Below are 221,681 nucleotides of genomic sequence, written 5' to 3'. Positions count from 1 at the left end.
CAAGCCCTGTGCGCTCTGCGGCGCGGAAGAGGTCTATCTCGACGAGGTCATCCTCGATGACAAGGGCGGGCGCATGTTCGTCTGCTCCGACACCGACCATTGCGAAGATCGCCGCGCCCATGGGCATGCCGGCGAGATGTTGGCACCCAATCAGGAGGCCGCCGAATGAGCGACACCCCGCTTCTCAAAGTCAACGACGTCTCGAAGTTCTACGGCAACCGTATCGGCTGCCGGAACGTCTCCTTCGAGCTCTGGCCCGGCGAAGTGCTCGCCATCGTCGGTGAATCCGGCTCAGGCAAGACGACGCTGCTCAATTGCATCTCGACGCGGTTGATGCCGACCACCGGCAGCGTCGAATACCACATGCGCGACGGCGCCTATCGCGACCTCTACCGCATGAACGAGGCCGAGCGCCGCTTCCTGATGCGCACGGACTGGGGTTTCGTGCATCAGAATCCGGCTGACGGTCTGCGCATGACGGTGTCTGCGGGTGCCAATGTCGGCGAACGCCTGATGGCGATCGGCGACCGCCACTACGGCAACATCCGCTCCAGAGCTATCGACTGGCTGCAGCGCGTCGAGATCGACGAAGGCCGTATCGATGACCAGCCGCGCGCCTTCTCCGGCGGCATGCGCCAGCGTCTGCAGATCGCCCGCAATCTGGTGACCGGCCCGCGTCTGGTGTTCATGGACGAGCCGACCGGCGGCCTCGACGTCTCGGTGCAGGCGCGCTTGCTCGATCTCGTGCGTGGTCTCGTCAACGATCTGGGCCTTGCCGCGATCATCGTCACCCACGACCTCGCCGTCGCGCGCCTGCTGTCGCACCGCATGATGGTGATGAAGGATGGCCATGTCATCGAGCATGGGCTGACCGATCGCGTCCTCGACGATCCGCGCGAGCCGTACACGCAGCTCCTCGTTTCCTCCATCCTGCAGGTCTGATCGCGAATGCTGTTCGGACTCCGGCTACAGGTGTCCGTGGCAAGCGAAACTAAGGAAAGAAATCATGGCAACGCCACTCGTTGTTTCTGAAGTCGTCAAGAGCTTCACCATGCACCTGCGCGACGGCATCAAGCTGCCGGTCGTTTCGGACGTATCCTTTTCCGTGGCATCCGGGGAATGCGTCGTCCTCGGCGGCCCTTCGGGCATCGGCAAGAGCTCGCTCCTGAAGATGACCTACGGCAACTATGCCGTCGATAGCGGCCAGATCCTCATCAAGCATCATGACAAGATCGTCGATCTGGCGACCGCTGACCCGCGCACGATCATCGACGTTCGTCGCCACACACTCGGCTATGTCAGCCAGTTCCTGCGCACCGTGCCGCGTGTCGCGGCGATTGACGTTGTTGCCGAGCCGCTGGTCGCCCGCGGCGAGAAGGCGGAAACGGCGCGGGAGAAGGCGGCAAACCTTCTCTCGAAGCTGAACCTGCCGGAAGCGCTCTGGCAGCTCCCGCCCGCCACTTTCTCCGGCGGCGAGCAGCAGCGCGTCAACATCGCCCGCGGCTTCATCACCGAGCATACCGTCCTGCTCCTCGACGAGCCGACGGCCTCGCTCGACGCCAGGAACCGTGCCGTCGTCGTCGGCATGATCGAGGAAAAGAAGAAGGCGGGCGTCGCCCTTCTCGGCATCTTCCACGATGAGGAAGTGCGCGAGGCCGTCGCCGACCGCATTCTCGACGTTCAGAAGTTCTCGCCGCGAAAGGCAATCGCCGCATGAGCCGCAAGATTGGCCTCGAGCCCTATTTCCATGAAACGGCGTCCGTGAAGAACGCCACCTTCGGCCGCTTCACGGAGGTCTCGGAGCGTTGCCGCATCGAGGAAGTCGAGTTCGGCGACTATTCCTATGTCATGCAGGACGGCGCCATCTGGTGCGCGACGATCGGCAAGTTCGTCAACATCGCCGCCTCGGTGCGCATCAACGCCACCAACCACCCGACCTGGCGCGCAACGCTGCACCACTTCACCTATCGCGCCGCCGACTATTGGCCGGATGCCGATATGGAGACCGATTTCTTCGAATGGCGTCGCTCCAACCGCGTCGTCATCGGCCATGACGTCTGGATCGGCCACGGTGTGACCATCCTGCCCGGTGTTACGGTCGGCAATGGCGCGGTCATCGGCGCCGGTGCCGTCGTCTCCAAGGATGTTGCCCCTTACACCATCGTCGGCGGCGTCCCCGCCAAGCTGATCCGCGAACGCTTCCCGAAGGAGGTCGGCGAACGCATGGACAAGCTCGCCTGGTGGGATTGGGAGCACGACCGCCTGCGGGTCGCGCTGGCCGATTTCCGCGCGCTGAGCGCCGAAGATTTCCTCGCCCGCTACGAAGCATGATCGGGCGCCCCAGACTGAGGCGCTCATTCTGCCCGGAGCTTGACCGGCCCAAAATCGGCCGGCTGACCGCCGTTGCTCGCGGCACGCCTGGGTGCCTAAAACTTGCAGCCGACGAAGCATCGGCTCACCCCATTGTCACAATAGTCGCGCCAGTCTCTGCTAAGAAAGAACAGGAGACGACCCCTGTTTGCCGCAAGGATAACCACGCGTCTTGGGCGTGGATGAGCTTGCGCGAATGCCAATTCCTGTAAGAATCGGAAACACATTGTGACTAAGTCTTTACAAAAGCTACCCTTTTCCGACTTGTCTCGTAAACCTACTTCATGGATATTAGACTGATCTTGAGGAAGTCATCATGATCAGAATGATTGAAGATCCGGCGGAATTGGCCGGCGAAGATATCACTGGCAAGTATATTCTGCGCAAGCTCAACTATCATTGGTTCGCCTACGGCAAGGCTGCGATCGTGACCGCCTGCAAGGGCACGATCCTGGAGCTTGATCGTGAGGAAACGGTTTATTCCGAGCATTGGGGCCGCCGGGCCTACACGGGAACCGGCAAGCGCTATCCGGGTGGTATCTGTCCGATATCGGCGGTCGCCTGCGTCTGCGATACGCCGGACGACGTAAATGCCGTCATCCAGCTCGATGTCGACGCGCAGGACGAGTTCTACCGGTTGATCGCCAAGACGGAAGCCAAGGTTCGCGCCCTTGCGTCTTCGTCAGAGAACACGGTGTTTCTGGCGGCTGCCGAATAAGTCTGGCGTTCCTGGTGGTTCGGTATAAGACCGAGCCTCCCGCGATCCGTCCTCGCGGATGGATGTCACAAGGCGCAAATGACCGACAACACCGACACTATTCTCCTTGCTGAAAATATTGGCTCCAGGCACGATCTCCACGTCTTCGCCGACGGTTGTTACGAACCCGATTCAGGGGAGGGCGGCTGGGCATTTGTGGTCTTTCGCGACGATGCCGAAGTCGCCTCCGGTTTTGGCTGCGTCAGGGACACCGCCAGCAATGCGACGGAACTGATCGCGCTGCTCGAAGCGGTGGCGTGGATCAACAGCAATGCAGCGGGGGAAACAGCCGTCGTCTGGTCCGACTCCGTTTACGCCGTCAAAGGCTGCAATCACTGGCGCCACATCTGGAAGAACAACGGCTGGAAGAAGATAAGCGCCAACGCGAAGGTCCGAAGCCGCACCATCGCAAATCCGGATCTTTGGAAGGCGATAGACGCTCAACTCTCGCGCAATCGCCTGCTGACGATCGCCTGGTGCAAGGGCCATTCGGGCCTTGCCGGCAACGAGCGCGCGGATGAACTCGCCGAGCGCGGCCGCCTGTCACTGCGTGGCAAGGGTATCCGATGAGAGTTGACCCACGTCGGCCCGCGCGCGGAAGTGCAGGTTTCCAATAGGCGCCGCCGGCACGTGACCATCGCTCGCAGCTGTCCGAAACGCCTTGAGGGCAGGTGGCTGCACGCGCCGCCGTCGCCGTTGCCGCAATCAACTCCTGGCTTCGGCCCTCACGCCCATGGGTTCTTCGCCAGCTGCCATTCACCGGTCTCGTCAGGTTCGACGCGCTTGTTGCCGCGGTAGAAGATCGGCAGTCCGGTCTTCTTGTCCATGGAAAAGCGGCTGGGTGTGAACTTCTCGTCCTCGTGTCCGCGGATGGCGAGAGCGAGGGCCTCTTTGAACTTCCCGTCTTTGCACAGGCTTTTGAAGAGTGTCTGGTCCATCGCTTTACTCCACTATCTCGGGTCCCGGATTGCCTGCCATCGACTGGCGGTCCGGTCAACCGTCAATGGCGACAGGCCGGGGGTTGAAATCGCGAGGCGAGACGCCGACCGGCAGGCTCTTATCTTCAGGCAAACCGGCCGGGTTTCGTTATGCCCCAAAACTCGATTATGACAGTCCTTACATAAAACTGACATTGGAGGTTCATGAACCGGGACTAATGCACTCCCTCATATCGCATCTGGACTATGAGGAAGAGCATGATGTTCGAACTGAAGAATGTCACCCGCCGTTTCGGAAAGAAGACAGCTGTTGATTCCGTGACGCTCGACATTCCTCAGGGCCAGATGGTCGGCATCATCGGCCGGTCCGGCGCCGGCAAGTCCACGCTTCTGCGGATGATCAACCGCCTGCAGGAGCCGACGTCGGGCTCGATCCATTTCGCCGGCGTCGAGGTTTCCAGTCTCCGTGGCCAGGCGCTGCGCAACTGGCAGCGTGATTGCGCGATGATCTTCCAGCAGTTCAATCTCGTTCCGCGTCTCGACGTTCTGACCAACGTCATGCTCGGTCGTCTCAACCATCGTTCGACCACGATGAGCCTGCTCGGTCTTTTTAGCCGCGAAGAGCGCATCCACGCCATCGCTGCCCTTCAGCGTCTCGGCATCGAGCAGACGGCTTTGCAGATGGCCGGCACTCTGTCGGGCGGCCAGCAGCAGCGCGTGGCGATTGCCCGCGCCCTGATGCAGAACCCGAAGATGGTGCTTGCCGACGAGCCGATCGCCTCGCTCGACCCGCTCAATGCGAAGATCGTCATGGACGCGCTGCGCGATATCAACGAGCGCGAAGGCATCACCGTCATCACCAACCTTCATACGCTCGATACGGCCCGCAACTATTGCGAACGCATCGTCGGGATGGCCGCTGGCCGCGTCGTGTTCGATGGCAGGCCTTCCGAATTGACCGCCGATGCCGTCAAGCGGATCTACGGCACCGACAAGGATGGCGCCGGCATCGACGAGACGATGACCTCGACCTCGATCAACATTCCGGCGGCCGTTGCCGCCAATCAATCCGCCGGCTTGCAACCGCTGGCGCTGGCCGGTCTCTGAGAGGGGCGGCCTCGATCGTAAGCCCGCGTTATGGGCACCTTCTTCTAACCAGAGATCGCCGGGGACACCGGTCAATCAGGAGAGTACCATGTTGAAGAAAGCACTCTTTGCCGCGACGGCGCTGTTTGCGCTTGCCGGCGTCTCGCATGCCGCAGACCTCAAGGAATTCCGCGTCGGCATCCTCGGCGGCGAAAACGAAGCCGACCGCCTGCGCAACTACGCTTGCCTGGCTGACCACCTGAAGACCGAGTTCGGCTTCGAGAAGGTTTCGCTCTTCCCGGCTGCTGACTATGACGGCGTTATCCAGGGTCTGCTCGGCGGCACGCTCGACTTCGCGGAGCTCGGCGCTTCCGGCTACGCCGCCATCGCCATCAAGGACGACAAGGCCGTTACGCCGATCCTGACGACGGTTCAGAAGGACGGCTCGACGGGCTACCACTCGATCGGTCTCGCCCTGAAGTCCTCCGGCATCAAGGACATCAAGGACGCAAAGGGCAAGAAGCTCGGCTACGCCGATCCGGACTCCACCTCGGGCTACCTGATCCCGCTGACGCAGATCCCGAAGGACACTGGCATGCCGAACGACCAGTACTTCGCGTCCACGCAGTTCAACGGCGGCCACGAGAACAACCTTCTCGCCGCTTACGACGGCAAGGTCGACATCGCTGTTGATGACTCCTCGGGCATCGGCGATTTCAAGGACGGCTACACCTCCGGCACCTTCCGCAAGGCTGTCGACAAGGGCACCGTAGACCCGAACAAGCTGGTTGAAGTCTGGCGTTCGCCGCTGATCCCGAACGGCCCGCTCGTCGTTCGCAACGAACTCGGCGCTGATTGGCAGGCCAAGCTCACCGACTTCTTCATGAAGCTCCCGGAAAAGGATGCCAAGTGCTTCGCAGCCATCGAAGGCGGCGACTACCAGGGCTACACCAAGGTTCAGGCTGACTTCTACAACGCCATCATCGACGCTCGTAAGGCTGCCATCGGCGGTTGATCGATGCTGACAGTTGGAGGGCGGCCGTCACAAGCCGCCCTTTTTCCTGCGAAGAAAGCGGACACCCTTCATGACTTTTGCCGATCCCAACGCCCAAGCGCCCGCCGTCCAGCAAAGCGCAAGTGAAATCGGTGACGCCTGGAGCAAGATGGTGGCCCGCCGTCGCCTCTATACCGGTCTCGGGCTGGTGATCCTGCTGGCTGCCTTTGTCGCCTCGGTACGGTTCGCGGACGAAAGCAATGCCGGCCATTTCTTCGAGCGCCTGCCGCATCTCTTCGATTTTCTGAGCTGGCTCATTCCCAAGGATTGGAATGACGTCTGGCGCGCCCTGTTCGATGTCGCAAGCCCGATCCAGAAGACCGGCGAGGAGTACAATTTCGCCGAGGGCCGGGTTTATGTCTGGGGCGGTTTCTATATCCCCGAATATTTCGAGCTGATGATCATCACGATCAATGTCGCGCTCGTCTCCACCCTGATCGGCTTCATTTTCGCCGTGCCGCTGAGCTTTCTCGTGGCCCGCAATCTGGCACCATCCAATCCGCTGCGCATCGTCGCCAAGCGTCTGACGGAATTCCTACGTGCCTTCCCCGAGATCGTCATCGCCGGCCTGTTTTCGGCCATCCTGTCGATCGGTCCGGTTGCCGCGATCATCGCGGTCAGCCTGCACACTATCGGGGCGCTCGGCAAACTCTTCTATGAGGTCGTCGAAAACATCGACATGAAGCCGGATGAAGGCATGAAAGCCGTCGGCGCCAGCTGGTCGGAGCGTGTCCGCTTCGCTGCCCTGCCGCAGGTCATGCCGAACTTCGTTTCCTACGCACTCCTTCGCCTCGAGATCAACGTCCGCGCCTCCACCATCATCGGCGCGGTCGGCGGCGGCGGTATCGGCGAGGAGCTGAAGCTCTCCATTTCGCGTGGATTCGGCGCCAAGACGATGGCGCTCGTTCTCCTGCTTTTCATCACCATCGTTGCGGTCGACCAGTTCTCCGCATGGCTGCGCCGCCGCCTCGTCGGCGAGCACGCCTTCCTTTTGCAGCATTGAGGTCCGCCATGACGGTGATCGACGCCAACCGGATGCACGAGATCGAGCAGCGCTATCCGGAATATTTCAAACGGTCCTTCAAGCAGCGCTTCGGCGGCCTGATGATCGTGATCGCGACTCTCGTCTATGCGCTTTACGCGACCTGGTTCTTCGACCTGCCGAAGCTGCTTGCCGAAGCTCACTGGGAGCGCGTCGGCCTCTATCTCAGCCAATGGGTCAGCTATGACGTGCAGCCTGAGTTCCGCATCGGTGATGATGGCATTACGGTCAAGTATCCGCGCTTCTCGCCGCTCGGCGACGATCCGCATCCCGACTGGGTTGTGAGCAATCCCGATGGCAGCCTCACAGCCTCCGTCAGGGGCACAAGCCGCACGGTCACGATCTCCAGCAAGGAAACGGTTGTCACTGCCCATGGCATCAGCGTGCCGGTGGACTTCTCCAGCGGCGCCCCGAAGGTCGTGGGCCCGGTCCCGGCCTGGATGACGGTCTACGATGACAACGTCCTTGCCGATCTCGGATTCGCCGGCGATGTCAGCATCTCGGTCGATCGCGTGAAAGTCCGCAAGCGCTTCCTCGGTTGGGCGAATTTTGTCTTCGACACGCAGTCGCCGTTCTTCGACAAGCCAGCGACCGAGGTTATCAGCCTGATCGTTTCGGGTCCGGACCTGAAGCCCGGTCAGTCCAACCTGTCGCTTGCCTTCGATAATATCTGGCACAACAGCGCCTGGCAGCATGGCGACGTCTGGACCAAGCTGTTCCAGACCATCGTGATGGCCTTTCTGGGAACGCTGCTCGGCGCGTTGCTTGCTTTCCCGCTGGCCTTTCTGGCTGCGCGCAATATCACCCCGAACAAGGTCCTGAACCAGGTCCTGAAGCGGTTCTTTGATTTCCTGCGCTCGGTCGACATGTTGATCTGGGCGCTCTTTCTGACCCGCGCCTTCGGTCCCGGTCCCTTGGCCGGCTCCGGCGCGATTTTCCTCACGGAAACGGGCACGCTCGGTAAGCTCTATTCCGAGGGCCTGGAAAACGTCGACAACAAGCCGCGCGAAGGCATCAAGTCGACCGGTGCCTCCACCGTGCTCACCCATCGCTACGGCATCATCCCGCAGATCGTCCCGGTCTTCGTCAGCCAGACGCTCTACCAGTGGGAATCGAACGTACGCGGCGCGACGATCATCGGCGCGGTTGGTGCTGGCGGCATCGGTCTCAAGCTGTGGGAAGCGATGCGCACCAACGCGAACTGGGAAAACGTCGCCTACATGGTGCTGCTGATCCTGATCGTCGTGTTCCTGTTCGACATGGCGTCGAACGCCCTGCGTCACCGTCTGATGGGGACCAAGGCCCACTGAAAAAGCGCGGGATCGTTCAGGACCATCATCATTCTGTCACGGAAATCTTTTAGCCGGAAGCCAGCTTGCGGTCGTGGTCAAATCACTGAAGACTGCGACCGCACTCCGAACGATTCCCAGGATAAGAGCCTTGCGCTACGCACTCTATTTCACGCCGCCGAAGGATGACCCCTTGAACGGCACGGCCGCGCTCTGGCTCGGCCGCGATGCCTTCACCGGCAAAATTTATCCGGCTCCCGATTGTCCGGACCTGCCAGCCGCCGAGCAGTTCGAACTGACAGCCGATCCTCGCCGCTACGCTTTCCACGCGACGATCAAGGCACCGTTCCATCTGGCCGCCTCCGTCACCGAAAAGGACCTGATCCAGGTGGTCGAGGATTTCGCCGCCCGCACGTCCGCCTTTGAGATTCCCGAGCTGGTGCTTGGGCAGTTGGGTAAATTCTTTGCGCTGGTGCCCGCTTTTCTGCATCCGCCGCTTCAGGATTTCGCCGCCACGGTGGTAAAATCCTTCGAACCGTTTCGCGCCGCGTTGTCGGATGCGGATATAGCGCGCCGCAACCCGGAGAAACTGAGCGAAAGCCAGAGGGCCAATCTGTTGCGCTGGGGCTATCCCTATGTGATGGATGATTTCGGGTTCCACATGACGCTGACCGGCCAGGTGCCGCAGGAGCGTGCAGGCGTGATGAAGGCCATTCTGGCGGAGCGTTTCGCCGCCTTTATCGGCCGCCCGCTCCCCATTAGTGGCCTTGCCGTTTTCGTCGAGGAGGCGCGGGGCGCGCCGTTCAAAGCCCATTCCTGGTGGCCGCTCGCCGGCGCTAAAAATTGAAAGACCATATTCGATGACCAAAGAAACAGTCTTCTCAAATGCCCGCATCGTTCTCGAGAATGAGATCGTTGAAGGATCGGTCCTCGTCCGCGATGGCAAGATCGCCGATATCTCGACGGGCAGTTCCCGCGTGGGTGAGGATTTCGAAGGCGATTATCTGATCCCGGGTCTCGTCGAACTGCACACCGACCATCTGGAAGGTCACTATTCGCCGCGTCCCGGCCTGCGCTGGCACAAGACGGCGGCGATCCAGGCGCACGACGCACAGATCGTCACCTCAGGCATCACCACGGTTTTCGACTGCCTGCGCATGGGCGCTGACGAGGACGGCGGCTTCGAGCATGGCGAGATGCGCGAGATGGCCGATGCGATCCAGAAGGCCGAGCAGGAGGGCCGCCTGCGTGCAGAGCACCTGCTTCACCTGCGCTGCGAGGTCTCTGCCGACAACGTGCTGCAGCACTTCGCCGATTTCGAGAACGATCCCTATGTCCGTCTTGTCTCGCTGATGGACCACGCGCCCGGACAGCGGCAGTTCCAGACGATGGACCAGTACATCTTCTACTACCAGAAGAAGCGCGGTCTCTCCGATGCGGAGTTCGCCAAGTTCGTCGATCGTCGCGTGTCCGAATCTGACCGCAATTCCACGCCGCACCGCACGGCCATTTCCAAGGTCTGCGCCGAGCGCGGCATCACCGTCGCCAGCCACGACGACGCGACGCTCGCCCATGTCGACGAGGCTATCGAGAACGGCGTTCGCCTTGCCGAATTCCCGACCAGCTTCGACGCCGCCAAGGCGTCGCACGAGCATGGCATGAGCGTTCTGATGGGCGCCCCGAACATCGTTCGTGGCAAGTCGCATTCCGGCAATATCGCCGCCCGCGATCTCGCCGAATGCGGCGTGCTCGACGTTCTGTCCTCTGACTACGTCCCGCTCAGCCTGCTCTACGCACCCTTCCTGATTGCCGACGAGGTGGAGAGCATTTCGCTACCGAAGGCGATCGCCATGGTCACCGCGACGCCGGCTCGCACCGTTAGCCTCAACGATCGCGGTCGCATCGCCACTGGCCTGCGCGCCGATCTCGTCCGCGTTTTCCGTGATCACGGCGTGCCGGTCACCCGTGCTGTTTGGCGTGAAGGGCGCCGTGTCGCATGAACCCGTCGCACGAACCTCACATCGTTCCCGGCACAGAGCACGGCATCATGGTCGTCGTCGTCGGCCCGAGTGGCGCCGGCAAGGACACGCTGATGGCGCTCGCCGCCAAGCACTTTCGGGGTCGTCCTGAGGTGCATTTCGTCCGACGCGTCATTACGCGCCACACCCATGCCGGCGGCGAGCAGCATCTCGCCGTGTCCGACCAGGGCTTTGCGTCGATGGAGCAGGCCGGGAGCTTCGCGGTCTGGTGGGAAGCGCACGGCTTGAAATATGGCATTCCAGCCGAAGTGTCGGTGTCGCTCGCGCAGGGAAATCTGGTCATCGCCAATGGCTCGCGCTCGGCGCTTCACCATTTCAAGGCTGTTTTCCCGCGGCTCAAGGTCATCAATGTGACGGCGACTGCCGAGGTTCTGGCAAGCCGACTCGAGGCGCGCGGTCGCGAGACGCATGAAGACATCATGGCGCGGCTCGCCCGCGGCCCGCTGACGGTGCGTGGCGACTACGACGTGACCGACGTCGATAACAGCGGCTCGCTTGAAGACGGCGAGCGCAGGATCGTGGATGCGCTGAACGGCTTCCTCACCGAAGTGGCTTAGGATCGGGAGGTACGATGGCAATCGTTGTCGTTCCTTACGATCCCGAGTGGCCACGGCTTTTCAACGAGGTCAAAGCAGAGCTGCAGCCGGTGCTATCCGACTTGGCACCGGTGTTTCATCATGTCGGCAGCACATCGGTTCCGGACCTTGCCGCGAAGCCCAAGATCGATCTGCACGCTGCTTTCGGCAACGAGGATGGGTTGCTGACCGCGATCGAGCGGGTAAAAGGCCTCTCCGCCTACGCGTTTCACGGTGACAAATACAACGACCAGAGCTGGACCTTCACCTGCGGCAAGGGCTCCTATGGCGCGCGGCTCTATCTCTGTTCATCCGATAACCGTGTGCTCCGCGATCGCACCGTTTTCCGCGATTACTTGCGGGCCCATCCCCAGCGGGCGCAAGCATACGCGGCACTGAAGCTTCGCCTGATGAGCCAGGCGAACGACGATTGGGCCTATTACACAGGCGGCAAGACCGACTTCGTACGCGAGACCTTACGTCTCGCGGCTGGCAAAGTGGACTGATGTCACGGCGCAATTTTGTTGTGCGTGGAAAAAATCGAATGAACTTTCAGTGATTTGGACGAACTGATCTTCCCCGTCGATCCCCGCGCCAACGATCTGGCGCACACTGATGACGTCATTGGACAGGGAGCCGGGTCGCGAGCCGGATCTGACAAAACGGGTTGAAAGTCCAGCGTTCGATGATGTTTGCAGGAGGAGGATCGCAGGCGTCAGGACCGGCGATCAACCGCAACGGAAAGCCGAGAGACGCTCCTGTCGGCCTGGAAGCGCGGGGACCTCGATGCAATCGGGCAGGCGGTACCGCCTGACAATCCACATAGACCACAACCGCTGCCTGCCCATTCCCAGCCAGGCCAAGCCGTACCGGAGCATTCTCCGGCGCGGACATTACTTCTGGCAGCGGCACCCCTTGTGGGATGCCGCTGCCACTGCGTTATTCGCCTTCGCCGCGTCCAGCGACGATCTCGCGCTTGCCGACATGATTTGCCGGGCCGACGAGACCTTCCTTCTCCATGCGCTCGACGAGCGAAGCCGCGCGGTTGTAGCCGATGCCGAGCCGGCGCTGGATGTAGGAGGTCGAGCACTTCTTGTCGCGCATCACGACCTTGACCGCCTGCTGGTAAAGCTCGTCGCCGTCTTCGGAGCCCATGGCGCTCTTGTCGAAGACTGCGCTGTCCTCTTCTTCCCCGTCCTCTTCTTCCTCGTCAGCGGTGACGGTGTCGAGATATTCCGGCCGACCCTGCGTCTTCAGATGCGCGACGACCTTCTCGACTTCGGCATCGGAAACGAACGGTCCGTGCACGCGCGAAATCCGCCCGCCGCCCTGCATGTGCAGCATATCGCCCTGGCCGAGCAGTTGTTCCGCGCCCTGTTCGCCAAGAATAGTGCGGCTGTCGATCTTCGACGTCACCTGGAAGGAGATACGGGTCGGGAAGTTCGCCTTGATCGTGCCGGTGATGACGTCGACCGACGGGCGCTGCGTCGCCATGATCAGGTGGATACCGGCAGCACGCGCCATCTGCGCCAGGCGCTGGATCGCCCCTTCGATTTCCTTGCCGGCGACCATCATCAGGTCGGCCATTTCGTCAACGATGACGACGATATAGGGCATCGGCGTCAGGTCCATCTCCTGGCTCTCTTCGATCGGAGCGCCCGTGCTTCTGTCGAAGCCGGTCTGGACCATGACATGGATGGTCTCGCCCTTGTCGCGCGCCTGCGCCACGCGGCCGTTGTAGCCGTCGATGTTGCGCACGCCGAGGCGTGACATCTTGCGATACCGATCCTCCATCTCGCGCACCGCCCACTTCAGCGCCATGACGGCCTTCTTGGGGTCGGTGACGACGGGCGTCAAGAGGTGCGGGATGCCGTCATAGACGGAGAGTTCCAGCATCTTCGGATCGACCATGATCAGGCGGCACTGCTCGGGCGACATCCGGTAAAGCAGCGACAGGATCATGGTGTTGATGGCGACCGACTTACCCGAACCGGTGGTGCCGGCAACGAGCAGGTGGGGCATCTTTGCGAGCTCGGCGATGACGGGTTCGCCGCCGATTGTCTTGCCGAGGCCGAGCGCCAGCTTGAAGCCGCTCTTCTCGAAATCCTGGCTTTCGATCATCTCACGGAAGTAGACGGTCTCGCGCAGCGCGTTCGGCAATTCGATACCGATGACGTTGCGGCCGGGAACCACCGCGACACGCGCCGACAGGGCCGACATCGAGCGGGCAATATCGTCGGCGAGGCCGATGACGCGGGAAGACTTGACGCCCGGTGCCGGCTCGAACTCGTAAAGCGTGACAACAGGGCCGGGGCGGACATGGATGATCTCGCCCTTGATGCCGAAATCCTCGAGAACACTTTCCAGAAGGCCGGCATTCTGCTCCAGCGTCTCCTGCGACATGATCTCGCCGACACGTTCAGGCGGCTCCTGCAGCAGCGAGTGCGACGGGAATTCGTAGCCTGAGGCATCGACCCTCGAGGCGACGACCTTCGGTGCGGCAAAACGCGGTGCCGGTGCGAGCGGCTGCGGCGCCAAAGCGCGAACTGGCAGCGGAGCGATAGGCTGCACTTTCGGCTCGACTTGCGCCGCTTCTTCCACGCGGCTGTGTTCGGTCGCGACCGGGTTTTGCGCGGCGCGGCCACGCGTCAAACCGGGAGAAGGCGCGACAGCGGCTGGGGCGACCGGCTGAGGCACCGAAGCTACGGCCATTGCGGGCTGTTGCCGACCAGGCCGCCACTCCATGACGCGGAACCGGCTGATGATCGATTCGGGGCTGACCTCTGCCTTCGGCATGGAGACCGGCGGCAACAGGATCGGTTCGGCTGCCGCTTCTTCGAAGGCCATGACCTCCCAGAATGCGAAGTCCGAGATGGCAGCCAGTTCCGTGGCTGCGCGGACAACGGTGTGAGTCTCGGGCTCGACCGACATCAACGGCAATGCGGTGGCCGTCGACTGCACCTCGATCGCCGGCGCGATCTCCGCTTCGTAGACCTCGACCGGAGCGTTCGCGACAACAGGTGCCTGCTGTTCCACGCTCGCGCCGATTTCCGCCGCAACGCGTTCCTGCAGCGCAAGCGGCGGCGTGCGAAAGGGCGGCGCCGGTACGCGCTTCGGATTGATCAGATTCTCGGGCGTGCGGGTGAACCGCACATTCGGAGCCAGTGAAAAATTGCTCTGCCAAATTGGTGCCGTAGGCTTCTCGCCTGCGTGTTCCTGCAGCTGTTCACCTTCGACTTCCGCGGAAATCTCCTCGGCCCCTGTCAGATTGGTTCTCGGAAAGCGCATACGACCGCTACTCACTCATGATTAGCAACTAATATCGGCTTTCGAATTAGGAAATGAAGGTTAATAAGTTCCTTCCATCCGCGCGGTCATTCGGCGAGAAACAAAAGGAAAATCATTTTATATCAATGGCTTGGAAGGCAATGAAAATTTTAATGAATTTTCGACGAAGCGCTCAGTGCGCTTCGTCCCAGTTGGTGGCCGAACGCGCGTCGACTCTCAGCGGCACCCGCATTTCGAGCGCCGGCATGGTGGCGTTCTCCATCACCGAAACGATGATCGGCGTCGCCTTTTCGACGTCTGCGTCCTCGACTTCGAAGATCAGTTCGTCGTGCACCTGTAGGAGCATGCGCACGCGGTCGCCAAGCCCTGCTTCGGCCAGCGCCGGCTCCATCTTGATCATGGCCCGGCGAATGATATCGGCGGCTGATCCCTGGATCGGCGCGTTGATCGCGGCGCGCTCGTTGAAGGCGCGAACCGACGGGTTGGACGAGCGAATCTCCGGATAGTTGATTCGCCGCCCGAAGATCGTTTCGACGTAACCCTTGTCACGCGCCATCTGCTTGCGGCTGTCCATGTAGTCGCGGATGCCGGGGAAGCGCTCGAAATACTTCTTGATGTAGTCGCCCGCTTCCGAGCGCTCGATCGAGAGCTGATTGGCAAGGCCGAAGGCTGAGATACCGTAGATGATGCCGAAGTTGATGGCCTTGGCGCGACGTCGCACTTCTGACGGCATGCCCTCGACAGGCACGCCGAACATCTCCGATGCGGTCATCGCATGAATGTCGACGCCGTCGGCGAAGGCCTGCGTCAGCTGCGGAATCTCGGCGACGTGGGCGAGCACGCGCAGCTCGATCTGGCTGTAGTCGGCCGAAATCAGCTTATGGCCCGGCGACGAGATGAAGGCCGTACGGATCTTGCGGCCTTCCGCCGTCCGAACCGGAATGTTTTGCAGGTTTGGTTCCGAGGAGGACAGGCGACCTGTCGTCGTCGAGGCCAGCGAATACGAGGTGTGAACCCGCTTCGTCTGGGGGTGCACGTATCCCGGCAGCGCATCCGTGTAGGTGGACTTGAGCTTGGTCAGCTGGCGCCAGTCGACGATCTTGCGCGGCAGTTCGAAGCCCGCGGCGGCGAGGTCTTCGAGAACGCTTGCCGAGGTCGACCATTGGCCGGTCTTCGTCTTCGTACCGCCTGCAAGTCCCATCTTGCCGAACAGGATGTCGCCCAGCTGCTTCGGCGAGCCGATGGTAAAGCGACCGCCTGCAAGCTTGAAAATTTCGTCCTCGAGTGCCGCGGCGCCTTGTGCGAGATCGCCGGACAGGCGCGAGAGGATCTGCCTGTCGACGGTGATGCCGCGTTCTTCCATGTGTGCCAGGACCGGAAGCAAGGGCCGCTCGAGGCGTTCGTAAACCGTGGTCAGCTTCTCGGCGGCAAGGCGCGGTTTCAGCACCAGCCAGAGCCTGAGCGTGATCTCCGCATCCTCGGCGGCGTAGTGCGTCGCGCGATCGATATCGACGAGGTCGAATGTAACGTTCGACTTACCGCTGCCGGCCACGTCCTTGTAGGCGATCGGCGTGTGGCCGAGGAACTTCTCCGACAACGGGTCCATGCCGTGCGCGCCGGTGCCTGCGTCGAGCACGTAGGAGATCAGCATCGTATCGTCGAAGTTCTTGGTTTCGACCCCGTAGCGCTTCATCAGCAGGTAGTCGTATTTGAGGTTCTGGGCGACCTTCAGGATCGACTCGTCTTCCAGCAGTGCCTTCAGCCGGGGCAGGGCATCTCGCATCGGGATCTGGTTGTCCGCAAGCCCGCCGCCGAGCAGATCGCCGACGCCCGTCTTGTGGGCGATCGGGACGTAGGCGGCGCGAATGCTGGTGCGGGTGGCGTTCCTGTCGTTGTCGGCAATCGCCATCGAGAAGCCGACGAGCTCCGCCTGCATCGCATCGAGCGACGTGGTCTCGGTGTCGAAGCCAACCAGTCCGGTTTCGCGCGCATCGGCAATCCATTTGTCGAGCGTCGCGATGTCGCGAATGGTGACATAGCGCGAGTGGTCGAAGGGCAGGGAGGCAAAGGCCTCGGCGCGCGCCTTGGCAAGATCGCCCGGCCGGAAGGTACCCTCGCGACCATTCGCGCCGTTCGCCTTTGCCGGAACGGGCACGGCCTCGCCTGCAACGTCGGGAATACCGCCGGCAACCGGCTCGGGCTCTGCGGCGTCGAGATCCGGCCCGCGCGCTGCCGCACCCCACTGGACCGGAACATCCACGGCTTCGATCGCGCTGGCATCGCAATCGCAAGCCTCGGCCACGCGCCGCGTCAGCGAGGTAAACTGCATTGCCTTCAAGAAGCCGATCAGCTTCGGTCCGTTCTGAGGCTCAAGGATCAGGTCTTCGACCTTGAGTTCAAGCGGAACATCGGTGCGCAGCCGCACGAGCTCGCGCGACAGGCGGGCCTTGTCGGCATTCTCGATGATCGTCTGCCGGCGCTTCTCCTGCTTGATCTCGGTCGCGCGTTCGAGAAGTGTGTCGAGATCGCCGTAGTCGGCAAGCAGTTGCGCCGCCGTCTTCGGGCCGATGCCGGGGATGCCAGGCACGTTGTCGACCGAGTCGCCGGTCATCGCCTGGAGGTCGATCATCTTCTCGGGTGGAACGCCCCACTTCTCGATGACATCAGGAACGGCGATCTGCTTGTCCTTCATGCTGTCGTACATGTGGACGTTGGTCGTCACCAGCTGCATCAGATCCTTGTCCGAAGACACGATCGTCACGTCGGCGCCGAGCGCCTCGGCCTGGCGAGCATAGGTTGCAATGATGTCGTCGGCCTCGAAACCCTCCGTCTCGATGCACGGCAGGTTGAAGGCCCGTGTGGCGTGACGGATGAGACCGAACTGAGGGATGAGTTCGTCGGGCGGTGTCGAGCGGTTCGCCTTGTAGGCGTCGTAGAGATCCTTGCGGAATGTCTTTGCCGAATAGTCGAAGATGACGGCCAGATGCGTCGGGGTCGCGCCAACCGATGTGTCGCGCGCATCGGTCAGGAGTTTCCACAGCATGTTGCAGAAACCCGACACGGCGCCCACCGGCAAACCGTCGGATTTGCGCGTCAAAGGGGGAAGTGCGTGAAAGGCTCGAAAGATAAAACCGGAGCCGTCGATTAGGAAGAGATGATCGCCTTTTTTCATGGCGTCATGGATAGCGCGGCGACCTTGGAAGGTCCATATAAAGTTCCGAGGGTGAAAAGTTTCTGGCTCACCAAAGTGTTACTAATTTGTAATAGTCAATCCTCGGCTTTCCCTTGAAAAGCCACATTCCCGATCACAAATGATTACTACCGGCGTTTGATCGTGTTTGATCGCGTCGAGGGTCTGATAGCTGGCTTGTCCCCCGCCGCTTCGGACTTGGACAAAGGCCTTATCCCCTCTCCGGGCCTTTGTCCCCATTTTAAAGCCGCCATAGCCAGACCTCCAGGCTATGGCGGCTTTGTTTTGCTGCTCTATCTTTCGAACATAGCCTGCGATGAAGCATTTGTGATGCGTCGTATGCGATTTGTTGCATTGTTTCATCGAGTTTTCTGCGACTAATTGAGAAGATGGGAATTAATCGAATGGACTCGGGAGCTTACCTTGCCAGTCAGCTGGCCAAGGGCTTCGCTCGTTCGCTCCAGCAGCGCGCGGCGCGGCTCGGCTTTTCGCCCGGGCAATTCCCCGTTCTTCTCGAACTCTGGGCCGAGGACGGGCTGACGCAGAAGCAGTTGCTGGCCCGCGTCGACATCGAACAGGCGACGATGGCGAACACGCTTGCGCGCATGGCGCGCGACGGGTTGATCGATCGTCGTCCGCATCCGTCCGACAAGCGCGCGCAGCTGATCTTTCTCACGGACAAGGCCAAAGGCATGGAAGACGACGCCATCGAGGCGGCGCGTGAAGCGGACCTGGCCCTGTTTCAGGGCTTCAAGAGCTTCGAGCGCGAACTGACGCTCGAGTACATCCGCCGCCTGCTCGACAATGCCAAGAAGCTGTAATCGACACTGTTCCGCCGCCGTTATGGTCGAACTCCTCCGCATGCGCTGAAAACAAGCTCTCGCCCGCCGCCAGCTATTCGTGCTCTCGTCCCCCGGGCGTGTCTGACGCGCCCATCTCTCGCCATTGGCTCTCCCTGCCTGCTTTTTCGTCTCGAAAGCGACCGGCCTTTGGTCTATCGTCCCGCCGAATTTCAAAAGGAGTCGAAAATGACTGACGTAATGCCGGTGCTGTCGCGTGCGGACCAGAATTTGACATCGAGCCTCGACAAGCTGTTCGAGCTGTTGCGCATCAAGTCCATTTCCACCGACCCGGCCTACAGGGCCGAGTGCCGCAAGGCGGCTGAATGGCTGGTTTCCTATCTCGAGACCCTGGGTTTCGAGGCGTCCGTGCGTAACACGCCCGGCCACCCCATGGTCGTGGCCCATCACGCCGGCGCAAGCGCCGACGCGCCGCATGTGCTGTTCTACGGCCACTACGACGTGCAGCCAGTCGATCCGATCGAGCTCTGGGAGAATGATCCCTTCGAACCGTCGATCAAGGATGTCGGCAACGGCCGGAAGATCCTGACGGGCCGCGGCACCGCCGACGACAAAGGCCAGTTGATGACCTTCGTCGAGGCCTGCCGTGCCTACAAGGAAGTCAAAGGTGCACTTCCCTGCCGCATCACCATCCTCTTCGAAGGCGAAGAGGAATCAGGTTCGCCGTCGTTGAAGCCTTTCCTTGAGGCCAACGCCGCGGAGTTGAAGGCGGACTATGCGCTCGTGTGTGACACCGGCATGTGGGATCGCGATACGCCGGCGATCGCAGCAGCCCTTCGTGGTCTTGTCGGCGAGGAAATCGTCGTGACGGCCGCCGATCGCGATCTGCATTCCGGCCTGTTCGGCGGTGCCGCGGCGAACCCGATCCATATCCTAACTGCCGCGCTTGCCGGGCTGCACGATGAGACCGGCCGCATCACCCTTGAAGGCTTCTATGACGGCGTCGAGGAAACGCCTGCCAATATCAAGGCATCCTGGGAAACGCTCGGCAAAACGGCGGAAACCTTCCTGGGCGAGGTCGGCCTGTCGATCCCGTCGGGTGAAAAGGACCGGTCGGTTCTCGAGCTCACATGGGCGCGTCCGACCGCCGAGATCAACGGCATCTGGGGTGGCTACACCGGTGAGGGCTTCAAGACGGTGATCGCAGCCAAGGCTTCGGCCAAGGTTTCCTTCCGCCTCGTCGGGACCCAGGATCCGAACGCCATCCGCGAAAGCTTCCGCAGCTACGTCCGCTCGAAAATCCCGGCGGACTGCTCGGTCGACTTCCATCCGCATGGCGGTTCGCCGGCCATCCACCTCTCTTACGATTCGCCGGTGCTGACGAAGGCCAAGAATGCGCTCTCCGACGAGTGGCCGAAACCGGCCGTGGTGATCGGCATGGGCGGATCGATCCCGATCGTCGGCGACTTCCAGAAGATGCTCGGCATGGAGTCGCTGCTTGTCGGCTTCGGTCTCAGCGATGATCGCATTCACTCGCCGAACGAGAAGTACGAACTCGCTTCCTACCACAAGGGCATCCGTTCTTGGATCCGCATCCTGGAAGCGTTGGCCAAATAGGCTGGAAAAGCGTTCGTCTTTGAACGCCAGAAAAACAAAAAGGCCGGAACGAGCCGGCCTTTCGTCATCCGCTTCACTTCGATGCCAGTACATCCGTGGTCAAGGAGGAAGCGAATGTTGCAGCCAGACTGATCGGGAAAGGTTAACCAACGGTTAACGCGGAGCCTCGATCAGGACGGTGGAAGCGGCAACGTTGCTGGCGCGCACAGCTTTCCATCGGCTGCAATATGTTGATCCACATGTCGGAATGCCTAGCGCGCGTTTCAAGTAGATGTGACGCATTTTTGAATTTTGAAGCGCCCACGCGTTCAAGTCAGGTTCATCGGCGCGGACTACAAATCATTGAAAGAAAAGGTGATTGAGCTGAAATCGGCACGAGGCGACGAACGCCGAAGCCGTGCCCGGGCGCTTGCGCGCCTTTTCGGAAAACACAAGCGGCGCGGTCGCCAGCGTCGTCAGAGGAGTTGAAACGTGAAGTCCATCTTGATGAAGGCCGCTGCAGCGGCCGCCCTCTTGCTCGCGCCGGCGATTGCCCAGGCGGCAGAGGGATATGCGACAGCCAACGTCAACATGCGGGCCGGACCAAGCACGCAATATCCCGCTGTAACCGTCATTCCGGCCGGTGAATCGGTGGAAATCCATGGCTGCCTCGCCGATGTGCCTTGGTGCGACGTGGAGTTCTACGGTGGGCGCGGCTGGGTCGCAGGTCGCTATGTGCAGGCGCTCTACCAGAGCCGTCGCGTCTATGTGGGTCCGGAATATTACCGTCCCCTCGGAATCCCGACCGTGGTCTTCAGCGTCGGAAATTACTGGGACCGCTATTACCGCGGTCGCGATTTCTATCGGGAGCGCGATCGTTGGCGTCGCAATCCTGTTTACGATCGCCCGCCCGCTGTCGTTCGCCCGGTGCGGCCGCCAGAATTCGACGGAAACCCCGGCCCCGGCCGTCCACGACCCGATTTTGATCGCGGTCCCGATCGGAGGCCCGATGGAAACCGCGGACCGGGCCGTCGTCCCGAGCAACCGAATTTCGACCGCGGCCCCGGTCGCCAGGATTTCCAGGGACGGCCCCATGACAATCGTCCGGACTTCCAGCGCCCGCCGCAGGGCAACGACGATGGGAACTGGCGTCGCGGCGGTGAGGGCCGTCGTGGGCCTCCACGCTGCCCGCCGGGTGATCCGGCCTGCGGCAACCAGCAGTGACGCATCGGGGCGGCCGCGAGGCCGCCCTTTTTATTGGGGAGATGAGAAGGCCCGGCGCTCTGGGAGAGACACCGGGCCTGATCGCGATCGGCGCGTTTGAGGGGAGACGGCCGACCTTTAGCGAAACGTGTAGGGCGTGTTTCGCTAGGGCATTAATCCACCAGCTCGCTAATGGTTCCCTGTTACCAGAGAGAAACGGAACGCTGCCGACCGGCGAGGAGGTCGCGCAATTCCGCGAACGGGCCGTGAAGCATCTTCAGGCGGCTCTCTTCCATTTTTGTCAGCCTGTAGCGGCGTGCAAACTCGTGCACGTCCCAAACTTCACGCAGCTTGAATTCTTCGCTTTTGGTAATGTCGATGGTCATGGATGCCTACATATTGCGCATGCTGCGCTAATCTCAGGCGCAATTCGGCGTGCTATACGTCAGATTTGTGACAGTCGCAACGAATGGCAGCCATGCCAAAAAAGCGGGGCTTGGTAAACGAATTATAACAAAGCCCAGGCTGAGCGGCCCGGGCCTTGCTGTCTTAATCAGCGCCAATCGCGTCCGCGCACCCACGGTGGCGGGCGATCCCATCCGTAGGATCGCTCATAGCGCCAGTCATGGCGCGGCGGGCCGCCCCATCCGTAGCGGCGATCGGCGCGCCAGCCGTAACGCGGCGGTGGCGGTCGGTCCCAGTTCGGCCGGCAATTGCCCCACCGGGTCAGGTGATAGCCGCGCCCGCAGGCGTAATCGACGAGTACCGTATTCTTGGCCGCAACGCCGTTCAGCGGCGCGACCGGCATCGCTTCAGCCGCGGTAACGCCAAATCCACACATGGCGATCGCAGCTGCAATCATTCTCATACGCATCTCTGCACCTCTGTTATGCAAGTCCCTTGCACATGGATTAGAGAGCCGGTTCGGTGAACGGGGGCTGAACCAAATTTGACATTGTTGGGGCAAGGGCGGGCCGGTCTAACCACTTCTTAACCACCCCTTAAATCGCCGCATTTAAAGTTCAACCGGGCGGAGAACCGTTTGGCAAAGCACGGTTTCTGCGGCGTCGCCGCGCAAGGAGCGAAGAAGGGGCGTACCGGTACTAGATGGCGGGCAGAGGCAAATCACGCGACAGGATCGAACCTTCCTTCAGCGGTCGCGACGACCGCGACGATGATGACGATTTTTCGCTCGACGCCGATGACCGTGTCGTCAGGGGACGTTCGACCAAGCGATCGCCGTCAAAATCGTCTCGCGCGCGCCAACCCGAAAGACGCAGACGTGGTCGTCGCGAACGCGAGGGTGGAAGCTTCTTCGGCTTCATTCGTCGCATCCTCTACTGGTGCATCGTTTTCGGCATCTGGGCCGGGATCGGCGTGGCTGGCCTCGTCGTCTACTACGGGTCGCGCATGCCGAGCGCCAGCACCTGGGCCATTCCGGATCGCCCGCCGAACGTCAAGATAACTGCCGTCGATGGCAGCGTCATCGCCAATCGCGGCACGACGGGCGGCGAAGCGCTCGCGCTCGAAGACATGTCGCCCTACATCCCGGAAGCGATCGTCGCCATTGAAGACCGCCGCTTCTATTCGCATTTCGGCGTGGATCCCCTTGGCCTCGCACGCGCCCTCGTCACCAACCTGACGACCGGCCACATGGTTCAGGGCGGCTCGACGCTGACACAGCAGCTTGCAAAGAACCTTTTCCTGTCGCCGGACCGCACGCTTGAGCGTAAGGTGCAGGAAGTCCTGCTCGCGCTATGGCTGGAGCAGAAATACACCAAGGACCAGATCCTTGCGATGTACCTCAACCGCGTCTTCTTCGGCTCGAACGCCTATGGCGTCGAAGCGGCCTCGCGTCGCTACTTCAACAAGTCCGCACGCGACGTGAACCTCGGTGAAGCAGCCCTTCTTGCCGGACTCGTCAAGGCGCCGTCGCGGCTGTCGCCGGCGCGCGATCCCGAGGCCGCCAATGCCCGCGCGCAGGTGGTCCTGCAGACGATGCGCGAGCAAGGCTATATCACCGACGACGAGGTGAAGACCGCGATGTCGCAGACGCCAGCCAAGGCGAAGCGCTACTGGTCGGGCGCCGGCCACTATGTCGCGGATATGGTCATGGACCAGCTCCCTGGCCTGATCGGCGACGTCAAGGAAGACATCGTCGTCGATACGACGATCGACAAGACGCTGGAGAAGCGCGCGGAGCAGTCCCTGAACGATGTGCTCGGCAAGGATGGCGCCAAGCTCGATACGTCGCAGGCAGCCCTGGTTTCACTCGATGGCACCGGCGCAATCCGCGCGCTCGTCGGCGGCAGGGATTATGCCGACAGCCAGTTCAACCGCGCCGTCACCGCCAAGCGCCAGCCGGGCTCGTCCTTCAAGCCGTTTGTCTATGCAGCGGCGTTGGAAAAAGGTCTGACGCCGTTTTCGGTGTTCAACGACGCGCCGATCCGCATCGGCGATTGGACGCCTGAGAACTACGAGAAGAAGTACAATGGCGAAGTGACGCTCGCGACGGCGCTTGCAAAGTCGCTGAACACCGTCGCGGCCCAGTTGGTCATGTATGACGGGCCGGACCAGGTGATCAAGCTCGCGCACCGCCTCGGCATCGAATCGGAACTGCAGCCCAATGCCTCGATCGCTCTTGGTACGTCGGAAGTGTCGCTGACCGAGCTCACCGGCGCCTATGCCGCCTTCATGAATGGCGGCTACAAGGCGACGCCGCATGTGATCCGACGCGTAACGACGGCTGACGGCAGCAAGGTGCTCTACGAAAATACCTACGACAACCCGCCCCGTGTCTTGTCGGAAGCGATTGCCGCCAACATGAACACGATGATGATGGGCGTCATCAACCAGGGAACGGGCAAGAGCGCCAAGCTTTCCGGTTGGCAGGCCGCGGGCAAGACCGGCACGACCCAGAATTCGCGCGACGCGCTCTTCGTCGGCTTCACCAGCAACCTCACAACCGGCGTCTGGTTTGGCAACGACGATGGCAAGCCGATGAAGAAGGTGACGGGCGGCGGCTTGCCGGCCAAGGCCTGGCAGGAATTCATGGTCGCCGCGCACAAGGGACTGTCGCCGGCGCCACTGTTCGGCAACGGGCAATTCATGGCTGATCCGGCAGCCAATCCCGGCTTCGGCGACCAGCCGATGGCGTCTGCGGAGCCCGGTATGGCGCCGCCGCTTGAAGAGCCGACGACAATCGGCAGCATTCTCTCCGGTGTCTTTGGTGAAAGCGCCGAGCGCTATCCACAGGCGAATGACCGGCCAAGACGCCAGCCGATCGCCCCGGTCAATGGCGGTCCCGTGCCGCCCGCCGACATCGCCGATGACGGTGGTTATGGCCACGGTGATGCGCTGCCGCCGGGTGATATTGGCGAGCCTGAACCGTCGCCGGCGCACCATCGGAAACGGACGACCTTGCTTGACTTGATCATGGGACAATAGTCGACGGGTTTTGGCCAGAAAAACGCCATCGTCCTGTGCGTGCCAAAATTAGCTGTTGGGCGCTTTTTTTGCCGGTTTTCTGGCTAGTTCTCGCCTTGCAGTCCCGAAAACCGCTCCTTATATACGCGGCATCACCGCAATCACGATTGCGTTAATCTTAAAGACCCATCCCGTAAGGGGCTGTCAGGGAAATGCCTTCTCGGGGTTCCGACAGCTTGCTTCAAGGAGAGAATGACATGGCAAAAGTAATTGGTATCGACCTCGGAACGACAAATTCCTGCGTCGCTGTCATGGACGGCAAGGACGCGAAGGTCATTGAGAACGCCGAAGGTGCGCGCACGACGCCTTCGATCGTAGCATTTTCCGAAGATGGCGAACGCCTCGTCGGTCAGCCGGCCAAGCGCCAGGCAGTCACCAACCCCACGGATACGCTGTTCGCAGTGAAGCGCCTCATCGGCCGCCGCTACGACGATCCGACGGTTGAAAAGGACAAGGCTCTCGTTCCTTTCGAGATCACCAAGGGCGACAACGGCGACGCATGGGTCAAGGCCCGCGGCACCGGCTATTCGCCTGCCCAGATCTCCGCGATGATCCTTCAGAAGATGAAGGAAACCGCTGAATCCTATCTCGGTGAAAAGGTCGAAAAGGCCGTCATCACCGTTCCCGCATACTTCAACGACGCACAACGCCAGGCAACCAAGGATGCCGGCAAGATCGCCGGCCTCGAAGTTCTGCGCATCATCAACGAGCCGACGGCGGCAGCCCTTGCCTACGGTCTCGACAAGAAGGACGGCAAGACCATCGCCGTTTACGACTTGGGTGGCGGTACCTTCGATATCTCGATCCTCGAAATCGGCGACGGCGTCTTCGAAGTGAAGTCCACCAACGGCGATACCTTCCTCGGCGGTGAAGACTTCGACATGCGTCTCGTCGAATACCTCGTTGCCGAGTTCAAGAAGGACAACGGCATCGACCTCAAGGGCGACAAGCTGGCTCTGCAGCGCCTCAAGGAAGCTGCCGAAAAGGCAAAGATCGAACTGTCGTCCTCGCAGCAGACCGAAATCAACCTGCCGTTCATCACCGCTGATGCAACCGGCCCGAAGCACCTGACGCTGAAGCTGACCCGCGCCAAGCTCGAAAGCCTGGTCGAGGATCTGATCCAGCGCACGATCGCACCGTGCAAGGCTGCTCTCAAGGATGCCGGCGTCACGCCAGCCGAGATCGACGAAGTCGTTCTCGTCGGTGGCATGAGCCGCATGCCGAAGGTCCAGGAAGTCGTCAAGCAGCTGTTCGGCAAGGAGCCACACAAGGGCGTCAACCCTGACGAAGTCGTGGCACTCGGCGCAGCCATCCAGGCTGGCGTTCTGCAGGGCGACGTCAAGGACGTTCTGCTTCTCGACGTAACCCCGCTGTCCCTCGGCATCGAGACCCTCGGTGGCGTCTTCACCCGTCTGATCGAGCGTAACACGACGATCCCGACGAAGAAGTCGCAGACCTTCTCGACCGCCGACGACAACCAGCAGGCCGTCACCATCCGCGTTTCGCAGGGCGAGCGCGAAATGGCTGCCGACAACAAGCTGCTCGGCCAGTTTGACCTCGTTGGCCTGCCGCCGGCACCGCGTGGCGTTCCGCAGATCGAAGTCACCTTCGACATCGACGCGAACGGCATCGTGCAGGTTTCGGCCAAGGACAAGGGCACCGGCAAGGAACAGCAGATCCGTATCCAGGCTTCCGGTGGTCTCTCCGACGCCGACATCGAAAAGATGGTCAAGGACGCTGAAGCCAATGCCGAAGCCGACAAGAAGCGCCGCGAGGCCGTGGAAGCCAAGAACCAGGCTGAAAGCCTGATCCACTCCACGGAAAAGTCGCTGAAGGATTATGGTGACAAGGTTTCCGAGGCCGACCGCACCGCGATCTCCGATGCGATCGCTGCTCTGAAGTCTGCCGTCGAAGCAACCGAGCCGGATGCTGAAGACATCAAGGCAAAGACCCAGACCCTCATGGAAGTCTCCATGAAGCTCGGTCAGGCGATCTACGAAGCACAGCAGGCTGAAGGCGGTGCGGCAGCAGACGCATCCGCGGAAGCCGGCGACGACAATGTCGTCGATGCCGACTACGAAGAAGTCAAGGACGACGACCGCAAGAAGTCCGCCTAAGCGAGACGAGACGGTCTAGCTTGAAACTGACGTTCCGGCTGCCCACCACGGCAGCCGGAAAACCATTTCCGGGGTCTAATCCTTAATGGCAAAAGCCGATTTTTACGAAACGCTGGGTGTCGCCAAGACGGCGGACGAAAAAGAGCTGAAAAGCGCCTTCCGCAAACTCGCCATGAAGTACCATCCGGACAAGAATCCGGGCGACCACGACGCCGAGCGCAAGTTCAAGGAAATCAACGAAGCCTACGAAATGCTCAAGGATCCGCAGAAGCGTGCGGCCTATGACCGATATGGTCACGCTGCCTTCGAGCATGGCGGCATGGGCGGCGGCGGCATGGGCGGCGGCTTTGGCGGCGGCGGATTTTCCGACATTTTCGAGGATATCTTCGGCGAGATGATGGGCGGTGGCCGCCAGCGGCAGCGCTCTTCGGGCGGCCGCGAGCGTGGCGCCGATCTTCGCTACAACATGGAAATATCGCTGGAGGAGTCCTTCTCCAGCAAGACGGCGCAGATCCGCGTGCCGACTTCGATCACTTGCGACGTCTGCTCCGGCTCGGGTGCGAAACCCGGCACGCAGCCGAAGACCTGCGGCACTTGCCAGGGCTCGGGTCGCGTGCGCGCTGCCCAGGGCTTCTTCTCGATCGAACGGACCTGCCCGACCTGTCATGGTCGTGGCACGATCATTCCCGATCCGTGCACGAAGTGCCATGGCCAGGGCCGCGTCACCGAAGAGCGTTCGCTGTCCGTGAACATTCCGGCCGGTATCGAAGACGGCACCCGCATCCGCCTGCAGGGCGAGGGCGAAGCCGGCATGCGCGGCGGTCCGGCGGGCGATCTTTACATCTTCCTGTCGGTGAAGCCGCATGAGTTTTACCAACGTGACGGCGCCGACCTCTACTGCACCATTCCGATCTCGATGACGACGGCGGCACTCGGCGGCACCTTTGACGTGGCGACGCTCGATGGCACGAAGTCGCGTGTGACGGTGCCCGAAGGCACGCAGGCCGGCAAGCAGTTCCGCCTGAAGGGCAAGGGCATGCCGGTGCTGCGTTCGCCGCAGACGGGCGACCTCTATATCCAGATCCAGATCGAGACTCCGCAGAAGCTGACAAAGCGCCAGCGCGAACTTCTCCAGGAGTTCGAGCAGCTCTCCTCGAAGGAGAACAATCCGGAATCGACCGGGTTCTTCGCGCGCATGAAGGAATTCTTCGAGGGCTGATCGACCCTATATGAAATGTAACAAAGGCCCGGTTGCTGCTGCAGCCGGGCCTTTGTTGTTTGCTTTGTCAGGTCGCCTACGCAGGGTTGTCTCAACGTTCGAACGTCAAAAATACCTTATTATCCCGGGTCGACCGAATGAATGGTGGGACATTAAGATAATAAAAGGCTAAATTAGTGTGACGAAAACTGTATAGCGTCGAGGGACACTTGGAACGCCGTCTCGCAGCCATCCTCGCAATCGACATCGTCGGCTATGGCCGGTTGATGGGCATAGATGAATCCGGAACGCTAAGTGCGGTGAAAACCTGCCGCACGGAGCTGCTCAATCCGAAGATTGCACAGCACCGCGGACGCATCGTCAAGCTGACCGGCGATGGCATGCTGGCGGAATTCTCCAGCATCGTGAATGCTGTTGCCTGCGCCGATGAGGTGCAGCGAGAGGCCGCGCAACGAAACCTGTCGGTGCTCGAAGACAAACGTATCGAATTTCGGATCGGCATCCATCTCGGCGACGTCATTGTCGAGGAGGGCGATATCTTCGGGGACGGCGTCAATGTCGCTGCGCGGCTGGAGGCGCTTGCTGAGCCAGGAGGCATTGCCGTTTCGGCCACCGTCAAGGACCATGTCGGCTCACGGCTCGACCTGTCCTTCGAGGATCGCGGGGAACACCGCCTCAAGAACATCAAGGAACCGGTCCGGGTCTATATGATTTCGCCGCAGCGGGCGCTGCCACTGAAAGTGAACAAGGCGGCTTTGACCGCAGCCCGAAAAAAGCACAAGCAGCTTGTCGCCGTGCTGCCCTTCACCAACATGAGCGGCGATGCCGAGCAGGAGTATTTTTCCGACGGCATCACCGAGGACATCATCACCGACCTCTCGAAGGTGTCGAACCTCTACGTGGTCGCCCGCAACACCGCCTTCACCTACAAGGGCAAGTCCGTGCAGGTGAAGCAGGTGGCGTCGGAACTCGGTGTCGACTTCGTTCTCGAGGGGAGCGTGCGCAAGGTCGGCCAGCGCGTCCGCATCACCGGACAGCTGATCGATGCGAGAAATGGCGGGCACCTTTGGGCGGACCGCTTCGATCGCGACCTCACCGATATTTTCGCGATCCAGGACGAGATCACCCACGCAATCGTCGATCAACTCAAGATCAAGCTGCTACCCGAGGAGAGGCAGGCGATCGCAGCCGAGCCGACAAGCAATGTCGAGGCCTACACCTATTATCTGCGTGGACGACAGCTGTCTCACACCTGGACAAGGCCCTATCTACTTCTGGCCCGGCGCATGTTTGCAACGGCCGTTGCGTTGGATCCGGAATATGCCCGTGCCTATGCCGGCATGGCGGATTGCGAGTCGGCGCTGCGCGATTGGCATGCGGGTGAGTTTACACTGCAGGGGATACTCAATCTGAGTGCCAAGGCGTTGGCGCTCGATCCGAATCTTGCCGAGGCGCATGCGTCGCGCGGACTGGCGCTGCACCAGGACGGGCGAGACGAGGAGGCTCTTGTCGAGTTCGAAAAGGCGCTGGCGCTGGAGCCCGATCTCTATGAAGCGAATTTCCACTATGGTCGCTTTCTTTTCATGGAGGGCAAGTTCGAGGGGGCAATCACCTTCTTCACTAGGGCGGCCGAGATCCGCCCCGACGACTATCTCTCGCCCATTCATCTGATGAGCGCATGCCGGTCGCTTGGTCTCGAGGAGGAGCGAGCGCATTGGGCGCGCGTCTGCATCGAGCGTGCGGAAGAGGCCTTGGAGCGGCATCCGGAAAACTCGGGGCCGGCCCATCGCGGTGCGCTCGCATTGGCTCACATGGGCGATGCGGAACGCGCTAAGGAGTGGGTCAAGCGCGCGCAGATGATTGATCCGGATGACATCGTTGCTCAATACAACATCGCGTGTGTCTATGCTTTGTTGGACGAATGCGACGCCGCACTCGATCTGTTGGAAGAACTGCTGCCGCAATCGTCCTGCTATCACATCCTATGGTTCAAGCATGATTCGGACCTCGATTCGGTGCGTGATCACCCGCGGTTCGAGAAAATGCTGGATGCGATCGCGGCATGCTCGGCCTCGCTGGAGTACCGGGTCGCGTCAGAATAGCGCCGGCGCTTGCCGGGTGTTCCATTATGAAACAAGCAAAAATGCACGTCTGCCTTGCGTTAACGCAGGCAGTGAATGCCGCTTTGCAAATAGAAGCAAAGCGGCCAGTATCCTTTCGGGGATCAACCAAAAACAAGGGCAACTTCCATGACGGCAGCAGCCACTTCTTTGTCTTTGCAGTCCGATGATGTCGATGTGCTCGCCGGCGCGCTCTATTCCTGGTGTGCCGAGCGCAACATCAAGCTGCGCAGCCAGCAGGGACTTTCCATCGCGAGCATCGCGATCGATCTCTACCATGCTGGCCATCGGACGCAGGACGACTTGCTCATCGCGCTTCACGCGTGCGAGTTGCACTGACCGACAGGGTTCAGCGCAAAGCCTCGATGTAGCTTTCACCGGTCATGATCGACAAGATGGTCTTGACGGCCTCCTTGCCTGCCGCAGAGCGAAGCTTGTCATAGTGCAGGGCAAGCTCATAGGCTTCGGGGCTCAGCCCTGGCCGCGCTGATCCGTCAGACGGGTTGGCGCCCTCGAACAGTTCCGAAATATCAACGCCCAGAAAAACCGCGATCTGGTGAAGCTTGCTTGCGGATACGCGGTTGGTGCCTTTCTCGTATTTCTGAATTTGTTGAAAAGTCAGCCCCAGCGCCTCTCCCAGTTCCAGCTGCGATATGCGTCGTTTGGCCCTCAGTGTCCGTACATTTTTACCAACAATAATATCTACCGGATCTGGCACCGTTATGTTCCCTTATAAATGCAATCAATACGCATAGTACTATGCCCGCCTTCCATAATATCTCAATCCCATGAGTTGTAAATTTCAACCCGCTTTTGTTATGGTTTTTTGCCCAATAATCATACACTTTCGGCGTAGATGTAGACTGTAGCGTGCACGTTATTTCCGATGCCAGCTAAAGGCGGTGCACGTACGCGAAGCTGTGCGTCGTTTTACTTGCCGCGGCCATGCGTCAATTCACTGGTTTCCATGCCTGTGAAAACTTGACCGACGCGCCGGCAACCTCTATTTTAGAATAATTCTAAAATTGAGGTTGTCATGCTGTCCAGGCTTTTTTGGTCATCCAAGCGCTCGTTCGATTCTTTGTCGGAACAGGAAATACTCGCACTGGCCATTGGGGCCGAAGAGGAGGACGCGCGCATCTATCTCGCCTACGCCGACATGCTGCGCAGCAACTATCCCGCGTCCGCTAAAATTTTCGAAGAGATGGCCGAGGTCGAGGACACCCATCGCAAGTCCCTGATCGAAATCTATCGCCAGCGGTTCGGTGAACGCATCACGCTCATTCGCCGGGAACATGTTCAGGGTTTCTATGAGCGCAAACCCGACTGGCTGCGACGCAACCTGTCGCTCGAGAAAATCCGCGGTGAAGCCGAAGCGATGGAGCAGCAGGCCTATCGCTTCTATGTCGAAGCGGCACGGCGCGTCACGGACGCGCAGACCCGGCAGTTGCTCGGTGACCTCGCCTTGGCGGAGCAGGGCCATGAGGACATTACTCACATGCTTGTCGACAAGCACACGCCGGCGGACGTCAAGGCGGAGGAAGATCACGCTGCCCGCCGCCAACTGGTGCTCACCTATGTGCAACCCGGCCTTGCCGGCTTGATGGATGGCTCGGTATCGACCTTGGCGCCGATCTTCGCAGCCGCCTTTGCGACTCAGAACACCTGGCAGACCTTCCTTGTCGGCATGTCCGCCTCGGTTGGCGCCGGCATCTCGATGGGCTTCACAGAAGCGGCACATGACGACGGCAAGATTTCAGGCCGCGGATCGCCGATCAAGCGCGGCATCGCCTGCGGCGTCATGACCGCGCTTGGCGGTCTCGGCCACACCTTGCCCTATCTCATCCCGTACTTCTGGATCGCAACGACGATGGCCGTGATCATCGCGATCTTCGAACTCTGGGCGATTGCCTTCATCCAGAACAGATTTATGGAAACGCCATTCCTGCGCGCTGCCTTCCAGGTGGTCGTGGGCGGCGGTCTCGTTCTCGGTGCCGGCATTCTGATCGGCAATGGGTAAAGCGAGCTCCGGCACTACGGAGCGATCGACGCGGTGAATTGATCTGGCGCGCGAATGCACAGGCGATGGGCCGGAATGACGCGCTAACTGGCGTCGCGCATAAAAAAGGCCGGCGTTTCGCCGGCCTTTTTCGTTCAATCTACTATCGCTTATCGCAAAGCACCGACCAGAACGTCGCGGCCATTTTCGATGGTGACCCAGCGACCGGCATTGTTGCTCGACTGGCGCTTGATGAAGGAGTAGGGCGTGTCGAACCATGGCTTGATGTTGGACGCCAGGTTGTCGAGCACGAAGTCGCCGTTGCTGGTGCGCAGCGTCAGCACGGCATGACCTTCGCCATCGGGCTTGCGGACCACCGTGAGAAGAAGATTAGCCGGCGAAATTCCGCGCTGTATCAGGATGCGGCGCTTCAGCAGGGCGAAGTCCTCGCAGTCGCCTGCAGTCGTCGGATAAGCCCAGACCTCATCCTTGCCGTAGATTTCCTTGTCGGTCATCGGCGTGATGCTGTTGTTGACCATCGTGTTGACGGACCGCACCATTCCCCATTTCCCTTCCGACATCTCGGCCGGCGAGACGTTGCGGTTTGGGCCGCATTCATTGCGATGGCCCTGGCAGAAGTCGTAATGGCCGATCGGCTGGGACGTCGCAGCGCCAGTAACCATCGAGAGGTTGTTGGTGGAAGCCGGCGTTGCGGCTGTAGACATAGCAAACATGGCCATCATGGCCACGACGAAACCCTTGATCCGCACGCCCGCTGTTCCCTTGCATCGCCCATGTATTGTTAATAAAAAGTTAACGGACGGAGGCTCGGAGAGTCAATCGTTACTTCTGGGGAAGGTGCCACTACCCGCCAATATGGTTAAAATCCGTTAGGATTTGGCACATATGGATCGTTTGGCCTAGCGGATAAGCCCTTTGACGGCGGCGAGCATGCGCTCGATGTCCTGGGGCCGCGACAGCCGGTGATCGCCATCACGCACGAAGGTCAGCACGACGTCGTCGGCGGGGAGATGCTCCACGAGCTTCATAGCGTGCTGATAGGGAACGTCCGGATCCTTCATCCCCTGCAGGATATGGACCGGGCAGCCGGTCTCGATGATGCCGTTGAGCACGCCGTTGTCGCGCCCGTCCTCCATCAGGGTTCGCGTATAGATGTTTGGCTCGGGGCTGTAGGCCGACCGCTCTTCGAAGTAGCCGCGCTCGGCCAGCGAGGCCTTCTCCTTCTTCGTGAGGTTCGGCTCGATCAGATCGGAGGTGAAGTCGGGAGCCGGCGCAATCAGCACCATGCCCGCGAGCTTCGGCCCGTCCTGCCGCTTGGCGAGTTCCTGCGCCAGCCTGAGCGCAATCCATCCGCCCATCGACGAGCCGACGACGAGGATGCGCTCGGGCGCCGCGTGGAGGATTACCGCAAGCGCCTCCTCGAGCCAGCGCGAGATCGTCCCGTCGGTGAATTTGCCGCCGGACAGGCCGTGGCCGGAATAGTCGAGGCGCAGGCAGGCAAGGCCGTTTTCGGCCGCGAACCTGTCCAGCTCCACCGCCTTGCTGCCGCTCATGTCAGAGCGGTATCCGGAGAGCCAGACGAGGGTTGGGCCGGCCGTTTGGCCAGGTTGGCTACGCGCAATATAGGCGATCTCGCGCGCAGCTTCGCCCTGTCCGACGGTAAGATATTGTTGGTTGTAAGTGAGATTTGCGTCAGACATCGCGGAACTCCAGTTGTTTTGGCCTATAAAACAGATTCTTGACAGGCTGACAGCAGGTGATTTTTCCGCTAAAGGATGGTACCGACTCCGTTGCAGCAATGGTGAAACGACATTTGTACTTCCGTCATCGGGAGTGCCCGGGCTGCAGCGATCCGAAACAACGCGAGGAGAATACGACCATTCGCAGACCCTTTAAAGCCGACGCGCCCGTAAAGGAAGGGCCGCGCTCGAACCGGGAAATTCGCATCCCCCGAGTTCAGCTGATTGATGCTGAAGGACAGAACTTGGGTGTTGTGCCCACCGACCAGGCCCTGAAAATGGCTGAGGAAGCCGGCCTCGACCTGGTGGAAATCTCCCCCAATGCCGAACCGCCTGTATGCAAGATCCTCGATCTGGGCAAGCTGAAATATGCCAACCAGAAGAAGGCTGCCGAGGCGCGCAAGAAGCAGAAGATTGTCGAAGTTAAAGAGATCAAGATGCGCCCTAACATCGACACCCATGACTATGAGGTGAAGATGAAGGCGATGGGTCGTTTCTTTGAAGACGGCGACAAGGTCAAGGTGACATTGAAGTTCCGCGGCCGTGAAATGGCGCACCAGGAACTTGGTATGAAGCTGCTGCAGCAGGTGAAGGCCGACACGACCGAATATGCCAAGGTTGAAGCCGAGCCCAAGCTCGAAGGCCGCCAGATGATGATGGTACTCGCGCCGAAGTGAGGCGCGTCGCCACTCTCCAATCAAAGCCGTCCGTAAGGGCGGCTTTTGTATTTTGGGGCTGTGGTCGGACCAATCTGACAGGATGCTGACAAACGCACTCAACAGTCTGTCAGAGAGACTTTGGCAATCTGTTCTCAGCAAGAAGAGAGCAGAAGGCAAAGATCATGAAGAAGACCATTTCACACGCGCTATTGGCTTCCGTCGCCGCAATCGCGGTGACGTTGTCGCTCCCGACAATGCAGACGTTCACGTCAGGCCATTTTTCGTCGTTGGCATTCGCTCGCGGCGGCAGCGATGATGGCGGTGGAAGCAGCAGCAGCGGCAACAGTGGATCCAGCCATAGCGGTGGCAGTGATGACAACAGCGGCAGCGGGCGTGGCGGTGATGATCATAGCGGTCGCGGCGGTCATGACGACGGCGATGACGATCACGGCCGTGGACGTGGACGCGATGACGGAGCCAACCATGCCGCCAATGACGACAATCCTGGCGAGCACCGCGGCGGCCGCAACGACAATCGCCCGGAAGTGACGCTTTCGGTGTCCGAAGCGAGCCTGACGGGACTGCTGAACGGTTCGCTTGTCGCCGTCGATCAACTCGGCCGGCGCCTCGAGGTCGAGGTTGAGCTTGAGCATGGGGCACACGAGGTGGTCGCGCATCCTCACAGAGGTGACTTTATTCGAAATCCTGGCGCAATCACCAGCGTCAACATACTTCCCGCTTCGGCGCAATAATCTGCCCGGCGCGGTCTTCCGGCCACCCCTTCGGAAGAAGGAACTCCGCCGCGCCCCGGCGGAGTTCCTGGTTTGTCGGAGCTTTGTCTGGTCGCGATAAAGTGTTCAGTGTAGGTTCCGCGATTGCAGAAGCATTGAGGTACATTGAAGTTCAATGAATAGAAGCCGTCGCAGTTTCATGACGATGTTGATGCTGGCCATAGCGCTCTCTGCGGCCGGCCCGATGTTCGTTTCCCATGCTGAGGCCAAGGATGGTGGCAGCGATGATGGCGGCGGCAGCAGCGGTGGGAGCGGTTCGAGCGGAGGCAGCGGCTCGTCGGGCTCTGGTTCGCCCGGATCCTCGGGTTCCAACTCGGGCAGCGGCAGTTCCAATTCCGGTCGTGGCGGCCGCGACGATCACGGGGATGATGACGGCGGCGACGACCACGGCGGAGGCGGAGGCGGCGGTAGCAGCGGCCGCGGCAGTGGCGGCCGGAACACCGATTCCGATCGCGCGCGCGACGCCGTTCGCGAGGGCCGGATCCTGCCGCTGAAGACCGTTCTGCAGCGGATCGACGCAAAACGCTACGGTCGGGTCATCGACGTCAATCTCCATCGATCCATGTTCGGCGATGTGTATCAAGTGAAAGTTCGCGACGGGACGGGCGCGATCAGGACATTGCGTGTCGACGCCCGCAACGGAGCATTGCTGGGGGGGTAGGGGCTATGCGTATCCTGTTGGCGGAGGACGATCCCAATATTTCCGGCCATGTGGTCGAAAAGCTTGGGCGGGAAGGCTATCGCGTCGAGGTATTTGCAAGCGGGCCTGCTGTATGGGAAGAGGGCGAGACGGGCGATTATTCAGCCATCATCCTAGACCTCGGATTGCCCGGCATGGATGGCCTGTCGATCCTGAAACGCTGGCGCGGCGCGGGCATGAACACGCCGGTTCTTGTTCTCACTGCCCGCGGCTCGTGGATGGAGCGTGTCGACGGCTTTGATGCGGGGGCCGATGACTATCTGCCGAAGCCGTTTCGTACCGAGGAGCTGCTGGCTCGCCTGAGAGCGCTCCTGCGGCGCACCGGCGCCATCGCATCGCGCGTCAAATCCGCCAACCGCTTCACTCTCGATGAAAGCGCAAGGCGCGTCACTTTCGATGGACGCGAACTTGATCTCAGTCCGCTCGAATACCGGATGATAGCGCTTTTCATCGGCAAGCCCGGTGAGGTCCTGAGCCCGACCGAACTGGCGAGCCAGGTTCAGGGCCGTGATGACGATGCCGCCAAGAATGCCGTGGAAGCTATGGTGGCGCGGCTGCGCAAGAAGACGGACAGCGACGCCATCGAGACCCGGCGCGGCTTCGGCTATGTTCTTCCGGAGCGACCTCGGTGATCCACTCGCTGCATTTTCGCCTCGCTGCCGGAGCGCTTGTCGCGATCGCGCTGGCGTTGATGCTCGTCTGGGCGGTGCTTAGCCACCTGTTCGCGGATTATCTGGCCGACCAGTATTCCAACGAAATGACGTCGGTGATGGATTCGCTGGCGGCGCGGCTCAGCGTGGAGAATGGCGCTCTTGAATTGAAGAACGAGCCTGCCGACTCGCGCTTCCAGATCCCCGCCGGCGGCCGCTACTGGCAGATCTCTCCCGGTGGCAACGGGGAGCCGCTGCGGTCTCGCTCGCTGTGGGACGAGGAGATCACCGCGGATGAGCTGTCGAAGGACATGTATTGCGGGTTCCGGGAAACGGACGGGCCGGATGGCTCGCCGCTGCTGGTGTCGATGAAGACGATGGCGCTTGGCGAAGGCGCCGCAAAGAAGAACTTCACCGTCTATGCGGCTTTCTCCAAGCCCGAGATGGAAGCGGCGCTTGAAAGCTATCACCGGCCGTTGCGGCTGATGCTGCTTTCGACCGGCGGCATGCTGCTCCTCGCGGCGTTCTTGCAGGGGTGGGTGGGCTTGCGCCCGCTGGTGCGGCTTCGCGAGCGCGTTGCGGATATCAGGGCCGGCCGCAGCTCACATATCGGCGCGCAGGGGCCGAGCGAGGTCAAGCCGCTGGTTCGTGAAATCAACCTGCTGCTCAGCGAGCGGGAGACGGCGATCGAGCGCGCCCGCGCGCGTGCCAGCGACCTCGCCCATGGTTTGAAAACGCCTCTCACGGTGCTGTCTCACCTGGTTGAAGCCTTGCCCGAGGACCAGCGCGAAACGGCTCTGCAACAGATCGAGCTGGTCCGCCAGCGCGCCGACCGACAACTGCAGGCCGCCCGCATGGGAGTGGAGCAAATGGCCACGACGTCGCTGCTCGGCATTGCAGGAAAGCTCGTCAATGTGCTGACGCCTTTCACCGAAGAGAAAGGGATCGACTGGCATCTCGATATCGACCCCGCCCTGACGGTTCAGGCGGACCCCGCGGACATCGCCGAGGCACTCGGCAACGTACTCGACAATGCCGTGCGCTTTGCCAGGACGCGCATCGATCTTTCCGCCGGTCGCTTGCAGGATGATGTCGTGCTCAGCGTTTCCGACGATGGACCCGGCGCCGATCCTGGTAGCTACGATCTGATGCTGAAGCGCGGTGTCAGGATTGATGAAGGCACGGCAGGAACTGGGTTAGGGCTGGCGATCTCGTGCGATATCCTTGAGGCTTACGGCGGCCGGCTCGATCTTTCCGCCTCGCGGTGGGGCGGTCTGCAGGTGAAACTGATGCTTCCGGCCATGGCGAGCCGGCCTCCCGCCATTGCTTAGAAGATTCATTGGCCGCCCCGTTGCACTTTTATGACGCTGCGGTTATAAGCGCGCGTCCGAACTGACCGGCAGGGCATGCCGTGGCGGTTTCGAATGCTTGCGGAACGGTTCATCACCGGAGCCGCAGATCAACAACAAACGCTCCCGCACCTTTTTGCGACGGCCGGAAACCGGGCACCGCGAGAAGGCTTCTTTGATGAAGAGCAGGGGGTCCAGAAACGGAGTAGCAAAATGCCCAAGATGAAGACGAAGTCTGCTGCCAAGAAGCGGTTCAAGATCACCGCGACCGGCAAGGTCAAGGCTGCAGCTGCTGGCAAGCGCCATGGCATGATCAAGCGTACCAACAAGTTCATCCGCGATGCACGTGGCACGATGGTTCTCGCAGAACCCGATGGCCGCAAGGTCGTGAAGAACTACCTGCCGAACGGTCTCTAAGACTATTCCGCGAACGCTTTTAGATTAAGGAGATCATGAAATGGCACGTGTAAAAAGAGGCGTTACCGCCCACGCCAAGCACAAGAAGGTTCTGAAGGCCGCTAAGGGCTTTTACGGCCGTCGCAAGAACACCATCCGCGCTGCGAAAGCTGCTGTCGATCGTTCGAAGCAGTACGCTTACCGCGACCGCAAGATCAACAAGCGCAACTTCCGCGCCCTCTGGATCCAGCGCATCAACGCCGCTGTCCGCGAATTCGGCCTGACCTACGGCCGCTTCATCGACGGCCTGAACAAGGCTGGCATCGAAGTCGACCGTAAGGTTCTCTCCGACATGGCAATCCATGAGCCGGAAGCATTCGGTGCACTCGTTGCTGCCTCCAAGAAGGCTCTCGAGTACCTGAAGGACGCCGGTACGAAGAACGAGTTTGAAGCAGCCGTCAACTAAGCCGGCGCTGTCAGAGCTTTTGCTTCGATGATTTAGAACCCGCGCTGGCCAGGCTTGCGCGGGTTCTTTGCATTTGGCGCGATGGCGATTGAGACGGCATTGCCCGCGATGGGCCGTTCCTCTCTCGACGTCGCGGGCTTTTTGTGGTGTGCCCGGTTGATTGGCCGCGTGCACATGGGTAGTGATCTGCGACGCTTCATCGTGGCGCTTGAGCTATTCGATGCATGTTTTCGTGAATTATCGACAAGACTGACGCCCAGCGAGGCAGGAAAAGATGACCGAACTCGAAACCCTGGAAAAGCAACTTCTGTCTGATGTGGCAGCCGCTGCCGACGAGCCGGCGATCGAAGCCGTGCGTGTTGGCGCGCTCGGCAAGAAGGGTTCGGTCTCCGAGCTCCTGAAGACGCTCGGTGCAATGACGCCGGAAGAGCGCCAGACGCGCGGCGCTGCCATCAACGCACTGAAGAACGCCGTCACCGACGCAATCACTGACCGCAAGGCGGAGCTGAAGAAGGCCGCGATCGATGCGCGCCTGAAGGCCGAGACGGTCGACGTCAGCCTGCCGGTACGCTCTTCGCCAGCCGAGCGCGGCCGTATCCATCCGATCAGCCAGATCATCGACGAAATCACCGCGATCTTCGGCGACATGGGTTTCTCGATCGCCGAAGGTCCGGATGTCGAGACCGACTACTACAATTTCACGGCACTGAACTTCCCGGAAGGCCACCCGGCCCGAGAGATGCACGACACCTTCTTCTTCAATCCGGATGAGAACGGTGAGCGGAAGGTGCTGCGCACGCACACCTCGCCGGTACAGGTGCGCACCATGGAAGCGCAGAAGCCGCCGATCCGCATCATCATCCCCGGCAAGACCTACCGCCAGGATTCGGACGCCACGCACTCGCCGATGTTCCACCAGGTCGAAGGCTTGGTCGTCGACAAGAAGGCGAATGTCGCCAACATCCGCTGGGTGCTCGAAGAGTTCTGCAAGTCCTTCTTCGAGGTCGACAGTGTGACGATGCGCTTCCGCCCGTCCTTCTTCCCGTTCACCGAGCCGTCCTTCGAAGTCGACATCCAGTGCGACCGCTCCGGTCCGATCGTCAAGTTCGGCGAAGGCACCGACTGGATGGAGATCCTTGGCTGCGGCATGGTGCATCCGAACGTGCTCCGCGCCGGCGGTCTCGATCCCGATGAATACCAGGGCTTTGCCTGGGGCATGGGCCTCGACCGCATCGCCATGCTGAAATACGGCATGCCTGATCTGCGCGACTTCTTCAACGCCGACGTCCGCTGGATGACCCATTACGGCTTCCGCCCGCTCGACATGCCGACGCTGTTCGGCGGCCTGAGCGCGTAAGGGAGGATAGAGATTATGAAGTTCACACTCTCCTGGCTGAAGGATCATCTGGAAACGGATGCGACCCTCGATGAAATCTGCACCCGCCTGACCGAGATCGGGCTCGAGGTCGAGGACGTCGATGACAAGGCGGCGTTCAAGCCCTTCGTCATCGCCAAGATCCTGACCGCCGAGAAACACCCACAGGCCGATCGCCTCAAGGTTCTCTCCGTCGATACCGGCAAGGGCGCCCCCGTCCAGGTCGTCTGCGGCGCTCCCAATGCGCGCGCCGGCTTGATCGGCGCGTTCGCGGCCCCCGGCACCTATGTTCCCGGCATCGACGTGACGCTCGCCGTCGGCAACATCCGCGGCGTCGAAAGCCACGGCATGATGTGTTCGGAGAAGGAGCTGCAGATCTCCGACAGCCACGATGGCATCATCGATCTCCCCGAGGATGCGCCGGTTGGTGAAAGCTACGCCGCCTATGCGCATCTCGACGATCCCATGATCGAGATCAACCTGACGCCGAACCGTCCGGATTGCACTTCGATCTATGGCATCGCGCGTGACCTGGCTGCTTCCGGCCTCGGCACGCTGAAGACACGCCCGGCACCGTCCTTCACTGTTGAAGGCGAGACGCCGGTGAGGCTGACGCTCGACCTTGACGATCCGAAGCTCTGCCCGGGCTTTGCGCTGCGTCTCGTACGCGGCGTCAAGAACGGCCCGAGCCCGAAATGGGTGCAACAGCGTCTGCTCGCTATCGGTCTTCGCCCGATCAACGCGCTCGTCGATATCACCAACTACATGACCTTCGACCAGGGTCGCCCGATGCACGTCTTCGACGCCGCCAAGGTCAAGGGCAACCTGACCGTCCGTCGCGCCAAGGACGGCGAGACGGTGCTTGCGCTCGATCAGCGCGAGTACAAGCTTGGGCCGAATAATGTCGTGATCGCCGATGCCGATGGCATCGAGTCGATCGGCGGCATCATGGGCGGCGAGCATTCCGGCTGCGACGAGAACACCACCGACGTCTTGATCGAGAGCGCTCTCTGGGATCCAATGAACATCGCGAAATCAGGCCGCGGCCTCGGCATCATCACCGATGCCCGCTACCGCTTCGAGCGCGGGGTCGATCCGGAGTATATGGTTCCCGGTCTCGAGCGCACCACCGAGCTGGTGCTCGAATTCTGCGGCGGCACGGCCGCCAAGGCAGAGGTCGTCGGCTACATGGGTTATGACGCAAAGATCGTCGACTTCCCCTTCTCCGAGGTCAAGCGCCTGACGGGTCTTGAGGTTTCCACGCAGGAAAGCACCGAGATCCTGACGCGCCTCGGCTTCAAGGTTACCGGTTCGGGCGAACGCGTTTCCGTCGCCGTTCCCTCCTGGCGTCCCGATGTCGATGGCAAGGCCGACCTCGTCGAAGAGGTCATGCGCATCTACGGCGTCGACAACATCAAGCCGGCGCCGTTGGAAAGCCATGCAGCCGTCAACGGCAGGATCCTGACGACGCTGCAGATCCGCACTCGCATCGCCAAGCGCGCGCTTGCCTCGCGCGGCATGCTGGAAGCCGTCAATTGGTCGTTCATCTCAGAGGATCAGGCAAAGCTCTTCGGCGGCGGCTTGCCGGCACTCAAGCTTGCCAACCCTATTGCTGCCGATATGTCCGACATGCGCCCCTCGCTGCTCCCCGGCCTGCTGACGGCTGCCCAGCGGAATGGCGACAAGGGCTATGGCGACGTTGCGATCTTCGAGGTGTCCGGCACCTATGAGAACGACCGGCCGGAAGGCCAGCGCCGCGTTGCCGGCGGCGTCCGTCGCGGCACGGCATCGATGTCAGGCGCCGGCCGCATGTGGTCGAACGCTGCCAAGGGCGGCGGCAAGCCGGTGGACGTCTTCGACGCCAAGGCCGATGCGCTGGCCGTGATCGAAGCCTGCGGCCTGCCGATGGGCAACATCCAGATCGAGCGGGGCGGTCCCGAATGGTTCCACCCCGGCCGGTCCGGTACGATCAAGATGGGTCCGAAGGTCGTGCTCGGCTATTTCGGCGAGTTCCATCCCTCGACGCTGGAAGCGCTCGATGTCTCGGGCGCGCTCTGCGGCTTCGAGGTCTATGTCGACGCCATGCCCGAGCCGAAGAAGAAGGCCACCCGCACCAAGCCGGCGCTGGAACTGTCTGCCTTCCAGGCCGTCAAGCGCGACTTTGCCTTCGTGGTCGACAAGTCGGTGGAAGCCGGCGCGATCATCAAGGCCGCGACCGGTGCCGACCGCAAGCTGGTCACATCAGTCAATGTCTTCGACATCTTCGAGGGTCCGTTACTAGGTGAAGGCAAGAAGTCGGTAGCGATCGAAGTGCAGATCCAGCCGGTCGAGCGCACGCTGACCGACGAGGATTTCGAGGCGCTGACTGAGAAGATCGTTGCCAGCGTGACGAAGTTCACCGGTGGCGTTCTCAGAGCCTGAGGCCAACATCTTCTGAAGCAAAGGGCCGGCGATCATTTCGCCGGCTCCGACTGCTGACGAAGTGTTCTTTTTGCGGAACGTTCGGTTTCTCCGTCATGCCGGCCTTGTGCCGGCATCCAGCGGCACCGCGTCTGCGGTGCGAAAGGCCTTTTGCGCGCAAGGACTTGCGCGCGCTGGACCCCTGCTCATCGGCGGGGTGACGACGGAGAGAGCTTCCATCCCAATATGCTATAAGGCCTTGTCAGCAAGCTGGGCCGGCGATCGTCTCGCCGGCTGTTCTATGTGTGGAGATAGTAGAGCTTGTTGACGATCGTCCAGCGGCCGTCGATTTTCAGCATCGAGAGGTAATCGGTGAAGCGCATGCCGGCGAAATCGTCGCTGACCTTCACGCACGCCGCATCGCCGACGATGTCAAGCATCTGGATGTCCATGTGCGGCTGGGTTGTGGGTGGTGCCGAACCTTCGGCGACGATCGCCGCAATGAATTCTTCCCGGTTCAGCCACTCGACCGCGTTCTCGTAGTGCCCGATGATGTCGCACTGCGGATGGAAGGCCTTCCGCAATGCAGCTTCGTTGGCGAAGGTCATGCCCTCGACGTAGAGATGGACGACTGCTTCGATTGCCTGCTGGTCCGACATGTCTCACCTCGCCAGGAACATGCCCAATAGCATAGCGCAGCGAATGGGTGCGGCAAGATCGCCGGATGCGGCAGGGGGCTATCGATGCCTCCGCCTTTCGGCTAGAGGTTGGTCATCGCGAGCGACGCGTCGGAGTAGCGCTTGCCGGCAATCTGATCGAGCGAGATGGTCTCTGTCAGTTCGGTCAGCTCCGTCTTGCTCAGCACGATATCGGCTGCGGCGGCGTTCTCCTCGAGATGGTTCACTTTGCGAGCGCCCGGGATCGGCACGATGTCGTCGCCCTGGTGCAGGACCCAGGCGAGCGCCAGCTGTGCGGTGGTCACGCCCTTCTCCTTAGCGAGTGCCTCGAGCTTGGCCACGAGCGCGACATTGGCGTCGAAATTGTCCGACTGGAAGCGCGGCAGCTGGCGCCGGAAATCGTCGGCGCCAAGATCCTCCGGCTTCTGGATCGCGCCCGTCAGAAAGCCACGGCCAAGCGGGCTATAGGGCACGAAGCCGATCCCGAGTTCGCGACAGGTGTGGAGAACGCCGTTTTCCGGGTCGCGGGTCCAGAGCGAATATTCGCTCTGCAGTGCTGCGATGGGGTGGACGGCATGGGCGCGGCGGATCGTGGCGCTTCCGGCTTCCGAAAGGCCGAGTGCGCGAACCTTGCCTTCGCGTACCAGCTCGGCCATCGCGCCGACGGTCTCCTCGATCGGCACATTGGGGTCGACACGATGCTGGTAGAAAAGGTCGATCGTTTCGACGCCGAGCCGTTTCAGAGAGGCTTCTGCCACTCGCTTCACGTTTTCCGGGCGGCTGTCGACCCCGGTCAGGGCCGCGGCGCCGGATTTATTCGGATCCAGCTTGAAGCCGAACTTGGTGGCGATGACGACGCGGTCGCGCACGGGCTTCAATGCCCGGCCGAGGAGCTCTTCATTGGTGTAGGGGCCGTACATTTCGGCCGTGTCGAAGAAGGTGATACCGAGATCGACGGCACGGTTCAGCGTCCTGATCGACTCGTTTTCGTCACTGGCGCCATAGGCGAAGCTCATGCCCATGCAGCCGAGGCCGACGGCAGAGACTTCAAGGTCGTTTCCGAGTTTGCGGGTTTTCATGCGGGCTCCTTTGTGAGCGAAAGGTCAAACCACGGTCGATGCCGGGTACTGATGAAACCTAGCGCCCCATCAGCCTTCAAAAAATAGGTGCAATCTGTAACAGGCTGTTCTAATTGATCGATCAATGAACCGCACGCAGCTTGCCCAACTCGTCGTTCTCGCCGCCGTTTCCGAACGACGAAGTTTTCGCGCGGCCGCCAAGGAGCTTGAAATTGCGCCATCCGCCGTCAGCCACGCGATCTCGCGCCTGGAAGAAAGCCTCGGCGTCCGGCTGCTGGCACGGACGACGCGCAGTGTCGCGCCGACGGAGGAGGGGCGTCTGCTGCTGCAGCGCCTGAAGCCGGCGCTTGATGAAATCGGGATCGCGCTGGAAGCGGTCACCGAGGCGGGTGGAAGGCCGGCCGGAAATCTGCGCATCTCCGCGCCGCGTTTTGCTTCGGATATCCTGCTTGCGCCGCGGCTTGGCGAATTCCTGAACCGCTATCCTGATATCACCCTCGAAATCGCCAATGAGGATGGGTTCACCGATATCGTTCGGGAAGGTTTCGACGCCGGCATTCGCCTGGAGGAGAGCCTCGAGGCGGACATGATCGCCGTGCGGGCCTCGCCGAATCTGACCACGGTGATTGCGGGTTCTCCCGACTATTTTGAGCGGCACCCGAAACCCTTGCATCCCTCCGATCTGGTTCACCACCGCTGCATCAAGCGGCGTTTTACAAACGGCACGATCTATCGCTGGGAATTCGAAAAGGACGGCCAGGAACTGGTTGTGGGAGTCGATGGTCCCCTGATCGTCAGTGAGGACAGGCTCGGATTGATCGCGGCGCTGAATGGCGTGGGGCTCGCCTATCTGTTCGACCTGCGCGTCGAGCACGAACTGGCAAGCGGCAAGCTCGTCCGTGTGCTGGAGGACTGGTGTTCGCCCTATCCGGGGCCATTCATCTACTATCCGAGCCGGCGCCAGATGCGGCCAGCTCTGCGTGCCTTCATCGACTTCTTCCGTTATGTCGGGTGAAGCGGAGGGATGCCGTTGGGCATCCCGCCGGATCGACGGTCAGGCCGCGGCCTTCTGGTTGGCAGCCGTCATGGCCAGCTTCGACAATGTCTTGTCGGTTGCCGCTTCTTCCTGCAGCGTCTTGTCGAGCAGGGCAACGACGTCCTTCTTGCCGAGGGTCTGCGCCCAGGTCTTCAGCGTGCCGTAGCGGGCGATCTCGTAGTGCTCCACTGCCTGCGCAGAGGAGATGAGACCGGCATCGATAGCCGGCGAGCCCTTGAACTCATCGATGATCTCTTCGCCTTCGGCAATGATGCCCTGGATCGCCTCGCAGGTCTTGCCCTGGGCGCGCTTGCCGACGAGGTCAAAGACCTGCTGCAGGCGCTCGACATGTCCCTCGGTCTGCTCGCGATGCTTTTCGAAGCCGGCCTTCAGCTCTTGCGATTGAGCCGCCCGCGCCATTTTCGGCAGGGTGCGCAGGATTTGCCGCTCGGCAAAATAGATGTCCTTGAGCGTATCGTAGAATAGATCGTCGAGGGTCTTTTCTTTGGCCATTGTCTCTACCTTCCTGGGTGTGGGGGATCCGCGCTTCCTTGGTGGGGAGCTACGGACGCTAGGGAAAGACAAGAGGTAGCTAATTGTTCCGGTCGTTTTCGGGTTGCGTTGATCGCCGGGGGAGGCAGAGTGAGACGTTCAACCAACGGGAGCTTTTCGTGAAGAAACCTGGATCGATGAAGGGCCTGGAGGAACTCGGGCGTGCGCGCCTTTCGAAGAATTTCTTCCTCCGTGATTTCCTGCATTCCGAAATCGCCGATTTCTATCGCATTCCGAATATCCCCGAAAATCCCGATCTGGCGATCGAAGCGGGAAGGCGGCTCTGCGAGGAGTTGCTGGAACCGCTGCAGGCGACGTTCGGCCGGCTGCACATCCGTTCCGGCTATCGCTCGCCTGAGGTCAACCAGTTCGGCAACCGCAACAACCTCAACTGCTCGTTAAATGCCGCGACGGCCGCCGATCACATCTGGGACCTGCGCGATTTCGATGGCTGCATGGGTGCCACCGCCTGTGTCGTCGTCCCGTGGATGGTCGACAACTACAGCAACGAAGAGGACTGGCAGAGGCTGGCATGGTGGATCCACGATCATCTGCCCTATGCCTCGCTCTGCTTCTTCCCGAAGCTCTGGGCCTTCAACATCCAATGGCACGAACGCCCGCGCCGGGTCATCCAGAGCTATGTGAGGCCACGCGGCATCCTGACGAAGCCGGGCATGGGGAACTGGGAGGGCAGCCACGCCGGCTTGTATGAGGGCTTCCCGCCGCTCAGAAATTGATGCGGTAGCGGATGTGCCCGTCGTTCTCGACATAGCTGTCGTAGAGCGCCCGCGCCGTCTTGTTCTGTTCGCTGGTGTGCCAGTAGAGCCGCGACCAGCCGTTCTTCTTGCAGAGCGAAACGAGATCGTCCATCAAGGCGCGGCCCACACCCTTTCCGCGTGCGGCCGGATCGACGAAGAGGTCTTCGAGATAGCAGTCCTTGCCACGGATCCAGGTGCCCTCATGCGTCAGGCTGAGGGTGAAACCCATCATCTTGCCGTCCACCTCGGCGACACGCATGAAGATCGCAGACGCCGGATCGAAGACCCGGCGCCATGTCGCATCGGTGATGTTAGGATCGACCGTGACCTCGTAGAAGGCGAGATAGCCGGCCCAAAGCTCGCGCCAGCGCGCTTCGTCCTCGGTCTTCGCATCGCGGATCGTCACGGTCATCGGTCCCTCCCGTCAGGCGCCGGCCCTGTCGAGCAGCGCCGTCGCGTCATCGGAGAGTGAAAGCGTCGCTGACTTGGTCAAGCTCTCAAGCTGCGACAGGCTGGTAGCACTGGCGATCGGCGCCGTCACACCCTTCTTTCTGAGCAGCCAGGCAAGCGCGATCTCTGCCGGCTTGGCGCCGGTTTCCGCCACGACCTTGTCGAGCGCTGCCAAAATGCGCAGTCCCTTGTCGTCGAGATATTGCGCCACCCGGCCTTCGCGGGCGCGGCCTTCCGTATCGGCCTTCGTGCGATACTTTCCGGAGAGAAAGCCGGCGGCAAGGCTGAAATAGGTGATGACGCCGATATCTTCCTTGACGCAGAGATCAGCCAGCGGTCCCTCGAAGCTCGCGCGTGCATAGAGATTGTATTCCGGCTGGATGACATCGTAGCGCGGCACGCCGGCCCTCTCGGCGGCATCGAAGGACGCCTGAAGCTGCGTGGCGTCGAGATTGGAGCAGCCGATCGCGCGGATCTTGCCCTGCTGCTTCAGCTTGGCGAAGGCGCCGAGCGTCTCCTCATAGGGCGTGCTCTCGTCCGGCCAATGCGAGAGATAGAGGTCGATATAGTCGGTCTGCAGCCGGCGCAGCGAATCCTCAACCGCCTTCAGGATATAGGTTTCCTTCAGCGTCTTGCCCTGACCCATGTCGGAGCCGACCTTGGTGATGACGACAGCCTTGTGGCGGGACACCTTGCCGCGCTTCAGCCACTTGCCGATGATCTCCTCGGACTCGCCGCCCTTGTTGCCCGGCACCCACGCTCCATAGACGTCGGCCGTGTCGATCGTGTTGAAGCCCGCGTCGAAGAAGGCATCGAGAATATCGAAGGACGTCTTCTCGTCGGCGGTCCAGCTGAAGACGTTGCCGCCCAAGACGATCGGGGCGATCGAAAGGCCGGTTTTTCCAAGACGGCGCATATCCATAGCGCTCTCCTAAAGTGCAGGATTGATTGAAATCGTTGACGCGGCAGAACACCGCCGAAGTCTAACCTAGCGTGGCTTCGAACGAATGGAAACCAACTCCGCGATTTGTGATCGCGCCATTGCGCCGCCGTGGCCGGCTTACTAAGGTGCGCAAAAATCGAACCAGGAGGACCCAGGCTATGCTGCGTTTTGGTATTCTTTCGACCGCAAAGATCGGCCGTGAACTCGTCGTACCCGCCATTCAGGATGCGGAAAACTGCGTCGTGACGGCCGTTGCGAGCCGCGATCTGGCGAGGGCTCGCGAGATGGCGGATCGTTTTTCCGTTCCGCACGCCTTCGGCTCCTACGAGGAGATGCTCGCTTCCGACAAGATCGATGCCGTCTATATTCCGCTGCCAACCTCGCAGCACGTCGAGTGGACGATCAAGGCCGCCGATGCCGGCAAGCACGTGCTCTGCGAAAAGCCGATCGCGCTCAAGGCAGACGAGATCGACAGCCTGATTGCCGCCCGCGACCGCAACAAGGTTCTCATCACCGAAGCCTACATGATCACCTACGCACCGGTCTGGCGGAAGGTTCGCTCGCTGATAACGGACGGCGCGATTGGCACACTCCTGCATGTTCAGGGCGCCTTCACCTATTTCAACCGCGACCCCGGCAACATGCGCAACATTCCCGAACTCGGCGGCGGCGCGCTGCCTGATATCGGCGTCTATCCGACGATCGGCACACGCTTTTCCACCGGCAAGGAGCCGCTGCGCGTCCAGGCCGTCACCCGCCGCGACCCGGAATTCGGCACCGACATCTATTCCAGCGTCAAGGCCGATTTCGGCGATTTTGAACTGACCTTCTATATCGCTACCCAGATGGCGAACCGCCAAGTCATGGTTTTCCATGGCACCGACGGCTTCATCGAGGTGAAGTCACCGTTCAATGCTGACCGCTGGGGCGCCGAGGAGATCGAACTCACCAACCGCAGCCACAATGAATCAACGATCTTCCGCTTCCCCGACAGCCGCCAGTACAAGCGCGAAGCCGAGGCCTTTGCGCGCGCTGCCAAGGGTGAGAATGAAGAGGTGGTGACGCTGGAGAGCTCGAAGCTCAGCCAGAAGTTCATCGATGCGATCTACCGCGCCAGCGAGAAGGATGGCTGGGAGCCCGTCTGAGCTCAGTCGCCTCGAAAAACGAAGCGGGAATAGCCGACGAAGCTGAAGACCGTGGACGCGGCGGTGGAAAGAACCATCGCCGCGAGTGGTTGGAGGTCAGGTAGCCGCAGCAGCAGCGCCGAATAAAGCCCATAGTTCACTAGCGCCGCCGTCACCCCGACGGAGCCGTAGCGAAATCCCTCGACGGCGAGCGAGTGTCCCGAGCGATCGAAGGTGAATGTTCTGTTGAAGATCCACGTCGCTGCCATTGCCAGAGCGATCGCGATCACGCGAGCAATGAATGGGCCAAGCGGCGTGATATGCAGCAAGAGCGCAAGAACGCCTGCATCGACCATAAAGCCAAGGCCGCCAGCAATCCCGAAGCGGAGCAGCTTCTTCATCTGGTGCTGATCTTGGCCGACAGTTGATGATAATCGTCGAGATCATCAGCCAGCAAGGGTGTCTGCTCGCGCGGGCGCGGAGCCATAAGGCTCATATAGTGGATGCGAAGCTGCTCTGCGCGGGCGCGCGAAACGGAATCGAGGATCACGCCGGCGGTAAACATCATGAACGACACCATGATCAGTGCCATAGACAGGACCCATGTCGGCATTCGGCTGACGAGACCCGTTTCAAAATACTCGAAGAGGACGGGCGTCATGAATCCGAGACTCGCTGACATAAAAATCGCGCTGATGATGCCAAAGAACACGAAGGGCCGCGTTTCCTTCATCAGCATCGCGAACATCCAGAGGATCTTGGCGCCATCCTTGAAGGTCGAAAGCTTCGAGTGAGAACCTTCCGGCCGACGGCCGTAATCCAGTTCCAGCTCGCTGACAGGCAGCTTCAGACGCGACGCATGCACGGACATTTCCGTTTCGATCTCGAAGCCTCCCGAGACGGCAGGGAAACTCTTGACGAAGCGTCGCGAGAAGACGCGGTAGCCCGAGAAGATATCGGTGAAATCGGTACCGAAGATCGTCCGGTACAACATGTTGAAGATCTTGTTGCCGAAGGCATGACCCTGCCTGCCGGCATCCGAATGGACGCCGCGCCGTGTGCCGACGACCATGTCGGCGCGCTCTGTCAGCAGGGTGCGGATCAGTTCCTCAGCATCGTCGGGCGAGTAGGTGCCGTCGCCATCGGCCATGATGTAGATGTCGGCGTCGATGTCGGCGAACATGCGTCGGACAACGTGGCCTTTGCCCTGCCGACGTTCGCGCACCACGTGGGCACCTGCAAGCATCGCGTGGAGTGCCGTGCCATCCGTGGAGTTGTTGTCGTAGACGTGGATGGGGGCGCCCGGCAACGCAGACTTGAATCCCCGGACAACGGCGCCGATCGTCGAGGCCTCGTTGTAGCAGGGCAGGAGCACGGCAATATTCAGATTGTCGATACGCGATCTGGTCATGATCACACCCGCGGCGAAGAAATCTCGGCAAGAATAGACGGTGCGCGTTAACAAGTGGCTATGGAGCCGGCGAAAACTGCGCGTGAGCAGGATTTTTACGGTTTCTTGACCGGCGAACGGTAGGATCTTGGCACTCAAACGGTGAGATCCGCTTCATGACGAATGTAGCCCAGATGATCGCTGGTTCCACATCGGCATCGCCGATCGCCAAGCTGCGCGCCATGATGACCCTGTTATGGCCATCGGTGCTTTTTTACAGCGCTGTCCTTATTGCCGCGATCCTCGCTCTGAAGCTGCCTAGCGCGACCGACTATGTCGGCGCCGATAATGATGACGGCATGCGGCTTGTCGAAGTGCGTGATTTCCTGAACGGGCAGGGCTGGTTCGACCTCATGCAATACCGCATGGGACTCGGTGATGGTACGCTGATGCACTGGTCCCGGCTGATCGACCTTCCGATCGCGACGCTGATCCGGTTTTTCGGCTTCTTTTTCCCGCAAGAGCGGGCAGAGGCGGTTGCGCTGGCCGTCTGGCCGCTGTCGCTGATCGTTCCGAGCCTGTGGGCCATGGGACTTGCCGGCCGCCGCATCGGCGGCACGTTCGGCATGCATGTCGCCTTGGGGCTCACCGCTCTGCTCCTGGTTCCGAACAACCGCTTTCTGCCGGGCGCCATCGACCACCACAACGTCCAGTTTGCACTGGTCGCCATCATGACGGCGATGTTGCTCGACGAAAACCATCGGCCGCTCAGCTACGCCGTCGCCGGGCTGGCGGCCGCGATGGCGATCGCGATTGGGGCCGAAACGACGCCATTCGTGGCGGTGGTATGCGTTGTCGTCGCCGTTTCGTGGGCTTGGGAAGGCGAGCCGTTCGCGCGCGCTGCCAAGGCTTTCGGGCTCGCCCTGGGTCTGTCCATCAGCCTGCTTTTCGTCGGAACCGTTCCGCCAAGGCTTTATTCGGCCGTGACCTGCGATAACCTGTCGCTCGGCTATTACAGTCTTGCGGCCATCGGCGGCGGGTTGTTGCTCTTTGCCGCCACGTTCGCGAGCGGACGGAGCCGACTGCTGCGATTTGCGGCCGTCGGCGGGATCGGCGCGGTCGTGCTCGTCTCCGCCGTCACGATCGCTCCGCAGTGCCTTCATAGTCCGCTGGCCGACCTCGATCCGCTTCTTGTCGAGCTCTGGTTGGACCGCGTGCAGGAGGCACAGTCGATCCTTGGCGCAAATTGGCAGGACCCTTTTACGCTTGGCTTCTACTATTCGACTGGGGCTTTTGCGCTTGCCGTCTGCATGTTCCGCCTCGCTTACGGCGATCGCGTGCGGGTCCATCTTGTTCTGCTGACCCTCCTCGCCGTCAGTTGGACAATCGCCGCGGTGCAAGTGCGCGGCACCGCGTTTTCCAATCTTCTTGCAATCCTGCCGCTGACATTGCTGATCATCGACATGCGCCGGTTATCGGCCAGTGACAGCGAAGATGTCGCGGCCGCCTTTTGCTACCTTTCCACGGTTCTCTTGAGCGTGGCGGCGGTGTGGGGGTTAGCGGGGGGGCTTATCGGCATGCAGATGGGGAATGGTGAAAGCATCCTGCACACCGCACCCGCAAAACCGTCATGCTCGTCGAAGTCGTCCATCGCGCCTTTGGCCGATTTGCCGGCCGGCCTGGTGGTCGCGCCGTCGGACGTCGGTGTGTCGATCCTTCGCTTTACCGGCAATCGCATACTGGCGGCGCCGTATCATCGAAACCAGGGCGGCATGCTGACGGAAATACATATTGGCCTGGCAGAACCGCAGGAAGCCGAGGCCTTCCTGAAGGGGGTCGGGGCTACGGTCCTTGCCTATTGCGCCGACAATCCGCAGACCAGGGAGCTTACGAAAATGAAGCCGGACGGCCTCTATGCGCAACTGGCGAAGGGCGTCGTTCCGGCTTACCTGCAATCCATACCGACGCCCGAGGGCGCGCCCATCCGGCTCTTCCGTTACGTGCCCACCGGCTCGTAAGGCCTAGATGAAGCGTCGGCGGTCCCGGCTGCGATCGAAGGCGTAGAGGCCAAGCAGGCAGATCATGAGACCAGCGTCATAGCAGACGATGGCGGCCGCAAGATCAAGAATGGATGTGGATGAGACCCAGGCCGCACCAGCATAGGCGACGCAGATGAGGCAGCCGACCAACACCATCGAAAAGATCGAGCGCATTGGCGCGGTAGCGAAACCAAGTGTTGTGGTCGTCAGAGCGATCATCAGCCTCTCCTGAGTCGCGGCAGCATAGGCGTGTCCATCTTACCGAACAATTAATCTCGCGGCTTATTACCTTTTTCCCCAGTGGTTGCAACCGGCACGATTGCGGCCTGCAGCACAAAGGCAAGCTAGGTCAGCCCAAGAATGCTCTCTGCCGTGGTGCCGGTGGCGTGGACCCGAGAGATTCGAAGTGGCAGGACCGAGCCGTCTGGAACCGAAGCAAAGGTGAGCGCCTGCCCAGTCGCCATGGTCACGACAAGGTCTCCACCGATGCCGACATAGACTGCCCTCGTGATCTCAACGAGGTCAAGACTGTCATTGGGGATGATGGCGAAACCGGCGCTCGCGGGACCGGTGAGCGAAGGGACATGGGAGGCGAAACGGTCGAAAATGGAAAACTCCTCTTGTCGGTTGCCCGATCTTCGCTCCGCAAGGATTGCCGGGGAAAACGGAGAGGTGATCGATTCGCCTGCCTTCCGGTTCGACCGATCTAAGCTGTTGATGCTGAACGAAAATAAGGGTGCCGCCGGCTTTGGTTACGGAAGAGCGCATAAAATCACCCCCCTTCGGAGGCTGCTCTTTGCCGCCTCATCGGCTAGAACAGGATCATGAGCAACGTCTTCGAGAATGATTCGCCGAGCAATCTTACCGAGTACTCGGTTTCGGAGCTGTCCGGCTCGATCAAGCGCACGGTCGAGACAGCCTTCGACCAGGTGCGCGTGCGCGGCGAAATTTCCGGATACCGGGGTCCGCACTCTTCCGGTCACGCCTATTTTTCCTTGAAGGATGACCGTGCCCGTATCGATGCCGTCGTCTGGAAGGGCAACTTCTCAAGGCTGAAATTCCGTCCCGAGGAAGGGATGGAGGTAATCGCCACCGGTAAGATCACGACCTTCCCGGGTTCATCGAAATATCAGATCGTCATCGAGACGCTGGAGCCGGCCGGCGCCGGCGCGCTGATGGCGCTGATCGAAGAGCGCAAGCGCCGGCTTGGCGCCGAGGGCCTGTTCGACCCGTCCCGCAAGCGGCGGCTTCCCTTCATGCCAAAGGTGATCGGTGTCGTGACGTCGCCCACAGGCGCCGTCATTCGCGACATTCTCCACCGCATCTCCGATCGCTTCCCGGTTCATGTCATTGTCTGGCCGGTAAAGGTGCAGGGCGAAGGCTCGGGCGAGGAAGTCGCCAATGCCATCCGAGGCTTCAATAGCTTCGAGACGCGTGGGGACATGCCCCGCCCTGATGTCCTGATCGTCGCGCGTGGCGGCGGCAGCCTCGAGGATCTCTGGAGCTTCAATGACGAAATCGTCGTTCGCGCGACGGCCGAAAGCCAGATTCCGCTGATCTCTGCGGTCGGCCACGAAACGGATTGGACGCTGATCGACTACGCTGCCGATGTGCGTGCACCGACCCCGACCGGTGCGGCTGAAATGGCCGTTCCCGTGAAGGCCGAACTGGAGGCGCAGACGGCCGCTCTTGGCGCCCGCCTACAGGGTTGCATGAGCCGCCGCATGGATCACCATCGCCAGTCCGTCCGGGCGCTGGTCCGCGCGCTGCCGTCGCTGGATCAGCTCTTGGCGCTGCCGCGTCGCCGGTTCGACGAGGCTGCCGCCGGTCTCGGCCGCGGCCTCGAACTCAACACGATCAACAAGCGCCGCAGCTTCGAGCGAACGGCGGCGCATTTGCGGCCCGATGTCCTCTCGAACCGCATCACCGAGCGCCGCCAGTATCTCAACGAACGGATCACGCGTGCGGAGCGCACGATCGAGCGTTTTATCGAGCGTTCCAGAGCACCAGTCAGTCGTGCGGATGCTATTTTTGCGACATTGCCGGCTCGTCTGAAGACGCAGACATCGCGGCTGCGCGACCGTCTCGCCAATCTATCGCGTCACGCCGACACAGCGGTGGCGCATCAGCTGACGCGGGCACGCGGCGAGGTCGCGGCGCAGTATCGCGTGCTGCAGTCGTTGTCCTACGAGAATGTCTTGAAGCGCGGCTTTGCAGTTATCCGGGACGATGAGAATAGGCCGGTGTCACAGGCTGCAATGTTGTCCGCAGGCTCGGGTATCTCAATCCAATTCGCGGATGGTCGCGTCGGCGCGGTGACCACCGAGGGGCTCCCGTCTTCATCCACGCCGAAGAAACGAGCACCAAAACCACAGGATGAGCAGGCGCCGCCAAAGCAAGGCACTCTCTTCTAGATAGGTGCTGACGACCAAATCCTGGGATGACATCATTGAAATGCAACATATACGTGTCATTATCCCCGATAAACGGGAGGGCGTGACATGAGACTTGCATCCTTCAATGTCGAAAACCTGTTCGACCGCGCAAAGGCGATGAACCTGGAAACCTGGGCCGACGGCCGGGTTGTTCTCGACCGCTTTGCCGAACTGGAGAAATTGCTGGGGCAGGTGACCTACAGCGAAGCCGACAAGGCGCGCATGGCCACGCTGATCATCGAGCTCGGCATGGAGGAGAGTGATACGGGTCCCTTCGTCATTCTTCGGCGCAACAGGGGCAGTCTTCTGAAACGGCCGAGAGCCGGCGGCGTGGTCATCTCCGCCAACGGTCGCATCGACTGGGTCGGATCGCTGGAATTGCGTGACGAGCCGATCAACGAGATCGCCATGCAGAACACGGCGCGCGTCATGAGTGATCTCGAGGCCGATATTCTTGGCATCGTTGAAGTCGAGAGCCGGCCTGTGCTCACCGCTTTCAACACCCAGGTGCTGCCGGCCGTTGGCGGCAACCCCTTCACGCAGGTCATGGTGATCGACGGAAATGACGAGCGGGGCATCGATGTCGGGCTGATGACCCGAAAGGGTTTAGCGCTCGACATCATGCGCAGCCACGTCGATGACAGGGACGCGGCAAGCAACCCGATCTTCTCGCGCGATTGCCCCGAATATTACGTGACGACGCCCGGGGAACGACGCTGCTTGTCATGGTCAATCATTTCAAGAGCAAGGGTTTCGGCAGCGCTCAGTCCTCCGATGCTCGCCGGCACGCGCAAGCGCAGCGGGCGCGCGAGATCTACGAGAAGCGTCTCGCGGAAGGATTCGACCACATCGCACTGATCGGCGACCTCAACGACACGCCGGATAGCGCCCCGCTGGCGCCGTTGAAGGAGAGCACGTTGAAGGATGCCTTTACGCATCCCGCGTTCGATGACGGCGGCTTTCCTGGGACCTTCGGTCTTGGCAACGCCGGAAACAAGATCGACTACCTGTTCCTGTCGCCGAAGCTTTTTGACAAGGTCGAGCGAGGCGGTGTCTTCCGCAAGGGCGCCTGGCCCGGAAGCCGGCCGAAACGCTGGGAGACCTATCCGGAACTCACCGAGCCGAAACACGCGGCGTCGGATCATGCCGCCATCTGGGTTGACCTGCACATCTGAGGCCAAAGACAGGGAGGCTGCCGTCCGTCGATGCCACGGCACACACGAGGAGGGCCGCTGGCCCGGCTACTCGAATGTCGCCAGAAACTTGCGCAGCAGGGCGTCGAGCTGGGCCTTCTCCTCCGCGCTGAAACCCTGCGTCAAGCGTTGCTGATTGGCGATGTGGAGGCCGACGGCACTTTCCACGGCGGCAAATCCGGCTTCGGTCAGGGCGATGAGAACACTTCGCCGATCATCCGGATTGAGAACGCGCTCGACCAGGCCCACTTTCTCCAACTGGTCGATCCGGTTGGTCATGGTGCCGGAACTGACCATCGTCATGGAGAGCAAATCGCCGGGGGAGAGCCGATATGGCGCGCCTGAACGCCTGAGGGTTGCCAGCACATCGAAGGACGAGGAGGAGAGCCCCTGCTGCTGCAACACCTGGTCGACCTCGCGGGCGAGGTGCGTCGTCAGCCGCTTCAGTCGCCCCATGATGCCCATCGCCTCGGTATCGAGGTCGGGGCGCTCGTTTTTCCATTGCGCAAGTATCTTGTCGACGCGATCCATCGGTCAGCCCGTTCTTCTGCGAAGACTGTTATCATCGCGTATCTTGACGTCAAGATAAATGACGCTACATTGTATTTATTTTGATGTAGAGATTCTTGAGATGAAGAAAACTCAAGCGCCGCTTTCCGAGGTGCTGATCACGGCGTTGGCTCCGACGATCTGGGGCAGCACCTATTTCGTCACGACATCCTTTCTTCCGCACGGATATCCGCTGACGGTCGCCTTCCTGCGGGCTCTGCCGGCCGGGCTTCTGCTGCTTGCGATCGTCCGGCAGCTGCCGCAGGGAATCTGGTGGCTTCGCGCCTTCGTGCTCGGCGGCCTGAATTTCTCGTTCTTCTGGGCAATGCTGTTCGTGTCGGCCTATCGTCTGCCGGGCGGTGTTGCCGCGACCGTCGGAGCCATTCAGCCGCTCATCGTCATCCTGCTGTCGCGCATCTTCCTCGGCCGGCCGATCCACGCCGTTGCCGTTGGGGTCGGCGTGGTCGGGATGACAGGTGTGGCACTTCTCGTGCTCACACCCAATGCGGCGCTCGATCCGATCGGCGTTGCCGCCGGCATTGCGGGGGCGGTTTCGATGGCATTCGGCACGGTGCTGACGCGACGTTGGGTTCCGCCGGTTTCGAATCTGGCCTTTACCGCATGGCAACTCACGGCCGGCGGCATCCTGCTCGCGCCCGTCGCCTTCTTCGTCGAACCCACACTGCCGGTGCCGACCGCGGCCAATGTGCTGGGCATCGCCTATCTTGGCCTGATCGGCGCAGCGTTCACCTATTTGCTGTGGTTCCGGGGGCTCGCGCGTATCGAACCGTCAGCTGCGGCCTCGTTGGGCTTCCTGAGCCCGGTCACCGCCACCTTTATCGGTTGGCTGGCTCTCGGGCAAAGCCTGACGCCCGCGCAGATCTTTGGCTTCGCGATGGTGCTCGCGAGCGTCTGGCTCAGTCAGCGCACGATGTCGGTCAGGCCCACTCGCCCTGACGCATCACCGGAACCCGCGAGCCGTCCGGCTTGATGCCGTCGATATCGACCTGGCCGGAGCCGATCATCCAGTCGATGTGGATCAGGCTCGAGTTGCCGCCTTGCGCCTTGATCTGCTCCTGCGTCAGGCTTGCGCCGTTGACGAAGCACTTCGAATAGCACTGGCCGAGCGCGATGTGGCACGAGGCGTTCTCGTCGAACAGCGTGTTGTAGAAGAGAATGCCGCTGGCCGAGATCGGCGAGGAATGCGGCACCAGCGCCACTTCGCCCAAGCGGCGCGCGCCCTCATCGGTATCCAGCACCTTGTTCAGCACTTCCTCGCCACGCGAAGCCTTCGCTTCGACGATCCGGCCGCCTTCGAAGCGAACCCGGATGTTGTCGATCAGCGTGCCCTGATGGGACAGCGGCTTGGTGCTCGAAACATGGCCTTCGACGCGCAACGCATGCGGGGTCGTGAAGACTTCCTCGGTCGGAATGTTCGGATTGCAGGTAATGCCGTTCTTGGCCGTCGACGAGCCGCCGTGCCACTCGTGACCGTCGGCAAGACCGACCGTCAGATCGGTGCCAGGTCCCCTGAAGTGCAGCGAGGCGAAGCGCTCGCCATTCAGCCAGTGCGAGCGTTTGGCGAGATTGGCATTGTGCTCGGCCCAGGCCGCAATCGGGTCTTCGACATCGACGCGCGACGCCGCGAAGATCGCCTTGGCGAGCTTGGCAACGGCGATTGCTTCCGGATCGTCAGGGAAGACGAGCGCTGCCCAGGACGGGTTGGGGTAGGAGACGATGTTCCAATTGATGTCGAAATTCGAGATCTTTTCCAGCGCCGGCTTGTAGGCCGCCGAGTTCGCCCGGTTGGCACGGCCGACCTTTGCCGGATCCTGTTCCGAAAGCAGCATCGGATTGTCGCCAGAAACCGCAAGGCGTGCAGTGCCTTTGGCATAGGCCTTGGCCATGCCGTCGTAGAGCCAGTCGGAGGCGCGATCGAAGCTCTGATCACTGCCATATCGGTAGCGCGCCAGCGTCGAATCCTCGTCCGAATAGAACGCTGTCACCAGCCCGGCACCTGCCATATAGGCATGCTGGGTAATCAGGCGCACGAGGGGCAGGGCGACGACCGGGGCCGTGATCACGAGATCCTGGCCCGTCTGCAGCTGCAGCCCGACCTTGACGGCCACCTCCGCCAGTTTCTCAAGCTTTACGGGATCCACGGAGGTCTGGCTTTGCGGCATGAAATTCATGATCGGTCACTCCTCGAACAAAACGGATTGGCCGGTAGACTTAGACCCCTTTACGGCGAAATTGAAGCTCGCTTGTCGACCGATGGCAGCTCTTTGCCGCCATCGGCCCACGCGCGGGATTAGGCCGCCGAAACGGATGGCTGCTGCAACAGCACCGCGTCGTTGCGCTTCAGGAAGGCCATCAACCGGTCGGCATAGTCAGGTCCGACGGCGGCCTTCACGCTCGGTCTCTCGGACAGCGCTGTCCGCCAGGCCTGGACGCGGGGCAGGCCGGCAAAAATGCCGCTGCCGCCGATGGCGTCGAAGACGTCGAAGTAGCGAAAGATCGGCGCAAACACGGCATCGACCAGGCTGAAGTCCACGCCCGCAAAGTAGGGGCCATCCTTCAGTTCCGCCTCGATGGTGCCGAACTTTGATGCGAGCACCTGCCGCTTCGCCTCCAGCTGCGCGCGATCCTGCGTCGTTTCGTAGACCCAGAGATCGGAGAGGATCGAAGAGCCGAACTCCATCCAGCCGCGGTGGCGGGCGCGTGTCAGCGGGTCGGATGGATGAAGGCGGCGGCCGTCCTGCGTCTCCTCCAGGTATTCACAGATTACGCTGCTTTCAAAGAGCACGTCCTGACTGCCGTCGCTGTGGCGAATGCAAAGCAGAGGCACCTTGCCGAGCGGCGAGACCTCCAGGAACCAGCGCGGTTTGTCCGCGAGGTCGATATTCACGCGCTCGAACGGCACTCCTTTTTCCGCAAGCGCGATCGCGGCGCGCTGTACGTAGGGGCAAAGGTGGTGGCTGACGAGCAGCAGAGCGGAACCGGATACTTGAGGTGGCAAATGATCCATCGTGGCAATCTCCATTGTAGATGCAATTGCATGTAATAGCTGTTGCGCCAGGATTCAAGATAGATGTAAATGCATGTATGAGTAAAAAGACGAATAGAGCCACGCCCTCCGATGCGGTGATCGATGCCTGGATCGGGCTGATGCGCGCGCAGCAGCGACTGCACGCTCAGATCGAAGCGGATCTCAAGCAGGCCGGGCTCCCAGCGCTCGCCTGGTACGACGTGCTCTGGGAACTGGTGCGGTCGCCGCAGGGCAAGTTGCGGCCATTCGAGATCGAAGAACGAACGTTGCTAGCCCAATACAATCTTTCGCGACTGATCGACCGCCTCGAGAAGGCAGGGCTGGTGCAGCGCCAGAGCTTCGATCAGGACGGGCGCGGGCAGTGGGTGGTCGTTACCGAGGAGGGACGCGCGCTGCAGAAGCGCATGTGGAAGGTCTATGCCAGAGCCATCGAGGAGAACTTCGGCGCCAAGCTGAGCGAGGTTGATGTCGCGACGCTGACCTCGCTGCTGTCACGCTTCAGCTGAGATCAGGCAATGAGGGGCGCGGCGGCAGCCTTCAGCGTCTTCAACGCGTCCTTCGGGTCCAGCCGAACCTGCAGGCCGCGTTGCCCGCCGTTGATGTAGACCTGCGCCTCCGTCAGCGCTGTTTCCTCGATTGCTGTCGGGACGAGCTTCTTCTGGCCGAACGGGCTGATGCCGCCGACGTGGTAGCCAGTCAGGCGCTCGGCATCGGCGGGCTTCATCATGTTGGCGGACTTTCCGCCGAAGGCGCTTGCGAGCTTCTTCATGCTGACTTCACGATCCGACGGCACGACGACGCAGACCGCTTTGCCGTCGACCTCCGCCATCAGCGTCTTCAACACGCGATGCGGCTCCTCGCCAAGCGCTTCTGCCGCCTGCAGGCCAACGCGCTCCGCATTCGGATCATAGTCGTAGGTATGGACCGTGAAGGCAATTCCGGCTTGGCTCAGAACCTGCGTGGCGCGTGTGGTTTTCGACATCGATCAGGCCTTGAAGAAGCTGCCGTAGATCTCGGGCTTGAAGCCGATGAGCAACTTGCCGTCTGCCTCGACAACCGGCCGCTTGATCATCGATGGCTGCTCCAGCATCAGCGAGATCGCCTTGCCCTCGTCGAGATTTTCGCGCTCGGCCTCGGGCAGCTTCCGAAATGTCGTGCCTGTTCGGTTGAGCACCGTTTCCCACCCGGCTTCCTTCGTCCAGGCCTGCAGATGCGCGCGATCGATCCCGACAGCCTTGTAGTCATGGAACTGGTAGGCGACGTCATGCTCTTCCAGCCAGGTTCGGGCCTTCTTCATGGTGTCGCAGTTCTTGATGCCGTAGATGGTGACGGTCACTTAGTCCTCCAGCGTTCCAGGCTTGCGTGTTGCCTTGCTGGCGGTCTTGCAAGCAATCTTCATCAGGTCGGCGCGCCGGCGAACCAGCCGTTCGGAGCTGCGCGTCACGATCAGGCCGGCCTGTGGTGCACAAATCTCGATGCTGCCGTCAGCCATGCCGGGGCGGGTGATCAACGTGGCAAGCACATCGCCTTCGCCAACCCATTCGCCGATGTTGCGTTGGAAGAGAACCGTGCCGGCCTCCGGCGCGCGGACCACCTCGATATTGTCGAGCGGGACAGCGGGGCCATCGAAAGCGGGCAGCGAGACCGGGGCATCGATTGCGCCGCGGCTTGCCAGGAATTTCCACAATCCCTCGGCATCCTTCTTCGCCATCTCGGGATAGACGTCACGCCGGCCGCGAAGCTCGACGGTGACAGACAGCTTGCCGGGCAGGCGCGATTGTTTCTCTAGGGTCTCGTATTTCCAGGCAAAACCGACGGCCTCCTCGAAGGCGGAACTCTCGCCATCGGAGAGAAGAACGGCTTCCATCTCCATCGCAGAGGCCAGATCGGCCGCCTCCGGCCAGAATGCCTCGTCGATATAGGCATATTGCAGGGATTCATCATCGCAATGCAGATCGATCACCAGATCGCAGCCGAGCGCCATATGCAGCAGCTGGCGCTTCAGTTTCTCGACGGCCGAACGGCGCTCGAGGTCCTCAAGCAACCCGTCGCGATCTTTCACCGAGATCAGCGGAAACTCCCTGTTGAAATTGGTGCGCGATCCAAGATCGAAGCGGCCCTGAAGTTCGCCGAAATGCGACTGGGCCGCCCCGATCGGATTGGCATGCGGGACGACGATGAAGTCGCTCTTGATCTGACCGGCGTTTTCCGACTGGCGCAGTCTTTCACACAGGAAGTGAACCAACGCCGTGCCCGGCAGCTCGTTGGCGTGGAGAGCCGCCTGAATGTAGACCTTCGGTGCCTTGGGATCGCTGCCATTGAAATGAAGAACCGGCAAACGCCACTCGATACCCGCCGTGTCACCGGCAATAATGATCTCGGACGTGTTCATGTCGTTCTCCGCTTGATGCCTTGTCGCAGGAGCTTTAAGCGAGTTCGATAGCTGGAGGCAAGGTGTTATCCGCGCGCATGAAGCGGCGAGCGCCCGAGCTCTTCGTAGCCTGCTTGACCCCGGCGATTGTGCAGCAGAACGAATTCGCGCGCAGCCATCACGACCGGCCTCCGCAGGGCGATCCGCGGCACCACGTCCTTGTCGCAGAGGAGCGTGGTGTGAGGTTGAAAGTTCGGGTTCAGATTGGCGTCTGCGCCCAACCGGTGCACCTCGATCGCGATCTGCACATGCAGTTGCCACAGTTCCCGTCCGCCATTGCCTTCGAGTACGATCGCGTTGTCCTGCGGCAGCAGGAAGGTGATGATATGGTCGAAGACGAGCTCGAACTGACACGCCTCGATCGCCGTTCCTGCCTGGCGTGCCGCCGCGATGACCCCTTCGGGAATGCGGGCGCTCTTGCCGACACAATAGAGCGAGACATGCACGGCCGCCGGCGGACGCGGCGATGCGAGGGGAAGGTGTTCCCGCTGTAGCCACTGCTGGATCGACACGCATTCGTCGAGCGATTGCGGATCCGGCAATATCGCAAAGAAAAGACTCTCTCTGGCGAAGCGCGATGGTTGTTGGCGCGTCTTATGCGAAGCGAAATCGAAAGATGCCTGCTAACATTTGATCTTGAAATGGCAAGAACAAAAAAAGAACATACGGGCGAGCGATCGACCGGAGCAAGCTCGTGCGACGCAAGAAACGGGTTGAATTCGGGCCGCGACGGCACGATCTTCGGAGAAGAGCAGCAGGGAGGCAATGACCCATGCAACAGGCAATGCATCACTATCTGATTTTCGAGACGAGCGGTGGCTTCTGCGGCATCGCCTGGAATGATGTCGGCATTACGCGGTTTCAGCTGCCGACGTCGAGTGCCGAGGCAACCGAGCGATTGCTCCTTCGCCGCATTCCCGGCGCCGAGCCGGCGAAGCCGACGGCTGCCGTTGCCGAAGCTGTTGCCGCAGTGAAGCGCTATTTCAGCGGAGAGCCGACGGACTTCTCAACCGTGAAGGTCGATCTCGCTGGTCAGGATGCCTTCTTCAGGCAGGTTTACGATGCTGCCCGCCAGATCGGCTGGGGCCACACGACCACCTACGGTGCGCTCGCGAAACAACTCGGCGTAGGGCCGGAGGCCGCCCGCGACGTCGGCCAGGCGATGGCGAAAAATCCGGTCGCCTTGATCATCCCCTGCCATCGCGTGCTAGCGGCCGGAAACAAGATCGGAGGCTTCTCCGCGCCCGGCGGCTCAACGTCCAAGCAGAGGATGTTGGAGCTCGAAGGCGTTAGCCTGGCGCCGCCAAAGCCGGTGCAGCAGTCACTTGATTTCTGATGGATGTCGCCTCGATTGAGGCGACTCTCAAATCATTCCCACTCGATGGTGCCGGGCGGTTTCGAGGTCACATCATACACGACACGATTGATGCCGCGCACCTCGTTGATGATGCGGGTTGCGGCGCGCCCGAGGAATTCCATGTCGTAGTGATAGAAATCCGCAGTCATGCCGTCGACGGACGTCACGGCGCGGAGCGCGCAGACGAACTCGTAAGTGCGGCCGTCGCCCATGACGCCGACGGTCTGGACAGGCAGCAGCACGGCGAAGGCCTGCCAGATGGCGTCGTAGAGGCCGGCCTTGCGGATCTCGTCGAGATAGATGGCGTCGGCTTCGCGGAGAATCTCCAGCTTTTCGCGGGTGATGCCACCCGGGCAGCGGATCGCGAGACCCGGACCCGGGAAGGGGTGGCGGCCGATGAACGAGTCGGGCAGGCCGAGCTCCTTGCCAAGCACGCGCACTTCGTCCTTGAAGAGTTCGCGCAGCGGCTCGACGAGCTGCATGTTCATGCGCTCGGGAAGGCCGCCGACATTGTGGTGCGACTTGATCGTCACCGACGGTCCGCCGGTGAAGGAAACGCTTTCGATCACATCAGGATAGAGCGTACCCTGGCCGAGGAAGTCGGCGCCGCCGAGCTTCTTGGCCTCTTCCTCGAAGGTCTCGATGAACAGGCGACCGATGATCTTGCGCTTGGTCTCTGGATCGGAAACACCCTCGAGCTCGCCGATGAACTTGTCGGATGCGTCGACGTGGATGAGGTGCAGATTGTAGTGTTCGCGGAACATGGCGACGACGTTGGCCGCCTCGTCCTTGCGCATCAGTCCGTGGTCGACGAGCACGCACGTGAGCTTGTCGCCGATCGCTTCGTGGATCAGTAGTGCTGCGACCGAGCTGTCGACGCCGCCCGAAAGGGCGCAGAGGACGCGCTTGTCGCCGACCTGCTCGCGGATCGCTTCGACCGCCTTCTGGCGATAGGCCGACATCGACCAGTCACCTTTGATGCCGGCGATGTTGTGAATGAAGTTGCCGATCAGCTTGGCGCCATCGGGCGTGTGCACGACTTCCGGGTGGAACTGCACGCCATAATATTTGCGCTTCTCGTCGGCGATGAAGGCGTAAGGCGCGTTCGGCGAAGTCGCGACGACCTTGAAGCCTTCAGGCAGCGCCGTCACGCGGTCGCCATGGCTCATCCAGACCTGATGGCGGGAGCCCTTCGACCAGAGGCCTTCGAACAGTTGGTTGTCTTCGTCGACTTCGAGGAAGGCGCGACCGAATTCGCGGTGATGACCGCTCTCGACCTTGCCGCCGAGCTGCATGCACATCGTCTGCTGGCCGTAGCAGATGCCGAAAACGGGCAGGCCGCTGTCGAAGATGATCTGGGGCGCGCGGGGCGAGCCTTCATCAACCGTCGAGGCCGGGCTGCCGGACAGGATCACGGCTTTCGGCTGCAGGCGCTTGAAGCCTTCTTCGGCGGACTGGAAGGGAACGATCTCGCAGTAGACACCCGTTTCGCGCACGCGGCGTGCGATCAGCTGGGTTACCTGGCTGCCGAAATCGACGATGAGGACGCTGTCTGGATGTGCTGTCTGGGTCATGGCGAGCCTTTAATGAAAAGCACCCGGTCTTGCAATGCGCGAAATCCCCCGGCCGAGGATTTTATTGTGCTGATTGTCCCTATCCCGCAGGGGTTAGAACCAGAATACGCCGTCTTCCAGAGCCGTAAACAGGCTGTCGACGGCATAGGAAAGCTTGCGGTCGATGACATGCAGGTATTCTGTCCAGCCGGAAATGTGCTGCAACTCTTCGACACCGTCGGAAATCCCGCGCAGGCCGATCAGCGGCAGTTCGTAAGCCTGGCAGGTGCGCAGGATTGCGAAGGTCTCCATGTCGACCATATCGGCGGCGATACCATCATAGGCCTGCCCGGACACGACGTTGCCGCCGGTCGACAGGCTTGCCTCCGGAATGCCTGGGATTCTAAGCGGCAGGTCGATGGTGGCAGGGAGATCGAGGAACGGCGTGCGCCCCTTCTCGAAACCGAGTGGCGATGCATCCATGTCGCGATAGGATACGGAGGTGGCCTGATAGACCTCGGTCTGCTCGAGCTTTGCCGAGCCCGCCGAGCCGAGCGAAACGACGAGGTCGGGCAACTCATCGGCCTGCGCTAATTGCGCCAGCGCCCGGGTGAGGACGATTGCCGCCTCGACGGGACCGACCCCCGTCATCAGCGGCTCGAAGCGGGAGCGTAGGAACGGACCGTACTCGGCCTCCGCCGCCATCACGAAGAGAATGGATTTGCCGGCGACCGATTTCAGCTCAAACTTCATCCCGAAATGCCCTCTCTGCCACGGATGATCATCATGGTGCTTGTCATGGAAGCGATCAGCTTTGCCGGTCCGTCGCCGATCGCATAGCCGCGCCCGTCCGCAACGATGATGTTCGATCCCGGCTTGGTGATTTCGCCCCTGAAGAGGAAGCGATCGCCACGGCCTGGCGACAGCAGGTTGACCTTGAATTCGATCGTCAGAACGGATGCCTCGGCGTCGATGACGCTGTAGGCCGCCAAGCCGCAAGCGGAATCGAGGGCAGCGGAGATCACGCCGGCATGCAGAATTCCGTGCTGCTGGGTGAGCTTGACGTCGAAAGGCAGTTCGATCTCCACCAACCCCCGCCCGACGCGGGTCAGTTCGGCGCCGAGCGTATGCAACGCCGCCTGGCGGGTAAAGTTCTGGCGGATTCGCTCGTGGAAATCGCCGCTGTCGTTGTCGGTCATCATCGCGCCTTTCTTGCGATCGCGAAAGTGGCATGCTGCGCCGCATCAGACAAGCGCTTCCCGGAAATCTGTTGGCAGAGTGCTCCCGTGCCATGCGGTCGCTTGTCTGACGCGCATGCAAGTGCCGGGCGTAAAGATTGGATTCAGTCTTTTTTGGTAAATCTCCGTTAGCCATTGCTTCTCGATGGGTCCCTGGCGGCAGCGAATCTGTCGTCGACAATTGTTTTGCGTGCGGGTTCTTATGCGTCTATTGGCTGCGCCAGCTTTCTTCCTTGCTTGTCTCGCCTTGTCGGGCTGCACGTCCAGTTTGGGACCGGACAGCCTCGTCGCGGGAATCCCGTCGCGGGAGACGACCAGCTCGGTCGCACGCCCAATCGCGCCCGTGCCGGCCAGCGTCATGCCGGCGAGCCCTGTTCCCTCAGCTGATGTCGCCGAGGCGCCAACGCCAGCCGCGCCGCAACAGGAGGAATTGGCCTGGGCCGGCCCGGTGCCTCAGCCGCAAGCCTTCACACAACAGGCCGGAGTGGCCACCGCTCCCGTGCCGTCGGAAAGGCCGATGGCAACGGCAGTGCCAGCCGTCCTGACGCCCGCAGCGCCCGAAATTGACGAGACGGCGCGCACACGTTCGCGGATCTACAGTCATCGTTTCCGCGACGTCAAACCGATCAATTTCGGCTCTTCCTCGCCCAGAAAGCTTGCCGTCCATGGCGTCGACGTTTCGCGCTGGCAGGGCGACATCGACTGGGACAAGCTGAGAACGCAGGGTGCGAATTTCGTCTACATCAAGGCGACCGACGGCGGTGACCATCTCGATCCGATGTTCCGGAAGAACTGGCGCGACGCCAAGCAAGCTGGGATGAGGCGGGGCGCCTATCACTTCTTCTATTGGTGCCGCACCGCGGGCGAACAGGCGGACTGGTTCATCCGCAACGTTCCCCGCGAAGCCGGGGCTCTGCCACCGGTCATCGACGTCGAATGGAACGGCGAGTCGAGCTGCAAGCGGCGGGTCTCGCCCGAGAAGGTTCGCGAGAAGATGCAGGTCTTCATGGACAAGCTCGAGCAGCACTATGGCCAGCGGCCGATCATCTACACCGCGCCGGACTTCTATCGCGACAACCTCAAGGGCGCCTTCCTGAACTATCCCTTCTGGCTGCGTTCGGTTGCAGCCCACCCGTCGAAGGTTTATCCCGGACGCCGGTGGGTATTCTGGCAGTATTCGGGCTCCGGCATCTCGCACGGCGTTGATGGCCGCATTGACCTGAATGTGTTCCACGGCAGCGAAGCCGACTGGCACGACTGGGTCGCCAGATCGGACTGAGGTGCTGCTCGTCTCGCCCGCGCGAAACAACCGGGAGGTTCGCCATGGCAGAGGTTGTGCTGTTTCACCACGCGCTTGGATTGACGCGAGGCGTCATCGCTTTTGCTGGCGATCTGCGGGCCGCCGGGCACGTCGTACATACGCCTGACCTGGTTGCCGGCCGGACGTTCGACACGCTGGAGCAGGGCGTGCAGCACGCCCAGGAGACCGGCTTCGGCGAGATCATCCAGCGTGGAGCCCGCGCCGTGGATGGCCTTGCAGCCGATCTCGTCTATGTCGGGTTTTCCCTGGGAGTGCTCCCGGCACAATATCTGGCTCAGACGCGTGCCGGTGCGCGGGGTGCGATCTTCCTTCACGCCTGCTTGCCGCGTTCGGAATTCGGCTCGGCCTGGCCGAAAGGCTTGCGGGCTGAGATCCATGCCATGGACGCCGACCCGTTCTTCGTTGGAGACGGTGATATCGAGGCGGCGAAGGCGTTGGTTGCCGAGTCGGCGGATGTCAGGCTTTTCCTCTATCCGGGGGACGCGCATCTTTTTTCCGATCGGTCGCTCGCCGCCTTCGATCCAGCGGCGGCAGCCGTTCTCGAACGGCGCGTGCTCGATTTTCTCGCTGATCGCTAGTTCAAATAGACGATCGCGGCGTTGAGCAAGGTCGCGAAGCCAACCCAGGCTGCGTAGGGCACGAAGAGCAGGGCGGCGGTCCGATCCGAATTCCAGCGGTTTGCGGCAAAGGCGAGGATCAGTCCGAGCAACAGCACAATGACGACGAGCGAGGCCGACAGCATTCGCAGGCCGAAGAAGAACGGCGACCATAGAAAGTTCAGCACCATCTGCCAGGCCCAGATAAGCATGCCGACAGACAAATGCCCGCGCAACCACGTCCGTGCCCCGGCAATACCAATCAAAACATAGAGGGTGAGCCAGACAGGCCCGAATATCCAATCAGGTGGATTGAACGGCGGCTTGGCGAGAGATTGATACCATTCCTCCGGCAGATTGTTGACGCCGATGGCGAGCCCCCCGCCGAGCGCGATGGCGACGAAGACGACGTAGGTCAGGGCTTTGCTCATTCGCCGGAAATAGGGCGGCTGGACTCTCCAGCCAGATCGCTAGCGATCTTTTGCGCACAATTCAGACGGCCGCAATGCGCACGATATGCTGGTCCCAGGTAACGTCGCTCTGCGTCGACAAAAATCCGCCTTCATAGGATGACACGGCAAAGCCGGCCTTGGCTGCGGCAATCCCTGCCGCATCCGGCACAATCTCTTCACGAAGCACGCGTCCGCTCTTCGCATCGATCGTCACGGACGCGCCGCCCTTGGGAGACGTGACGCCGACGAGCCCTTCACCGCGATTGATTGCGATCGCGCCGACATAGTTGGCAAGCCGGCGTGTCGTCTCCTCCGGCAGATCGACGAAGCGCAGGTCTTCGCCTTTGGCAAAGGAGCCGACGAGCGGCGGCAGGTCGTTGCGGTGCCCTTCATACTGGCAGGCAAACCAGATGCGGCCCCTCGCGTCGACATCGACGTGTCGGGTGGAGAGCTGCACCCACTGCGATGGGAGGGAGTGCTTTTCGATCAGGTCTCCGGTTGCCGCATCGATCAGCGTCAGCGAAGGCTGCATATTGGAGAGGTTGAGCTTGGCGCGGCCGAAATCCGGATGCGTTTCAATGCCGCCATTGGCAACGATCAGCATGCGCCCGTCGTCGGACACGGTCATGTCATGCGGACCGACACCGTAGGTCTCGAACTCTCCTATGCGCTCAAAACGCCCGGTCGCATCGTAGAGGCCGATCATGCCGCGGTTGGCGTCGAAGGCGTTCTCGCTGGCATAGAGAATCCGGCCGTCCGGCGAGAAGGCGCCATGGCCATAGAAGTGGCGCCCCTCGGCTGCTGCAATGGTGATCGGCTCGTTTTTGCCGCGGGGATCGAAGATCATCGCATAGGTGCCGGGGCGGCGCGCAAAGGCGACGGTTTTTCCCGTCGCGTTGCTGAAGGCCATGCCATGGGCGCGTGCCGGAAGGGCGATTTGATCGACGATCTCGCCGCGCTCCGTGACCGTCGCAACGGCGTAGGATCCGTTCGCGGTCCGCATCCCTGACGCATAGATCGCATCCGCGCGCTCAAGTGCCATGAGCGCTCGCGGCTGTAGGGCAGCCAGGAAAGTCAGCCCGGCCGCCTTGACGAAACTGCGCCGATCGATCGCGGAGCTATTCCACATGGGTTCAGTCGCCGTCCGAGAAGGAGAAGCCCGCTGAAAGGCCGATTGCCGCGCCATAGTCATCGCTGATCTTGGTGATCAGCTCACGCGTGCTGACCAGAAGAGCATCAAGCTTTGCCCTCTCGGCGTCGCTTGTTGCAACTTCGATATCGGGGTTGAGCTTCTGCAACGCCTCAAGCAGCGACTTCAAATTGGCATCGATCGTGTCGGCGATCGGCTTCTTGTCGGCTGGCAAGAGCTCGGCCATTCCGGCTTTTTGCCAGAGTGTGCGAAGTCCCTCGACGTTGGCCGTCATCGACTTCCAGGTGTTCCCGGAGCGCCAGTAGATCGCCATGCGTGGACGAGGCGTGGCGTCCTTGCCCTTGTAGAACTGCTCGAGCCGCTGATCGCGAACGGTCTCCGCGCCATGAACGAGGATGCCGAGCAGAGCGGTTATGGCCTCCTTGTTGTCCATGAAGTCTTCGCTTTGCGGGCCGGGATGCTTCCAGCTTCCCTGCACGCCGTCGGGCTTTTCCCAGGCCGCGACGACCTCGCCCGCCTCACGCTGGATGTTACCGGCAATCGCAGCGCCGTAGAGGCATCGGAAGCTGTTCTTCTGCGTCGTCAGGTCTTCCGAACCGGTGCCGTGGAGCACGTATTCGAGCGCAGTCAGCCCCTGCAGCGCGACGCTCTTGCCGGCGATTGCATCGACAGTCGTATCCTTGGGATCGGCTCTGGCGATCAGAGCCTGAACCTGCTTCAGGGCGACGCCCTTGCGATCGGGGTAGAACAGGATGTGCTCGAAGAGATTGTCCTGTATCACTGGTCCAGTCTGAACGATTTCAATGACCGACCAATAGCGGATCATGTCGTCGAGTGCTGACCGCGCCTTGTCCAGCTTCTGCTGCGTCGCGTCCTCGCAGAGGTCCTTCATCGCCGTTGTCAGGCGTGCTGCCGATTGCTGGGCATTGCGATAGCCTGGTCGGATCACCTCATCGACCGCCCGCTGCATGACTCCGGAGACCGCCTCCTCGTTCAGACCGGCTTGCGGTGCGGGAGGAGTCTGGGCGAAGGCAGAAGTAGCAAAAAAAAGGGAGAGGACAAGAGGTTGCCAAAGGCGCATCAAAGGGACTCCAGGAATGTAATCAGTGCCTGCCGGTCATCCCCGGGCAGGGATGCGAAAGCGTCACGCGCCTTTTCAGCCTCGCCGCCATGCCAGAGAATCGCTTCGGTGAGATTTCTGGCGCGGCCGTCGTGGAGGAAAAAGCTGTGCCCGCTGACAGTCTGGGTCAGACCTATACCCCATAGCGGCGGCGTGCGCCATTCACGTCCGTTCGCGCTCCCGACTTGTTGTCCGTCCGCGAGACCCTCGCCCATGTCGTGCAGCAGGAAGTCGGAATAGGGCCAGATCAGCTGGAAGGCTTGAGCCTTGTCGGCGCTGTCGCGCCGCGTGACGAACTTCGGCACGTGGCAGGAAATGCAGCCGCTTTGGTAGAAGATTTTCTTGCCCTGAAGGGTCGCGGGGAAGCTCGTCTTGCGGCGGGCAGGAACGGCAAGGTTGGCCGAATAGAAGGTGACGAGGTCGAGGATCGGGCCGGGGGCCTCCTCCTTGCCAAGCCGCTTCTGCACGCCGGTCGGCATCTTCCCGCACTTGGCTTCGGCTTCTGTGCAATCGCCATGCGGGTCGGGTCGGTCCGGCGTCGAAATGCCAATGTCATTGGAGAAGGCATCCGCGCTCTGGTCGCGCAGGCTCGCATTCTGTGCCTTCCAACCGAAGCGCCCGAGCGCAACTTTGCCGGTGCGATGGTCGCGTACGATGGCCGCCTTGCCGTGGATGCCGTCGCCGTCCGCATCGTCCGGATCGGCGTGGGCAAGGATGTCCGCTTCAGGGATGGCCTCGATCAGCCCGAGCCCGATCATCGCCGGCGCAACGCGCGGCGAGATCCTCGTTGTTGGGTCGAGTGGCCCATAGCCGAGGTCGGTCACTTCGTATGTCGGACGGCGGAGCGAGATGGTCTCGCCGTCGCCGAGCGTCACGGGCTCCTCGGTGTAGCGGATAGCCATCTTGCCCTCTGAGGGAAGCCCTGGAATCGCAAGATCCTGCAACTGCTGGCCGTAGATTGGGTCCGGGAAATTGACGACTTCGGCGCTGGCAATCGCCCGCTGCTCATCAGGCGTTGTCGCCGGGCGCGACAGGCGCAGGAACATCGAGGTGGCACTGACGCCACCTTCCGGCGGCTTGCCGCGGCCGTCGTTCAAGTGGCAACTCAGGCAGGAGCGGGCATTGAAGAGCGGCCCCAGACCATCTGAGGCCTGCGTCGAGGAAGGGGCGGAGACCCAGAGCTTCTTGAAAAGGGCATTTCCGAGCCGGAACGGCTGTTCTTCTTCAAAGGGGATTGTCGCCGAGATATGCGAAAAGGAATCCTGCGTGACCGGATCGATGGAGGTGGCGCCGCCGGCCTGCATCGCTTCGTATTGCTCGGCCTTGGAAAAATCCGTGGTCGGCCGCGTGACATCGGCGACGCGCTTCATATCCGCGTCGGAAAGGTCGCGTCGTTTCGTCGGAAGATCGAACCCGGATGCCAGCGCAACGGAGAATCCGGCAATCGCGGCGCAAAATGCTGCGCAACTGAGAAGACGACGAGCCGGTCTGGGAGGCATTCGAGAGTTCGGGCCGCTGCGTCGAACGAAGCGGCCCGCCTTTTCACTTATTGGAAGACCGCGCCAGGATTATCCAAGCTGTCGGAACCTTCAAGCTTCACCGTGCCGAGATCGAGTGCGGCAATAACGCGCTGCACCGTCTTGGTCTGGTCGACGAGACCGTCGATGGCGACCTGAACGACGGCGTTGCCCTTCTTGTTGCCTTCGCCGATCATCTGGTCGTACTTCTCGACGTTCAGACCACGCTTCGCCATGACATTCATTGCCTTGAGCGTTGCGTCGAGTTTGGCCTGCATTTCCTTGTCGAGCTTCTCGTCCTTGTCTGCGACGAGATCGTGCAGCGACGGTCCCTTCATCTTCGTGCCGTCGACGCGGGTGTAGTCGCCCGTGTAGGCAGCGGCGATGCCGATCGCGTCGTTGAGGTGCGAATTGAAGGTGTTGTCCGAGAAGCAATCATGCTCTTCTTCCGGATCGTGCAGCAGCAGGCCGAGCTTCATGCGCTCGCCGGCCAGTTCACCGTAGGAGAGGGAGCCCATGCCGGTCAGAATGGCAACGAGACCGGCTTTCGGATCGGCTTCGACATGCTTGGTGGCTTTGCCCTCCGGAGCCCAGTTGTTGGTCATTTCCTGAAGGTCGGAGACCAGCAGCGTCGAGGCGGACTTCAGATATTCGGCACGGCGATCGCAATTGCCGTGCGTGCAATTCTTCAGGTCGTAGTCCGTGGCAGGGCGGTTGCCAGCTCCGGGACCGGTGCCGTTCAGGTCCTGGCCCCAGAGCAGGAATTCGATGGCATGATAGCCCGTTGCGACGTTGGCTTCGACGCCGCCGGCTTCGGCCAGCGTGCCGGACAGGAATTCAGGAGTCAGCTTGGACGCGTCGACATCCTTGCCGTCGATCTTGATCGTCTTGTTGGCGATGACATTGGCGACGTAGAGCGCGTTCTCGTCGCTCTCGGTGCCGTAGGACGCATCGACGTAATCGATCAGGCCTTCGTCGAGGGGCCAGGCGTTGACCTTGCCTTCCCAGTCGTCAACGATCGGGTTGCCGAAGCGATAGACTTCCGTCTGCTGGTAAGGGATGCGTGCCTTGATCCACGCGGCGCGGGCAGCCTTCAATGTCTTGTCGGTCGGGTCCTTGAGCAGGGCGTCGATTGCCGCGTCGAGGGCCTTGGCCGTCGTCAGCGAGTCTTCGTATTTGGCATGCGCAACGTCGGCGTAGTGTTTTACAACTGCAGCAGCATCCGGGGCCGCGTAAGCGGGAATGGCCAGCAGAGCGGCTGGGGCCAGCGCCAGCGCCACGGCTGCGCGGAAATTCTTGTTGAGTTTCATGATCCTCTCCTGTGCGGACTTTCCGTCTGAGGTCCGACGAAAAATCTCTTCGCCCAAAAGCAAACTGGTGTCAAACACTCTAGTTTGGAATGATTTTAAGTGTATTCGCGCGGTCTGACGAACCTCTTGTTGTTTTGACACCCCCTGCTTCTCCGTCATTCCGGCCTTGAGCCGGAATCCAGCCCGCCGCGCGTCTGCGGGGCTGAAGAGTTTTTCGCGATCAAGGACTTGATCGCGCTGGATACCGGCTCGAGGCCGGTATGACGGCGATGGGTATCTCGCCCCCAGAAAATCAATTGAGTTGACGGCTTTGTCAGAAGTCTGCCGGCTGAGCGAGGGCTCAGCCTTTCCTCTGCATGCGGCAGAAGAAGAAACCGTCCGTATCGGTGGAGGCGGGTGTCAGCGTGATGGTCTTGCCGTCGGACGAACGAGGACGTGGGCTGTCCTTTCCGAACAGTCCATCCCACGCAGGCAGGGCGCTGACAATCTCGTAGTCGCCGTTTTCTGCGGTGAAACGCCGGACCTGCGCCTCGTTTTCCTGCGGCAGCACCGAGCAGGTCACGTAGATCAGTTCTCCGCCCGGACGGACAAAGGCGCTCGCCTGCTTGAGCGCGTCCTGCTGCTGGGTCGTACGCTCGTCGAGGTTCTTCGCGGTCAGGCGCCACTTGGTGTCGGGCCGCCGCCGCCAGGTCCCGGTTCCCGTGCATGGCGCATCGACGAGCACCTTGTCGCAGCGATCGCTCAGGCTCTTCAGAGCCTTGGCGTCATCGTGCACCTGGACATTGCGCGTTCCGGCACGCTTCAGCCGTTCGATGATCGGCGCGAGCCGCTTGCGGTCGGCATCATAGGCGTGAACCTGGCCCTTGTTGTGCATCGCCGCCGACATGGCGAGCGTCTTGCCGCCACCACCGGCACAGTAGTCGAGAACCTGTTCTCCGTCTTTTGGGAGCACGAGATCGGCAACGATCTGCGACCCCTCGTCCTGCACTTCGAACCAGCCTTTCTGGAACGAAAGCTCGGCGGTCACGTTTGGCAGCCTTGAGGCGCCTTCGCCGGCGGGAATCCGGATGCCGTAACGCGCGATCGCCGCCTCTTGTGCGCCGGCTCTTTCGAGCGCCTTGACTGTCTTGTCGCGGGTCGCCTTCAGGATGTTGGCGCGCAGATCGAGGGTGGGACGCCCGGCGAGGGCCTGCGCCTCGACGATCCAGTGATCGTTAAAGGCGCTTTCAAACGAGGGCTGGACCCATTCGGGAATATCGCCCTGGATGTGAGCGGGCGCGTCGGCCAGCTGGCGGCTGTTGAAAGCGGAAAGCTGAGCTTGCGAAAGCGGGCTTGGTGCGAACTTGTCGTCTGCGAGTTCCGCGGCGAGGCTTTCTGGCGTGAAACCCCATTGCCGGAACATCACGGCGTGGGCGATAGCGGATGCGCTGTCATCGTCCATCAGCCAGCCGTGGGAGAGGCGCATGCGAAGGGCATCGTAGACGATATTGCCGATCGCGGCGCGATCGCCCGATCCGGCAAACCGATGGGCAAGACCCCAGTCCTTCAATGCATCGGCGACAGGCCGTCTGCGGGCATCGATATCTGCAAGAACCGAAATCGCCCCTTCGAGCCGACCGCCCAACCGCATTCAAACAGCTCCTATCGCCTGGATCAAAATACCGGGCTTGTGAACAATCCGCAGGAAGCGCGACAGACGCAGCGGATAGTACACAAGTCTAGACCGCGTCGTAGACGCGATTGGCGGCAAGAGCAAGCGACCCGTTCGTGTACGGGCGAACGCTTAGCCTATGACTTCGTAGCAGACCTTTGCCGTGCCACTGCTGACCATGCCAATGTTCTGGGCGGCAGCGCGGGAGAGATCGAGGACGCGGCCGCGAATGAATGGGCCACGATCATTGACGCGGACGACGACGCTGCGTCCGTTTTTGCTGTTGGTAACTTTCAGCTTCGTGCCAAATGCCAGCGAACGATGTGCTGCAGTATTGATGGTCGGGTTCATACGTTCCCCGGAGGCGGTTTTGGAGCGAAGTGCGTACCATGAAGCGCCACCGCAACCATTTGCAGCAAATCCTTCAACGGGAAGGATAGTAGAGCAAGCTGCAATTGTTGCTGCGGCGATGACAGAACGGCAGATTTTCTTCAAAACGGATTGTCCCCTCAATTGTTGAACTCACGCCTTGTGGGCGGTGGGAGGGTTGAATCCGGCCAAGTGTGGCGAAAAAGTGCCCCCAATTATCACGGAATATTACAAAGTGTAATATACGTGATGGCTAGATGCGCGGCATGTGCGCCACAGAAAATCGAATGATTGGGAAAAAAGATAATGAAATCAAGTAAAATTAGAACGTTTTTTGCAAGGCCTGATCCACGCAACCAAAGATCACAAAATTAACGAAAATAATTTTGCGCGATTGCCATAATTAGTGCCTCATTTGCGCAAATTCAGAGGCCGTTAACCATAATCAGGCGCTATATTATATGCGCCGAATGCAGGAAGTAGAAATTTCCTACCCTGAAACCGCGCTATTTGTGATCGACAAATACAATCGCAAGACGAAAAGTCTGCCGCCCGCTCTCGCCCCGCAGGCAAGTCGTGATATGCAAGTCGACGGAAGTCGCTGCGGCATAGCATAAAAACGCCCCGGGCGTGTCGAAAACGGTGACACTCAAACGTCTTTAGCTTGCAAGCGCGCAAGCGGTGCGCGCCTCGTTCAAATTGGGCAGGGAGGCTGCGAAATCATGAGCATACCTTATCGTTGGATCATTGTTGCTGCCGGGGCGTTGATGACCTGCGTTGCACTCGGCGCGATGTTCTCCCTGGCAATCTTCCAGGAGCCAATCGCGACCGAGACCGGCTGGTCGCACGCTGGCATTGCGAGCGCGATGACACTTAATTTCATTGTTATGGGGATTGGCGGTTTCCTGTGGGGCACTGCGAGCGATCGCTTCGGCGCGCGGGTTGTCGTTCTGATCGGTGCTGCCGGCCTTGGCCTGGCCCTTGTGTTGGCAAGCCGCGCGGAATCGCTTCTGCAGTTTCAGCTGACCTACGGGATTTTGGTCGGGCTTGCCGCCAGCACCTTCTTCGCGCCAATGATCGCGACGACGACCGGGTGGTTCGAGGAGAACCGCAGCCTCGCCGTCTCCCTTGTCTCTGCCGGCATGGGTGTCGCGCCCATGACGATCTCACCTTTCGCACGCTGGCTCATTTCTGCCTATGATTGGCGAACCGCGATGCTGCTGATCGGCATCACTGCCTGGGTCCTGCTGCTTCCGGCAGCCTTGCTGGTTCGGCGCCCGCCGGCAGAGGCAGGGGACGGCGCGACCGCCACTGCAACAAGCGGGGAACAGCCTTCGCTCTCGCGGGTGTTCCGATCGCCACAATTCATTGTGTTGGGGCTGACGTTCTTCGCCTGCTGCGCTGCGCATTCCGGTCCGATCTTTCACATGGTCAGTTACGCGACGATCTGCGGCATAGCGCCAATGGCCGCCGTCAGCATCTATAGCGTCGAGGGACTTGCGGGGCTCGGCGGCCGGCTTCTCTATGGCGGGCTGGCCGACAGGGTCGGGGTGAAGCCGGTCCTCGTCGCCGGTTTGCTCGTCCAGGCGATTGCGCTTGCGACCTACCTCTTCGTCAGCAGGCTCGGCGAATTCTACGCCCTCGCCATTATCTTCGGCAGCGCCTATGGCGGCGTGATGCCGCTCTATGCTGTTCTGGCGCGAGAATATTTCGGGCCGCGCATCATCGGTACGGTGTTCGGCGCGGCGACGATGCTCTCCAGCCTCGGGATGGCCTTCGGTCCTCTTATCGGCGGATGGATCTTCGACACCTTTGACAACTACTCGTGGCTCTTCATCGGATCCGCTCTGGTCGGGCTCGGCGCAGCCGCAATAGCCCTCGCATTCCCGCCGCTCGCACGGGTAAAGGCCGAGCCGGCGCTCGGCGTCTCGATTTGAGGCGTCGCTATCCTCGCCAGCTGTTGCTCTGCATCAGCTGCGCGAGCGAGGCGGGATAGGTCGGGAAGGCGAAGATAAAGCCCGCCGCCTTCAGCTTGGCGTTCGAGACCCGCTTGTTCTCGCCGTAGAAGGACCGCGCCATCGGGGTGAGCTCGGCAGTTTCGAAGGGCTGCTCCGGCGGCGGCTCGACGCCCAGCAGCCGGGCTGCTTCGACGATGACGTCCTGAGGCGGGCCGGGCAGATCGTCGGTCACATTATATATGCCGCCGAGCCCACGGTCGGCGAGGAACCGCGTCGCCGCGCCGATATCCTCAACCCGGATCCGGTTGAAAACCTGATCCTTCTTGATCAATCGCCGTGCGGTACCGCGTTCCAGATTGCAAAGGGCATTGCGGCCTGGCCCGTAGATACCGGAGAGGCGGAGAACCGCCGCCGGAACATTGATGGCGGCGCCGATGGCCATCCAGCCGTCTTCTGCTTCCAGCCGCTCCTTCGAGCGGCCGGAAACCGGCGTGCAGGGCATTTCTTCGGTGACCCAATTTCCCTTGTGATCGCCATAGACGCCGACCGTCGAGAGATAGCCGATCCACTGGAGCTTGGGCATCATCTCCTTCAGACGGTCGCCAGCGAGCCTGATCAGCGCATCACCATTATCGCGCGGCGCAATGGATTGGACGAGATGGGTCGCGCCCCGCATCGCCTCGCTCAATTTCTCGTCCAGCACGTCGCCGTCAAACACGAAAGCGTCGATGCCCTGGCCACGCAGGGCAGCTGCCTTGTCTTCCGAGCGCGTCGTACCGGAGACACGCGCGCCGTCCGCCATGAAAGCCTTGGCGATCGCCGTGCCCGAATAGCCGCAGCCGAAAATCATCACTTGCATCAAACTGCTCCCGCTAGGCGCCATTCACTCAGGACATCGCTATCCGACTCATCTGGCCTTTGTGCCGCAAAGGCAGAAAATTCGCCAGCCTCGAGAAGGCGCGACAAGGCCCAAATTGCCATGCCGCGTACGACCGGGGAGGGATCCTCTGACAGTTTCCGACACTGCTCGACAAATCGGCGATCGTTCGAATTGCCGGCGGCAATGAGCACATTGCGGATGAACCGATCGCGGCCGATACGCTTGACGGGCGAGCCGCTGAAGAATGTGCGAAAGGCGGCATCATCGAGGCCGAGCAGATACTCGATCGATGGCTCCTTCAAGTCCTCCCGGGCCTGCAGCTTCATCTCGGAGGCCTCATGGGCAAATTTGTTCCATGGGCAGGCGGCGAGACAGTCGTCGCAGCCAAAGATCCGGTTGCCGATCAGGGACCGCAACGCCGGGTCGATCGGTCCTTTGTGCTCGATGGTCAGGTAGGAGATGCAGCGCCGTGCGTCGATCTGGTAGGGACCGGGAAAGGCTTTCGTCGGGCAGATATCGAGACAGGCGCGGCAGGAGCCACAGTGGTCAATCTCCGGCGCATCGATGTTCAGATCCGCGGTCGTGAACATCGAGCCGAGGAAAAGCCATGATCCGTGCTCGCGGCTGACGAGGTTCGTATGCTTGCCCTGCCAGCCGAGGCCGGCCGCTGCCGCGAGCGGTTTTTCCATCACCGGAGCCGTGTCGACAAAGACCTTCACATCCGCCCCGGCGCGCGCCGCAAAGCGTGTTGCGATCTCCTTCAATCGCCCCTTGATGATGTCGTGATAGTCGCGATTGCGCGCGTAGACCGAGATTGCAGCCTTGTCCGGTTTTGTCAGAATCTCGCGCGGATCTTCATCCGGTCCGTAATTGAGGCCGAAGACGACGATCGACCGGACGTCGCTCCAGAGCGTGCGTGGATCGCCGCGCCTGTCGCGGGTCTCCGCCATCCACTCCATCGTTCCATGCCGCCCGGCGTCAATGAATTCGCCGAGCCGCTCCTTGGCTTCCGGTATGGCGTCGGGTCGCGTGATGCGACAGAGGTCGAAACCCAAGGCCTTCGCCTCCGACCGAACGAAGGCGGTGAGGGTATCGCGGCGTTTCTGGTCCTTGTTTTCCATGGCCATTGAAGGCCCTCGTCAGAAATCCAGGTCGGCGTAGTGCGAAACCGGGGTCAGGCCCCGCACGCGCTCGGTGAGCAACGGCCGGAAGGATGGACGCGACTTCAGGCGTTGATACCACTCCTTGACGAGAGGAGCTTCCGACCAGTCGATTTCACCGAGATAGTCGAGAATGGAAACGGCCGAGGCAGCAGCGAGATCTGCATAGCTCATGCGGTCGCCGGCCAGCCACTGTCGGGAGCCGGCAAGCCAGCCCAGATATTTCATGTGCTGGCGGATATTCGCCCGCGCCGTGCGGAGGATCTTGGAATCAGGCGCGCCGCCGCCCTGGTCCGCCGTCATCTGCAGCTTGTAGACCCGCTCGCGGGCGAGCGGCTTGGTCACGTCTGTTTCCATCTTCTGCATGAACCATTCCGTCAGCCGGCGAATCTCGGCGCGCTGGAATGGATCTTCCGCCAGGAGCCGGCGATCACGCTTGAGCACGCCGTGCGTCTCGTCGAGATACTCGGAGATCACAGCCGCCCCGCACAACGCCCGCATGCTGTCATCGACATAAACCGGCAGGGTTCCGGCCGGGTTGAGCGCGAGGAAATCCCGGCGCTTTTCCCAGGTCTGCTCCTCGATCAGGTCCGCCTGATAGCCGTACTCCGTCAGGATCAGCCGAACGAAGCGTGATGCGGATGACATGGGATGATGATAGAGCGTGGGCATTGATTCTCGGATTTTTTGAGGTGTGTGGCATGTTGCGGGAGCGCGATGATCATAGCGCCCTAGTCATGTCTTATTCGTTGAAGCTATAGGAGCTTGGCCCTTTCAATACAAGCGAGTCGGGTAGCCAACTCCCTGACAAAGGAGGTGGGCGTGCTCGAAAAACGGATTTTTGTTTTCCCGCCCTGCCTTCGTCACTTCCGGACGCCATAACCCCAATCAAAGCCCGACCAAACTCCACGGAGAGAATGTATGGATTATGTGAACTCTATAATTCTAGGCATAGTAGAGGGAATTACCGAGTTTCTGCCGATTTCGAGCACCGGCCACCTTATCATCGCTGAGCAATGGCTCGGCCACCGGTCGGACATGTTCAACATCGTCATTCAGGCGGGCGCGATTCTCGCCGTCACCATTATTTACTGGCGTCGCCTCCTGGATCTCGTCCTGGGCTGGCGTGATCCGCGCAATCGCACTTACGCGGCCAAGCTGATCGTCGCGTTTCTCATCACGGCGATCCTCGGACTGGTCGTCAAGAAGCTCGGCTTCCAACTGCCGGAGAATGCGACGCCGATTGCCTGGGCGCTGATCATCGGCGGTATCTGGATGATCTTTGCCGAATGGGCCGCCGCTCGTCGACCGCCTCACAAGGAGATTACCTGGCTCGTCGCCATCTTGGTCGGTATTGCCCAGGTGGTGGCCGGCGTCTTCCCGGGAACGTCGCGCTCCGGCGCCACGATTTTCGTTGCCATGCTGGCCGGCACCGGCAATCGCGCCGCCGCGACCGAATTCGCCTTCCTGGTCGGCATCCCGACCATGTATGCCGCAAGCGGCTACGAACTGCTGAAGACGTTCAAGGATGGCGGGGCTGCAAACGAGGATTGGACGAGCCTCGGCATCGCTTTCATCGTCTCGACGATTGTTGCGTTTATCGCCGTGAAATGGCTGCTGTCCTACATCAGGAGCAACCGGTTTACGGTGTTTGCAATCTACCGCATCATTCTCGGCGCTATCCTGCTCGGCATGGCGGCATTAGGCATGATCGCCTGAGACGCACTTGATCGACGCATCCGAGTCCTTGTGGCGCGGATGCGGATCAGTTCCACTACCGAAAGCAAGGCAAGAAAAAACCGGCGTGAAGAGCGCCGGTTTTTTATTATCGGCTAATCGAGCCGGTCTCGCAGGGATCGACACCGTAGGCCGGCGAGCACTCACCCTTCACCGCTGCAACCGATCCGGGCGCAATGAAGGAGCCTGCCAGAATAACCAGCGCCGCACACGCAAACAGGAGCGCGATTGACCTACCCATTGAAGAAAGCCTTTCAAAAGTCGTTAGTGCGCCGTCAAGGCGCTGAGTCCATTGGGAAACGCGCGGGGTGTGTAGTCAGTGGAATGACAAATAGCAATAAATGTTCCTGCTAAATTTGGTGTTAATTCCGCTAATTTTTACGTGCGACTTTTATGCAACGAGTGCCGGTCTGCTACAGGGAAAAAGCGTTCACAACTTCTGCGATTCTGAAAAAACCTTCCACGTGAAACGCCGCCCGTGAAGGTCGCGAGCGGCGTGTTGCTTTGGGAAGGTCGCAGCTCTCAGGCCGCCTTGCCCGATCCGGTGTACTGCCCGTGCGGACGGTACTGCACGAGGTAAGAGCCGATGACCGAGTTCACCAGCGTCGGTGTGACGCCGATACCCTTCAGCGTCCGGCCTTCGGTTTCCGCTTCCTTCGAAACGACATTGTCCTTCTTCAGCAGACGCACCTGGTCGGAGGTGATCGGCGGTGTGACGAACGGAATGAGCGAAGCGATGCTGCCGATGAGCGAGGCAATGCCAAAGGGAAGCGAAACCAGACGATTTTTGCGCCAGGTTGTCTTGAGCATGACCTCGAGACATTCGCGGAAGGTCAGCACCTCGGGGCCACCAAGCTCGTAAACCTGGCCCGCGGTCACCTTGCCCTCGACTGCCTTTGCCACGGCTTCGGCCACGTCGACGACATAGACCGGCTGGAACTTCGTCTTGCCGCCGCCGACCAGCGGCAGCGCCGGCGCGATGCGCGCCATGTCGGCAAACTTGTTGAAGAAGCTGTCCTCGGGACCGAAGACGACGGACGGGCGGTAGATGATGGCATCCGGCTTGATCGCGTGGATCGCTGCCTCTGCGCGGCCCTTGGTGCGGGCGTAGGCTGAATCGGAGTGCGCGTTTGCGCCGATTGCTGAGATGTGGATCAGCTTGGCGCCGACGCCGCGAGCGGCTTCAGCGACAGCACGTGCGCCAAACTCCTGAACCGCCTCGAAGGAATTGCGGCCGGCTTCGTGCAGAATGCCGACGCAGTTCACGACAAAGTCGGCGCCCTCGACGGCACGGTCGATGGAGTTGCGGTAGCGCAGGTTTGCCTGAACGAAGGAGATCTGGCCGACATTGCCGAGCGGCTGCAGGAAGCCGGCGAGATCCGGGCGGCGAACGGCGACGCGGATGCGATAGCCGCGCTTTGCCAGTTCACGGACGACGTGCCTGCCGATGAAGCCGGACCCTCCGAACACGGTAACGAGTGGCGGCAGGTTGGCAAGGGTCATGACAGGCTCCTCGAAAGGCTCGGTTGTGTGGTCGATCTGGTTTCGTCTTAGACCAATCACGACGCGACGAAAAGGGTCATCGCGCGGCAGATCTCACGGCTGAGAACTCGTCTTAGATGCCTTCGACGACGATCATTTCGGCGTCGGCGATTTCCTGGCGGATTTTCGCAGCGATCTGGTATTCCGGCGAATTATAGCAATCGACAGCGTGCTGCATCGAGGGAAACTCGATCACAACGTTGCGTGCGCGGGACTTGCCCTCGAGCTCGGTGATCGCGCCGCCCCGGGCGAGGAAGTTGGCGCCATACTTATCGAAGGCCAGCTTTCCTGCTGCGACGTAGTCCTTGTAGCGCTCGACATCACGAACATCGACGCGTGCGATCCAATATGCCTTTGCCATTTCAGGTCCTCCCTGTTTGTCAGATTATTAAAGGGCCGCCGACATTTCGGCGAGGATTGCGCGAGCCGCTTCGCGGGGATGGGCTGCCTTCACGATCGGGCGGGCAACGACCAGATGGCTGGAGCCGGCCTTCAGTGCGTCAGCCGGCGTCATCACGCGCTTCTGGTCGCCCTTGTCGGCGCCGGCAGGGCGAATGCCCGGCGTGACCAGCGCCATATCGGGGCCGATGATCTTGCGCACGGCCGCCGATTCCTCTGCGGAGCAGACGATGCCGCCCATACCGGCGAGGTGGGCCTGTTCGGCTCGGCGCAAAACCAGCGTATGCGGATCGTATTCGTAGCCGGCCGCGACCAGGTCCTGCTCGTCCATCGACGTCAGTACGGTCACGCCGAGCAGGCAGAGGTCGGAGCCCTTGGCGGCCTCGACGGCGGCCTTCATCGCCTTCGGATAGGCGTGCAGCGTCAGCATCGACATGCCCATCTTGACGATGTTCTCGACACCCGATGCAACCGTGTTGTCGATGTCGAGCAGCTTCATGTCGAGGAAGATCTTCTTGCCGCTCTTGGCAAGATCACGCGCAAATTCCAGGCCGCCGGCAAAAGCCAGCTGATATCCGATCTTGTAGAAGACGACGTCGTCGCCGAGCGTATGGACGATTCTTTCGGCCTCGCCAAGTGTTGGAACATCCAGCCCGACGATCAGGCGTTCGCGTACGTCCATCTCACATCCATCCCTGCCACTCTTCGATAGGCGTCCAGTCGCACGACGGGCGTCGATCCGCAAGGCTGAAACAGTAGAGATTGCCACCGCCTCCCGGTTGATCGCCATCACGCCGGATCGGGCGGCCCTCAAGGTGGCACTTGAGCAGCGTGCCGACGCCTCCATGGCCGACGAATGCGATGGGCAGGGCGGGATTGTGCGACGCGAGGATATCTGTGACGGCGGAAACGACACGCCGCTGGGCGTCGATCGCACGCTCCCAGCCTTTGAAGCTCGCCTCGGGATGCGCAAAGAACCAGTCGGCCGCCTTCTCGAACTCGGGGGGCGGCATGAAACCGGTCGCCGAGCGGTCGTTCTCATGCATGTCGTGGACGATCTCGACGGTCACCTGCGCTGCGGCTGCAAGGATCTCGGCAGTCTCGATCGCCTTTGTCTCGTCGCTGGAAACGATGCGGCGCAGCTGCTTTGCCCAGCGGCGTTCGGCGGCCTTGTGGGCGCGTGCGGCGCCGATCTCCGACAGCCCCCATTTCGGCACGGGAACCGCTGCGTCGATCCTCACCTGCGGATGGGTGACGTAGAGGCCGAACACCGGGTCAGCCGCGTCGGTAGATCCAGAGCTGTGCCGGCGGAATGTTGCGGACGATAAAGTCGAAGTGCTGGATATGGTAGCGATCCGGCCGCGCGATGATCGGCGACACCGGGCCGTAGGAGATCTGGACAACGGGGCGGCCTGCCGGCAAGCGGTCGAGCAGGCTTTCGAGCAGCGCGATGCGCGCCTGCATCGGGAAATTCAAAAGCGGGACGGCGGATACGACGGAATCGAACGTCTGATCCTTCATCGATCCGAGCGTCTTGTCGAGATTGAACGCATCGCCGTTGATGAAGTTCACGCCCGGATAGAGCCGGACCAGGTGCTCGTAGAAATCCGTCGAATATTCGACGGCGACCAGCTTCTCGGGTTTCACGCCGCGACCAAGAATGGCCTTGGTGATTGCGCCGGTACCCGGGCCGAGCTCAAGGACCGGCAGTCCCGAATGCGGGTTGATGACGCTTGCCATCTTGCGGGCCGTTATGGAGGAGGTGGGAACAATCGAACCGACAGTCTTCGGCCCCTGCATCATTCCTTTGAAGAAGCGGATTTCTTCATCGAATTTTTTGCCCAGCCGTTCCTTTAGGCGCAACGCCATGCCCGTCCTCCTAGATATGCAACAAAACAGCCCGCTCTCTAATTGCAGTCAGTTCCGCCGAAAAACAAGGCCTGACGTCGCAATTGGCAAAGTTTGCACCGTAGATGCGACGCGCGGCTAGACGCGCATCGGCATCAGCACATAAAGGGCATCGTCGCCAGCCGTGTCGCGAATGAGCGTCGGCGAGCCGGCGTCGGCGAGCAGGAAGATCGCTTCATCGCCGGAAAGCTGCGCGGTGATATCAAGCAGGTATTTGGCGTTGAAGCCGATTTCCATCGAGTCGGTGTCGTAGCCGACCGCGACTTCTTCGGTTGCGCTGCCTGAATCCGGATTGTTGACGGTGAGCAGCAATTGGCCGTCGGAGAGGGCGAGCTTGACGGCGCGACCGCGCTCAGAGGAGATCGTCGACACGCGGTCGACGGCCTGAGCAAACGTCGTGCAATCGACGCGCATTTCCTTGTCGTTGTTGGTCGGGATGACGCGCTGGTAGTCCGGGAACGTGCCGTCGATGAGCTTCGAGGTCATGACGATCGAGCCGATGCTGAGGCGGATCTTGGCGTCCGAGACTTCCACGGTCACCATCGCATCAGGCACATCGACGAGCTTCTGCAGTTCGCCGACGGTCTTGCGCGGGATGATGATGCCGGGCATTCCCTCCGAGCCGGATGGTGCATCCACGTCGGCGCGGGCGAGGCGGTGGCCATCGGTTGCGACGGCACGCAGCTTCAGGTCGCCCTTGCTCTCGATGGTGTGGAAGAAGATGCCGTTCAGATAGTAGCGGGTTTCCTCGGTCGAGATCGCGAACTGGGTGCGATCGATCAGCATCTTGAGATCGGTCGCCTTCAGTTTGAAGGTATGGCTGAAGGTGCCGGCGGTGAGGTCAGGGAAGTCCGACTCCGGCAGGCACTGCAACGAGAACTTGGAACGACCGGACTGGACGGTCATCGAGCCGCCGTCGGTGCTGGTCGCCAGCAGAACTTCGGAGCCATCAGACAGCTTGCGCACAATGTCGTAAAGAAGATGGGCGGGGACCGTAGTGGCGCCGGCCTGCTCGACATTCGCAGGCGTCGCTTCGGTCACTTCGAGATCGAGGTCGGTCGCCTTCATGTCCAGATTCTGGCCGTCGGCGCGCAGCAGGATGTTGGACAGAATCGGGATCGTGTTCCGGCGTTCGACCACGCGATGCACGTGGTTCAGCGACTTCAAAAGGTTGGACCGCTCAATTGTAATACGCATGGGATGCTACCGCTTTCGACCGTTACTGCTTGAGCGCGCATGTTGCGCGCCGCAAGGAATGCCTTTGCCCAAAAGGGACCATAGAGTGGATAGGGAAAATGGCAGGATTTTGAGACCGATTGCAAGAGGCGCGAATGGCCGCGCCAGTGCATTTGCCGTTTTCCGGTGCAATGCACACAGAAATTGCTGCGGCCTTGCCGAACGGCGGGGTCTCGCCCATAAAAGCGGAAACCAGAGGAGAGTATCGATACCTTGAGCAATGACGATGTGATGACCGATGGCGGCAGGCAACGCAGCTTCCGCCTGCATAATATGTCTGTTCCGGCACGACCGTTGGAGCCGGCGCTTTACCTCGTTGCGACGCCGATAGGCAATCTCGGCGACATCACGCTGCGTGCGTTGGAAACGCTTGCCGGCGCCGATGTGCTGGCCTGCGAAGACACGCGCGTCACCCGCGTCTTGCTCGACCGTTTTGGCATTCAGAACCGCCCCTATGCCTATCACGAACACAATGCCGACGAGGCTGGTCCGCGGCTCCTGCAGGCGCTGGAGGCCGGCAAGTCAGTCGCTCTCGTCTCGGACGCCGGAACGCCCCTGGTCTCCGATCCCGGCTATCGCCTCGCACAGAGCGCCATCGAGGCCGGCTATCGCGTCGTGCCAATCCCCGGTGCCTCGGCACCGCTTGCGGCTCTCGTGGGTTCCGGCCTGCCGAATGATGCGTTCTTGTTCGCCGGTTTTCTGCCGACCAAGGACAAGGCCCGTCGCGATCGGCTGGCGGAGTTAGAGGCGGCCCCCGCGACGCTGATGTTCTTTGAATCGCCGCATCGCATTGCTGCGACCCTTGCCGCCGCCGCCGATGTGCTCGGTGCAGACCGGTCGGCTTGCGTCTGTCGCGAACTGACCAAAGCCTTCGAAGAGTTTCGCCGCGGCACCCTAGGGACGCTGGCTGCCCACTACGCCGATGTCGACAACGTCAAAGGCGAGATCGTGTTGGTCATAGGTCCGCCTCCCGAACGGGTGGTCGAAGCTGCCGACGTCGATGCGATCTTGGCCTATCTGGCAAGAACCCTGCCGACCTCCAAAGCGGCAGCCGAGGCATCGAAGCTGACTGGCGTCTCCAAGAAGGAACTCTATCAGCGGCTTCTCGACATGAAGGGCGGCGATGGGCGATAGGGCTGCTGCTGCCGACCGCCGCAGGGCGCTCGGTCGGGGCCAGGTCTCCGAGTATCTCGCTGCTCTTTATCTTATGCTGAAGGGCTATCGCATCGTCGCGCTGCGCTATCGCACCAAGCTCGGGGAAATAGACATCATTGCAAAGCGCAACCTGGCGATTTTTGTTGAAGTGAAGGCGCGGCGCGAGGAGATGAGCGCGATCGACGCCGTGTCTCCTACAGCGCAAAACCGCATCAGAGCGGCCAGCGATCTGTGGCTACAGCGACAACGCGATTATGCTTTGCTTTCGCGGCGTTACGACATCGTGGCCATCCTGCCCGGCCGCCTGCCGCGAACTTTCCGAATGCCTTCTGACGTCATTGCAATCGCGTGCAAAAGGATCCGGCTGTAACAGTCCTGTCATGAAACCATCAAGGAGGCGTCATGGAAGGCCTCTATTGCACTCCTCACCCCAACAATTGGTGGAGAGGGATTAGCCATGTTCAAGAAAATTTCTATGGCCGCCATGGCGGCCAGCTTTTCGGCGTCGTCGTCCTTTGCTGCGACCAACATCACCTGGTGGCACGGCATGGGCGGCCGCAACGGCGAAGTCATCAATGAGGTTGCACAGAAGTTCAACGCTGCGCAGTCCGCCTGCGCCCTGACCCCGGTCAGCAAGGGCACATATGAAGAAGCACTTGCCGCCGGCATCGCGGCCTTCCGTTCGGGCGAACAGCCGAACATTCTGCAGGTCTTCGACGCAGGTGCAGCAACCATCATCAACGCCAAGGGCGCTGTCGTTCCGGCCGAAGACTTGATCAAGGACGCCGGCTACAAGTTCGACCGCAATGCCTTCATTCCCGGCGTTCGCTATTTCTACGCCGCCGCTGACGGCAAGTTCGTCGGCATGCCCTTCAACTCTTCCGCACCGATTATGTACATCAATCCGGAAGCGCTGAAGAAGGCTGGCGTCGAAGCTCCGAAGACCTGGGAAGAGTTCGAAGCAATTGCTCCGAAGCTCAAGGAGGCCGGCTATATCCCGCTCGTCCAGTCGCAGTTGACCTGGGAATTCACCGAGAACTTCTTCTCGCGCAACAACATCCAGTTCGCCACCAACAACAACGGCTACGACAGCGTTGTCGACACCAAGCTCAAGGTCACCGATCCGAACCTCATCATGATGTTCGACAAGCTGAAGGCCTGGTCCGACGAAGGCTACTTCAAGTACTACGGCGCCGGCTGGAACGACAACCAGAAGCCCTTTGAAGAAGGCAAGGTCGCTCTCTGGATCGGTTCCTCGGGCTCCTTCGGCGGCCTGAAGAAGACGGCAACGATGCCCTTCTCGGCAACCTTCCTGCCGTATTGGGGTGCGATCAAGGGCGCCGGCACCCACAGCTTCATCGGCGGCGCGGCGCTCTTCGCAATGTCCGGCAAGTCGGCTGAGGAGAACAAGTGCGTTGCCGACTTCTTCCAGTTCCTGACCTCGCCTGAGATCCAGAAGTTCTACCACCAGGCAACCGGTTACGTCGCCATCACCGAGGCAGCCTACGAGCTCGCCAAGAAGGAAGGCTACTACGACAAGGAGCCGGTTGCCGAAGTCGGTATCAAGCAGCTGAAGCTGGATGATGGCGAATGGTCGAAGGGCTACCGCCTCGGCTTCTACCCGCAGATCCGCGAAATCATGGAACGCGAATACGGCCGCATCTTCTCGGGCGAAACCTCCGTCAAGGACGCTTTCGACACCATCGAGAAGGAAGGCAACCAGCTCCTCGAGCGTTTTGCCAAGACTGCCGGCTGATCTAGCCCATTGCTGAAAGACAACGGTTCCGGGGGCGTTCGCCGTTTCCGGAACCGCTTTGCAAAAAGGTCCCGCCATGAAGCGCGTGCAGTTTTCGTCGCCAACGCTGCCTTATCTCTTCCTGCTACCGCAGATGGCGGTGATTTTCATTTTCTTCTATTGGCCGTCCGTTCAGGCGGTGAAGTCCTCGTTCTTCCTTGAGGATCCCTTCGGCTTCGGCTCCACCTTCGTGGGCTTCGACAATTACAAGGGCATCCTCGAAAGCGCGGAGTACCGCTCGATTGCCGGCTTTACGGCGATCTTCACGGCGCTTGTCACGTTTTTCTCGCTGTCGCTTGGCCTCCTGCTGGCGGTCAAGGCGGACGCTGTCATTCGCGGCAGCTCGGCTTACAAGACCGTGCTAATTTCGGTCTATGCGATCGCCCCGCCGGTCGCCGGCCTGATCGGCATGATGTTCTTCGACCAGCACATGGGCCCCTTTGTGCGTTTCGCCGCCTTGTTCGGCTGGGACATGAAGATCGGCCTGAACTACTTCGACACGGCCTTTGCGATGGTGGTCGTCTCCGTTTGGAAGCAGATCCCGTATAATTTCATCTTCTTTCTCTCTGGCCTTCAGGGCATTCCCGTTTCCGTTCGCGAGGCCGCGGCGCTCGACTGCCGTTCGGGCTTCCGCCGCTTCTGGACCGTCATCCTGCCGCTCCTGGCGCCGACCGCCTTCTTCCTCTTCGTCATCAACGTCACCTATTCGCTGTTCGATACCTTCGGCATCGTCGACGTGATGGTGAAGGACAAGGCCGCCAACAATCCGATCACCCTTGTCTACAAGGTCTACATGGACGGCTTCCGTGGCAACGACCTCGGCGGCTCCTCGGCCCAGTCGGTAATCCTGATGATTGTCGTCTTCGTGCTCACGGTCTTCCAGTTCCGCTTCCTTGAGCGGCGCGTTCACTACAATTGAGGGGGCGCAATGTATCGTCTCAAGATAACCGATCACATTATCCTGCTCCTGGGCGTCTTCGTCATGATGGCGCCCGTCGTCGTCGCCTTCTTCACCTCGACGCACGAGGCGGCCGAAATTCACCGCAACGGTTTGACGCTCAGGTGGGGGAACCATTTCGTCGAGACCTACAATGCGGTCCTGAACCGCGAAGGTGGTTTCACCGGACAGGTGACCGGCACCCGGATGCTGATGAACTCGCTGATCCTCGGTATCGGCTTTGCCGTCGGAAAGATCGTGCTGTCGATGCTCGCCGCCTATGCGATCGTCTATTTCCGCTTTCGACTTGGAACGCTGTTTTTCTGGATGATCTTCACGACCTTGCTGCTGCCGCTCGAGGTCCGCATCCTTCCTTCCTATGAGGTGATGCACCAACTGCACCTCATCAACACCTATACCGGCCTGATCGTGCCGCTACTCGCCTCGGCAACCGGCACCTTCTTTTTCCGGCAGTTCTTCAAATCGATCCCGGACGAGCTGCTCGAGGCGGCGCGCATCGACGGCGCCGGCCCGATCAAGTTCTTCTTCGACGTCATCGTGCCGCTCTCGAAGACGATGGTGGCAGCCATCTTCATCATCATGTTCGTCTATGGCTGGAACCAGTATCTCTGGCCAATGCTGATGACCAATGACGAGAGCTTCTACACGCTGGTGCGCGGCATCAAGCAGATCCTGCTGGTCTGGGTCGGCGCTCAGATCCCCGATTACAACGAAGCCTTTGCGATCGCGATCCTCGCGATGCTACCGCCTGTCATCATCGTCGTGGTGTTCCAGCGCTGGTTCATCAAGGGCCTCACCGAAAGCGACAAGTAAAGGAAACGCCGATGGCCGCCATCGAAATCAATCAGGTCTCCAAGATCTATACCGGGGACGTGCATGCGGTGAAATCCGTGAGCATCGACATCAAGGACGGCGAGTTCGTCGTCCTCGTCGGCCCCTCCGGCTGCGGAAAATCCACTCTGCTTCGTATGGTCGCGGGACTGGAGGAGATCTCCAAGGGTGACGTGAAGATCGGCAATCGCGTCGTCAACAAGATCGATCCGGCCGAGCGCGACATTGCCATGGTCTTCCAGAACTACGCGCTTTATCCGCATATGTCGGTCTATGAAAACCTTGCCTACGGCCTGCGCAATCGCAAGACGCCGAAGGCCGAGATCGACGCCCGCGTCGCGGAAGCCGCGCGCATGCTGCAACTCGAAGCATACCTCGAGCGCAAGCCGCGCGCCTTGTCCGGCGGCCAGCGTCAGCGCGTTGCCATGGGCCGCGCGATCGTGCGCAAGCCGGCGGCCTTCCTGTTCGACGAGCCCTTGTCCAACCTCGACGCCAAGCTGCGCGTCTCGATGCGCGGCGAGATCAAGCGGCTGCAACGCCGGCTCGGCACCACCTCGATCTACGTCACCCACGACCAGCTGGAAGCCATGACGCTGGCCGATCGCCTGGTGGTTCTGAACGGCGGCGAGATCGAGCAGATCGGCGCGCCGCTCGAGGTCTACCACACCCCGGCCTCGACCTTCGTCGCGAGCTTTATCGGCTCGCCGGCCATGAACCTGCTCAAGGGCGAACTGCATGGCGACAAGCTCGCATTGGGGCCAAGCATGATCGACCTTGCGGGGCTTGCTCCTACATCGGGGCCGGTCACCGTCGGCATGCGCGCCGAGGACCTCCGCCTTGCCGGTCCCGGCGAACATGCCATGACCGTTGCGGTAGACTATGTGGAAGAGCTTGGTTCCCAGCGTCTCGTGCATGGAAATCTGGGCGACCAATCATTGACGGCAGTCCTGTCCCCTGAGACAGAGCTGAAGTCCGAGTTGCGGTTACGCGTGGCCACCGAGAAGCTGCATTTCTTCAATCAGGAAACGGGGAAGCGCATCGGCGATACCGTGTCTCCGCAGGTCGTCCAGGTGAAAACGGAAATCGCCTGACGCCTTGGGCTGATCACTCAAATTGTACCGACCGCCTGTACGGTGCCTTTACGACTCTCTGCTATCCCGACAAGGACTGGATAGCAGCGGGGGTTGCTCATGGGTATTCATGTGATGCTGGCGAGCGTGGTCGCGATGGCCGCGCGGGTAGTGCCCCTTCCGAGTCTTCCGCAACCGGCAGCAAAGACCTTCGTGGCGAAGTCCGGGGATAACTTCGTCATGCACGCGACGCCCATCAACCCGGACTGGATCATCGGCGGCGAGCCACAGGCCCGCACCGGCGAGCATTCGCGCAGCAATGATGATGCGGCATATACGGCGATCTGGGATTGCACAGCCGGCGAATTCCGCTGGCACTTCTACTGGGACGAAACGGTGATGATCCTTGAAGGCGGCGTCCATATTGTTGCCGAGGATGGCACGGAGCGGACGCTGGAGGCTGGCGACGTTGCGTTCTTCGCGGCGGGCACCTGGGCCTGCTGGCGCGTCGACAATTATGTGCGCAAGGTCGCATTCCTGAGAAAGCCGTTTCCGAAGCCGGTCGCGCTTGTCTACCGGCTTCGCAGCCTGTTGCGCGGCGAGGCGCCGAAGAGCGGCATCGCGGCCTGAGGAATTCGCCCGCTCATCGCCCCGGACGCCATTGATTGGCGTTGCTTTCAAGGCATCTGCAGCCTACATCTGTCCGGCATCAGCTAAGGGACGGAAATGGCCAAGATCAAGAATGTAGCGGTCCAGATGGACCATGTTGCCGGCATCAATATTGCAGGCGATTCCACCTTTGCGATGAGCCTGGAAGCCCAGACCCGTGGCTACAAGCTCTTCCATTACACGCCTGAGCGCCTGAGCTTCAGGGATGGCAATCTGTACGCCACCGTGGAGCCGATGGTGCTGCGCGACGTCAAGGGCGATCACTTCGAGCTGGGGGCGCCGGAACGCGTGGATCTGTCGACGGTGGATGTGGTCCTGCTGCGCCAGGACCCGCCGTTCGACATGGCCTATATCACCTCGACGCACCTGCTGGAGCGAATCCACCCGAAGACGCTCGTCGTCAACGACCCGGCGTGGGTCCGGAATTCGCCCGAGAAGATTTTCGTCACCGAATTTGCAGATCTGATGCCGAAGACGCTGATCACCAAGGACGCGGCCGAAATTCGCAGGTTCCGGGACGAGATGGGCGACATCATCCTGAAGCCGCTCTACGGCAATGGCGGCGCCGGCGTTTTCCATTCGACCAGGGACGACCGCAACCTGTCGTCGCTGCTCGAAATGTTCGGTCAGCTGTTCCGCGAGCCCTTCATCGCGCAGCAATATCTCCCGGATGTCCGCAAGGGCGACAAGCGCATCCTGCTCGTCGACGGCGAGCCGGTCGGTGCCATCAATCGCGTCCCCGCCGAGCACGACAGCCGTTCCAACATGCATGTCGGTGGCCGCGCCGAGGCGACTGACCTGACGGCCCGCGAAATCGAAATCTGCAAGCGTATCGGCCCTGCGCTCAAGGAACGCGGTTTCCTCTTTGTCGGCATCGATGTCATCGGCGACTACATGACGGAGATCAACGTCACGTCGCCGACGGGCATTCGGGAGGTCCGCAAATTTGGCGGCGCCGACATCTCAGCCCTTCTTTGGGACGCGATTGAGCGCAAGCGCGCCTAGCGCTTGGCTTCGCCGCCTCATGCGCGGTGAGGAGAGCTCTTCCGCAAAATTATAATGAGTTTGTGAGCGCCCGGATTGGCATCGATCCGGGCGTTTCCTTACTTTGTTCTGCTAGTGCAACCAACCACAACCTGACTACAGCGCAGGCTTGAATTCGTTCTTTTATTGTTCTTGTTCCATTCTGTTTTCTATGAAAGATTGCAATTGTCGACAATGATACGTCGTTAAACTGTAGTGTAGTGGGATGCGGCACAGGGGATTGGGGCATGGTCGCACGCGTCAGCACGGTTGCATTTCAGGGCATTGAGGGTGTTCCGGTCGAAGTTCAGGTCGTGACCTAGATCGTTGGGCTTTCGGACAAGGCCGTTGCCGAAAGTCGAGAGCGCGTTCACGCGGCATTGCACGCCTCCGGCCTGGCTCTGCCAGCCAAGAAGATTACCGTCAATCTGGCACCGGCTGACTTGCCGAAAGAGGGCTCCCACTTCGATCTGCCGATTGCCCTCGGCTTGATGGCCGCTCTCGGCGCGATCCCCGCGGACGCGCTCTCCGGCTACGTGGTTATCGGCGAGCTCAATCTCGACGGCACGATCGCTCCCGTTGCCGGGGCACTGCCGGCGGCCATTGGCGCCAACGCGATCGGCAAGGGCTTGATCTGTCCGGCCGAGAGCGGTGCCGAGGCAGCCTGGGCCGGTCCCGATATCGACATCCTCGCGCCCCGCAGCCTCATCGCGCTTGCCAATCACTTTCGTGGCACCCAGGTCCCGCCCGTCCGGAACCGGCGATCCGCGCGAATACGGCGAACCTGCCTGATCTAGCCGATATCAAAGGGCAGGGGCCGCATTCACCTCGCTGAAGCAATTTCCTATCGCATCGCCGGTGGGCGGCTAAGCACGGCTGCCTGAACAGAAAGGGGCGCCGAGGCGCCCCAGATGCTGCAGAAAAGGCGTTGCCTAGCTTCCAAGGCCATCGAACAGCGCGGTCGAGAGATAGCGCTCGGCAAAGGACGGAATGATCACAACTATATTTTTCCCAGCATTCTCGTCTCGTTGGCCGACCTGGATAGCAGCGGCCAGTGCTGCGCCGGAGGAGATGCCAACGGGCACGCCTTCGAGCCTGGCGACTTCGCGGGCAAGTTCCAGCGCCTCGGGGCCGCTTACCGTAACGATCTCGTCGTAGATATGGGTGTCGAGGATTGCCGGCGCGAAGCCTGCGCCGATGCCCTGGATCTTGTGCGGTCCCGGCTGGCCGCCGGAAAGGACCGGAGATTCCGTCGGCTCGACGGCGACCACCTTGATGCCGGGCTTCTTCGACTTCAGCACCTGGCCGGCGCCCGTAATGGTGCCGCCTGTGCCGATGCCGGAAACCAGGATGTCGACCGTACCGTCGGTATCATTCCAGATCTCCTCGGCCGTCGTGCGGCGGTGGATTTCCGGGTTGGCCGGGTTTTCGAATTGCTGCGGGATAATCGCATCCGGGAGCGTCGCAGCCAGTTCCTCAGCCTTGGCGATCGCACCCTTCATGCCCTTCGGACCTTCCGTCAGCACGAGCTCGGCGCCAAGCAGCGCCAGCATCTTGCGGCGCTCGACGGACATGGTTTCCGGCATGGTCAGGATCAGCTTGTATCCCTTCGCCGCAGCGGCGAAAGCCAGCGCAATCCCGGTATTGCCCGATGTCGGCTCGATGAGGGTCGTCTTGCCGGGCGAAATCTTGCCCTGCGATTCCAGAGACTCGATCATCGCGACGCCGATGCGGTCCTTTACGGACGCGATCGGATTGAAGAACTCAAGCTTGGCCAGCAGGTTCGCCTTTACGCCTTTCGCCTTGGCGAGCTTGTCGAGCCGCACGATCGGTGTATCGCCAATAGTTTCGGTGATCGAGGAATAGATGCGGCCGCGGCCAGGTTTCTTCGACATTAGGCTCTCCCTGGGTGAAATGTGCGGAGAGAATAGGGTCAAAGGCGCATGGAAACCAGTCTGGCTTCACCCGCTTGAGGCCATCCTTTGAGAAAAAAACCTTTAAGAACCGAACTTTGCCGGTTGAATTTTTCACGCCGTACGGGTGGCGATAAAGGCTGCCGTACCGGCCAGAATGCCTGCCGCTGTCTTGTTCAGCGCCTGCAGCGCGCGGGGCTGCTTGAGCATGATACGCGCCCGCGACGCCAGCAGCATATAGGGCACCAGAACCACGAGCAGGACGACGAAGGTGGTTGCCAGGAGGGTGCAGTATTCGCGAGGTCCGACGCTGTTGATATTAATCAGCGTCGGCACCAGGGCGACGTAGAAAAGCATGGTCTTGGGGTTGCCGAGCGTGACCAGCAGTCCGGACAGGAAGCTCATGCCGGCACTGCTTGCCTTCTTGGCCGCGATGTCCTGGGGCAGCAGCCCGGCGGTCCATAGCTTGTAGGCGATGTAGCAGAGATAGAGCGCACCGGCGACCTTGATGACGATGAAGACCTCGGCGAAGGTCTGTGCCACGAAGGCGAGCCCGAGGATGACGGCAGTCAGATAGGTCATGTCGCCCAGCACGAGGCCGAGGCCCATGAAAAACGTCTCGCGAAAATTCGAACCGAGCGCGCGCGCGACGATCGCCGTGATGCCCGGTCCCGGAATTGCCGCCGCGATGAACAGCGCCGCAGCGTAAGCTAAAAGGGCGGTGAATGACATGATGTGGACTCCTGCTTCAGCCGCCTTCTACGCCTGCGGCCCGCTCCATTCAAGGAGCGTCGTTCTGTCATCATGCTGCGGTCGCTTGTCGCTATTGACGCTGCCTGTCGCGGTTCTAGTTCCAAGGCGGTGATTATGGCTGGTGGAGCCTGCATCCCCCCACCGCGCCGACACCTGCCACCCGCCGCTCGCCAAAGGAGACACTGATGAGCCCCACTGCCGCCGAAAAGCGCAAAATCGCCCCGCTCGCCACCCCCACCGACCTGAAAAGCAATGCCATTCAGGATATTTCGGCCGCCCTGGCGGCGCTGCTGGCGGATGTCTTTGCGCTCTACATGAAGACCAAGAATTTCCACTGGCACATGTCGGGGCCGCATTTTCGCGACTATCACCTGATGCTCGACGAGCAGGCCGAGCAGATCTTCGCCACCACCGATGCGATCGCCGAGCGCGCCCGCAAAATCGGCGGCACGACACTGCGCTCGATCGGCCATATCGGCCGCCTGCAACGCATCAACGACAACGATGCAGACTACGTCACGCCTGAGGACATGCTGGCGGAACTGCGTGATGACAACAAGCAGCTGGTCTCGCTGTTGCGCGAGACGCACGATGTCTGCTCAGAGCATAATGATTTCGCGACGACAAGCCTGCTGGAGGTCTGGATCGACGAGGCTGAGCGCCGCACCTGGTTCCTGTTCGAAACGACCCGGCAGCAGAAGTAGCCGGTCCTTTAAACCTGAAAGGCTCTAAATCATCAGCCCGCCCGCGTACGCAACAGCTGCGCGGGCGTCCAGCCAAGGTTCATTCCGGCCGCAGCGACCAGAATGACGGCAGCGCCGACGAGCTGCAGCGGCTGCAAGGCGTGTCCGAAGGCCAAACGGTCCACCAGGATCGCCGCAATCGGATAGATGAATGACAGCGCTCCGATCAGATGGATCGGCAGCTTCTGGATCGCGCCATAAAGCAGCACATAGATCAGACCGGTATGCACGACACCCAGGGTAATCAGGATCGACCATGACTGGCCATTTGTGGGCAGCTCAGAAAAATTCACCGTCGGCAGCAACATCAGCACGCCGGTCGCCACCTGGATCAGCGCGATAAGATGCGGCGGCGTTCCTTTGAGCCATTTTGCCGCGATCGCCGCGAGAGCGTAGAAAAAGGCGGCACCGAGCGCCAGCAGGATACCGAGGCCATATCCCTCATGGCCACCCGCCGCGGCCGGCTTGGCCTCGACGATGGCCGCCATGCCGGCAAAGGCCAGCGTCAGCCAAAACAGCTTTGCGGCGGTGATCTTTTCGCCGAGGAACAGGGCGCCCAGCGCAAGCAGCATGAAAGGCTGCGTGTTGTAGACGGTCGTCGCGATCGAAATCGATGCGTGGCCGTAGGATGCAAAGAGCAGCAACCAGTTGAGCACGATGGCCACGCCGCCGAGGACAGCGATGCCTGCCGATTTCAGGCTGATGACGCCCGGTCGCAGCAGCCCTATTGCCGCGCACACGACAAGCAGGCTGATCGCGCCAAAGAGGCAGCGCCAGAACACCACGCCGCTCACCGGCTGGCCGGACATTACCACGAACCAACCGATTGTCCCCGATATCAGCATTGCGGCGGTCATTTGGGTCGTGCCGGCGCGGATTTCGCTCTGCATCACATCTCTCCATCTCGATGGATGAAGACTATTGCGGCAGTGCGCCGCATTATATAGTTTGCATTAGGTTGGTTGCGGCTCTTTCCTATCATTGTGAGGTATAATGTCTGTATCGCCTAATGATAATGTGATCGACGATGTCGACCAGAAGATCCTGGAGGCGTTGGCGGAGAACGCCCGCATCTCGTTGAAGGAACTGGCCCAGGCTGCCGGGCTGTCCTCGCCCAGTGCCGCTGAACGCCTCCGCCGCCTGGAAGAGCGCGGGATCATCGCCGCCTTCACGATCGACATCGACCCGGCCGCGCTTGGATATCCGCTGCAGGCGATCGTGCGCGTTCGGCCGCTGCCCGGGCAATTGCATGTCGTTCAGCGGATCATCCAGGAGACGCCTCAGTTCGTGGAATGCGACAAGGTGACGGGAGATGACTGTTTCATTGCCCGGCTCGTCGTCCGCTCGATGCCGGAGCTCGACACGATCCTCGACAAGGTTGCGGAGAAGGCCGAAACAAGCACCTCGATGGTCAAGGCATCGCCGGTCAAGCGGCGTCTGCCTCCGCTTTCGCGCGAGCGGTAGCTCAGAAGTCGGCCATCGGCGAGAGCATGGCTGGTCGATCGAAGGCGATGGTGCCGGGCGCTCGGATCATCAGACGCGTGTGGCTCTCAAGAGGCTTCGCCTGTCCACTCCAGTCAAGCTTGTCCGGGCAAAACGGCACATCGACGATCTCAGCCTCGACGTCGAGTGCACCAATGATCGTCGCGAGCGACGGGATACTGCCGCCGACGACGTCAAGCAGCATGACATGTCGCGGCGCGTCCATCTTCCATGCAACTGCGGCCCGTTCCCGTTCCAGCCAGCTGATCCTGACGCCAGGATCGAGCTGGGTGTTGATCAGAAACATCGCGGCGCTCTCGCAAACGGCGAGCACGTCCGAGACCGGCTGACGCGTCTTCAAGGCGGCGCTTAACATCTCCAGGTCTGCCGTTTCTCGCGGATTGAGACGCCGGGCCGACCTCTGTGCTTTCGGTATCGTCGGTGCCTTGCCGGAATAAGCGTGCAGCGGCAGCACGCGAAAGCCGTAAGGTCCATAGAGCGCCGGCTTGTCGGTGTAGAGCACGATGGCTTCGAAACCCTTCTCCTCGCACCAGGCGAGCGCCTTTTGGGTCAGGTCGCGATACAACCCGCGCCCACGCCAAGGCGGGCGAACTGCACCGGACTGGAAGGCGGCAGCATTCAGCGGTCGACCGTTGATAACAAGCGGCATTGCAAAGGCCGAAAGATTGGCGGCAAGCAGGCCATCGCCGTCAAACCAGCCGAAGGGCATGCTGCTCGGGTCCGGCCCGCCCATTTGCTGCAACGGGCCGATATCGATAGCGAATGTGTCCTTCAGGAGATCGACCAGTGCCTGCCAGGCCTTGAGGTCGCCGAAATAGTCTCGGCGGAATGTCAGGCCGGAATGATCGATACCCTTGGAGGTCATACGCCGGTCGAGCCGAAGCCACCAGCGCCGCGCGCCGTGGCACTCGCCTCGGAGATTTCGCAGATATGGGCCTGGATTGCCGGCGCAATCACCATCTGCGCGATGCGCATGCCCCTTGTGATCTCAAACGGCTCTTCGCCGAGATTGATCAACAGGACTTTTACCTCGCCGCGATAGTCGCTGTCGATCGTTCCCGGCGTATTGAGGCAGGTGAGGCCGTGCTTGAAGGCAAGGCCGGAGCGCGGGCGTACCTGGCCCTCGAATCCTTCCGGAATTTCGAAGACGAAGCCCGTCGGCACCATCGCACGCTTGCCAGGCTGTAGAATGGTCGGCGCGTCGGCATCAACGGCGGCGCGCAGGTCCATGCCGGCCGCCCCCTTGCTTTCGTAAGTGGGCAGATCGAGGCCCTGGCCATTGGCGAGGCGGATGATGTTGAGCGTCGGGCGCGTATCGGTATGGATTGTCATGGGGCATTAGTTTGCGCCCGATGCGCCAAGGTCAATTGCAATGACGGGCTTTAATCGCTAGATACGCCGCAATTCCACAGGATTCACATCATGGCCGAAAGTCTCGCCGAGGCGGTCTCCCGCCGCCGCACATTCGCTATTATCGCGCACCCGGACGCGGGTAAGACCACGCTCACCGAAAAACTGCTGCTGTTCGGCGGCGCCATCCAGCTTGCCGGCGAAGTCAAGGCAAAGAAGGATCGCATGCAGACGCGCTCCGACTGGATGAAGATCGAGCGTGAGCGCGGCATTTCCGTTGTCACCTCGGTCATGACGTTCGAGTACAAGGACAATGTCTTCAACATTCTCGATACGCCCGGCCACGAAGACTTCGCCGACGACACCTATCGCACGCTGACGGCCGTCGATGCCGCGGTCATGGTGATAGACGCCGCCAAAGGTATCGAGCCGCGGACGCTGAAGCTGTTCGAAGTCTGCCGCATGCGCGACATTCCAATCATCACCTTCATCAACAAGATGGACCGCGAAAGCCGCGACCCGTTCGAAATCCTGGATGAAGTCGAGGAAAAGCTGGCGCTCGATTGCGCGCCGGTGACGTGGCCGATCGGACGGTCGAAGACCTTCTGCGGCTCCTATCACCTCGCAACGAACGAGGTGCGCGGTGCCGACACGCAGGAGATCATGACGAAGGTCACCGATCCCGAGATGGTTGCCCATCGCTTGCCGGAAAACGAGCGCGACGCCTTCGTCGAGGAGACGACGCTGGCGATCGAGGCCTGCAAACCCTTCGACAAGAAGGCCTTCCTCGAAGGCCATCTGACGCCGGTTTTCTTTGGTTCGGCGCTGCGCAATTTCGGCGTTCGCGACCTCATTGACGCGCTCGGCGAGTTTGCGCCGCCGCCGCGCGACCAGGTGGCCGATATCCGCACCGTGCAGGCGACCGACAACAAGATGACCGCCTTCGTCTTCAAGATCCAGGCCAACATGGACCCGAACCATCGCGACCGCATCGCCTTTGCCCGCATCTGCTCCGGCAAGCTCGAGCGCGGCATGAAGGCTCGCCTGTCGCGTACCGGCAAACAGCTCGGTCTCACCGCGCCGCAGTTCTTCTTCGCCTCGCAGCGCCAGCTGGCCGATACGGCCTACGCCGGCGACGTCGTCGGCATTCCCAACCACGGCACGCTGCGCATCGGCGATACGCTGACGGAAGGAGAGTCGCTGGTGTTCCAGGGCGTGCCGAACTTCTCGCCGGAAATCCTGCGCCGCGTACGTCTGGAAGACGCCATGAAGGCGAAGAAGCTCAAGGAAGCGCTGCAACAGATGGCTGAAGAAGGCGTTGTCCAGCTGTTTTCGCCGGAAGATGGTTCGCCGGCTATCGTTGGCGTTGTCGGCGCCCTGCAGCTCGATGTTCTGAAGGAGCGCCTGATGGCCGAATATGGCCTGCCGGTTTCCTTTGAAATGTCGCGCTTTTCCGTCTGCCGCTGGATTTCGGCCGATCAGCCGGCGGAGCTCGAAAAGTTCATCACCGCGCGTCGCGGCGATATCGCGCGGGATCTGGATCATGATCCGGTGTTCCTGGCGCAGGACAGCTTCTCGCTGCGTTACGAGGCCGAGCGCTATCCGGCGATCAAGATGGCCGCCCTCAAGGAATATCACGCCGTCAAGGCGGCGTGATATTGGATTGGATACAACGATCTGCCATGATGCCGTTCCGAAAGGGAGCGGTTCATGGTTCGCGAGAATGAAATCAGGGAAAATGAGGTCGCGGTTGAAGTGCCCCCGGCGACCGACGCTGGCCTAGTGTTCATCGGGCGTATCTCGACGCCCTGGACCTCGCGCATGGAGACACCGCGCCAGGGGCGGCACGACGGTCCGCTCTGCAAAATCGAGATATTCGAGCCTTGGAGACAGGCTCTCAGGGGCGTGGAAGCCTTCGAGCGGCTGGAAATACTTTATTGGCTGGATCGGGCGCGGCGCGATCTTGTTCTGCAAAGCCCCGCCAATAGCGGAAAAGTCCATGGCACGTTTTCGCTTCGCTCGCCGGTGCGGCCAAATCCGATCGGTACCTCGATCGTCAAGCTGGAAGGGGTCGAAGACGGCGTCTTGCTGGTGCGGGGGATGGATTGCCTGGATGGGACTCCGCTTCTCGATCTGAAGCCCGATCGCACGCTGTTCAAGCCGATCGCGCCGCCGCAGCCTGGCGATTTCCAGACCGGCGACGACGTAGCACATTATTGCAGGAAAGCCTGACGGTCAGTCGACGGCGATCATGACATCAGAGGCCTTGATGACCGCATAGGCGTCGCCGCCTGCGGCAAGCCCGAGTTCATCGACCGCTTCGTTGGTGATTGAGGCCGTGACGATGGAGCCGCCGCCGATATCGATCCGGACGTGCGCCGTGGTCGCACCCTTCTTCACCTCGACGATCTTTCCCTTCAAGCGATTGCGTGCACTGATCTGCATCGAAGCCTCCTGTTTTGCGTGCGGAGTGTGGTGGCTGAGGTGTGCTGCTGCAATTTACTCGCCGCGCGGGTAGCGCTGGCTTTCCTCCAGTACGTTCAGATCCATGTGGTTGCGCATGTAACGCTCTGACGCCTTCTGCAGTGGCTGGTAGTCCCAAGGGTAGTACGCCCCATTCCGCAACGCTTCGTAGACCACCCAGCGGCGTGCCTGGCTTTCGCGCACGGCGGCATCGAAATTCTGCAGGTTCCAGCGTTTCTCGGCCAGGGCTGTGAGCTTCGCCAGGACGTCGGCATACCCGGTATCGCCGGCGAGGTTGATCAGCTCTTTCGGGTCCGCCTCCAGATCAAATAGCATCGGCGGGTCCTTGTCGCAGAGCGTCAGCTTGAAGCGGCCATCCCGCAGGCAGACGAGCGGCGCTTCCGATCCTTCCGCGGCATACTCCATGGGCACCGGGCCACGACCGCCAGTGCCTGTCGCAAGTGGCGTCAGGTCCTCGCCATCCGTCCATGGCGCCAGCTTGGCAATGTCGATGCCCGCCAGTGCCGCCAGCGTCGGGGTCACATCAAGCGTCGAGACAGGCTGCCGGATAGAGGCCGGTGTCCAGCCCAGCGCCGCGATCGTCAGAGGCACCCGCGATGAACCGTCGAAAAAGCACATCTTGAACCAGAGGCCGCGGTCGCCAAGCATGTCGCCGTGGTCGGAAACGAACAGAACGATCGTATTGTCCGCCATCCGCCCGCGCTCGAGCACGTCAAGGATCTCGCCGATCTTGTCGTCGATGTAGGAGATACTGGCGAAGTAGCCCTGTCGCGCGCGCCGGATCTGTTCCGGCGTGATGTCGAAGGCATCATAGTCACAGGCTTTCAACAGACGCTGCGAGTGCGGATCCTGCTCGTCGAACGGAATTGTGCCGACCTCAGGATCCAGCGCTGGGGAATTCTCGTAGAGGTCCCAGTACTTGCGGCGCGCGACATAGGGGTCGTGCGGATGCGTGAAGCTTACCGTCAGGCACCAGGGGCGGTCGTCGTGACGGCGCGAGAGGTCGTAGAGCTTGCGGGTCGCGTTGTAGGCGACCTCGTCATCATACTCCATTTGATTGGTGATTTCTGCAACGCCGGCGCCCGTCACCGAGCCGAGATTGTGGTACCACCAGTCGATGCGCTCGCCGGGCTTGGTGTAGTCAGGCGTCCAGCCGAAATCGGCGGGATAGATGTCGGTCGTCAGACGTTCCTCGAAGCCATGCAGCTGGTCGGGGCCGACGAAATGCATCTTTCCCGACAGGGCGGTATGATAGCCCGCCGCCCGCAGGTGGTGCGCGAAGGTCGGGATATCGGACGCAAACTCGGCGGCATTGTCATAAACGCGAGTCCGACTCGGCAACTGCCCGGACATGAAGGACGCCCGTGCCGGGGCGCAAAGCGGACTTGCCGTATAGGTGTTGGCGAAGCGCACCGAACGCTCTGCCAGGGCCTTCAGATGAGGCGCGTGAAGGAAATCAGCCGGTCCGTCTGGAAACAGCGTGCCATTGAACTGATCGACCATCAGAATGAGAATATTCGGGCGCGCCATGCGTATCGTCCTTCATTTGCGAGAGCGGGAACTTAGCCGTGTCTGCGGAGGTCTTCTGGTTGGCATCGACTGCTTAGAGTTCGAGAGTCCCTCACGTTTGCCATCTGTTTGATTTATTGATTATCAATATCGCATGACCTGTGAAGTAGGCATTTTTTGACGTCTCCTCTAAGGAATTTTTATGGAAAGCCGTCGTCTCGATCTTGGGTGGATGCGCATCTTCGCGGAAATTGGCAAGACTGGGAGCCTGTCGGCGGCGGCAAGTGTTCTTGGCCTGACTCAGCCGGCCGCGAGCTATCAGATCCGTCGTTTGGAGGAGCAACTCGGCGTCAGCCTGTTGAAGCGGCAGCATCGGGGAGTGGAGTTGACGCCGGAAGGCCAGCGTCTCCTCGATGTCGTGGCAAAGTGTGTCAGCGACATCGATGAACTGGCGCGGCGATTCCGCAACGAAGCAGATCGGCCGATCATCCGGCTGCGCACGGATTATGCGTTTTCCGCGCTATGGCTGATTCCGCGCATGCATGCGTTCCGCGCCCTTTACCCGAACGTCGATATTCAGATTGTCGCGACGCAAAGAGTGCAGCGCGACCGCTCTGATGACGGAGACGTTGCCGTTGTCTTTGGTACGCGCGCGGAGTTCGAGCGCCAGGCCGTTCTGCTCTTGCCGGAAAGGGTCACGCCCGTCTGTACGAAGGGCTTCCTTGATCGCCATGGCGCTATCGTCACGCCGGCTGACCTTGCCCGCGCACGCCTGATCCATCTCGATGCGCCGGAGCCTTCGCCTTGGTTCGATTGGCGGCGGTACTTCGCGCAACTCGGGGTCAGTCGCAATCCTAACGCGGGGCAGGGCGATCTGAGCTTCAACACATACTCTCTGGTCGTGCAGGCCGCTATCGGTGAGCAGGGCGTTGCCATCGGATGGATGGGCCTCGTCGACCCGCTGCTCGCGTCGGGGATGCTGAGAACCGCAGGCCCGACGCTGGAGGCGCCGGACCGGGGTTACTGGCTGTTGCCGCCGCGAACACGCGACGCTCAAAGCGATCTGCTCACGGCATGGCTTATGGCAGAGGCGGGAATCGTCTGAACTCGCGCTCAGGCAGCGAGGTCATTGAGGAAGTCGTCGCACCAGCGCGACACGTCGTGCTCAAGCAGATAGTCCATCATCCGCTGCCAGCGCTCGCGGCGCTCTTCCATCGGCATGTTCAGGGCGCGCGCCAGCGCGTTGGCCGTTCCTTCGATATCATAGGGATTGACCAGCAGCGCGCCGCTCTTCAATTCGCGCGCCGCGCCTGCAAAGCGGGAGAGCACCAGAACGCCTGGATCTTCCGGGTCCTGCGCTGCGACATATTCCTTTGCCACGAGGTTCATGCCGTCGCGAAGCGGCGTGACCAGTCCGACTTTGGCGAGCCGATAGAGACCGGCGAGGATTGGGCGGCTGACGGAGCGGTTGATATAGCGGACCGGCACCCAGTCCACGGTTCCCAAGGCACCGTTGACGCGGCCTGCCTGCTCCGCGACGGTGCGTTGCATCTGTTCGTATTCCGGCACCTCCGAGCGGGACTTCGGGGTGATCTGGAGATAGGTGACCTTGCGCTGGTGGGCCGGATTGTTGACGACGAAGCGCTCGAAGGCATCCAGCCGCTGCGTGATGCCCTTGGAGTAATCCAGCCGATCGACGCCGATGATCAGGTCGCGGTCCTTGATGCTCTGCCGCGCCCTCTGCACCATGTGATGGCTGCCGGCCCTCTTGGCGAACTCGGCAAAGGCTGCCGTCTCGATGCTGATGCCGTAGGCTCCGCCCTTGAAGACCTTACCATTCGCCGTGAAGCGGCCGTCGCCGATGGCATCACCCATATCCTCGCGGCGAAGGCAACCGGCGAAGTTCTCCAGATCGTGGTCCGTCTGGAAGCCGACAAGATCGTAGGCCGCAAGTCCGTGCATGATCTCCTCGTGAACCGGCATGGTGTAGAGCACATCGGCGGGCGGCCAGGGAATGTGCAGGAAAAAGCCGATGCGGTTCTTGAAGCCCATCTGCCGCAATTCCGCGGCCAGCGGAATCAGATGGTAGTCATGTACCCAGATGATGTCGTCAGGCTTGAGCAACGGCGCAAGCCGATGCGCGAAGAAGCGATTGACGCGGAAATATCCCGCCATCTCCTTGCGGCCGTATTCCGCAAGGTCCAGCCGATAGTGACAGATCGGCCAAAGCACGCGATTGGCGAAGCCGAAGTAGTATTCCTCGACGTCCTTGCCGGTGAGATCGGTCAGCGCATAGGTGATCTTGCCTTCCTCCGTCAGGGAGAGCGGGCCGGGCTCGTTGTTTTCGCTCGACTTGCCGGACCAACCCATCCAGATACCGCCGCGTTCTTCCAGCGCCGCCTTCAGCGCCACCGCCAGTCCGCCGGCCGAGGCTGCGCCCTCCTTCACGGGAGCTGGCACGCGATTGGAAACGATGACGAGACGGGACACGAAAATTCCTTTCCTGGGAGGGCAGCACCTGGTGCTTGGGATCAAACGGCGAACTGCGCGATCAGTTCCCGCACCGCCGACGCCGAAGGCAGCGTCAAGGCGGCGGTGGTGTCGGAGGGCGAGCCGACCCGAACGGAGAGGCCGCCCTGGCGATTGGCGACACGGAACATCGCCTCATCCGTGACGTCGTCACCGATGGTGATCGGACGCCTGCCGGCAAATGGCGGCATCGAAAGAAACGCCTCTATGGCCTGACCTTTGTCGGCGCTGGCCGGTCGGATTTCGAGAACCATCTTGCCGCGCTGCAAGGTCCAGTCGGGCCCTACCTTGGACAGCATCGCCTCCATGATCGGCTCCACCTCTGTCTGCCTTTGCGGCACAAGGCGATAGTGAGCGGCAACGGCGGCGCCTTTGTCTTCCACGATGACGCCGTCCAGGCTTTCAGCCGCCCTGCGAAGATCCGCTTTCATCGCTTCGAATGCGGCAGTGGTCTCGGCCTTTGCGACGCTGCCATCAGGTCGGCGCAGTTCGGCGCCGTGTAAGCCGGCGATCGGAAAACGAAATGGCGCAAACAGCGCGTCGGCATAGGCAAGCGCTCGCCCTGTTACCAAGGCAAGCGCACCGCCAAGCCTTCGCGAGACCGCGTCAAGCGCCGCCGGCAAAGACGGCGGCACGACAATCGCGTCCGGCATCCCGGCCAGGTCAAGCACCGTCCCATCGATATCGAGAAAAAGAGCGCAGTCTTGAGGGGAGGACGAAAGGGCGCTCAGCAATTCCGTCTGCCCCGAGGCCGGTTGCGGCATCGTGGCAGGAAATGGCTTACTGGGGTATGACATGGTGACTTACCTATGTCGGCATCGGCCGAAGGCAACCCATTTTGGCGTAAAACGCGAGAAAATCTCAGGTTTTCGCGTTGGATACCCAGTTCATTCAGCCGGCATTGCAGCGGAACGTCCGGCGAAGAAGGCCCTGGCCCCGGCGGTGAAGGCAGCGCGCTGGTCGGCCCGCGTATAGAACATGTGGCCGCCACGATAAACCTTCAGTGCCACGCGCTCGCCGGCAAGCGACGCCGGCAGGTGGTCGACAACATAGCGGCTCACCCCATAGGGCGTCACGAGATCACTATAGCCATGGGCGATCAGCAGGCGGAATTTCGGATTGGAGGCGAGAAGCTGGCGGATATCGTCGGTAACGCTCGCCTGCCGCATGGAACCGCCGCCACGCCCGCCCCATTCCCACTTGCGATTGATATCGCTGTCGAGCAGCGAATAGGTCATCTCGGTCTTGAATCCGAGTTCACTGCGCGCATAGTCGGCGAAGGCCCCGCCATAGGCGCGGGTGAAGCCGTCGAGGATGGCGTCGTCGCCGCGATCGGAGTCTGATTCCGGATAAGGATCGGGCGTCGAGAACGCCGCGTCGTAAGGGCTGACAACGCGCCCGTCCTGCCCTTCTGATTGCTTGGCGTAAGCATTTCCGAGGAAGCCACGGTTCTTCTCAACGACATCTGAGGGGATCCCGGTCATGCCGGCAATTTTCTCGTAAAAGGCCTTAGCGGCTTCGCCTGTTGGCGTCGGGCCGGCGAGTGTCGTGAGATAGTCGCCAAGCGCAAATTTCTCCGCATCGCGCTGCTGCCCTTCATCGAAAGCGTTGCGTCTGTCCATGTGCGCTGCTGCAAGCGAGGGGAATTCGAGTGCCGCGCCGAGCGCAAACTGATCAGCATTGAACATCAGTTGCCCCTCGAGCAGTGGCGAAAGCATGATCGCGCCCGAGACGATAATGCCCTGGCTGTCCTTCAGGGCGCCGGCCACCTTGGCGGCGCGAAAGCCGCCATAGCTCTCGCCGAGAAGATACTTGGGCGAACCGGATCGATTGTTGTGAGTGACATAAAGAGCGATCGCCTTCGCGATGCTCTCTGCGTCGGAATTGACGTTGTAGTATTTGGAGGCGTCGTCGGCCTTGGCGGTCCGGCTCCAGCCAGTTCCGATCGGATCGATGAAAACAAGATCAGTAAAGTCGAGCCAGGTGTGCGGGTTGTCGACCAACTTCGCGTCGGCCCCATCGTCGCCTTTCGGGCCGAAGTCCAGGATACGCGGCCCCATCAGGCCGAGATGCAGGAATGCCGACGCCGCACCGGGGCCGCCATTGAAGGCAAAGGTCAGCGGGCGGTCGGGGGCGCCGTTCTTGGCGATATAGGCCGTGTAGAATATTGCGCCTGATTTGGTGCCGTCTTGCGCGAAGAGATCAAGCGTTCCGGCCGTGGCCACATAGTCGAGCGTCCGGTCGCCGATCTTCAGTGTGTGTTGGGTGACCGAGTCCTCCGGCAGCAGCTTCAGTACGCCGTCGCTCGATGAGGCCCGTGTGGCAGGTTCGCCTCGACCCTCCTGCGACACGGCGGGTGCGAGTGGCGCCAGCAAGGCTGTTGCAAGCAGGATGGCGGATAGGAAACGCAAAACTTGACCTCTGACGGAAGCGGTATTGGAGGCGTAACCTAAACATCGCCGTCTGGCGGGAGAAATCAACAGATGGTGAGGGGGCGTTAGTCCATTTTTGCGATCGTCTGCGCATTCACATATTCCGCGCGGCCGGCGTTCCAGCCGTTGATCGCAGCCCCCGCGCCAAGCGCGACGAAAAGCACGGCCGACCACGCAAAGCTGCCGGTCCAGCCGCGGATGAGCCCGACGACCAGCGGGCCAATCGCCGCAAGCAGGTAGCCCACGCATTGCGCCATGCCGGAAAGATGGGCCGCCACATGCGGATCGCGGGAGCGCAGCACGATTGTCGTCATGGCGACGGCGATCAGGCCGCCCTGGCCGATGCCCTGCAGCACGGCCCAGACCCAGATCGTCGAGAGCGGCGCGAACAGTAGGCCGAGCAAGGCGACGACGGCGACGGCACAGAGCGACGCGTTGATCAGTCGCTGATCCTTGCCCCTCACGGCGATCTGCGGAGCTACAAGGCAAGCCGCGGCCTGAACCATCACCGATACCGAAACGATCGCTCCCGCGGTGAAACCGTCAACGCCGCGCTCGCGCAGGATGGGAACGAGCCAGCCGAATACGCAATAAGCCAGAGCAGACTGCAGGCCCATGAAGAGCGTGACCTGCCATGCCAGCCGGTCTCGCCAGAGTCCTTGGACGGAAAAGCCGCTGCGCTTGACCTGGCTCTTGGTGGACAGCACTTGCGGCAACCAGATGATCCCGACGATCAGCGCGGGCAGCCCCCAGGCGGCCAGTGCGCTGGAGAGCGAGTCGCCGAGAATGTGCTCGAGCGGCAACGTGAAGCCCGCAGCACTTGCCGCGCCCGCGCAGAGCGCCATCGTGTAGAAGCCGGTCATCAGCGCGGCGCGATCGGCAAAGTCACGCTTGACCAAGCCAGGCAGCAGCACGTTGCCGACAGCAATGGAAGCGCCGGCGAGCGCGGTGCCGATAAACAGTAGCGGAATGGATGAAAGGCCCCGGAGCGCTGTCCCGAGGGCCAGCAGGATGAGTACCCCCAGAAGCGTACGCTCTGCTCCGATTCGTTGGGCAAGCCGCGGCGCCACTGGCGAAAAAGCACCGAGGCAGACGACGGGCAGGGTGGTCAGCAAGCTGGCGCCGAGCGACGAAAGGCCGAGTTCCGTCTTGATTTCGGGCAGCAGCGCGGAGGCGCTGGAGAAGACCGGCCGCAGATTGAAGGCGATCAGGACGAGACTAACCCCGAGAAGGAAGCGTGCCGCTGCACTGCTGCCCACTGGGGGTTGTGGTTGGGGAACGCTATCGGCTTCGGCATCGATAAGTTGCTCGTCCGCGAGGTCGTAGACCTCCGCGGAGTCCTGAAGGGGGGTGGTCATGAATGGAGCATCCGGTCGAGAGCGCTGATGATGGGAGCCATGAAGCGGCGAACGGCCGCGTCGGCCTGTTGCGGATCGCCGGTGGCGATCGCGTCGATGATGTCGGCGTGCGCCTGCAGATCAGGCTCGGGAATCTCATTGTCCAAAGTCGCCGCGATCGTTTCGGCGATCGAGGCGGAGAAGAACTGATAGATCTCAACCATCGCGCGGTTGCCGGAAGCCGCAATGACGGCTTGGTGGAAGGCAAGGTCGCGTTCGACGAAGCCGCTTTTGTCGCCGCCTTCGAAATTGCCCCGCTTGGCGAGAAGCGCCCTCAATTCCGCAATGGTTTGCGGAGTTTGTCGTACCGCGGCCAGCCGCGCCGCCTCGACATCGAGTGCACACCGGGCCTCGAAGAGATCACGCAGACCGGCACGACGCGCCATGGTGAGCGGCAGCCTCGTATCGGTGGTAGACAGCACGTAGGTTCCGGAGCCCTGCCTGGTTTCGAGAAGGCCCTGCGACACCAGCACGCGGACGGCTTCCCGTATGGTGCCGCGGCTGACGGAGAGCATGGACGACAGCGTTGCCTCGTTGGGCAGTTTTTCCCCAACGGCCCAACGCTTTCCCAATATCTCGGCGCGGATTGCCTCGATGGCCGTGTCGGCAAGCTTCGTTTTTGCGAGTGGTTGCATCGTCGGTATTCGTAAAGTCATCTGATGACTTTACGAATACGCCAAGATCGTGGGCGTCGTCAATCCTGTGATGTAAAATGAAAAGGGTCGCTCGAGGCGACCCTTTCCATGAGTTCTGGCCTGTAAATGGCCGGACCGTCAAAGCGATCCTAGGAAGGTGGGGCTTAGAGCGAGGGCTGCCTCGCTTTCATCACCACTTCCATGCCTTTTACGAGGTCTGAAATCTCATTAGACATTGGATCACCTTCCTTTCGTTCTGTTGTCGATGGAAAGAAGGTAGGATGATTCGTCCGCGATGCAAGAAAAAACCTCGGCCGAGTCGCTGCCACATCTTCAGGAATGCCCGATTTCATTTCCTCGCTGTCGGGAATACGCCAACGTTTACAATGAAATGTTGTTTCGTTGTGTCGATATACAGATTTAGTGGTAGCGCTTGTGGATAAGCCGGCTCAATGTGCGGCCTTGATGAAGGTGCCGTTCTGCAGTTCTCGCATCGCCTGCATGATCTCCTCTCGCGAGTTCATGACGATCGGCCCATGCCAGGCGACCGGCTCCTCGATTGGCTTGCCCGAAACGAGCAGAAAGCGGATGCCTTCGTCGCCGGCCTGCACGGTCACTTCATCACCGCTGTCGAAGACGACGAGCGTGCGGTTGCTGGACATATCGCGAATGTTCAACTCCTCCCCGTTGACCTCCTTCTCGACGCGGACGCCAAACGGCTTGGAGGCGTCGCGGAACGTGCCGGAGCCTACGAAGATATAGGCAAAGGCGTTGCGATAGGTGTCGACGGGCAGGCGCTTCTTCTTGCCCGGCGGCACCGAGACGTCGAGATAGATCGGTTCGGCAGCTACGCCGTCAACCGGGCCCGCCTTGCCCCAAAAGTCGCCGCAGATAACGCGTACGGCGGTGCCGTCGTCGTCGACCACGACAGGAATGTCGGCGGATTTGACGTCCTGATAGCGTGGCGCCGTCATCTTTAGCGACGAGGGCAGGTTGGCCCACAGCTGGAAGCCGTGCATCCGTCCGGCGAAATCGCCCTTCGGCATTTCCTGGTGCATGATGCCGCTGCCGGCCGTCATCCACTGGATGTCGCCGGCGCCGAGCAGGCCGCGATTGCCGAGGCTGTCGCCGTGCTCGACCGTGCCGGCGAGCACGTACGTGATCGTCTCGATGCCGCGATGCGGATGCCAGGGAAAGCCACGGATGTATTCGGCCGGATTGTCATTGCGGAAATCGTCCATCATAAGGAACGGGTCGGTCATTGACGGATCCCCGAAGCCGAAGACGCGATGCAGCTTCACGCCGGCGCCCTCCATCGTCGGAATTGCGGTGCTCATATGCTTTACGGGACGGATCGACATGGCATCCTCTCGAAGGGTTCAACTTGCCCGGGACTATAGCCGCCTGACCGGCATCCGCGAAATCAGCCTGCCCGGCAACGCACTGTTCACAAAAGAAGATGCGCCATTGCGCAATGTGATCGCGTCCGCCGCCGGAAATTTGTCATCTTCCGCTTGCAAGCCACGAGGCCGTTCAGGTCTTATTAACCATCGGATTCGACAATCACTGTCGCGTTTCGGCATTCTCCCGCCTCAGGGCGGGCTCGGGAGTGGAAAGAGCATGTGTCGCTGGGCAGCCTATCGTGGAGACCCCCTCTATCTGGAGGAACTGGTGTCCTCGCCCGCGCACTCCTTGATCGAGCAGTCGCATTGCGCCACCCGCGCCAAAACCCCCACCAATGGCGACGGCTTCGGCATCGCCTGGTATGGCGACCGGCTGGAGCCAGGGCGCTACCGCGATACCTTGCCGGCTTGGTCCGACTGCAACCTGAAGAGCCTTGCGCGGCAGATCCGGTCGCCGTTGTTCTTGGCGCATGTGCGGGCCGCCACCGGCGGCGGCACGCGGCGCGACAACTGCCATCCCTTCACCTTCGGCAACTGGTCCTTCATGCACAACGGCCAGATCTCAGGCTTCGAACGGCTGCGCCGTCCCATGGAGGCCATGCTAGACGATGAGCTTTTCAACGCGCGCGGCGGGACCACCGATTCCGAACTGATGTTCCTGCTCGCCCTGCAGTTTGGCCTGCGCCAGACGCCGATGGCAGCCATGGCGGAGATGATACGCTTCGTAGAGGGCCTTGCCGAAAACGTCCTGGGTTCAGTCTTGGTGCGCTACACGGCCGCCTTTTCCGATGGCAAGTTACTCTATGCGATCCGTTATGCGACCGACCGCAAGGCGCCGACGCTCTACGCGTCTCCTGTCGGCAGGGGCTATTGCCTGGTGTCCGAGCCGCTCAACGACGATGTCGATGCCTGGGCGGAGATCCCGGATGGCAGTGCCGTTACGCTTGCCGACATTGGCCTCGATATCGCACCGTTTCGTCCGGCGCTGGCCGTGGCAAAGACCGCCCCGGTTGCGATTACTGCTTGAGCCGTTCAGCGATCATCGCCGCGAGCTTCGTCGCAACCTCTTCCTTCGCAAGGTCTGGCCACTGTTCGATGCCGCTGTGAGCGACGATCTTCACCCTGTTGCGAACGCCGCCCATGATGCCGGTTGCGGGCGAAACGTCGTTGGCGACGATGATGTCAGCCCCCTTGCGTTCGAGTTTCGCCATGGCGTTGCTCTCGACATCCTGGGTCTCCGCCGCAAAGCCGATCACCAGCTTCGGCCGCAGCGTGTGATGACCGACGGTCTTCAGAATATCGGGATTTTCAGTCAGCGCGAGCGTCGGGATGGATTCGCCCGGATGCTTCTTGATCTTCTGGTCGGCGGCCGAGGCAACACGCCAGTCGGCGACGGCCGCAACCATCACCGCGACATCGACGGGAAGCGCGGCGAGAACGGCGTCGCGCATCTGGTCTGCGCGCTCGACGTGAATGACCTTCACACCCATGGGATCAGGGACCGAGACTGGCCCGGAAACGAGTGTCACATCAGCCCCAAGGGCGGAGAGGGCGGCGGCAATCGCGTGCCCCTGACGGCCGGAAGAGCGATTGGCGATGTAGCGCACAGGGTCGATCGGCTCATGAGTCGGCCCCGAGGTGACGATCGCCTTGCGGCCGGTAAGCGGCCTCGGTCCATCGTTGAGCAGCGCTTCCGCGGCCGCGACGATCTCGAGCGGCTCAGCCATCCGGCCGACGCCCGCTTCGCGGCTCTCCGCCATCTCGCCTGACATCGGTCCGATAAAACGGATATGGTCGCCGCGCAGGGTCTCGACGTTGCGCTTGGTTGCCGGATGCGCCCACATGTGCGGGTTCATGGCGGGGGCGGCGAGTACCGGACGGTCGGTCGCAAGCAGCACCGTCGAGGCAAGGTCGTCCGCAAGCCCATTCGCCATCTTGGCGAGCAGGTCCGCCGTCGCCGGCGCAATCAGCACGAGGTCGCAATCGCGCGCCAGCCGGATATGGCCGACATCCTGCTCGTCCTGGCGGGAGAAAAGATCGGTGAACACATGATCGGCGGCGAGCGCGCCGACGGCAAGCGGCGTCACGAATTCCTGCGCCCCCGTCGTCATCAGCGGTCGCACGGACGCACCCCGCTCTCTGAGCCGTCGGATCAAGTCCAGGCTTTTATAGGCCGCGATCCCGCCTGAAATGATGAGGAGGATGCGTTTGCCGCTGAGAACCATGGCTTTTCCCATCGATTATCTGATTGCATCAAACCCTAAGCCTTTGGGGAATAATAAGCAATCGGCACCGGAAGCGCGTTGGTCGCAGTGACAATGCTGCCCTCTTGTGGCATGGAGCGAAGCATGGGGACCATGCGAAGCATCTTGCGGGATCGGGTATCGGCCAGCGCCGTCGCGCTGCTGGTCGCCTGTCTATTCCTGATCCAAGGACTGCTGAGCGGCACTGTGCAGGGTTCCATGGCGGCGTCCCCCGTCGATCCCTTCGCAATCATCTGCTCTTCAAGCGGACACGGTTCCATCGACGATGCCGGACATGGCAACTTGCCGGCCAAGAAGGCGCCCGAGTGCCCGTGCGGCACGCTCTGCCGTCTGGCATCGGCTGCCATGCCGGCAGTTCTCGCCGCGCAGGCGGCGGTCTTTTACGTCGCAGTCGAAACTGCAATCGACGCAGCGATCCGAACCGATGCTGACGTTTTGCCCGCTTTACGCGGGCGGATCGCTGAACCGCGAGCACCTCCCATTACCGCCTGACGTCATCGCTCGACCTCGCGCGCGTCACGCCGAGGTTCGATTTTCCTACGTTGGGAGTCCTCCATGTCCGATCTTACCATCGGTCGCGAGAGCGTCAGCGCCTCCGCGCGCTCCGCCTCCGACCTCTATCGCGCCGTCTGGCGCTGGCATTTTTACGCAGGCCTTCTTGTCCTGCCCTTCATGATCACGCTGGCGATCACCGGCGGCCTCTACCTGTTCAAGGATGAGATTGACGCGGTGATCCATTCCGAACTCAAGCGCGTCGAAGTGCAGCAAGGCGCAAACCGCGCGGCACCTTCCACGATGGTGGCTGCTGCCCTTGCTGTTTACCCCGGAATTGCAGTCAAGTTTACCGACCCTGCCACGCCCGATGCCTCTGCCGAAGTCACCATCGGCACCGAGGCGGAAGGCAAACTTGCCGTCTACGTCAATCCGTATACCGATAAGGTGCTGGGCGCGTTGCCGGATCGCGGCACTGTCATGTGGACGATCCGCTACCTCCACAGCCTCAAATATTTCGGCAACTACGCGCGTATGCTGATCGAGATCGCCGCCGGATGGTCGATCCTGTTGGTTGCCACCGGCGTCTACCTCTGGTGGCCACGCCTACAGACAGGCGGTGTTCTCTCCGTTCGCGGCACCCCTAAGCGGAGGGTCTTCTGGCGGGACACTCATGCGGTCACCGGTATCTTCGTCGGCTTCTTCATCGTCTTCCTGGCCATCACAGGCATGCCTTGGTCGGGGGTCTGGGGCGGCAAGGTCAACGAATGGGCCAATGGCAACAACTTCGGCTATCCCGCGGGCGTGCGGGTTGCCGTACCTATGTCCGACGAGCATCTCGACCACGTCGCCAAGACATCCTGGTCGCTGGAGCAGGCGCAAGTACCGCACTCGTCAGGGCACGCCCATCATGCACAGGCGATTGGCCTCGATGACGCCGTAGCCACCTTTGATCGTCTTGGCCTGCATCGGGGTTACGCCGTCAACATACCAACCACAGCGGATGGGGTGTTTACCGGATCGGTCTATCCCGACGATCTTTCCAAGCAGCGGGTCGTCCATCTCGACCAATATTCCGGGACGCCGCTGATCGACATGAGCTATGCCGACTACGGTCCGCTCGGCAAATCGCTCGAATGGGGCATCAACACTCATCTCGGTCAGCAGTTCGGGCTTGCGAACCAACTGGTGCTGCTTGCCGCTTGCGCGGCGATCATCCTGCTTGCGGTTTCGGCGGCCGTCATGTGGTGGAAGCGACGCCCAGCGGGCTCGCTCGGCGTCCCGCCGATGCCTGCTGACAAGCGTGTTGTCCGCGGCCTGATCGCGATGCTCGCTGTTTGCGGAGTGTTCTTCCCGCTCGTTGGCCTGTCGCTGGTCGTCATGCTGGCAGCGGACTGGGTCTATATCAGGAGCAGGACGAAGCGTTCGGCGTAAGTGCGGGCCGCGATCCGGTGCTTCTCCTCCCCGCCGTCGTCCTCATGATGCCGGCTGATGAACACGGAAAGGCCGCGGAGGAGAGGGGTCCGCGGCCTTCTCAGGCATCCTCTGATGGATCTCGGTCCTCAGAGGTTACTCATCCCGCCATCGATAACGAGCTCACTGCCGACGATGTAGGGAGCCTCGTCGGAGGCGAGGAAGATGATGGTTTTGGCGACTTCGCCCGCATCGCCGAACCGGCCGACCGGGATCTGTGCCGCCCTTGCCTTGGTGTCGGTTTCCGACATGCCGAGCTTGCCATAGAGCGGTGTCGCGATGGGCCCGGGGCTGACGGCGTTGACGCGAATGCCGCGGCCGATCAGTTCACCGGAGAGCGTCTTTGCAAGCGTCAGCAGCGCGCCCTTGGTTAGGGCGTAGACGCTCGAATTCGGCATGCCGATATGGGCATTGATCGACGTGTTGAGAACGATCGAAGCCTGCTTCGAAAACAGCGGCAGAAGGGCCTGGATCAGAAAGAAAGGTCCCTTGACGTTGATCGCGACCGACCTGTCGAAGGCTTCCTCGCTCCATTGTTCGAGCGCACCGAACTCCGCCACGCCGGCGTTGACGAAAAGAATGTCGAGATGCCCGAAGCTCTCCTTGATCGCGCCGGCGACGACCTTCTGGCCGGCTGCGTTGCCGGCATCCGCCTGGATGACCAACGCCTTGTCGCCAAATTCGGCACGGGTCGCCGCGACGCTCTTTTCGCTGCTGCCGGTGATGGCAACGCGAGCGCCTTCGGCGATGAATTGACGGGCGGTTTCGAGGCCGATGCCGCTGGTGCCGCCGGTGATCAGGGCTGTCTTGTTCTGTAAGCGTGCCATTGTCGTGAGTTCCTGTGTTCCCGTTGGGCGAGCGCCCGTTGCTGCCTTGGATGATGTGATGAAAATGCCGTCGCGATAATCCGCTCTTTTCCGGAAAGCTTGTCCAGTCAGAGCGGATAGTCGAACGCAGGATCAGGTCCGGGTGATCGATGCGCCACCATCGACCAACGAGGCCGTACCGGTGACGAAGCTCGAGTCGTCGGATGCGAGGTAGAGTACGGAGCGCGCAAGTTCCTCAGGCGCTGCGACACGCTTCAGCGCATGCAGGTTGGTGATGAAGCTCTGCTTGCCCTCAGTGTCGTTCATCTCGCGATACATGTCGGTATCGACCGCACCCGGCAGAACCGCGTTTACGCGCACGTTCTTCGGGCCGAATTCGGCGGCGAGCGCCTGCGTCAGGCCAATAAGGCCGGATTTGCTGGCGGCATAAGCGGCAACGCCGGGAAAGGCGAAGCTGTAGCCGACGAAAGTCGAGGTGAAGATGACGGAGCCGCCGCCATCCTTTTCCATCTGCGCGATCTGATGCTTGGCAGCCAGGAAGGAGGCCGTCAGGTTGATCGTCAGCGCTTCGGTGAAACCGGCCTCGGAAACACCGGTGCTCGGGCCGGCTTCGCCAAGGATGCCGGCATTGTTGAAGGCAATGTCGAGCTTACCGTAGCGCTCGACGGCGGTGGCGACCAGCGCCTTGTGATAGTCTTCCGAGCGGACGTCGCCGGCAACAGCAACGGCATATCCGCCGGCTGCCTTGATCTCTGCGACCAGGCTTTCGAGTTCAGCCTGGCGGCGGGCGCCGACGACGACCTTGGCGCCTTCGGCCGCAAAGAGCTTTGCCGTTGCGCGACCGATGCCGGCACTTGCGCCAGTGACGATGGCGACTTTTCCATTCAAGCGGTTCATTGTTGCATCTCCAGTATGGGGGTTGGGATGGCAATTGCCGTCCCTTTCGATGGGCAGAAGATGGCATTTTCTTTTCGTTCGGATTAGCCTCCAAATGGTGGAACTCGAATTCGGATTTGCCGAACGATGATCAGGGTTGAGGGAATAACGTCCTTCGTGGCGATCGTGGAATCCGGCTCGGTCAGCGAGGCTGCCCGACGCCTGCGCCTATCGAAGTCTGTCGTCAGCGAGAGGCTTGCGGAGCTTGAAAAGTCGCTTGGCGGTGTGCTTCTGCATCGCACCACGCGAAAACTCACTTTGACAGAAGACGGCACGGCCTTTCTGGAGCGCGCGACGCGGATCGTTCAGGAAATCGAGGAAGCCACCGCCGAGATGGCGGTGCGCCGAGGCACGTTGTCCGGCCCGCTGCGCATTGCCGCCCCCGTTACCTTCGGGCGCATGCATCTTGGCCCCGCGCTATACCCGTTTCTGGCCGCGCATCCGGAAATCCGACTGGTGCTCGACATCGACGACCGCCGCGTTGATGTCTCCTCGGAAGGGTATGATGCCGTGGTCCGGCACGGTCCGATCGTCGACTCCCGGTTGGTCGTGTGGAAACTCAGTCGCAGCCGTCGGCTTTTGGTCGCGTCACCGGATTATCTCAGCCGCCATGGTGTGCCGAAGACCCTTGCCGATCTCGATGGCCATAAAGGCATCTTCTACACCAACCGGGGCGTTGCGGACTGGCGGTTCCAGACGCCGGATGGAGCCATCGTCGTGCGGGCAAGCCAGGCCGTCGGCATGAACAATGGAGACATGATCCGCGATGCCGCGGCTGCGGGTCTCGGTATCGCGCTTCTGCCAGCCTTCATTGCCGGGCCTGCGATCAGTGCGGGACAGCTCCAGGAGATCGATGTCGGCTACAGGCCGGAAGCCGAGTTCATCTACATGGCGCATCCGGAGGGGCGCAATCCGTCCGCCAAGCTGCGCGCTGTCGCCGACCACCTGCGCAAGACCTTCGGCGATCCGCCCTATTGGGATCCTGCCGGCTGATCAGACGAGGCTCATCATGTTTGCGGCGACGCGCGACCGCTGCGCCTTCAGCATCGCAAGCCCGAGACGCGCCACCAGCGGCGGCCCCTCGATCTGGCGATAGGCGACCCCGTCGAGTGTCAGGTGGGCAATCGAGGCTGGCACAATCGATACGCCGAGATCGGCGGCGACCAGATTGACGACGGATGGGATCTGCGGCGCCTCCTGCGTCACGACAAGCTCGAAACCGGCATCGCGGCAGCCACGCACGATATCATCATAGAGACTGAGGCCAACCGTCCGCGGAAACAGAATGAACGGCTCGCCGGCAAGTGCCGACACGGGCACCTTCTCGTATTTCGCAAGCGGGTGGTGCGCCGGCAAGGCAATCAGCATCGGCTCATCCGCCAAGCGTTTCAGCGTGACGTTCTTCGGATCCTCCAGGCCGGGCCTGATGAAGGCAACGTCGATTTCCTCACGCAGCAGTTTCTCCATCAGCCAGGTGCTGTTCATCTCGGTCAAGGAGAGGCTCACCTCTGGCCACTGCCCGCGAAAGCGACGGATCGTGCCGCTGACCGCCGTGTTGAAGGCTGAGGACGCCGTGAAGCCGAGCGCCAGCCGACCGGTCTCGCCTCGGGTGGCGCGCTGGGCGGCGAGCTTCGCCTTCTCGGCGGCCGCGATGGCAGCGCGACCCTCCGGCAAAAAGGCGCTCCCCGCCTCCGTCAGTTCCGCGCCATGTGGGACGCGATGAAACAGTGCCGCCCCAATCTCGTTTTCAAGATCGCGGATCTGTTGGCTGAGTGGCGGCTGGCCGATGCCGAGTTTTGCTGCGGCGCGGGTGAAATTTCCCTCTTCGGCGACGGCGAGAAAATAGCGGATATGGCGCAACTCCATCGATATCTCCAAAAGCTATGAAGAATGGTATTTTCATATATTGGACAAATGGCCTGCTGCTGGCTAGATCAAAAGGCGTGAAAGGTTGGTACCCCCAATGCAACGCGCCGCAAACAGCTCGCCAGACGCCTCCGAAACCCATCCCCGTCCGAATCTCCACCTCGTGCGAACGACGGCGGAAATGCAGGAAAAGCAGTTCTTGCTGCGCGGCACGTCACCTTATCGACGTGCCAGCCTCGCCCTCTTCCTTTCCGGCTTTGCTACCTTCTCGCTGCTCTATTGCGTGCAGCCACTGATGCCGATCTTTGCCGCGGACTTCGGCGTGAGCCCGGCCGCGAGCTCTCTGTCGTTATCTCTGTCGACCGGCTTTCTCGCCTTCGCGATCTTCTGTGCCGCTGCCGTCTCCGAAAGCTTCGGCCGCCGCATCCTGATGTTCGCCTCGCTGCTCGGGGCTGCCCTTTGCACGATCGCCTGCGCCCTCGTGTCGAGCTGGCACGCGCTGCTCGTCATCCGCGCGCTTGAAGGGCTGCTGCTTGGCGGCGTGCCGGCCGTGGCGATGGCCTATCTCTCGGAAGAGATCGATCCCCGCGGTCTTGGCGCCTCGATGGGTCTTTACATCGCCGGTAATGCTTTTGGCGGCATGGCAGGCCGCGTCGTCACCGGCACATTGGCTGAGTTCTTCTCATGGCGCATTGCATTGGGTTCGCTTGGCGTGCTCGGCCTTGCCGCGGCAATCGGCTTCTTCCTGCTGCTGCCCGCGTCGCGCAATTTTGCGCCGCGCAAGGGTTTCGATGTCCGCTTTCACGTGAGGGCCTGGGTTGGCCATATAGGTAACCCGGCGCTGCCATTGCTCTTCGCCATCGGCTTTCTCGCCATGGGCAGCTTCGTCACCGTCTACAACTACATCGGTTTCCGCCTCGTTCAGCCGCCATACAATCTCAACCAGACGGAACTCGGCCTGATCTTCACGGTCTATCTGTTCGGTATCGCCGCATCCTGGATCGCCGGCCTGCTTGGAGATCGCATCGGCCATTTCATCGTGCTGCCGGCCGGCATTGCGATTGCGGCGGTCGGCGTCGCGGTCACGCTGTCATCCTCGCTGCCGCTGATCGTCTTTGGCATCGTGTTGCTGACATCGGGCTTCTTCGTCGCCCACTCGGTGGCGAGCGCCCTCGTTGGTCGCCTTGCCCGCGGCACCAAGGGGCACGCGTCCGCGCTCTATCTGTTGTCCTACTACATCGGCTCCAGTGTTGCCGGTTCGGTCGGTGGCTATTTCTGGGGTGCCGATGGCTGGAACGCCGTCGTTGCCTTCACGCTGTCGCTGCTGGCGCTTGGCATGGTCGCGGCGCTCACCGCCGCCAAGCTGGCGAAGCGGTAATCTTCGCGAAAAATAATGGGTCGGCTAAACGTTCTTCAAGGTGCGGCGTGGCTGCTGTGACCGCGCCATGCCGCTCCAGAGATACCAGAAGACCGAGATCAGGATGATCACGCCGCCGATGATCGTGGAAAGCGTCGGCGTCTCAGAGAAGGCGAGCCAGACCCAGAGCGGGCCGAGCACGACGTCGAGCAGACCGATCAACCCGGCCTCGCTCGAGGGAATATAGCGGCCGCCGGTCATGAACAGTAGATAGGCGATTCCCGATGTCGTCGACCCGAAGACGGCAAGCACGAGGATCTCCTGCAGGCTCGGTATCGCGTGCGACATCAGTGGCAGGCAGAGCAGCACGCAGAAGCCGGATCCAAGCGCATTGACCGGCGCCAAGCGCAGTGCGGGGTAGCGCCGCGCCGCGACGAGCAGGATGCTGAAGGTCAGCGTCATCAAGAACGCCAGCGCGTTGCCGGCGATGTCCTGGGGCCTCGCGCCGAAACCTGCAACGATCAGAACGCCAACGAAGGCGATCATACTGGCGATGAGCACACGCCTGCTGATCTTCTCCTTCAACCAGACATAAGCGATGGCTGCCGCGACGAACGGGACTGTCGCATAGATCGCCAGCACGTTGGCGACGGTCGTCAGCTTCAGCGCGCCGATGTAGCCATACATCGATATAGCGGCCATGAGACCGAACAGCGGATAGAAATAGAGCGGTACCTTACCGGGTTCCGCACTGATCCGCTTCTTTGCCAGAATGATGATCGTCAGCGCCAGACCGCCAAACAGCGAGCGCCATCCGAGCACGGTCCAGACATCGAGATCGAGCGCGCGGACGAAGAGCCCCGCGGTGCTCCACATGATCGTAGCAATGCTGACGAGGAGCATACCGTAGGTGCGGGGCTGCATGGCGGGTCCGTTCGTTGGAAGGGCAGCGTCGAATCAACACTCGATCTCTATCAGAGGCGCACGACCTGCGATCGATCGGTTGCGCCACGCCATAGCGTAATCGGACAGAAATGTTTCCGAGACAGGTGCCTTAGCGCTATCCGAGCCTAATGTAGGGAACGTCCTTCTTGGCCACCTCGTCGAGCGCCTCGTCATAGCCGGCATCGGCATAGCGCATGACGCCAAGCGCCGTGTCGTTGGTAAGCGCATGGTCGAGCCGCTCGTCGGCAGCGTCGGTGCCATCGGCCACGACGGTGACGCCGCAGCTCGTCATGTAGCCGGCATAGCCGCCGCCGCCGGAATGGACGACGACAAGATCGGCCATCGACGAGCAGAGCATCATCGCGTCGATCAGCGGCCAGTCGGCGATCGCGTCGGAGCCGTCCTTCATCCGCTCGGTCATGATGTTCGGATGCGCCATCGCGCCGGCATCAAGATGATCCCGCGAGAAGGCGACGGGCCCTTTCAGTTCACCGCTTGCTACGAGCTCGTTGACCCGGCGGGCAAGCATCGTGCGTTCACCGTGACCGAGCCAGGCAATACGCGCCGGCAGTCCTTCGAAGGGCACGTGCTCGCGCGCCAACCGGATCCAGTTGGTGATGATCTTGTTGTCTGGGAACATTTCGAGCAGCAGATCGTCGATCCGGGCGATATCACTTTCCGCGCCTGACAGTGCCATCCAGCGGAAAGGGCCGATTGCCCGGGCAAAGAGCGGTCGCAGATAGGCTTCGGTGAAGATCGGAATGTCGAAAGCGTTGGCGACGCCGCCTTCCTTGGCCTGTGTGCGGATAAGGTTGCCATTGTCGAAGACCTCGGAGCCCTTCTTCTGGAAGTCCAGCATGGCAGTGACGTGCTGCACGATCGAAGCTCGGCTTGCCGCCATCAGCTGTCCTTGACCGTCCTCGCGCAGTTCGCGAACCTGCGCAAGGCTCATGCCCTTCGGCACGTAGCCGTAGACGAGGTCGTGCGCGGAGGTCTGGTCGGTGACGATATCCGGCACGATGCCGCGCCGCGCGATCTCGGGATAGATTTCCGCAGCATTGCCGACGAGACCAACCGAAAGCGCCCGCTTGTCCTTCACGGCAGCATCGATCATCGCAAGCGCAGTATCGAGATCCGGCGCGATTTCCTGCAAGTAGCCGATCTCCTGGCGCTTCTTCGCGCGCTCGGGATCGATGTCGACGCAGAGGATGGCGGCCCCCGCCATGCGGCCGGCGAGCGGCTGCGCGCCGCCCATTCCGCCGAGCCCCGCCGTCAGCACGAAGCGTCCGAAGAGATCACCGCCGAACCGGCGCTCGGCAATGCGCATGAAGATTTCATAGGTGCCCTGGATGACGCCCTGGCTGCCGATATACTGCCACGCGCCAGCCGTCAGCCCACCCCAGCAGATCAGCCCCTTGCGCTGCAGCTCGTAGAAGACCTCGGCCTTCGCCCATTGCCCGACGATGTTGCAGTTCGCCATGATGACAAGCGGCGCCTTCGGATGCGTCTTCACGAGGCCGATCGGCTTGCCGGACTGGATCAGCAGCGTCTGGTCCTCGTCCATTTCGGTCAGTGCCTTGACGATGCCCTTGTGCGCCGCCCAGTTGCGCGCTGCCTTGCCGAGCGCGGCATAGACGATGAGATTGTCCGGATCCTCACCGACGGAGAGAACGTTCTCCAGGAGCCGCAGCAGCGCCTCCTGCCGCCAACCCTTGGCGCGCAGCTCCGGCCCGCCCGGTATCGGAAATTTCGGGTGACGTGGATTGGGCTTCGGCATCTTGGTCGTTCCTCTATCTCTGTCTTTTTTGGGTCACTTGGGCCCAAGCTCCGTTCACTTGGCGGGCAGTGAGCGCACAAAGGCCGTCGCGGCCTCCAGGAGACGGCGCCGCAAATCGTCATCGCCGTAAATCTCCGCGCCGACCCGGATCCAGCCGTGCATGGTGCGACCGCCGAAAAGCATCTGCACGGCGCCGGGCAAATCGAGCGCCCAGCCGTCATTGCCTTTGCCGAGGCGGACCAGCATGCCGTCTTGTCGGGCGCCGCAAAGGAGATTGCCGTCGAGCAGAAAGGCCAAACCACCGAACATCGGCTTCTCGCTGAGACCGGACATAGTACCCAGCTCTTCCCTCAGCAATTCCTCGAGGCCGACGTCCCGCGCCATGCGATCAGGCCTTTGCCGCGAGCGCGTAGCGGGCAAGCTCGATCCCCATCGCCTTCTCCACCGGGGGATAGACCGTCGGGTCGAGAACGCTTGCCGACAGCGGAATGATGCTCATCGGCACATGCAGGATGAAGACATGCATCCCACCCTTCAACTGACCGACGCTCAGCGGCTCGCCCTCGGGCGAGAGCGTTGTGATAACCGAGGGGAAGGTGGCGATCCGTTTGCCCTCGATGTCGTCGACGGCCATGTATTCGTTCATCACATGCATGGTCACCGCCTTGTCGCCGGAGCCGACGACGATCGTGCCGATGTCGAAGGCCTCCTTGGTATAGACGACGTCCTTCTTGGTGATGATGCCTTCGGCCAGGATGTGCCCGCCTGTTGTCTTGCAGATGGCATCGATCACGGCTGAACCGCCGTTCTTCTCAGCCGCAATGATCGCCTCGCCCAGCGCCAACGCCATCGAGATGCCGCCAAGTGCTGCGTGGGTACGCACATAAGAGGCGCGCAGCGGATTGCGGCAGCTGGCGATGAAGCCGCCCGACTGGTCGGAAGCCGCCCGCAGGATCGGCGAGATCTTCGCCGTCGCCCCCTTCACGACAAGCTCGATGTATCGGCTTTCGGCGCGGTTTCCGCCGACCGCCGTCTGGATCATCTGCTCGGGCGAGCCCGCCATGCCGATCGAGCCCATGTCGCCGGTCGGATGCGCGCGGATATCGCCGACGGCATCGACGACTTTTGTTCCGAGAATGGCGGAGGGCAGCCAGCCGTTCAGCGTCGACGACTTGCCGTTCTGGCCGATGATCAGGCCGGACAGTTTTTCGCCGAGTTCGTCCTGCAGCAGCTGCACCGCCTTCACATAGTCGATGCCCTGCATCTCCCAGGGTGTCGTGGAAGCCGGCGCGCCGATCGCGGCGGCCGTCGCGATCCAGTCGTCGTCCTTCAGCTCGTCGATCGACACAAGTTCCGGCTTGCCGACGTTGACCGCTGCATAGCCGAGCATGCGTCCGTGATCCGCCCAGCCGCCGCCGCCGGCGGCATAGACCGACCCGCCCTTGACCGCTGCTTCGACGTCCTTCTCAACGAGTATGCGTCCCATCAGGCATTCTCCTGCTTCAAGCTCTTGTCCATGTCCATGACGGCTTCGAAAAGCACGGCCGCCCCAAGCGCGATGTCGTCGTTCTCGGCCCACTCGTCAGCGGAGTGGCTGCGCCCCTCCTTGCAGGGTACGAAGATCATCGCGGCGGGCGCCACCTTGGCAATCCAGGCCATGTCGTGACCGGCGCCCGATGCCATTCGCCGGTGCCTGGCGCCGACGGTTTCGCAAGCCCTTTCGAGCGTCTTCAATAGCCCGGCATCGCTCGGCGTCGGATAGTTGTCGGAGACGCGCATCGGGCTTTTGATGGACGCTCCGTAAGCGATGGCTAACTTTATGACATGTTCGTCCAGCCACTCGCAGAAGGCCTCCATGTCGTTGCGAATCTCGGCGCGCCCATCGATCAGCAGGACGACCTTCGAGGGAACGACGTTGGCGGCATTCGGCTCGATCCGGAACTCGCCGACCGTCGCCGCAAAATGCCCGGGCGTCTTCGCCCGGGCGGCTGCGGCATTGCGGATATCGAGGACGAGTTGTGCGGCGGCGACCAGCGCATCCGAGCGGCTATCCATCGGCGTCGTGCCGGCATGGTCGGCGCGGCCTTCGACGATGATCTCAATGCGGGTGATCCCGGCGATCGCCGTGACGATGCCGATATCGTTCTTCTCGTCGTTCTCAAGGACCGGACCCTGCTCGATATGCAGTTCGAGAAAGCCCGAAATATCGGGCCTGTTTTGCTGCTGCAGCACGCCCGGGCGCCCGCCGACCTCGGCAATGGCCTCGGCGAGGTCGCGTCCTTCCGTCGCGCGCGAAAGCCAGGCTTCCGGCAGTTGCCCGGTCATGCCCCGGCTGCCGATACAGGAAACGCCGAAGATGCTGACCTCCTCCGCAAGGAAGTCGACGATCTCCAGGTCGTGATCGAGCTCGATGCCCCGATCGCTGAGTGCACGCGCGACCTCAATCGCCGCCACCACGCCGGCAATGCCGTCGAAACGCCCGCCATCCGGCACGGTGTCTGAATGCGAACCGAGCATGATCGTGCCGCGCCCGTCGATGGCGCCCCGCCGCTTGCCGATCAGATTGCCGGCGGCATCGATCCGGGTCTCAAGGCCAGCCGCTCGCATGCGCGCTTCGATATAGGCGCGCCCCTCGAGAAAGAGCGGCGAGAAGGCACGGCGGGTCCAGGGATGGCCGGGTTCAGTGATTCCCGCTAGGGCGTCGATATCCTCGGCGATACGACCTGCGTTGACCGGCAGGTTTCTGGTCATTCTGCGGCTCCCGCGATCACCTGCCTCGGCAGCGGATGGACAAATCGCCCCGTCCCCGGTTCAGCCAGCACCGTCGCGCCATCGGTGATCTTCTCCCCGCGCAGATAGGTCGCGGCGACCGTCCAGGGAAGGCGGATGCCGTTATAAGGGCTCCAGCCGACCACGTTGTTGCCGCTCGCAGCTGCGTCATAGACCGTTTCGCGCGGCTCAAGCACGACGATATCGGCGTCCTTGCCTGGCGTGAGCGCTCCCTTCACGTGGTCGAGGCGGAAATGCTTTGCCGGGTTCTCTGCCATCAGCTTGGCCGCCCAGGTCAGCGGGATACCGCGCTCGGCGGCACCCTTGATGAAGAGCGGCACCATCACCTCGAGCCCGGGCACACCGGACGCGTTCGCCAGCATGTCAGGATTGGTCTTGCGATTTTCGGACCAGCTGACGTGATCCGTCGAAACCAGCCAGACATTGCCCTCGGCAACCCTGCGCCACAGCGCCTCGACCTCGGCACGCGGCCGGATCGGCGGATTGATCTTCGCCTTGCCGCCGAGGCGTTTGACGTCGTTTTCCTCGTCCAGCGTCAGATAGTGAATGCAGCATTCCACCGTCGCCTCGAAACCGTCACGGCGATAGGCGCGCGCGATGTCATAGCCGCGTCCGAGCGAGCAATGGACCACATGCGAGGGGCATCCCGTATTGGCGCCGGTTTCAAAGATGGTGTGCATTGCCAGCAGTTCGGTGATCGGCGGCCGCGACAGCCCATGCGCCCGCCAATCGGTGATCCCGCTTGCTTTCACGCGCTCCATGTAGGTGTGGACGGCCTCGTCATCCTCGTTGTGGACGCCGGCGGTCAGCCCGGTCGGCGCAATTGCGGCAAAGCATTCGTCCAACAGGGCAGGGGGAATGCGCGGAAAACGTTTCGGATCCGTGCCAAACGTCGAGAACTTGAAGGCGGCAACGCCGGCATCCACCATTTCGGCGACCCGCTTGGCGCCTTCCTCGGGATCCACGGTGCCGTAGAGCGCAAAATCGACCCGCGCCTGCGGGCCGGCAGAGGCGATCTTCTTCTTTACCGCTTCCGCCGAACAGACAAGATTGCCTTCATCATAGGGCATGTCGACGATCGTCGTCACGCCGCCGGCAGCAGCCGAGCGCGTCGACCAGATGAAATCCTCCTGGTTCTTCTGCGACAGAGAGTGAACTTGGGCGTCGATTGCTCCGGGCAGGATCAATGCCTTGCCGAGGAGATTGCGTTCGCGGGCGGCAGGCGGTACGCCGAGGCCGATTTCCGCAATCTTGCCATCGCGGACGGCAACGTAGCCGGCTTCCAGAATGCGCTCCGGCAAAACGACCGTGCCTTGCAGAACGAGATCGAAATCAGCCATGCCGCTTGCTCCGTGGCGAATATTGAAGGATCAGATGGCGACCGGTTCCTGGGTCAGGCGCTGCTCGATGCGCGCCAGCGAGCCGAGCGCAAAGAAATCGTCGAAGGATGCGATAGGCACCTCTTCGATCAGCTTGGACATGAAGGCGTCGGAGCCGAATTCTTCCTCGATCGCTTCCACCTCGGCAGAAAGTGGCCGGTCGACCGTATAAAAGTCCGCATGCTTGCGAACGACGTCATAGAGCATTCCGCCGACACCTTTCGGCTTGTCGCCGAGGATGTCCACGGCCTGTGCGGAAAGCAGCGCCTCGAGAGCGGCGAGGCGCATCAGTGCCCGCATCTGACGCTCGAAACGCTCGATCACCAGCGGCAGGAACGCGGCCTCGTCCTCAAGCCCGGCTGCGACCACCAGCGACTGCGCGGAAACCGGGTTCGACATCGACAGCACGCGGGAGAAGATTTCGCCGGCCAGCTTGATAATCGGGCCGAAACCGGTGGCGATACGGCCGGGCGGCACGAGATTGACCGGCAGGTCGCGGCGCTGGCCGTTGCCGAGCAGGACGCAGCGGTTGAAGGCATTGCGGGCCGCGTGCGCCATGCAGAGAGCGGCCGATTCCAGCAGGATCGTTACGTCGAGCGGCAGCGATCCGCCCGAGGTCATCACCCGCCCCTCGACGACGACGGGGTTGTCGTCGGAGCGTCCGGTGGCGGCCAAAATCTTGTGGCCCGTCGTCAGCAGGTTCTCGATCACCGCCCCGAAGACCTGCGCGATCATGCGCAAGCTCAACGGGTCCTGGACGTGGGTCTTGACTGGCCATTGCCAGGCGTCCGACGCATTGCAGAGCCAGGAGCCGATCAGGGCCTCCCGGGAGGTGCCGACATGGCGGACGGAAAGCCACGGGTCGCGGGAGGCGCCGAGCGCGCCTGACGCCATCATGCCCGAGGCCAGCAGCACGCGTATGGAGGCCGCGGCGCTGCGGGTCGCGTCCGCCGCCGCGGCAAAGCTCACCGCGTTGACGCTGAGCGATGCCAGGCTGTCGCGCGGAGCCATGGTGAAGGGCTTCATGCCGGCCGCGGCGAAGGCATCGGCCGCCTGCATGCGCTTGCCACGGTAAATCGCTTCCCCGACGCCGGTCAGCACGGCGCCGATCTGGCCCATGAGACCGATGTCGGCGCAACCAATGGAGCCGGTGCGGCGGACGACCGGGATGATGTCGGCCTCCAGCATGCGCATATAGGCATCGACGAGTTCACGCGTGCAGCCGACCTGTCCCGTCAATGCGGTGTTGATGCGAATGGCCATCGCGTTGCGCACCACGGAGCTCGAAAACGGTGTCCCGGTGCCGAAGTGATGCGCACGTACCAGCCCGAGATTGAAAGCGTCTAGGTCCTCCGGAGACCACTCGACATCCTTCATGGCGCCGACGCCGGTGGTCGCCCCGTAGACGGGCATCCCGGCCTTGATCGCGTCCTCAACGATCCCGCGGGCATTCTCGATGCGGGCCATTCCGGTCGCGGAAGCTGACAGCGCCACCTTGCCCGATCCGACCCTCACCATCTCAGCAAAGCTGAGCGGTTGCCCGGAAAGTTCGATGCGGGGGCGTTCATGCTTCATCTGCCATATCTCCTTGAAAAGTGAGAGTATGCGACGGCGCTACTGAATGGGATATCCCAAATATCGAACACAGCATGCATTGCGATGGATCAGGTGATCACCCAGGCTATATAGAGAAGAGCAAGAGCGATAATCCAGAGGGCGACCCGACCAGAGCGATTGTGGCGCGCCTCGGATTTGCCGATCGCCTCGGCCGTTTCCGCGTCGAACCGCAATCCATTCTCGCTCATCTGTAGCAGCTGATGGTGAAACTTCTCGGTCTTGGCGGCAATCTCCGGCGCCGCTTCGGCAAGCTTCACAGCCGCCTTCAGCCCGTCCTTGAGATCGGAGACGATGCGCTTCGGGCCGAGATTGTTGCGGATCCAGTCGCCGACGACGGGTTCGGACGCCTTCCACATGTTGAAGCGTGGATTGAGCATGCGCGACACGCCTTCGACCACGACCATGGTCTTCTGCAGCATGACCAGTTCCGGTCGCGTCGCCATGTCGAAGAGTTCGGTCACCTCGAATAGCAGCGTCAGCAGCTTGCCCATCGAGATCGTCTCGGCAGGCTGGCCATGAATCGGCTCGCCGATCGCGCGGATCGCCTGCGCGAAGCTCTCGACATTGTGGTGGCCCGGCACGTAGCCGGCTTCGAAGTGGACCTCCGCGACCCGGATATAGTCGCGGGTGATGAAGCCGAAGAGAATTTCGGCGAGGAAGCGGCGTTCTTTTTTCCCCAGGCGTCCGACGATCCCCATGTCAACGGCGACGATATCGCCGTGTTCGTCGACAAAGAGGTTACCGGGATGCATGTCGGCGTGGAAGAAGCCGTCGCGCAGCGTGTGGCGGAGGAACGACTGGATCAACGTGTCCGCGAGCAGGTTGAGATCGTGGCCGGCGGCGCGCAGGCCCTCGACATCCGACATCTTCACGCCGTCGATCCACTCCATTGTGATCACGTCGCGGCCGGTGCGCTCCCAATCCACCTTCGGCACACGGAAGCCCGGGTCCTTCTCGGTGTTTTCAGCAATCTCGGAAAGGGCCGCGGCCTCCAGCCGCAAGTCCATTTCGACCTTGGTGGTCTGCTCCAGTGTCTTCGTGACCTCCACCGGCCTCAGGCGCCGGCTAGAAGGCATGAAGCGCTCCTGCATGTGAGCGACGAGGTACATTGCCTCGATATCATGCGTGAACCGCTGGCGCACGCCGGGGCGGACGACCTTGACCGCAACCTTCTTGCGTCCGGCAGGCGTATCGACCTCGGCGGGGTGCACCTGGGCAATCGAAGCCGCTGCAATCGGCTCATCGAAGCTCGCATAAAGCTCCTCGATCGGGCGGCCGAGAGACCCGGCGATGCTCGCCTTGGCCGCTGCGAGCGGAAAGAATGCCATGCGGTCCTGAAGCTGCGACAGATCGTCGGCAAACTCGACGCCGACGACATCCGGACGCGTCGCCAGGAACTGGCCGATCTTCACGTAGGAGGGGCCGAGCCGCTCCACCGCCTGCGCCAGCCGGTCGCTGCGCTTCTTCGATTTCGAACGATTGCGCGCGAACAAGCCGACAAACGACTTGGCGATGCCGACGGACGGCGGAAGATCTTCCGACGGCAGGGCCGAAATTACACCTTCGCGCACCAGAATCCAGCCGACGCGAGAGAGCCGGAAATATGCCCCCAGAGTGCTCATGCCGGATTGCCTGCCTGCGAAAGCCAGCGGGTGAACGATGTGCCCTCAACCATGCGTCAGAGCTTCCAGCCGGAATGAAGGGCTGCGATGCCGCCGGTATAATTCGTGAAGCTCGCGCGCGAGAAGCCGGCATTGCGAATCATCTCGGCGAAGTTCTCCTGGTTGGGGAACTTACGGATGGATTCGACGAGATACTGATAGGGCTCGGCCTCGCCGGTGATCGCCTTGCCGAACTTCGGAATGGCGTTGAACGACCAGCTGTCATAGACGCGGTCGAGCAGTGGCATGTCCACTTCGGAGAATTCGAGCACGAGCAGCCGGCCGCCGCGCTTCAGCACGCGATGGGCTTCGCTGAGCGCCACGTCGATGCGCGGCACGTTGCGGATGCCGAAGGCAATCGTATAGGCGTCGAAGCTGTTTGCTTCGAACGGCAAGTCCTCGGCGTTGGCCTCGACGAAAGTCAGGTTGTCGGAGAGCTTCTTGTTGGCGGCGCGTTCGGCTCCGACGGCGAGCATCGAGCCGTTGATGTCGAGCACGGTTGCATGGGCCTGCCGGTTCGAGGCCTCGACGATGCGAAACGCGATATCGCCGGTGCCGCCGGCAACGTCGAGAACCTTGTAGCCGGGTTCCTTGCGCGGATTGAGGGCTGAGATCATCGCATCCTTCCAGACGCGGTGCATGCCGACCGACATGACGTCGTTCATGATGTCGTAGCGCTTGGCGACCTTATGGAAGACCTCGTTGACGAGGCCCTGCTTTTCACCATCCGCCACTTCGCGGAAGCCGTAGGATGTTTCCATGCCGCCTTCGGCGGAGGTACGGCTTTCTGACATCGAAATACTCCATCTATCTGAAATCGGCGCGGCGACCATAGCGAACGGACCCGCGCAGCGCTATCTGTGGGCCACGGTCAAAGCTGCGGCACCTTGGCGCTATAGCGCACAACGCCCGTGGTTGAAACATGTTAGATATAGATGGGTTAAGATGCCGGAATTGCCAGAAGTCGAAACCGTCAGACGCGGGCTTGCCCCCACCATGGAAGGCGCGCGGATCGCCCGCCTGGAACTGCGCCGCAAGGACCTGCGGTTTCCCTTTCCGGACGGTTTGGAGGCGCGGGCAACCGGTCGCGAAATCGTCGCGCTCGGTCGCCGCGCCAAATATCTGCTGATCGATCTCGATGACGGCACGACGATCATCTCGCATCTCGGCATGTCAGGTTCCTTCCGCATCGAGGCAGGACCGCTATCCGATGCTCCCGGCGAGTTTCATCATGCCCGTTCGAAGGATGAAAAGCACGACCACGCGATCTTCCACCTGGAAGGACCGAATGGCATCAGCCGCGTCATCTATAATGACCCGCGCCGCTTCGGCTTCATGGATATGGCGCAGCGCTCCGAGCTTGATCTCAATCCCTTCCTCTTCGGCCTCGGGCCGGAGCCGACCGGCAACGAACTCAGCGCTGCCTATCTGGCGGAACGATTCATGGGCAAGGCGCAGCCGCTGAAGAGCGCGCTGCTCGATCAAAAGAATATTGCCGGGCTCGGCAATATCTATGTCTGCGAGGCGCTGTGGCGCGCGCATTTGCGCCCCACCCGGGCAGCGGCGACTGTCGTCACCAAGACCGGTAAGCCGAGCAAGCAGATGGACCTCCTCGTTGCGTCGATCCGCGACGTCATCGCCGACGCCATCAAGGCGGGGGGCTCGTCCCTGCGGGATCATATCCAGACGGATGGGTCTCTCGGGTATTTCCAGCACTCTTTCTCGGTCTATGATCGCGAAAGTCTACCTTGCCGCACGCCCGGTTGCGGCGGTACGGTCGCGCGCATCGTTCAGGCGGGGCGCTCGACCTTCTACTGCCCTGACTGCCAAAAATAACGGGAGGATTGTCCATGGCCTACGAAACGCTGATCGTTGAAACTCGCGGGGCGGTAGGGCTCATCACATTGAATCGCCCGCAGGCGCTGAACGCGCTGAATTCGACAGTGCTGAAGGAGCTTCTACAGGTTCATGAAGCCTTCCAGGCCGACGACGCTATTGGTGCGATCGTTTTGACTGGCTCCGAGCGCGCATTCGCCGCCGGTGCCGACATCAAGGAAATGCAGCCTCTCGGCTATGTCGATGTCTATAGCCGCGATCTGATGAGCGGCTGGGACGACGTTGCCAAGGTGCGCAAGCCTGTCATCGCTGCCGTCAGCGGCTTTGCGCTTGGCGGTGGCTGCGAACTCGCGATGATGTGTGACATCATCATCGCTTCGGAGACTGCCAAGTTCGGCCAACCCGAGATCACCCTCGGCGTCATCCCCGGCATGGGCGGCTCTCAGCGGCTGACGCGCGCCGTCGGCAGATATAAGGCCATGGATCTGATCCTCACCGGCCGGATGATGGATGCCGCCGAAGCGGAGCGCGCAGGACTCGTTTCACGTGTGGTGGCGCCCGAGCGCCTGTTGGACGAGGCGCTGGAGGCGGCCGCCAGGATTGCCTCGCTGTCGCGTCCTTCCGTTCTGATGGCCAAGGAAGCGGTCAACCGCGCCTTGGAGACGACCCTGGACGAAGGTCTGCGCTTCGAGCGCCGGCTTTTCCATAGCCTGTTTTCCACCGAAGACCAGAAAGAGGGGATGACGGCCTTCATCGAAAAGCGTAAGCCTGCCTTCAAGAACCGCTGAGCCTTGGAGAAAGGCGGCGTTTCCTTGAAAATGCGCGTTGACGTGGGTCGGCTTTAGGGTTATATGCCCGCCCACGGTTCGGGAAGCCACTCCGGTTTTCCGATTATGCTCCCGCATTGCTGTATGAAGTGGCCGCAAGGCCCGCGGTGATGACGGAGTTTGTTCGAATTCTTAGAGAGGCATCCATGGCCAATACAACTTCGGCGAAAAAAGCGACCCGCAAGATCGCCCGCCGTACCGACGTCAATAAGGCTCGTCGCTCGCGCGTTCGTACTTTCGTTCGCAAGGTCGAAGAGGCAATCGCATCTGGTGATGCTGCCAAGGCTAAGGAAGCTTTCCTGGCCGCGCAGCCGGAACTGGCTCGCGCCGCAAGCAAGGGCGTTGTGCACGCCAACACGGCTTCCCGTAAGGTTTCGCGCCTGGCAGCTCGTGTGAAGGCTCTGTCGGTTTCTGCGACCGCATAATCTTTCGTTAATAAACGCAGCATTATGATTAGCCCGGCAACTTTGTCGGGCTTTTTCGATTCCGCCGACTAGCTTCCGTATGGTTAATTCGGCGACGATTTCATGTCGGGCGTGTGACATGAAAAATGCAATGAAAACAAATACTTGTTGTAGGATACTTCAGGTGTGCTCGACTCAGGCCCTACAATCTGCGGTCTGAGCAGAGTCAAGAAGCTTTTTTATTTTTTTCTTTTTATGCGTGTCAAAAATGCCCAGAATCGGAATCCCCTTGATTCAAAAGCGATTCTTTTTTGACATCGATGTGACGCTCAAAAACTGCAGCCGGAGTCAACGGCCCGCTCTTAATTTTGCGTAAAATTCATCGTTGATTCCCGCATTCGATCCTGCCTAAATGCCGATCAACAAGGGGTCCAGACATCACCTGTAAAGGCTTGGTCTGAAACTGCCACGTCGGCAGGGCGATGATCCTGTGCCACTTGTTACGGAGAGTCAAAGTCTTCGGTTTTTCACGCAGTTAGGCATTTTTGACCGCGATGTGGCTGTCGCGGAACGGTGATGTTTTGTGTGTTGGTTGCACGCGTTGCGTGAAGCCGAATTGGGAAGAGAAGTCGTGGCAGGACGATTGGACGCCGGTGTTACGAGGAACGGCATCCAGTCCGAGGGAACGCAGTCGAACCGCATGATGCGGCGCGCACTTTCCCGGGAGCATCTTGCGAGTGGGGCAGTATTTGAGTGAACCGGCAGGCGAGTGGCTCATGAGGGTGCCACTTTCTAGCCATAGCGGGGAAATAATCGGGCGACGAAACAAAGTCGGCCGACGAATGGAAGGCGGCATGATGCAGATGAATACAATGACGGCGGATGTCCTGGAGAGTGGGGACAATGAACCGCAGGCGTTTGGCTCTATTTGCGCCGAGGCGGCAGGGGAAAAGGGAGACATGAAGCATGGTGTACTTTTCGAGCGTGTCAGCGCCCGTCTGAAGGCGCAGGTCGGTCCGGATGTTTATGCAAGCTGGTTTGCACGGCTGAAATTGCATTCGGTTTCAAAGAGCGTCGTGCGCCTGACGGTGCCGACGACTTTCCTGAAGTCCTGGATCAACAATCGGTATCTTGAGCTGATCACCAGCCTGTTCCGGGCCGAAGACTCTGAAATCCTGAAAGTCGAAATTCTTGTTCGCACGGCAACGCGTGGCGTTGGTAAGCCGGCTGAAGAGCCGGTTTCCCCGGAGCCCGTTGCCGCTGCGCAGACGCGCCGCCCTGTGGCGCAGCATGCCGGCCAGATTGCGCAGCAGGCGGTTTCGTCCGCTGCCGCAGCCCGTCCGGCCACCTCCGGCCAGCCGCTCTTCGGCTCGCCTCTGGATTCCCGCTTCACCTTCGACACCTTCGTCGAAGGCAGCTCGAACCGCGTGGCACTTGCCGCCGCCAAGACGATTGCGGAAGCCGGACAGGGCGCTGTCCGTTTCAATCCGCTGTTCGTCCATTCCAGCGTCGGCCTCGGCAAGTCGCATCTTCTGCAGGCGATCGCCAATGCCGCGGTTCAGAACCCGCGCGCACTGCGCGTCGTCTATCTGACGGCAGAGTATTTCATGTGGCGTTTCGCAACCGCGATCCGCGACAATGATGCTCTGACGCTCAAAGACTCGCTGCGCAACATCGACCTTCTGATCATCGACGACATGCAGTTCCTGCAGGGGAAGATGATCCAGCACGAGTTCTGCCACCTGCTGAACATGCTGCTCGACAGCGCCAAGCAGGTCGTGGTCGCTGCCGACCGCGCTCCATGGGAGTTGGAATCGCTCGATCCACGCGTCCGCTCGCGTTTGCAGGGCGGCGTTGCCATCGAGCTCGATGCGCCGGACTACGAAATGCGCCTCGAAATCCTGAAGCGTCGCCTCGCCGTAGCTCGCGTCGAGGATCCGTCTCTGGAAATCCCGGCGGAACTGCTCAACCATGTTGCCCGCAACATCACTGCGAGCGGCCGCGAACTGGAAGGCGCCTTCAACCAGCTGCTCTTCCGTCGCTCCTTCGAGCCGAACCTGACGGTAGAGCGCGTGGACGAGCTTCTTGCCCACCTTGTTGGTTCGGGTGAGCCGCGTCGCGTCCGTATCGAGGATATCCAGCGCATCGTCGCACGGCACTACAACGTGTCGCGCCAGGAGCTGGTCTCGAACCGCCGCACCCGTGTCATCGTCAAGCCGCGCCAGATCGCCATGTATCTGTCGAAGACGCTGACGCCGCGGTCCTTCCCGGAAATCGGCCGTCGCTTCGGCGGTCGCGATCATACGACCGTGTTGCATGCCGTTCGCAAGATCGAGGAGTTGATTGCTGAGGATACGAAGCTCTCGCATGAGATCGAGTTGCTGAAGCGCCTGATCAACGAATAGTCGGGAAACCTTCTGTGCTTTGACGGCCGGGGCATTGCTCCGGCCGTTTTCTTTTGCGCACAATCTTCTGTACGCTGGCTGTGAGGAGCGTGTGCCGCGTGCGCAAAAGGGGAGGGAGTTGATGAGTTTCGACAGGATTGCCGTTCTCGGGCTGGGCAAGGTCGGGCGGTTGGCAGCGACGCTCCTGCACGAGGGGGGCTTCGAGGTTCTCGGCATCGATATTCAGGCGCCGACAGAGAGCCTTCCCTTCCAGTGCAGGAGTGGGGACGTTTCCGACCCCACCACCATCGGCGAACTGCTGTCGAGTGTCGAGGCCGTGCTTTCCTGCCTGCCCTATCACCTCAACATCGGCCTGGCGCGCGCTGCCCATCTTGCGGGGATCCATTATTTCGACCTCACGGAAGACGTGCCGACCACAAATTTCATCATCGAACTATCCAAGACCGCGCGCGGGCTGATGGCGCCGCAATGTGGCCTCGCCCCCGGCTTCGTCGGTATTGTCGGATCGAGCCTTGCGGATGGATTCGACAAATGCCGTTCCATTCGCATGCGCGTCGGCGCCCTGCCGCAGCATCCGACCGGTCTCCTCGGCTACGCCTTCAACTGGTCGCCCGAAGGCGTGGTCAATGAGTATTTGAACGACTGCGAAGTGATCGAGGGGGGCATTCACAAGCTCGTCTCGCCGATGGAATGGCACGAGACGATCTACGTCGAGGGTGTGAAGCTGGAGGCCTTCACGACATCAGGCGGCCTCGGCACCATGTGTGACACCATGCTCGGCAAGGTCGAGAACCTCGACTACAAGACGATGCGCTATCCCGGACACATGGATCTGATGAACTTCTTCTTTCACGAACTCCTGATGCGCGACAGGCGCAAGCTTGCCGGTGAAATCCTCACCAACGCCAAGCCGCCGGTCGAGGACGATGTTGTGTATGTCCACGTGGCAGCGGAGGGCACGGAGAACGGCAACCTGCGCCGCAAGGAGTTTGTGCGCGCCTACTATCCGATCGAGATAGCAGGCGCTCGCCGGACGGCGATTGCCTGGACGACATCGGCCTCGGTGGTTGCCGTGATCGAAATGGTGCGCGAGGATCTGCTGCCGTCCACCGGCTTCCTGCATCAGGAATACATTCCGCTGGAGATGTTCCTCAACACGCCGACCGGCAGTCTTTTCAAGACCGGTGCGCCTGGACGTTAGCCCGCCAAGCTAGTCCAGTATGCCCCCTCGAACGGGACCGCAGCGAAACGCTCGTTGATTTCGGCGAGGCTGCCCGCCGGATCGAGATCGCCGAACAGGTCAGGCCTTACCCAGGATGCCACGGCTTCCGCCGCCAGCACATTCAGCGGCACGGCGTTGAAGAAGTTCCACATGCCATGCACATTTCCCTCGCGCACAGCCTTCAGTGGGGCAAGGGCGGGTGCCTTAACGGTTTCCTGGAGCGACCGACGGGCTTCTGCGGGATCGACGCCAGGGCCAATGGAGAAGACGGTGTAGACGCCACCCGGCGAGCCTGTGGCGATATAGACGTCCGGCTCCGCCGCGATGATGTATTCCGCCGTCACCGGCCCGCCCTGCGGCGGTAGGTTCTTGTCCGCGATGTTGCGTCCGCCGGCAAGCGTGATCAACTCGCCGAGGCCGGTCCGGCCGATCGCCCAGCTGCCCCGTGTTGCGCTCGGGAAGGCGTCCATCAGCACCAGCGGCGCATCCTCGCCTCTCCCTGCCGACTCCGCCTTGATGCGCTGCACCCGCTTTTCGAAGAACTGCGCATAATCTTCCGCTTGCCGATCGCATTCCAGAACGCGGCCGAGGAGGCGAATGTCTCGCGGGGTGTTCTTCAGTGGATCGAGATTGAAATCGACGACGATGACAGGCACGCCGATCGATTGGAGATAGTCGATGGCACGTTCGCCTTGTTCGCCATCGGCCTGCCACCTGCCCATGATTGCAAGGTCCGCCTCCAAGGAGAGTGCGGCCTCAAAGTTCATGCCATCCGCCTGCCCATTGCTGACGAGCGGAACCTTGTCGAGGGCCGGAAACTTGCTGCGAAAGGCGTCGTAGATGAACGGATTGTCCGTCTTCATGTCGGTCGCCCAACCAGCAAGCAGGCTGACCGGATCCGGATGGATCAGCGACAGCGCGAAAAGATTGAATCCCGTTCCGAGGACGATCGACTTCGGCTTCCTTGAAATCGTCACCGTTCGACCGACCGCGTCGGTCACGGTCAGCGGCCAGCGCGTCTCGGCCTTCAAGAGAGCCGGCGCGCAGAGCGTCGTGGACGCGGCGGCGAGAAAGCCACGTCTCGTGATCGTGGAAAGGGTCATTGTACGTTCCTTTGGCTCGGAAGAGCGCAAGGCTTGCCGCAGCTCGGCACGTCGGGCAGCATGTAGCGCAAGCAGCATATCTTCCGCCGGGCGACGCGCTCACCATCCTCCTCGACATATCGGACGCTGCCGCAAAGAGGATTGACGCCGCCATCCGGCAGGCAGCCGCGCACGAACACCGTGAGATCGGGGCCTTCAGCTGGCCGGGTCAATCGCAGCGCATAGTCGAGATAGACAGCGGCATTGTTCCAGCACAGCTTGGCCGAAATACCGCAAGCGTTGAGTTTCGCGACCGCCTCGGGAAGATGTTGCTCCAACAATGGACCTATCGCCCCGAACCCGTCGTCCTCCTCGACCGCGGCATGCCCGCCCCGGTGTGGAACGCCGAACGCCCGTGGCAGCCCGTTCTCCTGCAATGCGATGGTCATCTCATCGAAGGCGATCGGCAGCGCCTGCGCGGCGAGGCGGCGCGCCAGCACGTAGGGGATGGAAAGAGTGGAGAAGTAATATAACGACCACATCGAGACGACGGCGCGCCTGTCGCTGTCTCCACATGCCTCGGCATAACGATCAATCGCCTGCCTGAACCCGCCGTCACCGAAGAAGCGCGGCAGCGGTACCCCGTCCGATAGCTCGGTTGAGAGTACCATCTTCTCGCTGCACCACGCATGCTCGCCGGCGAAAGCCGGCGAGAGAATCGAGGCGCTCTGGCCTCGATCGGCGACATGGTGCTGTGCGCTCGCCATCAGCTCACCATGTGTAGCGCAGGCTGCCGATCACGGCGCGGCCCTGGTCGCGATAGCAGAAGCCCGCCGAGCAGACGGCCTCCCGGCGGTCGAAGAGGTTGGTGGCGTTCACCTGCAGGCTCAGGCCGTCGTATTTCTTGTCCAGCGCCGCGAAATCATAGCTGATGGCGGCGTCGAAGAGGACGCGTGAGCCGTTCTGCGCCGTGTTGGCGTCGCTGGTGTAACTCTTGCCGAGATAACGGGTGCCGAAGCCGATGCCGAGGCCGTAGACCGGGCTGCTCTCCTGGAATGTGTAATTCGCCCAGAGCGAAGCCATGTGCCTCGGAACCGACGAGACGGAATTGCCAACGGTCCCGGTCGTTCCTTCCAGGATCTCGGTATCGGTGTAGGTATAAGACGCGACCAGCGACAGGCCGTTGTCGAGGCTCGTGTTCGCTTCGAGTTCCAAGCCACGGGAGCGAATCTTGCCGCGCTGCACCTGAATGTTCGCCGGTCCTGTCGGCAGGTTCACGACCTCGTAGTAGAGGCTGTTCTTCTGGTCGATATTGAACAGCGCAGCCGTCAGCAGCGTGTTGCTGTTCGGGAGCAGGTACTTGACGCCGATCTCTTCCTGCTCGCTTTCCGTCGGCTTGAAGGGCTGGTCCGTCTCCTGGTTGATACCGGCATTGGGTGCGAAGGCGGTGGAGTAGCTGGCATAAGGTACAATGCCGAAATCGGTCTCGTAGCCCAAGCCGACACGGCCGGAGAATGCCTTGTCCTTTTGCGAGAGGCTGGTCAGAGCGTTCGTGCTGAGGTCGGTATTGTCGGTGTCGGTCGAAACCCAGTCGTAGCGCCCGCCGACGGTGAGTATCCATGCGTCATAGCGGATTTGGTCCTGCAGGTAGGTGCCGACCTGCCATTGATCCTGGATGGTGCGCGTGTCGAAGTCGATCGGTGCAACGGGCGCTCCCGCGGTCGGATTGTTGGTGTCGAGCGGCGGCGACACGCCCCGACCATCGAGCGAACGCCAGCGCAGCTTGGTCAGATCCAGGCCCGCAAGCACCGTATGGTCGACCGCCCCCGTTTCGAACTTGGCTTCCAATTGATTGTCGAAGACGAAGGCCGTCAGCCGCTCGTCGAACGTGCCGGCGCTGCGGTCGAGGAGACTTGGATCGACCGCGTTGGGGGCGTAGGCAAAGGCCCAGTCGGCGTCGATGTTGAGCGTCGATGCGCGGGCGTTCTGGCGGAACACGAAGACGTCGTTCAGCCGGTGCTCGAATTCATAGCCGATGCGCGCCTGGTTCTGGACTGAATCGTTGAAGGCCGGATTGCCTGCGAAAATGTCGGTTACGTTGCCGGCCGGATCATTGTAGTAGGCCGCCGTCCCACCGGTCTTGGTTCGGGAATACTCGCCGAGAATGGTAAGCTTGGTATCCTCGTCCGGCTTCCACATGAAGGCTGGCGCGATATAGACGCGGTCGTCGGGAACGCTGACCTGTTCCGTGTTGGCATCGCGGTAGAGGCCAGTCAGGCGATAATAGAAGGGGTCCTCATTGTTAACGGGACCTGAGAGGTCGAACTGGGTCTGATAGCGTTGGTCGGTACCATACTGCAGCTGAACTTCGTGAAAAGCGTCTTCCGTCGGCCGCTTGGTGATGAGGTTGTAGAGACCGCCGGCGCCCGTTGCTCCATACAGCGCTGAGGATGGTCCACGCAGGATTGAGACACCTTCGAGGCCGTAAGGCTCGGTCTTGAAGAGTGACGAACCTGCGCCGGGCTGACGAAGGTTATCGCGGAAGATCCCGGTATAGGTCACGTCGAAGCCGCGCACCGAGAATGAATCGAAGCGCGGATCGAAGCCGTAAGCACCGACACGAGTGCCCGGTGTGTAGGCGACCGTATCGAGCAGGCTCTGCGGATTGCGGTCCCTCAACTGCTGCTCGGTTACGGACGAAATCGACTGAGGAATCTCGATGAACGGCGTGTCGGTCTTCGTGCCTGTCGCGCTGCTCTTGCCGACATAGCCGTCAGCCTGGATCACGCCGCCGCTGCCGCCATTGACGATGATATCTTCAAGAACCGTCGCTCCGTCTTGGTGCCCCGCGGCATCCTGTGCCGCAGCCGGCGCGAGAAGATGGGCGAGCACCACGCCCGTCAAAGCTGATGTGGAAAGGAATCGAGAAGAAAATTGAAGATTATTCATTGGCTTATCACACCGGAAGGCTCATTGCAGAATTTTATCTGGAGTGTAATAGTCAAGAAAAAGCCCGAAGAAAACCCTATTTTATGATTAAAATGCTCCACTTTTTAATCAGCATGACAAATCAGCCACAGTCAGGTCAGGCCTGTGCCTCGGTCAGCAGCCAGCGGCGAAAGGCCGCCGCTGCCGGTCGCTCGAGCGCGGGGCCCGGATAGACGAGGTGGAAGGCAAGGCGGCTTGCGATCCCAAGCGGGAAAGGCGTGATCACCGCACCTTCCTTCAGGTCCCGCTCCAGAAACGAGCGTCGCATCAAGGCAAAGCCGAGCCCGGCCTTCATCGCGTCATAGGCTCCGTTGCCATGCATGAAGATCGGCCCGCGCGACGGATCGACCCCCGTTGCGCCGGCCGCTTCCAGCCAGAGCTGCCAGTCATGGCGATAGACGTCATGGATCAGTTGGAAACCAGCGAGGGCGCCGGGCGACGGATTGCTCCCCAGTTCAGCGGCAAGCTTTGGCGTGCAGACCGGCACGAGTTCGTCATCGACGAGCCGCTCGCTGATCAGGCCGTCATACCCGCCGAGCCCGTGGCGGATTGCGAGGTCGATGCCGTCACGCTGAAAGTCGAGCACGCGGTGCGATGCGCTGATGCGAACGTCGATTTCAGGGTGCATCGCCTCGAAGCGCCCGAGACGCGGCACGAGCCAGTAGGTCGCAAATCCCGCCGTGCAGGTGACGTTGAGGACGGCGCCGCGTCCCCGCGCCGTGATTGCCGCCGTCGCCTCCCGGACCAGACGGAATGCTGCCCTAAGCGTCGAAAAATAATCCGCGCCCTCAACCGTCAAGGCCAGCGCGCGCGTCTTGCGCTCGAAGAGCTTGACGCCAAGCGATGCTTCCAGGTCACGGATCTGCAGGCTGACGGCGCCCGGCGTGACGTTGAGCTCTTTTGCCGCAAGCGTCATGCTGAGGTGTCGCGCGGCGGCTTCGAAGGCCCTAAGTGCTGAAAGAGAGGGAAGATAGTCGCTCATGGTTTAGCTCAGCTATATCATGGATCGAGAAAGACTCGTTTGTCTCCTGCCAGGCATCGCAATAATATCAGCATGAAAGCTGTCGAAAAAGCTGATTTAAGCTGCGCGATGAGCGAGAATTAATCGAGAATGGCCGCGTTCGAGACGCGCAACAATCGGGTGGTGGCAGCCAGCGGCTGGATGTATTCCGGTCAGGCTGACTAGGGAGAAGATAATGCAGCAGAAACAAATGGGCCTTGCCGAGTGGGGAATGCTGCTGGTGTTGTCCCTGTTATGGGGCGGCTCCTTCCTCTTCAACGGTATTCTGGTGAAGACCCTGCCGCCGTTCACGATCGTCGCGGGCCGGGTCCTGATTGCCGCACTTGCGCTGAACCTTATCGTCCGAGCCACCGGCCATGCGATGCCGCGCGACGCTGGGTCCTGGGCTGCGTTCTTCGGCATGGGCATCATGAACAACATGATCCCCTTCTGCCTCATCGTCTGGGGCCAGACGCACATCGCAAGCGGCCTTGCCTCGATCCTGAATGCCACGACGCCGCTCTTCGGTGTCGTCGTCGCGCATTTCCTGACAGCGGACGAAAAGATGACCGGCAACCGCCTGCTCGGCGTCCTCGTTGGCTTTGCTGGTGTTGCCTACATGATTGGCTTCGACGTGTTGCGTGATCTCGGCTCGAACGTGCTGGCGCAGCTTGCCGTGCTCGGTGCTGCGCTCTCCTACTCCTTCGCCGGGATTTTCGGCCGACGCTTCCGCCAGATGGGCATGGCGCCGCTCATTCCCGCCGCCGGACAGGTTACCGCTTCGACCATCCTGATGCTGCCGATCGCGCTCGTCGTGGATCAACCTTGGACTTTGGCCGCCCCGTCACTCGAGACCTGGATGGCCTTGCTGGGCCTGGCCTTGCTGTCGACGGCGATCGCCTATGTGTTGTTCTTCCGCATCCTGGCAACGGCAGGGGCGACAAACCTCATGCTCGTGACCTTCCTGATCCCGGTCAGCGCCATCCTGCTCGGCGCAGCTATTCTCGGCGAGCAACTGCAAGCCAAGCATCTGATCGGCATGGCGATGATCGCGATCGGCCTTGCGGCGATCGACGGGCGGTTGTTTTCCCTGGGACGAAAGCGGCCGGCCTAGCAGGCGAGGTCGGCTACGACGGAATCGAGGATCAGCATACCCGACGGCGTGCAGCGAAGCCGGGAATTGCCGATCCGCTCGACGAAGCCGTGTTCCAGCAGGAATTCTTCACGCTTTGGGTCGAGATCGCGGCCTGAAAGCTGTTGCCAGCGGGCGAGATCGACACCTTCCTTCAGGCGTAGTCCCATCAACAGCAGTTCGTCCGCCTGCTCCTCGTAGCCGAGTTGTTCCTGATCGAGGATGCCGTGGCCGTCGCGCTCGACGAGATCGAGCCAACTTTCCGGCTTCCGCTCGGTCGCCGTCGCGATCTTCATCGCGCCGCGCGTCAGCCGCCCGTGGGCGCCGGGGCCGATACCGGCATAGTCGCCGTAACGCCAATAGGTGAGGTTGTGGCGGCTCTCCGCGCCGGGGCGCGCGTGGTTGGACACCTCGTAGGCCGGCATTCCTTCGCGAGCCGTGATCTCCTGCGTCGCTTCGTAGAGCAATGCCGATTGATCGCCGTCCGGAACGACAAGCTTGCCCGCCTTGTGAAGGCCGTAGAAGGGCGTGCCTTCCTCGATCGTCAGCTGGTAGAGCGAGAGGTGATCGACCGCGTAGGAGATCGCCTCCTTCAGCTCGCGCTCCCATTCCTCGACAGTCTGGTTCGGGCGAGCATAGATCAGGTCGAAGGACATGCGCGGAAAGATGTCGCGTGCCAGCTTGATCGCCTTCAGCGCGTCGGCAACGTCGTGCAGCCGTCCGAGAAACTTCAGGTCGCGGTCATTCAAGGCTTGGACGCCAAGCGAGACGCGGTTGACCCCGGCGGCGCGATAGCCCCGGAAACGCTCCGCCTCGACACTGGAGGGGTTCGCCTCCATGGTGATCTCGATACCGTCTGGCATATGCCAATGCTTGGCAATACCATTGAGAATGGCCGAAACCGTCGAAGGGTTCATCAGAGAGGGCGTGCCGCCGCCGAGGAAGACGCTCGTCACCGTCTTCGGCCCGCTCAATTGGCGCACCGTTGCCATTTCCTTCAGGAAGGCCGCAGTGAAGCGCTCCTGATCGACCGGCTGGTGGCGGACATGGCTGTTGAAATCGCAATAGGGGCACTTGGCAGCGCAGAACGGCCAATGCACGTAGACGCCGAAGCCGGGTTCGCCGGTATCGGGCAGAAGAGCGGCATAGCGCATCAGGTCAGGCTGTTCCAAAGTGTCCACGTTGCCCTTAGGCTTCCAGGCAGGTTTCGACGAAAATCTTGAAGGCGCGGGCGCGGTGCGACAGGGCCTCTGCGTCGCCCGGCTTCCAGCCGTGTTTTTCTTCCCCGCTCATCTCTCCAAAGGTAGTGTCATAGCCCTCGGGTTGAAAGACCGGATCGTAGCCGAAGCCTTGGCTGCCGCGCGGCGGCCAGACGACAGCGCCCTCGACTTCACCGCGGAAGAGCTCCGTATGGCCGTCCGGCCAGGCAAGGCAGAGCACGCTTACGAAGCGGGCGGTACGCTGTTCCGGCTTTGAAGCGCCGGCCTTGTCCAGCGCCGCCTCGACTTTCTCCATCGCCATCGCGAAGTCGCGGGTCCCGTCGGGCTTCTCGGCCCAGTTGGCGGTATAGACGCCAGGATCGCCGCCGAGCGCATCGATGGCGAGGCCGGAATCATCCGACAGCGCCGGAAGTCCAGCGGCTTCCGCAGAAGCGAGCGCCTTGATCTTTGCGTTTTCCTCGAAGGTGGTGCCGGTTTCGTCAGGCTCCACGAAGTTCAATTCAGCCGCCGACTTCGCGGTGAAGCCGAAGGGGCCGATCAGGTCCTGGATTTCCCGGATCTTGCCGGCATTGTGGCTGGCAACGACAATGGTCTTGGTTTCGAGCTTGCGCATGATTGTCCTATTCGAGGCCCCAGATACGGGCTTCAGCGCATTCAAGGCTGTTGCCCGCTGGATCGCGGAAATAGATCGATCGGCCGCCCTGCGGCCAGGTGACTTCGGATTCGATGGCGACACCCTCGGACATCAACCGGGTGGCAATCGCATCGAGATTTTCGCCCGAGACGCGGAAACAGGCGTGTCCCGCACCGCTTGTGCCATGAGGCGGCACCTGCAGCGCGGTCGGTGAGGGCGGCTTGATCGTTTCTTTCGGATTGAAAATCAGCAGCACGCCGGGGCCGCAGCGAAAGAAGACATGCCGGTTGCCGCTCCGCGAGATCTTCGAAAGACCGAGAACGCCTTCATAGAAGGCTTCGACCTTGTCGAGATCCTCAGCATAGAGCGCCGTCTCCAGCATGCCTTCCAGCACGTCGTTCATCCGGCGATCGCCTGCTTTTGCATCGCCACGAGTTCGGCAATGCCCCCCTTGGCGAGCGTCATCAGCGAAGCGAACTCCTCGTCGGTAAAGGGCGTGCCTTCGGCGGTGCCCTGAATTTCGACGATACCGCCAGTGCCGGTCATCACGAAGTTCGCGTCGGTCTCGGCCGAGGAGTCTTCGAGATAGTCGAGGTCAAGGACCGACTGGTTTGCGAAGATGCCACAGGAAATGGCCGCGACATGGTCCTTGAGCACGCGCTCGACCTTGAGCATGTTGCGGCTCTCCATCCATTTCAGGCAGTCGTAGAGCGCAATCCAGGCGCCCGTGATCGAGGCGGTGCGCGTTCCGCCGTCCGCCTGGATGACGTCGCAATCGAGGGTGATCTGGCGCTCGCCGAGCTCCTTGAGGTCGACGACGGCGCGCAGCGAGCGGCCGATCAGGCGCTGGATCTCCTGGGTGCGACCGCCCTGCTTGCCGGCCGCAGCTTCGCGCTTCATGCGATCGCCGGTGGCGCGCGGCAGCATGCCGTATTCGGCGGTAACCCAGCCCTTGCCGGTGTTGCGCAGCCATGCCGGCGGCTTTTCCTCGACGCTCGCCGTGCACAACACATGCGTATCGCCGAACTTCACCAGACAGGAGCCTTCCGCGTGCTTGGAGAAATTGCGCTCGAAAGAGACCTTGCGCATCTGGTCGGTTTTTCTGCCTGAGGGCCGCATACTATTCTCCTAATTATCGTGCCGAAGGCGTGAGCAGGCTTCGGGTAGATCATGCGTGCTATGGTGTTGAGAGCTTCTACGATTGGCAGCGTCCATTTGCAATTTCCCTTTTGCCGCTGCGGAGAGATTGGCTATATTTTGTCGGATCATCGTCAGCACGGGTACGCAAGGTTTCATGGAGTTCAGATCGACGTCGGTTTCAGAGGCAGTGGCTGCGCTGGATGAACGCTCCAAGGAAATCTTTCGCCGCATCGTGGAGGGCTATCTGGAAACGGGCGAACCGCTCGGTTCCCGCAACCTTTCGCGAATCCTGCCGATGTCGCTGTCGCCGGCGTCCGTACGCAATGTGATGAGCGATCTGGAAGAACTCGGCCTCATCTATTCACCGCATGTCAGTTCCGGGCGTCTGCCGACGCAGATCGGCCTGCGCTTCTTCGTCGACGCCTTCATGCAGGTGGGCGATCTCTCGGCCGAGGATCGTGCCAACATCGATCGGCAGGTGCGCGCCGAAAGCCGCGACAATCCGATGGAATTGATGATGAACGAGGCGAGCCGAATGCTCTCGGGCATTTCGCGCGGCGCCGGACTTGTCATCACCTCGAAAAGCGATCCTGTGCTCAAGCATGTCGAGTTCATTCGCCTCGAGCCGACCAAGGCGCTTGCGGTGCTCGTTGGCGATCACGACCAGGTGGAAAACCGCATCATCGAGCTTCCGGCAGGCGTCACATCATCGCAATTGACCGAGGCCGCAAACTTCCTCAACGCGCATATGACCGGCCAGACGCTGCCGGAACTGCGCAATCAGCTGAGCCGACTGAAGGACGATGTCCGCCGCGAACTCGACACGCTGTCGCAGGATCTCGTCGAGCGCGGCATCGCTGTGTGGTCCGGCAGCGCGGACGAAGGCAAACCGGCTCAGCTCATCATTCGCGGCCGCGCCAATTTGCTCGCCGGTCTCGCCGGTGCCGACGATCTCGACCGCCTGCGCATGCTGTTCGACGACCTCGAGAAAAAAGACAGCTTGCTGGAACTCCTCAATCTGGCCGAAAGCGGGCCAGGTGTGCGCATTTTCATCGGCTCGGAGAACAAGCTCTTCTCGCTCTCCGGCTCGTCGTTGATCGTTGCGCCTTATCGTGACGATGACGACCGCATTGTCGGTGCCGTGGGAGTGATCGGGCCGACGCGTCTCAACTACTCGCGCATCGTCCCGATGGTCGATTATACCGCTCAGCTTATGACCCGACTGTCACGCGGCGCGAAGTAGCGCGGCTACTCAGGCAACGTGTCGCCCGAGCCGCCCATCTCCGCGGGCATGTCTTTATATTTGGGCAGGCCGTCACGAATGCGCAGCACGCTCTCCTGATAGTTCACGTGCAGCGCCGGGGTGTAGTCGAGATCCGGCAGAAGTGCCGCGTAGACGTCGGTGACGCCCCAGGTCGGGTGCTCGGTGTAGAGATGCCCACCGCACAGCTCGCAGAACTTCCGCACGCTGGTATCGGACTTCTGATAGCCCTCGACATGCTCTCCGCCTTTAGTGACCCGGACAGCCTGCGGCTGCCAGAGCGTGAAGGCATTGACCGGCCCTGCGGACCAATGCCGGCAGGAAGCACAGTGGCAGTATCCCATCGCCACCGGTTCGCCGGTAGCAACAATCTCCACGGCGCCGCAGAAGCAGCGCCCGGAATAGCTTTTCTGATCGCTCATGGTAGCAGCTCCCTGACCCAGGATTAGGCCGAAGCAAGAAAGGTTTAGGTAGCTCTAAAATAAAAGAACTTTAGCGCGAGCAAGTCAAGCTGGCCCTCTCGCTCAACCCGGCATGAGTTGCCCCGCATCGCGCGCTTTTCAGTCACGCAGACTTGATTTTTGCCCGTCAAAGCTCGATATCGGGCACATCCTAAAAGACACCAATCACCGGAGAACGTCATGACTGACGAAACGACGAAGAACGGACCTGACGCAGCCGCGGCCGAAGCCGCAGCGGACGCCGCCGCAAACGTCGAGAACGAAGCCACCGCACAGCCCGATCCGCTGGAACTTCTGAAGGGCGAGAACGCAGAGCTGCGCGACCGCTATCTGCGGCTTGCTGCCGAGATGGATAACCTGCGCCGCCGCACCGAGCGGGAAATCAAGGACGCCAAGACCTATTCGGCTGCTGGCTTCGCCCGCGACATGTTGGCCGTTTCGGACAACCTGCGTCGCGCCATCGATGCGATTCCGGAGGAAGCAAGGGCTGCCGCTGATACCGGCCTGACAACGCTGATCGAGGGTGTCGAGATGACGGAACGCTCGATGTTGGCGGCGCTCGAGCGCCACGGTGTCCGAAAGCTGGAGCCGGTTGGCCAGAAGTTCGATCCGAATTTCCACCAGGCCATGTTCGAAGTACCGAACCCTGAGGTGCCGAACAACACCGTTGTTCAGGTCGTTCAGGCTGGCTACACGATTGGCGAGCGTGTTCTGCGCCCGGCCATGGTCGGCGTCGCCAAGGGCGGACCGAAGCTGGTCGAACCCGAAACCAATTCGGTTTTCGACCAGAAGGACGCCTGATCCCTCAGGCGCCCGTCAAACAATCCGAAATCAGATGCGGGCGAAACGCTCGATCAGCAGATCGAAAAATCCGTCCGCATCGACATCGCGCATGACCTGCGCATTGTGCTTGCGGTGGGTCACGTGCCACCAGTCGACGACGGTCATTCCGGCAGTCAGTTCCGACTTCACCTCGATCTCGACATTGCAGGTCCGCCCCTTGAAAAGCTCCGGCTTCAGCAGATAGGCGATAACCGTCGGGTCGTGCAGCGGGCCGCCGTCCGAGCCGTATTTCTCGACATCGAAGCGTTCGAAGAATTCCAGCATCTCGACCATGGCGATGGCCGGGCGTGTGCCGAGATCAGCCATGCGCTTGACGCGGTCCTTGCGTGTCAGAAGCTTGTGCGTGACGTCGAGCGGCATCATCACGATCGGAACGCCGGAGCGGAAGACGATGTCGGCTGCCTCGGGATCCACGTAGATGTTGAATTCGGCGGCCGGCGTAATGTTGCCACCCTCGAAGAAGCCGCCGCCCATCATGACCAGTTCATGGACGCGCGGGATGATGTCGGGCGCCTGCTGGAAGGCCAGGCCAATATTGGTCAGCGGCCCCAGCGTGCAGAGCGTCACTGCGCCTTCCGGCTCGCTGCGCAGCGTCTCGACGATGAAATCCACCGAATGCTGCGTCTGCAGCGGCATCGTGGGCTCGTCGAGAACCGGACCGTCGAGGCCGGTCTTGCCATGCACGTGCTCCGCGGTCACCAGCTTGCGCGCAATCGGCTTGTCGGCGCCGGCAAAGACCTTCGTATCGGTGCGACCACAGAGCTCGCAGACGATGCGCGCATTGCGGCTGGTGTAGGACAGTGGCACGTTGCCGGCGACCGTGGTGATGCCGAGTACATCGAGCTCTTCCGGGCTGCCAAAGGCCAGCATGATGGCGGCTGCGTCGTCCTGACCGGGGTCAGTGTCGATGATGATCTTTCTAGGGTTTGCCATTCCGATCGTTCCCATCCTCGTGGTGCGCGTCTTCGTGGCATGCACCGTTTGTTTACATTCCCGTCGCAAATCGGCACAGCCGGCGCGGGCAGGATTTGATGCGAGTCGGCGCCTGCTTTGTCAAGGTCGGACCCTTGCTGGCTTCCCGGGAGCGAGCATGGACGTCCGCCTTGCGCCCGGGCTCGGCAATTCCCATATTGTCGACAGTCGGATGCTGCATTTCAGGTCCGGCAAGGTCGCTTGAATCAAGGACTTGAAAGATGAGCCGCATGACGCCTTTCGCGAGCCCGCTGCTTTTGGGCTTTGACGCCATGGAGAAGACGCTGGAGCGCCTTTCCAAGGCGAGTGATGGCTATCCCCCCTACAATATCGAGCGCGTTGCTCCTGACCGCGCTTCCGGCGATCCGGAAAGGCTGCGCATAACCCTTGCCGTCGCGGGATTCGCTGAGGACGACCTCGATGTCTCCGTCGAGGAAAATCAGCTGTCGATCCGCGGCCGTCAGGCAGAGCAGGGAGAGCGCGATTATCTCTATCGCGGCATCGCCGCGCGTCAGTTCCAGCGGACCTTTGTTCTGGCCGACGGCATGCAGGTTTTGGGCGCTTGCCTCAAGAATGGGTTGCTGTCGGTGGATCTCATCCGCCCCGAACCGAGCCGCATGGTGAAGAAAATTAACATTTCGGTCTCACAGTAGGACAACGGCGCATGTTGAGCCGTTGGTCCCTTCTCTTGGAGGTACAGGAATGTTGATGAAAGAAGCCAATTCGCACCTGACCAAAACCGAACTTGCCGGCATCGGCAACGGCGAGGTCGCCTATATCCGCAAGATGCGCAACGAAGAAGTTGCCAAGTGCTTCCCGGAAGCGCCAGACATCGATCCGAGCGTTGACCTCTGGGCGCTATTCGGCGCCGATGGCACGCCGATCCTTTTGACGGATAATCGCTCCAGCACCTTCTTCAAGGCCGCTGAGGATGAGCTGAAAACGGTGAGCCTGCACTAGGCAGGCTCAGACGCGCTTGAATGTGAGATAGGCGGAAGATCTGCCTTCACGCCGTGCCTTGGCCTCGTAGCGTGTGCTCGGCCAGCCCTCGTAGGGCGTCAGCCAGTCTGCCGCATTCTGTGCTAGCCATTCGAAGCCGCCATGGTCGCGGCATTTGAGCAGCGTCCAGTTGACGTAGGTATCGATATCGGACGCAAAGCAGAACAGCCCGCCCGGCTTCAGCACGCGGTGGAATCGGTCGAGGTTCGTCTTCGACACGAAGCGGCGCTTCCAGTGCTTCCGCTTTGGCCACGGATCCGGGTAAAGCAGGTCGATCTGGTCGATCGAGGCGTCCGGCAACCAATCCAGCAATTGCGTCGCATCATCGTTGTAGACACGAACGTTCCTGGCGCCTGCCTTGTCGACGCTCGTCAGCAGCTTCTGCATGGAATTGATGAAAGGCTCGACCCCGATAAAGCCGGTCGAGGGTATTTCCACGGCGCGATGGATCAGATGCTCGCCGCCGCCGAAACCGATTTCCAGGCGCAGCCTTTCGGTCGGCACCGGAAAGAGGGTCTTCAGCGGCTCGGGCGGAGCCGCTGAAAGATCGATGAGGAACGCCGGAAGCAGGGTGTTCAGTCGCTCTGCCTGATGTTCGCGCAGAGCCTTTCCCTTGCGGCGACCGAAGAAGGCTTCGGTCGCGCGTCCGCGACGCTCCATGTCGGTCATGCTGCTTCCTTGACCTTGACGGCGTCCTTGAGCGCCTTGACGAGGTCGGTGCGTTCCCAGGAGAACGAGCCGTCGCGTCCAGCCTTGCGACCGAAATGGCCGTAGGCCGAAGTCTTGGCATAGATCGGCTTGTTGAGGTCGAGGTGACGGCGGATGCCTGTTGGCGACAGGTCCATGTTCTTGCGGATCGCGGCTTCGATCTGGTCTTCCGTCACGCCCTTGCCGGTGCCGTGCAGGTCGACATAGATCGACAGCGGCTGTGCGACGCCGATAGCGTAGGACAGCTGGATCGTGCAGCGGTCGGAAAGACCGGCGGCAACGACGTTCTTCGCGAGGTAACGGGCAGCGTAAGCGGCCGAGCGGTCGACCTTGGTCGTGTCCTTGCCGGAGAACGCACCGCCACCGTGCGGAGCAGCACCGCCGTAGGTGTCGACGATGATCTTGCGGCCGGTGAGGCCGGCGTCGCCGTCAGGACCGCCGATGACGAACTTGCCGGTCGGATTGATGTACCAGTTGCAATCGTCGGCGATCGGCAGATCGCCGAGGGCTTCGCGGATATAGGGCTCGACCACCGCGCGAACCTTCTTCGAATCCCAGCTTTCGTCGAGATGCTGGGTGGAGAGAACGATCGACGTGACTTCGGCAGGCTTGCCGTTCACGTAGCGCACCGTCACCTGGCTTTTGGCGTCCGGGCCGAGCTTTGCAACTTCGCCGTCGCCCTTCTTGCGGGCAGTCGCGAGCAGCTGCAGGATCTTATGGGAGTAATAGATCGGCGCCGGCATGAGGTCAGGCGTTTCCTTGCAGGCGTAGCCGAACATGATGCCCTGGTCGCCGGCACCTTCGTCACCCTGCTGGTCGGCGGCACTATCGACGCCCTGGGCGATGTCGGCGGACTGCGAGTGCAGGAGCACGTCGATCTTCGCCGTCTTCCAGTGGAACCCGTCCTGCTCATAGCCGATGTCCTTGATGGCGCGGCGGGCAGCGGCCTTGAACTTCGAAGGGTTGATGACGTCGTTGCCGTTCTTGTCCTTCTTCATCAGGCTCGGCGGCAGGCGCACTTCACCGGCGATCACGACGCGGTTGGTGGTTGCCAGGGTCTCGCAGGCAATGCGCACGCCCCAGGGGTTGACGCCGGTCTTGGCGGCTTCGCGGTAGACCAGATCCACGATCTCGTCGGAGATCCGGTCACACACCTTGTCCGGGTGACCTTCGGCAACTGACTCGCTGGTGAAAAGGTAATTCGCGCGCATTCCGGGATTCCCCTCAAAGAACAAAAGCTGCCTAGTAGGTACTCAGTTCGCATCAGAAAAACAAGCGTAGAAGGACATAAATATATCTTTATATCTGCTGCAAAGTGGCAAATTTTGCCCCAAAAATGCCAAAAGCGGCCGTTGCGACCGCTTTTGTCTCTGCTCCGAATTTTAAATGGCGGTTATTCGCTGTCGGCTTCGGCGGCGAGTGCCTTCACCAGCTCGACGACTTTGCGGCGAACCTTGGGATCGGTGATTTTTACAAAGGCGCGGTTGAGTTGAAGCCCCTCGGACGACGAAAGAAAGTCGACCACATAGTTGGAGCTGGAGGCTTCCGCCATGCCGGACAGGCCGGAGGATTGTTCGCCCGGCGCGTCCTCGAAGAAGAAGGAAACCGGAACGTTCAAAATGCTGGAAATATTCTGGAGGCGGCTGGCACCGACACGGTTGGTGCCTTTTTCGTATTTCTGGATCTGCTGAAAGGTGATGCCGAGGCTCTCTCCGAGCTTTTCCTGGCTCATTCCGAGCATCGTTCGCCGAAGGCGAATGCGACTACCAACGTGTACGTCGATGGGGTTCGGCCGCTTCTTGTTCTCAATCATGGTCCTGCCCTAACAAAAATTTTCAACCTTGTTCAAACCGGCATGCCCAAACCCATCCCCAAAACGCCACGTTGCAAAGTCTTGATTAACCACCTTGAAACATACGCTAAGAACGCCGATCCGAACCACTATGCAATTTTAGGGGTTTTCGGTCAATTCTGCTTGAAAACTAAACCAAAACGCGAAACCAGCGCAATTGCAAACAGAAGTATCTCGATCAACCGGAAGTAAGTTTGGCGCGGGTAACCCGGATCGCGCTGGGCGTCGAAACGCTCGATGGTTGCGTCGACAAAGCCAGTTTCATTGAGGCCGAGACCCGCAATGACCTCGCCACGGGCGTTCACGATGGCTGAAATTCCGCTATTGCCATTTCGAATCAGCGGCAAGCCGGTCTCCACGGCACGCAACCTAGCCTGTTGAAAGTGCTGGTAGGGGCCGGGTGTTGCACCGAACCACGCGTCGTTCGTAACATTGAGAATGGCATTGGCGGCGCCTAGGTCGCCGGTCATCTCGTCGGGGAAAATGATCTCGTAGCAGACGAGGGGATAGAACTTGATCCCCGTGGGCAAACTCAGAAGCTGGCGCGTGGCGGCGGGTGAGAAGCCGCCTGGCATCTCGACCACATTCTGGATGCCGAAATCGTCGAGGATATTCTCGAACGGCACGTATTCGCCGAACGGCACGAGATGCACCTTGTCGGCCGCGCCGGCAATCTGCCCACGGCCGTCGATGACGTATATCGAATTGTAGTAGCGAGGCGGATTGCCAGGCCCCATGTCCTCCACCCTGACAGCGCCGGCAATCAGGATCTGATTGTCGTCGAGCGTGTCCGCGATCCGGCTGAGCGCATCCTGATTGTCGGTCAGGATGAAGGGAATGGACGTTTCCGGCCAGACAATGATGTCCGGTTTCCGCCCGCCGTCCTTCGGAGGCTCGACGGAAAGCTTCAGGTGCTTCTCGAAGATAGCTGCGCGGTCGGCGTCGCTGTCCATCTTCGCCGTCTGCTCGATCATCGGCTGAACCAGGCGAATGACCGGGCTCGGGGAGTCGGATGCAGGCGCGGGTTGCGGGCCATAGAGGATATAGGCGCCATAGCCGATATGTGCGGCGAAGAGCAGGGCTGCCAGCGAGAGCCCGAGCTTTGCGCCCTGCCGGGTGCCGAGGAGTGCGGGTGCGGCGAAGATGAAGACCGAGAGCGACGTGATGCCCATGATGCCGATGACGTGCGCCGATTGCATCATGAGCGGCACGGGCGTCATGCCGTAGCCGATAGCGTTCCAGGGGAAGCCGGTGAAAAGCACGCTCCGCAGCCACTCCAGCAACCCGAAGCTCGCCGCAAGCGCCGCAATCCGCCCCATGCCATCGGACCACATGGTTCGCGCCAGCGCCGCAGCAATGCCGTAGAAGATGGCGAGCACGGCAGGCAGGCCGAGGATCGCCAGCGGAAGCGCCCAAGCGAAGGCCTCCGCGTCGATCATCAAGGCGTGGCCAAGCCACCAGAGACCCGCGACGAAATAGCCAAAGCCGAAGAGCCAACCGACGGTAAAAGATGGCCACAGTCGCCCAATGAGCCCGCTTTCCGGAGCGGCAGCCGAGCCGTCGATCAGCCAGACGAGCAGCGTGAACGACACGAACATTGCGGCAAAGAAGCCAAATGGAGGCAGGGCCAGAACGCCGACGGCGCCAGCAAGGACCGCCAACGCAACCCTCTTGAACCCCCAGGCAAGGATAACCCTGTCCGCAAGCCGCTCCATGCGCACTCCCATCAAGCTGCGAATCAACCCGCTCGCAGTCTTTCAAAAAAGCCGCCGTTTGTCGTGCGTTGCGGCATCAGGTCGACGTGGAGGCGTCGGTTTGCCTCTCCTCGCCGTGATCCGAACCGGGCGTGCTGTCGCCGTCGATCTTGACGCGGCGACGGATGGCCTGACGCTTGCGGGTGATCCTCACGCGCTTGATCCGGCGCGGATCGGCGTCGAGGATATGGAACTCGAAACCGGGCAGAGCCTGCACGACCTCGCCACGCACCGGAATACGCCCGAGCTCGGAGAAGATCAGGCCGCCCAGCGTGTCGACTTCGTCGACCTGTTCGGTGATGTCGAAGTCCGGCCCGATCGCCTCGGCGATCTCCTCCAGTTCGACACGGGCATCCGCGACGAAGACGTCTTCGGAGACGCGCTTAAACATGACTTCATCGTCGTCGTGCTCGTCATCGATGTCACCGACGACCATCTCGACGATGTCCTCGTGCGAGGCCAATCCATCGGTGCCGCCGTACTCGTCGATGACCAGCGCCATCTGCGTGCGGTTGACCTGCATGCGGCGAAGGAGGTCCGACGCAAGCATCGACGGCGGAACGAACAGGATCTTGCGGATGATCCCGGCCTCCGACAGCGTCTTCTGTAGGTCGACGCGGCTGAGGTCGAAATTCGGCTTCGCAGCGCGTGTAGGCTTCTGCAAGTGTTCGGGTGAAACCTCGACCAGAGGCTCTGTCGACTTGACTGTCTTGGTGCTGCCGCGGCGCTTGTTGCGCGCCTGCTTGGCGACGTAGGACAGGAGATCGCGGATATGCACCATGCCGCGCGGATCATCGAGCGTATCCGCATAAACAGGCATGCGCGAACGGCCAGATTCCTCGAACAGGATCATCAGTTCGCCGATCGTGATGTTCTGATCGACGGCTTCGATATCGGCCCGCGGCACCATCACGTCAGCAACGCGCACTTCCCGGAAGCGAAGGATGTTGTGCAGCATTGCCCGTTCATCGGGCGAAAAGACGTCACCGTCGGCAGCGTCGGTCAGCAGCGCATCGGCGATGTCCTCGCGAAGGCGCGAGCCCTGCTGTGGTCTCAAGATACGCGCGGCGCGCGTCCAGAAGGATTGGGGTCGTCCAGACTGCCTACTACTACTGCCACCCTCGTCAGAAGAGGAGGATTGGTCGGCGTCCTTGGCCTCCGCGGCCGGTCTCGTCGTAAAGTCGCTCATGGTTCCATTTTAAGGTCTTGACCCTCGTATGGGTCAGATAGGCCGAGTACCGCCAAAATGCGAGTCTCGAGCCCCTCCATTATCTCGGCTTCAGCGTCATTATTATGATCGTAGCCGAAGAGATGCAAGAAACCATGCACCATCAAGTGGGTCAGGTGGTCGTCAAAGCTCTTTTCGAGCTCGACTGCCTCCCGCTCAACGGTCTCTCTTGCGATAATGATGTCGCCCAACATCGGTCCCGGCACGTTGCCCGGCTTGACCGGGAAGGCCGGAAAGGAAAGCACATTGGTCGGCTTGTCCTTGCCGCGCCACTCGGCATTGATGTCCTGGATCGAGGCATCATCCGTGAAAACAAGCGAAACCTCGGGCACCATCTTCGGAAAGGGCTGCTTGACCGTTTCACGCAGATAGGTGGCGGCTGTTTCCAGCACCCGATCCGCCAATGCATGCAGCGCATCCTCGGAGGGCCAGTCGCCCTCTTCGATGCTGATCTGAATGTCGAGTTCGGCCATCAATCCTGCCGGCTGGCTTCCTCTGCTTCCGCGATATAGGTCGAGTCGTAGGCCTTGACGATGCGGCCGACAAGCGGATGACGTACGACATCCGTATCCCGGAAGCGGACGATCGAAATGCCTTCGACGCCATTCAGTAGTTGAAGGGCCTCCACCAGTCCGGATTTGACACCACGCGGCAGGTCGATTTGGCTCGGGTCGCCGGTGACGATCATGCGGGAATTCTCGCCAAGACGCGTCAGGAACATCTTCATCTGCATCGAGGTCGTGTTCTGCGCTTCGTCGAGAATGACGGCGGCGTTTGCGAGCGTCCGGCCGCGCATGAAGGCGAGCGGAGCGATTTCGATAACACCGGCCGTGATTGCCCGATCGACCTTGTCGGCGGGCATCATGTCGTAGAGCGCGTCATAGAGCGGGCGGAGATAGGGATCGACCTTTTCCTTCATGTCGCCGGGCAGGAAGCCGAGCCGCTCGCCGGCTTCCACCGCCGGGCGGGAAAGAATGATCTTCTCGACAAGACCCCGTTCGAGGAGCTGGGCCGCATGAGCGACGGCGAGATAGGTCTTGCCGGTACCCGCCGGACCGACGCCGAAAACCAGTTCGGCCCGTTCCAGAGCGCGCACGTAGGCGTCCTGGGTCGGCGTTCGCGCGACGATAGTCTTCTTGCGGGTCGAAATCTGCGCCATGGTGAGCTTGGCTTTGCGCTCCATCGTCGGCAGGCTCAGTTGATCGTCTGCGGCGACCGCCATGCGGATCGCGCCTTCAACGTCGGATCGCTCCACGCTGCCGCCTTTCTGGAGTTTCTCATAGAGGTAATCGAGTGTACGCCGCGCCTGGTTGGTGGCGACAATGTCTCCCGAGATAACGACGGAATTGCCGCGCGCTCGAGCGTCGATGTGGAGACGCTCTTCAAGCAGCTTGAGGTTCTGGTCGAACTGACCGAACAACTCACTGGCGAACCGATTGTTCTCGAACGTCAGAATAAAGTGATTGGCGTCGCTCGCAATGCGTGGGTGGCGCGGTGAAGAAACCAATTCTTGTCCGTTCAAGCGGTCGAGCTCCTAGGGTTTAGACCTCAGCCTCTGCTATCTCGGCAAACAGGCTGTTGGTTCCGGTTCCGGTGATTCGCACGTTAATAATGTCACCGATTTGCAATGCTTTTGCATCAACATTCACGGACTGAAGCCACGGAGAACGGCCGATAAGCTGTCCTGGCATGCGACCGGGCTTTTCGAGCAACAGTTCGATCGTTTTCCCGACACAGGATTCGGCAAATTCCTGCTGTTGCTTCAGAAGAAGCGCCTGCAGGCGTTCTAGCCGTTCTGCCTTGATCTCTTCCGGCACCTGGTCCTTCAGTTCCGCACCGGGCGTGCCCGGCCGTGTCGAGTACTTGAAGGAGAAGGCCTGCGCATAGCGCACCTCCTCCACGAGACGGAGTGTATCTTCAAAATCCTGCTCTGTCTCCCCCGGAAAACCGACGATGAAGTCTCCGGAAAGGGCAATGTCTGGGCGAGCGGCGCGGATGCGCTCGACGAGGGTCAGGTATTCGGCGGCCGTATGGCGCCGGTTCATCGCCTTCAGGATGCGGTCGGAGCCGGCCTGCACCGGCAGATGCAGGTAGGGCATCAGCGCGCGCAGGTCCCGATGCGCCTCGATCAGGCGATCGTCCATGTCGCGAGGATGGCTGGTGGTGTAGCGCAGACGCGCAAGTCCGGGGATCTCGGCCAGCCGGTAGAGCAGGTCTCCGAGCGTCCATTCCTGATCATTCGGGCCGACACCATGCCAGGCGTTGACGTTCTGGCCGAGCAGCGTGATTTCGCGCACGCCGCCTTCCACGAGCTTCTGTGCTTCCTCGACGATCTGGCTGACAGGCCGAGATACTTCCGAACCGCGCGTATAGGGCACGACACAGAAGGTGCAGAACTTGTCGCATCCTTCCTGAACCGTCAGGAAGGAGGTAACGCCGCGAGAGCGGATTTTCTTGCTCTCGGCGATCGGCAGATGCTCGAACTTGTCTTCGAGGGCATATTCCGTGTCGACGATCCGCTGCCCTTCCTTCGCCTTGCGCAGCGCTTCCGGCAGGCGGTGATAGGTCTGCGGACCGATGACGACGTCGACGGCGGGCGCCCGGCGCAGGATTTCCTCGCCTTCCGCCTGTGCCACGCAACCGGCGACGCCGATCATGAACTCCCGGCCTTCCTTGTTGCGCTCCTTCTTCATGTCGCGCAGGCGGCCGAGCGCCGAGTAGACCTTTTCGGCAGCCTTTTCGCGGATATGACAGGTATTCAGCAGAACAAGGTCTGCCTCTTCCAGGACTTCCGTCGACTCGTATCCGTCACGCGCGAGGGCATCGCTCATGCGTGTCGAGTCATAGACGTTCATCTGGCAGCCATAGGTCTTGATGAACACCTTGCGGCTGTTGCTGCCATCACGGAGATCGGTCTCCGGGGCATGAAGAAGGGCACTGTCCTGGGTCATGGGCGGCTATTTAGTGGTTTTTCATGCGCGAGAAAAGGAAATCTTGCCTCAGGCGGCTTTGCGACCGCGCAATGCTGCGCCAAGCATCGAGCGGATGCGACGAGCGATGGTCGTGCTGACTTCCTTGCGGTTGCTGTTCGCACGATATTCGACGGCTTCGCCGAAACAGACTTCCACCTCAAAGGCGCCGCATCGCAGCATGTCTTTCAGATGCGGGAACATCTCCACATCGCCCGGCCACGAGGCAAGCGGGCGATGATAGCGCCCCATCGGCAGACCGTGGACGCCGGTATAGGCCACCGCGACCGGTTGGACCACGACGGCTCCGGTCGGCGAAGCGGGAACCGCCATGGCGGCGGCGCCAAACAGCGACGATTTGACCTCCAGAAGCCGGTTTCCATCCGACGTCGTGCCCTCCGGAAACAGGACGACGATCTCGCCATCCGCCATTCGGGTCGCTATCTCGTTCGCCTGATGACCGGTCTTGCGCTTTTCCTCGCGCACGACGAAGACGCTCTTCTGCAGCTTCGCCAGCGTGCCGAAAATCGGCCAGTCGCGCACCTCGATCTTGGCGATGAACGCAACGTCGGCAACCGCGGAGAGCACCATGATGTCCATCCACGACGAATGATTGGCGCACAGCATCAACGGCCTGTGCGTTTCCATCTTCCCATGGACGCGAATCCGGATGCCGAGACAGAAACAGACGATGCGATGCCAGACGCGGGGCAGCCAGCGCCGCAGCTTCCAGTCGAAGCGGAGCGCCAAAAGCTGCCAGGGCATGAGCAGGAGACTGGCGACGAAAATGACGATACCCGCAAAGGCGACGCGCAGCCAGGCGATCAAGACGAAGACTCCATGGCTGCGATCATGTCTCAGCGCTCGTCCGGCTTGAGCGGGATGCCGTAAAGTTCCAGCCGGTGGTCGACCAGCTTGAAGCCGTGCTCGCGGGCGATGCGCTCCTGCAATGCCTCGATCTCGGGCGAGTGAAACTCGATCACGACACCCGACTTGAGGTCGATGAGATGGTCGTGATGCTCTTCCGGCACCGTCTCATAGCGCGAGCGTCCGTCTCGGAAGTCATGACGCTCGATAATGCCGGCGTCTTCGAACAGCTTCACGGTGCGGTAGACTGTCGAGATCGAAATCTTCGCATCGACCTTCACCGAGCGGCGATAGAGTTCTTCCACGTCGGGGTGGTCGGCGGATTCTTCGAGTATGCGTGCGATTACACGGCGCTGCTCGGTCATGCGCATGCCGCGTTCAGCGCAAAGCTCCTCGAGGGTCTTGGCGACGTCAGTCATGGGCTGCCTTCCGATAGTCAACGTTCAAGCAACGGAACTAGCGAAGAACGCGCTTCATGACAAGCGCTGTGGAAACCGCGCCCTTGGCATCCTTGTAGTATCCCCGGCGTTCGCCGACCTTCTCGAAGCCGAGCTTGCCGTAGAGCCCGAGTGCGGCCGCATTGCCGTCGTCGACCTCGAGAAAGATGCTCTCGCCACCGCGCAGTTTCGCTTCGCGCATGGCAGCCTGCATCAGCCGCCAGCCGAGGCCGGCGCGCGCGACCTTTGTCTGCACGGCGATCGTCAGGATTTCCGCTTCGCCGGCGACTTGGCGCGCCAGCACGAAGCCCGGCAACGGCTTCTTGAGGAATGCATTGGTTTGGCGGGCCACGAAGCCGAAGACGGTATCCTGGCTGAGCAGGCTGTAGAATTCGCCATCGCCCCACGGGCGGGCGAAACGCTCGCCGTGCAGCGCGGCGACCGCGCGGCAATCATCGGCATCCATCGCGACGATTTCAAATTCCGGCTTCAAGGTCAAATAGGATTCCAACATCGTCATACTCGCGCAATTGCGAATCCGGCCTGCGGCTTGGCATCGGGTCCGCGCAGATAAAGAGGTTTAGGCTTTCCAGCAGACGGATCGGCGTTGGCACCGAGGCGCGCCACCAAAGAAATCGGGAAATGGTTGGCATGGTCGCCGGTAGCGTCCGGCTTCAGGAGGGGCGTGGCCGAACCGGTTATTTCGCCATCGAATGCCGCAGCAACCGTCTGCGCTTCCTCGACAGTCACGGCGCGCGCTTCGTCGAGCGGTTCGCCATCGGCATTGAAGGCCTGCAGGTAGATCTCGTTTCGCTTGGCATCCATGGCTGTCAGCACCGGGCGCCCGGGCGTCTTTTGCCGCTGCGCTTCAGCCATCACCGCAAGCGTGGTGATGCCGACGGCCGGAACGCCGAGCGACAGCGCAAAGCCGCGGGCAGCGGCGACGCCGACGCGAATGCCCGTGAAGGAGCCAGGACCGATGGTGACGGCAATACGATCGACGGCCGAAAGCGCCAGGCCCGCCTTATCCATCGCGCGGTCGACGATCCCCATCAGATGCTCAGCATGCCCCTTGCCGATCATGTCCGATGCCTCCCCCAGCATCGTATTCCTGCCGCTGTCATAGAGAGCGGCAGCGCAATCCACACCTGCGGTGTCGAGCGCCAGTATGATCATGGCATCAATTTCCGAATAAAGCGTTCCTCAGCGTCCATACAATCACCCTGCCGCGCTTTCAATTGCTGCGCCAGGACGAATGCCGGAACAGGGGCGTCGCCGTCAGGCGGCGACGACTTCCTCGACTTCCGGAACGAAATGGCGAAGCAGGTTCTGCACGCCATGCTTCAGCGTCGCCGTCGAGGACGGGCAGCCGGAGCAAGAGCCCTTCATGTTGAGGTAAACCTTGCCGTCCTTGAAGCCGCGGAAGGTGATGTCGCCACCATCCTGTGCAACGGCCGGCCGCACGCGTGTGTCCAGCAGCTCCTTGATCGTCAGCACGATCGACTCGTCGGCTTCGTCGAAGAATTCGCCGCCGGCATCGAGATCTTCGGAAAGAATCGATGCATCGCCCATGACAGGCTTGCCCGACATGAAGTGTTCCATAATCGAGCCAAGGATCGCCGGCTTCAGGTGCTGCCACTCGGCATTGTCCTTGGAGACGGAGATGAAGTCATAACCGAAGTAGACGCCGGTCACGCCCGGGATTTCGAACAGACGAGCCGCGAGCGGCGATGCCTGGGCCTCGTCGGCGCTCCGAAACTCGGCCGTGCCGTTTTCCATCACGACCCGACCCGGCAGGAACTTCTGCGTGGCGGGATTCGGTGTGGCTTCGGTCTGAATAAACATGTCGCTCTCCGTGCGGCGGGCAGTGGCCCAGGCCGTCTTTAGAATTCTTCAAAAAAGAAAATAAGCCGATTGGCAACTCTATTCAAGAGACTGGCACTCAAGAAATGGCTTTATGCGAGGGCATCCAGCTCCTCGTCGGTCAATGTATCCGGCAGGACAGTGACGGGGATCGGAAATGTCGCGCCACGCCCGGCGATCGACGACACCAGCGGCCCCGGTCCCTCCTTTGCCGAGCTTGCGGCCAGCACCAGGATGGCGATATCACGGTCTTCTTCGATGACGGCGTTGATCTGTTCCGTGGCGCTTCCCTCGCGGATGACGATCTCAGGGTCGATGCCGATCGTTTCGCGAACCACATGCGCCGCCTTGGCGACTACTGCTTCCGCTTCCTCGCGCGCCTCGGCGCGCATGATTTCCTCCACACCCAGCCACTGCTGGAAGTCGCCCTCCGGAATCACGTACATCAGCACAAGGCCGCCATTCGAGTTCTTGGCGCGCCGACCGGCGTAGTGGACGGCGCGGGAGCATTCGGGCGTATCGTCAATGACAGCCATGAATTTGCGGCGATGACCTTCGAGCCGGGAGAGTCGTTTTGATACCATGGGGCGGACTCTGACACCTGAACCCGAAGATTTGCAAGCCCTCGTTTGGTCGCCCTCGAAGGATCGCCTGCGTGCTGTAGTCAGGCCGGAACCAGTCCGTAGAGACGCATGATCGCCTTCACATGTTCGATGTCAGGCTTGCCCTGAACATTGATGGCCGACGCCATCTCCTCGAAATAGCGCCTGCCGATCAGGCCGGGCGTCATGGTGATCAACGCCTTGGCGGTTTCGCCATGCAGGTTCTCGTGGGTGTGGACGTAACCGCGCGGAATGAACAGGGTTTCCCCTGCTGCGATCTCGTGTTTGCGCCCGTCCAGCGTCGTCGACATCGTGCCGGACAATCCGTAGATCACTTCGTCGACGTCCCGGTGGTAATGGGGGGCGGGGACGCGTGCCTGGGGCGGGACCGTGAATTCGAACATCACGAGACCGCCGGCACTCTGATCCTCGTCGATCAGAAACCGGATCTCCATCGTGCCGATCTGGATGAGGTTGCGATCTCGCATCGAAGCCTCCTGACGGTCGTTTCAACAGACTACGCCGCAGGTCTGGCTTCGACAAGCCCGGGGCGGCAAAGGTCGCCCCGGGTAAGCTCTTGAGGCCTATCTCAGTACAAGAAGCCGACGATGTCGCGCACTTGCTTCATCGTCACCTCGGCGCGGGCCCGAGCCCGTTCACTGCCGTTGCGCAGGGTCGCGTCGATGTGACTGGTGTCCGACATCAGGCGGCGCATCTCGGCGGTGATCGGCGAGAGCACATTGACGGCGAGATCGACGAGCGCCGGCTTGAAGACCGAGAACTGCTGCCCGCCGAATTCGGCAAGCACGTCAGCTTTCGACCTGTCAGCGAGCGCCGCGTAGATGCCGACAAGGTTGTCCGCTTCCGGGCGACCCTTGAGACCGTCGACTTCACTGGGCAAGCCGTCCGGATCGGTCTTGGCCTTGCGGATCTTCTTCGAGATCGCCTCCTCGTCGTCCATCAGGTTGATGCGCGAAAGATCTGATGGATCCGACTTCGACATCTTCTTGGTACCGTCGCGAAGCGACATGACACGCGGCGCCGGGCCATCGATCAGCGGCTCGACCATCGGGAAATAGGCATGCACCGGCTCGTTGCCGACGGTGATGTCGATGCCATAGTCCGTCTTGCGGATATGCTCCGCGTAGTCGAGGTTGAACTTCATGGCGATGTCGCGGGCGAGTTCAAGGTGCTGCTTCTGGTCGTCGCCGACGGGGACATGCGTCCCGCGATAGACGAGGATGTCGGCAGCCATCAGGCTCGGATAGGCGTAGAGACCGAGCGAGGCCTGCTCGCGGTCCTTGCCGGCCTTGTCCTTGAACTGCGTCATGCGGTTCATCCAACCGATGCGCGCTACGCAATTGAAGATCCATGCGAGTTCTGCATGCTGCGGCACGGCCGACTGGTTGAAGACAATGTGCTTTTCCGGATCGATGCCAGAGGCGATGAAGGCGGCGGCGATCGAGCGGATCTGGTTCGGCATATCCTCATGGACGAGCTGCGCCGTCAGCGCGTGCATATCCACGACACAGTAGATGCAGTCGTTGCCTTCCTGCAGTGCCACGAACTTGCGGATCGCGCCGAGATAGTTGCCGAGATGGAGATTGCCGGTCGGTTGGACGCCGGAAAAAACGACTTTCCTGAATTCGTTCATTATGTCCTCGATTAGGCTGGTGGAGGGCCCCAGGGTCTGTAACCCATGTTGCTAACGGGCGCGCTTATGCACGCGCGCGCTCCCGCAATCAAGGGGTTCAGCCTGCGGCGTGTTCGATCAGATCGAAGGTGTTGCCGTAAGGATCCGCAAACACGGCGACGGTCCCGTAGCTTTCGTGCCGCGGCGCCTCGAGAAACTGCACGCCCTTGGCCAGCATCGACTCATGGTCGCCTGCGAAATCGTCGGTCTTGAGAAAGAAGCCGACACGCCCGCCCGTCTGGTTGCCCATTGCCGCCATCTGCCGATCGTTGGCCGCCTGCGCGACCAGAAAGGCTGCGCCGTCGCTGCCCTTCGGTCTGACGACGACCCAGCGCTTGCCATCCGGCTGGACGTCATCCTGGAGGCATTCGAAGCCGAGCGCGCCGCAGTAGAAGTCCTTGGCGCGATCGTAGTCGTCGACGACGAGCGTTACGAGGAAGAGCGATTGGGACATTGCAGGCTCCGATTTGTCGTGTCGTGTTGTTGCCGGTTGCGGGGGCTCGGTCAAGGATCATGCTCCTCGCGCCGACGGGAGCGCCTTCGCGACCGTGAGGTCTAGCAAGCGTTTTGACACGCATTGCACCCGGCGGGGATTGGCGGTGGTATTTGCACGAGAAACGCTATGAACGGGAGATTGGCGATGAATTGCTTGCTGTGAATATGTCAAGAAAATTTACGCAGCTTGGAAATTTATACCACCTCTGAGGTAGAGCTAATTCATCAATTGGCCGTAAATTGTGTTACGGTTCCGTAACGGTAGGTAAAGAATTTCACAAAAAGGCCATTTTTGGGGTGAGCGTTCCATTCGCCAAAAACTGCGCCGGCGATGCCGGCGCATTTCGAGGGGAGGGAACCATGCATTCGGCATTTTCCATCGCACTCGCCGGCCTGTTCAGTCTGTCGTGTTTCGACAGTGCCGACGCCCAGAACGTCAGAAGAGTTGCAATACCGCCGCTCAAGCATAAGGAAACGCTTGCCTACTCGCTGCAGACCGTCAGCGTCCAGGCGAACTGCTTCCCGCCGCGGCTACGCGGCGTTCTTGCTTATATCGCCGCCAAGACCGGTCGCCGTCCAATGGTAACCTCGGGGTTCCGGGCGCACGGTCGATCTCATTCCCAGCATCGCTACTGCGCAGCCGCCGATATCCGGATCCCCGGCGTTTCGGAGCGCACCATCATTGCGATCGCTGAATCGGCACCAGGAATCGGCGGGATCGGCCGTTACTGCAACGGCATCGTCCATGTGGACGTAGGCGCCAAACGACGATGGACCTATTGCTGAGGCTCAACCGTCTACCTTTGCAGCCGGCTTGCGATTGAGATTGCGCCGGATCATGCCGAGATTTGCGCCACCGATCAGGAATGCGGTCGCGAAGTAGACAGCCATGGCGATCACGATCAGAAGGCCGAGCGTGCCGACCTTCGTCGTCAGGTGCGCGCTTGAGGCAAGCCACGGCTCCCAGCGGTGCTGCAGGTACATGATCACGCCGCCCATGACGGCCGCCGACACGACGAGCAGCGCCGTGCGCCGCGCCAAGGCCCATTCCCAGGTGAGATGGCGACGACGCAGCAGGGTGGTGAAGAGCAGTACGGTGCTTATCCAGCCTGCCGTCGCTTCCGCGACTGCAATGCCGGGAGCGCCGAGGAACGGGAAGAGCGTCAGCGCCGTGGCGCAATTGACGCCAACGGCGATGGCGGAAAAGCGCATCGGCGTCCTGGTGTCCTCGCGCGCGTAGAATCCCGGCTGCAGCGCCTTGATCAGCACGAAAGCCGGCAGGCCAATGCCGTAGATGGCGAGGATGGAGCCGACGATGGAGGTGTTTTCCTGATGGAAGGCACCGCGCTCATAGAGCACACGGATGATTTCGTCGGAGAGAATCCAGAGCGCGAAGGCAGCGGGGATGGTCAGGAACAGTACGAATTCCATCGACCGGTTCTGCAGGTTTGCGGCCTCGCGCAGATTGCCGCCCTTCAGGGCGCGGGCAAGTTCCGGCAGCAGCACCACGCCGACGGCGACGCCGACGACGCCGAGCGGCAGCTGATAGATACGGTCGGCATACTGGAGGGCTGCAATGGCGCCTTCGCGCGAGGACGCAATCGCCTGGCCGATCATCTGGTTGATCTGGGTAATGCCGCCAGTCACCGCCGCGGGGATCGCGAGGATCAGCAGTCGTTTGACGTTGGGCGTGAAGCGCGGGAAACGCAACCCGATGCTCATGCCGGCGTGGAGCACGCCGAAGTAGACGACGGCGAGCTGCAGGATACCGGCGACGAGCACGCCCCAGGAGAGATACCACGCGGTCTGCAGGGGCTCCGCGCCGATATAGAGCGCGTAGAACAGCGCGCCGATCATCACGACGTTGAGGAAAACGGGCGCAATCGCGGCGGCGAAGAAATGATGGAGCGAATTCAGCATGCCGCTCATCATCGCCGTCAGCGACATGCACATGAGGTAGGGGAACATGACCGCCGCCATGCGCACGGTAATGTCGAACTTGTCCGGATCGTTGGTAAAGCCCGGCGCGATGACGAAGCGCACGAGCAGGGGCATGGAGAGCTCCATCACGATGGTGATGAGCAGCAGCACCGAAAACAGCACGCCGAACACTTCTTCAGAAAAGCGCTTGGCACCATCGGTGCCGTTCGCCTCGATTTCCTTGGCAAAGAGCGGCACGAAGGCGGCATTGAAAGCGCCTTCCGCAAAGAGCCGCCGGAAGAGGTTCGGAAAACGGAAGGCGGCATAAAAGACGTCGGCCATCGGACCGGTGCCGAGTGCGGCCGCCATCAGCGTTTCACGGGCGAAGCCGAAGATGCGGCTGCCGAGCGTGGCGCCGCCGACGGTGGCGAATTTTCTAACGAGGCTCATGCGTTTGGGCTCATGCGGGCGAATCCGCCTTCTTTTCTGTTTGCATCGCGGCGCTGGCCGTAGCAGGCGGCGCGATGATGCCGGAGGGCATGCGCTCGCGCAGCTCGTCCTGTTCCTCGGCCATCACGGCCTTGAGGCGCGCGGTGATATTCGAGCGCTTGCTGTCGCCCGAGATTTTCTGGCCGACGAGATCGGTCACGTAGAAGGTGTCGATGACCTTCTCGCCGAAGGTGGTGATGCGGGCCGACTGAATGTCGAGCGAGAGATCCGATAGAACCGCTGTGATTTCCGACAGCAGGCCGGGTCGGTCAAGGCATTCGACTTCGATGACCGTGAACTTGTTCGACAGACTGTTGGAGATGTTGACCGATGGCGGGATGACGAAGGCCTTGCTCTTCTTGCGGTTCTTGGTGCGGGTCGCGATGACCTCGGGCAGTCGCTTGCGGCCGGAAAGCACGTCCTCGATCATCCGCCCGATGGTGCCGGCGCGGCGAAGCTCATCGGCATCGTCCTTGAACTCGCGGCTGACATGGATCGTGTCCAGCGCGCGCCCATCCGACGTCGTGAAGATTTGCGCGTCGACGATGTTGGCACCGGCAGCGGCACAGGCACCGGCGATGACGGCCAGGAGGCGCGGATGGTCAGGCGACAATACGGTGATCTCGGTGATCGCGTGGAAACTGTCGGTCCGCACCATTGTCGCCAGCGCTTGGCCGGCCTTGTCCGCCTGCCGGATGAAGCCGGCGTGCCGGACCTGATCTTCCAGGGGAACGGAGAGCAGATAGGGCTGGTAGTGCAGCTTGCTATAGATCTTGCGATCCTTCTGGCTCCAGTCGGAGAGCGCGTTGTAGAGCGCTTCGGCTGCGAAATTGGCGCGCTCCTTGCGCGAAACCTCCGAGAAGCCGCCGGCAAGCAGCAGTTCCGTTTCATAGTAAAGCGTGCGCAGCAACTGGCCTTTCCAGCCGTTCCAGACACCGGGACCGACGGCGCGGATGTCGCAGATCGTCAGGATCAGCAGCATCTTCAGCCGGTCGAGCGACTGCACCACATCGGCGAAGTCGGTGATCGTCTTGCGGTCCGTAAGGTCGCGCGTCTGCGCGACCATCGACATGACCAGATGCTCCTGGATCAGCCAGACGACCAACTCTGTCTGCTTCTGCGACAGGCCGAAACGGGCGCACAGCTTGCGGGCGACACGGGCGCCGGCAATGGAATGGTCTTCTTGGCGGCCCTTGGCAACGTCGTGCAGCAGCACGGCAAGGTAGAGCGCCTCGCGGTCCTCGATGCCGGGCATCAATTTGTTTGCGAGCGGGTGCAGGTCGTCGGCCTTGCCCTTGTCGATTTCCGACAGGACGTCGACGGTGCGGATCAGATGCTCGTCCACCGTATAGTGGTGGTACATGTTGAACTGCATCATCGCGACGATCTTGCCGAATTCGGGAATGAAGCGGCCGAGCACACCGGCCTCGTTCATGCGCCGCAGAATGAGCGCGGGGTCGCCCTTCGAAGTCAGGATCGACATGAAGAGGCGATTGGCCTCATCGTTTTCGCGCAGATCGCTGTCGATGAGGTTGAGCGAGCGCGTCACCCGCTTCAGCGCATCGGGATGGAATTCCAGCCCGTTGATGTCGGCAACATGGAACAGGCGGATGATGTTGACCGGGTCGTGCTTGAAGACATCCGGGCTTGCAAGCGCGATACGACCGCGGTCCTCGACGAACTCCGTGCTGCCGGCGATCTTGCGGCTGCGGTGCGCAAAGCGGCTGATGACACCGGTGAGGCCGGGCGTCGACTTCGCCTGCTGATCCTCGAGCGCCGCGCAGAGGATGCGCGTCAGGTCGCCGACGTCCTTGGCGACGAGGAAGTAGTGCTTCATGAAGCGCTCGACGGCCGAAAGGCCGGGTCGCGAATGATATCCAAGCGCTTCGGCGATCTCGCGTTGAATGTCGAAGGACAGCCGTTCCTCGGCCTTTCCGGTCAGGAAATGCATGTGGCAGCGCACCGCCCAGAGGAAGTCGTCGGCCTTCTCGAAAACGCGATACTCGTGCTTGGAGAGAACCCCGAGTGGCACCAGCTCCGCCGTGTCGCGAACATGGTAGTAGTATTTCGAAATCCAGAAGAGCGTGTGCAGGTCGCGCAGGCCGCCCTTGCCTTCCTTGACGTTCGGCTCGACGAGATAGCGCGTGTCGCCCGCCTTGCGGTGGCGCTCGTCACGCTCGGCAAGCTTGGCGGCGATGAATTCGGGGCCGGTGCCGGTGACGATTTCCTTGTCGAAGCGCGTCTCCAGTTGCGTTTCCAGCGATCGCAGGCCACAGATGTAGCGCATCTCGAGGATCGCCGTGCGGATCGTCATGTCCGACTTCGACAGCGCAATGCACTCTTCCAGGGTGCGCGTTGCATGGCCAACCTTGAAGCCCATGTCCCAGAGGACGTAGAGCATGAATTCGACTGCTTTGTGCGTCTCCTCCGCCGGCTTCGGCTGGAACAGGAACAGAAGGTCGATATCGGAGCCTGGCGCCAGCGTGTCGCGGCCATAGCCGCCAACGGCGGTGACGGCGAACTTGTCCTTCTGCTTCGGAAAGACGTGGGTGCAGACGAACTCGTAGAGGACCGTGACGATCTGGTCCTGCAGCCAGGAAATACGGCGGGCACAATTGATGCCGCTGCCATCGGCAGAAAGCAACTCGCGCGCTATCTGTCTACCTTCGCTGCTCGCCTTCTTGAGGATCGCCAGCAGATCGGACCGCATGACGTCGGGCCGCGTCTTGTTGGCCTCGGCCACCGCGTCGCACGTCTTCGAGAGATGATCGGTGTCGAGGATATCGGAGAAATCGATGTCGTTCGTCGTCGCCATGCGCGGGGCGGCTTCCTGTTCGCGTGGCGCAGCCGTGTGCTGCTGCTCCTCTCGTTTCGTCTGCATGCGCTATAGCCTCTTTGCCCGCCGATGACACGGGCTTTCATACTGCAGAACCTTTAATTTTGGCGAAAAGGTGTTGCCGCGCGCGAAAGCAGCGGCATCGGGCGATCAGGCAGCGATCTGAGCCTGTACGGAATAGAGCACCTGCCGCGTTTCGCTGGTGATCGCCTCCAGCGTCTCTTGGTCGCACTCGCGGTAGCCGGCTTTGGCAACACACGAGGAAAGTTCCAGAATCCGGGCGCAGCAGCGGATGATCTGCAGCAGGCCGAAGGGCGAAGCCCAGCCGCGCGGGGTGCCGTGCTCATCCGCAAGCCGCAGCGCTTCAAGCGCGTTGAAGATCGCCGCAAGCCTCTGGGTCTCGTTGAACAGCCGATCCATGAACATCGGCTAGCCCTGCTTCAGCTTCTTCTTGAGGTCGTAGAGTGCGCCCATCGCCTCGCGCGGGGTCATGTCGTCGAGGCTCATGGCCTTTAGCGCTTCTTCCACCTTCGATGGGCCACGGCTGGCATCCTCGCGCCGAACCGCCACCTGGAACAGCGGCAGGTCATCGATGAGCTGGCTCGCCGGGTTCTTGCGGTCGGCGTCCTCGAGGCGTGTCAGCACGTCGCGGGCACGCGCCACCACCGAGGCCGGCAGGCCGGCAAGCCGGGCAACCTGGATGCCGTAGGAGCGGTCGGCAGCACCTGGGCCGACCTCGTGCAGGAAAATCACGTCGCCGTCCCATTCCTTCACGCGCATCGTCGCGTTCGATAACCGTGCAAGCTTTTCCGACAGCACCGTCAGTTCGTGGAAGTGGGTGGCGAAGAGGCCGCGGCAGCGGTTCCCTTCGTGCAGATGTTCGACGGCGGCCCAGGCGATGGAAAGGCCGTCGAAGGTAGCCGTACCACGGCCGATCTCGTCGAGAATGACAAGGGACCGGTCGGTCGCCTGATTGAGGATCGCCGCCGTTTCGACCATTTCGACCATGAAGGTCGATCGGCCGCGCGCAAGATCGTCGGAAGCGCCGACGCGCGAGAACAGCCGATCGACGATGCCGATATGGGCTGACGTCGCCGGCACGAAGGACCCCATCTGCGCGAGGATCGCGATCAGTGCATTCTGACGCAGGAAGGTCGACTTACCGCCCATGTTCGGGCCGGTCAGCAGCCAGATCGCGCCATCCTTTCCGCCGGAGACGGGAGAGAGATCGCAGTTGTTGGCAACGAACGGGCCAGATGATTGCCGCCGCAGCGCCTGTTCGACGACAGGGTGGCGTCCGCCTTCGATCGCAAACATCTTCGAGCCGTCGACCAGAGGCCGGCAATAAGCCTGCTCGTCTGCAAGCAGCGCAAGGCCGGCGGCAACGTCGATAACGGCGAGCGCGCGAGCGCCTGCCTTGATTGCTTCCGCTTCGGCGACGACGGCCGAGGTCATGTGGTCGAATGCCGCCAGTTCGATAGCAAGCGCCTTGTCGGCGGCGTTGGCGATCCGGCTTTCCAGATCGGCAAGCCCGGTGGTGGTGAAGCGCATCGCGTTCGCCATCGTCTGGCGGTGGATGAAGCGACCCTTGGCCTCCGGCGTATCGGTCATCGGCCCGGCATTGCCGGCAGTGACTTCGATGAAGTAGCCGAGGATATTGTTGTGCTTGATCTTCAGCGATTTGATGCCGGTTTCCTCGGCATATTGCAGCTGCAGGCCGGCAATCACCCGGCGCGATTGATCGCGCAGCGCCCTGACCTCGTCCAGTTCGGTGTTGGCGCCGTCCCGCAAGAAGCCGCCGTCGCGCTTCAGCAGCGGCAGCTCGTCGCCCAGTGTTTCGGAAAGCAGCGTTGCGAGGCCGGCCGGGAGGGCCTCGAGGCGAGAAAGCGCGAGCTTCAGCTCTTCCGGCAGCAGTGCTTCCGACAGCAGCCGGGCGACATCGCCCGCAGCACTCAGGCCCTGACGGATGGCGGCAAGGTCACGCGGCCCGCCACGGTCGAGTGCAAGACGCGAAAGCGCGCGCGGCATATCGGGAACATGCTTGAGATGGTGGCGCAGGTCGCCGCAAAGCGAAGGCTCCTCCATCAGGAAACCGATCGAATCCAGCCGCTCATTGATCCGGATGGGATCGGTCAACGGCGACATCAGCCGTTCGGCCAGCAAGCGTGCCCCGCCGCCCGTCACGGTACGGTCGATCGCCTTCAGCAACGAGCCGTTGCGATCGCCTGAAAGCGTGCGGGCAAGTTCGAGATTGGCACGGGTGGCGGGATCGATGAACAGCGTTGACGCGCCGCTTTCGCGCTCCGGCCGGCCGAGCGGCGGCCGTTCGGCGATCTGTGTCTTCTCGACATAGGCGACGGCTGCAGAGGCGGCGGCAAGCTCGGCGCGCGAAAAGGTGCCGAACCCATCAAGCGTCGAGACATTGAAATAGCGCGCGATCCGCCCCTCGGCGGTGGCGCTGTCGAAGAGCACGGATGGTTGCGGAACGGCGGTGCGGCCGAGTACGTCGAAAACAGGTTTCAGCTCGGCATCGTGAAAGATCGTATCGGGCACGATCAGTTCACGCGGGTCGATCCGCAGGATATCGGCAAGCAGCCGCGAGCTTTCGGTCTCGGCCAGGCGGAAAATTCCGGTCGAGATGTCGATCCAAGCCAGCGCCAATACCGGCTCGGCGCTGCCGCGAATCCGGGTAAGTGCCATCAGATAGTTCGATTCCGACGGCGAAAGCAGCTTTTCCTCGGTAATTGTGCCCGGCGTCACCAGGCGGATAACGTCGCGTTTCACGACGGACTTGGATCCGCGCTTCTTGGCTTCGGCCGGGTCCTCGACCTGCTCGCAGACGGCAACCCGGAAACCGAGGGCGATCAGCTTCTGCAGGTAGTCGTCGGCCGCATGAACAGGCACGCCGCACATAGGAATGTCCCGCCCCATGTGCTGGCCTCGCTTGGTCAGCGTGATGCCCAGTGCACGGGAGGCTTCCACAGCATCCTCGAAGAACAGCTCGTAGAAATCGCCCATGCGATAGAACAGCAACGAGTCAGGGTTGTTGGCCTTGATCTCGATGAATTGCTCCATCATCGGCGTTGCCGAGGCGCGGCTTTCTTCCGTGGCCAGCTCGGCAGCCGAAAAGGCTTCTATTCCAGTGTCTATTCGTTCGTTCACGGAGATGCATTTTTTCCAAAAAAGAGGTGCCAACCCTAGCCGCCCGCCGCTATAGATGACAACCGCGATTGAGGAAGAGCAAGGCGTCACCCACAAGACGTTGGAGGAAAAATGCCCGACACCGAGAAGAAGCAGCGGCCGGTTACATCAGTGACCGACAACGAGGCTCTTGAGTTCCACGCCATGGGGCGGCCCGGAAAGCTGGAGATCAACGCCACGAAGCCTATGGCGACCCAGCGCGATCTGTCGCTCGCCTATTCGCCTGGCGTTGCCGTTCCGGTGAAGGCAATCGCCGCCGATCCGGCCACCGCCTATGATTATACGACGCGCGGCAACATGGTCGCGGTCATCTCGAATGGTACCGCAATTCTCGGTCTCGGCAATCTCGGTGCACTGGCCTCCAAGCCTGTTATGGAAGGCAAGTCGGTGCTATTCAAGCGCTTTGCCGACGTCGACTCCATCGATCTCGAAGTCGATACCGAAAACGTCGATGAGTTCATCAACTGCGTCCGCTTCCTCGGTCCCTCGTTCGGCGGCATCAATCTCGAAGACATCAAGGCGCCCGACTGTTTCATCATCGAGCAGCGTCTGCGCGAACTGATGGACATCCCGGTTTTCCATGATGACCAGCACGGCACGGCGATCATTGCTGCCGCTGGTCTCATCAATGCGCTGGAACTGACCGGTCGCGACCTGAAAACGACGAAACTCGTCTGCAATGGCGCGGGTGCAGCAGCCATCGCCTGCGTTGAGCTCATCAAGGCCATGGGCTTCGCGCCCGAGAATATCGTCCTTTGCGACACCAAGGGCGTTATCTACCAGGGCCGCACCGAGGGCATGAACCAGTGGAAATCGGCGCATGCGGTCAAGACCAAGGCGCGCACGCTCGAGGAGGCGATGAAGGGCGCGGACGTGGTTTTTGGCCTCTCGCAGAAGGGCGCGTTCTCCGAGAGCATGATCCGCTCCATGGCTGATCGCCCGATCATCTTTGCGATGGCCAATCCCGATCCGGAAATTACGCCCGAAGAGGTTACCCGCATCCGCGACGACGCCATCATGGCAACGGGTCGCTCCGATTATCCGAACCAGGTCAACAACGTCCTCGGTTTTCCCTATATCTTCCGTGGCGCGCTGGACGTCCGTGCGACCACCATCAACGACGCCATGAAGATCGCTGCTGTTGAGGCGCTGGCAAATCTCGCCCGCGAGGACGTTCCTGACGATGTTGTTGCCGCTTATCAGGGCAACCGCCCGCGCTTTGGTGCGCAATACATCATTCCGGTGCCGTTCGATCCGCGCCTGATCTCGGCGATCCCGGTTGCCGTGGCACAGGCAGCGATTGACAGCGGCGTAGCGCGCAAGCCGATTACAGATATGGCGGCCTATGCCCGCGAACTTTCCGGCCGCCGCGATCCCATCGCCTCGACGCTGGCGAGCCTCTACGAACGCGTTCGCCGCCGTCCAAAGCGGGTGGTTTTTGCCGAGGCCGAAGAAGAGCAGGTCATGCGTGCGGCAATGTCCTACGCAAACCAGGAGCTCGGCACGGCGATCCTGCTCGGCCGCGAAGACCTGATCCACCAGACCGCCGAGCGCGCCGGCATCGACCTCAATCGGCCGGGGCTGGAAATCGTCAACGCACGTATCTCCACCCGCGTCGAAACTTATATCGACTACCTCTATGCGCGCCTGCAGCGCAAAGGCTACCTGCATCGTGACGCACAGCGTCTGATCCATCAGGATCGCAACCACTTCGCCGCTTGCATGGTGGCGCTTGGTGACGCCGATGGGATGGTTACTGGTATCACCCGCAACTATTCGACGGCCCTGGAAGATGTGCGCCGCTGCATCGACATGAAACCCGGCCATCGGGTCATCGGCGTATCGATCGCGCTGTGCCGCGGCCGGACGGTGTTCGTCGCCGATACAGCGGTTCACGATATGCCGAACGCCGAGGAGCTCGCCGATATCGCTGTCGAGGCCGCAGGCTTTGCGCGCCGCATGGGCTATCAGCCGCGCGTCGCCATGCTTGCCTATTCGACCTTCGGTCATCCATCGGGCGAACGCTCCGAGCGTGTGCGCGAGGCGGTGAAAATCCTCGACAAGCGCCGCCTCGATTTCGAGTATGACGGCGAGATGGCGGCCGACGTGGCGCTGAACCGCAAGGTCATGGAGCAGTATCCGTTCTGCCGCCTGTCCGGCCCGGCCAACGTGCTCGTCATGCCGGCCTTTCACTCAGCCTCGATCTCCACGAAGATGCTGCAGGAGCTTGGCGGTTCGACTGTCATCGGCCCGATCCTCGTCGGCCTCGACAAGGCCGTTCAGATCACTTCGATGGGCGCAAAGGATTCCGACATCGTCAACATGGCGGCGATCGCCGCCTATACGGCTGGATCGTGAAATAAAAACGGAGCGGGAGGCATCCTCCCGCTCCGTCTTCCATCTGCTTGAAAGTCAGCTCGCGAAACGACCGGCGTCGGCGCCGTAGTAGTTCAGGTAGCGATCGGAAATGCTGGCGATCGGCAACACGATCAGGACATCCGTCGTATTGAAGGCCTTGTCGACCACGGCGGTCGAACCGACCATGGCGCCGAGGCGCAGGTAACCCTTGATCAACGGCGGCAGTGCCATCAGCGCCCGCTTCGGGTTGATGGCTTCGGCCGGCATCAGATCCATGTCGCGCGCAAGGTGCGGAAGAGCGGCGACGGCCCACTCATCCTTCGCGGCGACGTTGTGATGCAGGAAGGACAGTGCCAGCGCATGGCTTTCCGGGTGGATGCCCGGGAAGGAGGCGCAACCGAACATGGCGCCCATGCCATGCTTCAGCGCATAGGCCCAGTTGCCCTGCCACAGAAGCTCGACCGTGCGCTTGGTGCGGTAGTCGGGCAGCACACAGGAGCGGCCGAGTTCCATGAACCGTTTGTCCGGATGGCGAGCAAGCAGCTCGTCGATGGCGAATTCCGAAGCCGAGTAAAAGCCGCCGTTCGCCATCGCGACTTCCTGTCGCAGCAGGCGATAGGTGCCGACGATCTGGTCCTCGCCGTCACCCTCGATCGAGCGGTCGAGCACGAGCAAATGATCGCAGAACGTGTCGTAGGAATCGAAATCGCGCTTGCGGCGCATGGCCTCCGGCGAAAGCTGTGCCCCCATTTCTTCGACGAAGACGCGGAAGCGGACGGCCTGGGCGGCATCGATCTCGCTGGCCGTTCGGGCAAGGCGAGTTTCGAGATTGCCGATGCGGCCGAGAACGTCGCCTTCCTTTAGCGCAAGCGTGGTCGATGGCCGGGGGGTCTCGGCGACAGCGTCACAGTTGAGGGCGTCTGCTGACATGGCGATTCTCCCGTTGCCGGCTTTTGACACGCCATAAAACACTTATATGCGACAGGAAAGTGACATCATATAGCCGCCATACGCAAGAAGCGTGCCGGTTATTTGATGGCTACCGCGCTTCCACGCGGCGGGCCGAAAGCGCAGCAACAGCTTGGACTTCCGTCAGCAACCTTATCGGGTCAACCGGCTTTACCATGACGCGGTTTGCACCATTCAGCAAGACTTGTCTACGGGATTCATCGCGCTTGTCGGCGGTGAGCACGAGGATCGGAACAGGCGGAAGATCGAGCCGGCGTTCGTGCCCGCGTAGCCGGCCAAGCATGTCGATGCCGTCGCCTCCTGGCATGGAAAGGTCGCTGATGACAATGTCAGGGCGCACGCTTCCCTCCGACAGCGCGGCGTCGAGCAGCGTCTCGAAGTGCTCGACGTGCTCGACGGTATGACCGGCTTTTTCGAGCATGGCGCGAATGAGCATCGCGTTGATCGGGTCGTCTTCCGCCAGCAGGATACGCAGCCCACTCTGGATTCCCGCTTCCGGAATGGCAACGCTGAAACCGGGCTGGTTATCGTTCAACGCATCGCGCTTCTCCATGCCGCGCATCCGTCCACGCAGCACGTCGATCAGCGATTGCTCGCGCAGCGGCCGTATCAGCCACGCGTCGAATAGGTCGAGCGGATGGGCGTTGCGCTCCTCGGGGTTGACCAGGAAGATTTTGCGCAGTCCCAGTGCCGCGATTTCAGCACGGTCGGCAAGGTGCTCGGCGAACTCCGTCGACATCCGGTGGTCGACGATGATGTCGGTTGGCCTGCGGTCGCCCGCAGCCATGGCGAGCAACATGTCATGGGCGCTCGCACCGTCGGTGACCAGGTGGCAATCGCCGCCGAGCGTTGCGATCGTCTCCGATATCGCTTTGCGCGCCGAACCGGCCGGTGCCAGCAGCAGCACGACGCTGCCTGCAAGCACGGCCTTGTGGCGACTGCGGCGTTCCTCCGGAATGGCGATCGGAAAGCGGATGCTGAACTCGCTACCGGCTCCCTTTTCGCTTGTCACCGTAAGTGTGCCGCCAAATTCGCGCATGATGCGGGCGGAGATGGAGAGACCAAGCCCTGTCCCGGCGCTCTTCTCGACCAGCGTTCCGCCCTGCTCGAATTCGCCGAAGATGCGGTTTTGTTCTTCCTCGGTCATGCCGGGGCCGGTGTCGGTGACACTGATCAGCACGTTGTTCGCCTGCAGCGATGCCTGGACGAAAACGCCGCCCGCCTGCGTGAATTTCACGGCGTTGCCGATCACGTTGAACAGGATCTGACGCAGGCGCGCCGGATCGAAGCTCATCATGTCTGGAAGGTCGGAGGATACCGTTGTCCCAATCTCGATGCCCTTTTCATGGGCGCGGTGGGCCAGCATTTCGACGACGCTTTCAAGGAGTTTGCGCAGCGATTCTGCGCGGGGGCGCAATTGGAAACGACCGACCTCGATGGTCGAGAAGTCTAGGAGGTCCTCGACCAGCTGCGTCAGCGCATAGCCGGATTGGCGGATGCCCGTCAGATAGTTCTGCTGTTCCTGCGTCAGCCGTGTCTCGGTCAGCAGATGCGTCATGCCGAGGATGCCGGACAGCGGAGTGCGGATTTCATGGCTGACCGTGGCAAGCAGGCGTGATTTGGCTGCGCTGTTGTACTCGGCCTTCTGCCGGGCCTCCTCGCGGGCTTGTGCGGTCAGCCGTTCGTCGGTGATATCGCGAGCGATGCTCTGCAGCAGGAGCCGTCCGTCGGCGGGGTCGCGGGTAACGACGTCACGCCAGAAAAAGATGCGTTGGCCTTCCGGCGTCGAGATCTCCACCTCGAAGCGATGCGGTGCCGAGCCCGGTCGAAAGGCGATGCCAATCTCCTCACACGTCAGTCCCTCTGGATTGAGCCTGCCGGTCAGCCGACGAAATGCCTCGTTGGCGCCAACGATGCGCCGATCCATGTTCCGTGTGACGGTAATGTCGCCAAGCGCGTCGTGGATCTCCGCAAAGAGAGCCGCCCTCTGGCTCCATGCGGATGAAACGCCGGTGAGGTGTTTCCGCAACGGGCGTTGTCTGGTGGTTGCGAGCATCGCGAGCAGGACAACGAAGGACAGCGCGGCAACGCCGAGCCCCACCGATGGCAGCAGAGGGCCGCCCGCCTGCGCCACGACAACAAGGAGAAAGCCGCCAACAAGGCCGAGACCGCCCAACCACCAGGATAGAAGCTTGCGGCCGACGCGGCTGCGTTGGAATTGCGGTGAGACGAACTCGGCTTGATAGGCAACAATATCCGAGTCCCGCTCACCGTGGCGATGAGCGGTATGCCGCCCGAACGCGGCGGCAAGTCTGTCGTGCAATTGACCGAGACCTTGCATGCCCGCCGGAATAGCATGGCGGCGGTTCCAAATGCCTTCAGCAAACCGCTAAGATTTTAACGGTCTGCGTTTTTAGGTTGTATCAGCTCGTCCAGAATCACGCATCCCGCGCCGATCGTGATAAAACTGTCGGCCAAGTTGAAGACGGCGAACGACCATGTCTCGGTGTGAAACAGGATGTAGTCGATCACATGCCCGTAGAGGAAGCGATCGATCAGGTTCCCGAGCGCGCCGGCGATGATCAGCGCGTAGCCGAGGTGAGCGAAGGTGCGCTGCTTGTTGGTGCGGTGCCAGAGCCAGATGACGAAAGCGACGATGATGAGGCGCATGCCGACGATGAACCAGCCGTCCATGCCCGAGAGCATCGAGAAGGCGACGCCGAGATTGTAGGTTCGGTAAAGCGCCAGCATCGGGAAAAGATGCACCGGCTCCTGCATTGGTAGGGTGTGGTCGACAACGATCTTGACGATCTGGTCGAGTGCGACGGCGATGACGATGAAGATCAGGATTGGCAGCGGCCGGGCAAGCAGCGTCGGTCGTTCTAGCGTCTGTTCGGTCATTTGGCCTCGTCGAGTGAGAGGAGGTGGCGGCGCGCCTCGAACAGCATGACGGCGCTGGCGACGGCAAGATTGAGCGAGTCGGCACGGCCCTGCTGCGGAATGCGGGCAAGCGCATCGGCTTCCTTGGCAAGATGCTCGGGCAGCCCGGACTGCTCGTTGCCCATCAGGATCACCACCGGCTTCTTCTTGTAGTCGATGGTACGGTAGTCAACTGACCCTGCCAGATGCGTAGCAACGACGGAAGCTCCAGCGTGCTTCTTCCAGGCAATGAATTCTTCCGCCGTGGCGCGTGCAACGGGAACGGCAAACACCGAGCCCATGGTGGCGCGCACCGTTTCGAGCGAGAAGGGATCGGTCGTCTCGCCGATAAGGATGACGCCAGAGGCGCCGGCAGCGTCGGCTGTGCGGATGATCGTGCCGAGGTTGCCGGGATCGCGCACGCGATCGAGGGCGATCCAGGTTTCACCCGGCCTTGGGTGGATCTCGCGCAATGGCTTCCAGCGGCTTTCGAAGATGCCGACCACCATCTGCGGATTGTCGCGACGGGTGATCGAGGAAATCACCTTCTCGCTGACCTCGAGCACCAGCCCACCGGAGGCGACCGTCTTTGCCGCCATCTGCTCGACCAGCGGCTTGCCCTTGGCCGCTTTGGCATAGACAAGCGTGCGGATCGTCCAGCCGAGTTCGATCGCGTCGATGACCAGCTTCAAGCCTTCGGCCATGAAGGTGCCGCTCTGCTCGCGGGTCTTCTTGTCGCTGAGCGCCTTAATGTCCTTGATGATCGGATTGGCGAGCGAGGTAACCTCTTTCACGTGCCCGACCTTATGCGGGCCGTGGCCCCTGTGTTCATGGCTCATTTGGGTACCAACGGGAGAAGAGTGAGGTGGAGAGTGCGCGGCCCGGCGCCTTGCCGTCCAGCCCGGCCTCGCGAAGGACGAGCTCGCCGGATTCGACGACACCGCCGGCCCCGCGCATGGTCTCGCGCATCAGTTCATGGATCGAATAGAAGCTGGCCCGGATCGAATAGGCCGTCAACACAAGTCCAACCGCCTTCGGAGACAGGATTTCACGGCAGATATCGAGCATCAGCGGCAGGTGCGCGAAAAGATGCCAAACCTCGCCGTTCGGGCCGCGGCCGAAACTCGGCGGATCAGTGAGGATGATGTCGTAGGTGTTGCCGCGGCGTTCTTCCCGCAGGATGAATTTCATCGCGTCTTCGCAGATCCAGCGGATCGGCGCCTTCTCCAGCCGGCTCATCGCCTGGTTTTCGCGCGCCCAGCCGATCGCCTTCTTGGAAGCATCGACATGCGTAACCTCAGCGCCTGCAGCGGCGGCAACCAGGGAGGCAACACCGGTGTAGCCAAAGAGGTTCAGAACCTTCAATGGCCGCTTGGCGGCCTCGACCTGTTGCTTCATCCAGGTCCAGTGGGCGATCTGCTCGGGAAAGACGCCGACGTGGCGGAAAGAGGTGAAGCGACCGAGGAAATCCACGCCGAGCAGATTGAGCGGCCAGGTCTCGCCGAGCGCCTCCTTGGGAAAGCGCCAGCGCCCGGTGCCTTCCTCGTCGGTATCGCCGGTGAACACTGCATCGACCTTCTCCCAAGCCTGTTTCGGCAAGGACGGCTGCCAGAACGCCTGGCCCTCCGGTCGCACGATCCGGTAGGGGCCGTATTGCTCCAGTTTCTCGCCGTTGCCGCTGTCGATCAGATGGAAGTCGCCTGCGCCAAGGGATTCGAGGATGACGGGCACACGTTCAGCCGGACGCTCGCCAGTCCGCACCATCAGCGGCCGGTCGATTGCCGTAGGCACGGAGGCAGGTTCGCGCACCCTTTCACGGGCCGGCGCCGGCTTCGCCGCGGGCTTTGCCGGGCGCGGGCCTCGATCGTCGGCGCGGCGTCCGCCGGAGGGGCCGGCGGCGGGTTTCTGGCCTGGCCGGCGTTCTTTCTGTCTCAACGTAATCTTCCGCGTGCTTCAATTCGATAGAGCCCGTGCAAATAGCATTCCGTTTCATCTTGGCAAAGCGCTTTCGGGCTGTGATAAATTGAGCCACGTCGAAAAGGGGAGGATTTTCGGATGGACTTGACCGGCGAAGAACGGATTGCCGCACCCCGGGATGTCGTATGGGCGGCACTCAATGATCCCGAGATATTGAAGCAGTGCATTCCGGGTTGTCAGAACCTGGAGATGAAGTCCCCGACGGAGCTCACGGCAGTGGTGAAGGTCAAGATCGGTCCGGTTTCGGCGACGTTCAACGGAGAGGTCCTGCTCTCCAACATTCAGGCGCCGGAAAGTTACACGATCTCGGGCGAAGGTAAGGGCGGTATTGCCGGCTTTGCCAAGGGCGGCGCTGATGTCGTATTGAAGGATGAGGGCCAGGAGACGGTCCTGCAGTATGAAGCAAAGGCCCAGGTTGGTGGCAAGATTGCCCAACTCGGCGCGCGGTTGATCGACTCAACCTCCGCTAAGCTGGCGCAGCAGTTCTTCTCCAGCTTCAACGCCGCCGTCAGTGCCAAAGCCGCAGAATAAGGGTCGGAATTGACAGATTTCTCCATTCAGACGACGTCACCATCCGTGAAGTGGACCATCAGATCGCCACTTCAATCGGAGTTGGAAAGGCTGGCCGACATATATCTGGCCGTCCGCCGCGAAACATTCAAATGGGTCGATCCGGCCAGCTTCCGCCACGAGGATTTCAGCGTCCACACACAGGGCGAAGACCTATGGATTGCAGAAGCGCCGAACGGTGAGACCGCGGGCTTCATGACCCTATGGCCGCCGGACGATTTCATTCACATGCTTTATATCAGCAAGTCCTGGCAAGGGCAGGGGGCGGGAGCCGCCTTGCTCACGGCGCTGCCGAACTGGCCGCTCAGGAAGTATCGGCTGAAATGCCTGGTCAAGAACGAGCGTGCGAACGCCTTCTATCGATCCAAGGGGTTCATCGTCACGGGATCCGGCTCATCGGCGGAAGGCGACTACGAAGAGATGAGTTTCTACCCAGCCGCCCGGGATGCGCAGGCCTATTGAAGCTGCGGCTTCTTCAGGAAAGCATTGCGATCGGCGGACCTGATGCGCAGCCACGCCTCGCGTCCATTGCGCACCACCCGCATCGGGATTTCCGCGCCGGCTGGGCCGCTGCTCCAGACCTTGCGATAGAAATCGGCAAGTCCATCGACCTCGCCGTCGCGGATCTCGGAAATGATGTCGCCTCGGCGCAGGCCGGCCTCGTCCGCAGGACTTCCGTCGGCGACGCTCATAACGATCACATCGCCGTTGCTTTCTGCGGAGAACGCGCCGAGCCATGGACGCGGTGGCTTGTTGACGCGGCCCTGGGTCATCAGGTCGTCCAGAATTGGCGGAAGCAGATTGATCGGCACGATCATGTTGATATCGACGGCGTCGCCGCCCTGACTCATCTGCAGCCGCAGTGACCCGATGCCAAGCAGCTTGCCGTCGCCATTAATGAGTGCCGCGCCTCCCCAGGAGGGATGCGCAGGCGTGGTGAAGATCGCCTCATCAAGCAGATATTCCCAATAACCCGCGAATTCCTGCTTTGCCACGATCCTGGCTTCCACGAACTGGCCGATGCCATCTGCCAGCACGACGGGATCACCGAGGTTAGCGCCGATGTCGTCGCCGAATTCCAATGCCGGCAGGCCGAGGTCACCCAGTGCTTGAAGCAGGCCGAACCCGGTCTCCTGATCGTAGGCGAGAGGATGGGCCGCGACAACGCGCCCGTCTAGCGTGGTCAGCCAGACTTCCTCGGCCTCGGTGATCAGGTAGCCGATGGTGAGGACCAGTCCGGATGGCTTGATGACGACGCCACTTCCCTCCCGGCGCGTGCCGAGTGTGCCGGCCGTAAAGGCATCATCAGGAATTGAGGAGCGAACGGCCACGACTGACCGCAGGATTTCGTCGATATTCATGGTCTCATCCTCGCAAGGCAGGGCTCGTATGCCGCGAAACGACTGTGCCTAGCAGATGTGCAGTGGGTCGCATTTTATATAGCTATGAAGCCGGATCTATGGCTGCAAGTGGTTGCATAGCTGAATTTCGGCCCGCTGTCCGCCCTTGGCGTGCGCGTCACCTCGACGGCAGATGGCCCGCAATTTCCTCGGCGTGGGTTTTGTGGCGGTCCGCCTCGGCCTGCCAGCGAACGGCCGCTTTCGCTTCGGTTCGCGCGCGCTTGCGGTATTTGCCCTGATTGAGCCAGGTGGCTGCCGAGCCGACCAGCATGCCGATGATCAGCGTGATGAAAAGAAACACGAAGAACGGCGCTGACAAGGAAAGGACTTGGTCGTCCGGCCGAAACGGGTTGAAGGCGAGCGTCACCACCTGCCTGTTGGCGACGCAGAAGATGATCAAAATGATTCCGAGTGGTAAAAAAATCAAAAGGTTGGTGATCTTCTTCGCCATGCTCGGCCTCCGTATATCAACGCCCGTCGACTTTGACGCAGCGCTTTGATCTGGTCAGCAGGATAGTGGGCTGAGAGCCAAGTTCAAGTGCGGGCTTGCCGCAGGCTGCATCAGGGAGAGGATCAATCCTCTTCGTCGGCCTGTCCCGGGTTGAGGCGCTCACGCAGCTCCTTGCCGGTCTTGAAGAAGGGAACCCACTTCTCCTCGACGAAAACGGTATCGCCGGTACGCGGGTTGCGGCCGGAGCGGGACGGGCGGTTCTTCACCGAGAAGGCGCCGAAGCCGCGCAACTCGACGCGATTGCCGGCCGCGAGCGCGTCGGTTATCTCATCGAGAACCGCGTTGACGATATTCTCGACGTCACGATGATAAAGATGCGGGTTGCGGGCTGCAACGATCTGCACCAGTTCGGACTTGATCACTTTCGTCCCCCTTAAATTATTGATTTCTTATCAATCATTGCCAACCTGCCAAACTGAAAGGAGCCCGTCAAGGAGCAACTTCTGCGGCAGGATTCCGCCGAGGTCACGCGCCTTGGCAAGATCGTCATAACCAAGCAGCGTGAGGATATGAGACGCGCTGTCCGCGAGCAGGAAAGCTGTGTTTCTTCTCTTGTCCCAATCGACCTCAGGTAGGTTCTTGCTGACCTTGCGCGTCTCAAGGTAGGTCCTGATCTCGTCATTTCCGCCGATCTGGTCGATCAGCTTGACCTTGAGCGCCTGACGGCCGGTGAATATCGAGCCGTCCGCAAGCTTCTGCACCTCATCATGCGGCAGCTTGCGCCGCTCGGCGACGAGATCGACGAACCAGCCGTAGCTGTCGAGAATCATGTTGTTGATCATGGCCTTGGCCTCTTCGCTCGCCGGATGGAATGGCGACGGTTCGGCCTTCAAGGGCGACGATTTGATTTCTTCCATCGAAACGCCGATCTTGTCGAGCAGCGGCCTGATCTGCGGATACTGGAAGATCACCCCGATCGAGCCGGTGATCGAGCTGTCGCCGGCAATAATCATGTCGCCGGCGGTCGCGATCATGTAGCCGGCGGAAGCGGCCAGCGTGCGCACGTCGGATACGACAGGCTTCTTGGCGGCAATGGCGCGGATTGCCTTGAATATCCGCTCTCCGCCATAAGTCGTGCCCCCGGGTGAGGAAATCGAGACGATGACGGCCTTCACCGCATCGCTCTTTTCGATTTTCTTCAGCCGCTCCAGCAACTCGTCATCATCGGTGATCAGCCCGGAAATGGTCACATGGGCGACGTGCGGCCGACTGGTCGCGATATCGCCGATGAGTGCCCGGTAAGCAGCGTAACCCAATAGCACGAGCAGCAGCACCGCGACGACGCGCCAGAAACCGACCTTGCGGCGAAGCCTGCGGCGATCGGCGATCATGGAACTGTCCATACATTCCTCCAGGGGGTGGGGAGCACGCGTGATCCCGCAAATCTAGGGCTCCTGCGCCGTTCGGACACGTAGATTTTGCACGCGTCGGCGCCTTTGTTGCTTGTTGCAGAAAAAAATCCATATTGGCAAGTCAGTGTAATAATGCGAAACGAACTGTGATCGAGCGCGAGAATGCTTATATACGCTGCTCCATCACCTACACGGACCAGGTTATGCTCAATACTTTGAACACCACGGGACAGGCTGACTATGTGACGCCGGAGCGAAGCGCCTATGTCGCTGCGCGCTTCCATTCGGCACGGGTGCGCCGCCTGAAGGTCATTCTTCCGATCGCGGCCGTTGTGGTGTCGCTGATCTTCATTGGTGTATCCGTGATCCGCACCTACCTGCCGGAGAACATCAAGATCGAGGGCGCCAAGATCGAGAATGGCAAGGTGGTGATGGAAAAGCCCGCCATCTCCGGCCGCAACTCGGATGGCATCAACTATTCGATGCTGGCGGAACGTGCGCTTCAGGATATCAAGAATCCCAACCTGATGACGCTTGAGAATATCAAGGCGGCCGTCCCGATGAAGGACGATCTGATCGCCCGCGTCGAGGCGACGGCCGCAGATTACGATCGTGCGACCGACAATCTCGATGTCAAATCTCCCTTTGCCATCCTTTTGAGCAATGGGCTGACGGCCAACTTCCAGAGCGCCAAGGTCGACATCAAGGGCGGGAAGCTCACCAGCGAGGATCCCGTAAGCATTCAGAAAGATGGTGCCTCTATTGTTGCGCAGTCGGTCAAGATGACGGATAAGGGGCAGACGATCACATTCGAGGGAAATGTACGCATGAACGTCGATCCCTCAGCTATTCACAAACAGGGCACTTAACAGCCGGGTCACCATGACAAACGCTTGTCGCATTTCTACCCGCAAGGCGGGAGCAGTATTTCTGAGTGGCGCGGTTGCGCTGCTTGTGTTGACCGGAGGCGCCCTGGCGCAGGCAACAACCAGTCAGATGGATGGGCTGAAGCTCAGCAGTGACGAACCGATCCAGATCGAGAGCGACAAGCTGGAGATCCACGATAAGGAGCACACGGCCGATTTCACTGGCAATGTGAAGGTCGTGCAGGGCAAGACGACGCTGCAGGCCGGCCACATGACGGTCTACTACAAGCCGAAGGCCGGCGACGCGAACGCGCCTGCCGCCGACGCCAAGGCCGCCGACACCAAGAATGCTTCGGCATCGATTTCATCCGGAAACGCCGATATTGATCACATCGTGGTGACGGACAAGGTGTACCTGACCTCGGGCACGCAGACAGCTACCGCCGACAACGGTTCGTTCGACATGGCCAAGCAGCTTTTCATCCTCAAGGGTGACAGGGTCGTCCTCACCGATGGGCCCAACGTCTTTACGGGTTGCCAGCTGACTGTGCACATGGAGACGGGACAGGCACAGCTGGAGAGCTGCGGGGGGCGCGTCCAGATTCAGCTTGATCCGAAATCGCAGAAACAGAACTGACCCCGGCCGTACCACGTGAAGTTATTCTCGCTATCGACCATGTTCGGCAGGTCCGGGCAGAAAGCTGCTGAAGCCCCCGCCGGCGACAAAAGCCGTTACCAGGGCACGCTGATTGCGCGCGGTCTGACCAAGACCTATAGCACCCGCCGTGTCGTGAACGGCGTGTCGCTGGTCGTTCGACGCGGCGAGGCCGTTGGCCTGCTGGGTCCGAACGGCGCCGGCAAGACAACCTGCTTCTATATGATCACCGGGCTTGTGCCCGTTGATGAAGGTACGATCGAGATCGACGGCAACGAAGTCACGACGATGCCGATGTACCGTCGCTCGCGGCTGGGCGTCGGATATCTGCCGCAGGAAGCGTCGATCTTTCGGGGGTTGACCGTCGAAGAGAATATTCGCGCCGTCCTGGAAGTGCACATCAACGACAAGGCTGCGCGCGAGAAGAAGCTCGACGAACTGCTCGATGAGTTTCACATTCGCAAGCTGCGCAAGAGCGCCGCCGTGTCGCTTTCCGGTGGCGAGCGTCGCCGCCTCGAAATTGCCCGCGCGCTGGCGACCGATCCGACCTTCATGCTCCTCGATGAGCCGTTTGCGGGCGTTGATCCGATCTCCGTCGCCGACATTCAGCATCTTGTGCATCATCTGACGGCGCGCGGCATCGGCGTGCTGATCACCGACCACAATGTGCGCGAGACGTTGGGCCTGATCGACCGCGCCTATATCATCCATGCCGGCGAAGTGCTGACGCACGGTCGTGCCAACGACATCGTCAACAACCCGGAAGTGCGGCGCCTTTACCTCGGCGATAATTTCAGCCTCTGACGCGCTCTCGCGCCGCGGAAATTCACCTTCTGTGACAGTTCCGCTTGACCAAATAGAATAAAAAAGCAATTTTTGGGCCAACTTGGATTTCCGTGGCCTGATCCCGTGGCAGGACGCGGTTTCCCGGAGGAGACGAACGGGAGTTTCGCGTCCGCTATGGCACTGTCGGCCAATCTTTTCCTGCGCCAGAACCAGTCGCTGGTGATGACACCGCAACTGATGCAGTCCATCCAGTTGCTGCAGATGACGCATTTCGAGCTGACGCAGTTTATTGCCCAGGAAGTCGAAAAGAACCCGCTGCTCGAGATTCCGTCAAATGATGCGGAATCGGGCAGCGAGCGCGGGGGCGCGGAGGACGAGGCCTACGCGCATCAGGCTGAAGACCCCTCCGACGACGGCTACGATAGCCGAACCGAGGTCTTGTCGGGCGATTGGTACGAGAGTGGCAACAGCGGTGGGGCAAGCCGCCTCAGCGACGAACTCGACGCCAATTATGCCAACGTGTTTCCCGATGACGGCGTCCCGCAGCGCGCCGATGCTCCGGAGCTGATCAGCCAGTGGAAGTCGATGCCCGGCAGCGGCGAAGGGGCGGAGAGCTACGATCTCGATGATTTCGTTGCCGGTCAAATCTCGCTTCGCGATCATCTTGCCCAGCAGTTGCCCTTTGTCCTGCCCGATATGGCCGATCGCCTGATCGCTCAACATCTCGTCGATCAGCTGGATGAGGCAGGCTATCTCCAGGGCGATGCGACGGAAGCAGCCGACAGGCTGGGCGCGGGTGTCGACGATGTCGAGCGTGTAATCGCCGCCTTGCAGGCGCTCGATCCGCCCGGTGTATTCGCCCGCAATCTGGCGGAGTGCCTGGCGATCCAGCTTCGGCAGAAAGACCGCTTTGACCCTGCCATGCAGGCGCTGGTCAGCAATCTCGAGCTCCTGGCCCGGCGTGACTTCGCGACGCTGAAGCGGCTGTGTGGCGTGGACGAGGAAGATCTGCTCGACATGCTGGGCGAGATCCGGCAGCTCAATCCCAAGCCAGGTGCCGGCTTCGAAACCGGAATGTCGGAAGCGATCATGCCTGACGTCGTCGTGCGGGCAGGCTCCGACGGCGGCTGGCTGATCGAGCTCAATCCCGACACGTTGCCGCGCGTTCTGGTCAACCAGGCGTATTTTTCAAAAGTCACCAAGAGTGGTGAGGATCACGCGTTTCTGTCGGAATGCCTGCAGACCGCCAACTGGCTGACCCGGAGCCTCGACCAGCGCGCCAAGACGATCATGAAGGTGGCGAGTGAGATCGTTCGGCAGCAGGACGCCTTCCTGATGCATGGGGTCGATCACCTGCGGCCGCTCAACCTCAAGACGGTGGCCGACGCCATCAAGATGCACGAATCCACCGTCAGCCGCGTCACATCCAACAAGTACATGCTGACGCCGCGGGGGCTCTTCGAGCTCAAGTATTTCTTCAGCGTTTCGATCAGCGCCGTCGAAGGCGGTGACAGCCATTCGGCCGAGGCCGTACGCCACAAGATCCGGACGCTGATTTCGCAGGAAAGCCCGGAATCCGTGCTTTCCGACGACGATATCGTGGTTATTCTCAAGAAGGGCGGCATCGACCTGGCCCGTCGCACGGTGGCTAAATACCGGGAAGCGATGAACATCGCATCCTCGGTCCAGCGCCGGCGGGAGAAGCGCGCTTTGGCCAAGGTTGCGGGTTTTTGATTGCTGCCTGGAGCTACCGATACGTGTATTTATAAATTCTAATTCATGCGTCTGTTGACATTTTGGTAACTTCTGGCTAGAAGCGCGCCGCAATTGGCGCTGTGGACAGCGTTGGAAGTTATCCCCATCATCCTCAGGGCGCCTGAAGCCGGCAACTTCGGCCGATCTTGCTTGGGATCGCGCGAAGTGCTTGGATGAGGGTGAGCCTTGGCGTAAACTGGTACCCGCAAACACTGTAAGAAGGGAAACTCCATGAGTGTGCGTGTATCCGGTAAACATATGGAAATTGGTGACTCGTTCCGTCAGCGGATCGAGGACCAAATCGGTGTCGCCGTCACGAAATACTTCGACGGAGGGTATTCTGGTCAAGTGATCGTGCATAAGGCCAACGCCCGTTTTTCCGCCGACTGCAAGCTTCATCTCGATAGCGGAGTTGTATTGCATGCCGCCGGAGAGGCGATGGACCCGCAGTTGGCCTTCGATGCCGCTTCCGAGCGGATCGAGAAGCGCCTTCGCCGCTACAAGCGCAAGCTGAAGGATCACTACGCCGGAAATCACCAGAATGGTTCTGCGGAAGTTGCCTACACCGTCATGGATGGCATGTCGGACCACGAAGACGAGATCCCGGATGACTTCGCGCCGGCGATCGTCGCCGAAAGCACCAAGCAACTAAAAACAATGTCTGTCGCGACCGCCGTGATGGCGCTCGACATGACGGATGAGCCGCTGCTGCTATTCCGCAGTCCAGGCAAGGAACAACTGAACATCGTTTATCGTCGGCACGACGGTAACATTGGCTGGATCGATGCAGCCAGTATCAAAAGCTGAGATCAAGGCGAAGGGCGGCAGTTAGGCTGCCGCTCTCCTCTCTTGGCGCAGAAGGAAAATAAAATGGCTTTGGCAGATTTGCTGCAGCAAAATGCGATCATTCCCGCCCTTAGGGTAAATTCCAAGAAACAGCTCCTCCAGGAATTGGCTGCAAAGGCGTCGAAAGTCACAGGGCTTTCGGAGCGGGAAATTTTCGATGTTGTCCTGCAGCGCGAACGCCTTGGCTCGACCGGCGTCGGTAACGGGATCGCTATTCCGCACGGTAAGTTGGCAAGCGTCCATTCCATCGTCGGCATCTTCGCGCGTCTCGATCAGCCCGTCGATTTCGAGGCCCTGGACGATCAACCCGTGGATCTGGTGTTCCTGCTCCTCGCACCGGAAGGCGCTGGCGCTGATCACCTCAAGGCCCTCTCGCGCATCGCCCGCGTGCTGCGCGACCACGATCTCGTCGCCAAGCTGCGTGCGACCGACTCCGCCTCGGCGATCTATGCGTTCCTCAATGAGGAGCAGACCTCGAACGCAGCCTGAGCATTCAACATGCCAGTAAAAAAGGCGCCTGATTGCTCAGGCGCCTTTCTTCATTCAAGCCGTCGAGTTCGGCTTAGAACTCTTCCCAGTTGTCCTGAGCGAGCGCTGCCGAGCCCTGAGTCTGCGGAACTGCGCGGCGCGGTGCCGGTGCTGCAGCTTGGCGATACGTCGGCGCGCGCATCTGCTGAGCCGTCGAGCGTAGTGCGGAAGCGTGGCTCATGCCGGATACGCGGAAGCGTGTCACGAGTTGCTTCAGCGTCTGGGCCTCGTCGTTCAGCGTGATGCTGGCTGCCGTCGTCTCCTCGACCATGGCTGCGTTCTGCTGGGTAACCTGGTCCATCTGGTTCATGGCCTGGTTGATCTCCTTCAGTCCGATCGCCTGTTCACTGGCCGATGCGGAGATCTGGCGGATAAGGCCGTTGATGCCCATGACCTGCTCGGAGATCTTATGCAGCGTATCGCCGGCGCGGCCGACCAGATCGACGCCTTCCTTGACCTGTACGGCCGAAGTGTTGATGAGCGTCTTGATCTCCTTGGCGGCGTTCGCGGAACGCTGGGCCAGCTCGCGGACTTCCTGCGCGACGACGGCAAAGCCCTTGCCGGCTTCGCCGGCGCGTGCGGCTTCAACGCCGGCATTCAGGGCCAGCAGGTTGGTCTGGAAGGCGATCTCGTCGATGACGCCGATGATGCGCGAGACCTCGGTGGAGGACTGCTCGATGCCCTGCATCGAAGCAATTGCCTTGCGCACCACTTCGCCTGACTTTTCGGCATCCTCGCAGGCGAGGTTGACGTTATCAGCCGCCGTGCGGGCGTTGTCGGCGCTGGAGTTGACCTGTGCGGTGAGCTCGTTGAGCGCGGCTGCCGTTTCTTCCAGGCTTGCTGCCTGCTGTTCCGTACGCTTGGCGAGGTCGGAGGCGCTGCCGCTGATTTCGCTTGTACCGGAGCCGATGTTCACGACGCTGAGGTTCATCGTGTTGATGGTTTCCTCGAGGCTTTCGAGAGCCGCGTTGAAGTCCTGCTTCAGCTTGGCGTATTCGCCCGGGAAGTCCTCGGTGATGCGATGGCCGAGGTTGCCCTGGGACAATTCGGACAGGCCGGAGCCGACGATCGACACGATATGACGCTGCAGCGTGATCGACTGATGCCGCTCGGCTTCCGAGCGGCCACGCTCGGTTTCGGCTGCATCGCGCTGGTTGTTTGCCTCGGCCTCAAGACGCTGCGTGTCGGCGAGTGCGAAGCGGAAGCCCTCAAGAGCCTTGGCCACGGCGCCGATCTCGTCAGCGCGATCCTGACCGGCTACCGGCTGCTCGTACTTGCCGTCGCTGAGTGCCTTGACGCTGGCGACGAGACCGCCGATCGGACGCTGGACGAGGGAACGGACGGCTAGGTAGAGGGCAATCATGACGGCTGCGAGCACGAGAATGCCGGCGACAACCATCATGGAGGTTTGATCTTGAACAGGCGCGTTGATGGCCGAGTGCGGGACGTCGACGAGGATGACCCAGGTCGTGTTCACGTCGGGCAGGGCAAAGGGATAGACGACGCGGTCGAAGGGCTCGTAGCTATCGTAGCTCAGGTCCTTGACGACGGCTGGCTGTAGCGTCGAAAGCGCGCTCTTCACGGCATCTGTGCCTTCGCCGTCATAGTCCTTCATGGAAAGCTCGGGAATCGGCGAGACAATCCATTTGCCGGTCTGCGAGAGCAGCGTAACGCGGCCAGAGCCGAAGGGGTGGAGCGTCGAAAGCTTATCGCGGAGCGATTTGAGGGAGATGTCGACGCCGCTGACGCCGATCATCTTGCCACCCGAGAACACCGGATAGGCAATGGACGTCATCGTGGTATTCTCGCCGGTCGTCGTCTCGGCATAAGGCGGCGACAGCGCGCCCTTCTTGCTTTCTGCGGCGAGCGCGTACCAGGCAGCCTTATAGTCGGAATCGAAGGTGGAGAAGCTGAAGCCGCCGTCCTTGCTCTTCGTCCAGTACGGGTTGAATGTGCCATCCTTGGCTGCGCCGAATTCGGCCTTGCCGGCCATGGACGGCGACTGGCCGTCGAAGGCGTTCGGCTCTTCGGCAAACCAGCTGCCGAAGGCAAACTGGTTCCGCTCGACGTTTGCCTTCAGCATGTCCAGAACGGCCTTGCGGTCGAGATATTTGCCCTCCTGACCATGACCGATCGTGCCGGCCATCGAGCGCGCGGCCCCTGCCAGCTCGCCGACGGATGAGGCAACCTCGTTGGCGATAGCCTTCGCCTCGAGATTAGCTTGGTCCATGGTGAGGGTCCGCACGCGGTTGCGCGTCTCGCCGATGAGGAGGAAGTTGGAAATGAGGAGGACGAGGGCGATGGCAACGCCCGTAATGAGGATAAGCTTGGCTGCAAGCGATTTCATGCGAAAGATGAACATGTATTCCTCGGGAAGCAAGGATGTGCCGTACGGGGCATTCATCGGCACAGGGGACGAAGGCGTCGCCCCCTCATGGAGCAGCCGTGACAGAAGCCGACCCCTTGGCGAAGGCCGGCGATGGCTGGAACATCGCCGGAAACCTATTAAATTCGAATGAAATCTAATGAAAACAGACGCTGCATACGGCAAACCGCCCCGATATGTCGCGGGGCGAATTGCCCTATAGCTCGTTTGCGACTTCGGCGCTTGATGGGATCGATGGCTGAGCGCCTTGCTTGAGGCAGGCGAGCGATCCTGCGACGGCGGCCCGCCGCAGCGATGCCTCGAAATCGAGGCCTTCGTCCAGGCTCGCGGCGAAATAGCCGCAGAACGTGTCGCCGGCACCGACTGTATCGACAGGCTCGATCTTCAATCCCTTCGCACGGGAGATGACGCCGTCGCGGATTGCGATGACGCCGTCTGCGCCGAGCGTCACGATCAGGGTTTGCCCCGTCTCCGCATTGAGTCGTTTCAGCGCGGCCTCGCGATCCGCCGTGCCCATGTTTTCCTGGCCGGCAAGACGCTCGAACTCGGTTTCGTTCGCGATCACGATGTCGGCAAGGCGGCCGAGGCGTGGAGCGTCTTCGATCAGTGGGGCCAGGTTGAGGATGGACGTGACACTCTTGGCGCGCGCCGCGGCCAGCGCCCGCTCGACGGCCGGAACGGGCACCTCGAGCTGCAGCATCAGGATGTCGCCCTCCTTCATCGCGTCGATCGCGACGTCGGCATCGGCCGGCGTCATCGTGCCGTTTGCGCCAGGCACAACGGCAATCATGTTCTCGCCGTCACCGCCGACGAGGATCAGTGCGGTTCCGGTCGGCTCGTCGACCTGCTTGACGGTTTCAAGTCCAGTGCCGGCGTCCTTCAAGAGAGCAACCGCCGGCTCCGCAAAGGCGTCGCGGCCGACGGCTCCCGCCATGTGAACGGTTCGGCCGGCGCGTCGCGCCGCAAGTGCCTGATTGGCGCCCTTGCCGCCTGCTGCCGTTGAGAAGCCGTTGCCGGCAACCGTTTCGCCGGGCTTCGGCAAGCGCGCGGTGGTGGCGATGAGGTCCATGTTGATGGAGCCGAAGACTGTGATCATGAGTGTCCTGTCCAATGCTTTTCTTGAGCGCGACACTGCCTGAAGGGCTTACTCGTCGTCAACCACTCTGAGCTTCAGAAGCCCGCTGCGGCTGTCGACGGATTTTGGCGCGCCATCACCGTCCCGCGCCGCGGCCTTGCTGTTGTCGCCGCCCTCGAACTCCAGAGCTTCGATTTTCGCGCCGCGCTTGGTGAGCTTATCGGTGGAGGTGAGGATCTGGTCGACATCTCTTTGCGTCATGGAAAAATGGCTCTGCAGCTTGCGAACACGCTCGTCGAGACGGCCGAGATCGTCCATCAGGTTCGCGACTTCGCCCTGGATGACGTGTGCCTGGGCCCGCATCCGCTGATCTTTCAGGACTGCCTGAATAACCTGGATGGAGAGCATCAGCAGCGAAGGCGACACGATGACGATGCGCGACCGGTGCGCCTTCTGCACGATCGCTTCGAAATTCTCGTGGATCTCCGCGAAGATCGATTCCGACGGCACGAACATGAAGGCCGTGTCCTGCGTCTCGCCCTGGATCAGATATTTCTCGGAGATATCGCGGATGTGCGTTTCCATGTCGCGGCGGAACTGCTGCGAGGCGACCTTGGCTCCGTCAGGTCCGCCGGCGTCCCGGATCGCGTTCCAGGCTTCAAGCGGGAACTTCGCGTCGACCACCAGCGGTGGTGCGCCGTTGGGCATGCGAATGGTGCAGTCCGGGCGCGAGCCATTGGAAAGCGTCTGTTGGAAGGCATAGGCCCCCATCGGAAGGCCGTCGGCGACAATCGTCTCCATGCGCGATTGGCCGAAAGCGCCGCGTGTCTGCTTGTTGGAGAGGATCGCCTGCAAACCGACGACATCTTTCGCCAGTGTCTGGATGTTGTTCTGGGCGGCATCGATGACGGCAAGACGCTCCTGCAGCCGCTGCAGGTTCTCGTGCGTCGATTTGGTCTGCTCGCTGATCGTCGAACTGACGCGCTGCGACATACCATCGAGACGCTGGTTGATCGCCTGGTTGAGCTCGGACTGCCTCGAGCCGAACACTTCGGCCATTGTCGACATGCGCCCGTGCATTTCCGCCTGGATTTTCAGAAGTTCGGCCATTCGAGCATCCGTCTCGGCGGCACGGAGGCTCGCTACCTCGGCCTGCTCGCGCCGCACCTGCCCGCTGCGGACGAGAAGGAGGATCAGCAACAAGACCAGAGCCGCGATTGCGCCTCCGGCGAGCGCCAGCGTGGCAGGACTGATACGGGAAAGGGCGAGGAGAAACGACTCAGAGCTGGTGTTCATTTCGCCACCATAACAAACTCGTGTGGGATGGCTAGATCAAAACGTGAACAACTCGCAAGCCTTCCCAAAGGATTGGCTCGTAGAGGGAACAAACGACAGTTGACAAATCTCAAGTTCATTTAACCTTTGCTCAACCATATTGCGTAAAAGGTCAGGTCAAATTCCCTTTTGCATCAATTACAAAGCAGAGAGATCATGACCAGCCAGCAGTCCGACAGCACGCTCAAGCAACGCCTCGATTTCATCGAGCTGGACGACGGAGCCCGCGCGGCGCTGCGTGAGATGCGCCCGGCAATCTCGGAGTTGCTCGGCGGCGCTCTCGACAAGTTTTACGCGAAGCTGGCAAGGACGTCTGAGGTCGCAAGCTTCTTTGCCGAAAAAGCGCATATGGGACATGCCAAGAAGCGCCAGGAAGACCACTGGGCCAATCTGGCTGGCGGCAACTTCGACGAAACCTACGTCAAAGGCGTGGTCACGGTGGGCAAGACCCATGCCCGTATTGGCCTCGAGCCTCGCTGGTATATCGGTGGCTACGCGCTGCTGATGAGCGAACTCGTGAAGGGCCTGATGGCCAAGCAGTGGCCCTCCATGTTCGCCAGGCAGCAGGGCAAGGTGCTGGCCGAGAAGCTTTCAGCGGTCATCAAGGCCGCGATGCTCGATATGGACTATTCGATCTCGGTCTATCTGGAAGCGCTCGAAGAGAAGCGACGCAAGCTGGAAGAAGAGCGCGTAAAGGCCGAGCAGGACCAGGCCGTTGCGCTCGATCATCTTCGCCGCGGTCTGGAGGCGCTGTCGAACGGCGATCTCGAGGCCACGCTGCCGCCAGATCTCCCCGGTAATTTCAAAGCCATGGCCGACGACTATAACCGCGCCGTCGCCGCTCTTCGCGCGTCCTTTGGCTCGGTGCGGGCAACCTCGGGCGAGATCCTGAGGGGTACGGACGTGATCGCCAAGGCCTCCGATGACCTTGCTTTGCGGACGGCCCAGCAGGCAGCTGGCGTCGAGGAAAGCTCGGCGGCGCTGCAACAGCTTTCGGTCAGTGTCGGACAGACTGCCGCAAACGCCGAAAAGGCATCCGGTGCGGTCCGTGAGACGCAGCAGAAGGCCAAGAACTCCGGCGAACTCGTCACCAGTGCCGTTTCCGCGATGGCCGGCATCGAAAAATCCTCGACCGAGATCGCCAAGATCATCGGCGTCATCGACGAGATTGCTTTCCAGACGAACCTGCTGGCGTTGAACGCCGGCGTGGAGGCTGCGCGTGCCGGCGAAGCGGGCAAGGGCTTTGCCGTCGTGGCGCAAGAGGTCCGCCAACTGGCGCAGCGCACCGCCGACGCCGCCAAGGAGATCAAGAACCTGATTTCGGAAAGCTCGGTCCAGGTGAACGAAGGAGTGGACATCGTCAGCAGCACCGGCGAGGCGCTGAACGACATGATCAACCGCATCGATATCATCAACAGCTTCGTTGCCGATATCGCCGCTGCCGCGCGCGATCAGGCAACCGGGGTCAACGAGGTCAGTGTCGCCATCCGCAACATGGACACGATCACGCAGCAGAACTCGGGAATGGTCGAGAACACCTCTGCCGAGACGCGGCGCCTGCGCGGCGAAGTCGATAATCTGGTTGCACTGCTGCAGCGCTTCCGTACCGGCGTCGAGCAACGTTCGATGACCACGACACGCCGCGCCGCATGACGGGAATGCGGCGAAATTCCGGGCTGGGGCGTAAAAAAGCGCTCCGCCAGCCCACCGGATAATTCCATCCTGGAAAAAGATGCGTTATGGGAACGCCATGACCATCAAGCCACTCATCATTCTCCCCGATCCGCTGCTTCGTCAGGTTTCCAAGCCGATCGAGCGCGTCGACGCCGATCTTCAGCGACTTGCCGACGACATGCTTGAAACCATGTACGACGCGCCCGGTATCGGCCTTGCTGCCATCCAGATCGGCGTGCCGCGCCGCATGCTGGTCATCGACGTTTCCCGCGAGGGCGAAGAGAAGCAGCCCCTCGTATTCGTCAATCCGGAGGTCGTGGCATCGACAGACGAGCGTTCGGTATATGAGGAGGGATGCCTTTCGATCCCTGACTATTATGCCGAAGTCGAACGCCCGGCGACCGTCACCGTCAAATATCTCGACCGTGATGGCAAGGAGCAGACGGTGCAAGCCGACGGCCTGCTCGCGACCTGCCTGCAGCACGAGATTGACCACCTGAACGGCGTACTCTTCATCGACCACATTTCTCGCCTGAAGCGGGACATGGTGATCAAGAAGTTCACAAAGGCGGCGAAGTCGGCGAAGGCGCTCTAACCGGACCTTTGCTGACGCAGCCTCGCTGGACAGGCGATTTCGCGGGCCGGATGCCTGAAGGGGCTTGATCTGAAGCTCGCAAGCCCGTTTGAAGACGTCTGACCGGAAACATGGCGGGATAGAAATGTCGCTTCGCATCATCTTCATGGGCACGCCCGAATTCTCCGTCCCGACCCTGCGAGCGCTGATCGACGCGGGTCACACGATTCTTGCCGTCTACACGCAGCCGCCACGGCCGGGCGGACGGCGCGGGTTGGACCTGCAGAAGTCGCCGGTGCACCAGGCGGCTGAGCTGCTCGGCATTCCCGTCTTTACGCCGGTGAATTTCAAGGATCCGGAAGAGCGCGAGCGCTTCAGGGCGCATAATGCAGATGTCGCTGTTGTGGTTGCCTATGGACTGCTATTGCCGGAGGCGATTCTGACCGGCACGCGCCACGGCTGCTACAATGGTCATGCCTCACTCCTGCCCCGGTGGCGGGGTGCTGCTCCGATTCAGCGGGCGATCATGGCCGGCGACGAAAAGACCGGCATGATGGTGATGAAGATGGACAAGGGGCTCGATACCGGCCCGGTGGCTCTCACCGGTGAAGTCGAGATCGGCCCCGACACCACGGCCGGGGAATTGCACGACAAGCTGATGCATGTCGGGGCCAGGGCAATGGCTGAGGCAATGGTCAAGCTCGAGATGGGCGATCTTCCCCTGACGCCGCAGCCGTCGGACGGTGTGCTCTACGCCGCCAAGATCGACAAGGGCGAGACGCGGATCGACTTCTCGCGGGACGCCGCTGACATCCATAATCACATTCGCGGTCTGGCGCCGTTTCCGGGCGCGTGGTTCGAAGTGGCAATCGGCGGCAAGCCTGAGCGCGTCAAGGTGCTGGCCTCGGAAATCGCACAAGGCCTCGGCAGCGCTGGCGAGTTGCTGACCGATGATCTGGTCGTTGCCTGTGGAACCGGCGCCGTTCGCCTGACCAGACTGCAGAAAGCCGGTGGCAAGCCGTTGTCGGCCGCTGATTTCCTGCGCGGGACACCGCTTCCATCGGGCACGAGGCTTCCCTGATGCATCGTTACCGCATGATCGTTGAATATGACGGTGGTCCTTACGTTGGCTGGCAGCGGCAGGAGAATGGACCGTCTGTCCAAGGGGCGATCGAGAAGGCGATTCTGTCGGCAAGCGGTGAGACGGTGTCGATCCGCGGCGCGGGGCGCACCGATTCCGGCGTTCATGCAATGGGCCAGGTCATCCATGCCGATCTCGCCAGGGAGTGGTCGGCCTTCAAATTGCAGAATGCGCTGAACGCCCACCTCAAGATGGCCGGGGAGCGGGTCGCGATCGTCAGCGTGGGAGCGGCGAGCGAGTTCTTCGACGCACGGTTCTCGGCGCTGCGGCGCCATTATCTTTATCGCATCATCAGCCGCCGGGCGCCGTTGGCGCTGGAGGCCGGGAAGGCATGGTGGGTCCCAAAAGCGCTTGACCATGAGGTCATGCATGCGGCGGCGCAGACGCTCGTCGGCAAGCACGATTTCTCCACCTTCCGCTCCGCACATTGCCAGGCCAACAGTCCGATTCGAACACTTGATCGGCTGGACGTGACGAGAAACGGCGAACTGATCGAGATTCGTGCTACGGCCCAAAGCTTCCTGCACAACCAGATCCGTTCTTTCGCGGGAACACTCAAGCTCGCGGGGGAGGGCAAATGGACGCCGGCCGACGTCCGCGCCGCGTTGGATGCGCGAGACCGCAAGGCCTGTGGCCCGGTCGCGCCGCCGGATGGACTCTATTTCATGCAGGTGGACTATCCCGACGTCATCGTCGACCGGCGCCCGCCGGTGGAAGGCGACGACGGCGAGGACTTCTGATTTTTTCGCTGATCAGACGGGATAAATGCCGAGAAAGCGCTGCAGGTATTCCGACAGCATCAGTGATGGCACGAGCAGCACCAGCGTGAGTGCCCCAACCATCAGGCCTTGGCCGTAAAAGATCATCCTCAGGATGCGTGCGATCGCAAAGACCTGCGCAAGCATGAAGGCCAGCAGCAGCACCGAGACGAGGCCAACCAGCTGTGGCAGGAAGAAGACGAGCGCGAGCAGCATCCCATTGACGTAGGACAGCGGCACGCCGAGCCAATTGACGCTGACGATAACAGGCCCAAAACGCTCGCCCTTCTTGAAGGCCAGCAGCAGCAAGCCTGCAAAGACCAGCGGCACGAACCAATTGGCGGCCTCGACGAGCCCGAGTCTGAAATAGAAGAGTGCGCCGACGTCGGTATGCGGCGGCATCGTTTGCAGGAAGGCCTGGCGCCACCATAGCCACGAGATGCCCATTGGCGGCAGGCACCAGAAGATCGCCCAGAACGAGCGGTTGACGCCGCGATCCGACATGTCGAGGAAGCGAAAGCCGCGCGGATCCATGCGGATCAGCAGCCAGATCCCGGCAAGATAGTACTGAACTTCCCTAAAGCCCGGCATTAGCGAACCAGCGCTCGATGAAGGTTTCATAGATTACCGTGAGTCGCTCGAGGTCGGAAATTGCGACGCGTTCATCGACCATGTGCATCGTCTGGCCGACAAGGCCGAACTCGACGACCGGGCAGTAATCCTTGATGAAGCGGGCGTCCGACGTGCCGCCCGTCGTGGAGAGCTTCGGGGACTGGCCGGTGACGCTTTCGACGGCCGAAGACAGCGAGGCGATCAGCGCGTTGTTGCGGGTCAGGAAGACGTGGCTCGGGCGCTCGGCCCAGACGATATCGTATTTGAGCGGCGCACGGCCGGGGCGCAGCACGCCTTCCGCTGCCGCGGCATCGAGGCGGCGCAGGATCTCCTGTTGCAGGCTCGCGGCGGTCCACGTGTCGTTGAAGCGAATGTTGAAGCTCGCCGTTGCCTTGGCGGGTACGACGTTCGTCGCCGGATTGCCGACGTCGATGGTCGTCACTTCCAGGTTGGACGGCTGGAAATTGTCGGTGCCAGCGTCGAAAGGTGGGTCCATCAGCGCTTGCGTGAGTTGCAGGATGCCGCGCACCGCATTGTCGGCAAGATGCGGGTAAGCGGCATGGCCCTGGACGCCATGCACGGTGATTTTGCCGGAGAGCGAGCCACGGCGGCCGATCTTGATCATGTCGCCGAGCTTGTCCGGATTGGTCGGCTCGCCGACGAGGCAGGCATCCCAGCGCTCGCCGCGCTCGGCCGCCCATTGCAGCAGCTTGATCGTGCCGTTGATCGCCGGGCCCTCCTCATCGCCGGTGATCAGGAATGAGACCGAGCCCTTCGGTGCGCCATGCTTTTCGATATAGCGGGCAATGGCCGCGACAAAGCAGGCGACCCCGCCCTTCATGTCGACAGCGCCGCGTCCGAAGAGTTCGCCGTCCGCAATCTCGGCGGCGAAGGGCGGATGCGTCCAGGCGGCTTCGTCGCCAACCGGCACGACGTCGGTATGCCCGGCAAACATCAGGTGCGGGCCTTCGCCGCCGAGCCGCGCATAGAGGTTCTCGATATCGGGCGTTCCCGGCTCGGTCGCCTTCACCTTATCCACCTTGAAGCCAAGCGGCGACAGCATTGCCTCGAGCGCCGAAAGCGCGCCGCCTTCAGCGGGCGTGACGGACGGGCAGCGAATCAGAGTCTGAAGATTGGCAACGGGATCGGTAGCGGTCATGGGAGTGGAACTATCCAGCGGTAGTGGCAAAGAAAAGGCAAGGCGGCGGTACCGCCTTGTTGAAATGTGCCGTTCATTTTGCCGGATCAAGTCCGACCGTCAGCGTTTCGGAGGCACCCATCGTTTCAGACGCGTAGACCGCCGGAACCTCAAGACTTGATCAGTCGCGAAGCAGTTCGTTGATGCCGGTCTTCGAGCGGGTCTTTTCGTCGACGCGCTTGACGATGACGGCGCAGTAGAGGTGCGGCGCCGGCTGGCCGTTGGCCATGGTGGCATTGCCCGACGGCATCGAGCCTGCAACGACGACGGAGTAGGGCGGCACTTCGCCGTACATCACTTCGCCGGTGGCGCGATCGACGATCTTGGTCGACTTGCCGATATAAACGCCCATGCCGAGGACCGAGCCCTCGCGGATGATGCAGCCTTCGACGACTTCCGAACGCGCGCCGATGAAGCAGTTGTCCTCGATGATCGTTGGGCCGGCCTGCATCGGCTCAAGAACGCCGCCAATGCCGACGCCGCCGGAGAGGTGCACATGCTTGCCGATCTGAGCGCAGGAACCGACGGTCGCCCAGGTATCGACCATCGTGCCTTCGTCGACGAAGGCGCCGAGGTTGACGAAGGACGGCATCAGCACGACGTTCTTGGCGATGTAGGCGGAGCGACGCACGACGCAGTTCGGCACGGCGCGGAAGCCGGCAGCGCGATACTGGTTTTCACCCCAGCCTTCGAACTTGGATGGCACCTTGTCCCACCAGGTCGAGTTGCCCGAACCGCCCTTGACGACTTCCATGTCGTTCAGGCGGAACGAGAGGAGGACGGCCTTCTTCAGCCATTGATTGACCTTCCAGACGCCGTCGCTGCCACGCTCGGCAACGCGTGCCTTGCCGCCATCGAGGAGTTCGAGCGCTGTTTCGACGGCGTCGCGGACTTCGCCCTTCGTCGACGTATTCACATTGTCGCGGTTGTCGAAGGCGGCTTCGATGGTCTTTTCGAGGGAGGAAAGGTCGCTGGCGCTCATGGGAATTCCTTAAACTTCGATCTTTATCGTTGGAGACCGAAGCCTCCGGAATTGTGATTGGCAGGGTGCGATCTGCTCTATCGCATGAACGGGTAAAATGGAATGATTTTTCCCGCGGCGTTTCAACGCCTCGGGACGACATACCGGCTCTGAAAGCCGGCGGTATTGAAAGGCATTAGGCATGGCAAAGGCACGAAACGGCAGACTGCGGCGCAAGGATGGCGTATGGGCCCCGCTCAAGACGAGTGCGGTCGACAAGCATCGCGCCGAGTCCGTCCCAAAGACGCCGCAGACCCTGTCACCGGCCTATCGTCTTGCCTATGTCGACGAGGATTTTTTGTGCCGCGAGGAGTTGCGGCCGATCCGGCTGCAGCTCGAACTGCTGAAGGTGGAGATGTTGCTCGCCGAGCGCGGCATCAAGTCAACGGTGGTGATGTTTGGTGGCGCCCGTATTCCTGCTCCCGGCCAGAGCGCATGGGCGGCGCGCAACGAGGTGCAGCGGGCCAATCTCGAGGCCGCGTCCGTCTACTACGACGAGGCACGCAAGTTTGCGCGGCTCTGCTCGAAGTATTCGGCGAGCTTCGATTTCCACGAATACGTTATTGTCACCGGTGGCGGGCCTGGTGTCATGGAGGCCGGCAATCGTGGTGCCGCCGATGAAGGCGCGCCGTCGATCGGTCTCAATATCGTTTTGCCGCACGAGCAGGCGCCGAACGTCTACGTCACGCCGGAGCTCAGCTTCAACTTTCACTACTTCGCCATCCGCAAGATGCACTTCATGGTGCGCGCCAAGGCGATTGCGGTCTTTCCCGGTGGTTTCGGCACGCTGGACGAATTCTTTGAGTGCCTGACGCTGATTCAGACAGGCCGCATGGAGAAGATGCCGCTCATCCTGTTCGGAGAGAAGTTCTGGCGCAGCATCATCAATTTCGAGGCACTGGCCGAGTTCGGCACGATCGCGCCTGACGACGTCGATCTGATCAGCTTCGTCGACACCGCGGATGCCGCCTGGAAGATTATCGAGGACTTCTACGAACACCACGAATAGAAAGGCCCGCCAGAACGACGGGCCTTGCGATCGATCGGTAAGTCCAAACTTACGGGAATGGACGATCCGGCATATCGTCGAGCGAGATTACCCCGTCCTTGTTGCGATCCATCCAGGTGAAGAACTTGTCGAAGGCGGCTTCGGCTTCCTGCTTGGAAATCTGGCCGTTCTCGTCGGTATCGAAGCGCTGCATCATCATCATGCCTCGCATCATTCCGCCACGCATGCCGCGGCCTTCAGGGGTGGCCTGCGGTGGTGCTGGCTGGGCGCTGTCGGCATCGGCCGGCGGTGCCATCGGCATTGCATCGTCATCCGCGGTATCATCCGCAGGTGCCTTCATCTTGGCCATCATGGCTTCGCGGTGCTTGCGGATTTCCCCTGGCGTCAGCGAGCCGTCCTTGTCGGTGTCGATCGCGACGAAGATTGCCTCCATGCCGTCCTTGGCTTCCTGCTTGGAGATCTGGCCGTCCTTGTTGGTGTCGAACTGCTTCAGCATGCGAACGAAGATGACTTCGCGGATCGCGCCCATGCGCGGGCCCATCATCATGCCCATGCTGTGCTGCGGGCGAGGCCGATGAGGCTTCTTGTCGTGAGATGCTGCAAAACTGGTGCCTGCGGCACCAACGATCAAGACGGAGGAGAGTGCGGCCAGTATCAGCTTGTTCCGAGACATTTCAGCTCCTTTCAATATGCAATCGCAATCGGATTACAGATGAGAGGGTAGGGCTGGTGTGGCAAAACGCCCAATTAAAGATCGGTAAGCTGGATAAAACTTTCGTAACCTAACCGGTAATCTTCGCAAGAAAATCAGTGAGATCGTCGGTCACGAAGTCGATATGATCGTCCTCGCCGCTGGTCTTTTCCCACCATTCGACAACCGTGTCTTCGAGATTGTTTGGCACCAGCAACACTGTCTGCATGCCAAGGGTCTTTGGAACCTTGAGATTGCGCGGCAGGTCTTCGAACATCGCCGCCTTGCCGGTCTCCACCCGCTTCAACGCTGCGAACTTGTCGTAGGTCGCCTGCGCCGGCTTCGGCACGAAGTCCGCCGCCACGATGTCGAAGATGTCGTCGAAATGCTCGAGGATGCCCAGCGCGCCCGCCGCCATCTCGGCATGCTTGACGCTTCCATTGGTGAAGATGAACTTCCGACCCGGCAGGGCCTTGATGGCCGCGCCCAGTTCGGGCTGCGCCGTCAGGCTGGAATAATCGATCGCATGCGCCTTCTCGAGGAAGTCGTTCGGATCGACACCGTGGTGGATCATCAGTCCCTGCAGCGTCGTGCCATGATCGTGATAATATTGCTTCTGCAGCTTGCGCGCCTCGTCCCGCTCCATCTGCAGCAAAGTCGAGACGTAGGCCGTCATGTTCTTGTCGATCTGCGCGAACAGGTTGACGTGATGCGGGTAGAGCGTGTTGTCGAGGTCGAAAACCCACTCGGTCACATGCGAGAAGTCCGCCTTGGTCGGCGTGCGATCTATCTTGGTCATGGGGGCGTTATGGCACGGCTTGCCGCGCAAGGAAATCGGCAAGAAAAAATAGACGCCCGATTTGCGGCGGACGCGGCATGCAAGGGATGTTAGAACGCCTCATGCTCTTCGATCTGCCCAATGACGATGCGCTCTACGACGCGCTGATTGCCCGAAGCCCTGCCTATGAGGGCCGCGCTTACGTTTGCGTCAAGACAACCGGCATTTTCTGCCGGCTGACCTGCCCGGCTCGCAAGCCGAAGCGAGAAAATACCCTCTTCTACGATTCCATCGCCACCTGCATGCAATCCGGATTTCGGCCGTGCCAGCGGTGCCGGCCATTGGAAGAGGCGGACAGGGAGCCGATTGTTGACGAACTCCTCGAGGCACTCGACAACAATCCGGCAGCGCGATGGACGGAGGACGATCTTATCGCGCGCGGCTACGACCCCTCGACCGTGCGGCGGGCTTTCAAGCGATCAACAGGCGTGACGTTCCTCGATATCGCCCGCTATCGCCGTCTTGGCGAGGCGGAGAAGCAACTGGCGAATGGCGCTCGTGTCATCGATGCTCAGATTGAGGCTGGGTATGAGTCCGGCAGCGGCTTTCGCGCCGCATTCCAGCGGCTGATCGGCAAGGCGCCTGTCATGTCGCAGAAGCGTGATCTCCTGTTTGCCGATTGGTTCGAAACGCCTCTCGGGCCCATGGTGGCGGTCGCGGACCAGACACATCTGCATCTCCTTGAATTCCACGACCGCAAGGCGCTGCCGGCCGAACTGGATAAGCTGCAGCGCAAGACGCGCTCCTCGGTTGCGGCCGGCCGCACACCTGCGATCGATCAGATCGATACTGAGGTGAAGGACTATTTCGATGGCCGGTCTGCTGCGTTCCGGACGCCGCTTGCGCTGGGCTTCGGCACAGCCTTCGAACGTCAGGTCTGGTCGAAGCTGATGGAGATACCCGTCGGCGAGACACGCGCTTATGGTGATATTGCGCGTGACATGGAGAACCCGCAGATGGTGCGGGCCGTCGGGCGCGCCAATGGCGCGAACCAGATGGCAATCGTCATCCCGTGCCATCGCCTGATTGGCGCCGACGGATCTCTGACCGGCTACGGCGGCGGGCTCTGGCGCAAGCAATGGCTTTTGCGGCACGAAGATGAGATGAAGACCAAGGGATTGTTTGTGGAGGAGATCCAATGAATCAGGCCGAGAAGGCAAAGGCATTCGGTGCGCTGCATCAGAAGGGCAACCCTGTCGTCCTTTACAACATATGGGACGCCGGAACGGCGAAGGCCGTGACCGAGGCCGGCGCCAAGGCTCTTGCGACGGGAAGCTGGTCAGTCGCCGCCGCGCAGGGTTATGGGGATGGTGAAAAGATTCCGCTCGAAGCGCTGGTTGCCACCACGCGGTCGATCACCACGGTGAATGACCTGCCGCTCTCGGTCGATTTCGAGGGCGCTTATTCGACGGAACCGGCCGGTGCCGCCGCCAATGTCGAAAAGCTGATCGACGCCGGCGCCATCGGCATCAATTTCGAAGATCAGGTGGTCGGCGGTGAAGGCTTGCACCCGGTTGAGAAGCAGGCCGCCCGCATCCGCGCCATTCGCGAGATGGCGGATCGCCGTGGCATTACCTTCTTCATCAACGCCCGCACCGATCTGTTTCTGCGCGAAGGTGATCTCTCAAAGCACGCAGGACTGGTCGATGCAGCGATCGAGCGTGGCAAGGCTTACGCCGCTGCCGGTGCCAACGGCTTCTTCGTGCCTTGGCTAATCGATGAGGGCCTGATCGAGAAAATCTCAACCGCCTCGGACTTGCCGGTCAACATCATGATGCGACCGGGCGCTCCCGATGTTAAGACGCTGGCGAGGCTTGGCGTCAGCCGCGTCAGCTATGGGCCAGGACCCTATCGGATGATGATGGAGAAGCTGAAAGAGGCAGCCACGGCGGTCTATGCCGCCGCAGGCTAAAGCACAACTCCCGGAAAAGCGCAGAGCCGCGGCTCAGGGAACGATCAGCGTTCCCGCGCCGTGCTCGGTGAAGATCTCGAGCAGCACGGAATGCGCGGTCTTGCCGTTCAGGATGACGACACCCTGGACGCCGGCCTTGATCGCATCGATGCAGGTCTCGACCTTCGGGATCATGCCGCCGGAGATCGTGCCGTCGGCGATCAGCGCGTGCGCCTGGGCAACGGACAGTTCCTTGATCAGATTGCCCTGCTTGTCGAGAACACCGGGGACGTCCGTCAGGAAGAGCAGACGGGTTGCACTCAGCGCCCCGGCGATCGCGCCGGCAAAAGTGTCGGCGTTGATGTTGTAGGTTGCGCCGTCGCGGCCGGGCGCGACCGGTGCGATGACCGGGATCATCTCGGAGCGGGCAAGCAGATCAAGCAGCGTGCGGTCGACTTCGACCACCTCGCCGACGAAGCCGAGGTCGAGCACGCGCTCGATGTTCGAGTCCGGATCCTTGACCTTCTTCTGCGCCTTTTCGGCAAAGACCATGTTGCCGTCCTTGCCGCAAAGGCCGATCGCCCATTCGCCCGTCTGGTTGATGAGCGCGACGATCTCCTTGTTGATCGAGCCGGCGAGAACCATTTCGACGATCTCGACCGTCTTGGCGTCGGTGACGCGCAGGCCGCCCTCGAACTTCGATTCGATGCCCATCTTCGTCAGCATCGCGCCGATCTGCGGGCCGCCGCCGTGGACGACAATCGGATTGACGCCCGACTGCTTCAGCAGCGCGATGTCGCTCGCGAAGGCCTTGCCCAGCTCGGGATTGCCCATGGCATGGCCGCCGTACTTCACGACGATCGTCTTGTTTTCGTAACGCTGCATGAAGGGCAGGGCCTGCGCTAGGAGGCGTGCCTGGGTTTCGCTTTCGGACTGGTTCATGGGATACCCCGTGGAATTGATCGCGGCCTTTTATCTCAAGTTTTTGACAGATGGAATAATCCAGAGGCCAATAGTTTGCCGTATGTGCTGGCAACCGCGCTCGAGAAGATCGGCGCTTTGGCTAGAGGCATGGGATGACCAGCGACGAAATCGCACATTTGATAAGCCTCGTTGCGATCGGGGACCGCAAGGCATTCGCTGTGCTCTATCGCGAGACGAGCCCGAAACTCCTTTCCATCTGCCTGCGTATCTTGAGAGACAGAACGGACGCCGAGGAGGCGACCCAGGAGGTCTACGTCAAGATCTGGCAACGCGCCGGCGTTTTTGCTGCCGGATCGGGGGCACCGTCTTCCTGGCTCGCTGCAATTGCGCGTAACCAGGCAATCGACATCATGCGCGCGCGCAAGCCAATCGCCGACGAACTGGACAGTGCATACGACCTCGCGGATGACGATCCTTCGCCCGAGATACAGACTGTGATCAAGGATGAGGGAAGGCGGATTGACACCTGCATGGAAGAGTTGGAAGCTGATCGGGCAACGGCGGTGAAGAAAGCTTACGTCGAAGGGCAGAGCTATCAGGAACTGGCCGATCAGTTTGGCGTCCCCTTGAACACGATGCGCACATGGCTGCGTCGCAGCCTCTTGAAACTGAGAGAGTGCATGGAACGATGACATCGCCGGATCAGAGCAAGGGAGGCCGCTCCCGCGACGAGGTACTCGCCGGTGAGTATGTTCTTGGTGTTCTTTCCTTCAAGGATCGGCGGGTTGTGGAAGAGCGGATGCGCCGCGACAGGCAGTTCGCAGCCATCGTCAGCCGCTGGGAGACCAACCTTTCCGCTTTCAACGACGATTACGACGTCGTCAGCCCCGGTCAGGAAACGTTCAAGCAGATCGAAGCACGTTTGTTCGGTGAGCCGGAAGCTGTCGCGGTGCCGTCGCGCGGTCTATGGAGCTCTATCGTTTTCTGGCGTTGTCTTGCGCTCGTCTCGCTGCTGATCACGGCGGGTGCACTGACAATCGCGACCGTCGCGGTCACGCCGCCTCAAACACCGGCACCGCTCGTCGCCGAGCTGACCGCTGCCAACAGCCAGGTCAACCTGCTCGCCTCCTATGAGCGGCAGAGCGGAAGGCTGAGGATCGTGCCCGTAGCTATTGGCAAGCCGCAGGAGAAGTCACTGGAGCTTTGGCTCGTTCCGGCAACCGGCACACCAAGGTCGCTTGGCGTGTTTCCTTCGGATCAGACCGGCGAGCTGGTCATACCGGTTGATATGCGCGGCAACATAGGCGAGGGCGCGTCCCTTGCCGTCAGCCTCGAGCCCTTTGGCGGCTCTCCGACAGGCCAGGCCACGGGCCCGATCGTGGCGAGCGGCACGACGCACCGCCGCTAACACATTTTTTCGGCACACCTGCGTTCGCGCTGAAACTCTTCCTGCGAGCCTTCCGTAGCTCCTCATGTCCGCAAGGGAATGCCGGCATTCGGCCGGTCTCATAAGCGGATGCTAGAGGAGAACCGTCATGATGAAGTCCACCCTGCGCTTGAGTGCGCTTGCCGTTGCCGTTTCCACATTTGCTTTCGTCGCTGAGGCCAAGAATCCGATTGTTGGTGGTGCTGCGATGTATCCGACGAAAGACATCGTGCAGAATGCGATGAACTCGAAGGATCACACGACGCTGGTTGCTGCCGTCAAGGCTGCCGGTCTCGTGTCGACACTGGAAAGCAAGGGACCCTTCACCGTATTCGCTCCCACCAATCAGGCCTTTGCCGAATTGCCCGCCGGCACGGTCGACACGCTGCTGAAGCCTGAAAACAAGGCAACGCTGACCAAGGTTCTGACTTGCCATGTCGTCGCGGCCGATGCGATGGCCAGGACCGTTGCCAAGATGATCAAGGCCGACGGCGGCGAACACGACATCAAGACCGTCGGCGGCTGCGTGCTGAAGGCCAAGGAAAGCAGGGGCAAGATCACGATCACCGATGAAAACGGCGACGTCGCCCGCGTCACGATAGCCGATGTGAAGCAATCCAACGGCGTCATTCACGTCGTTGACAAGGTTCTGCTGCCGAAGATGTAAATTAGTTCAGGCGGTCAATAGAAGGCGCCCCGTTCCACCGGGGCGTCTTCTTTCATTTCCAGTTGGCGATACCGACCGTTTGCGCGATTGCCTCGCGCAGGTCATCGAGACCCTCGCTCTTTTCCGAGGACGTGGCGATGATGGCCGGATAGGCGGCGGGCCGCTTCTTGATCTTTTCCGCGGTCTCCGCGAGCAACTTGGTCACAGCCGGTGGTTTGATCTTGTCGGTCTTGGTCAGAACGATCTGGTATGAGACGGCAGCCTTATCCAGTAGATCCAGCACCTCATCGTCGTTCTTCTTCACTCCGTGGCGGCTGTCGATCAACACGTAGACGCGCTTCAACGTCGCGCGGCCGCGCAGGTAATCGAAGACGAGCTTCGTCCAGGCGTCGACCTGGTCTTTCGGCGCCTGCGCGTAGCCGTAGCCCGGCATGTCGACTAGAGCCATCGGCGGAAGGTCGCCGCTTTCGCCCGAATAGCCTTCCGGCACGAAGTAGTTGAGCTCCTGCGTCCGGCCTGGCGTATTGGAGGTGCGCGCCAGCCCCTTGTGACTGACGAGCGCGTTGATCAAAGAAGACTTGCCAACGTTCGACCGGCCGGCAAAAGCCACTTCCAGCGGTCCTTCCGGCGGCAGGAATTTCAGGGAGGGAACACCGCGGATAAAGGTCCAGGGGCGCCCGAACAGCGGCTTGTCGTTCTTATTGTCGGTCATTCGGCCTTTTCCAGCAAAATCCAGTGTGCCTATGGCATTCAGGTTCCAGGCGATTTTGTCAACCGCACAGTCGTCGGACACCGCGGCGGGGTACAAATGAAAAGCCCCGCCGGAGCGGGGCTTTCGTCATTTCTCTGTCGGAGCCGGCTTTCGTTTGAAGAGCCCCTTCAGATTGTCGAAGAGCTCGATCTTCACGCCATGGCGGCGCATGATCACGCCCTGCTGGATGACCGAAAGCGTGTTGTTCCAGGCCCAGTAGATGACCAGGCCAGCCGGGAAGCTTGCCAGCATGAAGGTGAAGACCAGCGGCATCCAGTTGAAGATCATCGCCTGTGTCGGATCCGGCGGGGTCGGGTTCATGCGCATCTGCAGGAACATCGTCACACCCATGATCAGCGGCCAGACGCCGAGATGCAGGAAGGTCGGAGCGGCAAACGGCAACAGGCCGAAAAGGTTGATGAACGAGGTCGGATCGGGCGCCGAAAGGTCCTGGATCCAGCCGAAGAACGGCGCGTGGCGCATCTCGATGGTGATGTAGATCACCTTGTAGAGCGAGAAGAAGATCGGGATCTGCAGCGCGATCGGCCAGCAACCGGCGATCGGATTGATCTTCTCTTCCTTGTAGAGCGCCATCGTCGCCTGTTGCAGGCCCATGCGGTCGTCGCCGAACTTGGCCTTCAGCTCTTCCATCTTCGGCTGAACACGCTTCATGTTCGCCATCGAAGCGTACTGCTTGCTGGCGAGCGGGAAGAACAGCGCCTTGACGACGATGGTGGTCAGCAGGATCGCGACGCCGAAGTTGCCGAAGTAATGGAAGAAGAAGTCCATCAGCCTGAACATCGGCTTCGTCAGGAAGTAGAACCAGCCCCAGTCGATCAGGCGATCGAAGCGAGGGATCTGATACGTATGCTTGTAGTTGTCGATGACAGGAACGACCTTGGCGCCGGCAAAAATCAGGTTCTTGAGCTCAGTCGACTGGCCGGGCGCGACGGTGACCGCATTCTGCTTGTAGTCCGCCTGGAAACGCGGTTGTCCGTCCGTGAAGCGGCTGAAGCGGGCGTCGAAGGGGGTCTGCTGCGGCGGGATGAGCGTCGCTGCCCAATATTTGTCGGTGATCCCGAGCCAGCCGCCGGTTGCGTTCGCCATATTGACGGCTTCTTTTTCAACGGCGGTATACTTGCTTTCGACAAGTCCATCTTCGCCGATAACACCGATGAAACCTTCATGCAGAACATAGGTGGAGGCGACAGCCGGCTTGTTGTAGCGCGTGATGCGCCCGTAGCCGGAAAGCGCGACCGGAGCCTGACCGGCATTGGTGATCTTGTCCGTGACCGTGAACATGTAGTTCTCGTCAACGGAAATGGTGCGCGCGAAGGTGACGCCCTTGTCATTGGTGTAAGTAAGCGTGACCGGGGTCTTTTCGGTCAGCTTTGCGTCAGCCGGCGCTGTCCACACCGTCGAGGGACCCGGCACGCTGCCGGTCGCGTCGCCACCGATATAGCCGAGTTCGGCAAAGTACCCGTCCTTCGTTTCGGAGGGGCTGAGCAGGGTGATGATCGGGCTGCTGTCGTCGACTGTCTCGTGGTAGCGCTTGAGCCGGAGGTCGTCCAGACGGGCGCCGACAAGGTTGATCGAACCGGAAAGTGCCTGCGTATCGATCGTGATGCGCGGGTTCTTCGCAAGAGCATCTGCAATCGACGCCACCGCCGGAACCTGGTCGGTGGGAGCCGCCCCGTTCGGCTGCGCCGTCGTTGCGCCGCCGGGCGCAGGCGTCTGCACTTGCTCGGTGTGTTGCTGTGCCTTCTGGGCAAGCTCCGCCTTGCGCTGAGCCTCGATGCGCGGATTCATATAGAGGAACTGCCAGCCGAGAACGATCAGCACTGAGAGAGCGATCGCAATGAAATAATTGCGGTTGTTTTGCATCATACGTTCCTGGGGCGGCCGTCTCCGGACCGCTTGTGTTTCGGCTTGGTCTCGACGCGAGTTTTGAGCTCTGCGGCTAATTCTTTGAAGGATGCTTTCAGCACGTCCCTTCGCGCGACAACCACATAGTCGTGTCCGGGCTGCATTGCAAACCCTGCATGAAGTCGCACCGCCTCTTTCAGGCGCCGCCGCATGCGGTTTCGTTCGACCGCGTTGCCGTGTTTCTTGGTGACGGTGAAGCCGAAGCGGGCTTCGGTCTCCGGCTCCTTCCGGTCGAGCACCTCAAGCAGGAAGAAACCGCCTTTTCGTTTTTCGCCCTGGCGGACAGCAAGAAACTGCGGGCGGCTTTTCAGCCGCCCGGCAGTCATTTTCTTGTTATTGGTCGTCAATTCGCCCGCCATCTCTTATCGGGCAATTCGGCCTTAGGCCGAAAGACGCTTGCGACCGCGTGCGCGGCGAGCAACGATGACCTTACGGCCGCCCTTGGTGGCCATACGTGCACGGAAACCGTGGCGGCGCTTGCGGACAAGCTTGGATGGTTGGTAGGTACGCTTCATTTATTTAAACACCGCGGAGTGCGGCCCTTCTTGAATTTGCATATTGCAAGGAGCGTTGTTTTTCGAACGGGCGAGGCTAACGAAAGCCTTATATGACCGGACGTGCGGCGGCTTATACGGATGAAGGCCCCCAAAGTCAATTATCGCCGGGAATTTCCGAGTTTGCGCCCGGAGTACAAGATTTAGTGAAGCGCATTAATCATTGTGACAAGCAGTGAGCCATGCGCTGGCGTAATATTTTTCTCAAGTTTCAACTACAGCACGCATCCTGCCCAGCGTCTAACGCTTCTGCGCGCAAAAAGCGAGGCGGCGGCGATTAAGTACGGGTAATTTTTTGTAGTGCTGCAGCCAAACACCCGAAATCTAACGTTAATTTATTTGGGCCAATTTTAGCTATCGGCCGGAATGCTTTCCCGGCTTGTCATCAGTCTTTGGGGGGCTTTTCCTTTGAAAATTCGAGGTAAGATCAATCTGCTTGTTTCCGCCATGTGTGGCGTTGCATTGCTGATCGGGGCGACGGCGCTTTGGGCCGTGCATCAATACGATACTAATCTGTCGGCTTACGAAGACGCATCTGATCGCGCCTACGCCGGTGAGCGCCTTAACCGTTTTGTGACGGCGACGGTCATGGAAGCACGCGGAATTTACAGTGCGCCCACGACGAAGGAGGCCGCTACCTTCGCCAAGGGACTGCTTGCGAACCTCGACCAGATCGACAATGTGATCGCCTCCTGGACCCCGCTCGTTCCCGAAAGTCAGAAGGGTGCTTTTGCCAAGCTGGTTGAACGTGCCAAGGAATTCCGGACATTCCGCACCGAAACAGTGCGTCTCGGCACGGAAGTGAGCCCGCAGGCTGCCAGCGAGCAAGGCAACAACGATGCCAACCGCGCCAACCGCAAAGCCTTCCAGGCCGAAATCGACGCTGTCGTGGCCACCGACAAGGCGACGCTGGACGCTGTCAATGCTCTCGTCGAAAGCTCGCGCACCTCAATCTTGTGGCTCGTGATCGCGATCAGTGTTGTCGGCGTCACGGCTGGCATCGGCATGGGCTTCTACATCGGCACGATCCAGCTTAGCCGTCCGATCAACAAGGTTACCCAGGCGATCAAGGAAGTGGCTGACGGCAATTTTGATGCCGACGTGCCGTTTGCCGGCCGTCAGGATGAAATCGGTGAGATGGCTGCGGCCGTTGCCGTCTTCAAGGAAAACGGTCTCGCCGTCCGCCGCATGAACGCGCAGGAGGCCGCCATGCGTGCCAAGAGCGACGATCTGCAGTCCAGCATGTCCGTGGTCGTGGCTTCCGCAGCTGCCGGCGACTTCAGCCGCCGCATCGAAAAGGACTATGGTGACGAGAACCTCAACCAGTTCGCCACCAACATCAACCAGCTGCTCTCGAGTATCGATGCCGGTGTCGGCGAAACACGCCGCGTAATTGCAAGCCTGGCGGAAGGCGACCTGACGCAGACGATGCGCGGCAGCTTCCACGGCGCCTTCGCCGAACTGCAGCAGAACGTCAACAGCACCTTCGCCACCCTTCAGACGACCATACGCGAAGTCCGCGAAACGGCAGAAGGCTTCCACGGAAACACCAACGAGCTGCGCGCCGCAAGCGACGACCTCTCAAAGCGCACCGAGCAGCAGGCAGCGGCTCTCGAGGAAACCTCGGCAGCCCTCGATGAGATCACGGCCGTGGTCAACAATTCGACAGAGCGCGCGCAGGAGGCCAGCGTCATGGTGTCCGAGGCCAAGGACGATGCCGGCAAATCGGGCGTTGTCGTCCGCAATGCCGTCGACGCCATGGGCCGCATCGAGCAGGCCTCGCGCGAAATCAGCCAGATCATCAACGTCATCGACGAGATCGCCTTCCAGACGAACCTGCTCGCCCTCAATGCCGGTGTCGAAGCCGCGCGTGCCGGCGAGGCGGGCAAGGGCTTTGCCGTCGTCGCCCAGGAGGTCCGCGAACTGGCGCAGCGCTCGGCAACCGCCGCAAAGGACATCAAGGGCCTGATCACCAAGTCGGGGGACGAAGTCCAGGTCGGCGTGAAGCTCGTTCAGGCCACCGGCGAGGCGCTGTCCCAGATCGAAAGCCGCGTCAACGCGATCAACGACCATATTCACTCGATCGCGACTGCCGCGAAGGAGCAGTCGACCGGCCTCAAGGAGGTCAACACGGCCATCAACCAGATGGACCAGGTGACGCAACAGAACGCCGCCATGGTCGAGGAAACCTCCGCGGCAACGCACAAGCTCTCCGGCGAAGCCGACGGCCTCGTCCGCCTCATCTCGCGCTTCAAGGTTTCGAACGTGCCGGCCGCGGCTCCTGTCGCCGTTGCGCGCCAACAGGAGCATCGTCCGGTGGCCTCACCAGCGCGCCGCGCCATGGGGACCGTCGCACGCGCATTCGCCGGCAATGCCGCCGTCGCCGAGCAGAATTGGGAAGAGTTCTGATCAGCCCTCTTCCTCTTTCGACCGATCGGAAACGCCGCCTCGGGGCGGCGTTTCCTTTTGCCGCAAGCGGCGTTGCTCTCAAAGATTTGAAAGCGGACCGTCATCGGCTAATATAGAAGTCGCGAAGGGCGCCTGGCGCCGAGCGGACGAAAGACGATGCAAGCCAACGATCAAGGCGAGAATCTTCCCCAGAGCGGTGCTGCAGGGAACGAGACCAACAGGGCGGAGCACCGCCCGTCCGGAAAGTTCGGCGGGCTTTCCGGCAAGCTGCTGTGGCTGACGGTTGTCTGCATCATGCTGGCCGAGGTTCTGATCTTCTTCCCCTCGGTTGCCAGTATGCGTCTGCGCTGGCTGGATGAGCGGTTGAACGCCGCGGCCGCGGCCGCGATCGTTATCGATGGCCTGCAGCCGGTGGAGTTGCCGCGCGCCTTACAGAAGGAAACTTTGGAGGCGACCGGCACCAAGGCGATCGTCTTGCGGAAAGAGGGCACCTCGCGTCTGCTTGCGACGACGGATATGCCGACCTCCGTTGACGAACAGTATGATCTGACCGACGTGCCGCCGATGATCGCGATCCGCGATGCGCTCGATACGATGATTTTCGGCGGCAATCGCATGATCCGCGTCTATGGCCCGGTGCAGGACACCAATACCGGCGTGGAAGTGCTGATGAAGGACAAGCACCTCCGCAATGCAATGCTGGTCTATTCCCGCAACGTCTTTCTGTTGTCCATTCTGATTTCGATGTTCACCGCGACACTGGTTTTCTTCGCGATCAACCGGATCCTGATCCGGCCGATTCGCAAGCTGACGGGCAGCATGCAGCAATTCTCCTCCGATCCGGAAAATCCGCAGAACGTCTTTGTCGGCGATGGCGGGCGCGATGAGCTTGCGGTTGCCGGCCGACACCTGACCTCGATGCAGATGGAGCTGCAGAAGACGCTGAAGCAGCAGAAGAACCTTGCTGCCCTGGGGCTTGCCGTCTCCAAGATCAATCACGACATGCGCAACATCCTGGCCTCGGCGCAGCTGATGTCGGACCGCCTCGTGGACGTCGACGATCCTATGGTGAAGGCCTTCGCGCCAAAGCTGCTGCGCACGATCGACCGCGCTGTCGGCTATACGACCGAGGTCCTGTCCTATGGCCAGGCAAGCGAGGCCGCTCCGCGCAGGCGCCGCGTCCGGCTTTTCGACCTGACACAGGACGTCAAGGACATGCTCGCGGTCGATGCCCAGAGCGACATTGAATTCGTCGAACAGATGGCGCCCGACCTTGAGGTCGATGCAGACAGCGAGCAACTGTTCCGGGTTATCCACAATCTCTGCCGCAACGCCGTGCAGGCGTTGAGCGTGCCTGGCGTGGGGCGGGGACCGGATGGCATCAAGCGAATCACGGTTTCGGCCCAACGTGTCGGCAGCGTCGTCAGCATCATAGTCGACGACACTGGCCCCGGCATGCCGCAAAAAGCCAGACAGAATCTCTTCGCAGCCTTCCGCGGCTCAGCCCGCTCCGGCGGCACGGGCCTCGGCCTGGTAATCGCCCGCGAACTGGTGCTGGCCCACGGCGGCACGATCGCTCTTGTGGAAAAACCCTCGGTCGGAACGCAGTTCCGCATCGAAATTCCGGACCGCCCGGTATCCCTGGACGATTATCGCGGCCGAGCACTCCAAGAAAAGTGATGCATTTTTCGCATTTCAGCTCTGCACCACCAAAGTCGCGATTTTTTCAGAATGCCTATTGCAATCCCTCAAAGGACCCTTTAGAGAACCGCCCACGCAAGCGGTTTGACCGCTTCCGGCACGCACCCGTAGCTCAGCTGGATAGAGCACCAGACTACGAATCTGGGGGTCAGGAGTTCGAATCTCTTCGGGTGCGCCATTCCCATCATTAAGACGAAAATGCTGCGAAGCTGCGGCTTTGTTTCGACGAGAGCCTATGCGTCTCGCCGTGTGGCAGCTAGCAAGGTGGACACGCCAAACCCTTGGCGTGCGCGCAAGAGCGTCGCAAATGCTTGTCCTGCGAAGACGAGCAAGGATCGCCTACACGGTGAACTATTCGGGATAGACCTCGGAGCCTTCAGGCGTTGGCTTGTTGAAAAGGATGAATACCAAGGGGTTGCCGGGCTCGGACATTGCATCGCTGCGTTGACCCGTTATCTCGCCAGCCACACCGCTTGTATACTCCGCAACTACCTCGCCGAAGCTGTTGCGCTGTATGGCCACCTTTTGCCCGGCTTCGACCTTGTCGTTCAGCTTGACCAGATGCTCGACGATCCCGCCCGCGGTGGCAAGAATCGGGAAGGCGCTGTTTCCGACAAAGACACTTACGTCCTTGCCTGTGCGTCCCATCGACCCGGCGACGATGCCGTAATGCTTGAGGACATTCATCGTGCCTTCCACGAACAGAGAGATCATGTCGAGGTCCAGCACCCGCGCAGCGCCGATCTCCGGCGTAAAGGCCGGAATTCCCACGTCGATGAACGCGTTATGCAGGACACCGGGATAGACATGGTTGTCGAAGATCTGGCCGACCGGATAGAGCTCCAGCATTGCCTTGACCTCGGGCAGATCCATGCCGCCAATATTAAACGCTGTCACTTCGAATCCGGTTGTTCCGGTGTGGAAGTCAATCGCGAAGTCGGCGTTCGGCCGCAGCAGCCGGTTGAACAGGAGCCCGGCGTGCCGGCTGGGCGCGGTGGCGCCGTTCTCATTCCCGGGCCACTCCCTGTTCATATCGATCAGATCAATGCCTCTGCCCTGATTGGGCCATCTGCGCTGCATGCTTTCGACGGCTGGGCGGGACACGTCCGTGACCGCCATCACCGTGCCCGACATTTCCGCCGGATCGAGCTGGTTCATCACCGTCTGGACTGTATGGATAGAACTCATTTCGTCGCCATGCACACCACTGACAAGGATGGCGCGCTTACCTGGCTTTGTTCCCTTGGCAACCACCACAGAGACATGCCAGTGCTGTCCGGTGGGCATTTCAACGCCCTGAAAATAGAGGGCATGCTTCTTGCCGGGCTCCAGGTCGTTGACGTCAAGCGCGCTGACGACCTTCTTCCCGTCGATGACGTCGCCGGTGTAGGCTGTTCCTGATGACGGATTGGTAGAGGGTGCCGCTGCTTGCTGGGCATTTGCAGCACCAGCGTTGACGGCAAGGGCGGCGGATGCGCCGACCGTCGCGATGGATGCTACCAGGAAATGGCGGCGATCGAGGCCTTCTTTAGATTCGTCCGGCATGATGGAAGCCTTTGTGGTTTGAAAAGGTACATTAGAACAACGGCATAGACATCGGTTACAAAAGTCGTGCACGATTTCAAACTAGGGTGCGCTGCTGAACTCGCAAGGTTTGCGATCTCGCGATCTTGCGGCTTCACTCGGTAAGATCCGAAAGTAAGATGAAGCGGGCATGCCTGGACGTCGACAGCGATAACAATCACGTGCGAGTTCTCAGTTTCATCTCGCCCGAAGCTGCGTTCGTGTCCCTATGGCGCTACAGGCAACATACTCACAAGTTGCCGGATCCGATCCCGGCCTGTGGTCCTGGTATGGCTCGCAATTTTGTCACGGGGAG

At 61.2% G+C, this 221,681-nt stretch carries 220 protein-coding genes, 1 tRNA gene and 1 pseudogene (1 of these 222 only partly in view); 97 read left to right on the top strand and 125 right to left on the bottom strand.

Annotated features, from left to right (window positions below; genetic code table 11):
- From AC1DE4_RS02220 to AC1DE4_RS02195, 6 genes are all read left to right on the top strand, one after another.
- A protein-coding gene (locus AC1DE4_RS02220; RefSeq protein WP_025658590.1) for an alpha-D-ribose 1-methylphosphonate 5-phosphate C-P-lyase PhnJ crosses the window boundary here: on the top strand, positions 1 to 169 show its final stretch. It extends 713 nt beyond the left edge of the window; 169 of the gene's 882 nt are visible here — the last part of the coding sequence; the start codon falls outside the window, past its left edge; it ends in the stop codon at positions 167 to 169.
- The gene (gene phnK / locus AC1DE4_RS02215) at positions 166 to 942 is read left to right on the top strand and encodes a phosphonate C-P lyase system protein PhnK (RefSeq protein ID WP_025658591.1); all 777 of its coding nucleotides are present in this window, start codon (positions 166 to 168) and stop codon (positions 940 to 942) included. The genes AC1DE4_RS02220 and phnK overlap by 4 nt, the downstream gene beginning before the upstream one ends.
- Before the next feature lie 64 nt (positions 943 to 1,006).
- Positions 1,007 to 1,717: a phosphonate C-P lyase system protein PhnL gene (phnL, locus tag AC1DE4_RS02210; protein ID WP_025658592.1), complete on the top strand. Its 711-nt coding sequence runs from the start codon at positions 1,007 to 1,009 to the stop codon at positions 1,715 to 1,717.
- The gene (locus tag AC1DE4_RS02205; protein ID WP_025658593.1) at positions 1,714 to 2,331 is read left to right on the top strand and encodes a DapH/DapD/GlmU-related protein; all 618 of its coding nucleotides are present in this window, start codon (positions 1,714 to 1,716) and stop codon (positions 2,329 to 2,331) included. The genes phnL and AC1DE4_RS02205 overlap by 4 nt, the downstream gene beginning before the upstream one ends.
- A 355-nt stretch (positions 2,332 to 2,686) precedes the next feature.
- A complete protein-coding gene (locus tag AC1DE4_RS02200; protein ID WP_018116731.1) occupies positions 2,687 to 3,088 on the top strand; it encodes a hypothetical protein in 402 nt (133 codons plus the stop codon).
- A gap of 78 nt (positions 3,089 to 3,166) precedes the next feature.
- A complete protein-coding gene (locus AC1DE4_RS02195) occupies positions 3,167 to 3,697 on the top strand; it encodes a ribonuclease H family protein (protein ID WP_025658594.1) in 531 nt (176 codons plus the stop codon).
- Positions 3,698 to 3,852: 155 nt separating this feature from the next.
- On the opposite strand, the gene AC1DE4_RS02190 is transcribed toward AC1DE4_RS02195, so the two are convergent.
- The gene (locus AC1DE4_RS02190) at positions 3,853 to 4,065 is read right to left on the bottom strand and encodes a hypothetical protein (protein ID WP_016552344.1); all 213 of its coding nucleotides are present in this window, start codon (positions 4,063 to 4,065) and stop codon (positions 3,853 to 3,855) included.
- A 261-nt stretch (positions 4,066 to 4,326) separates the two neighbouring features.
- Between AC1DE4_RS02190 and phnC the strand changes: the two genes are divergently transcribed.
- The 8 genes from phnC to AC1DE4_RS02150 all read left to right on the top strand — a co-directional run bounded on the left by phnC (position 4,327) and on the right by AC1DE4_RS02150 (position 11,656).
- The gene (phnC, locus tag AC1DE4_RS02185) at positions 4,327 to 5,172 is read left to right on the top strand and encodes a phosphonate ABC transporter ATP-binding protein (RefSeq protein ID WP_477879829.1); all 846 of its coding nucleotides are present in this window, start codon (positions 4,327 to 4,329) and stop codon (positions 5,170 to 5,172) included.
- Between the two features lie 88 nt (positions 5,173 to 5,260).
- On the top strand, positions 5,261 to 6,166 hold the full coding sequence (gene phnD, locus AC1DE4_RS02180) for a phosphonate ABC transporter substrate-binding protein (protein ID WP_018855261.1): 906 nt from the start codon (positions 5,261 to 5,263) through the stop codon (positions 6,164 to 6,166).
- 70 nt (positions 6,167 to 6,236) lie between these two features.
- Entirely contained in the window at positions 6,237 to 7,208 is a 972-nt protein-coding gene (gene phnE, locus AC1DE4_RS02175) for a phosphonate ABC transporter, permease protein PhnE (RefSeq protein ID WP_018116735.1), read from the top strand.
- A gap of 8 nt (positions 7,209 to 7,216) precedes the next feature.
- Positions 7,217 to 8,557, top strand: a complete 1,341-nt coding sequence (phnE, locus tag AC1DE4_RS02170) for a phosphonate ABC transporter, permease protein PhnE (RefSeq protein WP_025658596.1) — start codon at positions 7,217 to 7,219, stop codon at positions 8,555 to 8,557.
- 130 nt (positions 8,558 to 8,687) lie between these two features.
- Entirely contained in the window at positions 8,688 to 9,383 is a 696-nt protein-coding gene (locus tag AC1DE4_RS02165; protein WP_025658597.1) for a DUF1045 domain-containing protein, read from the top strand.
- 13 nt (positions 9,384 to 9,396) lie between these two features.
- Positions 9,397 to 10,536, top strand: coding sequence for an alpha-D-ribose 1-methylphosphonate 5-triphosphate diphosphatase (locus AC1DE4_RS02160; protein ID WP_025658598.1), 1,140 nt, complete (start codon positions 9,397 to 9,399; stop codon positions 10,534 to 10,536).
- Complete coding sequence (phnN, locus tag AC1DE4_RS02155) at positions 10,533 to 11,132, top strand: phosphonate metabolism protein/1,5-bisphosphokinase (PRPP-forming) PhnN (protein WP_025658599.1); 600 nt, start codon at positions 10,533 to 10,535, stop codon at positions 11,130 to 11,132. Before AC1DE4_RS02160 ends, phnN begins: the two co-directional genes overlap by 4 nt.
- A gap of 14 nt (positions 11,133 to 11,146) precedes the next feature.
- Positions 11,147 to 11,656, top strand: a complete 510-nt coding sequence (locus tag AC1DE4_RS02150; RefSeq protein ID WP_025658600.1) for a GrpB family protein — start codon at positions 11,147 to 11,149, stop codon at positions 11,654 to 11,656.
- A 433-nt stretch (positions 11,657 to 12,089) separates the two neighbouring features.
- On the opposite strand, the gene AC1DE4_RS02145 is transcribed toward AC1DE4_RS02150, so the two are convergent.
- Together AC1DE4_RS02145 and polA are read right to left on the bottom strand one after the other, a co-directional pair.
- Positions 12,090 to 14,438, bottom strand: coding sequence for a DNA translocase FtsK (locus tag AC1DE4_RS02145; protein ID WP_025658601.1), 2,349 nt, complete (start codon positions 14,436 to 14,438; stop codon positions 12,090 to 12,092).
- 172 nt (positions 14,439 to 14,610) lie between these two features.
- Entirely contained in the window at positions 14,611 to 17,610 is a 3,000-nt protein-coding gene (gene polA / locus AC1DE4_RS02140; protein ID WP_477879664.1) for a DNA polymerase I, read from the bottom strand.
- Positions 17,611 to 18,032: 422 nt separating this feature from the next.
- Between polA and AC1DE4_RS02135 the strand changes: the two genes are divergently transcribed.
- The 3 genes from AC1DE4_RS02135 to AC1DE4_RS02125 all read left to right on the top strand — a co-directional run bounded on the left by AC1DE4_RS02135 (position 18,033) and on the right by AC1DE4_RS02125 (position 21,248).
- Positions 18,033 to 18,449 (top strand): MarR family winged helix-turn-helix transcriptional regulator, encoded by a 417-nt coding sequence (locus AC1DE4_RS02135; RefSeq protein WP_016552356.1) that lies wholly within the window; start codon positions 18,033 to 18,035, stop codon positions 18,447 to 18,449.
- Positions 18,450 to 18,656: 207 nt separating this feature from the next.
- Positions 18,657 to 20,045 (top strand): M20/M25/M40 family metallo-hydrolase, encoded by a 1,389-nt coding sequence (locus tag AC1DE4_RS02130; protein ID WP_025658603.1) that lies wholly within the window; start codon positions 18,657 to 18,659, stop codon positions 20,043 to 20,045.
- A 471-nt stretch (positions 20,046 to 20,516) separates the two neighbouring features.
- Positions 20,517 to 21,248, top strand: a complete 732-nt coding sequence (locus AC1DE4_RS02125) for an SH3 domain-containing protein (RefSeq protein WP_025658604.1) — start codon at positions 20,517 to 20,519, stop codon at positions 21,246 to 21,248.
- 182 nt (positions 21,249 to 21,430) lie between these two features.
- Here the strand turns inward: AC1DE4_RS02125 and AC1DE4_RS02120 are convergent, their stop codons facing one another.
- Both AC1DE4_RS02120 and AC1DE4_RS02115 read right to left on the bottom strand, forming a co-directional pair.
- Positions 21,431 to 21,613 (bottom strand): hypothetical protein, encoded by a 183-nt coding sequence (locus AC1DE4_RS02120; RefSeq protein ID WP_018855247.1) that lies wholly within the window; start codon positions 21,611 to 21,613, stop codon positions 21,431 to 21,433.
- A gap of 167 nt (positions 21,614 to 21,780) precedes the next feature.
- Positions 21,781 to 22,101: a GCG_CRPN prefix-to-repeats domain-containing protein gene (locus AC1DE4_RS02115; protein WP_025658605.1), complete on the bottom strand. Its 321-nt coding sequence runs from the start codon at positions 22,099 to 22,101 to the stop codon at positions 21,781 to 21,783.
- 233 nt (positions 22,102 to 22,334) lie between these two features.
- Between AC1DE4_RS02115 and AC1DE4_RS02110 the strand changes: the two genes are divergently transcribed.
- From AC1DE4_RS02110 to AC1DE4_RS02090, 5 genes are all read left to right on the top strand, one after another.
- Positions 22,335 to 24,674: a transglycosylase domain-containing protein gene (locus AC1DE4_RS02110; RefSeq protein WP_025658606.1), complete on the top strand. Its 2,340-nt coding sequence runs from the start codon at positions 22,335 to 22,337 to the stop codon at positions 24,672 to 24,674.
- A 236-nt stretch (positions 24,675 to 24,910) separates the two neighbouring features.
- Positions 24,911 to 26,830, top strand: a complete 1,920-nt coding sequence (dnaK, locus tag AC1DE4_RS02105; protein ID WP_018855244.1) for a molecular chaperone DnaK — start codon at positions 24,911 to 24,913, stop codon at positions 26,828 to 26,830.
- 85 nt (positions 26,831 to 26,915) lie between these two features.
- Positions 26,916 to 28,049 carry a molecular chaperone DnaJ gene (dnaJ, locus tag AC1DE4_RS02100; protein WP_018855243.1) on the top strand — a complete coding sequence of 378 codons (1,134 nt, stop codon included), beginning with the start codon at positions 26,916 to 26,918 and terminating at the stop codon, positions 28,047 to 28,049.
- A 209-nt stretch (positions 28,050 to 28,258) separates the two neighbouring features.
- On the top strand, positions 28,259 to 30,151 hold the full coding sequence (locus AC1DE4_RS02095; RefSeq protein WP_018855242.1) for a TPR end-of-group domain-containing protein: 1,893 nt from the start codon (positions 28,259 to 28,261) through the stop codon (positions 30,149 to 30,151).
- Positions 30,152 to 30,298: 147 nt separating this feature from the next.
- Entirely contained in the window at positions 30,299 to 30,508 is a 210-nt protein-coding gene (locus AC1DE4_RS02090) for a hypothetical protein (protein ID WP_025658607.1), read from the top strand.
- Positions 30,509 to 30,518: 10 nt separating this feature from the next.
- On the opposite strand, the gene AC1DE4_RS02085 is transcribed toward AC1DE4_RS02090, so the two are convergent.
- Complete coding sequence (locus AC1DE4_RS02085) at positions 30,519 to 30,887, bottom strand: helix-turn-helix domain-containing protein (RefSeq protein ID WP_018855240.1); 369 nt, start codon at positions 30,885 to 30,887, stop codon at positions 30,519 to 30,521.
- Positions 30,888 to 31,205: 318 nt separating this feature from the next.
- Between AC1DE4_RS02085 and mbfA the strand changes: the two genes are divergently transcribed.
- Positions 31,206 to 32,189, top strand: a complete 984-nt coding sequence (mbfA, locus tag AC1DE4_RS02080; protein ID WP_018855239.1) for an iron exporter MbfA — start codon at positions 31,206 to 31,208, stop codon at positions 32,187 to 32,189.
- A gap of 149 nt (positions 32,190 to 32,338) precedes the next feature.
- On the opposite strand, the gene AC1DE4_RS02075 is transcribed toward mbfA, so the two are convergent.
- Together AC1DE4_RS02075 and AC1DE4_RS02070 are read right to left on the bottom strand one after the other, a co-directional pair.
- Positions 32,339 to 32,938, bottom strand: coding sequence for a transglutaminase-like cysteine peptidase (locus tag AC1DE4_RS02075; protein ID WP_025658608.1), 600 nt, complete (start codon positions 32,936 to 32,938; stop codon positions 32,339 to 32,341).
- A 150-nt stretch (positions 32,939 to 33,088) separates the two neighbouring features.
- Complete coding sequence (locus AC1DE4_RS02070) at positions 33,089 to 33,889, bottom strand: alpha/beta hydrolase (RefSeq protein ID WP_025658609.1); 801 nt, start codon at positions 33,887 to 33,889, stop codon at positions 33,089 to 33,091.
- 179 nt (positions 33,890 to 34,068) lie between these two features.
- Between AC1DE4_RS02070 and infC the strand changes: the two genes are divergently transcribed.
- Positions 34,069 to 34,605 carry a translation initiation factor IF-3 gene (gene infC, locus AC1DE4_RS02065; protein ID WP_025658610.1) on the top strand — a complete coding sequence of 179 codons (537 nt, stop codon included), beginning with the start codon at positions 34,069 to 34,071 and terminating at the stop codon, positions 34,603 to 34,605.
- A 251-nt stretch (positions 34,606 to 34,856) separates the two neighbouring features.
- On the opposite strand, the gene AC1DE4_RS02060 is transcribed toward infC, so the two are convergent.
- On the bottom strand, positions 34,857 to 35,240 hold the full coding sequence (locus AC1DE4_RS02060) for a hypothetical protein (protein WP_477879658.1): 384 nt from the start codon (positions 35,238 to 35,240) through the stop codon (positions 34,857 to 34,859).
- Between the two features lie 253 nt (positions 35,241 to 35,493).
- Between AC1DE4_RS02060 and AC1DE4_RS02055 the strand changes: the two genes are divergently transcribed.
- From AC1DE4_RS02055 to pheT, 7 genes are all read left to right on the top strand, one after another.
- Entirely contained in the window at positions 35,494 to 36,039 is a 546-nt protein-coding gene (locus tag AC1DE4_RS02055; protein WP_025658612.1) for a PepSY domain-containing protein, read from the top strand.
- A gap of 5 nt (positions 36,040 to 36,044) precedes the next feature.
- A complete protein-coding gene (locus AC1DE4_RS02050; protein WP_025658613.1) occupies positions 36,045 to 36,710 on the top strand; it encodes a response regulator transcription factor in 666 nt (221 codons plus the stop codon).
- Positions 36,707 to 38,059, top strand: coding sequence for an ATP-binding protein (locus tag AC1DE4_RS02045; protein WP_025658614.1), 1,353 nt, complete (start codon positions 36,707 to 36,709; stop codon positions 38,057 to 38,059). The genes AC1DE4_RS02050 and AC1DE4_RS02045 overlap by 4 nt, the downstream gene beginning before the upstream one ends.
- A 231-nt stretch (positions 38,060 to 38,290) precedes the next feature.
- Positions 38,291 to 38,494 carry a 50S ribosomal protein L35 gene (gene rpmI / locus AC1DE4_RS02040; RefSeq protein ID WP_007529267.1) on the top strand — a complete coding sequence of 68 codons (204 nt, stop codon included), beginning with the start codon at positions 38,291 to 38,293 and terminating at the stop codon, positions 38,492 to 38,494.
- Positions 38,495 to 38,534: 40 nt separating this feature from the next.
- Positions 38,535 to 38,939 carry a 50S ribosomal protein L20 gene (rplT, locus tag AC1DE4_RS02035; protein WP_007798644.1) on the top strand — a complete coding sequence of 135 codons (405 nt, stop codon included), beginning with the start codon at positions 38,535 to 38,537 and terminating at the stop codon, positions 38,937 to 38,939.
- 274 nt (positions 38,940 to 39,213) lie between these two features.
- The gene (gene pheS, locus AC1DE4_RS02030; protein ID WP_018855230.1) at positions 39,214 to 40,296 is read left to right on the top strand and encodes a phenylalanine--tRNA ligase subunit alpha; all 1,083 of its coding nucleotides are present in this window, start codon (positions 39,214 to 39,216) and stop codon (positions 40,294 to 40,296) included.
- A gap of 15 nt (positions 40,297 to 40,311) precedes the next feature.
- The gene (pheT, locus tag AC1DE4_RS02025; protein WP_025658615.1) at positions 40,312 to 42,735 is read left to right on the top strand and encodes a phenylalanine--tRNA ligase subunit beta; all 2,424 of its coding nucleotides are present in this window, start codon (positions 40,312 to 40,314) and stop codon (positions 42,733 to 42,735) included.
- A gap of 278 nt (positions 42,736 to 43,013) precedes the next feature.
- On the opposite strand, the gene AC1DE4_RS02020 is transcribed toward pheT, so the two are convergent.
- Both AC1DE4_RS02020 and AC1DE4_RS02015 read right to left on the bottom strand, forming a co-directional pair.
- On the bottom strand, positions 43,014 to 43,373 hold the full coding sequence (locus tag AC1DE4_RS02020) for a nuclear transport factor 2 family protein (RefSeq protein WP_018855227.1): 360 nt from the start codon (positions 43,371 to 43,373) through the stop codon (positions 43,014 to 43,016).
- 101 nt (positions 43,374 to 43,474) lie between these two features.
- Complete coding sequence (locus AC1DE4_RS02015; RefSeq protein WP_025658616.1) at positions 43,475 to 44,470, bottom strand: aldo/keto reductase; 996 nt, start codon at positions 44,468 to 44,470, stop codon at positions 43,475 to 43,477.
- A gap of 124 nt (positions 44,471 to 44,594) precedes the next feature.
- Here AC1DE4_RS02015 and AC1DE4_RS02010 point away from each other — a divergent pair, with 124 nt between their 5' ends.
- Positions 44,595 to 45,485 (top strand): LysR family transcriptional regulator, encoded by an 891-nt coding sequence (locus AC1DE4_RS02010; RefSeq protein WP_018855225.1) that lies wholly within the window; start codon positions 44,595 to 44,597, stop codon positions 45,483 to 45,485.
- Between the two features lie 39 nt (positions 45,486 to 45,524).
- Here AC1DE4_RS02010 and AC1DE4_RS02005 read toward each other — a convergent pair whose 3' ends face one another.
- Positions 45,525 to 46,019 carry a YciE/YciF ferroxidase family protein gene (locus AC1DE4_RS02005; protein ID WP_018855224.1) on the bottom strand — a complete coding sequence of 165 codons (495 nt, stop codon included), beginning with the start codon at positions 46,017 to 46,019 and terminating at the stop codon, positions 45,525 to 45,527.
- Between the two features lie 158 nt (positions 46,020 to 46,177).
- On the opposite strand from AC1DE4_RS02005, the gene AC1DE4_RS02000 reads away from it, so the two are divergent.
- A complete protein-coding gene (locus AC1DE4_RS02000) occupies positions 46,178 to 46,795 on the top strand; it encodes a hypothetical protein (RefSeq protein ID WP_025658617.1) in 618 nt (205 codons plus the stop codon).
- Here the strand turns inward: AC1DE4_RS02000 and AC1DE4_RS01995 are convergent.
- Positions 46,785 to 47,228 (bottom strand): GNAT family N-acetyltransferase, encoded by a 444-nt coding sequence (locus AC1DE4_RS01995; protein WP_025658618.1) that lies wholly within the window; start codon positions 47,226 to 47,228, stop codon positions 46,785 to 46,787. The two genes, AC1DE4_RS02000 and AC1DE4_RS01995, sit on opposite strands and share 11 nt — an antisense overlap.
- A 12-nt stretch (positions 47,229 to 47,240) precedes the next feature.
- Positions 47,241 to 48,188 (bottom strand): aldo/keto reductase, encoded by a 948-nt coding sequence (locus AC1DE4_RS01990; protein WP_025658619.1) that lies wholly within the window; start codon positions 48,186 to 48,188, stop codon positions 47,241 to 47,243.
- Between the two features lie 179 nt (positions 48,189 to 48,367).
- Here AC1DE4_RS01990 and AC1DE4_RS01985 point away from each other — a divergent pair, with 179 nt between their 5' ends.
- On the top strand, positions 48,368 to 49,354 hold the full coding sequence (locus AC1DE4_RS01985; RefSeq protein ID WP_025658620.1) for a Gfo/Idh/MocA family protein: 987 nt from the start codon (positions 48,368 to 48,370) through the stop codon (positions 49,352 to 49,354).
- Positions 49,355 to 49,356: 2 nt separating this feature from the next.
- Here the strand turns inward: AC1DE4_RS01985 and AC1DE4_RS01980 are convergent, their stop codons facing one another.
- Positions 49,357 to 49,734 carry a GtrA family protein gene (locus tag AC1DE4_RS01980; RefSeq protein WP_018855219.1) on the bottom strand — a complete coding sequence of 126 codons (378 nt, stop codon included), beginning with the start codon at positions 49,732 to 49,734 and terminating at the stop codon, positions 49,357 to 49,359.
- Positions 49,731 to 50,744 carry a glycosyltransferase gene (locus tag AC1DE4_RS01975; protein ID WP_477879653.1) on the bottom strand — a complete coding sequence of 338 codons (1,014 nt, stop codon included), beginning with the start codon at positions 50,742 to 50,744 and terminating at the stop codon, positions 49,731 to 49,733. Before AC1DE4_RS01975 ends, AC1DE4_RS01980 begins: the two co-directional genes overlap by 4 nt.
- Positions 50,745 to 50,899: 155 nt before the next feature.
- On the opposite strand from AC1DE4_RS01975, the gene AC1DE4_RS01970 reads away from it, so the two are divergent.
- Entirely contained in the window at positions 50,900 to 52,741 is a 1,842-nt protein-coding gene (locus AC1DE4_RS01970) for a hypothetical protein (RefSeq protein WP_025658622.1), read from the top strand.
- 3 nt (positions 52,742 to 52,744) lie between these two features.
- On the opposite strand, the gene AC1DE4_RS01965 is transcribed toward AC1DE4_RS01970, so the two are convergent.
- Positions 52,745 to 52,981, bottom strand: a complete 237-nt coding sequence (locus AC1DE4_RS01965; protein ID WP_018855216.1) for a hypothetical protein — start codon at positions 52,979 to 52,981, stop codon at positions 52,745 to 52,747.
- Between the two features lie 125 nt (positions 52,982 to 53,106).
- Positions 53,107 to 53,370, bottom strand: coding sequence for a spike base protein, RCAP_Rcc01079 family (locus AC1DE4_RS01960; protein WP_084659645.1), 264 nt, complete (start codon positions 53,368 to 53,370; stop codon positions 53,107 to 53,109).
- 216 nt (positions 53,371 to 53,586) lie between these two features.
- On the opposite strand from AC1DE4_RS01960, the gene xseA reads away from it, so the two are divergent.
- The 3 genes from xseA to AC1DE4_RS01945 all read left to right on the top strand — a co-directional run bounded on the left by xseA (position 53,587) and on the right by AC1DE4_RS01945 (position 56,372).
- Positions 53,587 to 55,176, top strand: a complete 1,590-nt coding sequence (gene xseA, locus AC1DE4_RS01955) for an exodeoxyribonuclease VII large subunit (RefSeq protein WP_025658624.1) — start codon at positions 53,587 to 53,589, stop codon at positions 55,174 to 55,176.
- An 87-nt stretch (positions 55,177 to 55,263) separates the two neighbouring features.
- Positions 55,264 to 56,055, top strand: a complete 792-nt coding sequence (locus tag AC1DE4_RS01950; RefSeq protein WP_245271630.1) for a hypothetical protein — start codon at positions 55,264 to 55,266, stop codon at positions 56,053 to 56,055.
- On the top strand, positions 56,010 to 56,372 hold the full coding sequence (locus AC1DE4_RS01945; protein WP_477879826.1) for an endonuclease/exonuclease/phosphatase family protein: 363 nt from the start codon (positions 56,010 to 56,012) through the stop codon (positions 56,370 to 56,372). Before AC1DE4_RS01950 ends, AC1DE4_RS01945 begins: the two co-directional genes overlap by 46 nt.
- A gap of 66 nt (positions 56,373 to 56,438) precedes the next feature.
- Here AC1DE4_RS01945 and AC1DE4_RS01940 read toward each other — a convergent pair whose 3' ends face one another.
- Positions 56,439 to 56,921, bottom strand: coding sequence for a MarR family winged helix-turn-helix transcriptional regulator (locus tag AC1DE4_RS01940; RefSeq protein WP_025658625.1), 483 nt, complete (start codon positions 56,919 to 56,921; stop codon positions 56,439 to 56,441).
- Positions 56,922 to 57,021: 100 nt separating this feature from the next.
- Between AC1DE4_RS01940 and AC1DE4_RS01935 the strand changes: the two genes are divergently transcribed.
- On the top strand, positions 57,022 to 57,930 hold the full coding sequence (locus AC1DE4_RS01935; protein WP_477879649.1) for an EamA family transporter: 909 nt from the start codon (positions 57,022 to 57,024) through the stop codon (positions 57,928 to 57,930).
- Here the strand turns inward: AC1DE4_RS01935 and AC1DE4_RS01930 are convergent.
- Positions 57,878 to 59,131 (bottom strand): aminopeptidase, encoded by a 1,254-nt coding sequence (locus tag AC1DE4_RS01930; protein ID WP_018855209.1) that lies wholly within the window; start codon positions 59,129 to 59,131, stop codon positions 57,878 to 57,880. The genes AC1DE4_RS01935 and AC1DE4_RS01930 overlap by 53 nt on opposite strands.
- Positions 59,132 to 59,250: 119 nt before the next feature.
- On the bottom strand, positions 59,251 to 59,967 hold the full coding sequence (locus AC1DE4_RS01925) for a glutathione S-transferase family protein (RefSeq protein WP_477879647.1): 717 nt from the start codon (positions 59,965 to 59,967) through the stop codon (positions 59,251 to 59,253).
- Positions 59,968 to 60,044: 77 nt separating this feature from the next.
- Between AC1DE4_RS01925 and AC1DE4_RS01920 the strand changes: the two genes are divergently transcribed.
- Positions 60,045 to 60,494, top strand: a complete 450-nt coding sequence (locus AC1DE4_RS01920) for a MarR family winged helix-turn-helix transcriptional regulator (protein WP_477879645.1) — start codon at positions 60,045 to 60,047, stop codon at positions 60,492 to 60,494.
- A gap of 2 nt (positions 60,495 to 60,496) precedes the next feature.
- On the opposite strand, the gene ybaK is transcribed toward AC1DE4_RS01920, so the two are convergent.
- The 4 genes from ybaK to AC1DE4_RS01900 all read right to left on the bottom strand — a co-directional run bounded on the left by ybaK (position 60,497) and on the right by AC1DE4_RS01900 (position 62,931).
- Complete coding sequence (gene ybaK, locus AC1DE4_RS01915) at positions 60,497 to 60,970, bottom strand: Cys-tRNA(Pro) deacylase (protein ID WP_018855206.1); 474 nt, start codon at positions 60,968 to 60,970, stop codon at positions 60,497 to 60,499.
- A gap of 3 nt (positions 60,971 to 60,973) precedes the next feature.
- Entirely contained in the window at positions 60,974 to 61,324 is a 351-nt protein-coding gene (locus AC1DE4_RS01910; RefSeq protein ID WP_018855205.1) for an ArsC family reductase, read from the bottom strand.
- Positions 61,325 to 62,380, bottom strand: coding sequence for a M14 family zinc carboxypeptidase (locus AC1DE4_RS01905; protein WP_018855204.1), 1,056 nt, complete (start codon positions 62,378 to 62,380; stop codon positions 61,325 to 61,327).
- Between the two features lie 65 nt (positions 62,381 to 62,445).
- Positions 62,446 to 62,931, bottom strand: a complete 486-nt coding sequence (locus tag AC1DE4_RS01900; protein WP_477879643.1) for a 2'-5' RNA ligase family protein — start codon at positions 62,929 to 62,931, stop codon at positions 62,446 to 62,448.
- Positions 62,932 to 63,191: 260 nt separating this feature from the next.
- On the opposite strand from AC1DE4_RS01900, the gene AC1DE4_RS01895 reads away from it, so the two are divergent.
- Complete coding sequence (locus AC1DE4_RS01895; protein ID WP_018855202.1) at positions 63,192 to 63,755, top strand: methylated-DNA--[protein]-cysteine S-methyltransferase; 564 nt, start codon at positions 63,192 to 63,194, stop codon at positions 63,753 to 63,755.
- A 32-nt stretch (positions 63,756 to 63,787) separates the two neighbouring features.
- Here AC1DE4_RS01895 and guaA read toward each other — a convergent pair whose 3' ends face one another.
- The 3 genes from guaA to AC1DE4_RS01880 form a co-directional block, all read right to left on the bottom strand.
- Positions 63,788 to 65,350: a glutamine-hydrolyzing GMP synthase gene (guaA, locus tag AC1DE4_RS01890; protein ID WP_018855201.1), complete on the bottom strand. Its 1,563-nt coding sequence runs from the start codon at positions 65,348 to 65,350 to the stop codon at positions 63,788 to 63,790.
- Between the two features lie 93 nt (positions 65,351 to 65,443).
- Entirely contained in the window at positions 65,444 to 66,082 is a 639-nt protein-coding gene (locus tag AC1DE4_RS01885) for a 5'-methylthioadenosine/S-adenosylhomocysteine nucleosidase (RefSeq protein ID WP_477879641.1), read from the bottom strand.
- Positions 66,079 to 66,528: a PaaI family thioesterase gene (locus AC1DE4_RS01880; protein WP_025658634.1), complete on the bottom strand. Its 450-nt coding sequence runs from the start codon at positions 66,526 to 66,528 to the stop codon at positions 66,079 to 66,081. The genes AC1DE4_RS01885 and AC1DE4_RS01880 overlap by 4 nt, the downstream gene beginning before the upstream one ends.
- Positions 66,529 to 66,769: 241 nt before the next feature.
- On the opposite strand from AC1DE4_RS01880, the gene AC1DE4_RS01875 reads away from it, so the two are divergent.
- Together AC1DE4_RS01875 and AC1DE4_RS01870 are read left to right on the top strand one after the other, a co-directional pair.
- On the top strand, positions 66,770 to 67,846 hold the full coding sequence (locus AC1DE4_RS01875) for a glycoside hydrolase family 25 protein (protein ID WP_477879639.1): 1,077 nt from the start codon (positions 66,770 to 66,772) through the stop codon (positions 67,844 to 67,846).
- A gap of 44 nt (positions 67,847 to 67,890) precedes the next feature.
- A complete protein-coding gene (locus AC1DE4_RS01870) occupies positions 67,891 to 68,466 on the top strand; it encodes a dienelactone hydrolase family protein (protein WP_062371425.1) in 576 nt (191 codons plus the stop codon).
- Here the strand turns inward: AC1DE4_RS01870 and AC1DE4_RS01865 are convergent.
- From AC1DE4_RS01865 to AC1DE4_RS01835, 7 genes are all read right to left on the bottom strand, one after another.
- A complete protein-coding gene (locus tag AC1DE4_RS01865) occupies positions 68,463 to 68,915 on the bottom strand; it encodes a TspO/MBR family protein (protein WP_018855196.1) in 453 nt (150 codons plus the stop codon). The two genes, AC1DE4_RS01870 and AC1DE4_RS01865, sit on opposite strands and share 4 nt — an antisense overlap.
- Positions 68,916 to 68,976: 61 nt before the next feature.
- Positions 68,977 to 70,065 carry a DUF1513 domain-containing protein gene (locus AC1DE4_RS01860; protein ID WP_062371423.1) on the bottom strand — a complete coding sequence of 363 codons (1,089 nt, stop codon included), beginning with the start codon at positions 70,063 to 70,065 and terminating at the stop codon, positions 68,977 to 68,979.
- A 4-nt stretch (positions 70,066 to 70,069) separates the two neighbouring features.
- A complete protein-coding gene (locus tag AC1DE4_RS01855; protein ID WP_477879637.1) occupies positions 70,070 to 71,167 on the bottom strand; it encodes an imelysin family protein in 1,098 nt (365 codons plus the stop codon).
- Positions 71,167 to 72,705 (bottom strand): di-heme oxidoreductase family protein, encoded by a 1,539-nt coding sequence (locus tag AC1DE4_RS01850; protein WP_477879635.1) that lies wholly within the window; start codon positions 72,703 to 72,705, stop codon positions 71,167 to 71,169. Before AC1DE4_RS01850 ends, AC1DE4_RS01855 begins: the two co-directional genes overlap by 1 nt.
- A 47-nt stretch (positions 72,706 to 72,752) precedes the next feature.
- Positions 72,753 to 74,033 carry an imelysin family protein gene (locus tag AC1DE4_RS01845; RefSeq protein WP_477879633.1) on the bottom strand — a complete coding sequence of 427 codons (1,281 nt, stop codon included), beginning with the start codon at positions 74,031 to 74,033 and terminating at the stop codon, positions 72,753 to 72,755.
- Between the two features lie 340 nt (positions 74,034 to 74,373).
- Positions 74,374 to 75,663: an RsmB/NOP family class I SAM-dependent RNA methyltransferase gene (locus tag AC1DE4_RS01840; RefSeq protein ID WP_477879631.1), complete on the bottom strand. Its 1,290-nt coding sequence runs from the start codon at positions 75,661 to 75,663 to the stop codon at positions 74,374 to 74,376.
- 153 nt (positions 75,664 to 75,816) lie between these two features.
- Positions 75,817 to 76,179, bottom strand: a complete 363-nt coding sequence (locus tag AC1DE4_RS01835) for a septal ring lytic transglycosylase RlpA family protein (protein ID WP_018116842.1) — start codon at positions 76,177 to 76,179, stop codon at positions 75,817 to 75,819.
- Between the two features lie 596 nt (positions 76,180 to 76,775).
- Between AC1DE4_RS01835 and AC1DE4_RS01830 the strand changes: the two genes are divergently transcribed.
- A complete protein-coding gene (locus tag AC1DE4_RS01830) occupies positions 76,776 to 77,990 on the top strand; it encodes an MFS transporter (RefSeq protein WP_025658641.1) in 1,215 nt (404 codons plus the stop codon).
- A 7-nt stretch (positions 77,991 to 77,997) separates the two neighbouring features.
- On the opposite strand, the gene AC1DE4_RS01825 is transcribed toward AC1DE4_RS01830, so the two are convergent.
- From AC1DE4_RS01825 to AC1DE4_RS01815, 3 genes are read right to left on the bottom strand one after another with little or no spacing between them, the layout of a single operon-like run.
- A complete protein-coding gene (locus tag AC1DE4_RS01825; protein ID WP_018116840.1) occupies positions 77,998 to 78,870 on the bottom strand; it encodes an SDR family oxidoreductase in 873 nt (290 codons plus the stop codon).
- Complete coding sequence (queG, locus tag AC1DE4_RS01820; RefSeq protein WP_025658643.1) at positions 78,870 to 80,018, bottom strand: tRNA epoxyqueuosine(34) reductase QueG; 1,149 nt, start codon at positions 80,016 to 80,018, stop codon at positions 78,870 to 78,872. The genes AC1DE4_RS01825 and queG overlap by 1 nt, the downstream gene beginning before the upstream one ends.
- A 12-nt stretch (positions 80,019 to 80,030) precedes the next feature.
- Positions 80,031 to 80,723 (bottom strand): glutathione S-transferase family protein, encoded by a 693-nt coding sequence (locus tag AC1DE4_RS01815; RefSeq protein WP_018116838.1) that lies wholly within the window; start codon positions 80,721 to 80,723, stop codon positions 80,031 to 80,033.
- A 249-nt stretch (positions 80,724 to 80,972) separates the two neighbouring features.
- On the opposite strand from AC1DE4_RS01815, the gene AC1DE4_RS01810 reads away from it, so the two are divergent.
- Entirely contained in the window at positions 80,973 to 81,770 is a 798-nt protein-coding gene (locus AC1DE4_RS01810) for an undecaprenyl-diphosphate phosphatase (RefSeq protein WP_025658644.1), read from the top strand.
- Between the two features lie 106 nt (positions 81,771 to 81,876).
- On the opposite strand, the gene AC1DE4_RS01805 is transcribed toward AC1DE4_RS01810, so the two are convergent.
- From AC1DE4_RS01805 to dnaN, 7 genes are all read right to left on the bottom strand, one after another.
- Complete coding sequence (locus tag AC1DE4_RS01805) at positions 81,877 to 82,029, bottom strand: hypothetical protein (protein WP_007799501.1); 153 nt, start codon at positions 82,027 to 82,029, stop codon at positions 81,877 to 81,879.
- Between the two features lie 281 nt (positions 82,030 to 82,310).
- Complete coding sequence (locus AC1DE4_RS01800; RefSeq protein WP_018116836.1) at positions 82,311 to 83,291, bottom strand: complex I NDUFA9 subunit family protein; 981 nt, start codon at positions 83,289 to 83,291, stop codon at positions 82,311 to 82,313.
- 112 nt (positions 83,292 to 83,403) lie between these two features.
- A complete protein-coding gene (locus AC1DE4_RS01795; RefSeq protein ID WP_018116835.1) occupies positions 83,404 to 83,691 on the bottom strand; it encodes a DUF1330 domain-containing protein in 288 nt (95 codons plus the stop codon).
- A gap of 27 nt (positions 83,692 to 83,718) precedes the next feature.
- Positions 83,719 to 84,411, bottom strand: a complete 693-nt coding sequence (pyrF, locus tag AC1DE4_RS01790; protein WP_018116834.1) for an orotidine-5'-phosphate decarboxylase — start codon at positions 84,409 to 84,411, stop codon at positions 83,719 to 83,721.
- Position 84,412: 1 nt separating this feature from the next.
- The gene (locus AC1DE4_RS01785; protein ID WP_025658646.1) at positions 84,413 to 85,000 is read right to left on the bottom strand and encodes a histidine phosphatase family protein; all 588 of its coding nucleotides are present in this window, start codon (positions 84,998 to 85,000) and stop codon (positions 84,413 to 84,415) included.
- A 4-nt stretch (positions 85,001 to 85,004) separates the two neighbouring features.
- Entirely contained in the window at positions 85,005 to 85,598 is a 594-nt protein-coding gene (gene pmtA / locus AC1DE4_RS01780) for a phospholipid N-methyltransferase PmtA (protein ID WP_018116832.1), read from the bottom strand.
- Between the two features lie 117 nt (positions 85,599 to 85,715).
- Positions 85,716 to 86,834, bottom strand: coding sequence for a DNA polymerase III subunit beta (dnaN, locus tag AC1DE4_RS01775; protein ID WP_018116831.1), 1,119 nt, complete (start codon positions 86,832 to 86,834; stop codon positions 85,716 to 85,718).
- A gap of 270 nt (positions 86,835 to 87,104) precedes the next feature.
- Between dnaN and rsmI the strand changes: the two genes are divergently transcribed.
- From rsmI to AC1DE4_RS01730, 9 genes and pseudogenes are all read left to right on the top strand, one after another.
- Positions 87,105 to 88,007 carry a 16S rRNA (cytidine(1402)-2'-O)-methyltransferase gene (rsmI, locus tag AC1DE4_RS01770; protein ID WP_037215011.1) on the top strand — a complete coding sequence of 301 codons (903 nt, stop codon included), beginning with the start codon at positions 87,105 to 87,107 and terminating at the stop codon, positions 88,005 to 88,007.
- Complete coding sequence (locus AC1DE4_RS01765; protein WP_025658648.1) at positions 87,997 to 88,398, top strand: YraN family protein; 402 nt, start codon at positions 87,997 to 87,999, stop codon at positions 88,396 to 88,398. The genes rsmI and AC1DE4_RS01765 overlap by 11 nt, the downstream gene beginning before the upstream one ends.
- An 87-nt stretch (positions 88,399 to 88,485) precedes the next feature.
- On the top strand, positions 88,486 to 89,784 hold the full coding sequence (locus AC1DE4_RS01760; protein ID WP_018116828.1) for an extracellular solute-binding protein: 1,299 nt from the start codon (positions 88,486 to 88,488) through the stop codon (positions 89,782 to 89,784).
- 76 nt (positions 89,785 to 89,860) lie between these two features.
- Positions 89,861 to 90,742 carry an ABC transporter permease subunit gene (locus AC1DE4_RS01755; protein WP_025658650.1) on the top strand — a complete coding sequence of 294 codons (882 nt, stop codon included), beginning with the start codon at positions 89,861 to 89,863 and terminating at the stop codon, positions 90,740 to 90,742.
- 9 nt (positions 90,743 to 90,751) lie between these two features.
- Positions 90,752 to 91,594 carry a sn-glycerol-3-phosphate ABC transporter permease UgpE gene (gene ugpE, locus AC1DE4_RS01750; protein WP_025658651.1) on the top strand — a complete coding sequence of 281 codons (843 nt, stop codon included), beginning with the start codon at positions 90,752 to 90,754 and terminating at the stop codon, positions 91,592 to 91,594.
- An 11-nt stretch (positions 91,595 to 91,605) separates the two neighbouring features.
- Positions 91,606 to 92,703 carry an ABC transporter ATP-binding protein gene (locus AC1DE4_RS01745; RefSeq protein WP_025658652.1) on the top strand — a complete coding sequence of 366 codons (1,098 nt, stop codon included), beginning with the start codon at positions 91,606 to 91,608 and terminating at the stop codon, positions 92,701 to 92,703.
- A gap of 99 nt (positions 92,704 to 92,802) precedes the next feature.
- Entirely contained in the window at positions 92,803 to 93,312 is a 510-nt protein-coding gene (locus tag AC1DE4_RS01740; RefSeq protein WP_025658653.1) for a cupin domain-containing protein, read from the top strand.
- A gap of 96 nt (positions 93,313 to 93,408) precedes the next feature.
- Positions 93,409 to 94,356: a glutathione synthase gene (gshB, locus tag AC1DE4_RS01735; protein ID WP_477879624.1), complete on the top strand. Its 948-nt coding sequence runs from the start codon at positions 93,409 to 93,411 to the stop codon at positions 94,354 to 94,356.
- 266 nt (positions 94,357 to 94,622) lie between these two features.
- Positions 94,623 to 95,188: pseudogene (locus tag AC1DE4_RS01730) on the top strand (magnesium chelatase domain-containing protein); the annotation flags it as partial.
- Between the two features lie 118 nt (positions 95,189 to 95,306).
- Here the strand turns inward: AC1DE4_RS01730 and cysK are convergent.
- Together cysK and AC1DE4_RS01720 are read right to left on the bottom strand one after the other, a co-directional pair.
- Entirely contained in the window at positions 95,307 to 96,269 is a 963-nt protein-coding gene (gene cysK / locus AC1DE4_RS01725) for a cysteine synthase A (protein WP_018116818.1), read from the bottom strand.
- A gap of 132 nt (positions 96,270 to 96,401) precedes the next feature.
- A complete protein-coding gene (locus AC1DE4_RS01720) occupies positions 96,402 to 97,019 on the bottom strand; it encodes a LysE family translocator (protein ID WP_477879621.1) in 618 nt (205 codons plus the stop codon).
- A 206-nt stretch (positions 97,020 to 97,225) separates the two neighbouring features.
- On the opposite strand from AC1DE4_RS01720, the gene AC1DE4_RS01715 reads away from it, so the two are divergent.
- Positions 97,226 to 97,744 (top strand): Dps family protein, encoded by a 519-nt coding sequence (locus AC1DE4_RS01715; RefSeq protein WP_018116816.1) that lies wholly within the window; start codon positions 97,226 to 97,228, stop codon positions 97,742 to 97,744.
- A gap of 32 nt (positions 97,745 to 97,776) precedes the next feature.
- On the opposite strand, the gene AC1DE4_RS01710 is transcribed toward AC1DE4_RS01715, so the two are convergent.
- Complete coding sequence (locus AC1DE4_RS01710) at positions 97,777 to 98,673, bottom strand: DMT family transporter (RefSeq protein WP_025658656.1); 897 nt, start codon at positions 98,671 to 98,673, stop codon at positions 97,777 to 97,779.
- 103 nt (positions 98,674 to 98,776) lie between these two features.
- Here AC1DE4_RS01710 and AC1DE4_RS01705 point away from each other — a divergent pair, with 103 nt between their 5' ends.
- Positions 98,777 to 99,247 (top strand): Lrp/AsnC family transcriptional regulator, encoded by a 471-nt coding sequence (locus tag AC1DE4_RS01705; RefSeq protein WP_025658657.1) that lies wholly within the window; start codon positions 98,777 to 98,779, stop codon positions 99,245 to 99,247.
- Position 99,248: 1 nt separating this feature from the next.
- Here the strand turns inward: AC1DE4_RS01705 and AC1DE4_RS01700 are convergent, their stop codons facing one another.
- Together AC1DE4_RS01700 and dut are read right to left on the bottom strand one after the other, a co-directional pair.
- Positions 99,249 to 100,151, bottom strand: coding sequence for a GNAT family N-acetyltransferase (locus AC1DE4_RS01700; RefSeq protein WP_477879619.1), 903 nt, complete (start codon positions 100,149 to 100,151; stop codon positions 99,249 to 99,251).
- Positions 100,148 to 100,618: a dUTP diphosphatase gene (gene dut / locus AC1DE4_RS01695; RefSeq protein WP_025658659.1), complete on the bottom strand. Its 471-nt coding sequence runs from the start codon at positions 100,616 to 100,618 to the stop codon at positions 100,148 to 100,150. The genes AC1DE4_RS01700 and dut overlap by 4 nt, the downstream gene beginning before the upstream one ends.
- Positions 100,619 to 100,708: 90 nt before the next feature.
- On the opposite strand from dut, the gene AC1DE4_RS01690 reads away from it, so the two are divergent.
- Complete coding sequence (locus AC1DE4_RS01690) at positions 100,709 to 102,292, top strand: peptide chain release factor 3 (RefSeq protein ID WP_018116811.1); 1,584 nt, start codon at positions 100,709 to 100,711, stop codon at positions 102,290 to 102,292.
- Between the two features lie 54 nt (positions 102,293 to 102,346).
- On the top strand, positions 102,347 to 102,868 hold the full coding sequence (gene tsaA / locus AC1DE4_RS01685; protein WP_025658660.1) for a tRNA (N6-threonylcarbamoyladenosine(37)-N6)-methyltransferase TrmO: 522 nt from the start codon (positions 102,347 to 102,349) through the stop codon (positions 102,866 to 102,868).
- A gap of 3 nt (positions 102,869 to 102,871) precedes the next feature.
- Here the strand turns inward: tsaA and AC1DE4_RS01680 are convergent, their stop codons facing one another.
- A complete protein-coding gene (locus AC1DE4_RS01680) occupies positions 102,872 to 103,081 on the bottom strand; it encodes a TOBE domain-containing protein (RefSeq protein WP_018855162.1) in 210 nt (69 codons plus the stop codon).
- 54 nt (positions 103,082 to 103,135) lie between these two features.
- On the bottom strand, positions 103,136 to 104,650 hold the full coding sequence (gene betC, locus AC1DE4_RS01675; RefSeq protein WP_025658661.1) for a choline-sulfatase: 1,515 nt from the start codon (positions 104,648 to 104,650) through the stop codon (positions 103,136 to 103,138).
- Positions 104,651 to 104,831: 181 nt separating this feature from the next.
- Between betC and AC1DE4_RS01670 the strand changes: the two genes are divergently transcribed.
- Positions 104,832 to 105,734, top strand: coding sequence for a choline sulfate utilization transcriptional regulator (locus AC1DE4_RS01670; RefSeq protein ID WP_025658662.1), 903 nt, complete (start codon positions 104,832 to 104,834; stop codon positions 105,732 to 105,734).
- An 8-nt stretch (positions 105,735 to 105,742) separates the two neighbouring features.
- On the opposite strand, the gene otsA is transcribed toward AC1DE4_RS01670, so the two are convergent.
- From otsA to AC1DE4_RS01640, 6 genes are all read right to left on the bottom strand, one after another.
- Positions 105,743 to 107,119: an alpha,alpha-trehalose-phosphate synthase (UDP-forming) gene (gene otsA, locus AC1DE4_RS01665; RefSeq protein ID WP_018116806.1), complete on the bottom strand. Its 1,377-nt coding sequence runs from the start codon at positions 107,117 to 107,119 to the stop codon at positions 105,743 to 105,745.
- A 41-nt stretch (positions 107,120 to 107,160) separates the two neighbouring features.
- Positions 107,161 to 107,955, bottom strand: a complete 795-nt coding sequence (gene otsB, locus AC1DE4_RS01660) for a trehalose-phosphatase (protein ID WP_025658663.1) — start codon at positions 107,953 to 107,955, stop codon at positions 107,161 to 107,163.
- 90 nt (positions 107,956 to 108,045) lie between these two features.
- Positions 108,046 to 109,569, bottom strand: coding sequence for a S10 family peptidase (locus tag AC1DE4_RS01655; protein WP_025658664.1), 1,524 nt, complete (start codon positions 109,567 to 109,569; stop codon positions 108,046 to 108,048).
- A gap of 86 nt (positions 109,570 to 109,655) precedes the next feature.
- On the bottom strand, positions 109,656 to 110,948 hold the full coding sequence (locus AC1DE4_RS01650; protein WP_025658665.1) for a CynX/NimT family MFS transporter: 1,293 nt from the start codon (positions 110,946 to 110,948) through the stop codon (positions 109,656 to 109,658).
- Positions 110,945 to 111,622, bottom strand: coding sequence for a FadR/GntR family transcriptional regulator (locus AC1DE4_RS01645; RefSeq protein ID WP_018116802.1), 678 nt, complete (start codon positions 111,620 to 111,622; stop codon positions 110,945 to 110,947). Before AC1DE4_RS01645 ends, AC1DE4_RS01650 begins: the two co-directional genes overlap by 4 nt.
- Before the next feature lie 449 nt (positions 111,623 to 112,071).
- Positions 112,072 to 112,983 (bottom strand): pirin family protein, encoded by a 912-nt coding sequence (locus AC1DE4_RS01640; RefSeq protein ID WP_477879614.1) that lies wholly within the window; start codon positions 112,981 to 112,983, stop codon positions 112,072 to 112,074.
- A 259-nt stretch (positions 112,984 to 113,242) separates the two neighbouring features.
- Here AC1DE4_RS01640 and AC1DE4_RS01635 point away from each other — a divergent pair, with 259 nt between their 5' ends.
- Complete coding sequence (locus AC1DE4_RS01635) at positions 113,243 to 114,052, top strand: class II glutamine amidotransferase (protein ID WP_025658667.1); 810 nt, start codon at positions 113,243 to 113,245, stop codon at positions 114,050 to 114,052.
- On the opposite strand, the gene coaBC is transcribed toward AC1DE4_RS01635, so the two are convergent.
- The gene (coaBC, locus tag AC1DE4_RS01630) at positions 114,042 to 115,250 is read right to left on the bottom strand and encodes a bifunctional phosphopantothenoylcysteine decarboxylase/phosphopantothenate--cysteine ligase CoaBC (protein WP_018855154.1); all 1,209 of its coding nucleotides are present in this window, start codon (positions 115,248 to 115,250) and stop codon (positions 114,042 to 114,044) included. The two genes, AC1DE4_RS01635 and coaBC, sit on opposite strands and share 11 nt — an antisense overlap.
- A gap of 123 nt (positions 115,251 to 115,373) precedes the next feature.
- On the opposite strand from coaBC, the gene AC1DE4_RS01625 reads away from it, so the two are divergent.
- Positions 115,374 to 115,781 (top strand): hypothetical protein, encoded by a 408-nt coding sequence (locus AC1DE4_RS01625; RefSeq protein ID WP_477879612.1) that lies wholly within the window; start codon positions 115,374 to 115,376, stop codon positions 115,779 to 115,781.
- Between the two features lie 63 nt (positions 115,782 to 115,844).
- The gene (locus AC1DE4_RS01620) at positions 115,845 to 117,215 is read left to right on the top strand and encodes a PepSY-associated TM helix domain-containing protein (RefSeq protein WP_477879610.1); all 1,371 of its coding nucleotides are present in this window, start codon (positions 115,845 to 115,847) and stop codon (positions 117,213 to 117,215) included.
- A 128-nt stretch (positions 117,216 to 117,343) separates the two neighbouring features.
- On the opposite strand, the gene AC1DE4_RS01615 is transcribed toward AC1DE4_RS01620, so the two are convergent.
- Positions 117,344 to 118,081 (bottom strand): SDR family oxidoreductase, encoded by a 738-nt coding sequence (locus tag AC1DE4_RS01615; protein WP_477879608.1) that lies wholly within the window; start codon positions 118,079 to 118,081, stop codon positions 117,344 to 117,346.
- A 132-nt stretch (positions 118,082 to 118,213) separates the two neighbouring features.
- Entirely contained in the window at positions 118,214 to 118,978 is a 765-nt protein-coding gene (locus AC1DE4_RS01610) for an SDR family oxidoreductase (protein ID WP_018855150.1), read from the bottom strand.
- A 126-nt stretch (positions 118,979 to 119,104) separates the two neighbouring features.
- Here AC1DE4_RS01610 and AC1DE4_RS01605 point away from each other — a divergent pair, with 126 nt between their 5' ends.
- Positions 119,105 to 120,010 (top strand): LysR family transcriptional regulator, encoded by a 906-nt coding sequence (locus tag AC1DE4_RS01605; RefSeq protein ID WP_113470547.1) that lies wholly within the window; start codon positions 119,105 to 119,107, stop codon positions 120,008 to 120,010.
- Here the strand turns inward: AC1DE4_RS01605 and AC1DE4_RS01600 are convergent, their stop codons facing one another.
- Positions 120,011 to 120,883 (bottom strand): LysR family transcriptional regulator, encoded by an 873-nt coding sequence (locus AC1DE4_RS01600; protein WP_477879603.1) that lies wholly within the window; start codon positions 120,881 to 120,883, stop codon positions 120,011 to 120,013.
- Positions 120,884 to 120,980: 97 nt separating this feature from the next.
- Here AC1DE4_RS01600 and AC1DE4_RS01595 point away from each other — a divergent pair, with 97 nt between their 5' ends.
- Complete coding sequence (locus tag AC1DE4_RS01595) at positions 120,981 to 122,261, top strand: MFS transporter (protein WP_477879601.1); 1,281 nt, start codon at positions 120,981 to 120,983, stop codon at positions 122,259 to 122,261.
- A 24-nt stretch (positions 122,262 to 122,285) separates the two neighbouring features.
- Here the strand turns inward: AC1DE4_RS01595 and AC1DE4_RS01590 are convergent, their stop codons facing one another.
- The 9 genes from AC1DE4_RS01590 to ubiE form a co-directional block, all read right to left on the bottom strand.
- Complete coding sequence (locus AC1DE4_RS01590) at positions 122,286 to 123,164, bottom strand: DMT family transporter (RefSeq protein WP_112824782.1); 879 nt, start codon at positions 123,162 to 123,164, stop codon at positions 122,286 to 122,288.
- Between the two features lie 136 nt (positions 123,165 to 123,300).
- Positions 123,301 to 124,962: a urocanate hydratase gene (locus AC1DE4_RS01585; protein WP_477879599.1), complete on the bottom strand. Its 1,662-nt coding sequence runs from the start codon at positions 124,960 to 124,962 to the stop codon at positions 123,301 to 123,303.
- A 54-nt stretch (positions 124,963 to 125,016) separates the two neighbouring features.
- Positions 125,017 to 125,346 carry a TfoX/Sxy family protein gene (locus AC1DE4_RS01580; protein WP_477879597.1) on the bottom strand — a complete coding sequence of 110 codons (330 nt, stop codon included), beginning with the start codon at positions 125,344 to 125,346 and terminating at the stop codon, positions 125,017 to 125,019.
- 4 nt (positions 125,347 to 125,350) lie between these two features.
- Positions 125,351 to 126,448: a DUF917 domain-containing protein gene (locus tag AC1DE4_RS01575; protein WP_113470552.1), complete on the bottom strand. Its 1,098-nt coding sequence runs from the start codon at positions 126,446 to 126,448 to the stop codon at positions 125,351 to 125,353.
- Positions 126,448 to 127,713 carry a Zn-dependent hydrolase gene (locus AC1DE4_RS01570; protein WP_477879595.1) on the bottom strand — a complete coding sequence of 422 codons (1,266 nt, stop codon included), beginning with the start codon at positions 127,711 to 127,713 and terminating at the stop codon, positions 126,448 to 126,450. The genes AC1DE4_RS01575 and AC1DE4_RS01570 overlap by 1 nt, the downstream gene beginning before the upstream one ends.
- Entirely contained in the window at positions 127,710 to 129,092 is a 1,383-nt protein-coding gene (locus AC1DE4_RS01565) for a dihydroorotase (protein ID WP_477879593.1), read from the bottom strand. Before AC1DE4_RS01565 ends, AC1DE4_RS01570 begins: the two co-directional genes overlap by 4 nt.
- A 30-nt stretch (positions 129,093 to 129,122) precedes the next feature.
- Complete coding sequence (locus AC1DE4_RS01560) at positions 129,123 to 130,706, bottom strand: aromatic amino acid lyase (RefSeq protein ID WP_477879591.1); 1,584 nt, start codon at positions 130,704 to 130,706, stop codon at positions 129,123 to 129,125.
- A gap of 89 nt (positions 130,707 to 130,795) precedes the next feature.
- On the bottom strand, positions 130,796 to 132,370 hold the full coding sequence (ubiB, locus tag AC1DE4_RS01555; RefSeq protein WP_477879589.1) for a 2-polyprenylphenol 6-hydroxylase: 1,575 nt from the start codon (positions 132,368 to 132,370) through the stop codon (positions 130,796 to 130,798).
- Positions 132,371 to 132,426: 56 nt separating this feature from the next.
- Positions 132,427 to 133,203, bottom strand: a complete 777-nt coding sequence (gene ubiE / locus AC1DE4_RS01550) for a bifunctional demethylmenaquinone methyltransferase/2-methoxy-6-polyprenyl-1,4-benzoquinol methylase UbiE (protein ID WP_477879587.1) — start codon at positions 133,201 to 133,203, stop codon at positions 132,427 to 132,429.
- A gap of 151 nt (positions 133,204 to 133,354) precedes the next feature.
- Between ubiE and mutM the strand changes: the two genes are divergently transcribed.
- The 5 genes from mutM to AC1DE4_RS01525 all read left to right on the top strand — a co-directional run bounded on the left by mutM (position 133,355) and on the right by AC1DE4_RS01525 (position 139,082).
- Positions 133,355 to 134,245, top strand: a complete 891-nt coding sequence (mutM, locus tag AC1DE4_RS01545; RefSeq protein WP_112641833.1) for a bifunctional DNA-formamidopyrimidine glycosylase/DNA-(apurinic or apyrimidinic site) lyase — start codon at positions 133,355 to 133,357, stop codon at positions 134,243 to 134,245.
- Between the two features lie 14 nt (positions 134,246 to 134,259).
- On the top strand, positions 134,260 to 135,033 hold the full coding sequence (locus tag AC1DE4_RS01540; RefSeq protein ID WP_018855136.1) for an enoyl-CoA hydratase: 774 nt from the start codon (positions 134,260 to 134,262) through the stop codon (positions 135,031 to 135,033).
- Between the two features lie 185 nt (positions 135,034 to 135,218).
- Positions 135,219 to 135,497: a 30S ribosomal protein S20 gene (rpsT, locus tag AC1DE4_RS01535; RefSeq protein ID WP_016552476.1), complete on the top strand. Its 279-nt coding sequence runs from the start codon at positions 135,219 to 135,221 to the stop codon at positions 135,495 to 135,497.
- An 836-nt stretch (positions 135,498 to 136,333) separates the two neighbouring features.
- Positions 136,334 to 137,881, top strand: coding sequence for a chromosomal replication initiator protein DnaA (dnaA, locus tag AC1DE4_RS01530; protein ID WP_026371516.1), 1,548 nt, complete (start codon positions 136,334 to 136,336; stop codon positions 137,879 to 137,881).
- Between the two features lie 121 nt (positions 137,882 to 138,002).
- The gene (locus AC1DE4_RS01525; RefSeq protein WP_477879585.1) at positions 138,003 to 139,082 is read left to right on the top strand and encodes a saccharopine dehydrogenase family protein; all 1,080 of its coding nucleotides are present in this window, start codon (positions 138,003 to 138,005) and stop codon (positions 139,080 to 139,082) included.
- Here the strand turns inward: AC1DE4_RS01525 and AC1DE4_RS01520 are convergent.
- The 4 genes from AC1DE4_RS01520 to gcvA form a co-directional block, all read right to left on the bottom strand.
- On the bottom strand, positions 139,079 to 140,206 hold the full coding sequence (locus AC1DE4_RS01520) for an ABC transporter substrate-binding protein (RefSeq protein WP_477879583.1): 1,128 nt from the start codon (positions 140,204 to 140,206) through the stop codon (positions 139,079 to 139,081). The genes AC1DE4_RS01525 and AC1DE4_RS01520 overlap by 4 nt on opposite strands.
- Positions 140,203 to 140,952: a siderophore-iron reductase FhuF gene (gene fhuF, locus AC1DE4_RS01515; protein WP_113470555.1), complete on the bottom strand. Its 750-nt coding sequence runs from the start codon at positions 140,950 to 140,952 to the stop codon at positions 140,203 to 140,205. Before fhuF ends, AC1DE4_RS01520 begins: the two co-directional genes overlap by 4 nt.
- Before the next feature lie 4 nt (positions 140,953 to 140,956).
- On the bottom strand, positions 140,957 to 143,134 hold the full coding sequence (locus AC1DE4_RS01510) for a TonB-dependent siderophore receptor (RefSeq protein ID WP_477879581.1): 2,178 nt from the start codon (positions 143,132 to 143,134) through the stop codon (positions 140,957 to 140,959).
- Between the two features lie 136 nt (positions 143,135 to 143,270).
- A complete protein-coding gene (gene gcvA / locus AC1DE4_RS01505; RefSeq protein ID WP_169679247.1) occupies positions 143,271 to 144,155 on the bottom strand; it encodes a transcriptional regulator GcvA in 885 nt (294 codons plus the stop codon).
- 214 nt (positions 144,156 to 144,369) lie between these two features.
- On the opposite strand from gcvA, the gene AC1DE4_RS01500 reads away from it, so the two are divergent.
- Positions 144,370 to 145,287, top strand: a complete 918-nt coding sequence (locus AC1DE4_RS01500; protein ID WP_477879579.1) for a DMT family transporter — start codon at positions 144,370 to 144,372, stop codon at positions 145,285 to 145,287.
- On the opposite strand, the gene hemW is transcribed toward AC1DE4_RS01500, so the two are convergent.
- From hemW to rph, 4 genes are read right to left on the bottom strand one after another with little or no spacing between them, the layout of a single operon-like run.
- Positions 145,284 to 146,459: a radical SAM family heme chaperone HemW gene (hemW, locus tag AC1DE4_RS01495; RefSeq protein WP_018855128.1), complete on the bottom strand. Its 1,176-nt coding sequence runs from the start codon at positions 146,457 to 146,459 to the stop codon at positions 145,284 to 145,286. The genes AC1DE4_RS01500 and hemW overlap by 4 nt on opposite strands.
- 34 nt (positions 146,460 to 146,493) lie before the next feature.
- A complete protein-coding gene (gene rdgB / locus AC1DE4_RS01490; protein WP_025658695.1) occupies positions 146,494 to 147,138 on the bottom strand; it encodes an RdgB/HAM1 family non-canonical purine NTP pyrophosphatase in 645 nt (214 codons plus the stop codon).
- A gap of 7 nt (positions 147,139 to 147,145) precedes the next feature.
- Entirely contained in the window at positions 147,146 to 147,562 is a 417-nt protein-coding gene (locus tag AC1DE4_RS01485; protein ID WP_018855126.1) for a VOC family protein, read from the bottom strand.
- Positions 147,559 to 148,278, bottom strand: coding sequence for a ribonuclease PH (gene rph, locus AC1DE4_RS01480; RefSeq protein WP_062371335.1), 720 nt, complete (start codon positions 148,276 to 148,278; stop codon positions 147,559 to 147,561). Before rph ends, AC1DE4_RS01485 begins: the two co-directional genes overlap by 4 nt.
- 175 nt (positions 148,279 to 148,453) lie before the next feature.
- Here rph and hrcA point away from each other — a divergent pair, with 175 nt between their 5' ends.
- On the top strand, positions 148,454 to 149,542 hold the full coding sequence (gene hrcA / locus AC1DE4_RS01475) for a heat-inducible transcriptional repressor HrcA (RefSeq protein ID WP_018855124.1): 1,089 nt from the start codon (positions 148,454 to 148,456) through the stop codon (positions 149,540 to 149,542).
- A 5-nt stretch (positions 149,543 to 149,547) separates the two neighbouring features.
- On the opposite strand, the gene AC1DE4_RS01470 is transcribed toward hrcA, so the two are convergent.
- Positions 149,548 to 149,982 (bottom strand): GFA family protein, encoded by a 435-nt coding sequence (locus tag AC1DE4_RS01470; protein ID WP_018855123.1) that lies wholly within the window; start codon positions 149,980 to 149,982, stop codon positions 149,548 to 149,550.
- Positions 149,983 to 150,201: 219 nt separating this feature from the next.
- Between AC1DE4_RS01470 and grpE the strand changes: the two genes are divergently transcribed.
- Positions 150,202 to 150,822 carry a nucleotide exchange factor GrpE gene (gene grpE, locus AC1DE4_RS01465; RefSeq protein WP_477879577.1) on the top strand — a complete coding sequence of 207 codons (621 nt, stop codon included), beginning with the start codon at positions 150,202 to 150,204 and terminating at the stop codon, positions 150,820 to 150,822.
- Between the two features lie 30 nt (positions 150,823 to 150,852).
- Here grpE and AC1DE4_RS01460 read toward each other — a convergent pair whose 3' ends face one another.
- Positions 150,853 to 151,797 carry a nucleoside hydrolase gene (locus tag AC1DE4_RS01460; protein WP_477879575.1) on the bottom strand — a complete coding sequence of 315 codons (945 nt, stop codon included), beginning with the start codon at positions 151,795 to 151,797 and terminating at the stop codon, positions 150,853 to 150,855.
- 260 nt (positions 151,798 to 152,057) lie between these two features.
- Here AC1DE4_RS01460 and AC1DE4_RS01455 point away from each other — a divergent pair, with 260 nt between their 5' ends.
- On the top strand, positions 152,058 to 152,489 hold the full coding sequence (locus AC1DE4_RS01455) for an Hsp20 family protein (protein ID WP_062371331.1): 432 nt from the start codon (positions 152,058 to 152,060) through the stop codon (positions 152,487 to 152,489).
- 49 nt (positions 152,490 to 152,538) lie between these two features.
- On the top strand, positions 152,539 to 152,796 hold the full coding sequence (locus AC1DE4_RS01450; protein ID WP_007799651.1) for a BQ00720 family protein: 258 nt from the start codon (positions 152,539 to 152,541) through the stop codon (positions 152,794 to 152,796).
- Positions 152,797 to 152,802: 6 nt separating this feature from the next.
- Here AC1DE4_RS01450 and trmB read toward each other — a convergent pair whose 3' ends face one another.
- The 17 genes from trmB to AC1DE4_RS01365 form a co-directional block, all read right to left on the bottom strand.
- Positions 152,803 to 153,504 (bottom strand): tRNA (guanine(46)-N(7))-methyltransferase TrmB, encoded by a 702-nt coding sequence (gene trmB / locus AC1DE4_RS01445; RefSeq protein ID WP_192240311.1) that lies wholly within the window; start codon positions 153,502 to 153,504, stop codon positions 152,803 to 152,805.
- The gene (gene metK, locus AC1DE4_RS01440) at positions 153,501 to 154,754 is read right to left on the bottom strand and encodes a methionine adenosyltransferase (protein WP_018855117.1); all 1,254 of its coding nucleotides are present in this window, start codon (positions 154,752 to 154,754) and stop codon (positions 153,501 to 153,503) included. Before metK ends, trmB begins: the two co-directional genes overlap by 4 nt.
- 182 nt (positions 154,755 to 154,936) lie before the next feature.
- Complete coding sequence (locus AC1DE4_RS01435) at positions 154,937 to 155,356, bottom strand: helix-turn-helix domain-containing protein (RefSeq protein ID WP_018855116.1); 420 nt, start codon at positions 155,354 to 155,356, stop codon at positions 154,937 to 154,939.
- A gap of 152 nt (positions 155,357 to 155,508) precedes the next feature.
- Positions 155,509 to 157,110 carry an apolipoprotein N-acyltransferase gene (lnt, locus tag AC1DE4_RS01430; RefSeq protein ID WP_018855115.1) on the bottom strand — a complete coding sequence of 534 codons (1,602 nt, stop codon included), beginning with the start codon at positions 157,108 to 157,110 and terminating at the stop codon, positions 155,509 to 155,511.
- 76 nt (positions 157,111 to 157,186) lie between these two features.
- Complete coding sequence (locus AC1DE4_RS01425; protein WP_026371511.1) at positions 157,187 to 158,338, bottom strand: hemolysin family protein; 1,152 nt, start codon at positions 158,336 to 158,338, stop codon at positions 157,187 to 157,189.
- A complete protein-coding gene (ybeY, locus tag AC1DE4_RS01420) occupies positions 158,335 to 158,850 on the bottom strand; it encodes an rRNA maturation RNase YbeY (protein WP_018855113.1) in 516 nt (171 codons plus the stop codon). The genes AC1DE4_RS01425 and ybeY overlap by 4 nt, the downstream gene beginning before the upstream one ends.
- Entirely contained in the window at positions 158,850 to 159,899 is a 1,050-nt protein-coding gene (locus tag AC1DE4_RS01415; protein WP_025658708.1) for a PhoH family protein, read from the bottom strand. The genes ybeY and AC1DE4_RS01415 overlap by 1 nt, the downstream gene beginning before the upstream one ends.
- Positions 159,900 to 159,918: 19 nt before the next feature.
- Positions 159,919 to 161,328 (bottom strand): tRNA (N6-isopentenyl adenosine(37)-C2)-methylthiotransferase MiaB, encoded by a 1,410-nt coding sequence (miaB, locus tag AC1DE4_RS01410; protein ID WP_340651521.1) that lies wholly within the window; start codon positions 161,326 to 161,328, stop codon positions 159,919 to 159,921.
- 48 nt (positions 161,329 to 161,376) lie between these two features.
- On the bottom strand, positions 161,377 to 162,174 hold the full coding sequence (olsA, locus tag AC1DE4_RS01405; protein WP_192240315.1) for a lyso-ornithine lipid O-acyltransferase: 798 nt from the start codon (positions 162,172 to 162,174) through the stop codon (positions 161,377 to 161,379).
- Between the two features lie 29 nt (positions 162,175 to 162,203).
- The gene (locus AC1DE4_RS01400) at positions 162,204 to 162,632 is read right to left on the bottom strand and encodes a Fur family transcriptional regulator (RefSeq protein WP_007789354.1); all 429 of its coding nucleotides are present in this window, start codon (positions 162,630 to 162,632) and stop codon (positions 162,204 to 162,206) included.
- A gap of 37 nt (positions 162,633 to 162,669) precedes the next feature.
- Positions 162,670 to 163,170, bottom strand: coding sequence for a GNAT family N-acetyltransferase (locus AC1DE4_RS01395; RefSeq protein ID WP_018855109.1), 501 nt, complete (start codon positions 163,168 to 163,170; stop codon positions 162,670 to 162,672).
- Complete coding sequence (tsaB, locus tag AC1DE4_RS01390; protein ID WP_477879571.1) at positions 163,167 to 163,826, bottom strand: tRNA (adenosine(37)-N6)-threonylcarbamoyltransferase complex dimerization subunit type 1 TsaB; 660 nt, start codon at positions 163,824 to 163,826, stop codon at positions 163,167 to 163,169. Before tsaB ends, AC1DE4_RS01395 begins: the two co-directional genes overlap by 4 nt.
- 102 nt (positions 163,827 to 163,928) lie before the next feature.
- Positions 163,929 to 164,495 (bottom strand): NifU family protein, encoded by a 567-nt coding sequence (locus AC1DE4_RS01385; protein WP_018855107.1) that lies wholly within the window; start codon positions 164,493 to 164,495, stop codon positions 163,929 to 163,931.
- Positions 164,496 to 164,605: 110 nt separating this feature from the next.
- The gene (locus AC1DE4_RS01380) at positions 164,606 to 165,097 is read right to left on the bottom strand and encodes a universal stress protein (protein ID WP_007789346.1); all 492 of its coding nucleotides are present in this window, start codon (positions 165,095 to 165,097) and stop codon (positions 164,606 to 164,608) included.
- A gap of 80 nt (positions 165,098 to 165,177) precedes the next feature.
- Positions 165,178 to 165,603: a cupin domain-containing protein gene (locus AC1DE4_RS01375; protein WP_018855105.1), complete on the bottom strand. Its 426-nt coding sequence runs from the start codon at positions 165,601 to 165,603 to the stop codon at positions 165,178 to 165,180.
- A 101-nt stretch (positions 165,604 to 165,704) separates the two neighbouring features.
- Positions 165,705 to 166,769: a tryptophan--tRNA ligase gene (gene trpS / locus AC1DE4_RS01370; protein ID WP_018855104.1), complete on the bottom strand. Its 1,065-nt coding sequence runs from the start codon at positions 166,767 to 166,769 to the stop codon at positions 165,705 to 165,707.
- Positions 166,770 to 166,866: 97 nt separating this feature from the next.
- Positions 166,867 to 167,262: a VOC family protein gene (locus AC1DE4_RS01365; RefSeq protein WP_018855103.1), complete on the bottom strand. Its 396-nt coding sequence runs from the start codon at positions 167,260 to 167,262 to the stop codon at positions 166,867 to 166,869.
- A gap of 401 nt (positions 167,263 to 167,663) precedes the next feature.
- On the opposite strand from AC1DE4_RS01365, the gene AC1DE4_RS01360 reads away from it, so the two are divergent.
- The gene (locus tag AC1DE4_RS01360; RefSeq protein WP_018855102.1) at positions 167,664 to 168,089 is read left to right on the top strand and encodes a YcbK family protein; all 426 of its coding nucleotides are present in this window, start codon (positions 167,664 to 167,666) and stop codon (positions 168,087 to 168,089) included.
- A 3-nt stretch (positions 168,090 to 168,092) separates the two neighbouring features.
- On the opposite strand, the gene murJ is transcribed toward AC1DE4_RS01360, so the two are convergent.
- The 4 genes from murJ to mutS form a co-directional block, all read right to left on the bottom strand.
- Positions 168,093 to 169,673, bottom strand: a complete 1,581-nt coding sequence (murJ, locus tag AC1DE4_RS01355) for a murein biosynthesis integral membrane protein MurJ (protein ID WP_018855101.1) — start codon at positions 169,671 to 169,673, stop codon at positions 168,093 to 168,095.
- 10 nt (positions 169,674 to 169,683) lie between these two features.
- The gene (locus AC1DE4_RS01350) at positions 169,684 to 172,593 is read right to left on the bottom strand and encodes a [protein-PII] uridylyltransferase (protein ID WP_113470563.1); all 2,910 of its coding nucleotides are present in this window, start codon (positions 172,591 to 172,593) and stop codon (positions 169,684 to 169,686) included.
- Positions 172,594 to 172,698: 105 nt separating this feature from the next.
- Positions 172,699 to 172,974, bottom strand: coding sequence for a hypothetical protein (locus AC1DE4_RS01345; protein ID WP_113470564.1), 276 nt, complete (start codon positions 172,972 to 172,974; stop codon positions 172,699 to 172,701).
- Positions 172,975 to 172,977: 3 nt separating this feature from the next.
- Positions 172,978 to 175,710 carry a DNA mismatch repair protein MutS gene (gene mutS, locus AC1DE4_RS01340; RefSeq protein ID WP_477879568.1) on the bottom strand — a complete coding sequence of 911 codons (2,733 nt, stop codon included), beginning with the start codon at positions 175,708 to 175,710 and terminating at the stop codon, positions 172,978 to 172,980.
- Between the two features lie 111 nt (positions 175,711 to 175,821).
- Here mutS and AC1DE4_RS01335 point away from each other — a divergent pair, with 111 nt between their 5' ends.
- Complete coding sequence (locus tag AC1DE4_RS01335) at positions 175,822 to 178,107, top strand: NADP-dependent malic enzyme (RefSeq protein ID WP_018855097.1); 2,286 nt, start codon at positions 175,822 to 175,824, stop codon at positions 178,105 to 178,107.
- 54 nt (positions 178,108 to 178,161) lie between these two features.
- On the opposite strand, the gene olsB is transcribed toward AC1DE4_RS01335, so the two are convergent.
- From olsB to AC1DE4_RS01310, 5 genes are all read right to left on the bottom strand, one after another.
- The gene (gene olsB / locus AC1DE4_RS01330; RefSeq protein ID WP_477879566.1) at positions 178,162 to 179,037 is read right to left on the bottom strand and encodes a l-ornithine N(alpha)-acyltransferase; all 876 of its coding nucleotides are present in this window, start codon (positions 179,035 to 179,037) and stop codon (positions 178,162 to 178,164) included.
- A gap of 109 nt (positions 179,038 to 179,146) precedes the next feature.
- Positions 179,147 to 181,417: a hybrid sensor histidine kinase/response regulator gene (locus tag AC1DE4_RS01325; RefSeq protein WP_477879564.1), complete on the bottom strand. Its 2,271-nt coding sequence runs from the start codon at positions 181,415 to 181,417 to the stop codon at positions 179,147 to 179,149.
- A gap of 56 nt (positions 181,418 to 181,473) precedes the next feature.
- Positions 181,474 to 181,977 (bottom strand): signal peptidase II, encoded by a 504-nt coding sequence (lspA, locus tag AC1DE4_RS01320; protein ID WP_018857737.1) that lies wholly within the window; start codon positions 181,975 to 181,977, stop codon positions 181,474 to 181,476.
- Complete coding sequence (locus AC1DE4_RS01315; RefSeq protein ID WP_477879561.1) at positions 181,974 to 182,834, bottom strand: TrmH family RNA methyltransferase; 861 nt, start codon at positions 182,832 to 182,834, stop codon at positions 181,974 to 181,976. The genes lspA and AC1DE4_RS01315 overlap by 4 nt, the downstream gene beginning before the upstream one ends.
- The gene (locus AC1DE4_RS01310) at positions 182,824 to 183,930 is read right to left on the bottom strand and encodes a class I SAM-dependent methyltransferase (RefSeq protein ID WP_477879559.1); all 1,107 of its coding nucleotides are present in this window, start codon (positions 183,928 to 183,930) and stop codon (positions 182,824 to 182,826) included. Before AC1DE4_RS01310 ends, AC1DE4_RS01315 begins: the two co-directional genes overlap by 11 nt.
- A gap of 120 nt (positions 183,931 to 184,050) precedes the next feature.
- Between AC1DE4_RS01310 and AC1DE4_RS01305 the strand changes: the two genes are divergently transcribed.
- Together AC1DE4_RS01305 and AC1DE4_RS01300 are read left to right on the top strand one after the other, a co-directional pair.
- Complete coding sequence (locus tag AC1DE4_RS01305) at positions 184,051 to 184,503, top strand: SRPBCC family protein (RefSeq protein WP_477879557.1); 453 nt, start codon at positions 184,051 to 184,053, stop codon at positions 184,501 to 184,503.
- 45 nt (positions 184,504 to 184,548) lie between these two features.
- Positions 184,549 to 185,004, top strand: a complete 456-nt coding sequence (locus tag AC1DE4_RS01300) for a GNAT family N-acetyltransferase (RefSeq protein WP_477879824.1) — start codon at positions 184,549 to 184,551, stop codon at positions 185,002 to 185,004.
- On the opposite strand, the gene AC1DE4_RS01295 is transcribed toward AC1DE4_RS01300, so the two are convergent.
- The 4 genes from AC1DE4_RS01295 to sppA form a co-directional block, all read right to left on the bottom strand.
- A complete protein-coding gene (locus AC1DE4_RS01295) occupies positions 184,998 to 185,903 on the bottom strand; it encodes a S1C family serine protease (protein WP_018857732.1) in 906 nt (301 codons plus the stop codon). The two genes, AC1DE4_RS01300 and AC1DE4_RS01295, sit on opposite strands and share 7 nt — an antisense overlap.
- Positions 185,904 to 186,060: 157 nt before the next feature.
- Entirely contained in the window at positions 186,061 to 186,393 is a 333-nt protein-coding gene (locus AC1DE4_RS01290; protein WP_018857731.1) for a hypothetical protein, read from the bottom strand.
- Positions 186,394 to 186,515: 122 nt separating this feature from the next.
- Positions 186,516 to 186,815, bottom strand: a complete 300-nt coding sequence (locus AC1DE4_RS01285) for an integration host factor subunit beta (protein WP_003544934.1) — start codon at positions 186,813 to 186,815, stop codon at positions 186,516 to 186,518.
- A gap of 30 nt (positions 186,816 to 186,845) precedes the next feature.
- A complete protein-coding gene (gene sppA / locus AC1DE4_RS01280; RefSeq protein WP_113161092.1) occupies positions 186,846 to 187,796 on the bottom strand; it encodes a signal peptide peptidase SppA in 951 nt (316 codons plus the stop codon).
- A gap of 212 nt (positions 187,797 to 188,008) precedes the next feature.
- Here sppA and lptC point away from each other — a divergent pair, with 212 nt between their 5' ends.
- The 6 genes from lptC to ptsN all read left to right on the top strand — a co-directional run bounded on the left by lptC (position 188,009) and on the right by ptsN (position 193,202).
- Positions 188,009 to 188,674 (top strand): LPS export ABC transporter periplasmic protein LptC, encoded by a 666-nt coding sequence (gene lptC, locus AC1DE4_RS01275; RefSeq protein ID WP_025658730.1) that lies wholly within the window; start codon positions 188,009 to 188,011, stop codon positions 188,672 to 188,674.
- 13 nt (positions 188,675 to 188,687) lie between these two features.
- Positions 188,688 to 189,308 carry an LptA/OstA family protein gene (locus tag AC1DE4_RS01270; RefSeq protein ID WP_026371837.1) on the top strand — a complete coding sequence of 207 codons (621 nt, stop codon included), beginning with the start codon at positions 188,688 to 188,690 and terminating at the stop codon, positions 189,306 to 189,308.
- Positions 189,309 to 189,347: 39 nt separating this feature from the next.
- A complete protein-coding gene (gene lptB, locus AC1DE4_RS01265; RefSeq protein ID WP_477879822.1) occupies positions 189,348 to 190,130 on the top strand; it encodes an LPS export ABC transporter ATP-binding protein in 783 nt (260 codons plus the stop codon).
- A gap of 156 nt (positions 190,131 to 190,286) precedes the next feature.
- Positions 190,287 to 191,846, top strand: a complete 1,560-nt coding sequence (gene rpoN, locus AC1DE4_RS01260) for an RNA polymerase factor sigma-54 (protein WP_018857726.1) — start codon at positions 190,287 to 190,289, stop codon at positions 191,844 to 191,846.
- Between the two features lie 252 nt (positions 191,847 to 192,098).
- A complete protein-coding gene (gene hpf / locus AC1DE4_RS01255) occupies positions 192,099 to 192,674 on the top strand; it encodes a ribosome hibernation-promoting factor, HPF/YfiA family (protein ID WP_025658734.1) in 576 nt (191 codons plus the stop codon).
- A gap of 63 nt (positions 192,675 to 192,737) precedes the next feature.
- Entirely contained in the window at positions 192,738 to 193,202 is a 465-nt protein-coding gene (gene ptsN / locus AC1DE4_RS01250; RefSeq protein WP_007529605.1) for a PTS IIA-like nitrogen regulatory protein PtsN, read from the top strand.
- Between the two features lie 73 nt (positions 193,203 to 193,275).
- Here the strand turns inward: ptsN and AC1DE4_RS01245 are convergent, their stop codons facing one another.
- The 3 genes from AC1DE4_RS01245 to AC1DE4_RS01235 form a co-directional block, all read right to left on the bottom strand.
- Positions 193,276 to 195,603 carry a methyl-accepting chemotaxis protein gene (locus AC1DE4_RS01245; protein ID WP_477879555.1) on the bottom strand — a complete coding sequence of 776 codons (2,328 nt, stop codon included), beginning with the start codon at positions 195,601 to 195,603 and terminating at the stop codon, positions 193,276 to 193,278.
- Positions 195,604 to 195,823: 220 nt separating this feature from the next.
- The gene (locus AC1DE4_RS01240) at positions 195,824 to 196,723 is read right to left on the bottom strand and encodes a ribokinase (RefSeq protein ID WP_018857722.1); all 900 of its coding nucleotides are present in this window, start codon (positions 196,721 to 196,723) and stop codon (positions 195,824 to 195,826) included.
- Between the two features lie 48 nt (positions 196,724 to 196,771).
- Entirely contained in the window at positions 196,772 to 197,998 is a 1,227-nt protein-coding gene (locus AC1DE4_RS01235) for a DNA recombination protein RmuC (RefSeq protein WP_018857721.1), read from the bottom strand.
- Between the two features lie 195 nt (positions 197,999 to 198,193).
- On the opposite strand from AC1DE4_RS01235, the gene AC1DE4_RS01230 reads away from it, so the two are divergent.
- From AC1DE4_RS01230 to truA, 4 genes are all read left to right on the top strand, one after another.
- Positions 198,194 to 199,690 (top strand): methyl-accepting chemotaxis protein, encoded by a 1,497-nt coding sequence (locus tag AC1DE4_RS01230; protein ID WP_477879552.1) that lies wholly within the window; start codon positions 198,194 to 198,196, stop codon positions 199,688 to 199,690.
- 97 nt (positions 199,691 to 199,787) lie between these two features.
- Entirely contained in the window at positions 199,788 to 200,306 is a 519-nt protein-coding gene (def, locus tag AC1DE4_RS01225; protein WP_025658739.1) for a peptide deformylase, read from the top strand.
- Between the two features lie 124 nt (positions 200,307 to 200,430).
- Positions 200,431 to 201,366, top strand: coding sequence for a methionyl-tRNA formyltransferase (gene fmt / locus AC1DE4_RS01220; protein ID WP_477879550.1), 936 nt, complete (start codon positions 200,431 to 200,433; stop codon positions 201,364 to 201,366).
- The gene (gene truA, locus AC1DE4_RS01215) at positions 201,366 to 202,166 is read left to right on the top strand and encodes a tRNA pseudouridine(38-40) synthase TruA (RefSeq protein ID WP_477815817.1); all 801 of its coding nucleotides are present in this window, start codon (positions 201,366 to 201,368) and stop codon (positions 202,164 to 202,166) included. Before fmt ends, truA begins: the two co-directional genes overlap by 1 nt.
- A gap of 12 nt (positions 202,167 to 202,178) precedes the next feature.
- On the opposite strand, the gene AC1DE4_RS01210 is transcribed toward truA, so the two are convergent.
- The 3 genes from AC1DE4_RS01210 to dapD form a co-directional block, all read right to left on the bottom strand.
- The gene (locus tag AC1DE4_RS01210; RefSeq protein WP_062371269.1) at positions 202,179 to 202,775 is read right to left on the bottom strand and encodes a hypothetical protein; all 597 of its coding nucleotides are present in this window, start codon (positions 202,773 to 202,775) and stop codon (positions 202,179 to 202,181) included.
- Positions 202,762 to 203,955, bottom strand: a complete 1,194-nt coding sequence (gene dapE, locus AC1DE4_RS01205; RefSeq protein WP_018857715.1) for a succinyl-diaminopimelate desuccinylase — start codon at positions 203,953 to 203,955, stop codon at positions 202,762 to 202,764. Before dapE ends, AC1DE4_RS01210 begins: the two co-directional genes overlap by 14 nt.
- 160 nt (positions 203,956 to 204,115) lie before the next feature.
- Positions 204,116 to 204,976 carry a 2,3,4,5-tetrahydropyridine-2,6-dicarboxylate N-succinyltransferase gene (gene dapD / locus AC1DE4_RS01200; RefSeq protein WP_025658744.1) on the bottom strand — a complete coding sequence of 287 codons (861 nt, stop codon included), beginning with the start codon at positions 204,974 to 204,976 and terminating at the stop codon, positions 204,116 to 204,118.
- A gap of 181 nt (positions 204,977 to 205,157) precedes the next feature.
- On the opposite strand from dapD, the gene AC1DE4_RS01195 reads away from it, so the two are divergent.
- Complete coding sequence (locus AC1DE4_RS01195; protein WP_018857713.1) at positions 205,158 to 206,024, top strand: LOG family protein; 867 nt, start codon at positions 205,158 to 205,160, stop codon at positions 206,022 to 206,024.
- A gap of 49 nt (positions 206,025 to 206,073) precedes the next feature.
- On the opposite strand, the gene AC1DE4_RS01190 is transcribed toward AC1DE4_RS01195, so the two are convergent.
- Both AC1DE4_RS01190 and AC1DE4_RS01185 read right to left on the bottom strand, forming a co-directional pair.
- Complete coding sequence (locus AC1DE4_RS01190) at positions 206,074 to 206,697, bottom strand: EF-hand domain-containing protein (RefSeq protein ID WP_018857712.1); 624 nt, start codon at positions 206,695 to 206,697, stop codon at positions 206,074 to 206,076.
- Positions 206,698 to 206,806: 109 nt separating this feature from the next.
- The gene (locus AC1DE4_RS01185) at positions 206,807 to 207,514 is read right to left on the bottom strand and encodes a pyrimidine 5'-nucleotidase (RefSeq protein WP_025658745.1); all 708 of its coding nucleotides are present in this window, start codon (positions 207,512 to 207,514) and stop codon (positions 206,807 to 206,809) included.
- A gap of 101 nt (positions 207,515 to 207,615) precedes the next feature.
- Here AC1DE4_RS01185 and AC1DE4_RS01180 point away from each other — a divergent pair, with 101 nt between their 5' ends.
- The gene (locus tag AC1DE4_RS01180; protein WP_025658746.1) at positions 207,616 to 208,695 is read left to right on the top strand and encodes a bifunctional transcriptional activator/DNA repair enzyme AdaA; all 1,080 of its coding nucleotides are present in this window, start codon (positions 207,616 to 207,618) and stop codon (positions 208,693 to 208,695) included.
- On the top strand, positions 208,692 to 209,465 hold the full coding sequence (locus AC1DE4_RS01175; RefSeq protein WP_018857709.1) for an isocitrate lyase/PEP mutase family protein: 774 nt from the start codon (positions 208,692 to 208,694) through the stop codon (positions 209,463 to 209,465). Before AC1DE4_RS01180 ends, AC1DE4_RS01175 begins: the two co-directional genes overlap by 4 nt.
- 33 nt (positions 209,466 to 209,498) lie before the next feature.
- Here AC1DE4_RS01175 and argB read toward each other — a convergent pair whose 3' ends face one another.
- Positions 209,499 to 210,386 (bottom strand): acetylglutamate kinase, encoded by an 888-nt coding sequence (gene argB, locus AC1DE4_RS01170; RefSeq protein WP_018857708.1) that lies wholly within the window; start codon positions 210,384 to 210,386, stop codon positions 209,499 to 209,501.
- Between the two features lie 134 nt (positions 210,387 to 210,520).
- Here argB and AC1DE4_RS01165 point away from each other — a divergent pair, with 134 nt between their 5' ends.
- The 3 genes from AC1DE4_RS01165 to AC1DE4_RS01155 all read left to right on the top strand — a co-directional run bounded on the left by AC1DE4_RS01165 (position 210,521) and on the right by AC1DE4_RS01155 (position 212,461).
- Positions 210,521 to 211,060 carry a sigma-70 family RNA polymerase sigma factor gene (locus AC1DE4_RS01165; protein ID WP_112823941.1) on the top strand — a complete coding sequence of 180 codons (540 nt, stop codon included), beginning with the start codon at positions 210,521 to 210,523 and terminating at the stop codon, positions 211,058 to 211,060.
- Positions 211,057 to 211,776 carry an anti-sigma factor gene (locus tag AC1DE4_RS01160; protein WP_018857706.1) on the top strand — a complete coding sequence of 240 codons (720 nt, stop codon included), beginning with the start codon at positions 211,057 to 211,059 and terminating at the stop codon, positions 211,774 to 211,776. The genes AC1DE4_RS01165 and AC1DE4_RS01160 overlap by 4 nt, the downstream gene beginning before the upstream one ends.
- A 127-nt stretch (positions 211,777 to 211,903) precedes the next feature.
- Complete coding sequence (locus tag AC1DE4_RS01155) at positions 211,904 to 212,461, top strand: fasciclin domain-containing protein (protein WP_477879545.1); 558 nt, start codon at positions 211,904 to 211,906, stop codon at positions 212,459 to 212,461.
- Positions 212,462 to 212,513: 52 nt separating this feature from the next.
- Here the strand turns inward: AC1DE4_RS01155 and yihA are convergent, their stop codons facing one another.
- The 4 genes from yihA to rpmH form a co-directional block, all read right to left on the bottom strand.
- Positions 212,514 to 213,173 (bottom strand): ribosome biogenesis GTP-binding protein YihA/YsxC, encoded by a 660-nt coding sequence (gene yihA / locus AC1DE4_RS01150; RefSeq protein WP_018857704.1) that lies wholly within the window; start codon positions 213,171 to 213,173, stop codon positions 212,514 to 212,516.
- 126 nt (positions 213,174 to 213,299) lie between these two features.
- Complete coding sequence (gene yidC, locus AC1DE4_RS01145; protein ID WP_477879543.1) at positions 213,300 to 215,096, bottom strand: membrane protein insertase YidC; 1,797 nt, start codon at positions 215,094 to 215,096, stop codon at positions 213,300 to 213,302.
- Positions 215,096 to 215,497 (bottom strand): ribonuclease P protein component, encoded by a 402-nt coding sequence (gene rnpA / locus AC1DE4_RS01140; protein ID WP_477879541.1) that lies wholly within the window; start codon positions 215,495 to 215,497, stop codon positions 215,096 to 215,098. The genes yidC and rnpA overlap by 1 nt, the downstream gene beginning before the upstream one ends.
- A gap of 21 nt (positions 215,498 to 215,518) precedes the next feature.
- A complete protein-coding gene (gene rpmH / locus AC1DE4_RS01135; RefSeq protein ID WP_016552555.1) occupies positions 215,519 to 215,653 on the bottom strand; it encodes a 50S ribosomal protein L34 in 135 nt (44 codons plus the stop codon).
- 447 nt (positions 215,654 to 216,100) lie between these two features.
- On the opposite strand from rpmH, the gene AC1DE4_RS01130 reads away from it, so the two are divergent.
- The 3 genes from AC1DE4_RS01130 to AC1DE4_RS01120 all read left to right on the top strand — a co-directional run bounded on the left by AC1DE4_RS01130 (position 216,101) and on the right by AC1DE4_RS01120 (position 219,980).
- The gene (locus tag AC1DE4_RS01130) at positions 216,101 to 218,101 is read left to right on the top strand and encodes a methyl-accepting chemotaxis protein (RefSeq protein WP_477879539.1); all 2,001 of its coding nucleotides are present in this window, start codon (positions 216,101 to 216,103) and stop codon (positions 218,099 to 218,101) included.
- Positions 218,102 to 218,257: 156 nt separating this feature from the next.
- Positions 218,258 to 219,781, top strand: a complete 1,524-nt coding sequence (locus tag AC1DE4_RS01125) for an ATP-binding protein (RefSeq protein ID WP_477879537.1) — start codon at positions 218,258 to 218,260, stop codon at positions 219,779 to 219,781.
- Between the two features lie 122 nt (positions 219,782 to 219,903).
- Positions 219,904 to 219,980 (top strand) — tRNA-Arg (locus AC1DE4_RS01120).
- 173 nt (positions 219,981 to 220,153) lie between these two features.
- Here AC1DE4_RS01120 and AC1DE4_RS01115 read toward each other — a convergent pair.
- Positions 220,154 to 221,347 carry a succinylglutamate desuccinylase/aspartoacylase family protein gene (locus AC1DE4_RS01115; protein ID WP_169679186.1) on the bottom strand — a complete coding sequence of 398 codons (1,194 nt, stop codon included), beginning with the start codon at positions 221,345 to 221,347 and terminating at the stop codon, positions 220,154 to 220,156.
- Positions 221,348 to 221,681: the final 334 nt, after the last annotated feature.

The organism is Rhizobium sp. 10N414 (assembly GCF_056394785.1).
Note: the sequence above shows the minus strand (reverse complement) of the source record. Positions and strands in the feature narration are given on the sequence as shown.

Bases quoted from the DNA above. Each gene is read 5' to 3' on its own strand.
- phnK (WP_025658591.1), top strand. From the start codon at position 166: ATGAGCGACACCCCGCTTCTCAAAGTCAACGACGTCTCGAAGTTCTAC.
- phnL (WP_025658592.1), top strand. From the start codon at position 1,007: ATGGCAACGCCACTCGTTGTTTCTGAAGTCGTCAAGAGCTTCACCATG.
- AC1DE4_RS02205 (WP_025658593.1), top strand. From the start codon at position 1,714: ATGAGCCGCAAGATTGGCCTCGAGCCCTATTTCCATGAAACGGCGTCC.
- AC1DE4_RS02200 (WP_018116731.1), top strand. From the start codon at position 2,687: ATGATCAGAATGATTGAAGATCCGGCGGAATTGGCCGGCGAAGATATC.
- AC1DE4_RS02195 (WP_025658594.1), top strand. From the start codon at position 3,167: ATGACCGACAACACCGACACTATTCTCCTTGCTGAAAATATTGGCTCC.
- AC1DE4_RS02190 (WP_016552344.1), bottom strand. From the start codon at position 4,065: ATGGACCAGACACTCTTCAAAAGCCTGTGCAAAGACGGGAAGTTCAAA.
- phnC (WP_477879829.1), top strand. From the start codon at position 4,327: ATGTTCGAACTGAAGAATGTCACCCGCCGTTTCGGAAAGAAGACAGCT.
- phnD (WP_018855261.1), top strand. From the start codon at position 5,261: ATGTTGAAGAAAGCACTCTTTGCCGCGACGGCGCTGTTTGCGCTTGCC.
- phnE (WP_018116735.1), top strand. From the start codon at position 6,237: ATGACTTTTGCCGATCCCAACGCCCAAGCGCCCGCCGTCCAGCAAAGC.
- phnE (WP_025658596.1), top strand. From the start codon at position 7,217: ATGACGGTGATCGACGCCAACCGGATGCACGAGATCGAGCAGCGCTAT.
- AC1DE4_RS02160 (WP_025658598.1), top strand. From the start codon at position 9,397: ATGACCAAAGAAACAGTCTTCTCAAATGCCCGCATCGTTCTCGAGAAT.
- phnN (WP_025658599.1), top strand. From the start codon at position 10,533: ATGAACCCGTCGCACGAACCTCACATCGTTCCCGGCACAGAGCACGGC.
- AC1DE4_RS02150 (WP_025658600.1), top strand. From the start codon at position 11,147: ATGGCAATCGTTGTCGTTCCTTACGATCCCGAGTGGCCACGGCTTTTC.
- AC1DE4_RS02145 (WP_025658601.1), bottom strand. From the start codon at position 14,438: ATGCGCTTTCCGAGAACCAATCTGACAGGGGCCGAGGAGATTTCCGCG.
- polA (WP_477879664.1), bottom strand. From the start codon at position 17,610: ATGAAAAAAGGCGATCATCTCTTCCTAATCGACGGCTCCGGTTTTATC.
- AC1DE4_RS02135 (WP_016552356.1), top strand. From the start codon at position 18,033: ATGGACTCGGGAGCTTACCTTGCCAGTCAGCTGGCCAAGGGCTTCGCT.
- AC1DE4_RS02130 (WP_025658603.1), top strand. From the start codon at position 18,657: ATGACTGACGTAATGCCGGTGCTGTCGCGTGCGGACCAGAATTTGACA.
- AC1DE4_RS02120 (WP_018855247.1), bottom strand. From the start codon at position 21,613: ATGACCATCGACATTACCAAAAGCGAAGAATTCAAGCTGCGTGAAGTT.
- AC1DE4_RS02115 (WP_025658605.1), bottom strand. From the start codon at position 22,101: ATGCGTATGAGAATGATTGCAGCTGCGATCGCCATGTGTGGATTTGGC.
- AC1DE4_RS02110 (WP_025658606.1), top strand. From the start codon at position 22,335: ATGGCGGGCAGAGGCAAATCACGCGACAGGATCGAACCTTCCTTCAGC.
- dnaK (WP_018855244.1), top strand. From the start codon at position 24,911: ATGGCAAAAGTAATTGGTATCGACCTCGGAACGACAAATTCCTGCGTC.
- dnaJ (WP_018855243.1), top strand. From the start codon at position 26,916: ATGGCAAAAGCCGATTTTTACGAAACGCTGGGTGTCGCCAAGACGGCG.
- AC1DE4_RS02090 (WP_025658607.1), top strand. From the start codon at position 30,299: ATGACGGCAGCAGCCACTTCTTTGTCTTTGCAGTCCGATGATGTCGAT.
- mbfA (WP_018855239.1), top strand. From the start codon at position 31,206: ATGCTGTCCAGGCTTTTTTGGTCATCCAAGCGCTCGTTCGATTCTTTG.
- AC1DE4_RS02070 (WP_025658609.1), bottom strand. From the start codon at position 33,889: ATGTCTGACGCAAATCTCACTTACAACCAACAATATCTTACCGTCGGA.
- AC1DE4_RS02060 (WP_477879658.1), bottom strand. From the start codon at position 35,240: ATGCTCAAGCTCAACCTCGACCTCGAGGCGCCGGCCGAGTTGATCGAC.
- AC1DE4_RS02055 (WP_025658612.1), top strand. From the start codon at position 35,494: ATGAATAGAAGCCGTCGCAGTTTCATGACGATGTTGATGCTGGCCATA.
- AC1DE4_RS02050 (WP_025658613.1), top strand. From the start codon at position 36,045: ATGCGTATCCTGTTGGCGGAGGACGATCCCAATATTTCCGGCCATGTG.
- rpmI (WP_007529267.1), top strand. From the start codon at position 38,291: ATGCCCAAGATGAAGACGAAGTCTGCTGCCAAGAAGCGGTTCAAGATC.
- rplT (WP_007798644.1), top strand. From the start codon at position 38,535: ATGGCACGTGTAAAAAGAGGCGTTACCGCCCACGCCAAGCACAAGAAG.
- pheS (WP_018855230.1), top strand. From the start codon at position 39,214: ATGACCGAACTCGAAACCCTGGAAAAGCAACTTCTGTCTGATGTGGCA.
- pheT (WP_025658615.1), top strand. From the start codon at position 40,312: ATGAAGTTCACACTCTCCTGGCTGAAGGATCATCTGGAAACGGATGCG.
- AC1DE4_RS02020 (WP_018855227.1), bottom strand. From the start codon at position 43,373: ATGTCGGACCAGCAGGCAATCGAAGCAGTCGTCCATCTCTACGTCGAG.
- AC1DE4_RS02015 (WP_025658616.1), bottom strand. From the start codon at position 44,470: ATGAAAACCCGCAAACTCGGAAACGACCTTGAAGTCTCTGCCGTCGGC.
- AC1DE4_RS02010 (WP_018855225.1), top strand. From the start codon at position 44,595: ATGAACCGCACGCAGCTTGCCCAACTCGTCGTTCTCGCCGCCGTTTCC.
- AC1DE4_RS02005 (WP_018855224.1), bottom strand. From the start codon at position 46,019: ATGGCCAAAGAAAAGACCCTCGACGATCTATTCTACGATACGCTCAAG.
- AC1DE4_RS01995 (WP_025658618.1), bottom strand. From the start codon at position 47,228: ATGACCGTGACGATCCGCGATGCGAAGACCGAGGACGAAGCGCGCTGG.
- AC1DE4_RS01990 (WP_025658619.1), bottom strand. From the start codon at position 48,188: ATGGATATGCGCCGTCTTGGAAAAACCGGCCTTTCGATCGCCCCGATC.
- AC1DE4_RS01985 (WP_025658620.1), top strand. From the start codon at position 48,368: ATGCTGCGTTTTGGTATTCTTTCGACCGCAAAGATCGGCCGTGAACTC.
- AC1DE4_RS01980 (WP_018855219.1), bottom strand. From the start codon at position 49,734: ATGAAGAAGCTGCTCCGCTTCGGGATTGCTGGCGGCCTTGGCTTTATG.
- AC1DE4_RS01975 (WP_477879653.1), bottom strand. From the start codon at position 50,744: ATGACCAGATCGCGTATCGACAATCTGAATATTGCCGTGCTCCTGCCC.
- AC1DE4_RS01970 (WP_025658622.1), top strand. From the start codon at position 50,900: ATGACGAATGTAGCCCAGATGATCGCTGGTTCCACATCGGCATCGCCG.
- AC1DE4_RS01965 (WP_018855216.1), bottom strand. From the start codon at position 52,981: ATGATCGCTCTGACGACCACAACACTTGGTTTCGCTACCGCGCCAATG.
- xseA (WP_025658624.1), top strand. From the start codon at position 53,587: ATGAGCAACGTCTTCGAGAATGATTCGCCGAGCAATCTTACCGAGTAC.
- AC1DE4_RS01950 (WP_245271630.1), top strand. From the start codon at position 55,264: ATGAGACTTGCATCCTTCAATGTCGAAAACCTGTTCGACCGCGCAAAG.
- AC1DE4_RS01940 (WP_025658625.1), bottom strand. From the start codon at position 56,921: ATGGATCGCGTCGACAAGATACTTGCGCAATGGAAAAACGAGCGCCCC.
- AC1DE4_RS01935 (WP_477879649.1), top strand. From the start codon at position 57,022: ATGAAGAAAACTCAAGCGCCGCTTTCCGAGGTGCTGATCACGGCGTTG.
- AC1DE4_RS01930 (WP_018855209.1), bottom strand. From the start codon at position 59,131: ATGAATTTCATGCCGCAAAGCCAGACCTCCGTGGATCCCGTAAAGCTT.
- AC1DE4_RS01925 (WP_477879647.1), bottom strand. From the start codon at position 59,967: ATGGATCATTTGCCACCTCAAGTATCCGGTTCCGCTCTGCTGCTCGTC.
- AC1DE4_RS01920 (WP_477879645.1), top strand. From the start codon at position 60,045: ATGAGTAAAAAGACGAATAGAGCCACGCCCTCCGATGCGGTGATCGAT.
- ybaK (WP_018855206.1), bottom strand. From the start codon at position 60,970: ATGTCGAAAACCACACGCGCCACGCAGGTTCTGAGCCAAGCCGGAATT.
- AC1DE4_RS01905 (WP_018855204.1), bottom strand. From the start codon at position 62,380: ATGAACACGTCCGAGATCATTATTGCCGGTGACACGGCGGGTATCGAG.
- AC1DE4_RS01895 (WP_018855202.1), top strand. From the start codon at position 63,192: ATGCAACAGGCAATGCATCACTATCTGATTTTCGAGACGAGCGGTGGC.
- guaA (WP_018855201.1), bottom strand. From the start codon at position 65,350: ATGACCCAGACAGCACATCCAGACAGCGTCCTCATCGTCGATTTCGGC.
- AC1DE4_RS01885 (WP_477879641.1), bottom strand. From the start codon at position 66,082: ATGAAGTTTGAGCTGAAATCGGTCGCCGGCAAATCCATTCTCTTCGTG.
- AC1DE4_RS01880 (WP_025658634.1), bottom strand. From the start codon at position 66,528: ATGACCGACAACGACAGCGGCGATTTCCACGAGCGAATCCGCCAGAAC.
- AC1DE4_RS01875 (WP_477879639.1), top strand. From the start codon at position 66,770: ATGCGTCTATTGGCTGCGCCAGCTTTCTTCCTTGCTTGTCTCGCCTTG.
- AC1DE4_RS01870 (WP_062371425.1), top strand. From the start codon at position 67,891: ATGGCAGAGGTTGTGCTGTTTCACCACGCGCTTGGATTGACGCGAGGC.
- AC1DE4_RS01865 (WP_018855196.1), bottom strand. From the start codon at position 68,915: ATGAGCAAAGCCCTGACCTACGTCGTCTTCGTCGCCATCGCGCTCGGC.
- AC1DE4_RS01860 (WP_062371423.1), bottom strand. From the start codon at position 70,065: ATGTGGAATAGCTCCGCGATCGATCGGCGCAGTTTCGTCAAGGCGGCC.
- AC1DE4_RS01855 (WP_477879637.1), bottom strand. From the start codon at position 71,167: ATGCGCCTTTGGCAACCTCTTGTCCTCTCCCTTTTTTTTGCTACTTCT.
- AC1DE4_RS01850 (WP_477879635.1), bottom strand. From the start codon at position 72,705: ATGCCTCCCAGACCGGCTCGTCGTCTTCTCAGTTGCGCAGCATTTTGC.
- AC1DE4_RS01845 (WP_477879633.1), bottom strand. From the start codon at position 74,033: ATGAAACTCAACAAGAATTTCCGCGCAGCCGTGGCGCTGGCGCTGGCC.
- AC1DE4_RS01840 (WP_477879631.1), bottom strand. From the start codon at position 75,663: ATGCGGTTGGGCGGTCGGCTCGAAGGGGCGATTTCGGTTCTTGCAGAT.
- AC1DE4_RS01830 (WP_025658641.1), top strand. From the start codon at position 76,776: ATGAGCATACCTTATCGTTGGATCATTGTTGCTGCCGGGGCGTTGATG.
- AC1DE4_RS01825 (WP_018116840.1), bottom strand. From the start codon at position 78,870: ATGCAAGTGATGATTTTCGGCTGCGGCTATTCGGGCACGGCGATCGCC.
- queG (WP_025658643.1), bottom strand. From the start codon at position 80,018: ATGGCCATGGAAAACAAGGACCAGAAACGCCGCGATACCCTCACCGCC.
- AC1DE4_RS01815 (WP_018116838.1), bottom strand. From the start codon at position 80,723: ATGCCCACGCTCTATCATCATCCCATGTCATCCGCATCACGCTTCGTT.
- AC1DE4_RS01810 (WP_025658644.1), top strand. From the start codon at position 80,973: ATGGATTATGTGAACTCTATAATTCTAGGCATAGTAGAGGGAATTACC.
- AC1DE4_RS01805 (WP_007799501.1), bottom strand. From the start codon at position 82,029: ATGGGTAGGTCAATCGCGCTCCTGTTTGCGTGTGCGGCGCTGGTTATT.
- AC1DE4_RS01800 (WP_018116836.1), bottom strand. From the start codon at position 83,291: ATGACCCTTGCCAACCTGCCGCCACTCGTTACCGTGTTCGGAGGGTCC.
- AC1DE4_RS01795 (WP_018116835.1), bottom strand. From the start codon at position 83,691: ATGGCAAAGGCATATTGGATCGCACGCGTCGATGTTCGTGATGTCGAG.
- pyrF (WP_018116834.1), bottom strand. From the start codon at position 84,411: ATGGACGTACGCGAACGCCTGATCGTCGGGCTGGATGTTCCAACACTT.
- pmtA (WP_018116832.1), bottom strand. From the start codon at position 85,598: ATGGCGTTGCGCCTAAAGGAACGGCTGGGCAAAAAATTCGATGAAGAA.
- dnaN (WP_018116831.1), bottom strand. From the start codon at position 86,834: ATGCGTATTACAATTGAGCGGTCCAACCTTTTGAAGTCGCTGAACCAC.
- rsmI (WP_037215011.1), top strand. From the start codon at position 87,105: ATGACCGATGGCGGCAGGCAACGCAGCTTCCGCCTGCATAATATGTCT.
- AC1DE4_RS01765 (WP_025658648.1), top strand. From the start codon at position 87,997: ATGGGCGATAGGGCTGCTGCTGCCGACCGCCGCAGGGCGCTCGGTCGG.
- AC1DE4_RS01760 (WP_018116828.1), top strand. From the start codon at position 88,486: ATGTTCAAGAAAATTTCTATGGCCGCCATGGCGGCCAGCTTTTCGGCG.
- AC1DE4_RS01755 (WP_025658650.1), top strand. From the start codon at position 89,861: ATGAAGCGCGTGCAGTTTTCGTCGCCAACGCTGCCTTATCTCTTCCTG.
- ugpE (WP_025658651.1), top strand. From the start codon at position 90,752: ATGTATCGTCTCAAGATAACCGATCACATTATCCTGCTCCTGGGCGTC.
- AC1DE4_RS01745 (WP_025658652.1), top strand. From the start codon at position 91,606: ATGGCCGCCATCGAAATCAATCAGGTCTCCAAGATCTATACCGGGGAC.
- AC1DE4_RS01740 (WP_025658653.1), top strand. From the start codon at position 92,803: ATGGGTATTCATGTGATGCTGGCGAGCGTGGTCGCGATGGCCGCGCGG.
- gshB (WP_477879624.1), top strand. From the start codon at position 93,409: ATGGCCAAGATCAAGAATGTAGCGGTCCAGATGGACCATGTTGCCGGC.
- cysK (WP_018116818.1), bottom strand. From the start codon at position 96,269: ATGTCGAAGAAACCTGGCCGCGGCCGCATCTATTCCTCGATCACCGAA.
- AC1DE4_RS01720 (WP_477879621.1), bottom strand. From the start codon at position 97,019: ATGTCATTCACCGCCCTTTTAGCTTACGCTGCGGCGCTGTTCATCGCG.
- AC1DE4_RS01715 (WP_018116816.1), top strand. From the start codon at position 97,226: ATGAGCCCCACTGCCGCCGAAAAGCGCAAAATCGCCCCGCTCGCCACC.
- AC1DE4_RS01710 (WP_025658656.1), bottom strand. From the start codon at position 98,673: ATGCAGAGCGAAATCCGCGCCGGCACGACCCAAATGACCGCCGCAATG.
- AC1DE4_RS01705 (WP_025658657.1), top strand. From the start codon at position 98,777: ATGTCTGTATCGCCTAATGATAATGTGATCGACGATGTCGACCAGAAG.
- AC1DE4_RS01700 (WP_477879619.1), bottom strand. From the start codon at position 100,151: ATGACCTCCAAGGGTATCGATCATTCCGGCCTGACATTCCGCCGAGAC.
- dut (WP_025658659.1), bottom strand. From the start codon at position 100,618: ATGACAATCCATACCGATACGCGCCCGACGCTCAACATCATCCGCCTC.
- AC1DE4_RS01690 (WP_018116811.1), top strand. From the start codon at position 100,709: ATGGCCGAAAGTCTCGCCGAGGCGGTCTCCCGCCGCCGCACATTCGCT.
- tsaA (WP_025658660.1), top strand. From the start codon at position 102,347: ATGGTTCGCGAGAATGAAATCAGGGAAAATGAGGTCGCGGTTGAAGTG.
- AC1DE4_RS01680 (WP_018855162.1), bottom strand. From the start codon at position 103,081: ATGCAGATCAGTGCACGCAATCGCTTGAAGGGAAAGATCGTCGAGGTG.
- betC (WP_025658661.1), bottom strand. From the start codon at position 104,650: ATGGCGCGCCCGAATATTCTCATTCTGATGGTCGATCAGTTCAATGGC.
- AC1DE4_RS01670 (WP_025658662.1), top strand. From the start codon at position 104,832: ATGGAAAGCCGTCGTCTCGATCTTGGGTGGATGCGCATCTTCGCGGAA.
- otsB (WP_025658663.1), bottom strand. From the start codon at position 107,955: ATGTCATACCCCAGTAAGCCATTTCCTGCCACGATGCCGCAACCGGCC.
- AC1DE4_RS01650 (WP_025658665.1), bottom strand. From the start codon at position 110,948: ATGACCACCCCCCTTCAGGACTCCGCGGAGGTCTACGACCTCGCGGAC.
- AC1DE4_RS01645 (WP_018116802.1), bottom strand. From the start codon at position 111,622: ATGCAACCACTCGCAAAAACGAAGCTTGCCGACACGGCCATCGAGGCA.
- AC1DE4_RS01640 (WP_477879614.1), bottom strand. From the start codon at position 112,983: ATGTCGATCCGTCCCGTAAAGCATATGAGCACCGCAATTCCGACGATG.
- AC1DE4_RS01635 (WP_025658667.1), top strand. From the start codon at position 113,243: ATGTGTCGCTGGGCAGCCTATCGTGGAGACCCCCTCTATCTGGAGGAA.
- coaBC (WP_018855154.1), bottom strand. From the start codon at position 115,250: ATGGTTCTCAGCGGCAAACGCATCCTCCTCATCATTTCAGGCGGGATC.
- AC1DE4_RS01625 (WP_477879612.1), top strand. From the start codon at position 115,374: ATGGGGACCATGCGAAGCATCTTGCGGGATCGGGTATCGGCCAGCGCC.
- AC1DE4_RS01620 (WP_477879610.1), top strand. From the start codon at position 115,845: ATGTCCGATCTTACCATCGGTCGCGAGAGCGTCAGCGCCTCCGCGCGC.
- AC1DE4_RS01615 (WP_477879608.1), bottom strand. From the start codon at position 118,081: ATGGCACGCTTACAGAACAAGACAGCCCTGATCACCGGCGGCACCAGC.
- AC1DE4_RS01610 (WP_018855150.1), bottom strand. From the start codon at position 118,978: ATGAACCGCTTGAATGGAAAAGTCGCCATCGTCACTGGCGCAAGTGCC.
- AC1DE4_RS01605 (WP_113470547.1), top strand. From the start codon at position 119,105: ATGATCAGGGTTGAGGGAATAACGTCCTTCGTGGCGATCGTGGAATCC.
- AC1DE4_RS01600 (WP_477879603.1), bottom strand. From the start codon at position 120,883: ATGGAGTTGCGCCATATCCGCTATTTTCTCGCCGTCGCCGAAGAGGGA.
- AC1DE4_RS01595 (WP_477879601.1), top strand. From the start codon at position 120,981: ATGCAACGCGCCGCAAACAGCTCGCCAGACGCCTCCGAAACCCATCCC.
- AC1DE4_RS01590 (WP_112824782.1), bottom strand. From the start codon at position 123,164: ATGCAGCCCCGCACCTACGGTATGCTCCTCGTCAGCATTGCTACGATC.
- AC1DE4_RS01585 (WP_477879599.1), bottom strand. From the start codon at position 124,962: ATGCCGAAGCCCAATCCACGTCACCCGAAATTTCCGATACCGGGCGGG.
- AC1DE4_RS01580 (WP_477879597.1), bottom strand. From the start codon at position 125,346: ATGGCGCGGGACGTCGGCCTCGAGGAATTGCTGAGGGAAGAGCTGGGT.
- AC1DE4_RS01575 (WP_113470552.1), bottom strand. From the start codon at position 126,448: ATGGGACGCATACTCGTTGAGAAGGACGTCGAAGCAGCGGTCAAGGGC.
- AC1DE4_RS01570 (WP_477879595.1), bottom strand. From the start codon at position 127,713: ATGACCAGAAACCTGCCGGTCAACGCAGGTCGTATCGCCGAGGATATC.
- AC1DE4_RS01565 (WP_477879593.1), bottom strand. From the start codon at position 129,092: ATGGCTGATTTCGATCTCGTTCTGCAAGGCACGGTCGTTTTGCCGGAG.
- AC1DE4_RS01560 (WP_477879591.1), bottom strand. From the start codon at position 130,706: ATGAAGCATGAACGCCCCCGCATCGAACTTTCCGGGCAACCGCTCAGC.
- ubiB (WP_477879589.1), bottom strand. From the start codon at position 132,370: ATGAGCACTCTGGGGGCATATTTCCGGCTCTCTCGCGTCGGCTGGATT.
- ubiE (WP_477879587.1), bottom strand. From the start codon at position 133,203: ATGTCAGAAAGCCGTACCTCCGCCGAAGGCGGCATGGAAACATCCTAC.
- mutM (WP_112641833.1), top strand. From the start codon at position 133,355: ATGCCGGAATTGCCAGAAGTCGAAACCGTCAGACGCGGGCTTGCCCCC.
- AC1DE4_RS01540 (WP_018855136.1), top strand. From the start codon at position 134,260: ATGGCCTACGAAACGCTGATCGTTGAAACTCGCGGGGCGGTAGGGCTC.
- rpsT (WP_016552476.1), top strand. From the start codon at position 135,219: ATGGCCAATACAACTTCGGCGAAAAAAGCGACCCGCAAGATCGCCCGC.
- dnaA (WP_026371516.1), top strand. From the start codon at position 136,334: ATGCAGATGAATACAATGACGGCGGATGTCCTGGAGAGTGGGGACAAT.
- AC1DE4_RS01525 (WP_477879585.1), top strand. From the start codon at position 138,003: ATGAGTTTCGACAGGATTGCCGTTCTCGGGCTGGGCAAGGTCGGGCGG.
- AC1DE4_RS01520 (WP_477879583.1), bottom strand. From the start codon at position 140,206: ATGACCCTTTCCACGATCACGAGACGTGGCTTTCTCGCCGCCGCGTCC.
- fhuF (WP_113470555.1), bottom strand. From the start codon at position 140,952: ATGGCGAGCGCACAGCACCATGTCGCCGATCGAGGCCAGAGCGCCTCG.
- AC1DE4_RS01510 (WP_477879581.1), bottom strand. From the start codon at position 143,134: ATGAATAATCTTCAATTTTCTTCTCGATTCCTTTCCACATCAGCTTTG.
- gcvA (WP_169679247.1), bottom strand. From the start codon at position 144,155: ATGAGCGACTATCTTCCCTCTCTTTCAGCACTTAGGGCCTTCGAAGCC.
- AC1DE4_RS01500 (WP_477879579.1), top strand. From the start codon at position 144,370: ATGCAGCAGAAACAAATGGGCCTTGCCGAGTGGGGAATGCTGCTGGTG.
- hemW (WP_018855128.1), bottom strand. From the start codon at position 146,459: ATGCGCTATGCCGCTCTTCTGCCCGATACCGGCGAACCCGGCTTCGGC.
- rdgB (WP_025658695.1), bottom strand. From the start codon at position 147,138: ATGCGCAAGCTCGAAACCAAGACCATTGTCGTTGCCAGCCACAATGCC.
- AC1DE4_RS01485 (WP_018855126.1), bottom strand. From the start codon at position 147,562: ATGAACGACGTGCTGGAAGGCATGCTGGAGACGGCGCTCTATGCTGAG.
- rph (WP_062371335.1), bottom strand. From the start codon at position 148,278: ATGCGGCCCTCAGGCAGAAAAACCGACCAGATGCGCAAGGTCTCTTTC.
- hrcA (WP_018855124.1), top strand. From the start codon at position 148,454: ATGGAGTTCAGATCGACGTCGGTTTCAGAGGCAGTGGCTGCGCTGGAT.
- AC1DE4_RS01470 (WP_018855123.1), bottom strand. From the start codon at position 149,982: ATGAGCGATCAGAAAAGCTATTCCGGGCGCTGCTTCTGCGGCGCCGTG.
- grpE (WP_477879577.1), top strand. From the start codon at position 150,202: ATGACTGACGAAACGACGAAGAACGGACCTGACGCAGCCGCGGCCGAA.
- AC1DE4_RS01460 (WP_477879575.1), bottom strand. From the start codon at position 151,797: ATGGCAAACCCTAGAAAGATCATCATCGACACTGACCCCGGTCAGGAC.
- AC1DE4_RS01455 (WP_062371331.1), top strand. From the start codon at position 152,058: ATGAGCCGCATGACGCCTTTCGCGAGCCCGCTGCTTTTGGGCTTTGAC.
- AC1DE4_RS01450 (WP_007799651.1), top strand. From the start codon at position 152,539: ATGTTGATGAAAGAAGCCAATTCGCACCTGACCAAAACCGAACTTGCC.
- trmB (WP_192240311.1), bottom strand. From the start codon at position 153,504: ATGACCGACATGGAGCGTCGCGGACGCGCGACCGAAGCCTTCTTCGGT.
- metK (WP_018855117.1), bottom strand. From the start codon at position 154,754: ATGCGCGCGAATTACCTTTTCACCAGCGAGTCAGTTGCCGAAGGTCAC.
- AC1DE4_RS01435 (WP_018855116.1), bottom strand. From the start codon at position 155,356: ATGATTGAGAACAAGAAGCGGCCGAACCCCATCGACGTACACGTTGGT.
- lnt (WP_018855115.1), bottom strand. From the start codon at position 157,110: ATGGAGCGGCTTGCGGACAGGGTTATCCTTGCCTGGGGGTTCAAGAGG.
- AC1DE4_RS01425 (WP_026371511.1), bottom strand. From the start codon at position 158,338: ATGAGCGACTTTACGACGAGACCGGCCGCGGAGGCCAAGGACGCCGAC.
- ybeY (WP_018855113.1), bottom strand. From the start codon at position 158,850: ATGGCCGAACTCGACATTCAGATCAGCATCGAAGAGGGCGACTGGCCC.
- miaB (WP_340651521.1), bottom strand. From the start codon at position 161,328: ATGACCCAGGACAGTGCCCTTCTTCATGCCCCGGAGACCGATCTCCGT.
- AC1DE4_RS01400 (WP_007789354.1), bottom strand. From the start codon at position 162,632: ATGACTGACGTCGCCAAGACCCTCGAGGAGCTTTGCGCTGAACGCGGC.
- AC1DE4_RS01395 (WP_018855109.1), bottom strand. From the start codon at position 163,170: ATGACGATGTTGGAATCCTATTTGACCTTGAAGCCGGAATTTGAAATC.
- tsaB (WP_477879571.1), bottom strand. From the start codon at position 163,826: ATGATCATACTGGCGCTCGACACCGCAGGTGTGGATTGCGCTGCCGCT.
- AC1DE4_RS01385 (WP_018855107.1), bottom strand. From the start codon at position 164,495: ATGTTTATTCAGACCGAAGCCACACCGAATCCCGCCACGCAGAAGTTC.
- AC1DE4_RS01380 (WP_007789346.1), bottom strand. From the start codon at position 165,097: ATGGTATCAAAACGACTCTCCCGGCTCGAAGGTCATCGCCGCAAATTC.
- AC1DE4_RS01375 (WP_018855105.1), bottom strand. From the start codon at position 165,603: ATGCGAGATCGCAACCTCATCCAGATCGGCACGATGGAGATCCGGTTT.
- trpS (WP_018855104.1), bottom strand. From the start codon at position 166,769: ATGAACGAATTCAGGAAAGTCGTTTTTTCCGGCGTCCAACCGACCGGC.
- AC1DE4_RS01365 (WP_018855103.1), bottom strand. From the start codon at position 167,262: ATGTCCCAATCGCTCTTCCTCGTAACGCTCGTCGTCGACGACTACGAT.
- AC1DE4_RS01360 (WP_018855102.1), top strand. From the start codon at position 167,664: ATGCATTCGGCATTTTCCATCGCACTCGCCGGCCTGTTCAGTCTGTCG.
- murJ (WP_018855101.1), bottom strand. From the start codon at position 169,673: ATGAGCCTCGTTAGAAAATTCGCCACCGTCGGCGGCGCCACGCTCGGC.
- AC1DE4_RS01350 (WP_113470563.1), bottom strand. From the start codon at position 172,593: ATGCAGACGAAACGAGAGGAGCAGCAGCACACGGCTGCGCCACGCGAA.
- AC1DE4_RS01345 (WP_113470564.1), bottom strand. From the start codon at position 172,974: ATGTTCATGGATCGGCTGTTCAACGAGACCCAGAGGCTTGCGGCGATC.
- AC1DE4_RS01335 (WP_018855097.1), top strand. From the start codon at position 175,822: ATGCCCGACACCGAGAAGAAGCAGCGGCCGGTTACATCAGTGACCGAC.
- olsB (WP_477879566.1), bottom strand. From the start codon at position 179,037: ATGTCAGCAGACGCCCTCAACTGTGACGCTGTCGCCGAGACCCCCCGG.
- AC1DE4_RS01325 (WP_477879564.1), bottom strand. From the start codon at position 181,417: ATGCAAGGTCTCGGTCAATTGCACGACAGACTTGCCGCCGCGTTCGGG.
- lspA (WP_018857737.1), bottom strand. From the start codon at position 181,977: ATGACCGAACAGACGCTAGAACGACCGACGCTGCTTGCCCGGCCGCTG.
- AC1DE4_RS01315 (WP_477879561.1), bottom strand. From the start codon at position 182,834: ATGAGCCATGAACACAGGGGCCACGGCCCGCATAAGGTCGGGCACGTG.
- AC1DE4_RS01305 (WP_477879557.1), top strand. From the start codon at position 184,051: ATGGACTTGACCGGCGAAGAACGGATTGCCGCACCCCGGGATGTCGTA.
- AC1DE4_RS01295 (WP_018857732.1), bottom strand. From the start codon at position 185,903: ATGAATATCGACGAAATCCTGCGGTCAGTCGTGGCCGTTCGCTCCTCA.
- AC1DE4_RS01290 (WP_018857731.1), bottom strand. From the start codon at position 186,393: ATGGCGAAGAAGATCACCAACCTTTTGATTTTTTTACCACTCGGAATC.
- sppA (WP_113161092.1), bottom strand. From the start codon at position 187,796: ATGGACAGTTCCATGATCGCCGATCGCCGCAGGCTTCGCCGCAAGGTC.
- lptC (WP_025658730.1), top strand. From the start codon at position 188,009: ATGCTCAATACTTTGAACACCACGGGACAGGCTGACTATGTGACGCCG.
- AC1DE4_RS01270 (WP_026371837.1), top strand. From the start codon at position 188,688: ATGACAAACGCTTGTCGCATTTCTACCCGCAAGGCGGGAGCAGTATTT.
- lptB (WP_477879822.1), top strand. From the start codon at position 189,348: ATGTTCGGCAGGTCCGGGCAGAAAGCTGCTGAAGCCCCCGCCGGCGAC.
- rpoN (WP_018857726.1), top strand. From the start codon at position 190,287: ATGGCACTGTCGGCCAATCTTTTCCTGCGCCAGAACCAGTCGCTGGTG.
- hpf (WP_025658734.1), top strand. From the start codon at position 192,099: ATGAGTGTGCGTGTATCCGGTAAACATATGGAAATTGGTGACTCGTTC.
- ptsN (WP_007529605.1), top strand. From the start codon at position 192,738: ATGGCTTTGGCAGATTTGCTGCAGCAAAATGCGATCATTCCCGCCCTT.
- AC1DE4_RS01245 (WP_477879555.1), bottom strand. From the start codon at position 195,603: ATGTTCATCTTTCGCATGAAATCGCTTGCAGCCAAGCTTATCCTCATT.
- AC1DE4_RS01240 (WP_018857722.1), bottom strand. From the start codon at position 196,723: ATGATCACAGTCTTCGGCTCCATCAACATGGACCTCATCGCCACCACC.
- AC1DE4_RS01235 (WP_018857721.1), bottom strand. From the start codon at position 197,998: ATGAACACCAGCTCTGAGTCGTTTCTCCTCGCCCTTTCCCGTATCAGT.
- AC1DE4_RS01230 (WP_477879552.1), top strand. From the start codon at position 198,194: ATGACCAGCCAGCAGTCCGACAGCACGCTCAAGCAACGCCTCGATTTC.
- def (WP_025658739.1), top strand. From the start codon at position 199,788: ATGACCATCAAGCCACTCATCATTCTCCCCGATCCGCTGCTTCGTCAG.
- fmt (WP_477879550.1), top strand. From the start codon at position 200,431: ATGTCGCTTCGCATCATCTTCATGGGCACGCCCGAATTCTCCGTCCCG.
- truA (WP_477815817.1), top strand. From the start codon at position 201,366: ATGCATCGTTACCGCATGATCGTTGAATATGACGGTGGTCCTTACGTT.
- AC1DE4_RS01210 (WP_062371269.1), bottom strand. From the start codon at position 202,775: ATGCCGGGCTTTAGGGAAGTTCAGTACTATCTTGCCGGGATCTGGCTG.
- dapE (WP_018857715.1), bottom strand. From the start codon at position 203,955: ATGACCGCTACCGATCCCGTTGCCAATCTTCAGACTCTGATTCGCTGC.
- dapD (WP_025658744.1), bottom strand. From the start codon at position 204,976: ATGAGCGCCAGCGACCTTTCCTCCCTCGAAAAGACCATCGAAGCCGCC.
- AC1DE4_RS01195 (WP_018857713.1), top strand. From the start codon at position 205,158: ATGGCAAAGGCACGAAACGGCAGACTGCGGCGCAAGGATGGCGTATGG.
- AC1DE4_RS01190 (WP_018857712.1), bottom strand. From the start codon at position 206,697: ATGTCTCGGAACAAGCTGATACTGGCCGCACTCTCCTCCGTCTTGATC.
- AC1DE4_RS01185 (WP_025658745.1), bottom strand. From the start codon at position 207,514: ATGACCAAGATAGATCGCACGCCGACCAAGGCGGACTTCTCGCATGTG.
- AC1DE4_RS01180 (WP_025658746.1), top strand. From the start codon at position 207,616: ATGCTCTTCGATCTGCCCAATGACGATGCGCTCTACGACGCGCTGATT.
- AC1DE4_RS01175 (WP_018857709.1), top strand. From the start codon at position 208,692: ATGAATCAGGCCGAGAAGGCAAAGGCATTCGGTGCGCTGCATCAGAAG.
- argB (WP_018857708.1), bottom strand. From the start codon at position 210,386: ATGAACCAGTCCGAAAGCGAAACCCAGGCACGCCTCCTAGCGCAGGCC.
- AC1DE4_RS01165 (WP_112823941.1), top strand. From the start codon at position 210,521: ATGACCAGCGACGAAATCGCACATTTGATAAGCCTCGTTGCGATCGGG.
- AC1DE4_RS01160 (WP_018857706.1), top strand. From the start codon at position 211,057: ATGACATCGCCGGATCAGAGCAAGGGAGGCCGCTCCCGCGACGAGGTA.
- AC1DE4_RS01155 (WP_477879545.1), top strand. From the start codon at position 211,904: ATGATGAAGTCCACCCTGCGCTTGAGTGCGCTTGCCGTTGCCGTTTCC.
- yihA (WP_018857704.1), bottom strand. From the start codon at position 213,173: ATGACCGACAATAAGAACGACAAGCCGCTGTTCGGGCGCCCCTGGACC.
- yidC (WP_477879543.1), bottom strand. From the start codon at position 215,096: ATGCAAAACAACCGCAATTATTTCATTGCGATCGCTCTCTCAGTGCTG.
- rnpA (WP_477879541.1), bottom strand. From the start codon at position 215,497: ATGGCGGGCGAATTGACGACCAATAACAAGAAAATGACTGCCGGGCGG.
- rpmH (WP_016552555.1), bottom strand. From the start codon at position 215,653: ATGAAGCGTACCTACCAACCATCCAAGCTTGTCCGCAAGCGCCGCCAC.
- AC1DE4_RS01125 (WP_477879537.1), top strand. From the start codon at position 218,258: ATGCAAGCCAACGATCAAGGCGAGAATCTTCCCCAGAGCGGTGCTGCA.
- AC1DE4_RS01115 (WP_169679186.1), bottom strand. From the start codon at position 221,347: ATGCCGGACGAATCTAAAGAAGGCCTCGATCGCCGCCATTTCCTGGTA.